Here is a 230,686-nt window from a genome sequence, read left to right on the forward strand (position 1 = left end):
TTTCCTGTTTAAAACAATGTTACTCTGCCGCTATGCGCTTCGGTTGAACTTCATTTACATAGTCCTTCATAAGCAACTCTGTAATTTCTCCAGGCGTAAATTGATATTTGCTAATTTCAGAAACCGGCGTCACTTCCGCAGCCGTCCCACATAGGAAGCATTCGCTGAAATCTGCCAGTTCTTCTGGCATAATGACCCGCTCAACAACTTCGAGACCACGACGCTTGGCAAGATCAATGATCGTACGGCGCGTGATACCGTCGAGGAAGCAATCAGGCTTCGGCGTATGCAAAGCGCCGTCTTTCACGAAAAATACGTTAGCGCCAGTAGCTTCTGCCACCTGACCGCGCCAGTCGAGCATCAGTGCATCCGCATAGCCCTTGGCTTCGGCTGCATGCTTGGAAATGGTGCAGATCATATAAAGACCAGCAGCCTTGGAGCGCGAAGGTGCAGTGCGCGGATCCGGACGGCAATATTCTGCGATGTCGAGGCGAATGCCCTTCATCTTTTCTTCAGGCGAAAAATAGCTTGGCCACTGCCAGATCGCGATTGCCAGATGAATGCGATTTTTCTGTGCGGAAACGCCAAGCGATTCCGAACCGCGCCATGCAATCGGGCGCACATAAGCATCTTCAAAACCCTGCTTTTTCAGCAGTTCACGGCAGGCATTGTCGATTTCTTCAACGCTGTAAGGAATTTCAAAGCCAAGAATTCGGGCCGATTCATGCAGACGCTCGGTGTGCTCTGTCAGCTTGAAAATCTCGCCGCCATAAGCGCGCTCGCCTTCAAACACTGCACTCGCATAATGCAGACCATGGGTCAGCACATGCACCTTTGCATCCTTCCAGGCGACAAATTCGCCGTCCTGCCAGATAAATCCGTCGCGTTGATCGAATGGAATCGCAGCCATTTTAGCATCCTCAAAGTTGGGCTTTGTTTTCCTGTCAGCCCGTTTGGCCCGAATGGGCCTTTCCCTAGTCAAATTCAGTCAGTTAAATCGATTAACTGGCACGGAAGACGTGTTTTTCTTCAAATAAAATGGTATTTTACGACCAGATACACTGATTTCAACGCAATCAATTGTGCTGAAATCAGCCAGATAAAGCATGTAAAACAAAGATATTTCCGGTAATTACGGAAAATAACGCTCGCTATTATGCATTACCGTCCTTATTGGACAGTATGTCACAGCAAACCGCGTAATTATCTCTCCTCCAACATGCCAAAGCGCAAACTTTATTCCAAAATAACCAGCCTGCACTTACCAAAAATTATCTTGGCGATTGAGTTATGTCAACAATGCTGACATATTTATCGCAACAAGATGGAGCCTAGATGTGAATTCGACCAACGACGTGAACTATATCAGCGATCCTCTGACGTGTCGGGAGGCTGACGATCTCAACGTCATTGAACTGCTGTTCTTCTCTTATCGCGATTTCACTGCCGACCCGGATCTGATCCTTGAAAAGATCGGATTTGGCCGCGCCCATCACCGTGTGCTGTATTTTATCAATCGCAAGCCGGGCATGACGGTCGCAGAACTTCTGGATGTTCTGCGTATCACCAAACAAAGTCTGTCACGCGTTCTCAAGCAACTCATTGATACAGGCCATGTCGTTCAGGAAACAGGCCTCGATGATCGCCGTCACCGGAAACTTTATCCAACGAAAACTGGCCGACAGCTTGCTCTCTCGATCACTCTGCCACAGTCGCGCCGTATCGCGCGGGCATTGGAGGGAAGTCAACCTGACGACCGGAAAGTCATTGAGCGTTTTCTTTACAACATGGTCAATCCTGAACGGCGTGTTCAGATTGATGACTTTGCAGCAGCCGAAGCAGCTGTGGAAACGCTCACATAGACGCGCCACTTTCCTGTCGTTAAGATGTAGCATGTCAGCATATTCTGTCAGGAAAACCAAAACTGGTTCACCTGATACAAACTGCTTGGAATTATTGCCACGCCCGCACGATTAAGCGCGTAGCGAGACGTGGAACAGGATGGGATCTAACGACGCCATGGCTCTAGAAGAAAAGAACCTTTCAGACGACGCGCCTCATCTTCTTGTTGTCGATGATGACACTCGCATTCGTAGCCTTCTGTCACAATATCTGACGACAAGCGGCTTCCGTGTCACCATGGCAGCCAGCGCCGCTGAAGCGCGCCGTAAGCTCGAAGGCATCGATTTCGATCTGCTGATTCTTGATGTGATGATGCCGGGAGAAACCGGCGTCTCGCTGACCCGTTCGCTTCGCGAACAGAAAAGCGTGCCAATTCTGATGCTGACTGCGCTGTCTGAAACCGACAGCCGCATTGATGGTCTGTCCGCAGGTGCTGATGACTATCTGCCAAAGCCATTTGATCCGCGCGAATTGATCCTGCGTATCAATAATATTCTGCGACGCGGAGCAGCTCCGGCGCAACCAAAGATCGAGCAGATCGTTTTTGGTCCATATACTTTCTTCATACCACGTCGCGAATTGAAGAAGGGCAGCGAGACAATCAAGCTAACGGATCGTGAACAGGACATCATGGCGATTTTCGCCGAACGCGCTGGCGACACTATCCCGCGTCATGAACTGACGGGACAGGACGGCGATGTCGGCGAACGCACCATTGACGTTCAGATTAATCGTCTGCGTCGTAAGATCGAGCAGGACCCGGCCAATCCGGTCTGGCTGCAAACTGTTCGCGGCATCGGCTACAAACTAAGTATTGAATAAAGCGGAGCATCGCAAATTTCAGAGCGTGACCGAAACCATAAACTAGCAGAAGCGTCTGGAGTATTCTGAGACGATGACGTCCCTCTGGAAATCTCTATCGCGCTGGTTTGCGCGCCGTATGCCCAAGGGGCTTTACGCGCGCTCGCTCATCATCATCATCGCACCAATGGTGTTGCTTCAGGCGATCATTGCCTATGTGTTCATGGAACGTCATTGGCAGATGGTGACGGAGCGGCTTTCAACTGCCGTTGTGCGCGATATTTCTGCGATCATCGACACGCTGGAAACCTATCCGCAGGAACCCGGCTACGACAATCTCATCCGTATTTCGCAGCAGCGTCTGGGGCTTAATATCTCGATCCTGCCACCGGACCCGCTGCCACCGCCGGGGCCGAAGCCTTTCTTCGCCATTCTTGATTACTTCCTGAGCGAAGAGATCACCCGCCAGATCAACCGCCCGTTCTGGGTCGATACCGTTGGCGATTCCGATCTCATTGAAATCCGCATCAAGCTTGAAGACAAGGTGCTGCGGGTCTTTGCTCGCCGCAGTCAGGCTTATGCATCGAATACCGGCATCTTCCTGACATGGATGATCGGCACCGCTCTTGTGTTGCTAATTATCTCTATCGCTTTCCTGCGTAATCAAATCAAACCGATCCAGCAGCTTTCACAAGCAGCAGAGAGCTTTGGTAAGGGCCGCCCCATGCCGGAAGGCTTCCGACCGCATGGCGCGGAAGAAGTTCGCCGCGCAGGTATAGCCTTCATTCAAATGCGCTCACGCATTGAACGGCAGATTGAACAGCGTACCGCCATGCTGTCAGGCGTCAGTCACGATCTGCGAACCATCCTGACACGCTTCAAGCTGCAATTGGCGCTGACGGGCAACGCCATTGATACCGAGCCGCTCAATCAGGACATTGCCGACATGCAAACCATGTTGGAAGGCTATCTGGCCTTTGCACGTGGTGAAGGATCGGAAGAAGCTTCTACTTATGATATGCGCCTGCTCTGCGATAAGCTGGCCAATGAAGCACGTTTGCGCGAGCGCGGTTTCCAATATTCGATCGAAGGCGACAGCGAAGTCAATGTCCGCCCCAATGCCTTCTCGCGCCTTGTCAGCAATCTCGTTTCCAACGCATTCCGCCATGCGCAAAATGTTGAGCTCGCTGTCACGCATGATGATGGCTGGCTGAAAATCGTGGTGGATGATGACGGCCCCGGCATCCCGGAAGACCGCCGCGAAGACGTGTTCAAACCCTTTGTACGCCTTGATGAAGCACGCACGCAGGATTCAGGCGGAACAGGCGGGCTTGGCCTCGCCATCGCACGCGACATTGCCAGAAGCCATGGCGGCGACATTGAATTGGAAAACGCTCCTAAGGGTGGCCTGAGAGCGATTATTCGCATTCCGGCTTAGGGGTCGAAAAGCTGATACCCAGTCTTAAACCTTGCTGATTGCCTGTCCAATCACATAGCCAAGCGCTGTGGCAGCCAGACAGGCAAAGAGTGAAACACCAACGTTTATAAGCGCACGACCGGGCATTCCCAGTCGCAGCAGTTCAAAAGTCTGTACACTGAATGATGAAAAGGTAGTGAAGCCGCCGCAAATGCCGACCATAAAGGCAATGCGCCAGATTTCGGGGACCTCTATCCGGCTTGATGCCATGGTCATCGCCCCAAATAAGGCAATGGCAAATGAACCGATAATGTTGACGACGATCGTGCCCCACGGCAAATCACGGCTGACCGGTGCGAACCATATGACAAACCAATAGCGTAAAACACTGCCAATTGCTCCACCGATGGCGACGGCAATCGTTCCTTGCATCTGTTCCATTCCTATCCATTGCTTGCGCGATCAATGGCACAGAACATGCGGCCTGCACAAATCACAGATAGAAGATCAGAAAAGCTTGACGCCGTCTTGAACTTTTTTATCGATTGCCGCGAGCACCACATCGCCATTTTCGTCTGGAAAACCGAGTGTCAGCACTTCTGACATGAAAGGGCCGATCTGGCGGGGAGGAAAATTGACCACAGCCATAATTTGCCGACCGATCAAATCTTCCGGCTGATAGTGCTTGGTAATTTGTGCAGACGACTTCTTGATACCGATTTTGTCGCCAAAATTGATCTTCAGCTTGAAAGCTGGCTTGCGTGCCTCCGGGAATGGCACAGCCTCAACGATGGTTCCGGTGCGGATGTCGACCTTCTCGAAATCAGTCCAGGTAATCGTTTCAGTTGCACTCATATCCAATCTCCCCACTCAGAAAAATCCCGGCATTTGAGCCGGGATCAAAACTCATCATGCGCGTCCGACGGTTTCGAACAGAACGCTTTCCAGCGATTCACGCGCGCTTACACCCGACCAGACGACAAACTGAAACGCCTGAAAATAGGTTTCGCATGCTTCCAGAGCCGCAGAAAGCAACACTTCAACCTGACGGCTTGTCGGCTCTGCACCGCCCGCCAGCAGAAGCGACTGACGATACATTATCGCGCCTTCCTGCTGCCAGAGATCGAAATGGCCCATCAAAAGCTTTTCATTGATGAGCGACAGCAACCGCATCACTTCATTGACGCGAGGTTCTGCAACCTTGATGTCAAAGGCACAGGCCAGATGCAGTGCTTCAAAATCCTCCATCCAGGAGAACGAGATGTGGTAGTCAGTCCAGTTACCCGCTACCGAAATTGCAATTTCGTCGTCGCCAGTCCGCTCGAACGTCCAGTCGTTTGAATTCGCAACATGCTCAATCACATCCACCGGATGTGCTTCGCGTGCAAATTCAAGCTCAAGAAGGCTCATGTCCGTTTCCTGTTCTGCGAAGCGTTCGTAAAAACGCTTCCAAATTCCTGACGCGCAAGTAATTGCTCGCCCGCACCCCGACCCACACAAGATTAAGCGCAGAAAAAAGGCACGAATTGATCGGTCGAGGAATCGACATGCCTGAACAACATGCAACGCCTCAATGGTACACGCACATACGCAACTGATACTGGAAAGCAGCCTGAAGACGCGAAAACTAAAACTACAGCCCCTCGCCGCTGCCTACATGACCACATTACGAATCATGTAGTGTTTTCAGTCTATTGATGCTGAATCTGAACGCTAGCCCCTTTTGTCGAAAGAGGCATTAAAGCATGTGGAAATATGAGAAGTACGGGTCAGAACCCCTGCCTTAAGCGACTCTAAGACAAGGGTTTTTGGCACTTATGGCCTGTTAATAAAAAATTATGAATTATCTTTGGATTTCGCTGCTGCGGCAGAGGTTTTTGCCGTTTTCGCAGTCGAATCAACTTCAAATTTAGCAAGACGCGCTTCAAGTGCTTCGATTTTGACAAGCAAAGCGGCGTTTTCGGCGCGTGCTTTGATCGCCATTTCACGCACTGCTTCGAAGTCTTCGCGCTGCACAACATCAAGCGTGTTCAGCACGCGTTCGCTCTGCGAGCGCAAAGCAGTCTCGACTTCGCGGCGCACACCTTGCGCAGCGCCTGCCGCATCCGTCACAAGCTTTGCGAGTTCATCGAGAACCCGGTTCGATCCGCTGGTCATAGCTTTATTCCCTATTTCGATACGGTCTTGTTGAAAACCTCAATTTGAAATAGGGCCGTCTCGGTTCTGATGCAAGTGAAGCTATATAATCGTGATGACTTGACCACTCAGATATCGTCGCGCATGGTCCGCCGGAAAATGGAGTTATTGAATTATGGAGACTTTGCAGTCTGCCTCTGGCCTCGCCTTTCCGAATATCGATCCGATAATCTTTTCGATCGGCCCGTTTGCCGTGCACTGGTATGGGCTGGGCTATGTCGTCGGCATCATGTTCGCATGGTGGTATGGCAAAAAGCTGCTTCGTAACCATCGCCTGTGGGCCAACAACCAGCCGCCTATGCAGCCGATAGCGCTCGACGACTTTGTCATTTGGGCAGCGCTCGGCGTGGTGATCGGCGGACGCCTTGGCTATGTGCTTTTCTACAACCCCGCTTACTACTTCTCCAATCCACTCGCCATTCCGGCCGTTTGGGATGGCGGCATGTCGTTCCACGGCGGCATCTTAGGCACCACGATTGCAATGGTCTGGTTTGCACGCTCACGCGGCATCAAAGTCTGGAGCATGTTCGATACGGTCGCCGCTGGCGTGCCTGTTGGCCTCGGTGTCGTGCGCGTGGCGAACTTCATCAACGACGAGCTCTGGGGCCGCGTCAGCGATGTGGCGTGGGCAGTGCGCTTCCCGAATGGTGGCGGTCTGCCACGTCATCCAAGCCAGCTCTATGAAGCATTCCTTGAAGGCTTCGTTCTGTTCTTCGTTCTGTTCCTGCTCGTATGGGTCGGCAAAAAGCTGAAAGCGCCGGGCTTTATCGCGGGCACCTTTGTTCTGGGCTATGGCATCAGCCGCATCATTGTCGAGTTCTTTCGCGAACCCGATGCGCAGCTTGGTTATCTATTCGGCGGCTGGCTCACCATGGGCATGATCCTGTCGCTGCCAATGGTGCTCATTGGTCTTTGGGCAATGTGGCGCGGAAACAGGGCCGCAGCAAAACATGCCTGAGGCAACACTGAAAGACCGGTTGAAGCGATTGATCGGCACGACAGGGCCGATCAGCGTGGCCGACTATATGGCCGCTTGCCTTGGCGACCGGGAACAAGGCTATTACACAACGCGTGAACCCTTCGGGCGCGACGGCGATTTCATCACGGCCCCGGAAGTCAGCCAGATGTTTGGTGAACTCATCGGTATCTGGTGCGTCAGTGTCTGGGAGACCCTCAGCCGCCCAACCGATGTTGTCCTCTGCGAAATCGGTCCCGGTCGCGGAACATTGATGAGCGACATGCTGCGCACGATTGCAAAGCTTGCGCCACAAATGGCTGCTTCCATCCGTATTGCTATGGTCGAAACCAGCCCGCGCCTGGTCGAAAAACAGAAAGAGAAGCTCGCGCCTCTCAATGCTTCCATCGAATGGTTCGAACGCTTCGCGGATATTCCAAACGGGCCACTGATCCTCGTTTCCAACGAATTGTTCGACGCAATTCCTTTCAGGCAATTCGTGAAAACCAATGGCCGCTTTGTCGAACGGCTGATCGCCCTCAACGAACACGACGAATTTCAGTTTGTCAGCGGTGCCGCTGGCATTGATGCAGCCCTCCTGCCCGAAGGTCATCAAACAGCACCTGAAGGCACCATTTTTGAAGCAGCTCCCGCGCGCACCGCACTGATGCAGGAAATCGCGCAGCGCATTACTGCGACGCGTGGTGCGGCCCTATCCATCGATTACGGCCATCTGCAATCGGGCTTCGGCGACACACTGCAAGCCATGCTGAAACATGCCTATGATGACGTGTTTGCCCATCCAGGAGAAGCAGACCTGACCAGCCACGTCGATTTCGACATGCTGGAAAAAACCGCGCGCAATTGCGGCTGCAAAACCGCAACCATGACGCAAGGCGATTTTCTGCTCGCTATGGGGCTGATCAACCGCGCAGGTCGTTTGGGCGCAGGACGCGATGCTGCCTTTCAGGATAAAATCCGCAAAGATGTCGAGCGATTGGCGTCACCCGATCAGATGGGAACCCTGTTCAAAGTGTTGGCCATCAGCGATCCCGCAACAGCAATCTTCCCATTCGCAAGCTCCTCATTAAACCAACTGTCAAAAAGCTGCGATTGACAAGCCAACCAGCCTCCCCCACCATCCAGCCGTTTTGAAAAGAGAAAACCCATGACCGATAAGCCGCAACCGCTTCGCTCCCCTTTACTGGATGGCCCTGCCGGAACAAACGGCAAGCGCATTGCGCATGGTTTTTTCACACGCAAGGGCGGCGTCTCAGACGGCATTTATGCGGGTCTGAATGTCGGCAGCGGCTCCAATGATGTGCCAGAACTGGTTACAGAGAATCGTCGCCGTGTAGCTGAGACACTGGGCGTTGCGCCCGATCACCTGATCACAGTTCATCAGGTCCACTCGCCTGATGTGGTTTACGTGACCGAACCATTAAGCACTCCACGCCCCAAGGCCGATGCCATGGTCACAAACATTCCGGGCATTGCAATTGGTGCATTGTCAGCAGATTGCGGCCCTGTTCTGTTTGCAGATCATCAAGCAGGCGTTATCGGTTCGGCCCATGCTGGCTGGCGCGGGGCTTTTACCGGCGTACTCGAAAACACCATTGAAGCGATGATTAAGCTTGGTGCGAAGCGAGAGAACATCATCGCCGTACTTGGACCGACGATCGGTTCTGATAATTACGAAGTCGGACCCGAATTCTACGCAGAATTCACCGGCAAAGATGCATCTTTTGCCACGTATTTTCAGCCTTCCGACAAGGAAGACCACAAGCTTTTCGATCTATGGGCCTTTATCACCGACCGTCTGGCTGCCGCAGGCGTTAAGGCTGATGCGCTGCGTGAGTGCACCTATGCCGATGAAGACCAGTTTTATTCCTACCGACGCACGACGCATCGCGGTGAGCCGGATTACGGTCGCCAGATTGCGGCCATCGCCATTATCAAAGATTAGGAGATCTGTATGGCCCTTCACTTCGAGCCGGAAGAATTTGCCGCACGTCGCGACCGCCTGATCCTGAAGATGGAGGAAGAAAAGCTGGATGCAGTCCTGCTGTTTGCACAGGAAAGCATGTACTGGCTCACAGGCTACGACACGTTCGGCTTCTGCTTTTTCCAATGTCTCGTGGTCAAGGCCGATGGGTCTACCGTTTTGATGACGCGCTCTGCCGATCTTCGTCAAGCACGCCATACATCAAACATCGAGAATATCGTGGTCTGGACGGATCGCGACAATGCCAACCCGGCAATCGATCTGCGCAATATTCTCACTGAGCTTGATCTGCTCGGCACACGCATCGGTATCGAATATCAAACGCATGGCCTGACGGGAGCCAATGCCCGCAAGCTCGACGAACAGTTGCAGAGCTTCGCCAAGCTTTATGACGCCTCTGGCATGGTGGACCGGTTGCGCCTCTTAAAAAGTCCGGCTGAAATCGCCCTCATCAAACGTGCAGCAGAACTGAGCGATGACGCACTGGATGCCGCCCTTAAGCTCACAAAAGGTGGCGCCAGCGAAGCTGACATTCTCGCAGCAATGATGAGCGCCAACTTTGCAGGCGATGGCGATTATCCTGCCAATGAATATATTATCGGTTCCGGTGCTGATGCGCTTTTGTGCCGTTATAAATCCGGTCGTCGCACACTTTCCGTCAATGATCAGCTGACGCTCGAATGGTCCGGCGTTTTCCGCCACTACCATGCGCCCATGATGCGCACAGTCATTATTGGCGAGCCGAAACCAGAACACCATCAACTTTACAATGCAGCACGCGAAGCGCTGGAAGCTGTCGAACAGGCCATGACACCAGCTTCTACATTTGGCGATGTGTTTGACGCGCATTCCCGCATTATGGAAGCGCACGGCCTCACCCGCCATCGCCTGAACGCCTGTGGCTATTCCGTCGGTGCGCGCTTCACCCCATCCTGGATGGATCCGCAAATGTTCTATTCCGGCAATCCCGAGAGTATTCAACCGGATATGACGCTGTTTGCCCATATGATCATCATGGATTCAGACACAGAAACCGCCATGACGCTGGGCCAGACATATCTCACAACAAACGGCGCAGCAGTGGCTCTGTCGCGTCATTCTCTAGAGATGATTGTCAAGTGAGCCGAGATGAGCCATAAACTTCATTCACAGTGCAGGAGTGGTTTGCGCTTTCTGGAGCATGAAGCTGAACATGAACAAGGCTCATATTTCAATATTACTGTTACTGACAGGACTTCTAACTGCGTGCAACAGCACGGAATCCGCATTGAATGTGCAGGGCTCCAATCAGCAAACCGCACAAACCACACCGACAACAACTGAAAAGCCAGCGGCGGCGACGCCAGCACAAACAACTACACCGTCCACCCCTCCAGCACGCACAGCGTCTTTGAAGCCGGGCAAGCTTTACATTGCGCCCATCATCGGCGCGCCGGTGAATGTGGTGACACCCCTCACCCATCGCATCAATGACGATGCGCGCGCCAAAGGTGTTGAGCTTGCTGGCAATGGTGGAACCGATGCCGCCTATGTCATGAAGGGTTATTTCTCGGTTCTTTCCGAAGACAACCAGACCACAATTCTCTATGTCTGGGACGTTATGGATGCCTCTGGCAATCGTCTTCATCGCATTCAGGGGCAGGAAAAAGTACCGGGGGCTGCGGCAGACTCATGGAGCGTTGTTCCTCCTTCTGCCATGCAATCTATTGCCGATAAGACCATGCAGGAATATTCGAGCTGGCTTGCGGCAAATCGCGCATGAAAAATCAGTTATGCGGCAAAAGACTGAAATCTTTTGCTGAATCATGGGTGCAGCCCTGTGGGAAAGCACTGTGACGGGCCTTTTTACTGCAATTGTGACCTCACAGGACTTGCAATGACAGTGACTCTTTGCAATAGGCCGCTCATTCGAGAAAACCTTGAAAACTGCGGCACTTGACACCCTGTGAAAAAGTACGCGGTTTTAAAGCTTTTAAAGAATGATCAAGCGAAGTCGAATTTGTCTTGGCATCACTTGAATTCAGAAATTACGTCCGTTTCACGGACTTTTTGCAACAGAACGTAACTGCTCCGGCTTCAGAGGCAAAAAGAATGAAACTATTCGCAGGCAACTCCAACCGGGTTCTTGCCGAATCCGTTGCTAAACATCTCGACATTCCGCTTGGCAAGGCGACTGTTCGCCGTTTCGCCGATCAGGAAATCTTCGTTGAGATTCAGGAAAACGTGCGCGGCGAAGACGTATTCGTTCTGCAATCGACCTCCTACCCGGCAAACGATAATCTGATGGAACTGCTGATCATGATCGACGCCTTCCGTCGTTCCTCAGCACGCCGCATCACAGCCGTTCTGCCTTACTTCGGCTATGCGCGTCAGGATCGTAAGCCAGGCCCACGCACGCCAATCTCGGCAAAGCTGGTTGCCAACCTCATCACCGAAGCCGGTGCAAACCGCGTTTTGACACTTGATCTGCATGCGGGTCAGATTCAGGGCTTCTTCGATATTCCAACCGACAACCTTTATGCGGTTCCGGTTATCGCGCGCGATGTGAAGGCCAACTACCCGACCGGCAATTGCATGGTCGTTTCGCCAGACGTTGGCGGTGTGGTTCGCGCCCGTTCGCTGGCAAAGCGCATCGATGCGCAGCTCGCAATCGTTGATAAGCGTCGTGAGCGTCCGGGTGAATCGGAAGTCATGAACGTTATCGGTGACGTAACCGGCAAAGACTGCCTGCTGTTCGACGACATCGTTGATTCCGGCGGCACGCTCTGCAATGCAGCCGAAGCGCTGCTTTCCAAGGGCGCAAAAAGCGTTACCGCTTACATCACCCACGGCGTTCTGTCGGGTGGCGCTGTCGCTCGTATCGCTTCGTCGAAGCTGAAAGAGCTGGTGATCACCGACTCGATCCAGCCAACGACCGCGATCAACGACGCACCGAATATCCGCGTTCTGTCGATCTCCAGCCTGATTGGTGAAGCGATTGCGCGCACCGCGGCTGAAGAGTCAGTTTCAAGCTTGTTCGATTAATCTAATTAGAATGCCGAGACATGCCGCAAGCAGTAGCACCAGCGGCATGTTGAGCTTCAAAACGATAAGCAATAATGCCGCCGCGCCTGCAATCAGGACGGCGGCATTGTCTATTGTGCTGACATCTGGCAGCGGCAGGCTGAAAATCCCGATCTGGTGATCAACCACATTGCCAAACAACACATGCAGCGAGAACCAGAGCGCCAGATTGGTAATCACGCCGACCACTGCAGCCGTGATCCCACCAAGCATGGCGGAGAGCCAGCGCAATTGGCGCAAGCGCTCCACAAACGGCGCACCAGAGAGTATCCAGAGAAAGCACGGGACAAAGGTAAACCACAGCGCGATCAGCCCTCCGAACAAGCCTCCCACCAACGGCGGCAGTCCCGACAGATTGGCAGCGCCCACAAAGCCAACAAACACCAACACGAGGATCAGCGGCCCCGGTGTGGTTTCAGCCAGTCCCAGTCCGGTCAGCATCTCGCCGGGTTGCATCCATCCAAAATGATCCACCGCTTGCTGTGCGGTATAGGAAAGCGCTGCATAGGCACCACCGAATGTTACTGCTGCAAGCTTTGAGAAAAATGCGGCCTCCGCTGTGAACACATGCTGCCCGCCAAACACCAGATAAAGCGCGATAAGTGGCACAAGCCACAATCCACCCCATATCAGAGTTTGCAGCAGAAATTCACGAAATGCATTCAGCTCAGCGTGCATCACGCTGCTTCCCACGCCTCCACCTCGCAGCCAATGACGCGCGCCGCCCGCAAGTGCCGCCAGCACCACGACAATAGGAAAAGGCAATTTCAGAAAAGCAATAGCAACGAAAGCGGCAATCGTCACCGCATAGGAAAAACCGGAAACCAGTGTGCGCTTGCCCATCCGGTAAAGTGCTTCAAATACAATCGCCAGCACAGCAGCTTTGAGGCCGAACAAAAGTCCCGCAACAATATCAACATGGCCAAAGGCAACATAAAGCGCTGACAAGGCCAGCATAACCACAGCACCGGGCAGCACGAACAAAAGCCCAGCCAGCAATCCGCCGCGCCAGCCTTTGACAGCCCAGCCTGCATAGGTCGCAAGCTGCATGGCCTCCGGCCCCGGCAATAACATGCAGAAATTCAGCGCATGAATCAGTCGCTCCTGATCCACCCAGCGCTTCTCATCGACCAACACACGTTGCAGCATAGCAATCTGCGCAGCAGGCCCGCCGAACGACAACAGCCCGATTTTACCAAAGGTGGTAAATAACTCTCTGAAATCAGGCTGTAGCTCTGTTGTCATTGTTGCTCTCTGTATGGTCCTCCCAGCAGTTGCTGAGGATCATTACAGCTTCATGACAGTTTGCACAGAACCGCTTTATTCCGCAGCCGTCGCTTCATCGACCTGATCATCCGGCGCATTGGGATCGCCCGGTGCCGTCTCGCATTGGAGATCAGGAAAATTGACAATACGCAAGCCTTTGAAATCGTTGCGTACAACCAGCAATCCACGCTCTTCGAAATAGGTCAGCAATCGACGCGCACGGCTTAGCGAATGTGTCCCATAAGCGCGCGCCAGTGCTGCATCCGACGGGCAGACCGCGCCTGTCACCGCTGCCTGTGCGACAATCAGAAACACACCCTGAACATCATCAGTGAGGCTTTCAGACAGCGCCAGTGCCTTCTGCCATGTCTCACCGGTTGCCACATCGCTCTCGATACTGGCTTGCGCAACAGCAAGACGACGACGGAACGCAGGCAGAGCCAGTGGCTCACCCGGAACGCGGTGAATCCGGCAACGCACAAGAAAATCCTGATAAAGCACCGCAACTGAACGGAACGATGCTTCGGGATCGTCCACAATCTCACGCATCACCTTCTCAAGCAGGCTGTCGCGCTCGGCTTCCACAATGCCCGGGAACAAAGGCGCTTCAACAGGCTCTGCTTCCGGCTTTGGCTTTGCCACCTGTGCCAGAATTTCTGCCGTCGATGGTGCCGGAGGCGGTGGTGGTGTGCGACGCACAACCGTACGGATTTCTTCAGGTGCGGGCGTGAAGATCAGGTCTCGCGCATCTTCCGGCGCATCTGGCAATGGCATGAGCTTTGGCGACGACGAACGCGCCGAGGTTTCAACCTTACCGATCTTGATCGGCAACGGGCGGCGCGACAAAGCAGGTCCAAGTGCAATGAAATGACCACGTTGCAGATCACGAAACTGCTCCGCCTGCTTGCGTTCCATCCCCAGAAGATCAGACGCGCGCGCCATATCAATATCAAGGAAAGTACGGCCCATCAGGAAGTTGGATGCCTCAGCAGCCACATTCTTGGCAAGCTTTGCGAGGCGCTGTGTAGCGATCACACCGGCAAGGCCTCGCTTACGACCACGACACATGAGGTTCGTCATAGCACCGAGCGAGAGTTTGCGCGCCTCGTCCGACACTTCACCAGCGGCGGCGGGCGCAAAAAGCTGCGCCTCATCAACCACCACCAGCATCGGATACCAGTAATCGCGTTCGGCATCGAACAGGCCACCCAGGAAGGCTGCGGCGGCACGCATCTGCTGCTCGACGTCCAAACCTTCAAGATTGAGAACGACCGAAACACGATGCTGGCGAATGCGGCTTGCAATGCGGGTGAGTTCAGCTTCGGAGCGCGCAGCGTCAACCACCACATGACCGTGAAGGTCAGCCAATGTTACGAAATCGCCTTCAGGATCGATGATGCATTGCTGCACCCATTGCGCGCTCTGCTCAAGCAAACGGCGAAGCAGATGCGACTTGCCGGACCCTGAATTGCCCTGCACCAGAAGGCGGGTTGCGAGAAGCTCTTCAAGATCAAGCATGGCCTGTTTGCCACCACCAAGCGCCGCTGCCGAGGCAGAACCGCTTCCAGCAACAGAACCCATGTCGATACCGACCTGCATCTCGTTTCCTTTATTTTGTGAATCTTGCGACGACTCGGCAGGCAGAACCCACGATCGATCTGCCATGCGCTTAACATTTTTGACGCGGCCAATGCCACCCGTTAAGACAAAAGCCCACAGAAGCTGTGGAACGCCTTGCATGAAAAGCCCCTTTGTTCTATAGCACCGCCATCCGCGTAGACACCCTTGGAGGCAACGCGGAATGGATCGGTCCGGCCTTGCACCTTGTGAAAGGCGTTGCGGGCTGTTTCATGTCGTTTGCTGAATCAAATCAAAAGCGACACTCCAGTAACTTTGAAAGGTAATGCCATGAGCGATACTTACGTGCTCAAGGCCGATCTGCGCAGCCGGGTTGGTAAGGGGTCCTCCCGCGAACTTCGCCGCAACGGCCTAATTCCTGCAGTCATCTATGGCGACAAGCAGGAGCCAATCTCGATTGCTGTTTCCTATAAGGAAATCTTCTACAAGATCCACGGCGGCGGTTTCAAAACCACGATCGCAACGATCGAAGTAGACGGCAAGAAGATTCAGGTTCTCCCTAAGGACTACCAGCTGGATCCAGTTCGTGACTTCCCACAGCATGTTGACTTCCTGCGCGTTTCCGCGAAGTCAGTTGTTACTGTCAACGTTCCGGTTCACTTCAAGAATGAAGACGCAGCTCCTGGCATCAAGAAAGGCGGCGTTCTGAACATCGTTCGTCACGATGTTGAGCTGATTGTACCTGCGAATGCAATTCCTGAAGCACTCGAATTTGACCTCACAGGTCTTGAAGTCGGTGATTCTGTGCACATTTCGGCTATCAAGCTGCCAAAGAATGCAACGCCTGTCATTCAGGATCGTGACTTCACAATCGCTACAATCGCTGCGCCTGCCGCTCTCAAGTCGGAAGAAAACGCAGACGGCGAAGAAGAAGGCAAGGACGGCGAATAATCGCTGTCTGCATAAGAGGGTCAGACAACCATGCTGCTCATCGCAGGACTTGGCAATCCCGGCCCTCAATATGCGCGTAACCGACACAATATCGGTTTTATGGCGGTGGATGAAATATTCCGCCGCCATAGATTTTCCAACTGGCAGAAGAAGTTCAAAGCTGAGATCGCCGATGGCGTGATCGACGGCGAAAAAGTGCTTCTCATCAAGCCAATGACCTTCATGAACCTTTCCGGCCAGTCGATTGGCGAAGCCATGCGCTTCTACAAACTGACCTCTGCCGATCTCGTTGTGATTTACGACGAGCTTGATCTTGCGCCTGCAAAGCTGCGCATCAAGACCGGCGGCGGCTCAGGCGGTCACAACGGTATCAAATCTATCGACGCGCATGTGCAGAGTTTCGACGGTGGTAAAGACTATCGCCGCATGCGCCTTGGCATCGGCCACCCAGGCGCGAAAGAACTGGTGCACAACCATGTTCTTGGCGACTTCGCCAAAGTCGATAATGAATGGCTGGACAAGCTGTTTGGCGCTATCGCAGACAATATTGGCCTGCTGGCCAAAAAAGAAGACAACAGCTTCATGAACCGCGTGGCAGTTGTCATGGGAGATGGCAATCAGCGGCCCAACGGCTTCAAAGCTGACCCTGCACAGGCAGCAAAGGCACCGCCAAAAGCACAGAGCCATATCCGGCAGGCGCGTCAGAACGCTGCCAAGCCAAATATTCCGGCGAGTGGCCCAATGGCTGAAATGCTCAAGAAACTCTTGGGCAAGAAGGATTGAGCCGCGACTTTTATGCGGTACTCTTGACGCTTCATAGTTACATGTCGCATAGCGACACCAGCTTTATCCAAGTCGCTTAGCGACATTAATTCTATTCTAGTCTGACAGGTAAGATCATGGGTTTCAAATGCGGCATCGTCGGCCTGCCTAATGTCGGCAAGTCCACGCTTTTCAACGCGCTGACCAAGACTGCGGCAGCACAGGCTGCAAACTATCCCTTCTGCACCATCGAGCCGAATACCGGTGAAGTTGCAGTTCCCGATCCTCGCCAGAGCAGTATTGCAAAAATCGCTGGCTCGAAGGAAATCATCCCGACCCGCATCAACTTCGTTGACATTGCTGGTCTGGTGCGCGGCGCATCCAAGGGTGAAGGTCTGGGTAATCAGTTCCTTGCCAATATTCGCGAAGTCGATGCCATCGTGCATGTTCTGCGCTGCTTTGAAGACGACGACATCACCCATGTCGAAGGCCGCATCGATCCTGTGTCGGACGCTGAAACCGTTGAAACGGAGCTGATGCTGTCGGACCTCGAAAGCATTGAGCGTCGCATTGTGCAAATCCGCAAGCGCGCTTCGTCGAAAGACAAGGAAGCAACAACTGTTCTGCCAGTGATGGAACAGGCGCTGGAACTGCTGCAAAACGGCAAGCCAGTTCGTCTGATGCTCAAAGACATTGCACCAGATGATCTGCTGATCCTCAAGGGTCTTAATCTGCTCACCTCCAAGCCAGTTCTTTATGTCTGCAACGTCGCTGAAAGCGACGCTGCCAATGGCAATGCACATAGCGCAGCTGTTGCGAAAATGGCTGCTGAACAGGGTGCTGAGAGCGTCATCATTTCCGCCGCCATTGAAGCTGAAGTTGCCCAGCTTGCTGACGAAGAAGCCAAGGAATATCTCGACGCGATGGGCTTAGAGGAGCCCGGCCTCGACCGTCTTATCCGTGCTGGCTACAAGCTGCTCGACCTCATCACCTATTTCACGGCAGGGCCGAAGGAAACACGTGCGTGGACCATCCGTCGCGGCACCAAAGCTCCGGGCGCTGCGGGCGTCATCCACACGGATTTCGAGCGCGGCTTCATTCGTGCACAGACCATCGCCTATGAAGACTATGTGAAGTTCAATGGTGAAGTCGGCGCCAAGGAAGCTGGCAAAGCACGGGACGAAGGCAAGGAATACATCGTCCATGACGGCGATGTGATGCTGTTCCGCTTCAATACCTGATAAAACAAAGGCCGCTACAAAATAGCGGCCTTTTTTCTACGCATGTCTCCCAAAAGTGGGAACCGGTTTTGGGGGTATAGACATGCGCAGGCAAAGAAAAAGAGCGGCAACGCCGCTCTGGTGGAGGAGACCGGATTGACTGATAAGACGCCCAAATATGCGTATGAAGATTTTACGCAAGGACTGAAGCTTCCCTTCGGTCCACGCACGATCACCAAAGAAGAGATTATCGAATTCGCCCGTGAATTCGACCCACAACCTTTCCATCTTGATGAAGAAGCAGGCAAGGCAAGCGTCCTTGGAGGGCTCGCTGCTTCGGGCTGGCACACCGTATCGCTTTTCATGCGCATGGTCTGGGACGCCTATCTCAAAGATTCGACTTCACAGGGCAGTCCGGGCATCGAATTTAACCGCTGGAAACGTCCCGTTTTGGCAGGTGACACGCTAAGCGGCTTCTCGACCGTGCTTGATCGCCGCCGCTCAAAATCCATGCCGCATGTAGGTTTCCTGACCGTCTATAACGAGATCGTCAATCAGCGTGGCGAGGTCGTTTGTGAGCTTCAACATACGGCCATGGTCGGTCTTCGCAACCCTGAGCGCGAAGGAGACGACACATGAGCTTTATCGAAGAGCATCTTGGAGAAGAACTGACCATCGGCAGCTATACGTTTACCGCCGAGGAAATCATCCACTTCGCTTCAAAGTTCGATCCACAGCCATTTCACCTTGATGCAGAAGCTGCCAAGAGCAGCGTGCTGGGCGGCCTCTGCGCATCGGGTTGGCATACCACAGCAGTCTTCATGAAGTTGAACGTGGCATCCATTTTCGAGGCAACCAAAAACGCAATGAAAAGCGGTGAAGTCCCGCCAACATTCGGCCCCTCGCCCGGCTTTGAGAACCTCAAATGGCTACGCCCGGTCTATGCTGGCGACACGATCACCTATAAGCGCACCGTCCATTCCATTCGTCCGCTCGGCTCGCGTCCCGGCTGGTCAATGCTCAACATGAGCAGCAGCGCTTACAACCAAAATGGCGACAAGGTCCTATCCTTCGATAACGCCGCTATGGTGAAGCTACCCGCTTAACAAAAAAGGCCCGGAAAACTCCGGGCCTTTTCATCTGAGGGTGAGGTGAATCAATCGCCTTCAAATTCCACAAGTGTACGGACCGGCACGCCAAGCGCTTCGAGTTTCTTGCGTCCACCAAGGTCGGGCAGGTCGATAATAAAGCAGGCCGCGACGATATTGGCTCCCATCTGGAGAAGCAGCTTGGCTGCGGCTTCTGCAGTGCCGCCCGTTGCGATAAGATCATCAACCAGAATGATGCGCTCACCCTTCTCGATCGCATCGCGGTGCATTTCCATTTCATCAATGCCATATTCAAGGCTGTAGGCAATGCGAACGGTATCCCGCGGCAGCTTGCCCTTCTTGCGGATCGGCACAAAGCCAGCCGAAAGCTGATGTGCGATTGCACCACCAAGAATGAAGCCACGCGCCTCGATACCAGCAACCTTGTCGACCTTGTTGCCCGCATAAGGATAAACCAGCTCGTCGACGGCACGGCGGAACGCCTGCGCGTCACCCATAAGCGTGGTGACATCACGGAACTGAACGCCCGGCTTCGGATAATCGGGAATTGTTCTGATCGAGTCTTTCAAAGTGGCTTTGAGCGTCGATTCCATTGTCATTCCTTTCAGAGCAGAAGCTTATGGCTTCAGCCCGATCAATTGTATTGACCACCCTTCAACCACGATATGGCTGGCACGCCAAGCTGCTTCGCGCTGTTTTGAGCAACTTGTGATGCGCTGCCAACAAAAAAGGGCACCTGACGGTGCCCTTCTCATTGCTCTGGTTATTTTATCAATGCTTCACATTTGACCAGATCGCACGCTTGGCGATGTAAACAAGGCCAGCAAAAAGCACCAGGAATATAAGAACCCTGAAGCCCAGCTTCTTGCGCTCTTCCAGATGCGGCTCTGCAGACCACATCAGGAAAGCCGAAACGTCCCGCGCATACTGATCAACCGTCTGCGGCGAACCATCGTCGTAAGTGACCTGATCGTCACTCAGCGGCTTTGCCATGGCAAGCGATTTTCCCGCAATGAAATACGGATTGTAATGCGTGCCTTCAGGAATATGCATGCCCGCTGGCGGCTGCTCGTCATAGCCGGTCAGAAGCGAGTGAATGTAATCCGGACCCGCTTCGGCATATTGCGTGAATATATCGAAGATAAAGGTCGGGAAACCACGTTCAACGGCACGCGCCTTGGCAATCAGCGAGAAGTCCGGAGGCGCAGCACCATTATTGGCAGCAGCGGCTGCATTCACGTTCGGGAACGGCGATGGAAAATGATCTGTGGCAATGGCCTTGCGAGTGAACATTTCACCATCCGCATTCGGTCCATCTGTGACTTCATATTCCGCAGCAAAAGCTTTCACCTGTTCCGGCGAATAACCAAGAGCTTCCAGATTACGGAAAGCCACCAGATTCATCGAATGGCAGGCGGAGCAGACTTCCTTATAGACTTTGAGACCGCGCTGCAGCTGTCCCTTGTCGTAAGTGCCGAAGGGGCCGGCGAAGCTCCAGCTTTCCTGTTTGGGATGATGGATGGGATAATGCTCAGGCTCCCCTTCGCCACCACCGGCGGCAAAAGCACCGCCCATCGTCACACCGAGCGCTACCAGCGGAGCAATACCGAAGACAGCGAAACTCTTGAGGATGTTTTTCATTTTTCCGTCCTTCATCTCGCGCTTCAGCCGTTGATTTCTACTGGAGTAATCTCGGCCTTGCCTTCGTTCTTTTCCAGAACCGCTTCCGTGATCGAATTCGGAATACGCTTCGGTGTCTCAATCAGGCCAAGAACCGGCATGATGACGATAAAGAAAGCGAAGTAGTAGAGCGTGCCGAACTGCGCCATCATCGTGTAAACACCTTCTGCCGGACGCGATCCCAACCAGCCAAGGAAGATTGCATTGATGACAAACAGCCAGAAGAACAGCTTGAACCACGGACGATAAACCGCCGAACGAACCTTCGATGTATCGAGCCATGGCACGACAAACAGGATCGCAATCGAACCGAACATCACAAGGACGCCACCAAGCTTCGAGTCGATAGGACCAATGTTGAAAGTGATTGCACGCAGCATGGCATAGAATGGCAAGAAGTACCATTCAGGCACGATATGCGCCGGGGTCTTGAGCGAGTCAGCCTGAATATAGTTATCCGGGTGGCCCAGGAAGTTCGGCATATAGAACACGAAATATGCAAAGAAGACGAAGAAAACGAGCGCACCAAACGCATCCTTGATCGTCGCATAAGGCGTGAATGGCAGCGTGTCGGTCTTCGATTTTACTTCAATGCCGGTTGGATTGGTCTGGCCAGTTACATGCAATGCCCATACGTGCAGGATAACAACACCCACAATCATGAACGGCAGCAAATAATGCAGCGAAAAGAAGCGGTTGAGCGTTGGATTGTCGACCGCAAAGCCACCAAGCAGCAATTGCTGAATGGGCTCACCTATCACCGGAAAGGCGGTAAAGAAGCCCGTGATAACCGTTGCACCCCAGAACGACATCTGACCCCATGGAAGCACATAGCCCATGAACGCCGTTGCCATCATCAGAAGAAAGATGACCACGCCGAGAATCCACAAAAGTTCACGTGGGGCCTTATAGGAACCATAATAAAGGCCGCGTGCGATGTGCAGATATACGGCAATGAAGAAGAAGGAAGCACCGTTTGCGTGCATATAGCGCAGCAGCCAGCCAGAATTGACATCGCGCATGATCTTTTCGACCGAGTTAAACGCAATTGTTGTTTCTGCAGCATAATGCATTGCCAGCACGATACCGGTAATGATCTGGGCAATCAGCATGAAGCTCAGAATGCCACCAAACGTATACATGTAGTTCAGATTACGCGGTGTCGGATAGGCAACAAAGGAATCATAGACAAGGCGTGGCAAAGGCAGCCGCTCGTCGACCCATTTTTCGATGCCGGTCGAGGGCGTATATGTGGAGTGATGACCACTCATATTTTCTCTCCCCAAGATCTGTTTTAGCCGATCCTGATGACCGTATCGGAAGTGAATGCATATTCCGGAATATACATATTTTCCGGAGCTGGGCCGCTGCGAATGCGTCCGGCAGTGTCATAGGTCGACCCGTGGCACGGGCAGAACCAGCCACCAAATGAACCCGATTCACCAAGTGGCACGCAGCCGAGATGAGTGCAGACACCGACCATGACGATCCAGTTTTCCTTGCCCTCACCCGCCGAACGCGCGACATCCGTTGCTTCTGCATCCAATGGAAGATTGGCATTACGCGCAGCAATGTCTTTGAGATCGGTCAAGGCTGTCACCTTGGCGTCTTCAACTTCCTTGGCAGTACGATTGCGAATGAAGATCGGCTTGCCGCGCCACTTAACGGTCATTGAAGCTCCTTCTTCAAGGGAAGAAACATCAACTTCGATAGACGCTGCCGCGAGTGTCGAGGCGTCAGGACGCATCTGGTCGATAAACGGCCATGCAAAACCACCGACAGCAACGACACCGGCCATTCCCGTCGCAATATACAAAAAATCACGTCGTGTCGGCTCAGCCGTGTCGTGTTCGCTCACGTGCCAATTCCTTTTTAACCTGGATATCCAATTGAAAACTCCCCTCGTCTGCCATGCGCTTGCGCAAACGCATTTCCGCCCTTTGCGCTCACACGCAACTGGCAGTTCCACAAGTGCTTGCAGAACGAAATTCCCTCCATCTCGACAGTAAGGTGTAGGCAGGTTGAAAAGCCTTGTCCAGACGCCAACCCTATAGGACGGCACCATGTCGCAGGGAGCCTTTTGGCAACCTTTCAAATGCTCTCAACCAAAAACCTCCGCGCCAATCTCATGGTGCGCGGAGGTTTTTATGATGAAGAAAATAGCCTTAAATTAGTTATCTATGCCCAGAAAACCGCCGGATTGCCGCGCCCACAGACCAGCATAAATACCACCTTGCGCGATAAGCTCATCATGCGTGCCTTCTTCTGCAATACGCCCCTTATCCATAACAATCAGACGATCCAGCGCTGCGATAGTTGAAAGCCTATGCGCGATTGCAATCACTGTTTTGCCATCCATCAGCTGACGCAGGTTGTCCTGAATGGAGGCTTCAATTTCTGAGTCGAGCGCAGACGTTGCTTCATCCAGAATAAGGATTGGCGCATCTTTGAGAATTGCGCGAGCAATCGCGATACGCTGTCGCTGACCACCCGATAGCTTGACGCCGCGCTCACCTACAAAAGCATCGAACGACTTGCGTCCGTTGAAATCTTCAAGCCTTGCAATAAACTCATCCGCCTCCGCCTGTCGCGCGGCATCCGCAAGATCGTCATCCGTCGCATCATCGCGCGCCAGCATAATATTATCACGCAGTGAGCGATGCAGCAGTGCTGTTTCCTGACTGACAACTGCAAAGGCGCGCCGCAACGAGGCTTGCGTGACATCGCGAACATCCTGCCCATTAACGAGGATAGCACCCTTCTCAACATCGTAGAGCCGCAGGATCAGATTGACGAGCGTAGTCTTCCCTGCTCCCGAATGTCCAACCAACCCCACCCGTTCGCCGCCCTTGATGGAAAAATTTATATTATCAAGAACTCCGGCTGCTTTACCGTAATGAAAAGTGACATCTTTTATGTCGATACGCGCATCGGTAATGTGCAACGGCTTTGCGCCGCGCTTGTCTTCCAGACCAAGCGGCGCCGACAAAAGCTTCATGGAATTTTCGATCAGTCCGAGTTGTCGCAACATCCCGTTCAACTGCATCATTAAACGCCCGAGCAACATATTAAGACGCAGGATCAAACCCAGTGTGAAAGAAACCTGCCCGACGGTGATCGCGTCTTTCGTCCACAAATCAATGGTAATGCCCGCAATCACCACAATCATCACGCCCGAAAGCGCAGTCATGGCCAGCCGCACGCCTGTCAATGAGCGCATGAATGGAAAGACCGCCGCGAGATAGCGCTTAAAGCCATCACGCATATAGCGCTCATCATCATCAGCAGTGTTCAGCTTGATTGTCTGGATATTGGAATAGCTGTCAACGATACGTCCGTTGATCATCGAGCCTGCTTCGGCAGAGGCTTCCGCATTCTTGCGGATGCGTGGCAGATAGTGCTTTGCGATCAGACCAAAGGCTGCGATCCAGACAATGACTGCCGCCGCCAGGCGCCAATCGAGCTGCCCGACCAGAACCAGCGTCGTGATACTATAAATCGCCATGAACCAGACGACTTGAATGAGACTTTCAATCAGATCGCCAGCAGACTGGCCTGCCTGCCAGACTTTTGTGGCAATACGTCCTGCAAAATCAATCTGAAAGAATGCGTAGGACTGTCGCTGGACATAAGAATTCGCCTGCCAGCGGATCATATTGTAAAAGCCCGGAGACAGCGTCTGGCCTTCGAGCATCGTCGTGAGCGCTGTCACCAAAAAGCGGATAACAAGAACCGTAACAGCCATGAACAGCAGTTCCGGGCCCGCGGCTTGAAACAGCTCTGACCAACTGCGCTCGACACCCGCACGCCCCGCCTGATCAAGAATATCGACCAGCCTGCCGGTGAAATAAAACAGCCCAGCTTCAACCAGTGGCGCGAGACCGCCCACAGCCAGTGCCGCTGCAAGCGGCCATTTGGCCTGCCGCGCATAATGCCAGAGGAAGGCCAGCGTCGTTGACGGCGGTCTCAGCTGTTCCGGTTCGCGGAAGGGATTAACCCAGCGCTCGAACAGGCTGTAAACCGCATTCATCAATTGCTTATTCCTCAGTTTACCAGCTCTGGTTCGCTCTGGTCATCAAAACCAAGGAAGCCACCCGACTGACGCGCCCACAATCCAGCATAAATGCCGCCGAGCGCAACAAGTTCCTCATGCGTGCCATCTTCGACAATTTGGCCCTTGTCCATCACAACGAGACGATCAAGAGCCGCAATAGTGGAAAGGCGATGCGCAATCGCGATAACCGTCTTGCCTTCCATCAAGGTGTTGAGACTGTCCTGAATGGCTGCCTCCACTTCCGAGTCGAGCGCAGAGGTTGCCTCATCCAGAATAAGGATAGGCGCATCTTTGAGCATCACGCGGGCAATCGCGATACGCTGACGCTGACCACCGGAAAGCTTCACCCCGCGCTCGCCGACATGCGCATCCAGTCCGCGCCGACCTTTGGCATCGGTCAGCAACGGAATAAACTGGTCAGCCTGTGCCAAGCGAATGGCCCGCTCAACCATTTCATCCGTCGCATCCGGGCGCCCATACATGATATTTTCGCGCACCGAACGATGAAGCAACGAGGTATCCTGGGTCACCATACCGATGCTTGCGCGAAGGGAATCCTGCGTCACTTTTGAAATATCCTGACCGTCAATCAGAATACGCCCCTTCTCGAGATCGTAGAAACGCAGCAACAGATTGACCAGCGTCGATTTACCCGCACCCGAACGCCCCACAAGTCCGATCTTCTGACCCGCCTTAACGTCAAGGGACAAACCTTCGATGACGCCTTTGCCTTTGCCGTAATGGAAACCGATCTTGTCGAAATCCAGTGCACCCTTCGTCACATGCAGCACAGGCGCGTTCGGAACATCGACAACATTATGAGCACGCGAGATCGTCGTTATGCCGTCTTCCACCGTGCCTATATTTTCAAACAGCGCAGACATCTCCCACATGATCCACTGCGACATGCCGTTCAGGCGCAGCACAAGGCCAATACCCACAGCCACAGCACCAACAGAGATTGAGGCGTTCATCCAGAGATTGATGCCGATCAAACCCACCGCGAACAGCAGAATGCAATTCGACAGATAGAGCGTGAAGTGGAACATCGTAATCATGCGCATCTGGCGATGCACAGTACCCAGAAAGCCATCAAGGCTTTCTTTGACATATGACTCTTCTCGGCTTGAATGCGAGAACAGCTTTACGGTCGCTATGTTGGTATAGCTATCAACAATGCGCCCCGTCATGGACGAACGCGCATCCGCCTGCTGCTCTGAAATCACCCGCAGCCGCGGAATGAAATAACGAAGCAGGATCAGATACACCACAAGCCAAACCGCAAACGGGATCATCAGAACAATATCGGCTGATGCCGCAATAAACAGGGTACCGGCAAAATAGACGATCACGTAATTGAGCACGTCCAGCAGCTTCATCACTGTTTCACGAACGGCGAGTGCTGTCTGCATCAGCTTGGTCGAGATACGCCCCGCAAACTCGTCCTGAAAGAAAGACATCGACTGACGGATCAGATAGCGGTGCATCAGCCAGCGCACACGCATCGGATAATTGCCAAGCAATGTCTGGTGAATAAGCAGCGAGTGGATCAACACGACACCCGGCAGAATAACCAGCACAACGCCCGCTATCAGCGAAAGCCGCCAGCCTTCATTGCTTAGAAATGTCTCGCGCGACTGGTGCGAAAGCCAGTCAACAATATTGCCCATGAAGGCAAACAGCGACACTTCGATAATCGCGATCAGCGTCGTAAAAATTGCCATGCCGATAATCCATGGCCATGAGCCACGGGTATAATACATGCAGAAGGCAACAAGCCCACGCGGAGGCTCGCGAGGCGGTTCTTCGGGATAAGCGTCGAGTCGTTTTTCAAACCATGTAAACATGGCGCCTCTTTTACTTGCACCCTATAAAATATGGAAGACAACAACAGGAACAAAAAGGGAATATTTTTGTGATGTGTGGATAGACCGTATTCCCCGCACGTTACTGAGCAGAGATATGTTGATGCGAGCGTTTCGGCTGAGCTCTACTCTTGCAGCCTGCCGATTTGTGCGTTACCCGGCTTGTATGGATCTGCGCATCGCTCTTTACCAGCCCGACATTCCCGGCAATACCGGAACAATTCTGCGCATGGCCGCATGCCTCGGCTTCGCGGTGGACCTGATCGAGCCTGCTGGCTTCGACGTCTCCGACCGATCGTTAAAACGCGCTGGCATGGATTATCTGGAACAGGCAGCCCTCACCCGCCACGCCAACTGGCAGCAGTTCAATGACTGGCGCCTTCAGTCAGGCAAACGACTGGTACTGCTATCCACCAAGGCAGCTGTTCCCTACACGACTTATGAGTTTCAGGAGAATGACATCCTCCTGTTTGGACGGGAGTCTGCAGGCGTTCCAGACAGCATTCAGGACATCGCCGATGCGCGGCTGATCATCCCGATGGTACCGGGTGCGCGCTCCCTCAATCTTGCGGTTTCTGTTGCACTCACAGCAGGCGAAGCTATGCGCCAGAGAAATCTCAAAAGCGATTCTTTTTCAATCCCATAAGAGATGAAGCGGAATCAGTTCCCGAAGCAGATTTGAATGCGCCGCAATCTTGCCGGCAGCACAGAATAAATAATTCCAATATCCGGCCAGAAAGGTTCTATCTCCAGTGAAACCATCGTTCCGTAATTCCATTCTTTCAGCTTCGCTTCTTGCGACCTCACTCGCTGCACCCGCATTGGCACAAGCTTCCGAGACCATTGCGCCAAAGGTCATGGTCATCACCATGTTTGGCGAAGAAGCAAAGCCATGGCTGGAGGGTGAAAAGTTCACGCAAAAGATCAAGCTTGCAGGTCTAAGCCCTGAATATCCTGAGATCGATTGCACGGCGGAAGGCCTCTGCCACATGACAACGGCCATGGGCTTTGCCAATGCCGCAAGTGCAGTTGCTGCCATGGCGCTGAGCGATAAGCTTGACCTCAAGCACACCTATTTCCTGATTGCTGGCATTGCAGGCGTTGATCCAAAACACGGCACGCTTGGTTCTGCGCATTGGGCGAAATACGCCGTCGACGCCAACCTCAACCATCGCATTGATATTCGTGAAGCCCCGGAGGGCTGGCCAACAGACTTCTTCGGACTTGGCGCATCGAAGCCGGGTGAAAAGCCAAAATGGGCGGCTGGCACGGAAGTCTTTGAACTCAATGGCAAGCTTGCCGATTACGCGCTCAAAACAACCAAAGGCGTTGAGCTTCTCGACAGCGATGATGCGAAGGAATATCGCAAGCATTACACGCAAGAAGCTGCAACCAGCGCACCAAAAGTCACGATCTGCGACACCGCATCGGCTGACACCTACTGGCACGGCACCAAGCTTGCTGAGGCAACCGAACAGTGGACCAAGCTCTTGACAGATGGCAAGGGCGAATACTGCACCTCGCAGATGGAAGACAATGCCACGCTGACCGCGCTCAAACGCGCAGGTGATGCAGGCAAGCTCGACTTCAATCGCGTTGCACTTCTGCGCACCTCTTCTAACTTTGATCGTCAGGGTAAAGACCAGACAGCATCCGAGTCACTCGCTGCAAAATCGGGTGGTTTCCCACTCGCAACGACCAATGCCTATCGCGTTGGCAAGACCTATGCTGACAGCATCATCAAGGATTGGAAGTCTTGGGAACAGGCACCGCAGACTGACGCCAAGTAAGCCTGTAATGCTATAACGACTCAAAAATCAAAGCGCCTTTCGATCACATCGGAAGGCGCTTTTATGGGAGCGCATCCCGAAAAGTGCGAAACGGTTTTCGGATAAAATGCGTGCTATCGCAAAAGGGCTATTCTGAATCCTGTTTCAACGACTTAGCGACGGAAATTGAATCAGTTCTCTAATCCGATGTCGGCAACCGTCGCATTGTGAATTCGATCACATCATCGGGACGCTCGCACCAGCTCTCGATTTCCGTCCAATAGGCTGCTTTCGGAAAACTCTCGAACCATTCACGTGCTTTATCGCGCGCCGCCTGTCGTGGCAAGGCAAATGTCTCCCGGACAAAGCCATCACGCGGGAGTCGGCTTTTGTTCGCACGGCCTTTTTCAAGCTGCTTGCGCAAGCCTTCAAGCGGCGGTTTGGGCGGTGATGCGTTCATGCAATTGCCTCCCTGTTAGGGACGTTATGATCCCGTAAGGACTTAAGATAGGCAAGCAACATGCTGATGACGAGTCTTTTCTTGGGGAGAGGAAATTGCCCCTGCCACTCATCTTGTCTTCGCGCTATGCCAGCGCACAGGACTTTGCTAAGTCTCTTTTCTATAAAACGATGACGATACATTGCGTAAGAGGATACAAAAATGCAGCGCGACGAAATTCCGGCAATCATCCCGCAAGATATCGAAGAGAAAAAACTGGCCGCGCAGAACTGGTTTGAAGAACTGCGCGATCGTATCTGCGCGAGCTTCGAGCAGCTGGAAGACGACCTGCAGGGCCAGCTTTCCGATCAGGAACCAGGACGTTTCGTCCGCACACCTTGGCAAAAGGATGAAGGCAAGGGTGGCGGTGGGGTCATGTCCATCATGCATGGCCGTGTCTTTGAAAAAGTCGGTGTGCATGTCTCAACGGTGCATGGCGAATTCACCCCGGAATTTCGCAAGCAGATACCCGGTGCCGAAGAAGACCCACGCTATTGGGCCAGCGGCATTTCGCTGATCGCGCATCCACAGAACCCGAATGTGCCAGCCGTGCATATGAACACGCGCATGGTCGTGACTTCGCGCCAGTGGTTCGGTGGTGGTGCAGACCTGACCCCAGTGCTTGATCGTCGTCGCACGCAGGCGGACCCAGATACACTCGCTTTCCACAAGGCTTTCCGCTTCATCTGCGAAAAGCATAAAGACATTGTCGACTACCAGCGCCTGAAAGAATGGTGCGACGAATATTTCTATCTGCCGCATCGCGATGAAGCACGCGGCATTGGCGGCATTTTCTATGACTGGCTGCACTCATCCGAAGAACAGGGCGGCTGGGAAAAGGACTTCGCTTTCACTCGCGATGTGGGGCGTGGCTTTTCGGTCGTCTACCCGCATCTGGTACGCCAGAATTTCAACAAGGACTGGACACCGCAGGATCGCGAAGAACAGCTTATCCGTCGCGGACGCTATGTCGAATTCAACCTGCTTTATGATCGTGGCACGATCTTTGGTCTTAAGACCGGCGGCAATGTGAATTCTATCCTCTCGTCCATGCCACCTGTGGTGAAGTGGCCGTAACACTCCAATAAAAAAGGCCGGATCATCCGGCCTTTTTTATTTACGCTTTTGGCTGATTGCGAAGCTTCTCAGCCTGCGCATAAAACTTCTTTTCCCATTCATTGTGGTTATCCAGCCCTTCTTTGATGAAGGGGGTGAAGATCGCCAAATTCATCAGCGCCCAGTTGACGAAACGGGCCGGGAATTTCAGCGGCTTCACAAAGTCGACGAACAACACCACACGCGTATGCTCGGTGTGATTCCATGCTTCATGCTCATAGGCATCGTCGAAAATCAGAACCTTGCCTTCCTGCCAATGGCAGATCTGCTTATCCACGCGGATCGCAAGCTTGTCAGCCGGCTCCGGTACGATCATGCCCATATGCAGGCGGAGTACGCCATTATAAGGACCACGATGCGGCGGCAGATGCTTGCCCGGCTCGAAGATTGAAAACATGGCAGTCGTCAGACCCGGAATATGCTGCACCGCATTCCACGTGTTGGGACAGGCCTTGATGTTCTGTTCCGACTTCACCCCAAAGCCCAGCAGGAAGAATGTCTTCCAGTGATTGTCGGTCGAGATCGTCTTCACGTCTGACGAAATATCCTGAAACGATGGCAGTTCGCTCTGACGCAGCAACACCTTTTCCAGCTCCGCACGGATTGCCGGATAGGCCTTCTCAACCTCAGCCGCCCACGGGAATGTCGCATTGTCATAAACTGGCGGATTGCCAAGCTTGGCATACTTCAGATTAAGGCGCTCTGCCCATGCAACAATGCCCATGAAAAAACGCGTTACCGCACCCGGCCGCTCCATTGGCGCAATGCCTTGCGTGCCAAAATTTTGCTTGGGATCAGAAGAAGCATTCTGCGAAATCGAAGGATCAGGATTGGACATGCCAAGACACTTTCAAAACAAAACTAAAAAACGTTCAGCCATAATCTAATGAAACCATTGCTGAATTTTACAAGTCATCAGCCGTTCATTTTATTGAGATCAAGTTTGTCCAGAAGCGTTTCGCGGTCAAGACTAAAACCGGAGTCAATCCATAAAGTTTCGAGGTTGCGCAGCACTTCACCGAGCCCCGGACCTTTTTCAATGCCAAGTTCCAGAAGGTCGCTACCCGTCACCGGAAACACCAGCGGCTGATATTTTTGCGTCAAATCCAGCAGCCGTGAATAGCCACCCGCGCGGATCATCGCTTCATCGCTGGTGGCCGCTTCCTGACGAGCCGATGCATAAGAAAGCCGGATGCGGTCCTGTATCGCCTGCGAACTGCCGCGATAAATAAGTTTCTTCAAAGCCTGCTCAGAAGTCTCCGACTTAACTGCGTCCGCTCGCGCCCATGCTTCAAGCCGTGCACGCTCGGCATTCGACATTTTCAGTCGCTTGCCCAGTTCCGACATGCGTGCCACATCCGGCGGCACCATGCTTTCGAGCCGCAACAGCGCGTCAACCGGCCAGCCAAGATCAGCTTCCGTGCGCACCAGGCCATGAATAGCATCAATACCCCATTTTTCGCTTTCCGGCAGAATGGCGCTCAGTACACCCGACTGTCGCATCCAGAGCAGTGCGCGCGAGGGATCAGGTGCAGCCAGAAGCTTTTTAAGTTCCGACCAGACACGCTCAGCCGACAGCTGATCGAGGCCATCTTTCAGCCGTGCGCTGGCACGCAGACCCTCCGTTTCGGGACGCCCTGTTCCGTACCAGGCAAAGAAGCGGAAAAAGCGAAGAATGCGAAGATAGTCTTCACGGATACGTTCTTCCGCATCTCCGATAAAGCGCAAGGTTTTCGTTTCAATATCGGCAAGACCGCCGACATAATCGATCACATCGCCATTCGCCGTTGCATAAAGCGCATTGATGGTGAAATCACGCCGCTCGGCATCCGCTTTCCAGTCTGTCCCAAAAGCAACCTTGGCACGACGGCCATCGGTCTCAACATCTTTGCGCAAAGTCGTGACTTCAAAAGGCTGCCCCTGCACAACGACAGTCACAGTGCCATGCTCAATACCGGTCGGCACCGGTTTAAAACCAGCTTCCTTCGCCAGTCGCACTGTCGCGTCCGGCAAATGGGTCGTGGCAAGATCAATATCACTGACAGCTGTTCCAAGCAGCGTATTGCGCACAGCACCGCCCACCACACGCACTTCGCCACCATCGCGATTAAAAGCGGCGAAAAGCGCCTGCAATGGCTTCGCATGCAGCCACTTGGCCTTGTCAGAAATATTCACTGTATCGCTCAACGGTAGAGCCTTTCATAAAGTCCGCGAATGATGCCTGCGGTCACGCCCCAGATGAATCGTTCGTGATATGGCATAGCGTAATAAAAGCGTTCCTGACCATTAAACAACCGGCTTTCGCGTCGGTGATTGGCCGGATTCATCAGGAATGAAAGTGGCACCTCGAAAATATCCGCAACTTCGTCCGGGTTCGGATACACATCAAACGGCGTGTTGACCACTGCCAGAACCGGCGTGATGGAAAAGCCGCTGCCTGTAAGATAGCGCGGCATATGTCCGATGATCTCGGCCCGATCAGACACCAGTCCGATTTCCTCATTGGCCTCGCGCAAGGCTGCATTTTCAGCCGTGCCGTCTTCCGGATCGATGGCACCGCCTGGAAAGGCAATCTGGCCGGAATGTTTGCGCAGCTTTTCCGTGCGCCGCGTGAGCAGCAGAGTTGCCTCCGGGCCGCGATCCACCACCGGAACCAACACAGCCGCATCGCGCATTTTTGCCGTTACCATTGATTGCGTGAAGTCAGGATTGAGAGAATGATCGCCCGTCAGATCATCATGATCCGGCGTCCAGTGACGGACGCGTTGCGCAAAATCATTGGCCGAAAACAAATTTTGCACATGTTCATTCATGCAGTGCTGCCTCCAGCGCATCCGAAGGCATAATCGGGAAAACCACACCATTCGATCGAACTGCAAACATCGTCACGCCATCAACCTCAATCTCTTCACCCAATGCCACCAGATCGTACATCACTGCACGTCCGACCAGCGCCTCAAGTCGTCCACGCGCATTGATATAAGGTTTAAGGCCGCCGCTTTCATCATCGATAACAAAGCGCAAAGGATGCTCCGCATCCACCTCCACCACGTCACCAACATTGGTGCGGAAAGTCAGTATCTGTGCCTCTCCCTCACCCGAGACCTGCATTTCAACGGCGATAAAATGCGCATCCTCAACCCCAATGCCAATTTTTTCCACCGGCGTTACAAGATAGGTTTTGCCGTCTTCATCCTTGCGCAGCACGGTCGAAAACAGGCGCACAAGCTGCGGGCGACCAATCGGCGTACCCATATAGAACCATGTTCCATCGGCGCGGATTTCCATATCCAAATCACCGCAAAACGCGGGGTTCCAGCGTTCGACCGGCGGAATCCCACGCTCTTTCGCAGCGGGTCCACTCGTTGCATCAGCATGGGCACGCGCGATCAGCGCTTCCAGTCCGCCCATATTTTCGGCATCACGCTCAACGCTTTGCGGCGTTTCGTTGCCTTCGGGGGTGATTTTTATCATCCGACTCGGTTATCCCTGTCCGAATGTGAATTTAACTCTTAAAGTCATGAAATAGTCACCGTTTCGCGGCTTGTCAGCATATATAGTGTTTTGAACATTATATTGCAGGTGCGGATATTTTTGCGAGGTCCTTATGAGCGTAGTTGTTAGCCCCGAAATCGCCAATCCCGACCAGATTGTTGCCGAAGCAGAAGCAGCACTCGCTGACATCGCTCGCATCAAGGAAAATGTCGGAACGGTTATTTTCGGGCAGGAAAGCGTTATCGAACGCACGCTCGTTGCGATTCTTGCTGGCGGTCATGCGCTGCTCGTCGGCGTTCCGGGCCTTGCGAAAACCAAACTTGTAGAAACACTGGGAACAGTGCTTGGCCTTTCAGGTCAGCGCATTCAGTTCACGCCCGACCTTATGCCCTCCGATATTATCGGATCGGAAGTGATGGAACAGGATGCCGACGGACGCCGCTCTTTCCGCTATCTCAAAGGCCCGATTTTCACGCAGCTTCTGATGGCCGATGAAATCAACCGCGCCTCGCCTCGCACGCAGTCTGCTCTTTTGCAGGCGATGCAGGAATATCATGTCACCGTTGCCGGTCAGCGCTATGATCTGCCAGCACCGTTTCATGTGCTGGCAACGCAAAACCCGCTGGAGCAGGAAGGCACCTATCCGCTACCCGAAGCCCAGCTGGACCGCTTCTTGATGCAGATCGATATTCTCTATCCTGAACTCGATGCCGAACGCCGTATCCTGCTCGAAACAACAGGCGTTACTGAGGCAAAGCCGCATGCGGTTCTTGATGCCGAACGTCTACGCCAAATGCAGGCGCTGGTGCGCCGTATGCCTGTTTCAGAAAGCGTGGTTGATGCAATTCTCAAACTTGTGCGCTCGGCGCGGCCTGATGCCGATAACGAACATGCGAAAAAGCATATTGCCTGGGGTCCGGGTCCACGTGCAAGTCAGGCGCTGATGCTCTGCGCGCGTGCACGTGCTCTTTATGAAGGCCGTCTCGCCCCATCCGTCGATGATGTGAAAGCGCTTGCTGAACCAGTTCTGCAACATCGTATGGCGCTTAATTTTGCAGCGCGTGCGGATGGAATGCATGTACGTGATATCATCGCCAATCTGGTGAAGGCTGCTGCTTAATGGTGATTGGCGCAGAAGTTTCATCGGCAGACCGCAAGGATACTTTGGCGCGTGCCCGAGCGCGTGCAGCCAGTATTCCCGATCTGCTGGTCGAAGCACAACGTGTCGTGAACACTGTGATGAATGGCTGGCATGGCCGTCGCAAACGCGGTCCCGGTGAAAATTTCTGGCAGTTCCGGCCCTATGTTCAGGGCGAAACGCTGGCCCATATCGACTGGCGACGCTCAGCGCGCGACGATCATACCTATGTGCGTGATCGCGAATGGGAATCCGCCCACACCGTCTGGCTATGGTGCGATTTCTCGCCCTCGATGCTTTACCGCTCGCAGCTTTCATCCGCTTCCAAAGAAGCCCGTTCCTTGGTGCTGACCCTTGCACTGGCAGAACTTCTTTCCCGTTCGGGTGAGCGCATTGCATTCCCATCACTGTTGCAGCCTTTTTCAGCGCGCAATGGTGCGGAACGCTTAGCAAGCGCTTTAATGCATGACACCGCCTCACGCCCCTTACCTGATATTGATCAGATCCGACGTTTTTCTGAAGTGGTGCTGGTGTCAGACTTCCTGCAACCGCTCGATGAGTTGACAAACCTGCTTGATAATCTCGCACGTCGCGGTGTTCGCGCGCATCTGGTGGAAGTGGCCGACCCGGCAGAAGAGACGTTTCCCTATTCCGGTCGTACCGAGTTTCGTGATCCCGAAACAGGCAACACGCTTGTTGCAGGCCGAGCCGAAACCTATGCGGAAGACTATCGCCGACTTTATATCGCGCGCCGTGATACGCTGGCAGATCTTTGCCGCCGCCTTGGCTGGAGCTTTACCGTGCATCGCACCGACACACCGGCTACGCAAGCTCTGCCACGCTTGCATGACGCTCTAAGCGCATCATCCGGGAGTGCCCGCTGATGAATTTTCTGCCACTTGCTTTTGGCACCCCCCTCATTTTGGCCGGTCTTCTGGCGCTGCCGGTCATCTGGTGGCTACTACGCATGACGCCGCCGCGCCCGCAGGAGGAAACCTTCCCGCCATTGCGCATTCTGGCACAGGTTTTCAAACGCGAGGAAGTGCCATCCAAAAGCCCATGGTGGATGACGCTGCTGCGACTACTCATTGCAGCCCTCGTCATTCTCGCGCTTGCGTCACCTATCTGGAACCCGCGTCCTGTTGCCCTATCCGGCAATGAACCGCTGGCCATCGTCATTGATAATGGCTGGGCTTCGGCGGAAGACTGGACACAGCGCGTTGCGGCTGCTGAAAAGCTGATTGCTGATGCAGAAAGCTCGAACGCGCAAATTTACGTCCTTGGCACGGCAGAACCTGCCAATGCCGAGATTGGCCCTTATGATGCCAGCCGCGCATTGGAACGCTTGCAAGCCGTACAGCCACGCCCGATCCCTGTTGATCGCAAGGCAGCACTGGATCGCCTGGCATCGACGGTGCCACAGGGCGAAAAAATCCGGCTGGCTTTCAAGAATGACGGACTGGCTAATGCCGCCGACAAGGATATTTTTGCCAAGCTTGATCAGGATGGTCGTCTGGCTTCGATGCTCTGGTATGCGGCTGATCTTGACCGCCTTGTGGCGCTGACCAGCATTGACAACAAAGTTGACAGTCTTGAAGCAAAGGCAATCCGTCCAGAAGGCATAACCATGCCGCGCACGCTGACGGCCTCTGCCTTTGACGACAAAGGCCGTCGCATTGCAGAAGCACCACTGTCTTTCGCCGTGGGCAGTACAGAAGCGACAGCGCGCTTTAATCTGCCGGTGGAATTGCGCAATGACTTCCGCGTCATCCGCATTGATGGCATCCAGCAAGCGGGAGCCACACGTCTTATCGATGCAGGGTCAGAGCGCCGCACTATCGGCCTTCTTGCCAGTGGTGATGGTGACCTTGCACAGCCGCTTTTATCGCCGCTGCATTATATTTCGCGTGCGCTTTCGCCGTACGCAAACCTGATCGAACCACGTTCCGCAGATCTCATGAAAACTGTGCCGGAGCTGCTTGATGCGAAGCCCTCCGTCCTGATCATGGCCGATATTGGTACCCTGCCGCAACCTGTAGAGGAACAGCTTTCCAAATGGGTTGAAGATGGCGGCACGCTGGTGCGTTTTGCCGGACCGCGCCTTGCCGGCGCCAACGAAAACGACCCGCTTCTGCCGGTACGTCTGCGCAAGGGCGAACGCGCTTTGGGCGGGACACTGTCCTGGTCCGAGCCGCAAAAGCTTCGTTCATTTTCCGACAAAGGTCCATTTGCTGGGCTGACAGTCCCGGACGATGTGACCGTCACACGACAGGTGCTGGCCGAGCCTTCCTTTGATCTCAATGACAAGGCTTATGCGACGCTTGCCGATGGTACGCCGCTTGTGACAGGTGAAAGCCGAGGTCGTGGCAATGTGGTTCTCTTCCACAGTTCGCCCGATGCCACATGGTCGAGCCTGCCTATTTCCGGTTCTTTTGTTGAAATGCTACGCCGCATCGTATCGCTTTCGCAGCGCACCAATGCAAAAGGCGACCAGCAATCCGTTTCGTTACCACCGTATCAGCTTCTTTCTGCCTCTGGCGAGCTAACGCCGCCCTCATCAGAAGCAAAGCCAATTGTGGTGGAAAAAGACAAACTCCCGATGTCAGCATCAACACGCCACCCGGCTTTTACGGCAATGAGGACGGTTTGAAAGCGCTTAACATCTTTGAGGGAAGCAACGTCAAGCTGCTGCCGATTACGCCGCCCGCGCTTTCTGTTGGATTAACGCCTGCATTCTATGGTGCGGATCAATCCATTTCGCTGCGCGGGCCATTCTCCGCAATTGCCGCGATGCTTCTGGCGCTTGATACATTGCTGATGCTCTGGCTGCGCGGTGCATTCCGTCGCCGCATGAAAATCCGTTCGAAAATTGCAGGCATCGCCATTCTCATTGCAGCGGCTTCTGCTATCAGCCTGATGCCGGTCTCTGTGCCTTCCGCACACGCTCAAACCCACGATGACAGCAAGCCCGGCGATGAAGCCATTATCAATTCCGTCTCACAAACCCATCTCGCCTATATCATCACTGGCAATGCTGCGACCGATGACATCAGCAAAGCAGGTCTGCGCGGACTGACTTTTGCGCTTAGAGATAAAACAGCGTTAGAGCCGGGTGATCCGATTGGCGTTGATCCCGCCAAGGATGAATTAGCCTTTTATCCATTAATATATTGGCCGATTGATCCAGATGCGCCAATGCCGACGCCTGAAGCAATCGCCAAGGTGGACGCCTATATGCAGCAGGGTGGAACCGTACTTTTCGATACACGTGACCAGTTGCAGGCGGGTGCGAGTCTTGATGCATCGGCCTCCCCCGCCAATCAGCGCCTGCGCACGATTCTCGACGGCATGAACGTGCCGCCGCTTGAACCAGTTCCCGACGATCATGTGCTGACCAAGTCTTTCTTCATCATGCCGGATTTTCCCGGTCGCTATGAAGGCAGTCCGCTCTGGGTTGAAGCAACGGCATCACCCGATGCGACACGCGACCGGCCAGTGCGCACCGGCGATGGCGTCTCGCCTATCATGATCACCGCCAATGATTTTGCAGGCGCTTGGGCAGTCGACGAACAGGGCAACCCGATGTTGCCAACCGTGCCCAATGATCCGATGCAGCGCATCTATGCCATTCGTGGCGGCGTGAATATCGTCATGTATATGCTCACCGGCAATTACAAATCTGATCAGGTCCATGTTCCCGATCTGCTGGAACGGCTGGGGAACTAATATGAATATAGAGTTTGAACCCTTCCTCTCGTTGCCATGGCTGATTGGCATTCTCGTACCGCTGGCGCTGCTCGTATTGATAACGATATTCCTGCGCATGCGCGGCGGCCTTATCCGTGGTCTTGCCGCCATTGCCCTTGCACTGGCACTGCTCAACCCTGTCATCGTCAGCGAGGAACGCGAGACTTTGAAAAGCGTAGTCGCGCTTGTGGTTGATCGCAGCCAGAGCCAGCAACTGGGCGAACGCCGCGCCGATACAGATGCAGCGCTGAAAAGCGTGCAGGATCAGCTTGCCGCCCTGCCGCAATTTGAAACGCGGGTGGTGGAAGCAGCGGAACCCGGCAAGAACGATGATGGTTATGCAACGCGGCTATTCGGACCGCTTGCACGCACCTTGCTGGATGTTCCGCCATCGCGCGTTGCTGGCGCCATATTGATCACAGATGGTCAGGTGCATGATACTCCGGCCAGTAAGAACGCGCTCGGTTTTGACGCACCTGTTCATGCGTTGATTACAGGCAAGCCGGATGAGTTCGACCGCCGCATCAAATTCAACAAAGCACCGCGCTATGGCATCAGCGGCAAGCCGCTGGAAATGTCTTTCACCGTCATTGATGAAGGCAAAAGCTTAGGACAATCCGCACCTGTCGAAATTCGCGTTAATGGTGAGAAGGTCAGCGAAGAACAGGCAAGGGTCGGGCAGGAAACCCCGCTCACGATTGAACTGCCGCGCGCTGGCGTCAATATTGTCGAGATAACCACGCCAACACTTCCTGGCGAAGTGACCGATGCCAACAACCGCGCAGTCGCAACCATTGACGGAATTCGCGAAAATCTCCGCGTACTACTGGTCTCGGGCGAGCCGCATAATGGCGAACGCACATGGCGCAATCTGCTGAAATCCGATGCCGCCGTGGACCTCGTCCACTTCACGATTTTGCGCCCGCCGGAAAAGCAGGATGGCACACCAATCAACGAATTGTCGCTGATTGCCTTCCCAACACGCGAGCTTTTCGTCGATAAGGTCAATGAGTTCGATCTCATCATTCTCGACCGCTATCAGCACCGCGATGTGCTGCCGTTGCTCTATTATGATTATATCGCGCAATATGTTGAAAACGGCGGCGCGCTGCTGGTAGCAGCAGGCCCGGAATATGCGAGCGATATGTCAATCGCGCGGACTCCGCTTTACAGTGCTCTGCCCGCCATGCCGACCGGCACCATCACGGAAAAAGCCTTTTATCCGCGCCTGACCGATCTCGGAAAACGTCATCCGGTCACACGTGGTCTTGACGGCAGCGATCACGAACCACCGCATTGGAGCCGCTGGTTCCGCACCATCGATATTGGCGAACCGCGCGGCGAAACAGTTATGAACGGCGCTGATGGTAAGCCGCTTTTGGTGCTCGACCGCGTCGGCAAAGGCCGCGTTGGCATGTTCCTGTCTGATCAGGGCTGGCTCTGGGCACGTGGCTTTGAAGGTGGTGGTCCCTATGCCTCGCTTTATCGTCGCATCGCGCACTGGCTGATGCAGGAACCGGAACTGGAAGAAGAAGCGCTGACCGCTGGCGGCAATGGCCGCACGCTCGCAATCCACCGCCAAACCATGGGCGATAATCCCGGTCAGGCAACAGTTACCACGCCATCGGGCAAAGAATTGCAGGTCAACCTCACACAGGGCAAACCCGGCCTATTCGACGGCACATTGCAGACCGATGAAATCGGTATTTTCCGTGTGAAGAATGGCGATCTGGAAACGCTTGCCCATGTCGGACCTGTGGATGCGCCTGAATTTTCAGACAGCATATCGACCACTGAACGCCTGCAACCAGTGGCAGATGCCACTGGCGGCTCGATCCATCGCGTGCATGAGAGTGCGGAAAGTTCTGTTGAGGTTCCAGCGATCACAGCTGTTGCGGCAGGCCGCGCGGCAAGCGGCAGCGGCTGGATTGGATTGCGCGAAACATCGGACACACAGCTTAAAAGCGTCAATCGTCTGCCGCTGTTCTCTGGATTGTTTGCGCTGGCTGCCCTGCTCTTTATATTTGGTGGAATGTGGTATCGCGAGGGACGGTAAAACCAGCCCCTCGCTTCCCCTCTTTTTAACTCTCAAACTCTGCTTGCGTGCTGAACAACGCCGCTCACACCATTGAGCGCATTTGGCACAATCTCACACGCAAGCATCCGACGCGGATCGACCGGCGCAGGCATGATCATTGAACCTGGTTGCACCATTTTGAAACCAAAAGGTGCATAGTAAGGTTCGTCCCCCACCAGAACAATCAGCTTGTGACCCGCTTTTTCAGCCGCCTCAATCGACATACGCATCAGCTTGCCGCCAATGCCCCGCTTCTTCCATTCAGGCCGCACAGCAAGCGGTCCAAGCAGCAAGGCTGGCGACTTGCCAACCATAACAGGCGTCTGCCGTACCGATCCGACAACGATGCCACCCATCAATGCGACAAAAGAAAGGCTTAGGTCGTGCGGACCACCTTCACGAATGAAATGTGCCGCTTTGGTAAAACGTGCTGGACCAAAAGCCTCGGCATTAATCGCTTCGATCTCGATGTCGTGCGCCGCGTTTTCCTGTGCGTAGGTCAGTTCAAGTTGCTGCATGGTGGATTTGCCTGAAGAGAGAGCTGGCGGACTAAAAAGCCCAATAGAATGCAATCTGCGCAGTTTGAGCACAGTTCTAACTTTCATCGTCGGATGAAGTGCATTCCGGCCATTGTTCTCTCCAGTGCGGCGTGATGAAACGATACCGCAATTTGAAAGTTGCCTAACACCAAATTGATCAGAGGTAAAACAAAATCTTTCAAAACGGCGGTTTAAATTTAGCTTTTTGGCACCGTTACGCACTGTTCACGCCTTGATAGGCTGTCAATTGGCAGTTTTTGCCCTATTTTCCTTATCAAAAGGAGAAATCACATGGGACTTCTGGTTGACGGCAAATGGCAGGATGTCTGGTATGACACGAAAGCCACTAAAGGCCGTTTCGAGCGCTCGAAATCGCAGTTCAGAAACTGGGTCACAGCAGATGGAAGCGCAGGCCCAAGCGGCGAAGGCGGCTTTAAAGCCGAAGCTGGCCGCTATCATCTCTACGTGTCTTATGCCTGCCCATGGGCGCACAGAACCCTGATTTTCCGCGCTTTGAAAAAGCTCGAAGACGTCATTTCTGTCTCCGTAGTGGATGCGCTGATGGCTGAAGAAGGCTGGACCTTCTATGGCACAACGGGCAGCACGGGTGACGCATTGTATGGCGCAAAACGTCTGCACGAAATTTACACGAAAGCTGATCCGCAGTACTCGGGCCGTGTGACGGTTCCTGTTCTTTGGGACAAGCAGCAAGAAACAATCGTTTCAAACGAGTCGTCTGAAATCATTCGCATGTTGAACAGTGCTTTTGACCAATTCGGCGATGCATCGTTTGATTTCTACCCGGAAGATCTACGCAGCGAAATCGATATGCTTAACGACTTCATCTATCCAAATATCAACAACGGCGTTTATCGCGCTGGCTTCGCCACGACACAGGACGCCTATGAGGAAGCCTTCGGGCAGGTATTCAGCGCGCTGGACACGCTGGAAGAGACACTGTCGAAGAATCGCTATCTGACAGGTTCAAACCTCACCGAAGCCGACTGGCGTCTATTCACAACACTTGTGCGCTTCGATCCCGTCTATGTCGGGCATTTCAAATGCAATCTGCACCGGATCGCCGATTATCCAAATCTCTCCAACTACACGCGTGCGCTTTATCAGGTTCCTGGCGTGGCTGAGACGGTGAATATGGAGCATATCAAAGGCCATTATTACCGCAGCCATAAAACGATCAACCCAACGGGTATTGTTCCGCTTGGACCGGAGATCGACTTTGCAGCACCGCATGACCGTGGCAGGTTCGCTAACTGAGCCTTTTCTGCAACAGTCCTTTCAGAACATCTTTGTTTTCTAAAATCTTGGGCGCCTCTTTGATCCTGATCAATGGGGCGCTTTGCTGTGCAGTCCAGAGTGCACCCATCACTACCCAAGACTTTGAGACTCAGAACTTCAGGAGAGACTGATGAACCGCTTTGCCAAAGGGCTTCTCGCAGCAACAGCACTGACATTTGCAGCACCCGCAGCGTTCGCTGCTGACGCGATTGTCGCTCAGCCCGCGACCGAAATCGTTGCCGCTCCGCAGGCGCTGTCACCATGGCAGATCCGCGTGCGCGCACTTGGTGTTGTCGCTGAAAACAAGGGCTACGTAAACGGCGTTGATGGTTCTGGTCTCGATTACTCGAAGTCGATCACACCGGAACTCGACATCACCTACTACTTCACCGACAATCTGGCTGCTGAACTCATCCTCGGCACCACTTATGCCAATATCAATGGTACCGGCTCAATCGAAGGTCTCGGCAAGGTCGGCAAGGTCTGGATGCTGCCTCCAACGCTCACCATGCAGTATCACTTCACCAATTTCGGCGCTTTCAAGCCTTATGTTGGCGCAGGTGTGAACTATACAATTTTCTATAATCAGGATGCAGCAGGCGTCGATTATCTGAAAGTGAAGAACACCTTTGGCGGCGCGCTTCAGGTCGGCTTCGACTACATGCTTGATGAGCATTGGGGTATCAACTTCGACGTGAAAAAGCTGTTCCTCGAGCCAAAGTTCGACGTCACAGTTGCTGGCCAATCCATGACAGGCAAGGCCAAGCTCAATCCTTGGCTGATTGGTACAGGTATCACCTACCGCTTCTAAGCATAGATAAGGGCGCGAAAGCGCCCTTCACTTTACCAGTTTGGCAGTGGCTCCAGATCATGCAATGCCTCCTGCAAACGGCGCTTGGTGGAGGAAGTCGTTCCTACCGGCAAATTATCAAGCGGGAAGAAGCCTGCTTCCGCTATTTCCCTGTCACGCTGCTTTGGTTCGGTCTGCTCGAAAGCCCGACAGACATAAAGCGCCACGTGATCTCGTTTGGATGCATGCGCATTCTTATAAAGCGCGAACAGCTCGGGCCGTCCGGTCAGGCGAATATTGCCCTCCTCACGCAGCTCCTTTTCCAGCGCCTGCCCGAAGGTCTCCCCGCTATCCACCCCGCCGCCCGGCAATTGCCAGCCCGGAACATAGGTATGCTTCACCAGAAAAACGGAATTGTTCTTTTCATCAAAGACAATTGCCCTGACACCGAGCGTCATTGGGCGTCGCAGCAGAAAATAAGTATGAAATAAAAAATGGCGGAAGCGCATACCGTCAATCCTGAGCAAATGTCCTGCACGCATCATTGCACCAAAGACATCAATAAAAAGTCGCTAAATACGGTTTCGATTTAAAAAATAATACAGTACACCGAAACTATGTTTCGCCTCACCCATATTTCAGACATCCACCTGTCGCCGCTGCCCCGCATTCGTTATCGCGAGCTGGCATCAAAGCGCATCACCGGCTACATTAACTGGATGCGTAATCGCAAAGGTGCGATGCATGGGACCGTTCTGGATAACCTGATTGCCGATATGTTGGCCCAAAACCCAGATCATATTGCTGTAACCGGCGATCTGGTCAATCTGGCCCTCAATCTCGAAATCGATATTGCACATGACTGGCTGTTGAAACTCGGAGACCCGAACAATGTTTCGGTCGTCCCCGGCAATCACGATGCCTATGTGCCCGGTGCGCTGGATAAATCCTGCCGCAAATGGGAACCATGGATGCGTGGCGATGGCGTGGATAACCACGGCAAGCGGCCTCTGTTTCCCTATATGCGCGAACGCGGACCCGTCGCAATGATCGGTGTATCATCTGCGCGTGCCACAGCGCCATTTATGGCGAGCGGCGATTTCCGCTCGGCACAGGCCAAACGTCTTGCGCTTGCGCTGGATGAAGCGGGGTCACGCGGACTGTTCCGCGTTGTGATGATCCATCATCCACCAATCCATGGCGCCACGCCAGCGCACAAACGGCTCTATGGCATTCGCCGCTTTCAGAAAGTCATAGCCAAGCATGGTGCCGAACTGGTCATTCATGGCCACACACATCTTGCAACGCGATATGACATTGATGGGCTAAACGGCAAAGTGCCCGTTATCTGTGTGCCATCGGCCAGTCAGAACTTTGGCGGGCATAAACCACCTGCGCGTTATAACGTCTTCGATATAGACCGGAAGCCGGAAGGCGGCTGGTCATGCCACTGGAAACAACACGGCATCGAAGATGAGAGCGAACGCGTCATCAAAATTTCAGAGCAAATATTGTACTAAGGCATTCTGAACTACCGGCAGTATTTCAGAATGCCTATAGATCAATCAAGCTAAACACTTGGTCGGTCTCATGCAGTTCACACACTACACTTTAATACTCGCGAAATGAAAAATCGCACTTCTTGAGCTTTGCGGCACGCTGCAATGCGGCCATTTCGCCTTTTAATCGCGCAACTTCCGCAGCCTTTATTCCATTGCCTTCATTAAAGAACAATATTGGCCAAAAGATCACCAAACCAACGCCCGTCTTGATCGCATCTTCAGTTGCTGCTGTATTTTGTCGGCCCATAGCCTTTGCTGCGCTCGTGGAAAGAAGAATGCCTTCACCAGCCAGTGAGGAGCAGGAAAGCGTCTCATAAGGGGCTGATGATATATAACTTGGCTCGATCTTACTCGCACGCGAAGCGCATCCGTTTATAAAAAATAGCGGGCACAATAATAGTATAAGTTTGCTCATCGAACACCTAAATTAAAATAAATAATAATTTAGGTATATTTAATAATATGGTATTTTGATGGAAATATTATAACTTCAATATAACGATATAATATAAATAATAAATTGCCAGTATAAATGAAGAAGGCGGCATAAATGCCGCCTTCTTTGTTTAACTACTTTGCAACCACGCGGTTGGCCGCTGAAACAATCGCTTCAAGCGAAGCACTCACAATGTTGTCGTTGATCCCCACACCGAACAATTTTCCGTCTGGATAAGCGACTTCAACATAAGAAATAGCGGCTGCGTCCGACCCTTGCTTGAGTGAATGCTCGGAATAATCAATAACTGACATCTTCACGCCGAGATATTTCGACAGCGCATCGATAAAGCCATCAATCGGACCTGTGCCTTTGCCTTCGATATTCTTCGTCACGCCGTTATCGGTGATTTCAGCCGTGAGAATACGACGACCCTTCTGCTCAGGATCAGGATAGGTATGGTGATCCACGAACTTAATACGGCCTTCTGCCTGCTCCACATAGAGCTTCTGGAACTCTTCGTGAATGCGCTTCGACGGCAGTTCTTTCCCTTCATCATCCGTGATGTTCTGGATGATTTCGCGGAACTCAACCTGCAAATTGCGCGGCAGATTCAATCCGTAATCCGCCTGCAGGATATAAGCGATACCGCCCTTGCCCGACTGCGAATTGATGCGAATAATCGCCTCATACGAACGGCCAACATCCTGCGGATCGATTGGCAGATAAGGCACTTCCCAGATCGGCGAATTGGCGGTCTTGCGAACCTTCATGCCCTTGTTGATCGCATCCTGATGCGAACCGGAGAAAGCCGTATAGACCAGCTCACCCACATAAGGATGACGCTCGGCAATCTTCAGCTGGTTTGAATATTCATAGACATCTTTCATGCGATTGATGTCACGGCAATCCAGCTCAGGATCGATTCCTTGCGTGTACATATTGAGAGCCAGCGTCACCACATCGACATTGCCGGTGCGCTCGCCATTGCCAAACAAGGTGCCTTCAACGCGGTCAGCACCAGCCATCAGGCCCAGTTCGGTGGCAGCAATGCCCGTGCCACGATCATTATGCGGATGCAGCGAAATGATCAGGTTTTCGCGATTGTCGAGGTTGCGGCACATCCATTCAATCTGGTCGGCATAAACATTGGGTGTGTTCATTTCGACAGTCGATGGCAAATTCAAGATCAGCTTGTTTTCAGCAGTTGGCTTGACGATTTCCGTCACCGCGTTGCAGATTTCCAGCGCCACATCCAGCTCGGTGCCGGTAAAGCTTTCCGGAGAATACTGGAAGCGATAGCCACCGCCTGCTTTCGCCGCCATATCCATGATCATCTTGGCAGCATCGGTCGCGATCTGCTTGATGCCCTTGACGTCCTTGTTGAAAACAACGCGACGCTGCAATTCACTGGTCGAATTGTAGAAGTGGATGATCGGTGTCTTGGCCCCTTCCAGCGCTTCAAAAGTGCGCGTGATCAATTCAGGGCGGCACTGCACCAGCACCTGCAAATCGACTTCATCGGGTGTTTCGCCCTGCTCAATTGCCCAGCGGCAGAAGTCAAAATCGGTCTGAGAAGCCGATGGGAAGCCAATTTCAATTTCCGGGAAACCCATATCGACCAGCAGACGGAACATACGTTCTTTGCGGTCGTGGCCCATCGGGTCAATCAACGCCTGATTGCCATCGCGCAGATCGACTGAACACCAGATCGGAGCCTTTTCGATGCGCTTTGCAGGCCATGTGCGATCATCGAGCTTCGGGAACGGGAATGGCGTATATTTCACAGCCGCATCAGGCATGCCTTTAGGCTTGACGGCGGAGACAGTCGTATTTGGATTATGGTTCATGGTCATCTCATCCTCCCGGAGTACTCAACAGTTCTGTACTGTCATAACGACCCGGTCATAGCTTCTTAAAATTCAAATTCGGATTTTGGGAAAGGAGCATGCGTCAGCGGGACTTCATCGACCGCCGGACGCTCCTTTCAACGAGCCCGGCGATCGCCGCTAAGGCCGAGTGTAAGAAGCGAGTTTAGAACGCAAACGTTCACGCGCGCGCTGAAAGCGGCGGCAGAATGTTCCAAAGATGTTGCGTCCTTCATAACCATGTCGATGCTTTTACACCTGAGGTTTGAAACGTGCAAGCTGCTAATTTGTCTTATGCAAAGGGGACCGAACTCGTGCCAATCGGCAGCTTTGCCTCGTCTTCCGGTTCAACGTGAATCACGATTCGCGCACTATCGATCTGCGCTTTGAGCGCATCTTCGATTCGGTCACAGATAACATGCGCATCACCAACACTCATATCTGCGGCCACAACCAGATGAAACTCAATGAAGGTAACGCGGCCCGCAATGCGGGTCTTGAGATCATGCACCTCAATCGCACCCCCGGCATTGGCCGAAATCACATCACGAATGCGCATTTCTTCCGCCGGCTCGACACCGATATCCATCAAGCCTTGTATGGACTTATTGATAACACCCCAGCCTTGCCAGAGAATGTTGATTGCGACCAGAATTGCCAGCAGCGGATCAAGGATCGCCCAACCCGTAAGAACCGCACCGACAAGACCAACAAGCACACCGACCGAGGTGAAAACATCGGTCATAATATGCTGTCCATCTGCTTCAAGAGCAGGTGAACGCGCACTCCGCCCCGTGCGGATCAGGAGCGTGGCCCAGAGAGCATTGATCGCGGCGGCACCCATATTGATCGCAAGGCCAAGCCATGGTTCATCCATTTGGTGGGGTGCCTGCAGCGCAGACCATGCCTCTTTCACAATCAACAAAGACGCAATCGTGATCAAAACACCTTCGACAACTGCTGAAATATATTCAGCCTTGTGGTGTCCAAACGGGTGATTACCGTCTGCAGGCTTATGACTGACACTGATCGCCCACCATGCACCGAAGGCCGCGATGACATTAACGATGGATTCCAGAGCGTCCGAATAAAGCGCGACAGAGCCGGTCAGCGCATAGGCCAGATATTTCAGCCCCATAACGCCCAGTGCAACAGGAATCGACCAAGCGGCGAGCCGCCGAACTTTTACATTCGCGTTCATCATGAACCTTCAGATACTTTAATTCTTATCCCGACAAGCGGGTTCAGGCTAACGAGAGGCCTATTGCGCATTCACTCCGGCAAAGCCGGCAAGCAGCATTTCGATGGGCGTTCTATAGCGCATAAAATCAAGAATTCGAAACCCTGATTTTTCACTTCACGCATTTAATTTTCTCTTGCGAATGCAATGCATTACAGTTGCAAATGGTTCGCTAAAGCAGATCTAAAAAACCATGATTTTATAACCAGATAAATACAAAACCGGCCGCAGCTTTCACCACGGCCGGCTTTTTGTTTTGCAACTCAAAAACGCAGTTAGTAGTTGCTGCGACGCGCTTTGTGCTTTCCTGCCAGATGCGTGACGACATTTTCGATCATTCGCATACCCGCATTATGACCCAGCGTCATGATAGATTCGGGATGGAACTGCACCGCCGCAACAGGCTCTTTCTTATGTTCAAAAGCCATGATGACACCGTCTTCCGTTTCTGCCGTAACCAGAAAATCATCGGGCAGCCGTTCAGGATCAGCAAAGATCGAGTGGTAACGACCCACCGTTATCTCCTTTGGCAGTCCTGAGAAAATACGCTCCGGCTTTGAAACGCGGATGCGTGACGGCTTTCCATGCATCGGAATGCGAAGCTGGCGAAGCGTCCCGCCATAGGCTTCTGCAAGTGCCTGAAGACCAAGACAGACGCCGAAGATCGGCAGCTCACGCTTTCGTGCTTTCTCAATAGTCGCTTTGCAATCGAAGTCCTGCGGCGTGCCCGGTCCGGGCGACAGCACGACAAGATCAGGTTGAATGCGGTCGAACACCTCATCTGCGACAGGCGAGCGCACGGTCGAAACCGTTGCTCCCGTCTGACGGAAGTAGTTGGCGAGCGTGTGCACGAAGGAATCTTCATGATCCACCAGCAGGATCGAAATCCCCTCGCCGACTTTTGCCGCCACGCGTTCTTCCGCAACCTGATTGCTCTTCTGCGCTTCGCGCACGGCAGCGATCATTGCGGATGCTTTCAGTTCGGTTTCTGCTTCTTCCTCTTCCGGATTGGAATCGAACAACAGCGTTGCACCGGCGCGAATCTCTGCCACGCCTTCCTTGATGCGGATGGTGCGCAGCGTGAGGCCAGTATTCATGTCACCATTGAAATGCATCATACCGACAGCACCACCATACCATGCACGCGGACTGCGCTCGTTTTCTTCGAGGAAACGCATGGCCCAAAGTTTTGGTGCGCCGGTCACAGTCACAGCCCATGCATGGCTGAGGAAGCCATCAAAAGCATCCATGCCATCACGCAGTCGACCTTCGATATGATCCACCGTATGGATCAGACGCGAATACATTTCGATCTGACGGCGACCGATCACACGTACCGAGCCCGGCTCACAGACCCGACTCTTGTCGTTGCGATCCACATCCGAACACATCGTCAGCTCGGACTCGTCCTTCTTGGAATTAAGAAGCTTCAAAATCTGTTCGGAGTCTGAAATTGCATCTTCACCGCGCTTGATCGTGCCCGAAATCGGGCAGGTCTCGATACGGCGACCATTGACGCGCACGAACATTTCCGGCGAAGCGCCAACGAGATACTCATTTTCACCCAGATTGATGAAGAACGAATAAGGCGATGGATTGATCGACTTCAGACGACGGAAAATCTCTGATGGTGCCGTATGGCAGCGCTCGTAAAAAGTCTGTCCCGGCACGACTTCAAACAGATCACCGCGCTTGAAGCTATCCTTTGCGCGTTCAACCAGCTTGGCATATTCGCCCGGATTATGATCGCCGCGTGGCAGGTCACGCTCGGCAGGTTTGAAAGCCTGTACCGGCGTCGCGCGTGCAAGATCATGCGTCGAGGAACCGCCACAGCTGAACTCGTAGCGATCCACCCAGGCGCGCGCCGAGTAGTGATCCGCCACAAAGATTTCGTCGGGGATGAACAGCACCAGATCGCGCTGATCGTCGGGACGCTTCAGCTTGTACTGGATCGGATCGAACTGGAATGCGAGATCATAGCCGAACGCACCATAAAGGCCGAGATTTGCATCTTCTTCGGAGAAGAAAAGGCCTACAATTGCCCGCAATACGGTGAAAACCGAAGGTATGCGCGAACGCTCTTCTTCGGTGAATGTGCCGGTGGGTTCAGCAATCGTCAGCTCGATACGATCTTCATCGGCCTTATCGACCTTCACTTCGGCCAGCGCCTGAACCGTCTTTAAGACGGGACGCAGCAAGATGGTACCGCGCTTGTTCAGCGCTTCAATGCGCATCTGACGCGCGCGTGACGTGATTACGACCGGCGGATCTACAATTGCCGTATCCCATCGCGTATAGCGGCCCGGATATTCGTAATTGGAAGAAAACACCGCGCCGCGCCGCTCATTGAGAGCATCGATATAAGTCTCGATGGCTCCCTTATAAGCAGTCAGATGGCGCACACGTTCGACAACAATGCCGCCCGCTGTTTCGTGCGTGAATATCTCGCTATCCGCAATCTTCGCATTCATGACTGGCAATTCCCAAGTGTTATTCGTTATCGAGCACTTCCAAGGCTCAGGCCCCTCAACCAAAGCGCATTGTGCTTCGGCTTTTTATGCTCACATGCATTTCCCCCATAACCGGTTTCCACTTTTGGGAGACATGTGATGGTCTTATTCAAACAGCCAAACAAAAAGGCCGCCCGGATAATCCCAGCGGCCTGTTTCTAAACGCAAATGCACAAATGCCTGCGTGGCCGCTTTTAGCGAGCCCACCACCAGATTTTTGTTTCAATGCGCGAAATGTTCATGGCGATACTGTTAGCCTTCCCTTGCATCGCTTGCAACTGGAAAATTCAAGCCTTGATCGCTCTCTTCACACTAAGCATAACGCTGACTGCACAAAGAAAATCCGGATCCAATGAAGCGATCCGGATTTTCCCTTTGCCCTTAATGAGGACAACTATGATGAAAGTTAGCAGGCACCTTTCATCAAGCCTAAACGGGCACCGCCCAAAATGCCAAATGTATAAGTATAATATGACTTTTAGTATGCAGGGACATTACCATAGATTGTATATTCATTGCAACTATAAAGTGTATTAAATTGATCAACAGACTCATATCGGCCGTTGGCAACGCATATTTCGAGCTGTCAACGTCATCAGCACTTCACCAGAAACAAACAAAAAATGATATATCAGGAGTTTTGTATGAGCGATTAAACATTTTCGCCTTGCGTCCGCCGCCAATTTCGGATTCATTTCCGTCGCAGATCATTTGCAAACAAACAATAAGAGCCGTTCTTGCAGGCGGTCAAATGGGGACATCAATGAAGAATCTCGATGGCGTGGACAGAAGCATTCTGTCTGCACTTCAGGAAAATGGCCGGCTGACCAACACTGAACTTTCTGATCGTATCAATCTTTCGCAAACAGCAACTGCTGAGCGCGTCAAACGCTTGACCCGTGAAGGCTATATTCTGGGCTATTCGGCGCATCTGTCGCCAAAAATGCTTGATCGCTCAATGCTGGTTTTCATTGAAATCAAGCTGGACCGCACCACGCCGGAAGTGTTTGAAACCTTCTCCACATTCACACGCAGCAATCCCGACATTCTGGAATGCCATATGGTGGCAGGTGGCTTCGATTATCTGATCAAAGCGCGGGTTACAGATATGGACCACTATCGGCGATTTCTTTCTGAAGCGCTGCTCTCCCTTCCCGGCGTGCGCGAATCCCATACCTACGCAGTGATGGAAGAAGTCAAAGAAACATCGCATATTGCGGTTTAGTTTAGCGTCGGCCTTTCTTCGCACAGCACCCAACACGGCATACAGACTTAATTTGATATATTGCCAGAGGTATCATACGGGTATATACCCGCATTATGACAAATTCCTGCATATGTATTCATTTGCGTCAGGCAGCACGGAAAACCTCGGCCATTTATGACGAGGCACTGGCACCGCTTGGTATCAGCGTGGCGCAGTTCAGTCTGCTGAGAAAAATCGCGCGTGCCAAAACGATCTCGCTCACAGAACTGGCAGGCATTGCCGAACTTGATCGTTCGACAATGGGACGCAATGCAAAGGTCTTGCAGAAACTGGGCTTGATTGAGCCTGCTTCCAGCGATGATCATCGTGAAACCACGATAGCACTGAGCAATGAGGGCTATAGACTCGTCAAACAAGGTGAACCTTTGTGGGATCAGGCACAAAAAGAAATTGAAGTGCGACTTGGGCCCAAAGGTGTCGAACAACTTCAAACTCTTCTCGATGCCTTGTGATGATTGCCCATTGGGCTTGATTGAAAACAATGACTGAAACCTGCAACGTTTCTAAATAGCCTGCGGCTTCCCCTTGAAATTTCTTACCGGGCGAAATCCAGCCGAAACAGAAAGTACCGAAGATGATCTCGTCCCGCCTAGCCAGCTTTCTTGCACAGAGAAACATTCATTACGGATGGGTCATTGCAGGTATCACGTTTCTGACGATGCTGGCGACGGCGGCGGCCATGGGATCCGCTGGGATACTGATTGAGCCACTCCAACAGGAGTTTGGCTGGACCAATGCCAATATTTCATTCGCTATGGCGCTGCGCCTCGTGCTGTTCGGTCTGATGGGTCCATTTGCTGCTGCTTTCATGAACCAGTTTGGCCTGCGCCGCGTGGTCATGACGGCGCTTTTCATGATCTCATTTGGGCTTGTTGGCTCAATTTTCATGACTGAGCAATGGCAAATGGTAGCACTCTGGGGTGTCATCATCGGTCTTGGCACCGGCATGACGGCGCTTGTCCTTGGTGCTACAGTTGCTGCGCGCTGGTTTGAGAAGCGTCGCGGTCTCGTCGTGGGCATGATGACGGCCAGCAATGCAACAGGTCAGCTTATTTTCATGCCAATTCTGGCAAGCGTCAGCCAGAATATCGGCTGGCGTTCGTCACTGGTCATTGTCATTGCATTTCTGCTGGCAGCCCTCGTGCTAGTGCTGGTATTGATGCGGGATAAGCCTTCGGATGTCGGCCTCAAGCCCTATGGCCGTACAGCGCCGATGCCTGCACCGGAACCAAAGAAACAGTTTGGCGCCATGCTGCTGTCTCCACTCGTGACGCTGCGTGAAGCCTCATCGACAACCACTTTCTGGGTCTTGTTTCTCACGTTTTTCGTCTGCGGTTTTTCGACGAACGGCCTGATCCAGACACACTGGATTGCGCTTTGCGGCGATTATGGCATCGTTCCTGTCGGTGCTGCCGGGATACTGGCAGTCATCGGTGCTTTCGATCTGATCGGTACCATAGCGTCCGGCTGGCTTACCGACCGCTATGATAATCGCTGGCTTCTGTTCTGGTTCTACGCGTTGCGCGGTCTTTCGCTAATTTATCTGACTTTCACTGATTTTTCGATCTACGAACTCGCACTCTTTGCGGTCTTCTACGGCCTCGACTGGGTTGCAACCGTACCCCCAACCGTCAAGCTTGCAGCGGAGAAATTCGGCCCTGAAAAAGCGGGAATGGTCTTTGGCTGGGTCTTCACCGGCCATCAGGTGGGAGCCGCCGCAGCAGCCGCCTTTGCAGGCGTTGTCCGCACGGATTACGACAGCTACACGCCAGCTCTCATTCTGGCCGGAGCCATGTGTTTTGCAGCCGCCGCGATGGTTTTCCTGATCAATCGTCCGAAATTGCAAACAGCGTTTCAAGCGTCATAATGAGCATCGCCCCAATCAGCGCGACGAGCCCAACGGAAAAGCTCACCGTCTCGCTTGGTCAGAAGCACATCTTCGGAAAAGCCATCATCCTTGCAAAGCTTTATCGAAACCTTGCCGCCGCCAACCCGTGTTGGCGCGATAACCCGTGCTGATGCCGCAAGCAAAGGATCACGCGTCGCCGCGAGATAGACAAACTTCTCGTCTTCCCAAGGCACGTCTGCATCTTTGGTCAGACGATGAATCCGCGAACGCGCAACACGGCGGGAAAAGTGGCACCAGTCGGGTGAGACAATCGGACAATCAAACTGATGGGTGCAAGGGGCTGCGATATGTGCGCCTTGTTCCAAAAGCACAGCACGCGCATCAAGAATGCGCTGCCAGCCAGCTGGTGTTCCGGGTTCCACAATCACAAACAAATGTTGCGCCGAAGCCCAGAGCTTTTCCACCAGTGCCTTGCGGTCAAGCGGTGCCAGTTCATCGAGCACATAAGCAATCGTCACCAGATCAGCCTGCGGCAGATCCGGCTTTTCTTTAATCAGATCTGCGGCCCGCCATTCGGTTTGAATTCCGATGTTTTCTGCAAGTTTGCTGCCCACAGTGCGGATTGCCGGGCTTGCTTCGATCATTGTAGCGGATTGCAGATCAGGCCAGCAATCGCTGGCGGCCCACAGTGCAGTCCCCGGACCGCACCCCACATCAAGCATTGTCCGGGGCACGAAGTCGGGGCAGACGTCCGCAACACTCTCCAAGCTTGCACGCACGGCGGCATAGGTCGCAGGAAGACGCGCCGCCAGATAGGCCTTGGCAGCAAGATCATCCGAAATATGCAGCCGTCCATCGCGGGTTTCCGCACGATAACGCCGCGACAAAACCTCGGATGCGCGTTTCAAATCCGACAATGCAACGCCCTCAAGCGCAGCATCGACGGCCTGACGCAGTCTTGATGGCAACTCCATTCTATATCAGCGCTCCAGAACCTGCTTGATATCCACCAGATTCGAACGCACGCGCAGAATGTAAAAACCCATCGTTGTCAGATGCGATGGCGTAAACCACGCGTCAGGATTGCCGTTGGACACGATAAATGGCTGCATATCGAGCGCCGAACGCAACTGCCGTTCCATTTCGTCCCAGACTCCATCGAGGTGCTTTTCCGCCAGCACGCCACGGAAATCGGAATGGGCTGCACGCAGCAGGCCGTAATAGGCATAAAGCTGGCCATAAGCTAACCAGAAACGGTCATCGGCACGCGTATCGAACCATCCCGCATGATAGTTCTCTGCGCGATCCTTGAGAATTGCAGACGTCGAACCAAGATCACTCGCGATACGATCAACAAACTGGATCAGGTTATCTGCACGCGCATCAAAGGTTGCCTGGCAATTTTCCAGACGTGTATTGAACGCGCGCAAATCTTTAATCGCTGAACGATAATAGCTTGGCGTCGGTGTCTTTGGTCCAAATGGACTCAAGCCGAAATACCATGAATCTTCAGCAAACTGGAGGTTACCGCGTGCCTTCTGCAAATCATTGTCGATCTGCGAGGTGCCGCGCAGACGCCCGATATTGTCCACGAGTTCAATGGCCGTGCGTCTAACAGCGGCATTGATACCGCGCTGGAACGACGCTTTGTTATCGAGAAACGGCGTGCGGTCCCAGTCGATGCCAAAGAAACCAAGCTTGTAAAGCAGCATGGACGAAATCCATGCATTCTGATTCACGTTGAAATCGGTCAGGTCAGCGGCAACTTCGGCGATAGCAGATGGCGAACACTTGCGCGCGGTCGACGGAATTTGCGCCGCCTGCATAGGCTGTGTCTCAGTCTCCTGCTGCGTTGTCGCATCGGCATCGCCGGCAGCAGGTGTAGTGTCAGTCCCGCTTGCACTGTTGTCAGAAGGAGTGGGCGTTGCAGCCAACGGCGCAACAGGCGCGGTCGACACTTGCTCACCGGGCGTCACGGCATCTTGATAGCTGTATTTGGCGGGGTAATCGGGATTGAAATTCGTCCAGACCTGCGTTTGCCAGATGAAATAGACATAAAGACCGCCAAAGACGACCACGAGCAACGCAATTGCAACTTTCCACAAATTTCCGAGTTTAAGAAAAAGCCGCCACATCGCGCCAAGCGGCACGGCAATCACTCGCGCCAGTGCTGCAATAAAACGGCCAAGGAAGGAGAAAAAGCCCCGAACTGCATTCCACACTGTATAAAATCCTTCCTGCTGCCTGCAATTGCAGGCTCTCTGGCGCTCTCGTTCCACCAGCAACACTGCATCTGAAATGCAACGATCACCAGCCGGAAAATACTGCCGCTTGTCTCATTCTTCAAATAGAGTGTGGCGAGCTTTTCGACAACCATTGAGCAGCACCTCGCGCCAATTATCGCAGCTTTTCCTGTTGCGAGGGTTGAAACGAAACAAGCGGTGGGTAACATGGCACCCAGTCACCCCGCTTCGGCCAGAATTCTTTACGCGCCGATTTTTTGCCCGTCGGTCCAGAAAAACGAGTACAACACCCCCGGAAGTCGCAATCAGAAATATTTTCGCCGCAATGGTACTTGATCGGCGAAATCTTTGGTGTTTGCTAAAAGCTGGAACCGGAAAAACAATCAACCGTCAAAACGGCCCGGTTAATGGAGAGAAAAATGAAGTCCACATCGACGCCTTCGCTGAAACACGCCCTGAAAATGCTGGCTGTTACCACGGCCATCTTTGCCCTTCCAGCCGCGGCACAGGCTGCCGAAGCTGAAAGCTGCTCGACCGTTCGCTTCTCCGATGTCGGTTGGACCGACATCACCTCGACGACTGCTGTGGCGACAGAGATACTCAAGGGCCTTGGCTACAAAACCGATATCAAGGTTCTTTCTGTGCCAGTGACCTATGCGTCGCTGAGCAAGAAAGACATCGATGTGTTCCTTGGTTATTGGAACCCGTCGATGAGTGCCGATCTCAAGCCTTATCTGGATGATAAGAGCGTGGAAACGCTGCGCACCAATCTGACAGGCGCGAAATACACACTCGCGGTGCCAAAATATGCGTATGACGAAGGCCTGAAAGATTTCAAGGACATCGCGACTTTCAAGGATAAGCTCGGCGGCAAGATTTACGGCATAGAGCCAGGCAATGACGGCAACCGCCTGATCCTCGATATGATCACCAAGGATGCCTTTGGCCTCAAGTCCTTCGAACTCGCTGAATCATCGGAACAGGGCATGTTGGCGCAGGTCGCTCGCAGCATTAAGAGCAAAGACCCGGTTGTCTTCCTCGCATGGGAGCCACATCCGATGAACAAGCGCTTTGAAATCGCTTATCTCACCGGCGGCGATGATTTCTTTGGGCCGAACCTCGGCGGTGCGACGGTCGAAACCAATATCCGCGCTGGCTATGCGCAGGAATGCCCGAATGTTGGCAAGTTCCTGACCAATCTCGAATTCCAGCTTGAAATGGAAAACGAGATCATGGGCAAAATTCTCGATGATGGCGAAGAACCGGCAAAAGCTGCGACCGCATGGCTCAAGGCAAATCCTGCCGTGCTCGACAAGTGGCTCGACGGCGTGACCACGGTGGACGGCAAGGAAGGTCTCCCAGCCGTCAAGGCAGAACTCGGCCTGTAATTTTTGACAAGGCAGGGCCGCAGCATCCTGCGGCCTGCTCGCTTGCACAAAATCAAAACCAGAAAGAACGCAGCAGGAGTCACAATCGTTGAACTGGCTGACGGACTATAAAATCCCGGTTGGACCGACCGCAAAGTCGGTGGTCGACTGGCTTACTGATAATATGAGCGGTTTTTTCGATGCGCTGGCATCTGTGATGCAGTGGCTCATCGATGGTTTGTTGTATTTATTACAACTGCCGCATCCTTTGGCCCTCATCGCCATTTTTGCAGCTATTGCGTGGTTCATACAGCGCCGCATTTCTGTGGTTTTCCTCACGATTATCGGCTTTTTGTTCATCATCAATCAAGGCTATTGGGATGCAACGCTCAAGACACTGACACTTGTTTTGTCAGCTTGCTTTCTCTGCATGGCTATCGGCGTTCCGCTCGGCATTACAGCAGCGCATCGACCAAAGCTCTATGCCGTCATGCGCCCAATTCTCGATTTGATGCAGACGCTGCCAACCTTCGTTTATCTCATTCCGGCAATTGTCTTCTTCGGCATCGGTATGGTGCCCGGATTGCTGGCAACAGCAATTTTCGTGCTACCAGCCCCGGTGCGGCTGACACATCTGGGCATCTCATCGACACCTTCCTCCTTGATCGAAGCCGGTGAAGCTTTCGGCGCATCCCGTCGTCAGCTTCTGTGGAAAATCGAGCTGCCCTACGCAATGCCACAAATTCTGGCAGGGCTGACCCAAACAATCATGCTCTCGCTGTCCATGGTGGTGATTGCGGCCCTTGTGGGGGCAGATGGCCTGGGTGTGCCAGTGGTTCGTGCGCTCAACTCCGTCAATACATCGCTCGGTTTTGAATCGGGCTTCGTCATCGTCGTGGTCGCCATCGTGCTTGATCGCATCTTCCGCGCCGGGCGCGAGAAATAGGAGAGCCGGTTATGACGATCATTTCTGTAGAAGACGTCAGCATCATCTTCGGCAAGCATGTCGATAGCGCCCTGGAACTGGCTGATCGTGGTGCCTCACGCTCGGAAATTCAGGCTGAGACCGATCTCGTCCTAGGCGTCCATGATTGCTCGCTCGATATTCAGGAAGGCGAAATTCTCGTCCTGATGGGCTTGTCCGGTTCGGGAAAATCAACGCTGCTGCGCGCCATTAATCGGCTCAATCCAATTTCGCGTGGTCGCGTTCTGATCCGCGATGGCGAACGCACGATTGATGTTGGCAATGCCGACCGCAAGACACTGCGTCACCTGAGGACGGAACTTGTCTCAATGGTGTTCCAGCAATTTGGCCTGCTGCCATGGCGTTCGGTTGAAGAAAACGTCGCCTTTGGCTTGGAAATATCCGGTATGGGCAAGCAGGAACGGCTCAACCACGCACGCGCCCAGCTTGAACTGGTCGGTTTGCAGGAATGGGCCACCCGCAAGGTGGGCGAGCTTTCCGGCGGCATGCAGCAGCGCGTAGGCCTTGCCCGCGCGTTTGCTACAGGGGCACCCATCCTGTTGATGGATGAACCATTCTCAGCGCTTGATCCGCTGATCCGTACACGCTTGCAAGACGAGCTCCTGACCTTCCAGTCCCGGCTTAAGAAAACGATTGTGTTCGTTAGCCATGATCTTGACGAAGCGATGAAGATCGGCAATCGGATCGCTATTCTGGAAGGCGGGCGCATTATCCAGTGCGGAACACCACAGGACATCCTCCTGCAACCCGCCAATCAGTATGTGGCGGATTTCGTCGCCCATATGAACCCGCTCGGCGTGTTGCAAGCGGGCGACATCATGACCCCGTTTGACCGCAATGCAGCCCCTCGCCCATTTGCAGCAACCACACGAAAAGAAACGCTTGTTCGGGAACTGATGAATGCCGTCGCGGACAGCAGCGGCGATGTGGGCATTGTCGAGAATGGCGCTATTATCGGAAAAATCAGCGCCGATGACATTGTTCGGGCGCTCTCCTGGCATCAGCAGCGCGGACAGCATTAAAAAAACGCCGCCTAAAAAAGGCGGCGTTTTCATTTTCAATTTAAAGAGCTTTAAGCTTGTGCAGCCTGACGTGCTGCCGCACGCGCTTCAACCCGGGCGCGGATTGCATCCACATCCGCACGCGGTGTCGCTGCAAACAGTTTCTTCGTGTAGTCATGTTGCGGGTTGTTGAACACATCGTCACGTGAGCCGTATTCAACAACTTCACCGAAATACATCACCATCACATCGTCCGCGATGTAACGAACCACCGACAGATCGTGGCTGATGAACACGTAAGTCAGGCCAAACTCTTCCTGAAGATCAGCAAGAATATTCAGCACCTGTGCCTGCACCGAAAGATCAAGCGCCGAAACCGGTTCATCCAGAATGAGCAGCTTCGGATTGAGCATCAGTGCGCGTGCAATTGCAATACGCTGCCGCTGACCACCAGAGAACATATGCGGGTAGCGATTGAAATGTTCCTTGCCAAGGCCAACCTTGATAAGCATTTCCATCGATTTTTCACGACGTTCGGCAGCCGACATATTCGTGTTGAGCAGCAAAGGCTCAGCCAGAACATCACCAATCTTCTGGCGCGGATTGAGCGAGCCATACGGATTCTGGAACACGATCTGCACCTTCTGGCGCATTTCTGGTGTCAGACCATCACGGGCAATATTCACATCCTGTCCGCCGATCAGCAATTCGCCGGATGTCTGCGGATCGATCATGGTGAGGATTCGGGCAAGCGTCGACTTGCCACAACCCGATTCACCGACGATTGCGAGTGTTTTGCCCTTCTCCACCTTGAAGCTCACACCCTTCACGGCATGGACGACTTTCGGCTTGCCAAAGAGACCGCCACCAACATGGTAATCGCGCTTGATGTCGCGCGCTTCGAGAACAATCTCGCTCATCACGCTTCTCCTGCGGATTTATCTGCAAAGACAAAATCGGAAACCGTGGGCAGACGGTCGCCCGTCGCATTTTCCGGCAAAGCCGAAAGAAGCGCACGGGTGTAAGGATGCTTAGGCGCGGTAAACAACGACAACACGTCGGAGTCTTCCATCTTATGCCCCTTATACTGCACAATCACACGATCAGCCGTTTCAGCAACAACACCCATATCATGGGTGATCATGATCAAACCCATGCCATGTTCGACCTGAAGACGCATCAGCAGATCGAGAATCTGCTTCTGGATCGTCACGTCAAGCGCAGTGGTCGGTTCGTCGGCAATCAGCAGCTTGGGATTACACGCAATCGCAATCGCGATCATCACGCGCTGGCACTGGCCACCCGACATCTGATGCGGGAAGCTGGAGAGGCGTTCAGCCGCATCGCGGATACCGACCAGTTCAAGCAGCTCAATGGCGCGTGCGCGGCTTGCGGAACCCTTAAGCCCCAGATGGCGCCTCAGTACTTCTTCAAGCTGATAGCCAACCGTGAAACACGGATTAAGGCTTGCGACCGGCTCCTGAAAGATCATCGAAATATCGCGTCCGATGATCTTGCGGCGTTCCTTGTCGGACATACCTTTCAGGTCCTGCCCGTCAAATGTCATGCTGTCGGCGGTAACAGTCGCAGTCTTCGGCAGCAAACCCATCACGGCGAGCATGCCCACCGATTTACCCGAACCGGACTCTCCCACGATTGCCAGCACTTCGCCCTTGTCCACCGAGATATCGATGCCATCAACCGCTTTAAAAGGGCCAGTCGAAGTGTCGAACGAAACCGTCAAGTTCTTGATTTCAAGCAAAGCCATCGATCAGCTCCTCTTCAGTTTCGGATCAAGCGCATCGCGCAGACCATCGCCGACCAGATTGATCGCAAGAACAGTGATCAGGATCGCAAGACCAGGGAAAGTAACAATCCACCACGCACTCAAAATGAACTCGCGTGCTTCCGCGAGCATCGTGCCCCATTCAGGTGTTGGCGGCTGCGCGCCCATACCAAGGAAGCCAAGTGCGGCCACGTCCAGAATCGCATTCGAGAAGGACATGGTGGCCTGAACGACCAGCGGCGCAAGACAGTTTGGCAGGATCGTCTTGAACATCAGACGGAACCTGCTTGCACCAGCAAGCCTTGAAGCGGTTACATATTCCCGCTCTTTTTCGGCCATCACAGCAGCGCGCGTCAGACGCGAAAAGTGCGGCAGCAAAACCAGCGTAATCGCAAGCACCGCGTTGATCAGGCCTGGTCCGAGAATAGCCACCAGAACCAGAGCCAGCAACAATGATGGGAACGCCAGAATAACGTCCATGATACGCATGAAAACCGTATCAATGCCGCCGCCGAAATAGCCAGAAATAACGCCAATCGTGATGCCGAGGCACATCGAAATAATAACGATGACAAAGCCCACGAGCAGCGAATATTGAGCACCATAGATCAGGCGAGACAGAATATCACGGCCAACCGCATCCGTCCCCAAAAGGAACTGCGTACTACCGCCCTGCTCCCAGAACGGAGGCACCTTCACGAAATCACGATATTGTTCGACCGGATTATGCGGCGCAATCAACGGTGCAAAAATCGCCACCAGAATGATTGCGAGAAAGACGAAAAGACCGATGACAGCGCCGCGATTTACGCTGAAATAAAACCAGAAATCTTTCAAAGCCCGGAGTTTGCCGACTTCGTTTGTCATTTCCGGCTGGATAGCTGCCGACTGATTTGTCGCCGGCTGATTTGTTGGGTGTGTCATGATACCCTCACTTGTGCCGGATACGCGGATTGATCAGACCGTAAAGCAGATCGACGACCAAATTAACGATCATGATAATGAACGCAATGATCAGCAATCCGCTCTGAACGACCGGATAGTCGCGTCGCGAAATCGAATCGAGCATCCACTTGCCAATGCCGGGCCAGGAGAAAATGGTCTCTGTCAGGATCGCACCGGCCATCAACACACCGACCTGAAGGCCGATTGTTGTGATGACAGGAATCATCGCATTACGCAGCGCATGAAGACCAATGACGCGACGAAGCGGCAAGCCCTTGGCGCGTGCTGTGCGGACATAATCCTCACCCAGCACTTCCAGCATCGCCGAGCGTGTCTGACGCGCAATAACCGCAAGGGGAATCGTGGCCAGAACGATCGTCGGCAGGATCAGATGCGATACGGCAGAAGCGAACGCCCCTTTCTGACCAGACAGCAAGCTATCAATTAGCATGAATCCTGTCACTGGAGGAAAGTAGTAAAGCAGCGAGATACGGCCTGAAACGGGCGTCAGTTGCAAGACACCCGAGAACAGAATGATCAGAAGCAGTGCCCACCAGAAAATCGGCATTGAATAACCAACCAGTGAGATGCCCATCAGTCCCTGATCAAACCATGAACCGCGCTTGACAGCAGCGATAACGCCTGCCGGGATGCCGACAAGAATAGCCAGAATGATTGCACAGAATGCCAGTTCAACCGTTGCCGGGAACAGCGCAAAAAATTCGTCGATAACTGGCTTTTTTGTCACCAGCGACTGACCAAAATCACCATGCAGGAGATTGCCGACATAATGGAGGTACTGCTCCCACAATGGCCGGTCAAATCCGAGCTGAGCCAGCAATTGCGCATGGCGCTCCGGACTGACGCCGCGCTCACCCGCCATCAGCAGAACAGGATCTCCCGGCAGCACGCGCACAAAGGCGAAAGCAACAATCGTGATGCCGATGAAAGTCGGTATCAGATAGAGAAGTTTGTTAAATATGAAACGAAACATACAAAAACTCCGACCGGGTGCGGAGGAAACCTCCACACCCGGCCGCTGGTGTTGTCGGGATTTTACTCTGTGATATCGACTTCTTCGAAGCGATAGTCACCAAGAGGGCTCTGCTTGAAGCCCGTGACCTTGGCCGACATCGGCACAAAAACAGTCGAATGAGCAATCGTGTTCCAAGGAGCCTGCTCCTTGAAGATCACCTGAGCGTCTTCATAAAGCTTCACGCGTTCATCATGGCTTGTCGACACCTTGGCCTTCTGGATCAGGTCTTCGAATGGCTGGTAGCACCACTGAGCGCGGTTGTTCGAGCCAACGCCTGCGCAGCCCAGAAGCGTGCCGAGGAAGTTGTCCGGATCACCATTGTCACCAGTCCAGCCGAGAATGACTGCACCGTCGCGGTCTTTTTCGCCGGACTTCTTGAGGTATTCACCCCATTCCATCGAAACGATTTCAGCGTTTACGCCAACCTTGGCAAGATCTGACTGCATCAGTTCAGCAGTACGACGTGCGTTTGGCATGTAAGGACGGCTGACAGGCATTGCCCACAGCTTCATCTTCAGATCCTTGACGCCAGCAGCTTCGAGAGCCTTCTTGGCAGCTTCCGGATCGTACTTGTCGTCTTCGATCTTGTCGTTGTAGCTCCACATTGTCGGTGGAATCGGGTTCTTGGCAACCTGGCCCTGACCTTCATAAACACCATCAACGATTGCCTGCTTGTTAACAGCCTGATTGAGTGCCTTACGCACTTCTGGCTTATCAAATGGAGCAACAGTGGTGTTGTAAGCGAAGTAAGCGACGTTCAGGCCAGCCTGCTCATCGACCTTAAGGTTCGAATCGCCCTGAAGACCTTTAATGTCAGCAGGTGCAGGGTAAGACATCAGATGACATTCACCGGCCTTGAGTTTCTGCGCACGAACCGCAGGGTCAGTGGTGATTGCAAAGACCAGATCATCGATCTTAGGCTTGCCACCCCAGTAATCCGGGTTCGCCTTGAAACGAACAACTGCGTCCTTCTGATAAGCGACGAACTGGAAAGGACCAGTACCAACCGGGAACTGGTTAAGATCGCTCTGCTTGCCATCGGCTGCGAGCTTATCTGTATATTCCTTGGAGATGATCGACGCAAAAGGCATTGAGATATTTGCGAGGAAAGCAGCTTCCGGACGGGTCAGAATAAACTTGACGGTGTTGTCGTCAATCTTCTGAATTTCCTTGATCAGCGAACCCATTTCCATGGAATCGAAATATTCGTACGAAATGCCGGACGTATATTCGTGCCAAGGGTTTTCCTTGTTGCCCATACGGTCGAACGAGAAGATCACGTCATCAGCGTTGAAATTACGGGTTGGCGTGAAATTGTCACTCGAGTGGAACTTGACGCCTTCACGAAGCTTAAAAGTGTATTCCTTACCATCGTCCGAAACAGTCCAGCTTTCTGCCAGGCCTGGAACAACCTCAGTTGTGCCATTTTCAAACTCTGCAAGGCGGTTATAGACCGGATGCGCCGACGCATCGAACGTGTCACCACCAGTGTAGGCAGCAGGATCGAAGCCTTCAGGAGAAGCTGGCGAGCAATAGACAAAGGTCTTTGCCGATGCTGCGCCGCTCATCAGAGCGACAACTGCCGTTGCCGCCAGAAGTGTTTTATAAAATTTCATTTAGTGCCCGCCTCCACGGAAATATTATTGCGCGCACCCTAAGCGCGCAAGTGGCGCTTATCGAAACGTGTACAAACAAACAATGCAAGCGTAATTTTTAGAATCTAGTTATATTCTTAACCGATTTTCTAACCGAAAATTAGATTCAGATTCTTATATCTGGTCACTTTTTAGAAAATTGCGCTAAAGGCGGTTCATTTATAATAATCTTTACCCGCATAAGTTCTCTGTTTTGATATATGAGCTGCGGATTAAGAATCGAATTTTTCTCTGTAAAGATGCATTTCTGATATCAGCTGTCAGCGGTCACAGAAAACAATCAACAAGGGTATCTAGCGGGCCTAAAATCGCCCGTTGAAACAAATCACCATGTTTTTTGGGACAAATAGGGCGTTTTTTTATGCGTAGACATATAAGCAAGGACTTTAAAATTTCCGCATATAGTATTAATTTTTGTACTGCTCGCTCAAAAATGTAGCCGGGCAATTTTAACCTTATGCTGTCTTACGGGGGTATGACTGCAAATGTCTAACGAAAATTTTTTTGATTTAGTTGAAAATGTTGATTCCGCAGCGGATTTTCTTTCCGCATTAGCAAAGAATAAGAGACTGCTCATTTTGTGTAAATTGCTTCACAATGAAATGTCTGTTGGCGCGTTAGCAAAAGCTATCGACCTCAGTCAGTCTGCTTTATCGCAACATCTGGCAAAACTGAGAGCGCTTGACCTGGTGTCTACACGACGAGACGCCCAGACAATTTATTATATTGTATCATCGCCTCATATCGAGTTGATGTTGTCTACGCTTTCAAGTCTCTATATGAATCCAGCTCCGCGTCGGCGCGAAATGGCGGCTGTACTCCATCAATAACATAACCTCATGAGGCATAAGTCGTGCGATGAAGGCAACACAACCCGGATCGCACGACTTTGTCGTCGAAATAACTGACGCCAATGATGTAAGGCTCGCAGCCTATAAAAACATCCGAGAAAAAGATCTGGTTGGCCGCCAACAGCGCTTTATCGCTGAGGGTAAAGTCGTTCTCAATGTTCTCTTTTCGGAAGCTGCGCGCTTTCAAACAGAATCCCTGCTTATTCTCGAAAACCGGCTGAGTGGCCTGCAGGATCAGCTTGCACAACTGCCAGCAGGTGTAGAGGTGTATTCCGTACCGCAATCCGTCATGGACCAGGTGGCTGGATTTCATGTCCACCGTGGCATTCTGGCGGTCGGACGACGCAAGCCTCAGCCTGAACTCGCGGACATGATCAATCGTTTGCCAGCAAACGCACTCGCCGTCGTTTTATGTGGCATTTCCAACCACGACAATGTCGGATCGATCTTCCGCAATGCAGCTGCTTTTGAGGCAGATTGCGTTTTGATGGACGAAACCTGCTGCGATCCCCTCTACCGAAAAGCCATACGCGTTTCGGTTGGCGCGACATTGAAGGTTCCGTATTTTCACGGTGCGAACATAGAAACAATCATAGCGACACTACAGGCCGCCAAATTCAATATATTGGCGCTCAGCCCTTCATCGGAATTGAATATCTATCAGGCGCCAAGCAACAATCGTCAGGCGCTGTTATTCGGCACTGAAGGCGAAGGGCTCCCCGCACATCTTTTACGGCAGCTCACGGGTGCGCGCATTCCCATGTCATCGCAATTTGACAGCCTTAACGTGGCGACAGCATCGGGCATTGCCCTCTCCCGCTTCAGCAAATTTGGCTGAACACAAAAAGCCTCCCGCAAATGCCGGAGGCTTTTTTTAAGCTGTTTAAAAATCGTTCTTAGGCTGCAGAAGCGCTGGCTGTCCCCGTAACAAGGCGACGGAGCATTTCCTCGGCGCCTGGTTCACGCTCCGAACGGGCGATGAACCCACCACCAAATACCCGTGCGGTATTGCTATCGTCCGAATAAAGTACGCAAGCCTGTCCGGGTGCAATGCCACTTTCGCCATCAACAAGTTCTACCCATGTCTTGCCGTCTGCATGATGCAGAACAGCAGGGCGTGGTGGGCGTGTCGAACGGACCTTGGCGAACACTTCCATGCCGCCTTCTGGCAGGGCATCAATTGCTTGATCACCTAGCCAGTTCACGTCACGCAAAAATACTTTGTGCGTTTCTAGTGCTTCACGTGGGCCAACAATAACCCGCGTATTGGCAGCATCAAGATGTACCACATAAAGTGGATCACCTGTAGCAACACCAATGCCGCGGCGCTGGCCAACGGTATAATGAACAATGCCGTCATGACGCCCAAGCACACGGCCATCGATATGAACAATATCGCCCGGCGTTGCCGCTTCCGGCTTCAGCTTGGAAATGATGTCGGTATATTTACCCTGCGGAACAAAACAAATGTCCTGACTATCCTGCTTTTTCGCAACGGTCAGACCCATTTCTTCCGCAATCTCACGCACACGAGCCTTTGGCAGGTGACCAAGCGGGAAACGCAGATAATCGACCTGATCCTGCGTGGTTGCGAACAGGAAGTAGCTTTGATCGCGATCAGAATCTTCCGGACGGAACATCGCACGATGTTCGCCATTCAAACCACTGCGGATATAATGACCCGTTGCCAATGCATCGGCCCCAAGCTCGCGCGCGGTCTGCAACAGATCGGCAAATTTCACGGTCTGGTTACACGACACGCAAGGAATCGGTGTTTCACCGCTCACGTAAGAATTTGCAAACGTATCGATCACTGCTTCGCGGAAACGCGCTTCATAATCGAGAACGTAATGAGGAATGCCGAGACTTTCCGAAACGCGACGGGCATCTTCAATGTCCTGACCGGCACAGCATGAACCAGCGCGATGCACAGCCGCGCCATGATCATAAAGCTGTAGCGTTACGCCAACAACATCATAGCCTTCACGTTTGAGGATGCCGGCCACAACAGAAGAATCGACGCCACCCGACATGGCGACGACAACGCGCGTGTCTTCCGGCTTTCCCGGCAGATCGAGGCTGTTCAGGCTCATGATTGAATCCAGCTTCCGGGCATAGGCCCTGCTTCTCAAAGTTTAGATTTGCGCCCTATATAGGTCAAACAATGGGTGCTTGCCAAGATGTCGCAGTAAAAACATCGTCTGATTTGCAGCAATTGCGCCACAATTTCGCGTGACATTTTAAGAAAAATGACTGGTGGTCCAGTTTTTTTATGACTTACGCACTAAATAAGGCATTTTTTTGCAAGTGTTACCAGATAGTTACCAGCAGTTTAGGTAAATGTTAAAAGCTATAGGGGTAGTCTCAGTCTCGATTAGGTCCTTGAGTGTTGTGTAGAGAGTACAATGGCCGATCTGACAAGACCGCGTATAAAGTATGTTATCGGTCCCGATGGCAGTCCGCTGACCATCGCCGACCTTCCCCCCGCCTCGACAAGGCGCTGGGTCATTCGCCGAAAGGCTGAAGTCGTCGCCGCTGTTCGCGGTGGGCTTCTCAGCCTTGAGGAGGCATGCCAGCGTTATACATTGACGGTGGAGGAATTTCTGGGCTGGCAGTCCTCAATCGACGAGCATGGTCTCGCCGGTCTCAGGACGACCCGCATCCAGCAATATCGACACTAAGCTCTTGCTATTTCTTTGAAACGGCAAGATCAAAATCAAACCCCGGCCGGTTCACTGGCCGGGGTTTTTCTTTTGGTTGATGCGACTATATGAGCTTGAAAGACATATGCTTTCGAAGGGTCAACTCATGGCTGGGAATATAGAGATTACAAAACTCGACGCTGCTGATAGCGGTCGCTATGTCGTCAACATTGATGGCGATCAAGCGGAGATGACCTATACGAAACCAAGCCCGACGCTCATTTCAATCGATCACACATTTGTGCCCGATTCGATGCGCGGCAAAGGTATAGGACAGGCGCTTGCGCTCAATGCCGTAGAAGACGCGCGCAAAACGGGTTGGAAGATCATTCCAATATGCAGCTTCATGCAGGCGCAAGTGAAGCGCCATGGCGATTGGGCCGATGTTGTTGCGGAAGACTAGAGCGCGGATCTGACTAAATCAGATTGAAACGCGATCTACAACTTAGCGCAGATCGCGGATGCGACTTGCAAGGCTTTTGGGGCGAGAGGTACCGTTGTCCGTTTTCTCAGCATCGAGCAGCTTGTTAATTGGCGAAGCAGCACCTTCTTTGTCGGCTGTAGCAGCGACCATTCTTGCTGCCAGAACCGCCATTTCTTCGCGCAACGCGGCATTCTCTTTCAGAATATCTGCTGGTGTGCCTGTCACTGATGCTCTGTCACGCGCGTGACGTTCAAGCCGCTCCTGCGCATCAGAAAAATCAGCAATCAGTTTATCGAGCTTCTGCTGCAATTCTGTATTGCGGCGCTTTTCGCTTTTCAGTTCAGTCTGTGCGGCAGTCAATTGCGTCGAAACCTCATTATAGCGTGCAGATGCATCTTTCCGTTCCCGACGCATTTCGCTCATCTCATTTGTCAAACGGCCATAATCGGCCTCTTTGGTACTCAACTCTATACGCAGCGTATCGGTTAGCGCTTCAAGAGATGAAAGGTGTTTTTGCAGCCGCTGCACTTCAGCTTCAACAATTTCTGCTTCTTCAGCAGCATTATCACGTTCAATGGTGATTTCCGCTATTCGCTTGTCACGCGCGCTGAGCGTTTCGCGGAGCTCTACCATGTCAGATTCGAGCGTCGCAAAACGCTTGAGCTCATCGTGTTGCTGACCGATCTCAATCAGTTGGCGTGCTGATTTTTCACGTTCCAGCTTGAGTTGCTGCTGCAGCTTGCTGGCGATAACCGCATGTTCTGCACGCAAGCCATCACGGTCCGCGCGAATTTCTGCAAGAGTGACCGGGAGTTCGGCATGAATCTGCCGCCGCGCCAAGAAGAATGCACGGCGCCAGACTGAAGGCCCAAGCAGAACCACGACGAAAACCGCCACGAGAACGCCAAGTATGAAAATAAGCGCTGACTGGATCACGGCATTTCACATTTAAAAAAACAGGAGCCGCCAGCCATATGGATGACTGGCGACTGTTCATGGTAACGATCAGAACGGGTTCCAGGTCGGTGAAGCGGAAAGCTTCAGATAACCAATATTGACACCCAACCGCGCACCAACGCCTGTGCGGATCGGCACCAGCATGATGTTCTGACGCTTGAGTACGTTGAAACCAACGCCTGCAATCACATAAGCCGAACCAGCGACACCGGCATAGCGGCCATAAAGGCTCTGGATGTCGTCGAGATTATACACCAGCATCATAACGCGCGAGCCTTGGCCGCCGAAATCCCAGCCGAGCGATGGCCCCTGCCAGAAAGTGCGGTGATCGCCAGCGTTCTTTGTGTAAAGCGTACCTTCACCATAGGTCAGACCGCCAATGAAAGCGCCGGAGCCTTCTTCACCCAGAATGTAGCCATTGGGGAGGCCAAAGCTCTGGAATGCTTTTTCAACGGCACTGGCAATGCCGCCCGATGTAGAACCAAAAAATCTGTGTCCGGAATCAACAATTTCCTGAGACGAATATGTGTTGCTGCTTTGTGCCAGCGCATTGTGCGGCACCGCGATGATGGAGATCATGAAAGCCGCAACAAACGCTAAACTATACGCCGCGTTGCGGAACCTGATCTTCGACAGGGACGGTATGGCCATTTATAAATTCCTTTTGCCTACCAGCTTCTCTGTCTGACGCCCTGTTAAAAGCTTTAGCATGCGCTTCTTATGAACGCTTTTGACGAATCGTGCATATTCTAACCGCGAAATTCTTGTCTAAATCTTTATGCGTCGAAATTGGCTTTAGAATGGCAGAAAAAACAGCTTTCTTGCGGCAATCCAGCGTGGCGTGTATCCAGATTCGCAAGGTTCCCGATGATGATTCGTCGGGGTTTATGCTCATCAACTCATTGCCGTCTGACATCGGGATAAAAGTCGATCATCAGAGACGGTTCGCGCCTGGAGAAACCACCATGCCATTGCCTGTTACCCTGTCCGCACTCGATCTTGGTGCGCTTCTGTGCAGCCGTATCTGTCATGACATCATTTCGCCGGTAGGCGCGATCAACAATGGTCTTGAACTGTTGGAAGAAGGTGGCGCGGATGAAGACGCAATGGCGCTCATCAAATCAAGCGCGCGCAATGCCTCTGCCCGTCTCCAGTTTGCCCGCATCGCCTTTGGTGCCGCCGGCTCTGCAGGCGTACAGATCGATACCGGCGATGCGCAGCATGTCGCTACACAATATTTCGCAAATGAAAAGCCGGAACTGACATGGGAAGGCGCACGCGTCCTGCTGCCAAAGAACAAGGTCAAGTTGCTGCTCAATATGCTGCTGATCGGCAACGCTGCTATTCCGCGTGGTGGCTCGCTGGCGGTGCGTCTTGAAAACGGTGATACGGACCCGCGTTTCGTCGTTACCGTAAAGGGCCGGATGCTGCGCGTCCCGCCGAAGTTCCTTGAACTTCATTCAGGCGCTGAACCGGAAGAGCCAATCGATGCGCATTCGGTTCAGCCATATTACACGCTGTTGCTCGCTGAAGAAGCTGGCATGACGATCTCTATTCACGCCACAGCGGAAGACATCGTTTTCTCTGCCGAATAAATGACAATTGATTATGAAAAGCGCAGGGTCAAACCTGCGCTTTTTTGTTTAATGCAGCTAAAAGAAAAGGCCCCGCCAAAGCGGGGCCTTATTCATTTCAGTCTTGATAAAGCGCTTATGCGATTTCGCGCAGCTCTGTGCCATCTGGCTCACGCAGCACATAGCCGCGACCCCAAACGGTTTCGATATAGCTCTGGCTGCCCGAAACGGCATCGAGCTTCTTGCGCAGCTTGCAGATAAACACGTCGATAATCTTCAGCTCAGGCTCGTCCATACCGCCGTAAAGGTGGTTGAGGAACATTTCCTTGGTGAGCGTTGTGCCCTTACGGAGCGAAAGAAGCTCAAGCATCTGATATTCTTTGCCGGTCAGGTGTACGCGCTGACCACCAACTTCAACGGTTTTCGCGTCGAGGTTAACAATCAAATCGCCGGTGGTGATGACCGACTGGGCATGCCCCTTGGAACGACGAACAATCGCATGAATACGGGCAATGAGCTCGTCCTTGTGGAACGGCTTCGTCATGTAGTCATCTGCACCAAAGCCGAGACCACGAACCTTATCTTCAATGCCAGCCATGCCGGAAAGGATGAGGATTGGCGTCTTAACCTTTGAAAGGCGCAGAGTACGCAGAACTTCATAACCGGACATGTCCGGCAAGTTCAGGTCCAGCAAGATGATGTCATAATCATAAAGCTTGCCGAGATCGATGCCTTCTTCACCCAGATCGGTGGTGTAGACATTGAAGCTCTCGGACTTAAGCATCAGTTCAATGCTTTGTGCGATAGCACTGTCGTCTTCAATCAAAAGGACGCGCATACTTATCCCCTTTCCGCCGCTGACCAGATTTCCCTCACGGCAGCTGACGGAACTGTCGTTGCCTTAATATGAAGGTGTCTGCAAATGGTTAACAAAATATGATTCTGGTTGGCAAGCCTTATTCTTTAACTATTAGAAAAAAACCGTATCCAACTGAATCATAAGCAATTCTCTCGCCCACTCGATACTCATGAATCACATTAAGAAAATCTCTTAAGTGATTCAATTGACTCTAGCTTTCACCTGTTACTCAAAAAGCACACCAAATTTACCGAGCCTTAATTCCTAACGCGTATGATTAACGTTGCAGGTAAAGAAATGGTTACCAAAAGAGCGGAATATTAACTTTTCGTTTCGCTAAAATTAACCACTCTTAACACTGCGTGCTTAGCGAAAGCCCTGAAAAGCAAAGCTTTGCAAAGGTTTAGACGGCACATTACGGGAAAACGACTCCCTTATATGCCTGTTAATAAAGTCGGGGGGAACGCCCCAACGTGTAGAAAGCTGGTTGGTGTTCAAGGAGTATTGCGTATGAAGCCACGTGAAAGCCTCGTCAGGCTGAAATTGTTCCAGGTGAAGGAAAAGCGCCGCCAACTGGGCCAACTGGACCTGATGATGGGTGAGTTCGAACGGATGGCCGGAGAGCTCGACGCCCAGATTCTATCGGAAGAAAAGAAGGCAGGTATCACTGACATCAATCATTTCGCTTATCCGACCTTTGCGAAAGCTGCACGCCAGCGTCGCGACAATCTGTTTGGCTCGATTCGCGATTTGATGCAGCAGAAGGAAGCCGCCGAAGCTGAACTCGTTGTCGCCGAAGCGGATCTCGCGAAAGCAGAAGCGCTGGAAGAGCGTGACGGCGTCAAGGCACCGCGCGAAATCGTTGAGCGCCCGCTCAACCAGCGTCGCGCGATGATCGGTTAAAATAGCCGGAATCAATTACAAAAGGCACGGTATCCGAGAGGGCGCCGGGCCTTTTCTATTTTTAAAGCGTCAGCAGATAGTCCTCGAAACGCTGACCTTTCTGATGCCGGAATACTTGCCCATCGCTCACAACATTGGTGATGCGATCAAGTCGGAAGTTGCGGAAATCATTGCGACTTTCACACCATCCGGTCAACAGCCACACGGCATCAAACATCGTCAACCCGAGCGGCCTTACGCTGCGTTCAGTGGCTTTGTCCCGAAGGTCCAGATAGTCAATTTTCACGATGACGCGATCTCGAACCGCCCGCCTCAGAAATGATAGATGCAGGTTCGCCTTGCTATGTTCCTCAGTCATTTTTGATACAGCTCTGAGCGGAAGATTTTTATATCGATCCCCCGCACCCGACTGCATCGTGGCGCTGAGCTTGCCCGACACACGCTGCGCTGCAGCGGACAATTCTTGATCACCTCTTGCCACAACCAGCCTCACCCCAAGCATAATCGCTTCCAGCTCATCGGCATCGAAGTGCAGTGGCGGCAGAAAATAGCCCTTCTCAAGCTGATACCCTAAGCCCGACTCGCCTCTGATCGGCGCACCCATGGCCTGCAAAGTCGCCATATCGCGATAAATCGTGCGGGGCGAAACCTCCATGAGCTCCGCAAGCGCCTCCGCCGAAACAGGCGCGGACGCAGAACGAAGTCTATCGAGCAAAGAAAAAAGCCGCAGAGTTTTCATAGGAAACGTCTATACCACATCCCTGACAAAAACTGTCAGGGGGAAGATGTATGTGCGGCACTCCAGATGAAAAGGAGTACCACATGAACATCCCTTATTATGAAATCGTCGTTTACAAAATCAACGATGCCTCAACTGCCGACAAGGAACGCGACAACGCGCGCAAACGCATCAGCACCCTGCCCGGTTTTCTCTCATGGATTCCATTCACCGGGGCAAGTGATACTGAGGATCGCGCCGATCTCGTGGCATGGGCCTCGATGGATGAAGCACTGGACGCAGCTAAGTGCGTTGGCACCGCACCAGAATTTGCTGCCTTCAGGGCAACCCTGAAACAAATGGTATCGATAGGCCATTACACAGCACTGGCAACGCCACAACTGCCTGCCACATCTGGCAATGGCATTGAGCTTGGTCGTTTTCGCCTGAAATCTGGCATAAGCGAACAAGCCATGCGCGAAGCCTATGCCGCGATGGTAAGCAAGCACCTCTCGCATCAGTCGGGCTGGCGTGGACAGCATCTCGTCAAACTTGCAGACGGTACTTTCGTTGACCTGGCTTTTGCGGATAACCAAACAATAGCCACCGAAATCTGCACAAGCTGGCAGGGCAATTCAGACTGTGACGCGTTTCTGGCACTGATTGAGCCAATCAGCATGGAGTTCGGCACGACCCTCTGACCCGATCATGCCGCTTGATGCGCTTATTGCGCGGCATATGCCAATTCACGTTTGCATTCCTGCTGCACCTGGTAGTAGGAATTGCGCGCGATGCAGAAACCCGTCCTCCCCGGGCAAGAAAAGGCCCGCGATAGATTCACGATCAGTCACAAACCAAAGCCAGTCCAATGGGGCTTGCTGCTGGTTGCGTCTGCAATTTTCATCTATATCGGCGAACGGCTTGGGCTACCGGCCGCATTCCTCTTGGGAGCGATGCTCGGCGCGATTGTTCTGGCATCACGCGAAAGCGCGATTAAGGTTCATACCCATTTCTCGCTGCTTGCGCAGGCAATTGTCGGCCTGCTGATTGCGCGCGCCATGACGCAGGAATTTTTCAGCAATATGGGGCAGCATCTGCCGATCATCCTGCTGTCGACCGGCTTCACGCTGCTCGCCAGCACGACGGTCGGTTATCTTCTGGCAAGGTTCCGCGTTTTACCGGGAACAACCGCCGTTTGGGGTGTCTCTCCGGGAGCAGCCACCGCAATCGTATTGATGGCTGAATCTTTCGGTGCAGACGCGCGACTGATCGCCTTCATGCAATATCTGCGTGTTGTTCTCGTTGCGACTGCCGCCTCGCTCGTCGTGATGTTTACAACCGATGTCGAAATTGCGGCTCCAGCCGCCATAGAATGGTTTCCAGACATTCGCTGGCACACACTTGGCCCAACACTCGCCCTGATCGTCTGCGGTGCCTTTTTAGGGCAATTATCACGCATTCCAACCGGAGCCATGCTCGTACCGCTCGCTTTGGGCGCATTGCTGCAAGATATCGGCCTGATGACCATCGACCTGCCGCCATGGCTGCTGGCAGGCAGCTATATTTTCATAGGTTGGCGCATCGGTCTTGGCTTTACGCGTGGCATCATTGCACATGCGGCCCGCGCCTTTCCGGCCGTGCTCGGATCGACGCTTATTCTGATTGCCGTCTGCGGATTGTTCGGCATGGCGCTCGGCCATGTGCTCGGTCTTGATCCACTCACCGCTTATCTGGCCACAAGCCCCGGCGGGGCCGATACGGTGGCGATTATCGCAGCATCAAGCCATGTCGATCTACCATTTATCATCGCCATGCAAACAAGCCGCTTTTTCATCGTACTGCTTGCTGGTCCGGCAATCGCCCGCTTCGTTGCGTCACGCATTGCGAAACGACAGAAATAAGAAAGCCCGACTTTCGCCGGGCTTTTCTCGATCACTGATTATAAAGCTTATTTGCCGTGGAAACCACGGATCGCGCCAATGATCTTGTCCTGATCTTCTTCCGAAAGATAAGGATGCATTGGCAGGCTCAGAATACGCGCAGGCAGCGCTTCCGAAACAGGCAGACCACCCGGTGCAATCGGATAATGCTTGTAAGCAGTCTGCAAATGCAGCGGCTTTACGTAGTAAATAACCGATGGAATACCAGCCGCCTGAAGATGCGCCTTCAGACCATCGCGGTTTTCGCTTTCAATCGAATACTGTGCCCAGGCCGAACGGTTGCCAGCAGGCAGACCCGGAACCTTGACGACGTCCTTGAGCAGCTCATTATAGCGCTTGGCAATACGGTCACGCGCTTCCATTTCGTCTTCAAGGATCGCCATCTTTTCCAGAAGAATAGCGGCCTGAATGGTATCAAGACGCGAGTTGAGACCAATGCGAACATTGTCGTACTGCGTTTCGCCCTTGCCGTGAAACAGCACTGAGCGCAGCGTATCAGCGAGTTCGGCATCATTGGTGAACATTGCACCGCCATCGCCATAGCAGCCGAGCGGCTTGGCGGGATAGAAGCTTGTCGCACCAACGTGGCCGAAAGCACCACACATGACATTGTCACGCTTGCCACCAACCGACTGCGCCGCATCTTCAATGATGAACAGGCCTTCGCGCTCCGCAATCGCAGTAATGCGATTGTAATCAGCAGCAAGACCAAACAGATCGACAGGAATGATTGCCTTTGGCTCAAGACGGCCTTCCTTGCGGATCGCCGCAATCGCCGCTTCGAGCTGCTCGACATTCATGTTGTAGCTGTCGGCATCGACGTCAACGAAAACCGGCTCTGCACCAACAAGCGCAACAACTTCAGCAGTCGCAGCGAATGTGAACGACGGCACAAACACCGCATGACCCGGACCAATGCCGCGTGCCATCAAAGGCATCTGCAAAGCGTCAGTACCGTTGGCACAGGCAATCACATGCTCAACGCCCAGATATTCACCGAGCTTTTTTTCGAACTCCGCAACTTCAGGACCGAGAATATAACGACCTTCCGCAACAACCTTGGTAACGGCGGCATTGAGACGGTCTTCGATACGCGCGCGTTGCGCTCCAAGATCAATGAACTGCATGTTGGCTCCAATTTATCTGGTCCGCCCCATCAGAAGCGAATCCGCGACAATTCTCTTATTCCTTCACGCCCCTCCCTGCCATGGGGGAGCGTTCAAAGTTTTGCGAGTTTCGTAACACCAGTTGACAGCAATTTCTGTCAAACGGTGGCTATTTAGAATGATTGACCGAACCTTCGGTCAAAATACGCAACACGTTAATTGCTTCCTGTCCATCGGTACGCGGTGTTTCACGCGTTTCGATGCAATGCAGGAAATGCTGCAATTCGCGTGTCAGCGGCATGCCCTCTTCGACAGCCACATATTCCGGCTCGACCGATTTGAAGGCCCACTGATCATTCTCACGCCAGACTTCATGCTTGTAGAATGCAAGCTTGCGATCCCAAGGCTCAGCATCGTCAAAGACCAGCATGCCCTTGGTTCCGGTCACGCTCAAACGACGCTCGCGATAAGAATTCAAACGCGATGCAAAAAGGTGCCCGCGAATACCGCTTGGAAATTCGAGATGCACATGGGCAAAGTCGCTGATCTTGTCGATCACCGCAGTCCCCTCACCGCGAACAGCTGACGGTTCTTCGCCGGTGATCGCGAGAATCATCGAAAGATCGTGCGGAGCGAGATCCCACAGCGCATCGAACTTGTCGTGGAACTTACCGAAACCAACGCGGTGCGAATGCACATAGCGAACATCGCCTATGTCGCCGCTTTTGACCATATCGAGCAGTTTTTCAAAAGCCGGATGGAAACGCAGAATATGTCCAACCATGAACACGCGATTGTTTTCGCGCGCCGCAGCAACTTCTGCCTCAGCGTCAGCAACTTCCAGCGCAATCGGCTTTTCAACCAGAACATCCTTGCCGTTTTTCACCGCTTCTATTGCATATTGCGCATGAAACTGCGCAGGCAGCGCCAAAACGATGCCATCAATATCGGGATGCGAGAAGAGTTCATCAACCGGAATATTCGGAACACCAAATTCAGAAGCGAATCGCTGCGCATTCTGTGGATTGGCGTCAGAAACACCCTGAAGGACACCGAGCCCCTTCAAGGTACGAATATGGTTGCCGCCCCAATAGCCACAACCCAAAACCGCAATACGAGGTGCCATATAACTATGCCTTTGCTTTCCGCTAGTTACTTATCTACGCAAAACATGGAAAACAAGACGAAAGCCATGTGGGGTCGTGTGGACGATTATTTTTCGGGCGTGGCGTGAGACGGATTTTCTTTATGAACAGGAGAACAGACCGCCGTGGAGTGTATCTCCACAAGGGCTGTTCGACGTATTCAGAGAGAAAATCCGCCACGTCCCGAAGGGATTTGATGAAAATCTCCCAGCTTAGCGTCACAAAACCTTGAGGGAGAATACTCCATCTTCGGTTTTGCTCCTAAATCTGTGAGATTTTCAGTCATACCACGCTCCAAAATATAATTGTCCACACGACCCAAGAGTGCTTGACAGGGTCCCATTACCCACATATACCGCCGCCATTCCTTGCAAGAACACAGTTCTGGAAACGCTGGAAACGGCGCTGTAAACTGTTTCACTGCAATGTGTGGCGGAGTAGCTCAGTAGGTTAGAGCAGAGGAATCATAATCCTTGTGTCGGCGGTTCGAATCCGTCCTCCGCTACCAATCCCCCCACAAGTTTTTGCTGCTTCAGGCAAAGTTCGCTTTCAACAAAATAATCGAACTATTATAACCCTCAGCGAAAACGACAGCATGTCGCCAGGACGTGGGAAGCGGTTTTGGGGATAGGGGCATGCTTTAAAGACACATAGATAATGCGTGGCGATTAAATAAGATAAATTGCAACACGTATTAAGAGTGGGTGGTATGATATTTTTGAATCTCGCTTTTCTGGTACTGCATCTGGTTTCGGTTATAACCGGCGTCGCCGCAGGTATTCTCTGGATGCGATCTGCAGGTGTTGACGTACCTGCGATTAAACCATCGAGAAAGCTGCGAAAGCCCGACGGGACAGTATCTGAAGAATGGGTCAATGAGGTCGCAACGAACCTCGATTCGCATCATAAAGGCTGGGTGAAGGCAACGCAGTTCAACAAAGCCGCAGCGACCGCTGCTGCTATTGCTGCATTAGCGCAAGCCGCTGTTTATGTTCTCAATATCGTACAGAATCTTATGTCGCTATAAATTGCACATCAGATATGCCAAGCTCGTCTTCGCAGACGAAGCAAAATAGCGGAGCCAAAATGAAATCACTGATTATATTCATTACATGGATTTTCGGCATCGCATGTGGGCTGTCGCTGGCAAGCTGGCTGATGGCAAATGAACGCATCGGCGATGCAATCGTCATGCTCTACACGTCGAGCATCTTTGCTGTCGTGGCATTTGTTGTTCTTGTTTATCTCGTTGCACGCCACGCGTTGAATAACAAACGCAACCGGTGACACTTTGCGACCAGAGGCAATTGATCGATAATGTCCTTGCTTACTAACCAGCCTCACCCGTCCATTGATCCAGTTTCCATCAAGCAGCTGGTCGACACGTTTTATGGTCGTGCGCGTGAAGATGAATTGCTCGGTCCGATTTTCACAAAAGCTGTTGCGGACTGGGATCATCATCTGGCGCAGATTGCGGAATTCTGGTCATCGGTCATTCTCAAAACCGGCACTTATGAAGGGCGCCCGATGCCGCCGCATCTACGGCTTGGCTTGAAAAGCGATCATTTTGATCGCTGGCTGGAGCTATTCGAGCAAACAACGCGCGAGATCTTCCCACCGGGAGGCGCTGTGATCTTCATCGACCGTGCGCGGCGGATCGCTGATAGTTTCGAGATGGCGATAGCCACGCATGGCGGGACATTTTCAACGCCGCGTCATTCTCGCAAGCCATTATAAAAACGCCCGCCTCTTAACTAGAGCCTATCCCGAAAAGTGCGAAGCGGTTTTCGGAACAAGATGCGCGTAAAAACAGTTAGATAGAGCATTTCCAATGACTCAATCTAAACAGGAAATGCTCTAAGAGGCGGGCGTTTTAACTTTATGCGGCAGGCTTGGTCTTTTCCGCCAAAAGCTGCTTCTCATGGCGAAGCAACATACCGAACAGATCACGTGGCTCATCAGGATCAGCCAGAAGATCAAGTTGCACATAGAAGCCTGTGTCTTTCAGCTTGTCACGGACATAACGCAGCGCAGAGAAATCTTCTGTCGCAAAGCCAACCGAGTCAAACAACGTAATCTGGCGCGCATCGGTGCGGCCTTCGATTTTGCCGGTAATCACTTCCCAAAGTTCCTTGACGGGATAATCTTCCGGAAGCTGCTGAATTTCGCCTTCGATGCGTGTCTGTGGTGGATATTCGACGAAAATATCCGAGCGGCGGAGAATATCGCCATGCAGTTCGGTCTTGCCGGGACAATCGCCACCAACCGCGTTGATATGTACGCCAGCGCCAACCATGTTGTCGGTCAGGATCGTGGCGTTGAGCTTGTCAGCGGTGACAGTGGTGATGATATCCGCACCTTCCACCACCTCTTCGACATTCTTGCAGATCACAATATCAATGCCTGTGCCTTCGAGATTGCGCGCGCATTTTTCAGAAGCCGTGCGGTCAATATCGTAAAGACGCAGCTTGTCGATGCCGAGGATCGCCTTGAAGGCAAGTGCCTGAAACTCGCTCTGCGCACCATTGCCAATGATCGCCATCGTGCGTGCGTTCTTTGGCGCCAGATGCTTGGCTGCAACGGCTGACGTCGCCGCGGTACGCAGTGCTGTCAGGATCGTCATTTCCGTCAACAGCATCGGATAGCCATTGCCAACATCAGACAATACGCCAAAGGCTGTCACGGTCTGCAAACCATCGCGCGTATTCTTCGGATGACCGTTCACATATTTAAAGCCGTAAAGCGTGCCATCGCTTGTCGGCATCAACTCGATCACGCCTTCATCGGAATGCGATGCAACGCGTGGCGTCTTGTCGAAGCTTTCCCAGCGGCGGAAATCTTCTTCAACATAATCAGCAAGCTCCTTGAGAAAGGTCTCAACGCCGACAGACAAAACCAGCTTCATCATGTGATCAACACTGACGAAAGGTACGATATTGAGGTTCGGTTGGGTCATTCTAGCTCCTTACCATTCGGCGGCAAACTCTAATGGCTCGCCAGCCACGAATGCGGTTTCTGAAATCAGTAATTGATGGTTGGACGATCCATGACACTGCGGCCCAGAAGGCTCGCCATCAGGTCAACCATGACGGTTGCAGTGCGTCCACGTTCATCGAGGAACGGGTTAAGCTCAACGAGATCAAGGCTGGTCACCAGTTCACTGTCATGCAGCATTTCCATGATGAGATGCGCTTCACGGAACGTTGCGCCGCCCGGAACCGTGGTGCCGACAGCGGGCGCGATCGATGGCTCAAGGAAATCAACATCGAGGCTCACATGCAGAAGGCCGTTTTCATCCTTCACACGCTGCAAAAAGCGGCGCAGCAGCGCAGCCACACCATGCTCATCGATAAGACGCATGTCATAGACGGCAACGTCAGTCTGCTTGATCGCAGCGCGTTCTGCCGGGTCCACACTGCGAATACCCATCATGCAGACATTGGCCGGATCAATTGGTGCTGCCAATGGCGGGAAATAGCCTTCAAAGCCCTTCTGGCCCGTATAATAGGCCACAGGCGTACCATGCAGATTGCCACTGCCTGTTGTTTCCAGCGTGTGGAAATCCGTGTGCGCGTCAAGCCAAAGGACGAACTGCTTGCGGCCTTTTTCGGCAGCGCGGCGTGCAATACCGGGAACAGTGCCGGCGGCCAGAAGATGATCGCCACCAAGAAAAATGGGAAAACCTTCTTCACTCTCACGATAAGCAGCTTCACTGATCGCTTCGATCCACGCCACAGCCTGCGGTAAAGCCTTGATCACAGAATTGGGGTGTGTCAGCGGGCGCAACTGAGCCGGTGCCAGATTGCCGAGATCCGTAAATTCATGACCGAGTTCGCGGATCGCATCGGCAATGCCAGCGGCGCGATAACCATCCGGGCCCATATTGCAGCCAAGACGACCAGTGCCCTCCTGAACAGGCAATCCCAAAATCTTGCAATGCATAAAGTAAGAATCCTTCTTTTTTCTATCTGAAATTCACCATTTACGCTTGGCGATGTGAAGCAACCGGATTGGCAATTTTATCGGTTTGGTTTATCAGAATGTCGGATTGGCTTTTCAAAATGGAGAAAACATGGACGATCTGGATGAAAAGCTCATCACGCTTTTACGTCACAATGGCCGCCGCAGCATTTCCGATGTGGCACTTGATCTGGGCGTTTCGCGCGCCACGGTACGCGCGCGTATGGAAAAGCTGGAGCAGTCTGGCGACATTATCGGCTATACGGTGATCCTGCGCTCTGATGCAGTTGATCTTCCCGTTCGCGGTATCATGATGATCGAAATCGAAGGCCATGTCGCCGACCGTGTGGTAAAATCGCTCGGCGGTTTCTCCGAAATTTCAGCCATCCACACCACAAATGGTCGTTTCGATCTGGTGGTGGAACTGGGGGCTGCAACGCTGACCGATTTCGATGCCGTGCTGCGCCGCATCCGACTGGTGCCGGGGATTAAGGCGAGCGAGACCAATCTCCTGTTGGCAACACCGCGCTCGACGCGTGCACGTCTGTAAATAAAAAGCCCGGCTCGAAGCCGGGCTTTTTGATTAAGTGTCTGAATCAAAAAACGGCAGGCCGTGGCGAAAATGGTGATTTTCGAGTACCGAAGCGGAGTGTACTTTTGGGTACATGAGCATCGGAACGCAGACAAATTGCCATTTGCAGACCGGCATGGCGGTTTTTAGAACAGAGACTAGGCGAGGATCGGGTAATCCGTATATCCCTTGGCACCGCCGCCATACATATGCTGCTGATCCAGTTCATTGAGCGGCGCGTTTTCTTTAAAACGGCGCACCAGATCAGGGTTAGCAATAAACGGTTTTCCAAAGGCAACCACATCAGCGCGACCGCTTTCGATTTCCTTTTCCGCCAGATCACGGTCATAGCCATTATTGACCATCCAAGCAGCTTTGCCACCGGCATCGCGATAAACCTGCTTGAGACGCGCATAATCGAAAGGCTGTGGGCCCTGCTGGAAATCGCGCGGACCGCCTGTCGCACCTTCAATAATATGGACATAAGCAAGACCATATGAAGCGAGCTTATCGAGCACATAATCAAACAGCGGCTGCGGATCGGAATCCGATGCGTCATTGGCAGGCGTTACCGGCGAAAGACGAATACCCACCTTGCCCGGCGCAACCGACTTTGTGATTGCATCCACCACTTCAAACAGGAAGCGTGCGCGGTTTTCGATGGAGCCGCCATATTCATCGGTCCGGTGATTGCTGTCCGAACGCAGGAACTGATCAATCAGATAGCCGTTTGCAGCATGAATTTCGACGCCGTCAAAACCAGCCACTTCGACAGCATTCTTTGCAGCCTTGGCATAAGTCGCAACGATCTCTGGAATCTCGCTCTTTTCCAGTGCACGTGGCTCTGAGGTTGGTGCAAACTCGCCGGTGCCGTCTGGATGCACGAGATAGGTCTTCGACTTGGCCGTGATAGCCGAAGGCGCTACCGGCTTGCCGCCATTTGGCTGTAGGCTGTCATGCGAAATACGGCCAACATGCCACATCTGCACGACGATCTTGCCGCCTGCGCTGTGAACAGCGTCGGTGACGCGCTTCCAGCCTGCAAGCTGCTCGTCCGAATAAAGGCCCGGCACATCGGCATAGCCCTGCCCCTGATGGCTGATCGGCGTTGCTTCAGTGATAATCAGACCAGCACTAGCGCGCTGTTCATAATAGGTGACGTTGAGGTCGTTTGGCACAGCGCGGGGCGAGCGGTTGCGCGTCAGCGGTGCCATAACGATGCGGTTGGCAAGCTTGAGATCGCCGATTGTAACTGGATCGAACAATGTGGCCATAGATGCATTTCCTTCAAATGGGAACGATTGGGCGGATTAGTAAAATGGGATTAAAGATCGGATAGCGATTTGAGCAAGGCGGCAATTGCCTCCTCATCGCGCTTGTAGAAGGTCCATTGGCCAACGCGGTTGGGCGTAATCAGCCCCACTTTGGTCAGCACGGACAAATGAGCAGAAACGGTGGATTGCGACAGGCCACACCGTTCAAACTGACCGGCGCACACGCCCATCTCCAAAGACATGTGCTGAGCGGAGAAATGCTTCTCCGGCTGCTTGAGCCAGCTTAAAATGTCGAGACGAACTGGATGGCCAAGTGCCTTGAGTATCTCGTCCAACGGCATAGCTGTTGCTATAGATTGATTATCCGACATCAAGGTCACCTCGCTGATCTTCATTCATATCGTCATTTCACGATATATGTATCGCTCAATTCCGATTTTAAAAGACCCTGCGCGTTCACAGGGGCGTGAACAAAAATATACGTGCTTTCCTGTGGACCATTATGGCGGTCGTGATTGCGTCAAAAACCTATCCGACTATGTTCGCGTAAAGATTTGAGATTGGAATGAATATGGCCAACGATATTAAGCGCATTGCCGCAATCATTGCAGCGGAGATCAACGCAAAGCCCGAACAGGCCATAGCAGCCATTGGTCTTCTCGATGAAGGCTCGACTGTGCCGTTCGTCGCCCGTTACCGCAAAGAAGTCACCGGCGGACTTGACGACACGCAATTGCGCACGCTGGATGAGCGACTTTCTTATCTGCGTGAACTTGAAGCACGGCGCACCTCCATTCTGGAATCGATCCGCGGGCAAGAAAAGCTGACGCCAGAACTGGAGCTCAAAATCGCAGGCGTCCAGACCAAGGCCGAGCTTGAAGACCTGTATCTTCCCTATAAACCCAAGCGACGCACCAAAGCGGAAATCGCACGCGAACGTGGTCTTGGACCGCTTGCCGAAGCTATTCTGAGCGACCGCAGACTGGTCCCTGCCGAGATTGCCACACAATATGTCACCGGCGATGTTGCCGATGTGAAGGCAGCTCTTGAAGGCGCGCGCGACATCATTGCCGAAGGCTTCACCGAGAATGCTGAACTGATCGGTAATCTGCGTAACTATCTCAAAGAACGCGCGGTGCTCCGTTCGCGCGTTGTCGACGGCAAGCAGGAGGCAGGCGCAAAGTTCTCCGATTATTTCGACCATTCCGAACGCTGGGCAAATGTTGCAGGCCACCGCGCTCTGGCCATGCTGCGCGGTCGCAATGAGGATTTTCTGTCGCTCGACATTGAAATCGACGCCGACGACACCTCCCCGGTAAAGCCGGTCGAACGCAAAATTGCAGCCGCCTATAATATTGGTGCAACGCTTCCAGGCGATCGCTGGCTGATGGAAGTTGCAGGCTGGGCATGGCGCGTCAAGCTCTCGCTCTCCTTGTCACTCGACCTCATGCGCGACCTGCGTGAACGCGCCGAGGAAGAAGCCATCAACGTCTTCGCCCGCAACTTGAAAGACCTCTTGCTCGCCGCCCCTGCCGGTTCGCGTGCCACCATGGGCCTTGATCCGGGCATCCGCACCGGCGTCAAAGTCGCAATCGTCGATGGCACTGGCAAACTCCTCGACACAACAACGGTCTACCCGTTTCCGCCAAAGAACGATGTGCGTGGCACACAGGCCGAGCTTGCAAGCCTGATCCGTAAACACAAGATCGAGCTGATTGCGATTGGCAACGGCACAGGCAGCCGCGAAACCGAACGTCTTGTCGTGGATATGCTCAACGACCTGCCAGCGCCAAAACCGCTCAAAGTCATCGTGTCGGAAGCAGGTGCATCGGTCTATTCGGCGTCAGAAGCCGCAGCCGCCGAATTTCCGCAGCTCGACGTATCGCTGCGCGGTGCGGTTTCCATCGCCCGCCGCCTGCAGGACCCATTGGCGGAACTCGTCAAGATCGAACCGAAATCCATCGGCGTTGGCCAGTATCAGCATGATGTCGATCAGTCCCGTCTGGCGCGTTCGCTCGATGCAGTGGTCGAAGATGCCGTGAACGCTGTCGGGGTTGATCTCAACACGGCATCCGCCTCACTGCTGGCGCGTGTATCGGGTCTGGGAAAGTCGCTCGCCGAGGCAATTGTTACGCATCGCGATCAAGCGGGAGCCTTCAAGAACCGCAAGGAGCTTCTGAAAGTCGCCCGCCTCGGCAATCGCGCTTTTGAACAATGCGCAGGCTTTCTGCGTATCGCCAACGGCACCGAGCCGCTTGATGCGTCCTCCGTTCACCCGGAAGCCTATGGCGTTGCAAAGAAAATCATTTCCGCCTGTGGCCGCGATGTGCGCAGCCTCATGGGTGACAGTGCGGCATTGAAAGCGCTTGATCCGCGTGTCTTTGTTGATGAGCGTTTTGGTCTGCCAACCGTGCGTGACATTATCGCCGAGCTCGACAAGCCGGGCCGCGATCCGCGCCCTGAATTCAGGACCGCGACCTTTGCCGATGGCATTGATGACATCAAAGACCTGAAACCCGGCATGATACTGGAAGGCACAGTTACCAATGTTGCGGCCTTTGGTGCGTTTGTCGATATCGGTGTGCATCAGGACGGACTTGTCCATGTTTCGCAACTCGCTGATAAGTTTGTTAAAGACCCGCATGAAGTGGTCAAGGCTGGCGATGTGGTGAAGGTGCGCGTGACCGAAGTGGATGTGCCACGCAAGCGTATCGGCCTCACGATGAGAAAGGACGGCGGCGAAGCCACTGCCCCGCGCAACAATGCACAGCGCGATGCAAGACCCGCGCAAAAGCAGAACTTCACCCCGCGCAAACACGAGCAGCCATCAACTGGCGGTTTCGGTGCAGCCCTTCTGGAAGCGATGAAGAAGAAATAAGAAAAAGGGCGGCTTCAACAGCCGCCCTTTTCACATTCAGATCTTGTTGCCGATTGGAAAGCCGGTGGAGACTTTTCTCACCGGCATTTCATCGGTGGGAATAATCCAGCCACCGCGAATGGCGACACGCACTTCATCGCCTTCTTCCAGTCTTACCGGATCGCGCACTTCAAAATGCAGGTGAATATCCGGTTTTGTCAGCGGATGTGCCTCGATACGCGAACCGCCACCGCGATAGACCGAACGCTTGACCCGCACGGGAATGCCGCCGACCTCGGTCAATGCCAGATCTTCTGAACGAATGCAGAGCTGCGCATTGGCACGCGGCATTTCAATGCCGGAACAACGCACCTCAGCACGGCTGCCCAGCACCAGCGCCTCGCAATGTCCCGCTTGCGCAAAAGACACCACTTCCGCCGGCAGAACCATGCCATGCGCGATGAAGGACGCGACCATTTCGCTGGCCGGTTCCTCATAAAGCTTGCGCGGCGTATCGAACTGCTGAAGCTTGCCGTGATTGAGAACTGCAATCCGGTCAGCAAGCGCCATGGCCTCGGCCTGGTCATGCGTGATGTAGATAATCGTCGTACCGGTGCGCTTGTGGAAAGCCGCAAACTCGTCTTCCATCGAAGCCCGCAGGTGCACATCGAGATTGGCAAGCGGTTCGTCAAACAAGACCAGCGAAGGGGCTGCGACCAGACACCGCGCCAAAGCCACACGCTGCCGCTGGCCACCCGATAGATTGGCCGGGCGGCGATCACCAAACCCGTCCAGATCGACCAGCGCAAGCGCTTCTTTCACGCGACGTTCACGCTCGGCTTTGGCAACCTTTGCCACCCGCAGACTATAGCCCACATTCTCGGCGACCGTCATATGCGGCCAGAGCGCATAATTCTGGAAGACAATACCGACCTGCCGCTTTTCGGGTGGCACATTACCGTCCACATGGGAAACGCGATTGTCACCAATATGGATTTCGCCCCCGTCAACATCTTCAAAACCAGCAATCATCCGCAGAAGCGTGGTCTTACCGCAGCCAGATGGTCCGAGAATGGCAACAAACTCGCCATCCTTCACATCGAGCGACACGTCAGACAGGGCCTGGAACTCGTTGAACACTTTGGAAACAGAAGCGATTTTCAGTCGCGCCATGGCAGCACCCCGTTTGGAAGACGCCGCGCAAACAGATTTGTTGCAAGCATCAGCATGAATGTCACCGCAACGGCCAGAATGGATATGGCAGCCGCATAGGCGGAATCGCCCGCCTGTTCAAAAGAAAACATCACCACGCCCAGCGTTTCCGATCCCGACGCCCATAAAAGCGCTGAAACCGTCAGCTCACAGAATGCGGTCATGAAAATAAGCACGCCGCCTGCAAGCGTCGCTGGTGCGACAAGAGGAAATATAATGGTCCTGAGGCGATAGAAAAGGCCAGCGCCTGCAATTCGCGCGGCTTCTTCCAGCGCACGGTCAATCTGATGCAAACCAGCAACCGTTGGCCGCAGCGCCAGCACGAAGAAGCGCGCAAGATAGGCAAACAGGATAATCCAGAGCGTGTTATAAAGGCTGACACCCACCACTGGCAGCGGCTTCAAGAACATCAGCAGGCAAGCAATGGCCAGCACGACACCCGGTAACGCATAGGGCATCTCGGCGGCGAAGTTGAGGATCGGCGTCCAGCGCCGTTTGCGCCATGCAAGCATATAGGCAAGCGGAACCGCAATCAGCACAGCAAAGACGGCCGCCGCAAAGGACAGCATCAGGCTATTGCCAAAGGCACGCGCGGAACCACCATGTTCAAACATGACAAAGCGGAAGTTCTCCAGCGTGGCCGTCGCAAATGTCAGCGGCACGCCATAGGCCGGAACCAGTGCTGAAAGCGTCAAACCAATCAGCGGCAGAAACAGCACGATGACGATCAACAGCCATGCAGCCAGTTCCGCCCATATGCGCCATGCGCCAAGCGCAAAAGGTGCAGCTGGAAGCGACGTTGAAACAATGCGGAAGTCGCGACGCCGCGAGGCATAGTCCTGTGCTGCGATCCCTGCCATGGCGATCAGACCAATCAACACAGAGAGTACGGCAACACTCGACAGCACGGCTGGCCCGCCGCCCGCAAGACGCTGATAAATCAGCGTTGGCAGAACGAGATAATTCGATGGAATGCCAAGAAATGCCGGGATGCCGAAATTGCCGACGCACGACACGAAAGCCAAAGCCGCAGCACCGATGATCGATGGCGTCATCAGCGGCAGAATGATGGTGCGAAGAACGGTCCATTTGCTGGCACCAGCACTCAGGCCCGCTTCCACCAATTCACGCGGGAGCTTGCGCAAGCCCGCCCGCACAATCAGAAAGACCAGCGGTCCATATTGTACGCCAAGCAGAAAAATAATGCCCCAGACGGAATAGAGCGGATTGCGGCTTCCCAGTGGCGGCGCCATGCCGATGATCTTGAGGAACTGGCTGGAAGGTCCGAAAAGCTGGAGCCACGCCAGCGCAGTTACCTGTGGCGCAATCAGCAGCGGGGTCACATAGAAAAGCACGAAGATATTGCGCCCGCGCATATCTGTAAGGCCGACGAGCAAGGCCGCCACAATGCCAAACACAAGTGCCAGCAGCGTACCGCCAATACCGATCTGCAGGGAATGCCAAGTGGCAACCCATGTGGAACGGCTGCTCAATGTTTCGGAAAGAACCGATGTCGAAAATTGTCCCTGCGGCGCAACAAGCTCAACAAGCAGCCGTGCCATTGGAAGCAGCGACAAAACAGCAACAATCAGCGTGACGCCAACAATCAGGGCCGTATCACGGCCCTGAATATATCGAAACATGCGCATTTTAGACTTTATCCGCCAAACAGCTCAGAAAACTGCTTCTTGTCGGCATCCGTCTGATTGAGAACCTTTTGGGTATCAATCGACATGATGTTGATCTTGGTGCCTTCTGGCAGCCATGCAGGACGGCCAACACTTTCCTTGGCAGGCAGATAGCCCTGCTCCAATGCCAGCTTCTGACCATCATCCGACAGGATGAAGTCCACGAACTTCTTGGCACCATCGACGTTCTTGGCGGTCGCCATGATCGCAACTGGTTCGGTTACGGCAGGCACACCTTCCGACGGAAACACGAACTCGATCGGCGAACCCTTGGCCTTGGCGTTGAGCGCCATGAAATCCACCAGAATGCCATATGGCTTTTCGCCACTTGCAACCGACTTCAGCACAGCACCATTGCCCTTAACGCTTGCAAGTTGATTGGCTTTGAGGTTCTTGAAATAGTCCCAGCCAAGATCCTTATCGAGCGCAAAGCCGCTTAAGAGATAAGCCGCAGCACCCGAATAAAGCGGGCTTGGCATGACAACCTGACCCTTATAGTCCGCCTTGGCGAGATCGGCCCAATGTCCAGGCTTTTGTGCAGCGCCTGTATTATAAGCAATGCCGGTGGTAATCAGCTTGGAGCCGAAATAGGTCTTGTCAGCGTCATAACTATCGGCGGAAAAACCATCGACCTTAGCCTCGGTGTAAGGCAGAAGGCGCTTGTCCTTCTTGAGACCTTCCATCGTCACCGCATCAGCGATCAGCAGAACATCAGGTTGCGGCGCGCCAGCCGAAAATTCGGCGGCAAGCTTGGTGAGGAGTTCGCTCGTACCTGAGCGGAAAATCTGCACATCCGTGTCCGGATTGGCCTTGCGGAAAGCTTCAACCGTCTTGGTCGCATCAGCTTCTGGCTGCGAGGTGTAAAGCGTCAACGTGTCGGCCTGCGCAACAACGATAGACAGAGCAAGAAGAGCAGGAATTGCTGTAGCGCGCTTCAGCATCTTGGTCATGGCGTTCTTTCCTCGAATTTCTGTGTGGTTTTCAGCAGCATGTGCCGCCGCTCCAGCGTGATTGCGCTGCATACGAGCCGAAATGGCGCAGATACTGTCATATCGAGAAGCGCGATCATTCCTGTTCATGACTCACCTGTCAAACAAATCTCTAAAACATCTGCCAGAAAATCGGAACTGATTACAGAAAGCAAAATGCCCTCCGGCAGATTTTTGATCCGCAGAAGGGCATCGATCCAACGATCATTTTACCTTCCGCATCCCTTCCACTCTGGAAGCGATGCGGATGCCATAAAGGACTTAGACTTCAATTATATGACAGTCTCAAATAATTATCTCAGCCGCATGTGCCACCTGAGCGCCTGCTTCATAATAGGCTTCACGCAGACCGCGGAAACTCTGTTCTTTTGGATCGCTGACCGGAAGCGGCAGATCAGCCTGGCTGATTTCGCCTGAAACGAGTTTCGCCAGATGTTTGCCGAACACTGTGCCCGGCGCAATGCCACGACCGTTATAGCCGGAGAAGCCTACAACATTGCGTGCAAGGCGATGGAACTTCGGCAGACTGTCATTGGTCATGCCGATCTTGCCATACCATTCCGATTCAAATTCCACGTCGCCGATTTGCGGGAAGAGACGCTTGAGCGACTTCTTTGCCCATGCCTTATGCACACTCGCACCCGTATTGCGCAGCGCACCGACGCTGCCAAACACAAGACGGCCCTGCTGGTCAAAGCGGAAAGACGACAGAACTTCCTTGGTGTCCCAAGCGCCCTGACGCTCCGGCAGAATCGAACGCTTGATATTGTCCGAGAGAGGCTTGGTGGCCATGTTGAAATAGGGCAGATGCACAAGCTCGGCGCGCACTTCCGGCCATGGCACATTAGTATAGGCGTTGGTTGCAACCACGATCCAGTCAGCCGTAACCGTGCCGGAAGCCGTCCTGACCACCCATTTGCCATTCTGTTCGCTGGCGCCGATCACAGGGCTTTGCGTGAAAATCCGGGCACCCGCAGCAACGGCTGCATGCGCAAGCCCGCGCACATAGGCAAGCGGCTGAATTGTTCCGGCGCGCAGATCGAGCAGCGATCCGGAATAGGCCTTGGTGCCGACCTTGGCTTCGGTTTCCTTTGCGTCGAGCAGCTTCACATTGGCACCGCGCCGCGCCCATTGTTCATAGCGGTCTTCAAGCTCCTTGAGACCTTTCTTACCAACAGCGCAATGCAGTGTACCCTGCTTTTCCACTTCGCAGGCAATCTTGTGTTTCTCGATGATTTCAAAAACCAGCTTCGGCGCATTGCCGAGCACATCAAGCAGACGGTCGCCATATTGCTGGCCAAGCACGCCCGGCAAATCATCCGGCATCACCCACATGCCAGCATTGACAAGGCCCACATTGCGACCGGAACCACCATAGCCGATCTCAACGCCTTCCAGTACGACGGCGTTGGTGCCTTTTTCAGCCAGATGCAAAGCCGTCGAAAGGCCGGTAAATCCGCCGCCCACGATCACCACATCGGCGGCCAGGTCACCATTCAGCGACGTGGTCTTCGGTGCAGCAGGAGCGGTCTTTTCCCAAAGGCCATGCGAGCGCGGATCGTTCAACATTCAAGACAACCATTTCGTATAATGAAAAACCGGCGACTAGTGCCGTGCTGGCTATTTCACGCCGCGGAAGCCACAAGGACAGCAATATTTGCGCAACAATTCATGCTCGTTCGGAATGACCTATACTAAAGAACAACGTTCCCCACCTGTCCAGCGATCCACTGACAGAAAACCTGCGTCAGCGGGTTCTCAAGTTTGCCTTCCGGAACCACCAGATAATAGTCATTCTCGGTCCGCATCGGCTGCTCAAAAAGCATGACCAGTTCACCGTTGCGCAATTCCTGCTCGATCAGATAAAGCGGCAACAGCGCGAAGCCAAGGCCTGCAAGTGCCGCCCCGATCACCATCGAAAACTGATCAAAACGGTGACCACGATAAGCCGACTTGCCTTCAACGCCACAGCTTTCAAACCATTGCGCCCACATTTTAGGGCGGGTCGCAAGATGCAGCAACGGCTCATCTTCCAGCTCTTCGGGGTTTGCCGGATGGCGTGCTTTCAAAAGGCTCGGGCTTGCCACAGGCACAATCACTTCTGAGCACAGGAAGGTGCAGGTCGCATGTGCCCAGACCGGCTGTCCATAATGAATGGCAAGGTCAAACGGCTGTTCTTCAAAGTCGAAAACGCCGGAACGCGAAGCCACATTGATAGCAATCCCGGGATGCTTTTCAATAAAATCCGGGATGCGCGGCATCAGCCAGCGTGTACCAAAAGTCGGCAGCGTCGCCACGCTGAATGACGATGTCGATTGCGCTGACGCCATAGCGCGCAACATGGTATCCTCAGTCTGGTTGAGCAGACGCCGCACTTCCGGCAGGAACTTTCGCCCTGCATCAGATAAAAGAATGCGCTGGCGGATGCGCTCAAACAACAAGACCCCGAGCTGACTTTCGAGATCCTTGATCTGACGGCTGACAGCGCTTTGTGTGAGGTTCAATTCGTTGGCAGCCTGCGTGAAACTGCCATGGCGGGCCGCACATTCAAACGCTTGCAGCGTGGCAATGTCGGGGATCAGTCTCCTGCTAAGCTTCATTCCAATCTCGCATTAACATAGTTGCGTTCGTCGCGATCATAACGGCAAAACGGCTGATATGATACATTTTCATCATAATCGCGGTATGTTTTTTATTATCACACATACCTTCCAGGCAGACGAACCAACTTCTACGGAAGCTCTTGCAATGAACGCGCAGAAATTCGTTTCACCGGACGCCATTCGCTCCGCCTTTTCGGCAGCCATGTCGGCCATGTATAAGGAAGAAGTGCCTGCTTATGGCACATTGATGGAACTCGTCTCCGATGTGAACGCAAAGGTCCTCGCAGACGACACACAACTGCATGAGCGTTTGACGGAGACCGACTCGCTTGAGCGCATTTCCGAAGAACGTCACGGTGCAATCCGTTTGGGTACTGCCGCTGAACTGTCGATGATGCGCCGCGTTTTCTCGGTCATGGGCATGTTCCCGGTTGGTTACTACGATCTGAGTGCTGCGGGGGTACCCGTGCATTCCACCGCCTTCCGCCCGATTGACGATGCGGCCCTCAAGCACAATCCATTCCGTGTTTTCACATCACTCCTGCGCCTTGATCTGATTGCCGACGCAAAGCTGCGCGAAGAATCGGAAGAAGTTCTGGCGAAGCGTAACATCTTCACGCCGGGAGCAATCGCGCTTGTCGAGAAAGCCGAAACCAATGGCGGCCTTGATGAAGCTGACGCAAAAACCTTCGTTGCAGAAGTGCTGGAAACATTCCGCTGGCACGATCATGCCAATGTAAGCGCAGAGCTTTACCATCGCCTCCACGATGCGCATCGCCTGATCGCCGACGTTGTGTCCTTCAAGGGTCCACACATCAACCACCTGACACCACGCACGCTCGACATCGACGCTGTGCAGGTTCAGATGCCGGATCGCGGCATCAACCCGAAGGCAGTTGTCGAAGGTCCACCAACCCGCAAATGCCCGATCCTTCTGCGCCAGACCTCGTTCAAGGCGCTGGAAGAAGAAGTCTCGTTTGTCAGCGCAGATGGCACCTGGACCCCAGGCTCTCACACCGCCCGTTTCGGTGAAATCGAACAGCGCGGCGTAGCATTGACACCAAAGGGCCGAGCACTTTACGACAAGCTGCTCAACGACACCCGTGCCATTGCACGCCCGGCGCCTGATGGTTCGAACTCGGCTGAATATGTGAAGGCACTGAGCGACACCTTTGCCGCTTTCCCTGACACATGGGCAGGCATTCGCGAAGAAGCGCTTGGCTATTTCGCCTACTCGGTTAAGGATGCCGCACGTCTTGCAGCTTTCAAACCTGACACCGATATTGAAACTCTGATCGAAGGCGGCGCAGTCCAGTTCGATCCGATCATCTATGAAGACTTCCTGCCGGTCAGTGCCGCTGGTATCTTCCAGTCCAATCTGGGCGACGACGACGCGCAGGATTTTGTGGAAAGCCCGAACCAGAAGCGTTTCGAGGAAGACCTTGGTGCAAAGGTTCTTAATGAATTCGAGCATTATGCTCGTATTGAACGCGAATCCATCGAAGCTGTACAGGCCCGCCTGAGCGGTCTTGAAGCAGCCGAATAACTAAGCATTTCCAGCAAAAGTGCGAAGCGGTTTTGCGTCGGACAATGCGTAAATATAAACAACGAGAGCAGTAACTTCGAAACCGCTCTAATTTGAACTGCTCTCGTGATTAGACAGGTTAAGAGGATAAATATGAACACCGCTGTTAAAAAACTCGACGTGAAAAAAGAAGCCGCTGATCTGCTTGCAAAGCTTGGCGTTGATGCAGACCTTTACACGTCGGGCGACCTCGCTGGCTTCAGCCCGGTCTCCGGTGAACAGATCGCTTCGATCAAAACTCACAGCAAAGAAGATGCCGTCAAGATCATCGACAAGGCTGACGAAGCTTTCCGCGCTTGGCGCACTGTTCCAGCTCCAAAGCGTGGCGAACTGATCCGTCTTCTGGGTGAAGAACTCCGCGCTTCCAAAGAAGATCTCGGCCGTCTCGTATCGCTCGAAGCTGGCAAGATTCCTTCGGAAGGCCTTGGCGAAGTACAGGAAATGATCGACATCTGTGATTTCGCAGTCGGTCTGTCGCGTCAGCTCTACGGTCTTACCATCGCAACCGAACGCGCTGGCCATCGCATGATGGAAACCTGGCATCCGCTTGGCGTTGTCGGCGTTATCTCGGCCTTCAACTTCCCTGTTGCTGTCTGGGCATGGAACTCGGCGCTCGCTCTCGTTTGCGGCAACGCGGTTGTCTGGAAGCCATCGGAAAAGACCCTGCTCACCGCTATTGCATGTGACGCAATCCTGAAGCGCGCCATCAAGCGTTTTGGCGATGCTCCAGAAGGTCTGGCTGAAGTTGTACTCGGCGACCGAACTGTTGGTGAAGTTCTCGTTGACAGCCCGAAGGTTCCTGTTCTTTCAGCAACCGGTTCGACCCGCATGGGCCGCGAAGTTGGTCCACGCCTTGCAAAGCGTTTTGCACGTGCAATCCTCGAACTCGGCGGCAACAATGCCGGTATCGTCTGCCCATCGGCCGATCTCGACATGGCGCTGCGCGCAATCGCTTTCGGTGCAATGGGCACCGCTGGTCAGCGTTGCACCACGCTTCGTCGTCTGTTCGTGCATGAAAGCGTTTACGACGCTCTCGTCCCACGTCTGCAGAAGGCATATGCCAGCGTTACCGTTGGTTCGCCGCTCGAAACCACAGCTCTGGTCGGTCCATTGATCGACAAGGTTGCTTTCGACAACATGCAGAAGGCACTCAAGGAAGCAGCTGCTCACGGCGGCAAGGTACAGGGCGGCGAACGCGTCGATACTGGCCATGAAAACGCTTACTATGTGCGTCCGGCTATCGTTGAAATGCCAAAGCAGGAAGGCCCGGTTCTCGAAGAAACCTTCGCACCGATCCTTTACGTCATGAAATATTCCGACTTCGACGACGTGCTGGCGAGCCATAACGAAGTTGGTGCAGGCCTGTCCTCGTCGATTTTCACGCTCAACTTGCAGGAAGCAGAGCGCTTCCTTTCGGTTGAAGGTTCGGATTGCGGTATTGCAAACGTCAATATCGGCACTTCGGGTGCTGAAATCGGCGGCGCATTTGGCGGCGAAAAGGAAACCGGCGGTGGCCGTGAATCGGGTTCGGATGCGTGGAAGGGCTATATGCGCCGCGCAACCAACACCATCAACTACTCGAAGGCTCTGCCGCTCGCACAGGGCGTTTCCTTCGACATCGACTAATCGGCCTCACGATAGATCAAAAGAAAACCCCGCCAAAAACGGGGTTTTTTATGGCCGCAACGTATCGACCGATGCTTCACTAACCCATGCGACTAGCGAGATTGTGGTTATGGCGTGCCGAAAATCGTGGCTTTTGAGAACCGGCGCACAGCGTACTTGAGTACGTGAGCACCGGAAGCGCAAAAAGACGCGATTTGCAGGCCGCCAGAGCCTCAATATCAGCCCATACGTTCGGAGGCGAAGGACCCAGGCGAAGCCGGGAATACGACGGTACGATTGCCGTTGAGGAATGAACGGTGATGAATATGGGCGTGAACGGCGCGGGCCAGAACCTGCGCTTCAACATCACGGCCAATGGACACATAATCAGCCGCACTCTGCGCATGGGTCACGCGCGCAACGTCCTGCTCGATGATCGGACCTTCATCAAGATCAGCCGTCACGTAATGCGCTGTCGCACCAATCAGCTTCACACCGCGCTCATAGGCCTGCTTGTAAGGGTTTGCCCCCTTAAACGATGGCAGGAATGAATGATGAATATTGATGATTCGACCTGACATTTTCTGGCAAAGTGAATCAGACAGAACCTGCATATAACGCGCAAGAACCACAAGCTCCGTGCCCGTATTCTCGACAATGTCCAGCAGCCGCTGTTCGGCTTCCGGCTTGTTGGCCTTGGTGACAGCGATATGGTGGAACGGAATATCGTGATTAACGACAACCTTCTGATAATCGAAGTGGTTCGACACAACGCCGACAATATCGATCGGCAGCGCACCGATTTTCCAGCGATACAGAAGATCATTCAAACAATGACCAAAACGCGAGACCATCAAAAGCGTCTTCGTGCGATGGGCATTGTCGTGGAAGTCGAAATCCATCTCGAACGGCGCAGCTATCGGCGCAAATCCATCGCGCAGAACATCGAGCGCAACACCTTCTTCAGAAATAAAGCTGACGCGCATGAAGAAGCGACCCGTGTCAAGATCGTCAAACTGGGCGCTGTCAATGATATTACACCCTTTGCCCGAAAGATAACCCGAGATCGCAGCAACAATACCGCGGGTGGACTTGCAGGTGACGGTCAGGACAAAGTTATGCATCGGACTTCCTTTAAAGCATTTTCGAGCCAAAAGTGCGGAGCGGTTTTGCGTCGAATAATGCGTATTACCAATCGATAGAGCGGCTCTGAGATTTCCCATTAAGCGGAACCGATCCATCGTGCAGGCTCATTCGCATGATGATTTTTACTCTACAGAGCAACGATCACCATGCCAGAATGCGTAATGCACTGACCGGATTGCGCTATCAAGTCGATAATGCGTGATGAGCAAATTTGTAGGAGTATTCTTTAGACGGTCGAAGTCACCTTGTTCAAATGACGGGGCTTATCGGGATCGTAGCCCTTGCGGCGCGTGACCGATTCAATGATCCGATAATAGTTGATGAGCGAAACCAGCGGGCCGAGATGGCCGTTGCCGGTGCTCGCAGACGGCACCCGATGGCCCGGCACCGAAGCATCACCAAACGAGACAAGGTTCGCGCCGAACGATCCAAGCCTGCCCAGTGCCTGAATGCTTGTTTCAAGCGCCTCATCCTGCGGAATGAACGACAGAATTGGAAAACCAGCTTCCACCAGCCGCATCGGCCCATGCATCAGCTCGGCAAGCGAGAATGCTTCCGCATGAATATTGGCGGTTTCCTTGGCCTTGAGTGCGGCTTCAAGGGAAATGGCATAGGCCGTGCCGCGTCCACCTGTGAACAGCGACTTTGCCTCAACCAACAGGTCTTCCACTGCCTCACGACCTTCCGGCTTCGTTGCGGAAAGTGCTTCTGGCAAGCGGCTCAAACCCTCCTTCAGCCGCACATCGTTGCTGGCAGCAGCAACCACGCCTGAAAGCGCAGCAACTGATGCAATAAAGGATTTCGTTGCAGCAACGCTTTTCTCTTCACCCGCATGAAGGGCGAGCACAATATCTGCACCCTTCGCAAGCGGACTATCCGTGACGTTGACCACTGCAACGGTTGTCGCCCCTCCCCGCTTTGCAGCGTCCTGCACCGCAATAATATCCGGGCTGGCACCCGATTGCGAAACCGTGAAATGCAGCCCTCCTGTCAGTTTCAGTTGTGCGCCATAAACGGAGGCCACCGATGGCCCAATCGAGGCAACCGGAATGCCGGTCGCAATCTCCATCAGATACTTGAAAAACGTCGCAGCATGATCAGATGAACCGCGGGCCGCTGTCGTAATCACTGCGGGCTGCTTTTCAAAAAGGCGGCTAATTTCAGCAAATGTCCCGGCCTCAGCCTCAAGAAGCATCGCCACGACAGACGGTGACTGTTCGGTTTCTTGCAGCATCAACGATGGAGCAGTTTGCATGATCATTCTCCAGTTGGATCACTCAATCCATATCAATGTTGTGGCTGTGGCTCCACCGTTGTTTCATCTGCTTTTGCATCCGGCTCCTTGATGCGGAACCATGCAACATAAAGCGCTGGCAGAAACAAAAGTGTAATCGCTGTTCCGGCGATAATGCCGCCCATCATGGCGTAAGCCATTGGGCCCCAGAACACTTCCCGCGCAATCGGGATCAGCGCCAGACTTGCAGCTGCGGCGGTCAATGCGATAGGCCGCATACGATGCTGGCTTGCCTGCACAACCGAATCCCATGGATGCATGCCCTCGCTGATATGTTCCTCAACCTGAACGATCAGAATGACTGAGTTACGGATCAGAATGCCGATCAACGCCAGTACGCCGAGGATTGCAACAAAACCAAGCGGCTTCCCGCTTGGAAGCAGCGCTGCAACAACACCGATCAGTCCAAGAGGCGCAACGGCGACCACGAGGAACAAGCGCTGGAAACTTTGCAATTGCAACATCAGCACAGTTGCCATCACAAAAAGCATCAGCGGCACAACGGCAGCAATCGGTCCCTGACTCTTGCCGCTTTCTTCAACTGTACCCGCCGTCACAATCGAATAACCCGCTGGCAGTTTTTCGATGAAACTGTTCACCGAAGGCTGCAACTCGCTGACAATTGTATCCGGCATGGTGTTATCGTTAATGCCAGCTGCAACGGTGATGGTTGGAATGCGCGAACGGCGATAAACAACCGGCTGCTCAAGCTCGTAGCGGAAATTGGCAATAGCTGCGAGCGGGACCGAAGTTCCGTTGCCCGTTGCGATTTGCAGGCTCTGCAATGTGTCAATGGAATCGCGTTCATGCTTCTGCGCGCGCACGATCACATCAATCAGATAGATCGAATCGCGCACTTGCGTGACCGGAATACCGCCCACCACGCTATTTAAGGTCGTTGCAATATCCTTGGATGAAATACCAAGCTTGCGTGCCTTGTCCTGCATCACATCGACCCGAATAACCCGGCCCGGTTCATTCCAGTTATAGCTGACAACACCAAGGCGCTTATCGGCACTCATGACGCCTGCGAAATCCTGCGCGATGCCACGCAGTTGCTGAATGTCAGGCCCGGAAATGCGATACTGCACCGGTCGCCCGACCGGCGGCCCAAGTTCCAGGAATTTCACGAACGTATCAGTGCCAACATAGTCCTTGCGCAGCACCTCATCGAATTTTTCTTTCAGGCGATCGCGTGCGTCGACGTCTTTCGCGACCACGACCATCTGCCCGAAATAAGGATTGGCTGGCTGCACATCGAACGACAGAATGAAACGAATTGCGCTCTGCCCGATATAGGTACTCCAGTGTTCGATATCTGGATTGTCCTTAAGCATCGTCTGCTCAAAGCGCTCCATCTGCGCTTTGGTATCCGCAATCGAGCTGTTCTGCGGCAGTGTCCAGTCGATCACCAGTTCAGGGCGATCCGATTCCGGGAAAAACTGGCGCTCAATAAAGCCCATTCCAAAAACCGAGACGACAAACAAAGCTACCGTTGCGACAATGGTGATCCATTTATGGCGCATCGCCAGCAGCAGTGTTTTTGAGAAAGCTTGAAAAAACCGGCTGGGCTTATGCTCATGATGCTTCATCTTTTTCGGCAATATCGTCACACCCAGAAGCGGCGCAAACAGCACCGCCACAATCCATGAAACGATCAGCGAAACCGCAATCACCACAAACAGCGTGTAAGTATATTCGCCTGCCTGACTGGAATTAAGGCCAATCGGGATAAAGCCCGCAATGGTCACAAGCGTACCTGTGAGCATCGGAAATGCGGTGTGCGAATAGACGTAAGTCGCGGCTTTATGGATGGGATCGCCGTGTTCAAGCCGCGCCACCATCATTTCCACAGCAATCATCGCATCATCGACCAGAAGCCCGAGCGAGATGATCAGCGCACCCAGCGACACACGTTGCAGCGAAATGTCCATCAGCGACATGACGAGGAAGGTAATCGCCAGCACAAGCGGGATCGAGAGCGAGACCACAAAACCAGCTCGCAGACCAAGGCTGATGAAGCTGACGGCCAGAACAATCACCACCGCTTCAAACAGCGCTTTGGTAAAACCTGACACCGCGTCCTGAACCACTTCTGGCTGGTCAGCAACTTTGGAAACATTGATACCGACGGGCAGATCGGCTTTCACCTTATCCATCATCGCGTCAAGCTTTTCGCCAAACTCCAGCAGATTGCCATTTGGCTTCATACCAACTGCAATCCCAATGGCATCTTCGCCATTCACGCGGAAAATCGCTGTTGGCGGGTCAACATAGCCGCGTGTGATTGTGGCAACGTCCGAGAGGCGGAAGAAGCGATCATTGACGCGCAAATTGACGGCACGAAGATCATCTTCTGAGTTAAACTGACCACTCACCCGTACGCTGATGCGCTCCGGGCCTGCCTGCACGACACCCGACGGCGTTATCGCATTCTGATCCTGAAGCGCTTTCAGAATAGCCTGCTGATCAAGACCAAGGGCTGCCACCTGACGAGTTGAAAATTCGAGATAGATCGCCTCATCCTGCGCGCCGATCAACTCAACCTTACCAGCGCTTGGAATAGTCAGAATTTTGGTTCGTACATCTTCCGCATAGTCGCGCAATTGGCGCATCGACAACCCATCGGATGTGAAAGCATAAATATTGCCAAACACATCGCCAAACTTGTCATTGTAATAAGGACCATAAACGCCCTCAGGCAAAGTGGGTTTGATGTCATCCAGCATGTGCCGAACCTCGGACCACGCCTTGGTCACTTGTTCCTTGCGCACAGTGTCTTTCAAGAACACAAACACCACCGACTTGCCGGGCGTGGTCACGCTGCGCGTATAATCAAGCGTATCCAGCTCTTCGAGCTTCTTTTCAAGCCGGTCGGTGACTTGATTCATCGTCTCATCAATGGACGCACCCGGCCAGCTTGCCTGAACAACCATCGTCTTTACGGTAAATTCAGGATCCTCCGCACGGCCAAGGTCGAGATAGGAGACAAAGCCTGCAACCAGAAAAACCAGCATGAAATACCAGACCAGCGAACGATGGTTCAAAGCCCAGTCAGAAAGATTAAAACCTTTTTTCACAGGCCGCTCCCCTTCGCATCCAGCCGGACTTTTTGTCCTTCTTCAAGCTGGTTCACGCCAGCCGTTGCCACGTAGCTACCCGCTTCAACATTATTGGCCATAAAACTATCGCGACCGCGCTCCACAACCTCAATATCATGAAGGCTTACGGTCTGCGTTTTGGGATCAACGACCCAGATTGCCGTTTTACCGTCTTTCTCCACCAGCGCCTCAATCGGCAAGATCACATGATCGTTCTGCGACCGTGTGCGGCCTGCGCGAATGGTTGCGCCAAGCCGGAAACCTTCTGGTGGATTTTCAAGTGCTATACGAACACGACGCGTGCGTGTTTGCGCATCCGCTTGCGGTGCAACTTCACGCACAGTTCCCTGCCCTGTGACACTTCCATCGGCCTGAAGCTGAACATGAAATGGCGTTCCTGCCGCAAAAAACTCAGTCATATTGTCAGGTATATCAAGAACGGCTTCGCGAATATCCGGTCGCGCTACTGTCATCACAGCCTGGCCTGCTGCAACCACTTGTCCAACTTCCGCATTGGTGGCTGAAATAACCCCGTCAAAATCCGGGCTTAAAACTGCATAACCACGCTGATCTTCCGCCTTGCGCAAACCAGCCTGTGCTTTTTCAAGCCCGGCCTGTGCGCTGTCACGCGCCTGCTTTGCGGCATCATAATCGGCTTGCGAAATATTGCTGCCTTTGAGCAGAATATGAAGACGCTCCTCACTCGCGGCAGCATTGGCATATTGCGCCTGCGCACTTGCAAGATCAGCTTTTGCCGACTGCACAGAAAGATCAAGTGCCGTAGGATCAAGCATGGCGACTGTCTCGCCTTTTTTGACGAGATCACCAACAATGACAGGACGCGCAATCAATCGCCCCAGCACCCGAAAAGCGAGATCAGTCGAATAGCGCGGCTCGATTGTACCGGCAAAACTGGTTTGTATCGCAGGCTTTGGCGTAGCAATTGTGTAAAGCACCGGACGAACAGGAGCGGCTTCTGCGGACTTATCATCCTCCTTGCCACAGGCTGCCAGCGCAACAAGCGCTCCCGCCAAAGCAAGAGAGCCAAAGATTTTCATAGACGGCTTCATTGCGCAGCTGCCCCTTCAAGACCCTGAATAATCTCTGTCTGGGCACCCGTGCGCAACATCTGCGCACCCTTGGTCACAACCAGATCGCCTTCATTCAGACCGGACGCAACGATCACCCGCTCTTTCTCAAAAGCAAGCACCTGCACCGGAACCAGCGCTGCGAGCTTCGTATCCTTGGCCACGCGCCACACGGCCGTATTTCCGGCATTCGATGCGACCGCGCTCCACGGCAGAATAAACACTTCTCGCCCATCCATATGCACGGTGCCGGTAACGATTGCACCAAGCGCCATTTGCTCAGGCACGTCCGAAATTCCAACCTTCACGCGCACAGTGCCAGTTTGCGCATCAACCACCGGCGAAATTTCGCGAATGCTGCCTTCAGTCTTAACCTCTTCATCCGAAAGCAGACCCAGCGTCACACCCATGCCAATTTTGGCATGATTGACCAGCGTTTCCTGCACATCGAAAATCGCATCGCGTGCGCCGTCTTCGGCAATCGAAAACGCAGTCTGTGCGGCCTGCACCACCTGTCCGCTCTCGACGTTACGCGCCGTTATAACGCCTGAAACAGGCGCGCGCAGCTCTGTATAAGACAGCTCGTCACGCGCATTACTCAACTGGCTTTCAGCGTTGGTTACTGAGCTTTGCGCGGTGCGTAAAATCTGTTGCACCTGATCGAACTGACTGCGCGTCGTAAACCCCTGCTCCAACAAAGCCTGTTGTCGTTTGAAACTTGCCTCAGCTTGCACGAGCTGCGCACGCGCTGCATCCTGCGAGGCCTGCGCAACCCGCATATTGGCCTGCTGCTCAGCATTATCGATGCGCGCAAGAACTTCCCCTTTATTGACATGCTGGCCAATTTCGACAAGGCGTTCAACAACTTGGCCGTTCACACGGAAAGATACGTTCACAAGCGAGCGGGCTGCGATAGCCCCCGATAGGGTCAGTTGCGGCTGATAATCAACAAGCGTGCTTTCAACCACAGCAACAGGAATCGTCCCGCTCATTTCGGCATGTGCAACATAGCCAGAACCACCGACAATGCCGCTAGTCAAAAGAACCAGCGCAATAGCTCGAAGACGAACCTCTCTTAACTGCATAAGCGGAGGAATTTCACTAGCCATTTGAACGATTCTCGCCTGTTTCTACGGCGCGCACAATGCTATTAAATGAGTGCTAAGGAAAGCACGCCTTCTAAACATCATTAACTGCCATTTCTGAAGTCTCCGGAATATCGGCACCGCCGCCGGACAAAACAAGAAGCAGAATAAATTATCTGCGTGTATCTTCAATAAGTCGAACAGCAGAAGCGTTGAGCGCATATTTTGTACGCTGTGTTCGCTCATCGCGTTGAAGAATAGAAATATAACCACCCTCTACGCTCAATGCTGCAATTTCGCGCAACACAAGCGCATGGGCAACTCCCAATATTCGTGCAAAACTGCGGCTGTCCGATGCAATTTCAAGTGCCGCGGCCGCAAGAATGCCGGCACCCAGCCGCGAGATTTTGCCGGATTGCGCTTCGATTGCATCGACCAGCGCCATATAGTCAGTGGCGTCGGTCACGCACTCACAGCCTGCACCGGCCGGAATGAAACGATAACCGATTTTGATGTCGGTGTATCGCTGCCTTCACCAGCGCTACCAAGCGGCACGAGCACATTCATCTCGGGATAGTAGCCAGCAATACAACCACGTGGAATATCGTAAGGCACAAAACGGAAATTACGGGCAACGCGCTCAACACCATCATTGAATTCGCCGACAATATCCGCACGGTCACCCGCTTCAACACCAATATCCGACATATCGGCAGGGTTCATGAACACGACCTGACGCTCACCATACACGCCGCGATAACGATCATCCATGCCGTAAATTGTCGTGTTATACTGATCATGGCTGCGGAAGGTTTGCAGGACGTAACGCCCCGGCTTGCCACGCGCCTGTTGATGTTCAACCGCTTCCGGCAATGCTCCACTCCAGAACGTCGCCTTGCCTTTTGGCGTGCGCCATTCCAATTCTCGCGCAGAATTGCGCAAATGGAAGCCGCGCGGCACCCGAACCCGCTCATTAAAATCGTAAAAATCAGGCAGCACCTTCGCAATATGATTGCGGATCAGATCATAGTCATCAGCCAGTGCCAGCCAATTGACGGGCTTTGCTCCAAGCGTCGCATTGGCCATTCCAGCGATAATACCGATTTCCGAACGCAACAAGGACGATGCTGGTTTGTTGATACCACCCGAGCCATGCACCATGCTCATGGAATCCTCGACCGTTACAATCTGCGCAACGCCTTTGGAATTGAGATCAATCTCGGTGCGTCCAAGACATGGGAGAATGAACGAATCCTGCCCCGGCACCAGATGCGAATGATTGAGCTTAGTTGCGATATGCACGGTCAGTCGTTGCGAAGACAGCGCTTTGGAAATGATCGGGCTATCCGGCGTGGCGCGGGCAAAATTGCCGCCAAGCCCAATAAAGGCCTTCGCCGTTCCATCAAGCATGGCACCAATTGCAGCAAGCACATTATGCCCGGGCGCACGCGGCACCTCGAACCCAAACTCTTTTTCCAGCGCATCTAAAAACGCTGCTGATGGCTTTTCATTGATGCCAACAGTGCGATCACCCTGCACATTGGAATGGCCACGCACCGGACACAGACCAGCACCCGTTTTGCCAATATTGCCGCGCAGCAGCATGAAATTGGTGATCTCGCGAATGGTGATGACGGAATGTCTATGTTGCGTGATACCCATCGCCCATGTGCAGATTACCTTGCCAGCCTGCATATAAATGCGTGCCGCATGTTCGAGTGACTGTCGCAACAAACCCGACTGATCTTCGATTTCTTCCCACGTTGTCGCATCAACAGCCTTGCGATAGGCTTCAAACTCGGCCGTATGCTGCGCCAAAAACTCCCGATCAAGAACCGACGGTTCACCCTTAGCGAGAGCTGCATCATCAGCCGCAAACACCGCCTTGGCCATGCCGCGGAAGGCGGCCATATCACCGCCAAGACGCGGCTGATAATAATCGCTGGCAATCGCTTCGCTGCCGCCACGCATCATTTCGAGCTTGTCTTGCGGATCGGAAAAACGTTCCAGTCCGCGCTCGCGCACTGGATTGAAGACGACAATCTTCGCACCGCGCTCGGCGGCACGCCTGAGATCACCCAACATACGCGGATGATTGGTGCCGGGATTCTGGCCAACCACAAAAATCGCATCGGCATGCTCGAAATCCTCAAGCAGAACAGTGCCTTTGCCAACACCGACCGCCTGTGTCAGCGCAACGCCGCTCGCCTCGTGACACATGTTCGAGCAGTCGGGAAAATTATTGGTGCCATAAGCGCGCACGAAAAGCTGATAGAGAAAGGCGGCTTCATTGGAGGCACGGCCCGATGTATAAAACTCAACGCGATCCGGCGTATCAAAGCTGTTTAAAATACTGCCAATGGTCGCAAAAGCCTCGTCCCATTCGACCGCTTCATATTTATCGCTCGCCGCATTATAGCGCATCGGATGCGTCAAACGCCCGGTGTTCTCCAGCGCATAATCCGTCCACGAGCGCAGTTCGGAGACCGTATGCTCGGTGAAAAACTTGGGCGTCGTGCGTCGCTCGGTGGCTTCCCACGCGACAGCCTTCACACCATTTTCGCAAAACTCAAACGACGAGCCATGCTCCGGGTCGCCCCACGCACAGCCGGGACAATCGAATCCGTCGGGCTGATTGGCTTTAAGCAATGCCCGCGCACCCGTTAAAGGCGCACCGCTGGCCAGCAATTGCTTGCCGCAGCTTTTTAACGCACCCCACCCACCAGCAGCACTCGACTTCTTGCCGATAAATCCAGTGTCGTGAGTTTTGCTCATTTTGCTATCCTCGACTGCACAGCGCTTCGTGCCCGATTATCTATGTTTTTACGCCTCTTGACCTTCAATATGCGTCAAAAGTGGCCGCTAACTGTCTTAAAGTTATCTTTACTTTATACCATATGGCATCAACATCTCAGTCACAAAAGACACCAGATAGTATGGTCCGAAGAATTGTGGCATCAAATAACCGAGAGCAATGGAAACTGTGATGATTGTTTTCCTTGATTTCAGCAACGCAATCGTTCATTCGACTGGTAAACAAAACTGACCACAAGGGGTGGAGAATGCCCAAAATCGTTGAAATCGCCGACCTGAAACGATTGGCAAAGCGCCGTGTCCCAAAGATGTTCTTTGACTATGCAGACTCTGGCGCATGGACGGAATCGACCTATCGCGCCAATGAAAGCGATTTCTCGAAGATCAAGCTTCGCCAGCGCGTACTGGTCGACATGACCAATCGCTCTCTTGAAACGACGATGATCGGCGAAAAAGTTTCGATGCCTGTCGCCCTCGCCCCAACGGGTTTGACCGGCATGCAACATGCGGATGGCGAAATGCTGGCTGCACAGGCCGCCGAAGCCGCTGGCGTTCCTTTCACTCTGTCAACCATGAGCATTTGCTCTATCGAAGACGTGGCATCGGTTACCAAGAAGCCATTCTGGTTCCAGCTCTATGTCATGAAAGATCGGGAGTTCGTGAAGAACCTCATCAGCCGCGCCAAGGCAGCAGGCTGCTCAGCTCTGGTGCTGACGCTTGATCTGCAAATCCTCGGCCAGCGTCACAAAGATTTGCGCAATGGTCTGTCTGCACCGCCAAAGTTCACGCCAAAGCATATCTGGCAGATGGCCACCCGCCCCGGCTGGTGTCTGGGCATGATGGGTACCCAGCGCCGCACCTTCCGCAACATTGCGGGCCACGCGAAAAACGTGACCGACCTTTCTTCGCTCTCCGTATGGACTGCCGAACAGTTCGATCCGCAACTCAATTGGAACGATGTTGCCTGGATCAAGGAGCAATGGGGCGGCAAGCTGATTCTCAAAGGCATCCTCGACGAGGAAGATGCATTGATGGCGGCGAAGACCGGCGCAGATGCGATTATTGTTTCCAATCACGGTGGCCGTCAGTTGGATGGTGCGGTTTCCTCCATCTCGATGCTCAAGCCAATTGTCGACGCCGTTGGCGACCAGATCGAAGTGCATATGGACGGTGGTGTTCGCTCTGGTCAGGATGTTCTCAAAGCACGCGCACTTGGCGCGCAAGGCGTGTTTATTGGCCGCCCGTTCCTTTACGGTCTTGGCGCAATGGGTAAAGAAGGCGTAACGCTGGCGCTCGACATCATCCGCAGAGAACTCGACGTGACAATGGCGCTTTGCGGTAAACGCAACATCAACGACATTGATCAATCGATCATAAAGTCAGCGAATTTTAACTAAAATCCTGACAACCATCTAAAATTGTAAAACCCGGCTTGTGTCGGGTTTTTTTAATAAAAACAGTATTTAAGACACAACTAAAACGTTAAATTTTAGTGTAGCCTAATAAGAAGTAACCTTAATTTAAGTATATTCGTTTACCAACTTCAACCAACAGTTCGGGAGCTGTGGTGAAATTAGTCTGGAGTTGGTTAGATGAAGAATGTTTCAGCGATCGCGTTCATCGCCCTTGGTACAGCATTTTGCGCCAACGGAGCGCGCGCTGCTGACATTGTTTACGATGAGCCAGCTCCAACGATCATCGCTCCACCCCCTGTCGCATCCGGCTGGTATATTCGCGGTGACCTTGGCTATAATTTTAAGAACAAAACCGATGGCAACTGGAATTTCTGGAACCAGTTTGATCCACCTTATCGCGGCATCGACGACACCTTGAAATACGATAGTTTCAAGCTGAAAGGGGGCGCATCTTATGGCCTCGGCGTTGGTTATCGTTTCAACGAAATGTTCCGCACCGATGCCACGCTGGACTTTTTCCGCGCCAATATCAACGGCCGGACCAAGTGCACCAGTTATGTAAAGAGCGCCCACGGCCTCAATCCGGTTGAAGATAATTGCAATTATGAAGATGCTTCGACGGCAAATATCTGGACGGCAATGGCGAATGCCTATGTTGACTTGCCAAAGGTTGGAGCCGTCACCCCATATCTCGGTGCCGGTCTTGGTGCTGCCTATGTGAAATACGGCAATTGGGATACACGTCAGATATGCTCTGGCGTCACAACCCGTGATTGTGATTACCAATCCGACAAGAATGGTCTGGATAGCTGGCGCTTTGCCATGGGCCTGATGGCTGGTGTCAGCTACGACCTCACCCAGCAGCTGAAATTTGACCTGGGCTATCGGTATCTGCGCATCAACGGTGGCAAGGCCTATGGTTATGACGCTGCTGATCGCAGCACCAACCCATACGGCAACGCCGAAGGTCCGGGCGCAACAGGCGCACAGGCACGCGACAATGGCTTCAACATCCATACCGTCCGCGCTGGTCTTCGCTACGAGTTCAACTAATATCTGAAAAATAATTACAAAAACCCGGCAAGAGCCGGGTTTTTTTATGTCCTCGTAACGGGTGCTTTCGATAGAAGAACCGTGCGGATTGCAAAGCTCGAATGAATGCGTGCGACGCCCGGCAATCGCGACAAAATTTCCTTGTGAATGATTTCATAGGAAGCAGCATTCTCCGCTTCAACGCGTAAAATATAATCAGCATCGCCGGTCATCAGATAGCATTCCTGCACTTCCGGATGGCGCCGCACGGCTTCCTCAAACCGGTTGAGATATTCTTCCGTCTGCCGGTCCAGCGTAATGCGCACAATCGCCACCAACCGCTCATCGCCACCCGATGAGCCGACAATTGCCGTATAGCCGCGAATAACACCGCTTTCTTCGAGAATCTGAACACGCCGCAGACAAGCGGACTGCGAAAGCCCGACTTCGGCTGCAAGTTGGCTATTGGTCATACGCCCGTCGCGACGGAGGCAGCGGATGATATTACGGTCAATGCTATCGAGTGTCGCCATGCAGAATCTTCAATCTAGAAGCTAATAAGTGCGTAATTCGTGTTAAAATTCGCATAATATGCGACAAATAGCAAAAACATTCGAATAGTCTTCGACTATCATCGAGCCTATCGCTTTGGTGGCAAGGAATTGTGATCCGCACCGCCGAGGCGATGTGCTTTTGGGAGGAAGCGGATTAAATTCCAGTCATCCCACTAACAAATTGAGTGCACTGGAAATGAGCCCTATGTCGATGCATTTTTCTCAAACAGAACGAGACCTCGCCGCTGGTGGCGTGCTGACCATCGACCTCCAAGCTCTGCGCCACAATTATGCGACCATTGCAAAACGCATCGCGCCAACCCGCGCTGCTGCTGTTGTGAAGGCGGATTCCTATGGCTTGGGCGCAAACCGCGTCGCACCGGCTTTTTATGAAGCAGGTTGCCGCGATTTCTTCGTCGCCCATCTTGGCGAGGCATTTGCCCTTCGCCCTTTTCTCAATCCTGATGCAACGCTTTATGTGCTCAATGGTTTGCAGCCCGGCACGGAAGCTGCCTGTGCACGCGAGAAAATCCTGCCTGTTCTCAACTCGTTGGAGCAAATTGCAAACTGGTCGGCACTTGCGGCAAGCCTGAACGAAAAACTGCCCGCGCTCTTGCAAATTGATACTGGCATGTCGCGCCTTGGCCTGTCCGCCAAAGAACTCGATCAGCTTGTCGATGACAAGCACCTTCTGGACCATATCGATGTGAAATTCGTCATCAGCCATCTGGCAAGCGGTGATGAGCCGGAAAACCCCGCCAATGCGCGCCAGCTAGCAGCGATGTCGGCAGCGCTTGCCCGTTTGCCAAAAATGCCCGTGGCATTTTCAAACTCCGGCGGTTGTTTTCTCGAAAAGACCTATCACTTCAATCTCGCCCGTCCGGGTGTAGCGCTTTATGGCGTTGGACCTGCCGCTGGCGAAAATCCGATTAAGCCTGTGCTGGAACTCTCCGCCCGCGTCATTCAGGTGCGCGATATCGATAAAGGTGCGGCGGTCGGTTACGGCGGCACATTCATCGCCGAAAAACCTATGCGGATTGCCACCATTGCAGTCGGCTATGCCGATGGCTGGTTCCGCGCTTTGAGCAATAAGGGTTCTGCCTTTTATGGCGACACACGCCTGCCGATTGTCGGTCGCGTCTCGATGGACTCCATCACGCTTGACGTCACGGCCCTGCCCGAAGGCACGCTCACACTCGGCAGCATGGTCGAACTCGTCGGCCCACATCAGCGGCTCGAAGATGTGGCACGTGATTGCGACACCATTCCCTATGAAATCCTGACTTCGTTAGGCCACCGCTATGCCCGTGTTTACGTGGATGGCCCAACACCAAAAGAAAAAGCATAAAACAGAGGCGAACATGCAGATCACCATTCTCGGCAGCGGCGTCATTGGCGTCACCACGGCCTATTATCTGGCCAAACAAGGTCACGAGGTTACCGTTGTTGACCGTGAAGAAGGCCCTGCGTTGGAAACCAGCTTTGCCAATGCCGGACAGGTTTCGCCGGGCTACGCATCGCCATGGGCTGCCCCCGGCATTCCATTAAAAGCCGCCAAATGGCTGTTTCAGAAACATGCGCCGCTGGTTCTGTGCCTGACCTCTGATCCAAAGCAATATAGCTGGCTGTTGCAGATGCTCGCGAACTGTACGGAGAGACGCTACAAGGTCAACAAAAGTCGCATGGTACGCGTGGCCGAATATAGCCGCGATTGCCTTATGGCACTGCGCAATGAAACCGGCATCCAATATGATCAGCGCACGCAGGGCACGTTGCAGCTGTTCCGTGAGCAATATCAGCTTGATGGCATCGGCAACGATATTGAAGTTCTGCGTCAGGATGGCGTACCGTTTGAAGTGCTCGACCGGGAAGACTGCGTGCGTGTTGAACCAGCTCTGGCCCGCGCCCGCGATAAATTTGTCGGCGGCCTGCGCTTGCCCAATGATGAAACCGGCGATTGCTTCAAATTCACCAATGAACTGGCCAAAATTGCCGAAGGTCTTGGCGTTAAATTCCGCTTTGGTGTGGATATCAAATCGCTGCTCATGTCCGGCGGCAAGGTGTCGGGTGTTGAAACTTCGCAAGGCATTCTGACGGCTGACCGTTATGTCGTGGCACTTGGCAGCTACACGCCTGCACTGGTCAAGTCGCTTGGGCTGAACGCCCCGATCTATCCGGTCAAGGGCTATTCGATCACCGCACCGATCATCAATGAAGAGCTGGCCCCTGTCTCGACCGTGCTGGATGAGAGCTTCAAGATTGCCATCACCCGCCTTGGCGACCGTATCCGCGTCGGCGGCATGGCCGAGGTTTCAGGCTTCACCAAAGATCTGCCCGCTGCACGTCGTGCAACGCTTGATCTGTCGGTGAGCGATCTATTCCCCGGTGGCGATCTCAAGGCTGCAACCTTCTGGTCGGGCCTGCGTCCAATGACGCCGGATTCAACGCCGATCATCGGTGCAACCCGCTACGAAAATGTGTTCATCAATGCGGGCCACGGCACGCTTGGCTGGACCATGGGTCCGGGTTCCGGCAAGCTGCTCGCGGACCTTATCTCGGGTAACAAGCCAGACATTCAGGCTGATGATTTAAGCATCGCCCGCTACTCATAAGCGTAACACTATCAAAAACTCGGTGGTGTGCAGGCGCTCACCACCTCACAGGCCACTGGCCCCACGCATTTGAAACGATGCGGCAGCTTGCTTGAGAAATAATAGGCATCGCCCGGACCTAAGATACGACGCTCGCTGCCGACCGTCACTTCGATGCGACCGGAAATCACGATGCCGCCCTCCTCGCCTTCATGCATGAGCAGAACCTTGCCGGTATCTGAACCCGGCTCATAGCGCTCTTTGAGGATTTGCAACGAACGCGAGAACAAGTGATCACCCACTTGCCGATAGGAAATCGGCCCCTTGCCGATCTCCACCAACTCATCCGCCTGATAAAAGACCTTGTGCGGTGCATCCGGCTCAAGCGCAAAAAACTCGGCCATTCCGATAGGAATTCCATCCAGAATGCGCTTTAATGCACCCACCGACGGATTGGACTGATTGGCTTCGATCAGCGATATGGTGGAATTGGTCACACCGGCCCGTTTTGCAAGCTCGCGCTGAGACAGATTCTGCCGCATGCGCACATAACGAAGCCTGCCCCCAATATCGATGCTCATCGACACGTCCCTTACTGTTTATGATGTTCGATATATCACAAACTTTTGTTTCAAAGCACATAATTTCAATGATTTAAATTTTATGAAAAAAGGACTTGTTGCCTTCGGTGATACATGTCCTTTTACTCCAAAGAGCCTCATTCAAAAAGCGGCATGTGCGCGCGAAAATGGTGATTTTCGAGTACCGGAGCGCAGTGTACTTAAAGGTACATGAACACCGGAACGCAGCAAATTGCCATTTGCAGCCGCTCAGGGCGGCTTTTGGAACAGGCTCTCAAATAGGAGGTCTGAATGCTTAACAACACCAACGCGCCAAGTCTTGATAACTTCTGGATGCCGTTCACGGCCAACCGCCAGTTCAAGGCCGCCCCACGCCTGCTCGCAAGCGCTTCGGGCATGTATTACACCGATGTCGACGGCAATCAGGTTCTGGACGGAACCGCAGGCCTCTGGTGCTGCAATGCCGGTCATGGCCGCGAGCAGATCACCCAGGCAGTCGAGCGCCAGATCTCGACCATGGACTTCGCGCCGACCTTCCAGATGGGCCACAACATCGCTTTCGATTTTGCTGAAAAGCTCGCAGCCATTGCGCCCGGTGGCCCGGATGCCAAGCTCGATCGCGTGTTCTTCACCAATTCCGGCTCGGAGTCGGTCGATACTGCACTGAAGATCGCCATCGCCTATCAGCGCGCGATTGGTCAGGGCACCCGTACGCTCGTGATCGGTCGCGAAAAAGGTTATCACGGCGTTGGCTTCGGCGGCATTTCTGTCGGCGGCCTCGTCAACAACCGTCGCGTTTTCCCGCAGATTCCTGCCGATCATATGCGCCATACGCTCGATATTGGCCGCAATGCCTTCTCCAAAGGCTTGCCAGAACACGGCATCGAGCTTGCTGATGATCTGGAGCGTCTGGTTCAGCTCCATGGCGCAGAAAAGATTGCTGCCGTCATCGTCGAACCGATGTCCGGTTCAGCCGGTGTTATTCTGCCACCAAAAGGCTATCTTGAACGCATCCGCGCCACCGCTGACAAGCACGGCATTCTGGTGATCTATGACGAAGTCATCACCGGCTTCGGTCGCCTCGGCACACCATTTGCGGTTGATTATTTCGGCGTTAAGCCTGACCTCGTCACCACTGCCAAGGGCCTGACCAACGGCGCAATTCCAATGGGTGCTGTCTTCGCCAGCCGCACAGTGCATGATGCGCTGATGACCGGCCCCGAAAACGCCATCGAGCTCTTCCACGGCTACACCTATTCCGGTCATCCGGTTGCCTGTGCTGCTGGTCTTGCCACGCTGGAAATCTACGCCGAAGAAGGTCTTCTGACGCGCGGCGCAGAACTGGCCGAACATTGGCAGAACGCGCTTCATTCGCTGAAGGGCGCGCCAAATGTCATCGACATCCGCAACTTGGGCCTCGTTGGCGCAATCGAACTGTCGTCCCGCGAAGGCGCCATCGGCGCACGTGCCTATGACGTGTTCACGGATTGCTTCAAGAAGGGCCTTCTGATCCGTGTTACGGGCGATGTGATCGCGCTTTCGCCACCGCTTATCGTGGAAAAGGAACAGATCGACACCATCGTTTCCATGATCGGAGATGCACTGAAACGCGCGGCCTGATCACCACCCAGGTCAGGCTGCAACAGAGCGCCGCGCGTCCGATAGGACGCGCAAAGGACGCTCTGAAAATTTAACTACGCATCGAGCTTTCCAAAAATCGAAATCGATTTTTGGGCCGATGCTGTAGCCGCCGCTTTCCCCTGCGGCGGCTTTTTTTGTGAATCGCATTCTCTGGAATCGCGCGCAAAGGATTCTGCACATTATCATTTTAGTGGCCACTATGCGCGAAGCCGGCAAAAGCGTAATAACGTTACATTACATCGCTAAATTCAGCTCTGCGACGGCGTAAACTTCGCCACAAGCGCATGACTATCGCCCGGATAAGTGAAACGCACATGCGTCACTGGTTGATCGGCATTCCATGTCTGACGCTCAACAACAAGACAGGGCGAACCGACAGGTACGCCAAGTGTCGCAGCATTTTCCTCGGTTGAGACAACCGCGCGGATGGAATGCTGCGCATTGCTCCACGGCACGCAGGAAACGAGCCATGGACCGGGTGACTGCTCGGCAAAATCGGTCTCTGCTGCGCCTGGCACGGCATCAAGACTGATAATGCGTTCTTCCAGCGCAAAGACCCGCTTTCCGGCATAATGACGGCAAACAAGTTCGATGAGCGGCGTGTGTCGTGGCATGTCGATATGACGTGCATCGGCAGGGCCGCTTAACCGCTCGTTTCGTTTCAGCAGCTCAAAACGATAAGGCTGCCCAAGCGCTGCAACCTCATCGCGAATATCATGGATTTCGAGAATTGCGGCTTGCGACTGCGGGACGGAAACAAAGCTTCCCGAACGGCGCTTTCGCTCAATCAGACCGGCTTTTGCCAGCTGCGTCAGCGCCTTGTTCACGGTCATGCGCGAGCAATTATAATACTCGGTCAGCTCGTGCTCGAACGGGATGCGATGACCGGGCTGCCACTCGCCAGAAATAATGCGCGTTTCAATATCATCCAGAATACGCTGATGCAGCGATAATGTCGGCTCTTCTTTTCCGGATGGATTGTCCTGCACGTCCCGCTCGCCCCATTTATTAGTTCAGCAATTCGCCGATTGCTTTCTGGAAAGCACGCTCTGCCGCATCGCGCAAGCGATGATGTCCGCCCTCCACCTGTTTCACGCCGCGCACCCACACATCAGAGGCACGCGCACGACCGGCAAAAATCCAGCCATCGAGAACCGCATCGCCTTTTGCATGGGGCAGACGCTCAACATCAAGCGATACAAAATCTGCCGAAGCACCTTGCTTCAATCCATCACCCTCACGACCCATAGCAATATTCCCGCCTGCCAATGCATTATCGAACAAGGCGCGTCCGGTCGAGCCTTCGTTTTTCGCCAGCACATTGCGCGCTCGATGCAGCAAACGCTGCGAATATTCATATTGCCGCAACTCATCGCCAATGCCGATCAGCACATTGGAATCAGAACCAACGCCGAAACGGCCACCATTGGCATCGAACACGGTGGCATTGAACGTGCCATCGCCGAGATTGGCTTCCGTGACCGGGCAAAGACCCGCGATCGCACCAGCTTTCGCCATGCGCACGGTTTCCTCGTCAGTCATGTGCGTTGCGTGGATAAGGCACCAGCGCGACGACAATTCCTGATGGTCAAGCAGCCATTCGACAGGTCGCTGTCCGGACCACGCAATGCAGTCCTCCACTTCCTTGACCTGCTCGGCAATGTGAATATGCACTGGCGCGCCGGGCAACAGCTTTGCTGCAAATGTCAGCTCATCCGGGGTGACAGCTCGCAGACTGTGCGGTGCCACGCCAAGCACGGCACCCTCAAAACCTGAAAGCGCCTTTTGGCAGCCCTCGATCAGGCGCGCAAAACTCTGCTGATCATTGATAAAACGACGCTGGCCTTCATTGGGTTCGGCCCCGCCAAAACTCGAATGCGCATAAAGCACGGGCAACAGCGTTAGACCGATGCCAGCGCTTTGCGCTGCCGAGGCAATACGATCCGCCATTTCAGAAATATTGCTATAAGGCGTGCCGTCGCGATCATGATGCAGATAATGAAACTCGCCGACGCGTGTAAAACCGGCTTCCAGCATATCGATATAAAGCCGCAATGCGACCGCTTCCGCCTGTTCCGGCGTCATGGTCAGCGCGAACTTATACATGATCTCGCGCCAGCTCCAGAAACTGTCAGCCGATGGTCCGCGCCGTTCAGCAAGGCCAGCCATGCCATATTGAAACGCGTGGCTGTGGAGGTTTGGCATCCCCGCTACGATCACCTTATAGCGCTCGTCACCCGTCTGCGCATCAACGCCAGTCTCCACAGAAGCAATTTTTCCATGAGCCACGCCGAGCCGCACATCTTCTGCCCAGCCGCTTTGCAAAAGCGCTTGTTGCGCATGAATAAATTGCGTTTTTTCGACGATGGCGGACATGCTGTTTCGCTCCTCTTTCCATCCGTTTTGCAGCACCATTTTTCAACAGATCACAATCGGATGCATTTTTTCTCTTGGCGGCTTCGCTAATATGTATATACATTATCGAAAAACAGGGGAAGCGAGAAAACGCTCATGACACAGAAATCGAACTTCGTTTTAACGCAGGCACGCATCGCCACTCTATCGGAAAAGGCAGATGGACTTGGTTTGATCGAAGCTGCAGCAATTGCCGTCAAGGATGGCAAAATCGCTTATGTCGGCGCTGAAATTGATCTTCCTGCTGAATATGCCTCGCTTGAGAAGATTGACTGCGAAAACCGCCTGATCACACCGGGACTCATCGACTGCCACACGCATCTGGTCCACGCAGGCAACCGTGCACATGAATTTGAGCTGCGCCTGAATGGTGCCACTTACGAAGAAGTTGCGCGCGCGGGCGGCGGCATTGTTTCCTCCGTTAAAAATCTGCGCGCGGCCAGCGAAGATGATCTGGTCCGTGAAACCCTGCCCCGCCTCGATGCACTGATCGCTGAAGGCGTGACGACGGTTGAAGTCAAATCCGGCTATGGTCTTGATACGCAAAGCGAAATAAAATCATTGCGTGCAGCCCGGCGTCTTGGGCATGAACGCGATGTTGCTATTCGCACCACCTTCTTGGGCGCTCATGCCCTGCCACCGGAAATGAATGGCGATAAAACGGCTTTCATCGACAAGATCGTCAATGAAATGCTGCCTGCTATTGCGAGTGAAAATCTCGCCGATGCGGTGGACGGGTTCTGCGAAGGCATCGCTTTCCTGCCGGACGAAATCGCCCGCGTTTTCGATGCTGCAAAAGCGCACGACCTGCCAGTCAAACTCCATGCCGATCAGCTCTCCAATCTGCATGGCGCAGCCCTTGCCGCGTCCTATGATGCGCTTTCCGCCGATCATCTCGAATATACCGATGCAGAAGGTGCGGCTGCCATGGCAAAGGCCGGAACTGTCGCTGTTCTGCTGCCCGGCGCTTATTACTTCATCCGCGAAACGCAAAAGCCGCCGGTGGAGCTTTTCCGTGCGGCTGGCACAAAGATGGCGCTGGCAACCGACAACAATCCCGGTACGTCGCCACTGACCTCGCTTCTGCTCACCATGAATATGGGCGCAACCCTGTTCCGCATGACAGTCGATGAATGCATTGCAGGTGTCACCCGCGAAGCAGCCCGTGCCCTCGGCGTGCTCGACAAGACCGGCACGCTTGAAGTCGGCAAGGACGCGGATCTCGCGATCTGGAACGTCGAGCGCCCAGCAGAGCTTGTTTACCGCATCGGCTTCAACCCGCTGTGGAAGCGGGTTTTCAAAGGCCAGATTTAATCAGAGTTTATTTCAACGCGCACCTTGTCCGAAAAGCGCTTCACACTTTTCGGGATGCGCTCTTAAGGAGTTTTCCATGACCCTTATCTTGAAACCCGGCAGCGTTTCACTTGGCGTACTTGAACAGATTTACCGCGAAAATCATGCCGTTCGCATCGATCCGTCTTTCCATACAGGCGTTGAAAAGGCAGCTCGCCGCATCGCCGAAATCGCTGCTGGCGATGCACCGGTCTATGGCATCAATACCGGCTTTGGTAAGCTCGCCTCGATCCGCATCGCGCCCGAAGATGTAGCAACACTTCAGCGCAATCTGATCCTGTCGCATTGCTGCGGCGTCGGTGAACCGCTGAGCGAAAACATCGTGCGCCTCATCATGGCGCTGAAGCTCATTTCGCTTGGCCGTGGCGCATCGGGCGTGCGGCTCGAACTCATTACGCTTATCGAAGCCATGCTGGAAAAGGGCGTCATTCCAATGATCCCGGCCAAGGGTTCGGTTGGCGCTTCTGGCGACCTCGCGCCGCTTGCGCATATGGCCGCGACCATGATCGGCGAAGGGGAAGCCTTCTATCAGGGCGAACGCCTGCCATCTGCTGACGCACTGAAAAAAGCGGGCCTCAAGCCGGTTGTTCTGGCTGCCAAGGAAGGTCTAGCCCTCATCAACGGCACACAGACCTCAACCGCATTGGCATTGGCCGGCCTGTTCCGTGCGCATCGCGCATTGCAGGCAGCCCTTGTCACCGGCGCCCTTTCGACCGATGCAGCAATGGGTTCAACGGCTCCGTTCCATCCAGATATTCACACATTGCGCGGCCATCAGGGTCAGATCGATACGGCAGCAGCCCTGCGCAATCTGCTCGCCGGTTCGGTCATTCGCGAAAGCCATCTGGACGGCGACCAGCGCGTGCAGGACCCTTATTGCATCCGCTGTCAGCCGCAAGTTGATGGTGCAGCCCTCGATATTCTGCGCCAGGCTGCCCGCACATTGGAAATCGAAGCCAATGCCGTCACCGACAATCCGCTCGTCCTCTCCGATGACAGCGTGGTTTCAGGCGGCAACTTCCATGCCGAACCCGTTGCTTTCGCAGCCGACCAGATTGCGCTGGCTGTGTGCGAAATTGGGGCAATTGCCCAGCGCCGCATTGCACTTCTGGTCGATCCTGCGCTTTCCTTCGGCCTGCCTGCGTTCCTCGCTAAAAAGCCGGGCCTCAATTCGGGTCTTATGATTGCGGAAGTCACATCCGCCGCACTGATGAGCGAAAACAAGCAGATGGCGCATCCGGCATCGGTTGATTCCACGCCAACCTCCGCCAATCAGGAAGATCATGTTTCAATGGCCTGCCATGGTGCACGCCGCCTGTTGCAGATGACCGAAAACCTCAACGCAATCATCGGCATTGAAGCATTGACTGGCGCACTGGGTGTTGAATTGCGTGGCCCCCTTGAAACCAGTCCAGAACTGAAAAGCGCCATCGCCGTTCTGCGCGCGCATGTGCCGACACTCGACGTTGATCGCTACATGGCCAACGATTTGGCAAGCGCAAGCGCCATCATCGCCGACGGCTCGTTCACCGGCAGCATCAGCGCCCATATTCTGCCTGCACTGGAGATTTGAAATGAGCGCTTTTGAACTCCACCAGGGTTCGTCACCTGTCATTCTCGGCCTGCCCCACACCGGAACAGACGTGCCGGAAGACATCTGGGCGCGGCTCAATGACAATGGCCGCATTCTTGCCGACACCGACTGGCATATCCATCAGCTCTATGACGGGCTACTGGACAATGTCACGACAGTCCGCGCCACCTTTCATCGCTATTGCATCGATGCCAATCGCGATCCGGCAGGTGTGAGCCTCTATCCGGGCCAGAACACCACGACGCTGATCCCGGAAACCGATTTCGACGGCCTTGCAATCTGGAAAGACGGCGAAGCCCCCACCGAAGCCGATATTACAGATCGCATCACCCGCTTTCACAAGCCCTATCACGATGCCCTTGCCGCTGAAATCGAACGCGTGAAAGCAATCCACGGCGTAGCAATCCTTTACGATTGCCACTCGATCCGCTCGCATATCCCGTTCCTGTTTGAAGGCAAGCTGCCGGATTTCAACATCGGCACAGACCTTGGCAAGACCTGCGCACCGGAAATCGAAGCCGCAGCCGTGGAAGTGACCGAAAACGCCAGCGGCTATACATCCATTCTCAATGGCCGCTTTAAAGGCGGCTGGACGACGCGCCACTATGGCAAGCCCGAAACCGGCGTCCACGCCATCCAGATGGAGCTGGCGCAATCAACCCATTTAACCACCGAAACGGTTCCCTTTGCCTATGACGAGGCGAAGGCAACAAAGCTTCGTGTGCATCTCAAATCCATTCTTGAGCGGCTTGAGAACATTGCCGCCGAACTGAAATCCTGAGGAGTAAACCATGTCCAACCCACGTCATAACGAGCGTGAAATCCGTGCTCCGCGCGGCACCGAACTCAATGCGAAGAGCTGGCTCACCGAAGCACCGCTGCGCATGTTGATGAACAACCTCGACCCGGATGTTGCCGAGCGCCCGCATGAGCTGGTTGTCTATGGCGGCATTGGTCGCGCAGCCCGCACATGGGACGACTTCGACCGCATCGTTGCAACATTGAAAACACTCAACGACGACGAAACCCTGCTGGTGCAGTCCGGTAAACCGGTCGGCGTATTCCGCACCCACAAGGATGCGCCGCGTGTTCTGATCGCCAATTCAAACCTCGTGCCCCATTGGGCAACTTGGGATCATTTCAACGAACTGGATAAGAAGGGTCTCGCCATGTATGGCCAGATGACTGCCGGTTCGTGGATTTATATCGGCGCTCAGGGTATCGTGCAGGGCACTTATGAAACCTTCGTGGAAGCTGGTCGTCAGCATTATGATGGCAACCTTAAGGGCAAGTGGATTCTGACCGGCGGTCTTGGCGGCATGGGCGGCGCTCAACCGCTTGCAGCCGTCATGGCTGGTGCTTGCTGCCTCGCAGTCGAGTGCGACGAAACCCGCGCCGACTTCCGCCTGCGCACCCGCTATGTCGATGAAAAGACCCACAGCCTCGATGAAGCTCTGGCCAAGATCGACGAATGGACCAAGGCAGGCGAAGCCAAATCCATAGCGCTGATCGGCAACGCGGCTGAAATCTTCCCGGAACTCGTCAAGCGCGGCGTGCGCCCTGACATCGTGACCGACCAGACTTCAGCCCATGATCCGGTGCATGGCTACCTGCCAATCGGCTGGAGCGTTGCTGAATGGCGCGCCAAGCAGGAAAGCGATCCGCAAGCAGTTGCGAAAGCCGCACGCGCTTCGATGAAGGTGCAGGTTCAGGCCATGCTCGACTTTCATAATGCGGGCATTCCAACGGTGGATTACGGCAACAATATCCGTCAGATGGCGCTTGAAGAAGGTTTGGAAGACGCGTTTGCCTTCCCGGGCTTCGTACCCGCCTATATCCGCCCGCTGTTCTGCCGCGGCATTGGACCTTTCCGCTGGGCAGCCCTTTCCGGCGATCCAGAAGATATTGCAAAGACCGATGCCAAGGTGAAGGAACTGCTGCCAGACAACAAACACCTGCATAACTGGCTCGACATGGCAAAGGAGCGCATCGAATTCCAAGGCCTGCCAGCGCGCATCTGCTGGGTTGGCCTTGGTGATCGTCACCGCCTCGGCCTCGCCTTCAACGAAATGGTTCGCAACGGCGAACTGAAAGCGCCAATCGTCATTGGCCGTGATCATCTCGATTCAGGTTCGGTCGCGTCACCAAACCGCGAAACCGAAGCCATGAAGGACGGCTCCGACGCCGTATCCGACTGGCCGCTGCTCAACGCGCTTCTCAACACCGCATCGGGCGCAACATGGGTATCGCTCCATCACGGCGGCGGCGTCGGCATGGGCTTCTCCCAGCATTCGGGCATGGTCATCTGCTGTGACGGTTCGGAAGATGCCGATGAACGCATCGGTCGCGTGCTGTGGAACGATCCGGCCACCGGCGTCATGCGCCATGCCGATGCAGGCTATGAAGAAGCCCTCGACTGGGCAAAACAGCAGGGTCTTCGCCTTCCGGCGATCCTTGGAAACTAAGAATCCAATCGAAGGCGGCCCTTACGGGGGCCGCCTTTTTTCATGTTCAAAAATACACGTAATACCGGGGAATATCGATGACAGACACGACGCTTAGCGGCCGGGAACCCTCACGCGGAACGGCAGCACTCAAGCTGGTTGTATACAGCTTCATAGGAATCTTCTTCTTTTTCGTTCCTGTTACCATTGGCGGAAAATCCACTATTCTGCTTGATCATGCAGCCACGGCACTGGCAACACAATTGCGACCGGTCGCTCTGACACTTGTTTGTCTGCTGATCGCTTATGGTGCGTTTGGACCATTCTTCAATGGAACATGGAAGAAGAACCTGACGGAAAAAATCTTCTCGGTCTTGCGGGTGCTTGGACTAGTTGCAACGGTCATGTATCTCGCGAATCTCGGTCCGGCGTTGCTGTTCACGCCTGACATGCTGCCTTTTCTTTTTGACAAACTGGTGCTTTCCGTCGGCCTGATTGTGCCAATCGGCGCACTGGCACTTGCTTTTTTGATCGGTTACGGCCTGCTCGAATTCACCGGCGTTATTGTGCAACCTGTGATGCGCCCCATCTGGCGCACCCCCGGCTGGTCGGCAATTGATGCCGTCGCATCATTCGTTGGCAGCTATTCGCTGGCACTTCTGATCACAGACCGCGTTTATAAAGAAGGCAAATATACCGCACGAGAAGCTGCAATTGTTGCAACCGGATTTTCGACGGTTTCTGCCACTTTCATGATTATCGTCGCGCGGACACTCGGTCTGATGGAATCATGGAACCTCTATTTCTGGACGACTTTCTTCGTCACTTTCATCGTCTCAGCGATCGCAGCGCGCCTGTGGCCGCTAAGCCGTATGGACCATCCGGAAGATCGCGACATGCCACTGCCAGCAGGCAAAGGTCGCATTGAAACTGCGATAGATGCGGGCATTACGCAGGCACAGAGCGCACCAAAGCTGTTGCCTCTGCTCTGGGCAACGTTCCTCGACGGTCTGCGCATGGCATCGATGATTTTGCCAAGCATTATGGCCGTCGGTCTTCTTGGCCTTTTGGCTGCAAAATATACACCGCTTTTCGATGTTCTCGGCCTTGCACTTTATCCATTCACATGGCTTGCGCAGTTTTCCGACCCAATGCTTGCTGCGAAATCCATGGCCTCCGGTCTCGCCGAAATGTTCCTGCCCGCCATTCTTCTCAAAGATGCAGATGTCGCGCTAAAGTTTGTTGCAGCTGTTGTTTCGGTCAGCCAGGTTCTGTTCCTGTCCGCTTCGATCCCATGCGTTCTGGCAACATCCGTACCACTCAAATTCCGTGATTTGATCGTCATTTGGTACATCCGCACAGCATTGAGCATTCTGCTCACCGCACCCGTTGCTTTCTGGGCAGTATCAAACGGTTGGTTGAATTAATGGAATTCAAAGTCCTCAAAGCGAAGGACCATCGCCGCATGCCGTGGAAAAACGGCGGCGGCGTAACGGTCGAAGTCGCAATCCATCCGATCAATGCGTCGGTCGATAATTTCGACTGGCGCATTTCCACGGCAACCGTTGCCAATGATGGCCCCTTCTCGACCTTCCCCGACATTGATCGCACCTTGTCGGTGCTGGAAGGCAACGGCATTGTTCTCGATGTTGAAGGGGTGGAAACCACCCTCACCCGCGAGACAGCACCCTTTGCTTTTGCCGCCGATGCAAGCTCTGGTGCTCGTTTGATCGAAGGTCCAATCACGGACCTCAACGTCATGACGCGACGTGGAAACTTCGCGCATCAGGTCACCCGCATCGTCACAAATGATTCGGCTAGACTTGAAGCAGAAAGCGGCACCGTGCTTCTTTTCTGTGCAGAAGGAAATTTCGAGCTAAAAAGCGACAACAGAATCGCGCATCTCGACCAGCATGACTGCCTGATCTTATCAGAAGATGCGCAGTTTTCTGTAGAGCTTACTGGGAGAGGCATCGCCTATAAGATTTCGATTATAGACATATAATCAAAGGCTTATTCGATATTTCGCGAGACGGACAAGCAAAGGTTTCTTTGCCTGTCTCTCTGGACAGAAATTGTGGTCCTGCTAATTTGTCTGCAAGAATATGTATATGCTTAAAACAAAAAGGGGTTCACATATGAGAAAATCTTGGTTGGCTGGTGCAGCCCTCGCAGCACTCACCCTTGCCTCTGCCGCACAGGCAGAAACCAAAGTCGCAATCGGCTTTTCCGGCTGGACGGGCTTTGGTCCGCTCACACTCGCAAAAGAAGCGGGTATCTTCAAGAAAAACGGCCTCGACGTCACGCTCAATAAAATTCCACAGGCAAGCCGCCATCTGGCTCTGGCCTCCGGTGATATCCAGTGCGCTGCAACCACGGTTGAAACATGGATTATCTGGAACTCCGCTGGCGTGAAGTCCAAGCAGATTTTCCAGATGGATAAATCCTATGGCGCTGACGGCATTGCCGTGCGTGGTGACGTCAATTCCTTTGCCGATCTCAAAGGCAAGACGGTTGCAGCCTCCGCTCCCGGCACCTCGCCTTACTTCTTCCTGGCCTATATGCTCGCCAAAAACGGCATGACCACCAAAGACGTAAAAATCGTCAACATGGAACCGGGACCAGCAGCACAGGCTTTTGTTGCGGGCCAGAATGATGCGGCCATGACCTATGAGCCATATCTCTCGACCGTTCGCGCGGCACCGGACAAGGGCAAAATTCTCGCGACCACGCTGGAATATCCCGCTGTGATGGATACGGTCGGCTGCACACCGGACTTCCTTGAAAAGAACCCGGAAGCTGCCAAGGCGCTCGCCACCAGCTATTTTGAAGCACTGGAAATGATCGCTGCTGATCCGGCCAAGTCCTATGAAATCATGGGTAAGGACGTAAAGCAGTCGGGCGAAGAATTTGGCAAGTCCGCAGCCTATCTGCGCTGGCAGGACAAGGCCGCCAACCAGAAGTTCTTTGAAGGCGAATTCAAGGAATTTTCCGAAGAAGCAACAAAGCTCCTGCTTGACGCTGGCGTCATCAAGAACAAGCCAAATCTCGACGAGATTGTCGACATCAGCTTTATCAAGTAAATGCCATTGCAGCGCAGACTCGGAGTTCACTCCGGGTCTGTTTTATTTCCGCCTCATGCTTGAGGCAGCCTGCGTGCCTGACTAAACGGATATGCCTATGCAGCCTATGCAACCGATCGGAAATGGAGCCCGAATTCTTCTGGGAATTCTGTTCTTCGTGCTTTTCTTTGCTTTCTGGGGCGTTGCGACGCTCGGAGGCTTTGTTTCGCCTACCTTCCTCGCCGATCCGATTACCATGGTTCAGGATGGGTATGATCTTATCGTCAATCAGGGTTTTATGTCGGATATTGGCATGACTGTCTGGCGTGTGTTGGGCGGCTTCATTATGGCAAGCATCGTGGCCATTCCGCTCGGAATAGCCATGGGCGCCTATAAGCCGATTGAAGCGCTGCTCGAACCCTTCGTTTCCTTCGCGCGTTATTTGCCAGCATCTGCATTCGTGCCGCTTCTTATTCTCTGGTCAGGCATTGGCGAAACACAAAAGCTACTCGTTATCTTCATTGGTGCCGTGTTCCAGCTCATTCTGATGATCGCTGTTATCGTTTCCGGCACACGCCGCGATCTGGTTGAAGCTGCCTATACACTCGGCGCCAAGGACCGCGGCGTCATTCGCCGTGTGCTTGTGCCTTCAAGCGCTCCCGATATTGCTGAAACGCTGCGTCTCGTGTTGGGCTGGGCCTGGACTTATGTGATCGTGGCAGAGCTGATCGGTGCATCGTCGGGCATCGGCTATATGATCATCAATTCCCAGGCGCTGATGGCGACCGGACAGATTATTTTCGGCATCATCGTCATCGGCGTTATCGGTCTGATTTCTGATCTGGCTTTCAAATACATCAACCGCTGGCTCTTTGCGTGGAGGTTTGCGTAATGCTTACGACAACCGAACAGGAACTCGTCGTCAAAGGCGTCAGCCGCACCTTTCCGGGTGTGCACGGCGGCAAGCCAACGCTGGCGCTGCAAGCGACCGATCTCATCATTCCAAAGAATGATTTCGTAACCATTCTTGGTCCATCAGGCTGCGGCAAGTCCACGCTTCTGCGCATCATTGCCGGTCTTGACAAACCGACAACGGGCACGGTGACGCTGGAAGGCCAGCCGGTCAAAGGACCGGGTGCCGATCGCGGCATGGTGTTCCAGTCCTATACGCTGTTTCCATGGCTGACCGTTCGGCAGAATGTCGGTTTCGGCCTGCGCGAAAAAGGCATGCCAGAAAAGCAGGCCCGTGAAATCATCGATAGCTATATCGACAAGGTCGGCTTGCGCGGATTTGAAAACCACTGGCCAAAACAGCTTTCAGGCGGCATGCAGCAGCGCACGGCAATCGCCCGCGCTCTGGCCAATGATCCAAAGATTCTGCTTCTCGATGAGCCTTTCGGCGCGCTCGACAACCAGACGCGTGGGCTGATGCAGGAACTTCTGCTCGGTATCTGGGAGCGGGAACAGAAAACCGTGATCTTCGTCACCCACGATATTGAAGAGTCGATCTTCATGGCGACCCGCGTGGTGACGATGACAGCCCGCCCCGGCAAGATCAAATCAATCACGCCAGTCAATATCGAACATCCGCGTTCTTATCAGGTCAAAGCCAGCCCTGAATTCTCCGAACTGCGCTTAAAGCTTACGGAAGAAATCCGCAGCGAAGCAATTACAGCTGCAAAACAGGCTGCCTGAAAATTATTGTTCCTTCTGATGAGATGGTATCTTAAGAAAAGGCTGCGATGTTCTTCGCAGCCTTTTCTTTCTAGCGCTTTGGATATGCGCTATTTTCAGGACCGTTCCATCATGGCCGTTTCAGCAGAACTTGAAGACCGCATCGTTTATGTGAATGGCGAATATGTCGCCGCGCGCGATGCAAAAATCTCGATCTTTGATCGTGGTTTTCTCTTTGGTGACGGAATTTACGAAGTAACCGCAGTCCTTGATGGCAAGCTGGTCGATAGCGATCCGCATATGAAGCGCCTGCGCCGTTCAACGGGTGAAATCGGTATTCCGATGCCGATGAGCGAAGATGAGATCGTCGAGATCGAGCACGAACTGATCCGCCGCAACAATCTCACCGAAGGTCTGGTCTATTTGCAAGTCACGCGCGGCGATGGTCGCGACCGTGATTTTGTCGCTAAAGGCTTGAAGCCATCAGTGGTTCTGTTCACCCAAGTTAAAGCCCTCGCCAACCGGCCGGAAGTCGCAACAGGCATCCGCGTACTTTCACTCGATGATCTGCGCTGGAAGCGTCGCGATATCAAAACCGTCTGCCTTCTGCCACAGGCGCTCGCCAAGGAAATTGCCAAACATGCCGGTTGCGACGAAGCCTGGATGTTAGAGGACGGTTATGTCACCGAAGGTGCATCGTCGACCGGCTATATTGTCACGCAGGATGATGTCATCGTCACCCGCCCGAACAGCAATGCAGTGCTTCCCGGCTGCACGCGTTTGTCGCTTTTGCAGCTGATTACTGAAACCGGCATGACGCTTGAAGAACGCGCTTTCACGATTGACGAAGCTTATGCAGCGAAAGAAGCTTTCATGACCAGCGCGGGCACTTTCGTAACGCCGATTTCGTTCATCGACGACAAGCCTATCGGCGGTGGCAAGCCGGGTCCGGTCGCACTCAAGCTGCGTGAGATTTATCTCGACCACGCACGCCGGACCGCGATCTGAAAACAGTCGGGCCGGAACTCAGTTCCGGCCCGTTTTGCTCACGCTTCCCTCTCCCAAAAGAGCGGAGCAAAAGTGCTAAAACGTGCTAAAACACGTTTTTTGTGCGCATTTCATGCTCAAAAGCGATGTTCAGAATGTGATTGCTGTGGCAAACCCATGGTGAGAATGTGGCAATATCGCGGCAAAACCCCTTTTTAGCGACGCTGGTTGTAAACATCGATGCAAACAGCACCCAACAAAACGATACCCTTGATCACTTGCTGATAGTCGATACCGATACCCAAGATCGACATGCCATTGTTCATCACACCCATAATCAGCGCACCGATCACGGCACCTGTCACACGACCAACGCCACCATAGGCCGATGCCCCACCGATAAAACAGGCGGCGATCACATCCAGCTCAAATCCAAGACCGGCTTTTGGTGTTGCCGTATTCAAACGGGCTGCAAAAACCAGTCCAGCAAGGGCTGCCAACACGCCCATATTGACGAATGCCAGAAAGGTCAGGCGCTCGGTTTTAACACCCGAAAGCTTTGCCGCATGGCGATTGCCCCCTACTGCATAAATCTGGCGACCAATGACTGTGCGCGTCGTGAGAAACGCATAGGCTGCAATCAGAACTGCCATAATAATCAACACGTTGGGCATGCCGCGATGTGAAGAAATCAGCAGGGCAAGATAAGCGATACCGGCAAAAAGCACGATATTCTTGATCACGAAAAAGGCGAAAGGCTCGGTTTCCCCCTCATGCGCAATGTGACGCGCACGCGATCTTGAGTTCTGCCAGACGATGAAACCAGCAAGCACGAGACCGAGGATCAGCGATGTCAGATAGACACCACCCGTCACCCCGATAAATTCAGGAATGAAGCCAGACGACAATTTCTGAAACATCGGAGGGAATGGACCGACCGACTGCCCACCGAGAACGGCCAGCATCAATCCTTTGAAAACCAGCATCCCAGCAAGGGTTACGATGAAGGATGGAATATTAAAATAAGCGACCCAGAACCCTTGCATCGCACCGATAATACCACCGGCAATCAGACACAGAATGGCAGCAATAGGAAACGGGATTCCCCACCGAACCATCATCACCGCCGCCAGTGCGCCGATAAATCCGCAGACTGATCCGACCGACAAATCGATATGTCCGGTCACGATAATCAGCAACATACCGAGCGCCATGATGACGATATAACTGTTTTGCAACACAAGGTTAGTCAGATTCAGCGGCTTCATCAACACGCCGCCAGTGACGATCTGAAAAAAGATCATGATCGCGATAAGCGAGAGCAGCATTCCCGATTCACGCAGGTTGTTTTTGAGATAACGCCCGATACCGCTCGGCGCTTTCTGGACTACGGTCTCGCTCATGATTGTTTTCCCTTATTGCGCATGATCGCACGCATGATGTTTTCCTGCGTCGCCTCGCCGCCAGCGACTTCGCCAACGAAGGCTCCCTCATGCATGACGACAATGCGGTCGCAAATCCCGATCAGTTCCGGCATTTCGGACGAAATGACGACCACGCCCTTGCCGCTGTCGGCCAATGAATTGATGATTGTGTAAATGTCGTATTTGGCACCCACATCGATGCCGCGCGTCGGTTCATCGAGGATCAGTACGTCCGGCCCGGTGAACAGCCATTTTGACAGCATCACCTTCTGCTGGTTGCCACCCGAAAGCGTGCCGGTTTCCTGATAAACGTTGTGGCAGCGGATGCTCATCTGGCTGCGATAGTCATTCGCAACCTTCATTTCGCGAATGCTGTCGATCACGCCCTTCGGGCTGACGCCACGCAAATGCGCGAGCGATATGTTGCGCGATATATTATCGCCAAGAACAAGGCCCAACTTCTTGCGGTCCTCGGTCACATAAGCGAGCCCGGATTTGATAGCCCGTGCCACGGTAGAAATATCCACCGGCTTGCCATGCATCCGCGCTTCGCCAGTGATATTCGTGCCCCATGAACGCCCGAAAAGACTCATGGCGAACTCGGTGCGGCCAGCACCCATCAGGCCTGCAATACCGACAATTTCCCCGGCGCGCACGTTGAACGAAACATTTTTAACCGAATGCCGTTCGGGGTGCAGCGGATGATAGACCGACCAGCTATCAGCCTCGAAAATCACTTCACCAATTTTCGGCTCACGCTTCGGATAGCGGCTTTCCAGATCGCGATCGACCATTTTGCGGATGATCTCGTCTTCTTCGACCTCACCCTCGTGACAATCCAGCGTTGCTACTGCACGACCATCACGCAGAACGGTGATCTTGTCCGCCACTTCACGAATTTCATTGAGCTTGTGCGAGATCAGGATGGAGGTAATACCCTGCGCACGGAATTCTTTCAGCAATGCCAACAATGCCGCACTGTCGGTTTCGTTCAAGCTCGCAGTAGGCTCATCAAGGATCAGCAGACGTACCCGCTTGGAAAGGGCTTTCGCGATTTCAACGAGTTGCTGTTTGCCAACACCAATGTCCGTCACCAGCGTATCGGGCGATTCCGTAAGACCAACCTTCTTCAACAGCACTTTCGTACGCTGATAGACTTCGCTGCGGTCAATGACGCCATAAGATCCGGGCGGATTGACGAGAAAAATATTCTCGGCAATCGACATCAATGGCACAAGTGCGAGCTCCTGATGGATGATGACAATGCCCAGCGCTTCGGAATCGTTGATATCGCGGAAGTGTCGCTCTTCGCCATCAAAGACAATCGAGCCGTCATAACTGCCAGAGGGATAAACCCCAGACAGCACTTTCATCAGCGTGGATTTTCCCGCGCCATTTTCACCGACAAAGGCGTGGATTTCGCCCGGCATCACCGTGAAATTGACGTCACTCAGAGCCTTCACAACGCCGAAGGATTTGCTGATACCGCGCATTTCAAGCAGCGGCGGACCACTCACATGTGGGCCTTCGCTGCCTGTCTCACGTTCAACAGGATTGGCTAAACTCATTCGCTCGCTCCCATGACAAACCTGCTCTGTCGTCAATTTATGAGAAGCTGCGCACTCAAAAAAGACAACGCTGTCAATCTTTCGGCCTAACCCAGTTCGAAAACTGGGCGGCGGGGATCATGACAAGGAAGCAGGCATTATGGACGCGCCACAAAATGGCGCGTCCAGACACAAAATTACTTGATTTGGTCTTCTTTGTAGTAACCGCTATCGACCAGAACTTCCTTCCAGTTCGACTTGTCTACGATGACAGGCTTAAGCAGATAGGACGGCACAACCTTGACGCCATTGTCATAGGTCTTGGTGTCGTTCACTTCTGGCTCTTTACCACTCATCACGGCGTCAACCATATCAACGGTGACCTTGGCGAGTTCGCGGGTGTCTTTGAAGATGGTGGAATTCTGCTCACCAGCAAGGATCGATTTGACAGAAGGCACTTCGGCGTCCTGACCGGAAACCGCAGGCATTGGCATGTCGCCGCTGCCATAGCCAACACCCTTGAGTGAGGACAGAATGCCAATGGAAATACCGTCATATGGTGACAGCACAGCATCCAGCTTCTTGTCGGAATAGAAGGCTGAGAGGATCGAGTCCATGCGCGCCTGAGCCGTGGCACCGTCCCAGCGGAGTGTCGCTACCTTGTCCATGCCGGTCTGGCCACTACCAACGATAAGCTTGCCGCTGTCGATGTATGGCTGGAGAACCGACATTGCACCATTATAGAAGAAATAGGCATTGTTATCGTCAGGCGAACCGCCGAACAACTCGATATAGAACGGACCTTCCTTGTTCTTGAGATCCAGTGCTTTTTCAATCGACTGTGCCTGCAAAACGCCAACCTGGAAATTATCGAAGGTCGCGTAATAAGAGACGTTTGGTGTGTCGCGGATCAGGCGGTCATAAGCGATAACCTTGATGCCTGCGTCATTGGCCTTGGCCAGAACATCGGACAATGTGGTGCCGTCGATCGATGCCACAACCAGAACCTTGGCGCCCTTAGTGACCATATTTTCGATCTGAGCCAGCTGGTTTGGAACGTCATCTTCAGCATATTGAAGATCAGTTTTGTAACCGCGTTCCTGGAGCACCTTTACCATGTTGTCGCCATCGGCAATCCAGCGTGCGGACGACTTGGTCGGCATTGCAACGCCAACGAGGCCCTTGTCATCAGCATGTGCAAAGCCCGTAAATGCAAAGGCAGCAAGCGCTGCTGCCAGTGTGAATGATTTTATGCCTGCCATTATCTCACTCCCGTAATTGGGCTGTCTCATTGAGACTGCCATTCTCCCAAAACTTCCGCCCCCGCCCCATGCCCAGAACATCCTGAGCCTGAACCTGCGGAATACTTTTTCAAACAAGATCCAGGCTCTCTCAGCCCGCGATCTTGTTCCAAGCCTCAACTGCACGCTGTGCGCGTTCACGCACATCGGCAACCGTCAAACCAGCCTTGTAAAGACTGGAACCAAGCCCGAAGCAGCTCACTCCCGCTGCCCGATAGGTTGCAAAATCATTCTCCGAGACACCACCCACGGCACCCACCGGAATATCCTTCGGCAACACAGCGCAGATCGCCTTGATACCTTCGGCACCCAGCACATTTGCCGGGAAAAACTTGAGCGCCGATGCACCTGCATGAATAGCGGCAAAAGCTTCGGTCGGTGTGAACACACCCGGCATTGTCACCATGCCATGATGCGCTGCACGGCGAATAACATCAGGCTCGACATTCGGGCTGACCAGAAGCCTGCCGCCAACATCGTTCAACCGATCCACATTCTCAACCGAAAGAACCGTTCCTGCCCCAATCAGCACATGAGCAGGCGCGAGTTTCGCAGCCTTTTCAATGGATACGAAGGGATCCGGCGAATTGAGCGGAATTTCAATTGCCTCAAAACCCACCTCGATCAGCGTGGAAACAATCGCTTCCGTTTCTTCTGGCCGAATACCACGCAGGATAGCTACCAATGGATAGCGAAGCTTCGGCCATGCGATACGTTCGCTCATTGTGCGCCTCCCGCAAATGCGTGTTTTGCCGCCATAAACAGCCCATCGCGCACCAACTCATCGGCTTCGATACGTTTTACTTTCACACCCGCAATCTCAAGCGCGGACGCATAAAGCCCACCCATCATGCCGTCGGAAAGCAGCAGGACCTCGCTTGGTTTTCCAAACAATGTGCGGCCACCAGCAACTTCCAGCCCGATCAGCAGACCCGACAGACGTGCAAGCTGATCTGTCGGCTTAAAGTCATGCACCAGCCAGCCAGCGCGCACCGTAAAGAGCGCATTGGCGATAAGCTCAGGTGTCTCAAGCGAAGTTTTAACACCAACCTTAAAGGCTGCACTCGCTGGATCAACCGGCCCTGCTCCTTCAAGCGCACCAGCCAGAACCGACCTCTCTTTGAGCAGAGCAAACAATTCACCTGTCATGAAAGAGCGATAATCATTAAGCTTGCCGTCTGCGATATGCACCCATTTCGCATGTGTACCGGGCATCACCACCACGGCATCGCGCGTGCCGCGATGCACCAGACCAAGCAGCTTGGTTTCTTCACCGCGCATCACATCCGGCGCATCTTCGCTGCGGCGGGCAACACCCGGCAGCATGATGACAGGGCGCTTTGCAGGCACGCGAACCGCAGCAGCAACAATACCTTCCAACCCGGCTGGCAGGCTCATATAAGGCGCTTCGACCCAGCCAGTCCGCGAACCTGCCATACCGCAGATCACGACCGGCAGATCATCCGGCGCATCGACGGATGCAAGATGCCGTTCGAGCAGCGTCTCAAAGCCCTTTTCTTTTGCCGAGATCAACCCGTCGTCACCGCGGCTTTCCCTGAGGACATGACCATCAACATCCAGCGTCCAGAGGCGGAACCGGGTGGTCCCCCAATCCGCCACTGCCGCAAATGGTGTTTTCGCACCAGACATTTAGTGGTTGTCTCGCGGCAGACCGCGCGTGTGCGCAATGTCCTGATACTTAACCGCATTTTCAAGAACCGCACCGGTTTCCATCTGTCCGACGACCGCGCGCTGGATTTCCTGCCAAGGCGTCTGGCTTTCAGGATATTTATAACCGCCAGCAGCCTCAAGAGCCTTGCGGCGCTCTGCCAGTTCTTCATCGGAAATCAGAATATCGGCTGTGCCGCGACCAAGATCGATGCGCACCCGATCGCCCATTTTCAGTAATGCCAGACCACCGCCAGCAGCTGCTTCCGGCGACGCGTTGAGGATCGAAGGCGAACCGGAAGTACCCGACTGACGGCCATCGCCGATGCAAGGAAGCGAACTGATGCCCTTCTTGAGAAGATAATCCGGCGCACGCATATTCACAACTTCCGCCGCACCCGGATAGCCGATTGGGCCAGCACCGCGCATGAACAGTACAGAGTGCTCATCAATCTCCAGCGACGGATCATCAATCCGGTGATGATAATCTTCCGGGCCATCAAAAACGATTGCCTTGCCTTCAAAAGCATTCGGGTCTTTTGCGTCGCTCAGATAGCGATTGCGGAATTCTTCCGAGATAACGCTCAGTTTCATGATCGCCGACGAGAACAGATTGCCGCGCAGCACGCGGAAACCAGCATGGCTCTTCAATGGCTGATCATAGGTCTTGATGACATTGCTGTCTTCAATCGTGGCATTTTTGCAGTTTTCACCGATGGTCTTGCCGTTAACAGTCAGCGCGTCCTCATGAATGAGGCCCTGCCCCATCAGCTGATTAACGACCGCTGGCACACCGCCCGCATGGTAATAATCTTCGCCAAGATATTCACCCGCTGGCTGGAGATTGACCAGCAGCGGAATATCCTCACCATATTTCTGCCAGTCGTCAATCGTCAGATCAACGCCAACATGACGCGCAAGCGCATTGAGATGAATCGGCGCATTGGTCGAGCCGCCAATCGCGGAATTGACGCGAATTGCATTGATGAACGCCTCCTTGGTCATGATGTCTGTTGGCTTCAAATCTTCATAAACCATTTCGACAATACGACGACCAGTCAGATAGGCCACTTCCTGACGATCACGATAAGGCGCGGGAATTGCAGCCGAACCCGGCAACTGCATACCAAGCGCTTCGGCAAGCGAGTTCATGGTCGTTGCCGTACCCATCGTGTTGCAATAGCCAGTCGATGGCGCAGACGAGGCAACCAGCTTGATAAAGCCCGCATAATCGATCTCGCCCTTGGCAAGCAGCTCACGCGCCTTCCAGACGATGGTGCCCGAACCCGTGCGTTCGCCCCGGAACCAGCCATTGAGCATCGGACCAACCGAGAGCGCAATCGCTGGAATATTGACAGTCGCAGCTGCCATCAGACAGGCAGGCGTGGTCTTGTCGCAACCAATGGTCAGCACAACGCCATCCAGCGGATAGCCATAAAGCACTTCAACAAGGCCGAGATAAGCAAGGTTACGATCAAGGCCCGCAGTCGGACGTTTGCCGGTTTCCTGAATAGGATGAACCGGAAACTCGATCACGATACCGCCCGCTTCACGCACACCCTCACGCACGCGATTGGCGAGCTCCAGATGATGACGGTTGCATGGCGAAAGGTCCGAACCCGTCTGCGCAATGCCGATGATCGGTCGCCCCGATTGCAACTCTTCCTGACTGAGACCATAATTCATGTAGCGCTCAAGATAGAGCGCCGTCATGTCCACATTGTCCGGATTATCGAACCATGCGCGGGAACGGAATCGTGGTGCTTTCGGATCGACGGGCTTATTCATTTCACTGTCCTGCGTGGGTAAGAGACCGCAGTGCGGCCCCAATTCCTAATCTTCAAAAACTTCAACGATATGGCGCTGTCCCAGAAGGAAAGCGTCTGCAACATGCGTCAGCGGCGCGAGGTCAACATCGCTCTGCCCCGCACCAACCAGCTTCACGAAATTCTGGTAAAGGCGCTGATATTCACGATCCGGCTCGGCCATTTTCTCGCTGCCTGCGATGGTCAGACGGCTACCGCCATGGCTCAACAGCAGCGTTCCCTTGTCGGTCTCAACACGAATATCCCATGTCTGCGGACCCGTCTGACGCCAGTCGAGTTCAAAGGAAACTGGCACACCACTTTCCGTTTCAAACGCAAGATCAGCTGCAATCGGTGCCGCGCGATTTTCAGGAAAATAAAGATCGGACTTCGTCAGAAAAAACCGTTCCGGCAAAATATGCGTGACAATCGACAGCGCATTAATGCCCGGATCAAACACACCAAGACCACCCGGCTCCCAGATCCATTGCTGGCCGGGGTGCCAATGCCGCACATCTTCCTTCCACGACACCGCAACAGAATGAATTGCAGCATCTTTCAGAAATTCGCGTGCAGGCTCAACGGCTGCAGCTTCGCGTGAATGCCAGGTTGCATAAAGCGTAACGCCCTGCTTTTCAGCAAAACGCGTCAGCGCCTGCACTTCCGAAATCGTTGCACCCGGAGGCTTTTCCAGCATCACATGCTTGACAGCGCTGAGCGCTGCATAGGCTTGCTGGAACCGACCCTGCGGCGGCGTGCAAAGCGATACTGCGTCAATGGCAATGTCGCTTTCAAGCAATTGATCGATGTCATGAAAGGATGGCAAACCATCAAGGCCTGCATTGCGGCTGGCAATGGCTTTAAGTTCAATACCATCAACAGCTTCAATCGACGGCAGATGCTGGTCACGAGCAATTTTGCCAAGACCAACAATTGCCAGATTGATATTGGATGCGGTCGCCATTTCAGAGCGCCTTCACAACAATGTCTTCGGCTTTCGCCTGCGCCAATTTATTGACCAGCGGATAACGGAAAGGCTTTGCCGAAATTTCGAACTGGTCGCCATTTTCCGTCTTCACACCTTCTGAGAAGGACAGTGTCGCCGTGCCAAAGAAATGCACATGAATGTCTCCCGGGCGACGGAACAGTTCATACTTGAAATGATGATGCTCCAGATTGGCAATCGTGTGCGACATGTTCGCTTCGCCCGACAGGAACGGCTTTTCAAAGATCACCTGATCCCCGCGCTTAATGCGCGAAACACCTTCAACGTGATCCGGCAGATCACCGACATAAAGCTCAGGCCCCAGCGACGCCTGACGCAGCTTGGAATGCGCGAGCCAGAGATAATTCTGCTTTTCCGTCACATGATCGGAAAATTCATTGGCAAGGCAGAATCCAAGGCGGAACGGCGTACCGTCCGGGCCGATCAGATAGATGCCCGCCAGTTCCGGTTCTTCACCACCATCTTCGGCAAAAGCTGGCGAGACCAACTCACCGCCCGTTTCAACCAGCGCCGAACCATCGCCCTTATAGAACCATTCCGGCTGCACGCCGGTTTCACCGGGCTTCGGCTTACCCCCTTCAACACCCATCAGGAACATACGCATGGAGTCGGTCGGCTTTTCAGCCGCCTGCGCTGCCTTGTGCATCTTGTCACGACCATCGGCAGATCCAAGATGTGTGAGGCCCGTACCTGCAACGATCAGATGTGCTGGATCTTCATGGGTAATGGGCAGACCAACGCGGCCATCTGAGAGCGCTGCATCAATATCAACTGCTTCGCCCTTGCCATTGCGTTCAACGTGTTCGCTCAGACTGATGCCGGCAGAAATTGCAGCCCATGCCAGTTCATAGGTCGTCGTTACGCCATTGACGACATGTGCAGCACCTTCATCATCGCAAGCGGCCACACGCGTTTCTCCGCTTGCATCGCGGAACTGTACCAGACGTAACATTGAACCTCCCATTTTCCGCAAAACTATCGCGGAACATTCTATCCAACCGCTCAGAGCACCCATGTGCGAAAGTGCGGCTCCTTCTTATTAATATGACTATTTTGTCAAACGCATACTTGTCAAGCAAGGGAAATGCCCCATACACCACCCTCTAACGCCCACATCAGGCAACACGAATATAAAACCATGTTTTAATTATATAATTTACGATTATGCACGTTTGTCGCACCCCTATTCCAAAGTAAAAACGACAAAGACGCTTGCCATAAAGTAATATTATATGCTTCATAAACGAGAAGGCCGGGAGGGCCTTTTCTTTGGGAGGATCCATTATGAAACGCAGTCTGACGGCTCTGACGGCCGCATTTTCATTCGCTCTGATCTCAAGCGCGTCCGCCGCTTCACTTACGGTCGGCTTCTCGCAGATCGGTTCCGAATCGGGCTGGCGCGCCGCCGAAACAAGCGTGACAAAACAGGAAGCTGAGAAGCGCGGCCACGCACTCAAATTTGCCGACGCGCAGCAGAAGCAGGAAAACCAGATCAAAGCCGTTCGCGGTTTTATTGCGCAGGGCGTTGACGCGATCCTGATTGCGCCGGTTGTTGCAACGGGTTGGGATGCGGTTCTGAAGGAAGCCAAGGAAGCAGAAATTCCTGTCGTGCTTCTCGACCGCCAGATCGATGCACCGGAAGACCTCTATCTCACCGCTGTTACCTCTGATCAGGTCCATGAAGGCAAGGTTGCGGGCGACTGGCTGGTCAAGGAAGTGGGCGACAAGCCTTGCTCGGTTGTCGAACTTCAGGGCACCACCGGTTCTTCACCGGCGATCAACCGCAAGAAGGGCTTTGAAGAAGCGCTTGCAGGCCACGACAACATCAAGATTTCCCGCTCGCAGACCGGCGACTTCACCCGCACCAAGGGTAAAGAAGTCATGGAAAGCTTCATCAAAGCCGAAAATGGCGGCAAGGACATCTGCGCCGTTTATGCGCACAATGACGACATGGCAGTTGGCGCCATTCAGGCCATCAAGGAAGCTGGCTTGAAGCCCGGCACCGACATCAAGGTCGTCTCGATTGATGCCGTTCCTGATATTTTCCAGGCGATGGCCAATGGTGAAGCCAATGCGACGGTGGAACTGACACCAAACATGGCAGGTCCTGCTTTCGACGTCATCGAAGCGTTCAAGGAAAAAGGCACGGTTCCACCAAAGTGGATCCAGACCGAATCCAAGCTTTACACACAAGCTGATGACCCGAAGGCTGTTTACGAAGCCAAGAAGGGCCTCGGCTACTGATCTTCGGATTGAATTTCATGGTTTCGGGCCGCATCGACTGCGGCCCGGCGCTGCTTGCGTCGCGAAAGAGTGGGAAACGGCTTTTCGCGACATGCGTGAAATAGAAACAGAGCAAGTGCAGTGGTGCATTACATGCAACACGCTCTGGTTTTGAAATTCGCAAACGGAAGACTGCCATGGCTCGCCCCGACATCGCTGTGCGCGAAACGCCAGCAACGCCGCTTCTTGAAGCGCGCTCAATTACCAAATCTTTTCTTGGTGTGACTGCACTCGATCACGTCGATTTCGCGCTCAATCGCGGTGAAATTCACGCGCTCCTTGGCGAAAACGGCGCAGGAAAATCAACGCTCATCAAAATTTTGACCGGCGCCTATCACGGCTTTGATGGCTCTGTTTTGCTTGAAGGCCAGCGCATCGCGCCCGCCTCTGTAATGCAAGCGCAAACGCTGGGCATTGGAACCGTCTATCAGGAGGTCAATCTTCTTGAAAATCTGACAGTCGCCGAAAATCTGTTTCTTGGTCGCCAGCCGCGACGCCTCGGCTTCATTGACCGTCGCCGCATGGAAAAAGATGCAGCCACCCTGCTCGCCCGATACGGCCTCACGATTGATGTCGGTGCACCTTTGTCGGCTTATTCTGTCGCCATCCGCCAGATCATCGCAATCGCCCGCGCTGTCGATGTTTCAGGCAAAGTTCTGGTGTTGGATGAGCCAACGGCCAGTCTTGATGCGCATGAAGTCGAGATGCTGTTTGGCGTCTTGCGCCATTTGAAGGCCGAGGGTCTTGGCATCATCATCATCACGCATTTTCTGGATCAGGTCTATGATATCGCTGATTGCGCAACTGTGCTGCGCAACGGTCGTCTGGTGGGCAGCCGCGATCTGTCGGAACTGCCTCGCACCGATTTGATTTCCATGATGCTTGGGCATCAGTTGCAGGAGACTGTCCGCCGTCAGCTAACTGAGGAAGTCGGCGACAGCTATTCCGCGCCCATCCACTTCACTGGCTTTGGCAAAAAAGGAAGCGTGGCCCCCTTTGATCTCGCGATCAAGCCCGGCGAAGCCGTTGGCATTGCCGGACTGCTCGGTTCTGGTCGTACAGAGACTGCTTTGCTTATGTTCGGCGTCGATCAGGCAGACAGTGGCACGCTTAGTGTTGACGGCAAAGATACAAAGCTGCCCTCACCGGTCGCAGCCATTTCCGAACGCTTTGCCTTTTGTCCTGAAGAGCGCAAGACCGATGGGATCATCGGCGATTTTTCGGTGGCCGAGAATATCGCGCTCGCCGTTCAAGCCAAGCGTGGCTGGTCAAAACCGATCTCGTCACGCGAAAAGGCTGCCCTCGCCCAGCGTTATATCAAAGCATTGGATATACGCCCGCCTGATCCGGACAAACCGATCAAATTTCTGTCGGGCGGCAACCAGCAAAAGGCCATTCTGGCGCGTTGGCTCGCCACCGATCCTCGCCTGCTGATTTTGGATGAGCCAACGCGTGGCATCGATATTGGTGCCCATGCCGAAATTCTCAAGCTCATCGGCGAACTCTGCACCGAAGGCATGTCTCTTGTCATCATTTCCTCCGAATTCGAGGAGCTTGCAGCCGTGGCAAACCGCGTGGTGGTGCTCTCCGACCGTCGCCATGTGGCAGAACTCAAAGGCGAAGAAATCACCGCCGACAATATCGTGCGTGCGATTGCTGAGACCGGAAGCGATAAGGAAGCGGCAGCATGATTGCGCGCATGACCAGAAAACTGAAAAGACTAAGCCCACAACTGGCAGCACTCGCACTTATTCTCGCGGCAAACACCATCATCGCGCCAGGTTTTCTCGGTATTTCTTTTCAGAACGGACGCCTCTACGGAAGCCTAATCGATATTCTGGTGCGTGCTGCACCTGTCGCCATTCTGGCAGTCGGCATGACATTGGTGATCGCCACCCGCGGCATTGATCTCTCGGTCGGCGCGGTCATGGCAATCAGCGGCGCAACAGCTGCATCACTCATCGTTGCAGGCTATCCGCTGGCGATTGTCATACCCGTCGCCCTCGGCGTCGGACTCGTTTGCGGATTGTGGAACGGCTTTCTTGTCGCCGTCTTTGACATTCAGCCGATCATTGCAACGCTGATATTGATGGTGGCGGGGCGGGGCATCGCACAGCTTATCACCGAAGGCGCAATCCTGACCTTCAACAATGATTCCTTTGCAGCACTCGGTTCCGGCTCGTTCCTCGGCGTGCCTATCCCTGTTTTAATCTGGGTATGTGCAGGGCTGGCAATCGGATTTGCGGTGCGCTCGACAGCGCTTGGTTTCCTGATTGAAGCCACAGGCATTAACCGCCGTGCCGCCATGCTGGCAGGGGTTAAAGCGCGCTTTCTCCTGTTTAGTGTCTATGCAGCTTCTGGCCTTTGTGCAGCGCTTGCCGGGCTGATCGCAACCGCTGATATTCGCGGTGCAGATGCCAACAACGCCGGTCTCTGGCTTGAACTCGATGCCATTCTGGCTGTCGTCATTGGTGGCACATCGTTGAATGGCGGGCGTTTCTCGATCATGGCGTCGTTGCTTGGCGCGCTAATCATCCAGGCGATCAATACCGGCATCCTGATGGCTGGGTTTCCGCCGGAATTTAACCTCATCATCAAGGCAGGCATTATCGTCATCGTGCTGACATTCCAGTCGCCGGCAATCGTCAGCTTCTTCACCTTCCTGCGTGCTGAACGTAAAAACAGTGCCGCAAAGCCAACGCACCAAGGAGCACGGCAATGAGAGTGCTTCGCAATCTGCCTTTCGTCACAACAGTCGCAATTTTCCTGCTTGCCTATGCGATCTGCGTCATCCAGTTCCCGAACATGCTTTCAACGCGGGTGATCGGCAACCTTCTGACCGATAATGCCTTCCTTGGCATTGCAGCCGTTGGCATGACCTTTGTGATCATCTCCGGCGGCATAGACCTTTCGGTTGGATCCGTCATCGCCTTTACCAGCGTTTTTGTGGCCGTGCTCGTCGGACAGCTCGGCGTGCATCCGCTGATTGCTTTCGGCCTCGTGCTGGTGATCGCAGCGCTATTTGGTGCGTGGATGGGGATGATGATCCATTATCTCGGCATCCCGCCTTTTGTAGCGACACTCGCTGGCATGTTTCTGGCACGCGGAGCAGCATTTCTGATCTCGACGCAATCTGTGCCGATTTCGCATCCGTTCATCGAAACCTTACAAGGCTTTTACTTCAGGCTCCCGGGCGGCGGCAGATTAACCTTTGTTGCCATGCTCATGCTGGCAGTTTTCATAATCGGCGGCATCATTGCGCATCGCACACGTTTTGGTGCCAATATCTATGCGCTTGGCGGCAACGCGCAATCGGCAGAGCTGATGGGCGTTCCGATTGGTCGGACCACAATTGGCATCTATACCATGTCGGGCGTGCTTTCCGGCCTCGCAGGCATCGTCTATACGCTCTACACATCATCGGGCTATTCGCTGGCAACTGTGGGTGTTGAGCTTGACGCAATTGCGTCGGTCGTCATTGGGGGCACACTACTCACCGGCGGTGCCGGCCTGGTGGCAGGGACATTTGTCGGTATTCTCATACAAGGCCTCATACAGACCTATATTGTTTTCGATGGAACACTGTCTTCCTGGTGGACAAAAATAGCGATTGGTATCTTGCTGTTCTTGTTTATTGCGCTACAGCGAGGACTTGTATGGTTTTCCGATATAAGACTCGCGCGTCAACGCATGAAGGAGGCCTGAATTGGGATTACTGGAAACGGCCATAACCGGACGCAAGCGCCATAACAGCCACGCAGTTGTCGTGGGCGAACTGGGCCGCGGCATTGTCGCGGGCACAATTCCCGAAGGCTCGATACTTCCGGGCGATAACGAATTGTCGTTGCGCTTTGGCGTTTCCCGTACTGTTCTGCGTGAGGCGATGAAAACGCTTGGCGCAAAACGCCTCATTGAGGCCAAGGCCAAGGTCGGTACGCGTGTTTTGGGCAGCAGTTCCTGGAACTTCTTCGATCCTGATGTACTGACATGGCGCTTTGAAGCAGGCTTCGATGAAGTCTTCGTCGATCACCTCGCCGAAATGCGTATGGCGCTGGAACCAGCGGCGGCGGCGGCGGCTGCAAAAAACGCAACCAGCGAAGAACTCGTTGAACTTTACGCGCTGGCCGCAAAATTTGACGATCCCAAGCATACACCAGAATCCATTGCCAAGGTCGATCTGGAGTTTCATCTTGCGATTGCCCGCATGTCGGGCAACCCGTTCATGCGTTCGGTCAGCAGTCTGATTGAAGCAGCACTTGCAATTTCATTTCAGCTCTCTTCGCCCGCAAGCTCGCCAGAAGGTATTGCCGAATGCGCAGCCAATCACTTGCGCATCGCCCACGCAATAGCATCGCGCGACCGTCAGAAAGCACGCGCTGCGATGGAAAGCGTCATCACATTTGGCGTCGAACGCATCCGTGAAGAGATATGATCACGCTTAAGATACTTTGAGGTCAAACTGCGGATCACCACGCAGCGTATTGCTGACGGTGCAGATTTCCTCAGCCATTTCCGCAAGATGATGCTTTTCATCTTCGGTGAGATCACCGTCGAAATGGAATGTTATATCGAATCGTTCGATGCGTGACGGGCCTTCATGGGCCTTATCGCCTTTTACTTCCACCCGAACATCGTTAAGCTTTTCACGTAAATCGAGCTTGGTCGCAGCAATGCGCGCGCTTAGCGCCATACAGGCAGCAACCGATGCATAAATCAGATCGAGCGGATTAAAACCCGGCTGGCTGACACTGGTGACAATCTCTACCGTACCGCCTGTCGGCGTGGTGATCGTCGGCAGTTTGCCATGCGGCATTTCCGCGACCGCTCCGGTTTCGCGGGTTCTGACTTTCAGTTCGCTCATGGCTGAACTCTCCTGTATTCAACACCGCGCGCAAGCCAGCAGCCGACGCTCAAACCTGTAATTTCACCTTTGTCGTCGCGTCGGAAAACAAGCTTCCACTCGCCGGGCGATGGTGCATCCATCGAACGCTGAACAGGCAGCAGCCAGACATCAGACCCGACACTATAAAGCGGGTACATGTCGCTCTTGCCAAGGAAACCTTCAAACGCGCCATAAATCGCGCCACCTTCGGAAACGAGCAACAGATCGGCATCGAGTTCATCACTATGATAGCGGCCAATAATGTCGTGTTTGGCTTCGCCTTTGACACGCTTCATGCTCAAGCGCAGATTTTCAGAGGCCCGCACAAGTTCGATTGTCTCGCCATCGCGACGGATCGTTGTCACGGCTGAACGTGCTTCATTTGCACTTACCACATCCATCATTTCCGGACTGGTGCCAAAACGTGCTTTCATGCGACCGTGGCCAGCATCTTCAAGGCTCAGTACAAGCCCGGTTTCATCATCCAGCCATGAGCCGAACCATGCTGAATCAGCCTCCACCCGCGACACTTCAGATGACGATACACCCAGAGCAATATTCATCAGTTTGAAGGCAACCTCTGAAGCACCGCCTTCAAAATTGAACATGGCAATTGTGGAGAGGCGTTCATCCGCGCAATGCCAGCGCTGGCAGCGCCAGCCGCGCAATGCACCACCATGACCAGTCAGACGCTTACCGCCTGTTTCGTGAAGATTGAGACCAAAACCATAAGACGCGGCGACACCGTCTTTGAAAGTTTGCGGCCCGCTCAACCGACGATAAAGCCCGCCCTCATCGTCACGCGTTGCATCGATGAACTGCTCCCAAGCAATCATGTCATTGAGTGATGCGCAGATGCCTGCATCACCCATCCATTGAATGCGATTGGTTGCAGGCAGAAAGCCCCGAACCGTATCGCCTTCATAACCCGTACATTCGTCAAACAGCGCCGTGTCGGGAATAAGCTCTGCACGCTTCATGCCAGCGGGCGCAAATATCCGCTCAGACAGAAGATCGACCAGCGTGCGCCCGGTATGGGCTTCGATGAGGTCGGCCAAAATGCGGAAATTGCCGTTGCAATAAGAGTAATGCGAGCCCGGTTCAAAATGCGTAGTCTTGAGACGGCGCAGCAGACTTTGAGCCTGTGCAGGCAGAAACACCCCTTCCGGATCAGCACCGCACAGAACGCTCAACGCCCAATAATCGCGCAGGCCAGACTGGTTGTTGCAAAGATCGCGAACGGCGGGACGCTCATCTTCAAACTTGTCGAGATAGGCTTCAAGCGCATCATCAAGCAACTCCGGTTCTCCAACCGCGTCAAGCAGCACAGCACAGGTAAACTGCTTGCTGACCGAACAGATCGGCATCCGCGTATCGAGCGTCATGGGCGTTCGTGTGCGAAGATCCGCAAAACCCCAGGCGTGTTGCAACACAACCTCGCCGTCCTTCACGACGGCAACAACGCCGCCCGGACCTTTGTAATTTTGTGGAATATGACGCACAAAGGCTTCAAGGGCAGACGTATCAAACTTGGACATGATCGACTCAGGACTCACATAATTCAATGTTTGGTAAGAGCCATCATTTCAAACGATCAATCAAGGCCATCGCAGCGTGTGGATTGTGCGCCTTATGGCCGCTGATGACATAAAGATAAACATCACGAGCGACATTATCAGGGAGCGGCGGGGTGACGGTTTTGAGACTGTCCGGCACATCATGGCCCGACGCTATCGCTTTCGCCCGCTCTGCCCAATGGTTAAGCTCGCCCTCACTGTAACCGAGCTTCTTGTCTTCCTGTGTGCCCATGATACGCAGATAAGCAAACGGAGCCGTCATGTCGGCAATTTCAACGAATTTGCTGTCGCCCGCAATCACCACCGCAACGCCATATTCCCGCAACAACGCGATGAAATCCGGTGAGTTGAAACTATCGTGACGCACTTCAACAGCATGACGCAGATCGCGCCCATCGACACGTTTTGGCAAAAGCTTGAGAAAAGCTTCAAAGTCGACTGGATCGAATTTTTTCGTGCCCATGAACTGCCAGTTGATAACGCCGAGCTTGTTTTTCAGCTCAAGAAGACCGCCGGTCACGAATTTCTCGATACTCTCGCCTGCTTCAGCCAAAACACGTTTGTTGGTCGAAAAGCGCGGTGCTTTGAGCGAAAAAACGAAGTCATCCGGCGTTTCGTCATGCCATTTGGCAAAAGTCGCAGGCTTTTGCGCGCCATAATAGGTGCTGTTGATTTCGATGGAGGTGAGCTTGCTCGAAGCATATTCGAGCTGGCGTTTTTTGGAGAGCTTTTCCGGATAGAAACTCTCGTCCCACTCCTCAAAAGCCCAGCCGCCAATACCCACACGGATTTTGCCTGAATTTGTCTCACGCATTTTATCCATACCTCCACGACATGAACTCATGAGAGTTACTCATGATATTTAGGCTGTTTTCACGGCCCCCGCTATGTTGTTATCTCTAATGCGTTTGTGAGGAGGAAACAAATGTCGGAAACAAAAGATCCGATCGTTATCGCCAGTGCGGTACGAACACCGATCGGAAGTTTTCAAGGCGCGCTCAAGGGGGAGAGTGCAACAGCACTGGGCGCTGTCACAATCAAGGAAGCGGTCCACAGGGCCAAGCTTAGCCCTGATCAAATCGACGAAGTGCTTATGGGCTGTGTATTGCCTGCAGGGCTGGGACAGGCACCCGGACGTCAGGCCGCAATTCATGCTGGCCTTTCTCAACATACACCCTGCTCGACCATCAACAAGGTGTGCGGATCGGGCATGAAAACCGTCATGCTGGGCACCGATCTCATTTGCGCAGGCAGTGCGGACATTGTGGTTGCAGGCGGCATGGAAAGCATGACCAATGCGCCCTATTTGCTCGAAAAAGCGCGTGGCGGCTATCGCATGGGCCACGGCAAAATCTACGACCACATGTTTCTTGATGGCCTTGAAGACGCCTATGACAAAGGCCGCGCCATGGGAACATTCGCGGAAGAAACCGCCGATCACTATCAGTTAACGCGTCAGCAACAGGACGAATTTGCCCTCCGCTCACTTTCGCGTTCACTCAAAGCCACTGAAGCTGGTTCTTTCGCAAACGAACTGGTTTCCGTTGCAGAGCTTGACCGCGACGAGCAGCCAACCCGCGCGAAACCTGAAAAAATACCAAATCTCAAGCCAGCCTTCCGCGAAGGCGGCACAATCACTGCTGCCAATTCCTCATCAATTTCAGATGGTGCGGCATCGCTTACCCTGATGCGCCTGTCCAAAGCTGAAAAGCTTGGCATAGAACCGCTTGCCATTATTCGCGGTCACGCAAGCCATGCACAACAGCCTGCCCTTTTCACTACGGCCCCGATTTTTGCAATGCGGAAACTCTTCGACAAAACCGGCTGGAATGTCCGCGACATTGATTTGTTTGAAATCAATGAAGCTTTCGCCGTTGTTGTTATGGCTGCAATGCAGGAACTCGACCTCCCCGCCGACAAGGTGAATATCCATGGCGGTGCCTGTGCTATGGGCCATCCGATTGGCTGCTCTGGCGCACGCATCATCGTCACGCTGCTTCATGCCATGAAGCAGAACGACCTTAAGCGTGGAATGGCTTCTGTCTGCATCGGTGGCGGCGAGGCAACGGCCATTGCACTGGAAGCGCTTTAAGCGGGGGAACAAATGGATATTGAAGGAAAAATCGCCATCGTCAGTGGTGGTGCATCAGGTCTTGGTGCTGCAACTGCACAGGCTCTGGCCGCCAAGGGCGCGAAAGTTGCAATCCTCGACTTCAACATTGAGGGTGCAAATACGGTAGCAGCCGCGATTGGCGGCATCGCCATTCAATGCAACGTATCGGACGCAGCGAGTGCAGAAGCTGCCTTCAAGGCAATCGGCGAAAAGCTCGGATCACCGCATATTCTGGCCAATTGCGCGGGCGTGGCACCAGCAAAGAAAATGCTGGCACGCGATGGCAGCGTCATGCCGCTTGATGATTTCCGTCGCGCTGTTGAAATCAACCTGATTGGCTCATTCAATCTGCTGCGACTTTTTGCCGATATCACATCCAAAAGCGAAGCCCTGCCAACGGGCGAGCGCGGCGTTGTCATCAACACGGCGTCGGTTGCGGCCTTTGACGGCCAGATCGGCCAGACGGCCTATGCAGCGTCTAAAGGCGGTGTCGTTGGCCTGACCCTGCCTGCTGCGCGTGAATTAGCGCCGCTTGGCATTCGCGTGTGTGCCATTGCGCCCGGTATTTTTGAAACCCCCATGCTCAAAGGCCTGCCGCAACCGGCACAGGATGCGCTGGGCCAGATGGTTCCTTTCCCCCCGCGTCTGGGTCGGCCAGACGAGTATGCGGCACTCGCGCTGCATATTATCGAAAACAGCATGCTCAACGGCGAAACCATTCGGCTCGATGGTGCGCTGCGTATGCCTCCGAAATAGAGCGCATACGCGCCAAAGTCTTTGAGACATTTTGAGAGTAGGGAAATGCACAAATCCACAACCAACTCCAACACACGCAATGGCGGTCAGATACTGGTGGATGCACTTGGCATTCATGGCGTCGACCGCGTTTTCTGCGTGCCCGGCGAAAGCTACCTTGCAGCGTTGGATGCTTTTCATGACGTAAGCGACAAGATTGACTTGATTGTCTGCCGTCAGGAAGGCGGTGCTGCTTACATGGCGGAAGCCTATGGCAAGCTCACCGGCAAGCCCGGCATCTGCTTTGTCACGCGCGGCCCCGGTGCAACCAATGCCTCCGTCGGCGTTCATACCGCCTTTCAGGATTCCACACCGATGCTTCTGTTCATCGGGCAGGTCGCAAGCGATCAGGTGGAACGTGAGGCATTTCAGGAAGTTGATTATCGCCGCATGTTCGGCCAGATGGCCAAATGGGTGGTGCAGATCGATGATCCCGCCCGCATCCCGGAACTGGTCAGTCAGGCTTTCCATCGTGCGGTCAACGGACGCCCCGGTCCTGTGGTCATCGCCCTTCCCGAAGATATGCTGACATCACATGCGACCGTCAGCGATGCACCGGCTTACAAGCATGTCGAGATGCATCCGGGAAGCGATCAGTTACAGGACATGAAAGCGCTTCTCGAAAAAGCAGAGCGACCACTGATGATCGTCGGTGGCGGCGGCTGGAATTCGCAAGCGGTTCGCGACCTGCAAACATTTGCAGAGAACATGTCGCTGCCTGTCGCAGCATCCTTCCGCTGTCAGGATATGTTCGACAATCAGCACCCGCTGTATGCTGGTGAAATGGGAACATCGATCAGCCCGAAACTTGCGGCCCGGGTTAAAGACTCGGACCTTTTGCTGGTCGTGGGCGCGCGCCTTGGTGAAATGACCACGCAGGGCTATGAGCTTATCAATATCCCTGTTCCAAAGCAGAAGCTCATCCATGTCCATCCGGGCGCGGAAGAACTGGGCCGCGTCTATCATGCGGATATCCCGATCAATGCCAGTATGGCCGCCTTCCCCAAAGCAGCTTCCAAGCTTGAGCCTATCGCCAGTCCTCGGTGGAAAGCATGGGCTGAAAGCGCCAATGCCGACTATCGCGACAATCTTAAAACGCCGACAATTCCCGGTGCCGTTCAGATGGGCGAGATCATGGAATGGCTGCGCGCACATTTGGCCGAAGACGCCATCATCACCAATGGCGCTGGCAATTATTCGGCGTGGCCGCACCGCTTCTATCAGTATCGCACCTATCGCAGCCAGCTGGCGCCCACCAACGGCTCCATGGGCTATGGCGTTCCGGCGGCAGTGGCAGCAAAACTCACCGCGCCAGAACGTACGGTCGTCTGCTTTGCTGGCGACGGCTGCTTCCTGATGAACGGTCAGGAACTCGCAACGGCTGCGCAATATGGTGCCAATGCGATTTTCATCGTCGTCAATAACGGCATGTATGGCACGATCCGTATGCATCAGGAACGTACTTATCCGGGTCGCGTTTCCGGCACTGGCCTTGCCAATCCTGACTTTGCAGCACTCGCGCGCGCCTATGGCCTGCATGGGGAAACGGTGGAAAAAACTGCCGATTTTGCGGAAGCCTTCAAGCGGTGCGAGCAATCTGGCAAGCCGGGTCTGATTGAAATCCGCATCGATCCGGAAGCGCTTTCGCCCAAGATGACGCTGAGCCAAATGCGCGAACAAGGACTGGCGAAGCAGCGCTGACAGTGTTCAATTATCGAATCTTCAGGCCGGGTTTTCGTCTCGACGAAGGCCGGGCCTAACTTCCCGGGCGTCAATTCAATCCATTTAAATGCGGAGAATACCTCTAAAATTTACAGGTATCGCCGCGATGTCACTTATGAACAGGCTGCAATGTAGGAAATACAACTTTCGTTTGGATTAATACAATTTAGAGTAGACATTTTTACTCAAGTCGCACATAAACCGCCCGGGTTGCAATGGGAGGGGACTTTGCGAACACTTAATTTATTTATTATTGGTTTTGGCTTCAGCGCATTAATTATCACCTGTATTTACGCAATGAACGGCGGATTGATCTGAACATTAGAGCGCATCCCGAAAAGTGTGAAACGTTTTTGGGATAAGATGCGCGTTAAAACAAATCGTTAGAGCGCCGATCTGATTCAATCAGATCGAAACGCGCTCTAAAGCAGGCTCTCGCCTATAAAATTTGCCGACGCTTCGCGCACCGCACCAAGCATAAAATCACTAATGACACGTATACGTGGTGCGGCCATCACATCGACGTGGCAATTCATCCAGTATTCGCGTTCCAGATGCAGTTCTTTAGGCAGCACAGGCATAAGATCTGGATACTGACACGCAATAAAATAAGGCAGCACACAAAGACCGTAGCCTGTCAGCGTTGCGGTAAGCTGAGCGTGAATGCTTGAGCTTTGATAATTACAACGCTGTCCGGGCAAAATCTCACGCATATAATCAAGGCCGGGCGTAAAGACCATGTCATCTATATAACCAATGAACGGATGCCGTGTCAGATCTTCACGCGCTCTGATTGGCGGGTGACAGTTCAGATAATCCCGATGCCCGTAGATAAAGAGCCTGTAAGGCGTGATCCGCTCGCTGTGATAAGGCCCGGTGCGCGGCATATGAAGCGTAATGGACAGTTCCGCCTCACGCCTTGACAACGACATAATCTGCTGGATCGTCACAACTTCTACAGACAAACTGGGATAGGATTGCGCTAACACTGGCAAGCGATCCGCCAGAAAGAAATTGCCGAAGCCTTCAAGCGTAGACAATCGCACAACCCCCGATAGAGCTGAGAAACTGCCCGTCGCTTCTGTCTGGAACTTCAGCGCCTCGCGCTCCATCACTTCCGCTGGCTCTACAAACCGCTCTCCCATTGGCGTCAACAGATAACCGCGCGGATTACGTTCAAAAAGCTTGGTCGCGAGCGACTGCTCCAGACGGTCGATCCGGCGCAAAACCGTGACATGGCTGGTGCGCAATTGCCGGGCGGCTGCTGAAAGCTGGCCTGTGCGCGCAACAGCCAGAAAATATTGCAGATCATCCCATGCAAACTGGCGCACCACGTCCTCCCTTTCATCATCTGTACAATTTCGAACAGATGATGTTCAAAAATTGTTATTCTTGTACGCATTTGTCAATGCTACCGTTCCGACAAATAGCCCGACGGGAGGAACAGTTCGGGCTGAAGCAGAAGAGTGTATGACCATGAGGAGGTTTGCATTCTGATCTGAAAAGACTGCTTCACAGGAGGATTCCGTCTGATTTTTTGCGACGGATATGGAGTTTTTGGGAGGAGCACTGAATGAAACTTTTTGCACTGGCGACGGCTGCACTTTTTGCCGCAACCGCGATTTCATCCGCAGCAGAAATATCAGACGGCAAAGTTAAAATCGGCATTCTGAACGACCAGTCGGGCGTTTATGCTGACTTCGGCGGCAAGTGGTCTTATGAAGCTGCAAAAATGGCTGCCGAAGATTTTGGCGGTACGGTGCTGGATGCGCCAATTGAAATCATCACAGCCGATCATCAGAACAAGCCAGACGTCGCCGCCAACATCGCGCGCCAGTGGTATGACACCGAACAGGTCGATGCAATCATGGAGCTGACCAGCTCCTCAGTCGGCCTCGCCGTTCAGGCACTTTCCAAAGACAAAAAGAAAATCACCATCAATACGGGTGCCGCGACATCGGAACTCACAGGCAAGCAATGCTCGCCTTATGGCTTCCACTGGGCCTATGACACCCATGCGCTTGCCGTTGGAACCGGCGGCTCTCTCGTCGAACAGGGTGGCGATACATGGTATTTCCTGACGGCCGATTATGCCTTCGGTTATTCGTTGGAAGACCAAACATCAAAATTCGTCACGTCAAAAGGCGGTAAAGTTCTTGGCTCCGTGCGCCATCCTTTGAGCACGACAGACTATTCATCATTCCTCTTGCAGGCACAGGCTTCCGGTGCCAAGGTGGTTGGCCTCGCCAATGCTGGACTTGATACATCCAATGCGATCAAACAAGCAGCCGAATTTGGCATCGTTGCCGGCGGCCAGCGCCTTGCAGCTCTGCTGTTCACCATTGCCGAAGTGCATGGCTTGGGCCTTGATGCGGCACAGGGCCTGACGCTCACCGAGGGCTTCTATTGGGATCGCGACGATGAATCGCGCGAGTTCAGCAAGCGCTTCTTCGACCGCACTGGCCGTATGCCGAATATGATTCAGGCAGGCACTTATTCCGCCGTGCTGCAATATCTCAAAGCCATCAAGGAAGCAGGCACCGACGAGACGGAAGCCGTTGCCAAGAAGCTTCATGAAATGCCGGTCAATGATGTTTTCGCCCGCAATGGCAAGGTCGGGCCAAATGGCCGTATGATCTATGACATGTATCTCATGGAAGTGAAAAAGCCCGACGAAAGCAAGGCACCGTGGGACTACTATAACGTACTGGCGACCATCCCCGGCGATCAGGCTTACATGAAACCTGAAGAAAGCGGCTGCTCATTGGTCACACAATAAGAGGCTGGTGGGATGAACACAGCAACCCAAAATACTACGGCTCTGCGAGAAGCAGAGCCGTTGGAGATCGTTCTTTCGGCACGTGGGCTGGGCAAGTCCTTTGGCGGCTTTCATGCGGTGAAGAATGTCGATCTGGATGTAGAGCACGCCCGCGTTCATGCTCTGATCGGGCCAAATGGTGCAGGCAAAACGACCGTTTTCAACCTGCTCACAAAATTCCTCCAGCCGACGAGCGGCGAGATTACGCTACTTGGCGAAAACATCACCAAGACCAACCCTGCCAAGGTAGCGCGGATGGGTCTGGTCCGCTCGTTCCAGATTTCAGCGACATTCCCGCATCTGACGGTGTTGGAAAACGTAAAGGTCGCGCTTCAACGCCCAAGCGGTCTGGCAACACAATTCTGGCGTTCGTTATCCATGCTTGATCGGCTTGATGCAAAAGCGATTGATCTGCTGGAGCGTGTGGGTTTGGCCGATGCGCGTCATGCGCTGGCGGCCGATCTTTCCTATGGCCGCAAGCGCGCGCTTGAAATCGCCACCACACTGGCGCTCGATCCCAAAGTGCTGCTGCTCGATGAGCCAATGGCAGGCATGGGCCACGAAGACGTGCACATCATTGCCGCTCTCATCTCCGATGTAGCGAAAGATCGTGCGGTGCTGATGGTCGAACACAATCTCAAAGTGGTGGCCGACATCGCCCATCACGTCACGGTGCTGCAACGCGGCGAAATCCTTGCTTCGGGTAGTTATGCCACCGTCGCGCAAGACGAGCGCGTCCGCACCGCTTACATGGGAACCGAACATGAATAGAGGCCACCCCTTGCTTTCCGTGCGCGGGCTTAATGCCTGGTATGGCGAAAGCCATGCGCTGCACGGCGTCGATCTCGATATCTGGCCCGGTGAAACCATCACGCTTTTAGGCCGCAACGGCGTCGGCAAAACCACAACGCTGCGCGCCATCATGGGCATTATCCGCAAGCGCACCGGCACGATCACGCTTGATGGGAAAGACATTCTGCGTGTGCCGCTGCATCGCATTGCCCGCACTGGCCTTGGCTTTGTGCCGGAAGAACGCGGAATCTTTGCCACGCTCAACGTGCATGAAAACCTGTTGCTGCCACCCGTTGTCGGCAAGGGCAGCGGAGCCATGTCACTCGACGAGATTTACGAGCTCTTCCCCAATCTCTATGATCGCCGCAACAGCCCCGGCACCAAGCTTTCGGGTGGTGAACAGCAGATGCTGGCGATTGCCCGTATCCTGCGCACCGGCGTGAAGGTAATGCTGCTGGATGAGCCGACGGAAGGGCTTGCGCCCGTCATCATCCAGCGCATCGGCGATGTGCTGGTCGAGCTCAAGAAGCGCGGCATGACTGTGCTTCTGGTTGAGCAGAACTTCCGCTTTGCCGCCAAGGTCGCAGACCGCTTTTATCTGATGGATCATGGTGTGGTGACGGAAAACTTCCCAACCACTGAACTGCCTTCCCGCATGGCAGAACTTACACAAGCCTTGGGGGTCTGAACCAATGACAATGATCTTCGGTATCCCTGTGCAAGCGCTTCTCGGGCAGTTGCTTGTCGGCCTCATCAACGGGTCTTTCTATGCCATGCTGAGCCTGGGCCTTGCCATCATCTTCGGGCTTTTGCGCATCATCAATTTTGCCCATGGCGCGCAATATATGCTCGGCGCATTTGTTGGCTACCTGCTGTTAAGCGGCCTTGGCATCGGCTATTGGCCAGCGCTTATTCTCGCTCCACTGATCGTGGGTCTGGGCGGCGCTATTATCGAACGTGTTGCGCTTTCAAGGCTCTATAATCTTGATCCGCTTTATGGCCTGCTGTTCACTTTTGGCTTAGCGCTCGTGATCGAAGGCACCTTCCGCTACTATTATGGTGCTGCCGGTCAGCCTTATGCTGTCCCTCCATCACTTGCAGGCGGCAATAATCTCGGCTTCATGTTCCTGCCAAACTATCGCGCATGGGTGGTGGTGGCGTCACTCGTCATCTGTATCGGAACATGGCTGCTGATTGAGAAAACCAAGCTCGGCGCTTATCTGCGTGCCGCAACTGAAAACCCGACACTGGTCAAAGCCTTTGGCATCAATGTGCCACTGCTGCTTACCTTCACCTATGCGTTGGGTGCAGCTCTCGCTGGCTTTGCCGGAATTCTGGCAGCACCCATCTATCAGGTCAGCCCGCTGATGGGGTCAAACATCATTATCGTGGTTTTTGCCGTGGTGGTGGTTGGCGGCATGGGTTCGATCCTTGGCGCCATCATCACCGGCTATGTGCTGGGGCTGGCTGAAGGTCTGACCAAGGTCTTCTATCCCGAAGCCTCCAGCATCGTCATCTTTGTTATCATGGCAATCGTCCTTCTGGTGCGACCCGCCGGATTGTTCGGGAAGGAGGCCTGATATGACTGACACTGTTCTCAAAGCAACGACGGCACATCATCAGGCAAAAGCGCCAGCCCTCAACAGCCTCTCGGCCATCATTCTGGCGATTGCCGTGGCTGGATTGATCGTAGCACCCTTCATGGTCTATCCGATCTTCCTGATGAAGATGCTGTGCTTTGCGCTCTTTGCCTCCGCGTTCAACCTCTTGCTCGGGTTTACCGGCATTCTGTCTTTTGGCCATGCAGCCTTCTTTGGCGGCGCTGCCTATGTGACGGCTCATGCGGTCAAAGTATGGGGTGTCACACCGGAAATTGGCATCCTGCTTGGCATGCTCGCCGCAGCAGTGCTTGGCCTTATCATCGGCTATCTCGCTATTCGTCGTCAGGGCATCTATTCGACGATGATCACGCTGGCACTGGCGCAGATGTTCTTCTTCTTCTGTCTGCAAGCGAGCTTCACCCATGGCGAAGATGGTCTTCAGGGCGTGCCACGCGGCTATCTGTTTGGCTTCATCGACCTCAACCAGCCGATGAACATGTATTATCTGGTGCTGGCACTCTTCGTAATCGGCGTCTTTGCGATCTGGCGCATCATCAATTCGCCTTTCGGCATGATCCTTAAATCCGTGCGCGAAAATGAAAGCCGCGCCGTGTCGCTGGGCTATTCCGTCAATCACTACAAGCTTGCAGCCTTTGTCATGTCAGCCGCACTTGCAGGACTTGCAGGCGGCATGAAGGCGCTGGTCTTCCAGTTTGCCACCCTCACCGATGTGGGCTGGCAGATGTCGGGCGAAGTGATCCTGATGACGCTGCTGGGCGGCATCGGAACGCTGATCGGCCCAATCGTCGGTGCAGCCTTCGTGGTTGCTCTTCAGAACTATCTTGCAACCTCCGACTTCCCCGTGACAATTGTCACAGGCGTCATCTTCATGGCCTGCGTTCTGCTCTTCCGTAAAGGCATCGTCGGCGAGTTCTATGCATCGCGGCTTGGAAAGAAACTATTCGGGTAACCGATATTTTCGGAGCCGCATGATCACAAGATAGCGGCTCCACCTTTTTACTGGATATGAATCATGACCGACACCTACGATTACATCGTGGTTGGCGCGGGCACGGCAGGGTGCGCGCTTGCGAACCGGCTTTCCGCAGATAAAAACCGTTCCGTGCTGCTGCTTGAAGCAGGCGGCAAAGACAATTACGCGTGGATTCATATCCCCGTCGGCTATCTTTATTGCATCGGCAATCCGCGCACCGACTGGTGTTTTACCACCGAAGCGGAAGCAGGCCTCAATGGACGCTCGCTCGGCTATCCGCGCGGCAAGGTACTCGGTGGCTGCTCCTCCATCAATGGCATGATCTATATGCGCGGTCAGGCCCGCGATTATGATCTGTGGCGACAGGCGGGTTGCGATGGATGGGGCTGGGACGATGTGCTGCCCTTCTTCAAAAAATCGGAAGACTATTTTGAAGGCGCAAGCGAGCTGCATGGTGCGGGTGGCGAATGGCGTGTCGAAAGTGCCCGTCTGCACTGGGATATTCTGGATGCTTTTCGTGATGCAGCCATTGCTGCCGGAATTCCAGCAACCGACGATTTCAATCGCGGTGACAATGAAGGCGTGTCCTATTTCAAGGTCAACCAGAAGCGCGGTATTCGCTGGAACACGGCCAAAGCCTTTCTGCGCCCGGCCCTTGATCGCCCGAACCTGCGCGTTGAAACCGGCGCCCATGTTCGTCGCATCGAGATCGAAGAACTGCGGGCAACCGGCGTCACTTTCGATCAGAATGGGACAACCCGAACCGTCAAAGCAAAACGCGAGATTATTCTAGCAGCAGGTGCCGTCGGCTCGCCACAGATATTGGAGCTTTCAGGGATCGGTCGCGGTGATGTGCTGCAAAAGGCAGGCATTCCGGTAAAGCTCGAACGCAGACAGTTGGGCGAAAACCTGCAGGATCATTTGCAACTGCGCTGCGCTTATAAAGTGAACGGCATTCCAACGCTCAATGAAAAGGCGAGCAAGCTCTTCGGTAAAGCCATGATCGGCCTTGAATATTTCCTACGTCGCTCCGGCCCCATGTCGATGGCACCCAGCCAGCTCGGTGTTTTCACCCGCTCGGACCCATCCTATGAAACAGCCAATCTGCAATATCACGTGCAGCCCTTGAGCCTTGAGAAATTCGGCGAAGCCGTCCACCCCTTCCCGGCCTTTACTGCATCCGTCTGTAATCTACGCCCCGACAGCCGTGGTTCGATCCACATCAAGTCGCCTGATCACCGGACCCAACCCGCTATCAGACCGAACTATCTCGCCACCGAAAGCGACCGTCGTGTTGCAGCCGATGCTATCCGCCTCACCCGCCATATCGTGGCGCAGGCACCTTTGCAGAAATATCGCCCGGAAGAATTCAAGCCCGGACCAAGCTATCAAACACAAGAACAATTGGAAAAAGCAGCAGGCGATATCGGCACCACTATTTTCCATCCGGTCGGTACGTGTCGCATGGGAGCGGATGAAGATGCCATCGTCGATCCGCGTCTGCGCGTAAACGGCATTCAGGGACTGCGCGTGGCCGATGCCTCGATCATGCCGGGGATCACCTCCGGCAACACCAATTCACCCACTTTGATGATTGCCGAAAAGGCCGCTCAGATGATTATTTCTGACAGTTTTTAGAACCTGATTCCTGAGAGGACGCCAAACAGAAAAGACAATCCGCTCACGCGACTGTGAACGCAATTTCACAATCGCTGAATCGCGTGAAGGTGAAATTATTTTTCTTGTTTCTTGACAAATAAACGGGAATTATCGCCCCTAAGGTGGGCAGGGGGAGAAAGATCATCTCATTTGATCGCTTTCCGGGACCGGCTCTCCAAAAAACTTTAGACAAGGAAAATAAGAATGTCGTCAGTCCTTTCCCGCTACTCGCTGACCCGCCGCGCGGGTCTGAAAGCCGCCCTTTTCACGGTTGCAGCCCTCACCATTGGCTTTGCGAGCGCCCCAAGCCATGCAGAAGACAAGACCATCAAGGTCGGCATCATGGGCGGCGAAGATGAAGACGTCTGGAAAGTCGTTGCCGAAGAAGGCAAGAAGCACGGCCTCATCATCGAGCGCGTCACCTTCAACGATTACAACCAGCCCAATGAAGCGCTGGAACGCAAGGAAATCGACGCGAACGCTTTCCAGCATAAGCCTTACCTTGACGAACAGATCAAGCAGCACGACTATAAGATCAGCGTTGCAGGTTACACTGCGGTCTGGCCAATCGGCATCTATTCGCGCAAGATCAAGAGTCTTGACGAACTGAAGGAAGGCGCAGTTGTCGGTGTACCAAACGACCCTTCGAATGAAGGTCGTGCGCTCCGCGTTCTCGAAGCAAGCGGCCTCATCAAGCTGAAGCCAGAAGCAGGTATCCTTGCAACACCAATCGATATCATTGAGAACCCGAAGAACATCGAAATCAAGGAACTTGATGCCGGTGTTGTGGGTCGCTCGATTGATGATCTCGATGTCGCCATCGTGAACAATGACTGGGCTGGCAAGGCTGGCCTCAACAAAGAAGAAGCAATCGGCTGGGAATCCAAGGAAAACAACCCATACAACAACTTCATCGCGGTCCGCACCGAAGATGCAAATGCTGATTGGGTAAAGAACCTTGTTGCTTCCTTCCAGAACGACGCAGTGAAGGCTGAGCTCGACCGCGTTTACAAAGGCACAGGCATTCCAGCCTGGAACTAATTGTTATAAGTGACTGAAAGACCGCGCCGGAAAAGCATTTCCGGCGCGGCTTTTATTGACGTAAGCGAAAAAATTGCCCAAAAGCATCCGCGCGCTCCTCAAAAGCCGCCTATGCCCTTTGGCGTCATTTTCCTTGAAGCCTATCAAACTATTCATTCGCAGCCGCCTTGCTGCGGGATAAAAAATAGAAGAAACGACCGTGACCATTGAACAGCCACCTGCCGCATTAGCGCCCATCGTCGCCATGAAAGACGTGCGTCGAATGTTCGGTGAAACACCGGCAATCAATGGCGTCTCTCTTTCCGTCGCACGCGGCGAAATCCTCGGCATTATCGGTCGCAGTGGCGCGGGTAAATCCACACTGATCCGCTGCGTTAACGGCCTCGAAAAACCCGACAGCGGCTCAATCCTGATTGAAGGTCGCGAAATCACCGGCCTTGGTGAAGACGCGCTGCGCCCTGTACGCCGCCGCATCGGCATGGTGTTTCAGCACTTCAATCTCATGTCGGCCAAGACCGTCGCGCAGAACGTGGCCCTGCCGCTAAAGATTGCGGGTATGCCAAAAGCTCAGCGCATCAAGCGCGTGGCCGAACTGCTGGATCTCGTCGGTCTTTCCGATAAAGCAAAGCAATATCCAGCACAGCTTTCTGGTGGCCAGAAGCAGCGCGTCGGCATTGCGCGCGCACTTGCTGCCGAACCCGCTGTTCTGCTGTCTGACGAAGCCACCTCGGCGCTCGATCCTGAGACGACCCAGTCAATTCTGGCGCTGCTCAAAGATATCAACACCAAGCTTGGCCTGACCATCCTGCTCATCACCCATGAGATGGACGTCATCCGCCGCATCGCCGATCGGGTGATTGTGCTGGATCACGGCGTCATTGCTGAAGAAGGTCCGGTGTGGAAAGTCTTTGCCAATCCACGCTCGCCCATCACACAAAGCATGTTGCAGGTGCTTGAGCCGGAACTGCCTGTCGTGTGGCGCGAACGTCTTGAGAAGACCGGCGATCTCGCCATTCTTAAGGTCAAGCTCTCGGGTGCCGCTGCCAAAGGCGCATTCTTCAGCGAAGCAACACTTGCGACCGGTATTGCGCTTCAGCTGATCCATGGCGGCATGGATACCATTCAGGGCGAGCCGGTTGGAACCATGTTCATTGGCCTGCCCGCGCAGGACCAAGCAAAACTAGACGCCGCAATCGCGTATCTCAACACCCACGCAGACGCCACGGAGGTTCTCGGCTATGTCTCAGGCAATGCTTAATCTTCTCTGGCGCTCCTTCTGGGAGACCATCATCATGACCGGCTTCTCGAGCTTGATTTCGCTCGTCGTCGGTCTGCCGCTGGCACTCATCATGATTCTGACGGAACGGGGTGGCCTTGCACAAAATCTGACAATCAATGCAATTCTCGGTGCCATCATCAATGGTTTCCGGTCTGTGCCTTTCATCATTTTGTTGGTGGCACTCATTCCGGTAACGCGCTTTGTTGTCGGCACATCAATCGGCACATGGGCATCCATCGTGCCATTGTCGATTGCCGCTATTCCCTATTATGCGCGTATCGCGGAAGTGTCACTGCGCGAAGTGGATAATGGCCTCGTCGAAGCTGCCCGTTCGATGGGCGCAAACCGCTGGACAATTGTGCGTGAAGTGCTGGTGCCGGAAGCCCTTCCCGGTATTATTGCGGGCTTTACGGTGACAATCATCACGCTCATTGGCGCGTCTGCCATGGCTGGTGCCATTGGTGCGGGCGGCTTGGGCGATCTGGCAATTCGTTACGGCTATCAGCGCTTCGAAACACAGATCATGGTTGCTGTGGTGATTATTCTGATCATCATGGTCTGCGGGATTCAGTTGATCGGCGATTATCTCGTCAATCGTCTCGACAAGCGCAACCTGCGATCACGCAGCTAGAATTTGCTCAACGAGAGGGTGTTTATCCCACCCTCTTTCGAAAACCCGCTTCCAGCGTATTGCCATCGGGGTCGAAAACGAGAGCCGCATAATAGCCCATCTCTTCGGGCCCCTGATAAGCCGGTGGTCCGCTCTCCTTGCCACCGCTCTGTATAGCAGCGCGGAAGAACGCCTCTACATCGTCACGACTGCCCGCATTGAACATCAGATGAAGATAGTTGCCCGGCTTGCCATCAGGCTGGTCTGCGCCAGCTTTCTGCGCTTTGTGGATCCAAAGAAAAGGCACGGGTGCCCTCTCCCCGCCACTGACAAAAAAACCCCTATCCGAATGTGGAATAACAGCCAGCCCAAGTTTAGGCATGCAGCTTTCATAGAAAGATAAGCTGCGGCGAAGGTCTTTGCTTTGAAAGCCGATGTGATCGAAGAGCGACATAGCCATGATTATATGTCGGCTTTTCATAAAGAAAAGCGGCGCTCCCTATTTTGGGGAGCGCCACCATCATTATTCTCGAAAAAGACAAGATTAGCCGCGTGTGCGCGCAAGTCCGGATTTTGCAGGCTGATAGTTTGGATCCAGCTGCGTCGCGCGCAAATAGGAATTTGCTGCCTTTGCCTTATCACCACGCTGTTCATAAACAACCGCCTGATTAGCCCAGCTTTCAGCAACATTGCCATCAAGGGTGATCGCCGTATTGAAATCGTCAAACGCATTGTCGAGATCGCCGAGCGCCAAATAAGAAATACCACGGCCATTGTATGGTTCAGGTGCAGTCGAATTCAGTGAAATCGCTTTCGAGAAATCCTCGATCGCCTGCTTATGCTGGCCCTTGGACTGATAGATCAGACCACGATTATGGTAAGCGCGGCCGTCCGTCGTCTGCAAGGCAATCGCCTGGTTGAAATCACTCAATGCCTGATCAAGACGTCCAGCCTGACGATACACATTGCCGCGACCAACATAGGCCGCATCATATTGCGGATTGATCTGGATCGCGCGGCTATAGTCCTGCGCGGCCTTACCGTTGTCATTCATGTAACGATAGATCAAGGCGCGGTTGGCATAGGCCTGATAGAAATTCGGATTAAGGGCTATCGCCTGATCAAAATCGCGCAGCGCTTCCTTATAACGTCGTGCCTTGCCGTAGGCAGAGCCGCGAACATTATAAGCTTCGGGATCGCGCGGATTGCTCTGAATAACGCTGGTGAGCGAGCCAATGTTCTCGGTAGACCCCTGAGCACGATCAACCGTGCTCAACGCGGTTTGTGTCGAGGAGCTTTGGCAGCCGACAAGACCAAGAGCCAAAACAGCTGTTGCAGCCATCAGGCAGTTACGGGCAACAAATTTGCCGGACGAGTGCATCACCTTAAAGCGCATTGGCAACGGCAGCATTCCTTTCTGCATGAACGAAGCGCGGGAGCGTACCCAAGCTTGCATCTACTTTGTCCCCGGCTGTTTTCAACAACCATAATGTTTGCAGTGTATAGCACAGATGAAAACCGCAGGAAAAACGCCGATCAACTCAACTGGCCAGAAAAGCTATGCTTCTCTTTCATATCAAGCTCAACGCCACAATAAAGGTCAGTATATGGCGGCGTGCTGACACTTCAAATCGCTATGTCTTATCTCGTGAAGCACTTTCAGAGCGCATCAACAAACGTTCAGACATGCAAAAACCGGCGCAAGCCATAAGCTGCACCGGCAAGCAAAAGGCGCCACACAGGCAGCGCCAATTTCAGGTCACTTAGCGAGCTGCGGTACGACCGCCGCCGATAAGACCTTCACGCTGTGCGCGCTTACGAGCCAGCTTACGCGAACGACGAACGGCTTCTGCCTTTTCGCGGGCGCGCTTTTCAGATGGCTTTTCATAATGGCCACGCATCTTCATTTCGCGGAAGATACCTTCGCGCTGCATCTTTTTCTTAAGAGCGCGGAGAGCCTGATCAACATTGTTATCGCGGACGAGTACCTGCACGTGTAATCCCGTATCGGTTAGAATTTCGATTGAGCCTGAGGCATTAAGGGCGTCTCTTAACGATGTTCAGCTGATAGAGTCAACTGTCTATACGCCCAAAGGCTCCCAAGCTTCGCAACATAAACGCTGCAAATTGGGGCTGGCATTACCAGATAGCCTGGCTTTTGTCCACCTCAAGATAAGACTTTGCCCGGTAATGGGCATAAATAATGGCTTCACGACAAATTATAGTGACGAAATCACACCATATCGGCTAGAGAGCCTCCACTTTCCGCACAATTCAGCCTCATTGCTCAATCATAGCAAAAAACGGTTCAAACACCGCTCTATCCCCAATCATTGATTCCTTCTGTCGAGATTTATGTCTTTTCGCAAACGACTCGTTATTCAGTTCACAGGCTATGAAGGCCTGCATCCCAAAGCCGTCCGCGTGCGCCACGCGCTTGCGCTGAAGGATTTCGACCGTTTGTGGCATGCGAAGACCAAATTGCCGCCGATGAAAGACGAGCCGGATGATTGCGGAACATTCACCGCAACGACTCAGGGCAATGGCTGGCAAACCGAAACAGAGTTCTGCCAGTTTGGCACAGCCGACATCTTTGACGATTACGCAGCACGTTCCACCCTAAGCGCATGCTAACGGGCTTCCGCGCCTTCATGAACATTTTCTTCACAGGCACCCTGCTCCGCTATCTCACGACAAGCTGGCGCTTTGTGATGTTCTTCCTGTGGCCATTTCTGTTGTCGATTGTGATTATCGCAATCGCAGCGCTCATTGCCTATGCGCCGATATTTGCGGGTTTCCCCGTCTGGAATCTCATCTGGTCGCTGCCATTTGCTGCGGTCCTTGCGACATTGCTTGTGCGCTGGCCGGGCGACCGATTCTTTATGTCTTATCTGCTGGATGACTGGTCTGCAGCCTATGACCGTATTTATGGTCGCAATGATAAGCTCAATGCGCGACGCAAAGCTTTCGCAGAAGCTTTGAAGAAGAAAATCGAAAAAAGCGACGCCGATGAAGTCGTTATCGTCGGCCACAGCCTCGGCACCGTTCCCGCCGTTGAAGCGCTTGCAGACCTTCAGCGCGAACGCCCGGACCTACTCAAAAAGCAGCCCGTATCGATGCTTGCCATTGGCTCCTGCCTGCTGATGATTGCACTGCATCCGAAAGCAAAAACATTGCGCGAAGATGTACGCGTTGTGATGGAAGACAGTCCGGTTCTCTGGTCGGAATTTCAGGTTCTTACCGATATTATCCATTTTTATGGCTCGGATCCGGCAAAGGCTCTTAAGATCAAGACGCAACACTCGCCACTTATCCACCGCATCCGCTTCAAGAATGTGCATAGCGAGAACCGCTACAAGCGCTCGAAGGGCAATTTCTTCCTGATGCACCTGCTTTACATGCGCGGTGCCGAGAAAAAGAACTTTTATGACTTTGGCATGTTCCTACACGGCCCATTTTTCTTCCGTGACTTGATGACGACGCATCAAGACAAAGCCGCCCCTCTTGATGAAGAAGGACGGCTCTTAATTTCATAATGAGCGAAACTGTTATCCGCGAACGGGCTCAACCACAGCAATGGTGAGCCATGTTGCGGTCAGCGCTGGCTTGACCATATTTTCGACTTCCAGCGTCACTTCGTAATGGTTCACGACGCGGCCCGATGGACGAATATCGGCATCGGCGAGCTTAAAACGGGCACGAACACGCGCACCGGTCTTCACCGGCGACATGAACCGCACTTTGTCAAAGCCGTAATTGATGCCCATTGTTGCACCTTCAAGCATTGGAAGTGCTTCAAATGCCAGCGTCGAAAGCAGCGACAGGGTCAAAAAGCCGTGCGCAATCGTGCCGCCAAAAGGCGTTTCCTTGGCTGCACGCTCTGGATCGACGTGAATGAACTGATGATCATCCGTTGCATCCGCAAACTGATTGATCATTTCCTGCGTGACTTCGCGCCACTCGGAACATCCGATTTCCGTACCGATCGCCTCGCGCAACTGGTCGAGCGTAATTGCGTCTTTCATTCCATGAAACTTTCTGCTGAACTGATACTCAGTTGTTATCTATTAAGAACGCAACAGCAAGGCCGTTAATCAGGCAGTAACCAGTATTTCACGGGCAATGTTGTCCCAATGGTCAAAAACCTTATGCGCACCCTTGGATGATAAACGTTCAGCATGGCCTTCATAGGTATGTCCGCCGCCCGTATAGCCAAAAGCCGTCATACCAGCCGCAATTGCACCTTCAACGCCAAAAGGCGAATCTTCGATCACCACACAGCGCGCCGGATCGACACCCATTTTATCGGCAGCAAACAGAAACAAGTCTGGCGCAGGCTTCCCGCGCTTGACCATGCTGGATGAATAAACGGCATCACCAAAATATTGGCTGATCCCGGTCTTCTCGAGACTGAAGGCAATACGCTCTGGCTGCGATGAAGACGCCACACAACGCTTGTTAGGCAGCACTTTCAGGAAGTCTGCAATACCAACCGCTGGCTGCAAATGCTCTGCAAACAAAACCTTCGTTTCAGGCCAGAACTGGGTCAACGCCTCAGCCGGCAGACGATGACCAGTCAGATCGGCTATCATCGCCAAGATGTCGGCCTGTTTCATGCCGATACCTTTGGCAACGGTTCCTTCCGGCAACACCATGCCGTGATTGGCATATACCTGCTCAAAGGCGCGACAGGAAAGCGGTTCGCTATCGACGAGAACACCATCGCAATCAAAGATGACGAGGTCGAAGGGGGATGCGTTGCTCATAAGAACTCCGGTAGAATGCGTATTTTGTCGCGCCGATTTGAGATGCGCATGTTTCGTTGTTGATATAGAGACTGTTCGTCCATTGCGCATCATAACAATTGAAGCGTGACAAAAATTATCGCGGAGACCCTTATGACAACGAATGTGGCACTGGTTGGACTGGCGCGGGACTTACAAGCGCGCGCTGAGACAGGCAAACCAATCCGCATCGGTCTTATTGGCGCTGGCGAAATGGGAACAGATATTGTCACGCAAGTGGCGCGTATGCCCGGCATTGAAGTCGGCGCGCTGTCTGCACGCCGTCTGCCAAACACATTCAAGGCTGTCCGCACCGCCTATGGCGATGAAGAAAATGCGCGTGAGGCCAATACTGAAAGCGCTATGACCAGCGCAATCGAAAGCGGCAAAATCGCAGTCACCGGCGATAATGATCTGATCCTCTCCAATCCGCTGATCGACGTGGTTATTGATGCAACAGGCATTCCGGAAGTCGGTGCAGAAACCGGCATCAAAGCAATTGAGCACGGCAAGCATCTTGTCATGATGAATATCGAAGCCGATGTCACCATCGGGCCTTACCTTAAGGCACAGGCCGACAAGCAGGGCGTCATTTATTCGCTGGGCGCAGGTGACGAGCCTTCATCCTGCATGGAACTGATCGAATTTGTCTCAGCCCTTGGCTATGAAGTGGTCTCTGCTGGCAAGGGCAAGAACAACCCTCTCAATTTTGATGCCATCCCTGACGACTATCAGGAAGAGGCCGACCGCCGAAACATGAATGTCCGCCTGCTGGTGGAATTCATTGACGGCTCAAAAACCATGGTCGAAATGGCCGCGATTGCCAATGCGACTGGCCTTGTCCCGGACATTGCTGGCATGCATGGCCCGCGTGCGAGCGTCGATCAGTTGAGCCAAACCCTTATCCCACAAGCCGATGGCGGCGTTCTCAGCAAGAGCGGCGTTGTGGACTATTCCATTGGTAAAGGCGTTTCGCCCGGCGTGTTCGTTGTGGCCAAGATGGACCACCCTCGCCTGAATGAGCGCCTTGAAGATCTGAAGATCGGTAAAGGCCCCTATTTCACCTTCCACCGTCCATACCACCTCACATCGCTTGAAGTGCCGCTGACAGTCGCACGCGCGGTTCTATATGGAAAATCCGATATGGTGCCGCTGCCAAAGCCGGTTGCAGAAGTCTGCGCAGTCGCAAAGAAAGACATGCAGCCCGGCGAAAAGCTCGATGCCATTGGACAATATTGCTACCGTTCATGGATCATGACGACACCGGAAGCACGCAACGCCAAAGCCATTCCTTGCGGCTTGCTGCAAAACGGCACCGTCACTGCACCAATCAAAAAGGGTGCACTCATCACCTATGCCAATGCAGCACCGCAGCCCGGCTCCAAGATTGCCGAGTTGCGCGCATTGCAGGACAAGATGATATACGGCTGATCTAACTTGTTCGATTACAATAAAAGGGCGGCTCGAAACCGCCCTTTTTTTTCACCCATGCACTCCGACCTTATGAGATTCGGGAAAATGGCGCGCCGAAAATGGTGGGGTTCGAGAACCGGAGCGGAATGTACTGAACGTACATAATCACCGGAAGCGCAGGACCGCTCCATTTGCAGGCCGCCAGAACCCGAATATCAAGGCCTAGTGGTCCAAAGCCTTGACGATGCTCTCCACCATCTTCTTGGCATCAGCGAAGAGCATCATGGTGTTGTCGTGGAAGAACAGCTCGTTTTCCACGCCAGCATAGCCTGATCCCATGCCGCGCTTGATGAACAGCACCGTACCGGCCTTGTCGACATCAAGGATCGGCATACCGAAAATCGGCGATTGCGGATCAGTTTTCGCTGCCGGATTGGTCACATCATTTGCACCAATCACGAAGGCAACATCAGCCGTCGCAAATTCCGAATTGATGTCTTCAAGCTCGAACACTTCATCATAAGGCACGTTGGCTTCAGCCAGCAGCACGTTCATGTGGCCCGGCATACGACCGGCAACGGGGTGGATTGCATATTTCACTTCCACGCCTTCAGCCTTCAGCTTGTCGGCCATTTCACGCAACGCATGCTGTGCCTGTGCCACTGCCATACCGTAACCCGGCACGATGATGACCTTAGATGCATTCTTCATGATGAAGGCCGCATCGTCAGCCGAACCCTGTTTGACCGGACGCTGTTCGACTTCGCCGCTGCCGCCAGCTGCCACATCACCGCCGAAACCACCCAGAATAACCGAGATGAACGAGCGGTTCATGCCTTTACACATGATGTAGGACAGGATCGCACCGGATGAACCGACCAGCGCACCGGTAATAATCAGCGCCAGATTGCCGAGCGTGAAACCAATGCCTGCCGCAGCCCAGCCCGAATAGGAGTTGAGCATGGAAACGACGACCGGCATATCCGCGCCGCCAATCGGGATGATGATCAGCACGCCAAACACCAGTGCCAAAATGACGATCAGCCAAAACACGAAATGGCTTTCGGTATTGGTCAGAACGGCAATCAGGATCACGATTGCAGCAGCAAGGGCCGCATTGATGACATGACGCCCCGGCAGCATGATCGGCTTGCCCGACATACGGCCATCAAGCTTCAGGAACGCAATGATCGAACCGGTGAAGGTGATTGCACCAATCGCAACACCCAGCGACATTTCGATCAGCGCCTGACCGTGGATCTGTCCCACCTCGCCAATGCCAAAGGAATGCGGTGAGTAAAGGGCTGCGGCAGCAACGAGCACGGCTGCAAGACCAATCAGCGAGTGGAAGGCCGCCACAAGCTGCGGCATCGCGGTCATGGCAATGCGGCGTGCAATCACTGCACCAATACCGCCACCAATGGCGATACCGAGGATAATCAAAACCAGACCGCCAAAGCTTGGACGTGCCAGCAACAGCGTGGTGACGATGGAGATGCCCATACCGACCATTCCGTAGGTGTTACCCTGACGGCTGGTGGTTGGGTGCGAAAGGCCGCGCAGTGCCAGGATGAACAGAACACCGGAAACCAGATAGAGGAAGGCTGCGAGATTAACGCTCATGATGGCTCAGCCCTCACTTTTCTTTTTTCTTGTACATGGCGAGCATACGCTGGGTAACCAGAAAGCCGCCAAAGATGTTCACGCTTGCAAGGATGAGCGCGATGAAGCCGAAGCCGGTTGCCCAGCCCGAAAGCGAAAGACCGACTGCAAGAAGTGCACCGACCACGATCACCGATGAAATGGCATTGGTGACAGCCATGAGCGGCGTATGCAGCGCAGGTGTCACCGACCAGACGACGTAATAGCCGACGAAAATCGACAGAACGAAAATCGCAAGGCGGAAGACAAACGGATCAACCACACCACCGGATGCGGCATGAGCGGCAGCAGCCGCTGCATCACCTAAGCCGCCTGCATTTTCAGCGGCTTGCCTTACGGCATCCGCCGCCTGATTGAGGCTCTCAAGAGCTTTTTCGAGTGCTGTATCGGACATTATGCCTCTCCTCCATCAGCGGAAGTTTTTGCAGCTTTTGCCGGTGTTTTTCGGGTTGCTTTGGCAACAGGTTTTTGAGCCTCGCCTTCGGCAACAGCGGCTTTTGTCTTCGATGCCGCTTTCGGCTTCTCGACTACAGCCACGGGTGCAGGTTCCACTTCAGCCTTAGCAAAAGCCGGATGCACAACCTTGCCGTCATGGGTCAGAAGTGTTGCCTTCACCAGCTCTTCTTCAGGATCAAACCGGAAAAGCTTTGTTTCCTTATCGACCAGCGTTTCAAGGAACGCATAAAGATTGCGCGCATAAAGCTGCGAGGCAGTGGCTGCAATCCGGCCCGGCACATTGAGATGGCCGACGATCTTCACGCCGTTAACCTCGGCAACCTGACCGGCAACAGCACCTTCAACATTGCCGCCGCGTTCCACTGCCAGATCAACCAGCACTGATCCGGGACGCATGGCCGCAACCATTTCCTTCGTCACAAGACGCGGAGCCGGACGGCCCGGAATAAGTGCGGTCGTAATGACAATATCCTGCTTGGCAATATGATCAGCAACGAGTGCCGCCTGCTTCGCCTGATATTCCTTCGACATTTCCTTGGCATAACCGCCCGAGGTTTCCGCCGCCTTGAACTCTTCATCCTCGACAGCGATGAACTTCGCGCCAAGCGAGGCCACCTGCTCTTTTGCCGCAGGCCGAACGTCGGTCGCCGTTACAACCGCACCCAGGCGACGCGCGGTCGCAATCGCCTGAAGTCCGGCGACGCCTGCCCCCATGACGAAGACGCGCGCCGCTGGAACAGTGCCAGCTGCCGTCATCATCATCGGCATTGCACGATCATAAGTTTCAGACGCATCAATCACTGCCTGATATCCTGCAAGATTGGCCTGCGATGACAACACATCCATCACCTGTGCGCGGGTAATGCGCGGCATGAATTCCATCGTAAAAGCGGAAATCCCGGCCTTGCCCAGCGCTGCAACGGCATCTTCATGTCCGTAAGGATCAAGCATCGCGAAAAGGGCTGCGCCCGACCTATACCCTTTGAGTTCCGCATCGTTCGGACGGCGCACTTTCAGGATGACGTCTGCCGCTTTGGCGTCAGCCGCAGTGCCTATACGCGCGCCAGCGCTCACAAAATCGGTATCGATGATACGCGATTTTTCTCCTGCGCCTTTTTCCACCACGACATCAAATCCAAGCGCGATGAATTTCTTCACCGTCTCGGCAGATGCCGCAACGCGGGGCTCAACGGGATCACTCTCTTTCGGAATGAATATAGTCTGGGCCAACTGGTTTCCCTTTCGTGGCTTGAGACGCACCGATCTAATTGGCATCGGATCGACGCTACACGTGTTAATTTTTTCGCGTACTTTTCCAAAAACAGCTTCACACTTTTCGGGATACGCTCTGATCCGACCTCACAGCCGGGCACAATGCGGGCGTCCCGGAAGAAGCCCTCAAAACTTGAAACAGACGACATGCATAAAGCCCCGGTAAAGCGCGTTTTGCACCCATACCAAGGCATTCGATCAAATCGTGCGGATGATTGCTGGTTTAAATCCTTAAAGCAGGAACCAGGCAGCGGCGCAGATCAGAACAAACAGAACGGTCGCGGAGAAGAACCCTCCCGCGAAAAAACCGAACGCCATGGAAGCCAGGAGTGCGACAACCGCTACTGTGCCCCATTTAAACATGCCCATGAAACCAGCATAGGTTTTATCATGCTCGGTATAATCCATTGGCGCGCCAAGTTCGGCCGGGGCCGTGTTGTGATGTTCTGCCATTTTTAGTTCCACCCATTGAGATATTTTGTCGAAGTTTAGACAGAATATCCGCAATCTTCAATGCACGACATCACAGTCAAAGGCCATTTAGAGCAACGGCTTCTTCGGTGGATGTCGTCATCCCTCGTTCCGCATCAAGCGGCTCCGCGATCCAGATAACGTTTATTTTGGAAAATTGCCAGAATTAATTCTTTAAAGAAATTTTCAAAATAAATTTAATAATAAAATGAAATCATCATACATAAACTGGAGATGATCACCTTATCAGACACCCAGCCCAGTATATTTTGCTGTCGGCATAATCGTTAGCGGTCCCACACCATTGGCAATGCTACCAAACATGGCACGGCGTTCGTGCGGCTGCGATTTGAAAAAAGGAAAGCGCACCGCAACGGCATCGCGGATATTGCGAATGGGTGCCGCGCCTAGACCGACCTTGATGCCATACCCTTCATGCTCACGGGCTTCAGCCATAACGGTCGTACCAAAAATACGCTTATAAAACGCCATGTGCTCTGGCTTTACCGATGCAAGACATTGATCCGCATCAAAATATTCAGAAGCCATCGCAGCGATGCGCAACGTCACATAGGGGATTGCCGGATATTCACTCAGCAATTCTGGATCCGCCGCAAAGCGTGTTGGATCGACGAAACTCATCCCGCTATTGAGTAGTGGATCAAGAATATCAGGAAAAAGCGCATAACTCGTGCCCCGACGATGATCTGGCGTGATGTGATGAATACGCAGCGTGCTCACAAGCTGCCCATCAATATGAATGCCAAACACGAAGGCGTGGCTATCGCGGTCGATATCATCGACAATCGACGGCACAGCCGCTTCATGCATTACATTCGCAGTTCGATAGGAACGATAGCGAAGCCGCCCAATCTCCTCGAGATCTTCCGCGTGAACAATGCGTCGATATTCCACTCGATCCAGAAACTGCAATAGCTGCCGCGCGAAATTAGATAGTGGCGGTTGCCCACCGGAGACAGCTTCATTACTCATTCAAATTGCATCCGCACCCCGTCAAATCACTGCGCAGAATAAGGTGCTTTATAAGCGTGTAAAGGTGAAAGATTGAGTTTTTAGCACTTGTCGATGACATAAACTCCCATTGGTTCTGTCTAGCCTTCAATCTCGCATAATCGGCAGTTGTATAAATAAGAAATGGCCGCAAAAGCGGCCATTTTGGAGAGCAATTCGAACTATTCCAGCTCATTAGCCAGCGACTGAAACATGTGGATTGTTTCATCCTTGATCGCAGCGCCATCCACGTTGTAATTTGCATAGGCTGAGGTTTTCACAATTACCACACGCTCGACCGGATTGACGTAGATGAACTGTCCATAAATACCCACGCCCACGAAATCGCCCTGTGGCTCAGCCGGTATCCACCACTGATACCCATAACCATAGGAAACTTTTCCACCGGACATAGGACGACCGGGCATCAAATGGGGAGCATCCGGGGTGACTGAATCATGCACCCACCGAGTCGGCACGATTTGCTCGCCGCGATAATTCCGCCCCTCGTTCATATAAACCAAGCCGAAACGCGCAAAATCACGAAGGACAGCATTCAAGCCACCGGCAGCAACAACTTCACCCGTTGAATCAGTCAGCCAATAGGCATCTGCTTCCGCTCCGAGTTTCGACCACAGTCTATCTTGGAAATATTTTTGAATCGGAACGCCTGTGGCACCTTCCAGAACCATTGCCAGAACCTGCGTATCCGCAGATACGTACTGATTGACAGTGCCTTGCGGACGTTCACTCTTTAAATGTGCTGTGAATTCAAAGACAGAACCCGTCAATATTTGGATAATGTAATGAACGATATCCGAATTGAGATCTCCGTAATCTTCATTGAACCCAATGCCAGATGACATTTGAAGTACATTTTTGACCGTAACGCCCTTATAACCACCCTCCGCTAACATCGGCGAATAATCGTCGACTGGTTTATTGAGGTCAATCAAACCATCTCGTACCGCATTCCCAATCAGAAACGATACGAATGATTTAGAGAGTGACATCGCTATAGACTGAGTTTGATCCGTATTCCCACGCGCATACTGCTCGTGAACGATCGCACCATCTTTTAAAACGATAAAGCCAGTCGTGTCGGTTCGTCGAAGCAAGTCGTCAATCTTACGTGTCTCGCCCTTATATTCATAAGTTTCAGGCAGTGTTTTCTCTGCCCTTGGCAGGACACCCACATCAGACGAATGTGGTACGCGAACCGAAGAATATTTCTTATAAAGACTTCGGAAATTTTGATCGATCACACTCGGCTCAAACGTTTGGGCATATTGATAAACGGCCCAATATTCGTGAATCTTTTTCCAGAAAAAAGCCGCCGAGATACCCATCAAAATAAGAATAAAAATTAGAGAATAAATTATTCTGCGCAAATATTTATTCATGTCCTCCCCACATGTCTAAAATTCACAAAACGTCTCTCAAAAAATTTCTAAGAGAATTGGATGATATGATCTCATGTTATGCAGAGTTGAAAATCACTATAAAGTGCGGGCTACTTGAGTTATCAATGCCTAAATTAAAGGCCATGTATCGTCTCTATCGATTAGGCAATTGAGTGCCCGACATCGTGAATCAAGGTAGCCTTGGCAGAAGACGTTTTGATTTGGTCACCAGGCATAGGCTTGCCTAAGAGATAGCCCTGAACAAGATCAGCACCGGCCGCCACGCGCACAAGAGCCAATTGCTCTTCAGTCTCAACACCTTCAACTGTAACGGCCAAACCAAGCTCGTGCGATAACTGAGTAACGCCACGAAGCAGCATCAGCGACCGCCGATCTGTCGTAATATCCTGTACGAATGATCGGTCAATCTTTACCTTGGTGAGAGGCAAGCTGTTAAGATAGCTCAAGCTTGAATAGCCAGTACCAAAATCATCCAGAGCAATATTAATTCCGGCATTTTTCAGTCGCTGCAATACAAGCGAAGTTTGGTTACGATCAGCAATGATCGCGCTTTCGGTCACTTCGACCTCAAGCTGCCGCGCCGGAAGACCTGATTTTTGTAACGCATTCGCGATATCGCGCGCTATGTCACTGTTTTTCAAATCGATCGCCGACAAATTTACTGAAACACCGATGCGATCACCCCAAGACATACAGTCGAGACATGCCTGGTTCAGCATGAAACGAGTGATGTTCGTGATGATACCAATCTCTTCAGCAAGCGGGATAAACTCCACCGGAGAGATTGGACCGAGCTCCGAATGTTCCCAACGTGCAAGCGCTTCATAAGCGACAATGCGCAACGATTGTGCACTTACTATTGGTTGGTAGACGACCTTGATCTCGCGGTTTTCAATGGCAAGACGAAGATCGGCCTTCAGTTTCTGCCGTCCACGATACTTCGTATCCATCGCGCCAACGAACTGCGCCCAATGCGTACCTTCAGAGCCTTTTGCTTCATAAAGCGCAAGGTCAGCATTCATGTGCATGCTGGCAACGTCGCATTTTTCGATGCTTTCCGTGGCAACCCCGGCACTGATTTCAATGTGAATTTGATCACCATTCAAATCATAAACACCATTTACGACGGAAAAAACGTGTTCCATCACGGGCGCGACGTCATCGTCTCCCTTCAAATTGAATGCGAACACCACAAATTCATCACCACCGAAACGAGATGCAACGAAACGTTCCGGATCAAGAGAATTCAACCGGTCTGCAAAAAGACGCAGAAACATGTCGCCAACGTGGTGACCAAGCGTATCGTTGACGTGTTTGAAGTGATTGATGTCTATAACAATCAACGCAGCGAGAGAGTCTTGGGGATGATGCGCCCGCACGGAGCGCACCATCGTCTCAAAGTAATTTCTGTTCGGGAGTGCCGTAAGACCATCAAAACGCGCCATATGTTGAATACGCGCTTCAGACTCAACACGCTGCGTCACGTCTTCAAACATCAAAACAACGCCAGCATTCGACGTCTGGTTGCCAACGCATTCAATGTAACGATCATCGGATAATTGTAAAATATCGCGCGACTTCCGACCCGAAATAAGATCCTGCATCCGTGTTCTTATGCTGTTCAAATCATTATGCGGAAACAAGCCCTGTTTCGCACAATAGCGCAGTAAAACTTCCAGCCTGCGCCCCCTAAGTTTCGTATGCTCAGCGATTTTCAGAAGCTCTTTCGTCTTATGATTTATCACCGCTATGCGCTGTTGCGCATCAAACATCAGCAAGCCTTGCGGCATGTTATTGAGAGCAGCATCAAAACGCGTTGCGACAACCGAAAGGCGCCGCTTTCCCATAACCGCCGCAAAAAGAAACTCGCGCAGTCCGTTGGCCATCTGGATATTAGAAAGGAAATACGGAATTAACAGCAAGCCAATCACGACGTGAAAGGGTGTCCCCGCAAGAATAAGTCCAGCCAACACCGGAATAAGGGTGCATGCGGACATCAACATAACGGCTTTTGCAGACGCATAATTTCGTCCAACGATCGAAACGACTGACGCAAGCAGGATCGTCAAACTTGCCAGCTCGGCAAATGAATCGCGCAATACATAGCTTGAGAAGAAACAAAGCATTCCAAGCGTAGCGCAAACCAATGAAGCGCCGACCAAATATCGTGCTTCCCATTTGTCTAAATCAGCGTGAGATAAATTACCAAGTTTAGCCTGGTCAAATTTATGCATGTCGTAGAGACGACCAAGAGCAACAATCGTGAAAAAACCGGCAAAGCCCAAAAAGCGCCAGTCAGCGGTTTTTACATATATGACGACGCATGCCACCACATGGGCAAGCAAACCAAACCATAATGTCGTCCGATTGCCGTAAAGCGAACGCAAAAACGACAGTCGTACATCAACAGGCATCTCTGGTTGAAGGCTATGCCACATCTTTTTGATTGTACCCCTTTCAGAGGGGAATATGCCACTAATCACTTAAAAATACGTTTCGCCAAACTAAACCACAAGCTGTTATTGAAACAATCAAAAGATGTATTTTGCTTTTAAAGACTTTGATAAATATCGACAAGGTAAAATTGAGAATACAACCTTGACGTTTACTTTCGGAAATTTCTGAGTACAATCAAATTCTGATAGAATAAAAAGTAAAAATGCTCCATTTCATATAGATCAGGAAAATCCTCCGATATTAGGCCGAAAAGCGGATATAGCCGCTATTTCTAGTATGCTTTTCGACATAATGATCGAGAAATATAAAATTACCGCAGCCGCTGCCATTATCAGAAACGAGCTAACCGTTTTTTAATTCACAAACAAAGACCACCAGCGATTGTAAGCGCAGAGCCTGTTTTGTACGCTGGTATACGAAGCAAACAGAAGCACGTCACCATCAATGAGCTTTGTTGCTCCAAACTGCTTCATCGGATGAAAGCTTTTTTAAGTGAAGCGCCACCGGACCACCAAGATATTGCACGTTGATTCGTGTCGGGAACCACCCGGCGCGATAATATTCACACGAAGACCACAGGATGCAAACTTAAGCACCAATTCACGCGTCATTTTGCTGACACGGGCCTTCGACATGGCATCGGCAGCAGCGCTTTTTTGCGCTCGCTCCGCAAGAATGCTCGTCGTGTTAAAGATCACTCCCCCAGCTGCCACGGCTAATCATAGGTTTTGCAACATCCTGCGACGAAGAAAAATTGATTATCGGTCATTTGCCCTCCCCAAAACGCCAATCTAAGCAGTTGATTTGGAGCAGCATAAACTTTGCGTGCAAAGGGGCGTCAGCAAAAACCCACCACAACAACACTATATTTTACATGCAGATTGCGCCGCGATCACCGACGTATTAACTAATTCAACATCAGAAGCCTCCGCTGGAATCCTCTCGACTATGTCAAAAAATCCTCGCCCGCTCATCGCCGTCCCCACCGATGTTAAGCCTTTTGAAAACTACGTCTGGCACTCGGCTCCTGAACAGTATCTGGCCGCAGCAATTGATGTTGCAGAAGTCACACCGCTTCTCGTTCCAAGCTTTGGCGACAAGATCGATATTGACGCAATCCTTGATGGCGTGGATGGCCTGCTGGTGACGGGAGCAAAATCAAACGTCAATCCAGAGCTTTATGGCGTAGAGCAAAGTGCGGCTTTCGAGCCATATGACAATGCGCGTGATGCGACATCGCTCCCACTCATCCGAGCGGCAGTCGACAAGGGCGTCCCCGTGCTAGCAATTTGCCGTGGCATTCAGGAGCTAAATGTTGCGCTGGGCGGCACGCTGGCCACAGAAATTCAGGAACTGGCAGGTCGGATGGACCATCGCGCGCCGGAATCAGACAGCCAAGCCGAACGCTTTGCCATTCAGCACCCGATCAAGATCGCGCCAAACTCCTGTCTTGCAGGGATTCTCAAGTCCGACAGCGTGAAGGTCAACTCCGTTCACCGTCAGGCAATCGACAAGCTTGCGCCAGTCTTAGCAGTTGAAGCGACAGCAGACGACGGCACAATTGAAGCTGTCTCTGTCAAGAATGCAAAGGGATTTGTCGTTGGCGTTCAGTGGCACCCGGAATATTGGGTCCAAACGGATGCGCCATCACGCAAGATTTTTGAAGCTTTCGGGGACGCTGTGCGTGCGCACAAGGCGCAGCGCACAGAATAGAACTATATCAGGCCTTCTTCAGGTTCGCGGTTTCCGGCACGGGCGTCAGTGCTTCGCCCTTGTCGAACCATGAAATCAGATTGTCGATCACGAGATCGGCCATGCCCTGACGGGTCTGTTCCGATGCCGAGCCAATATGTGGTAGCAAAACTGTATTTGGCGCATCAAGAAGCGCCTGCGGCACATTCGGTTCATTGGCGAAAACATCAAGACCAGCAGCGGCAATCGTGCCGTTCTTCAACGCCTCTGCAAGTGCCGCTTCATCCACGACTGAACCGCGGCCAATATTGATTAAAACGCCTTCAGAACCGAGTGCGCTTAAAACTTCCGCATTAACTGCTTTTTCTGTTTCCGCACCACCGGGCGCCACAAGAATAAGCGTATCGACCGCCTTCGCCAGTTCAAGCAGACTTGGATAATAGGTATAGCTTACATCATCAGCCTTGCGGCGATTGTGATAGGAAATCGGCAAGCCAAACGCTTCAATGCGATGGGCAACGGCTTTACCAATACGGCCAAGGCCGAAAATACCGACCTTACGGCCCCGCAACGACAGTTTTGAGAGCGGATAGCGGCCCTGCTTGACCCACTCGCCAGAACGCAGAAACGCCTGTGATTTAGACAATTCGCGAACCGTATCGATCAGCAGACCAATGGTCGTATCGGCCACTTCGTCGGTCAGAACGTCCGGTGTATTTGTGACCATGACGCTTTTGGTGGCCGCATGTTTTGCATCCACCGCATCATAACCAACGCCGAAATTGCCAATGATTTCAAGGTTTGGCAGCGCATCAATCAGACCCGCATTCACGATCGACATGCTCGCAATGCCTTTAACATCCTCAGCCCAGCTTGCTTCAACCAGCGCCGCATCTCCCTTGGGAATGCGCTTGACCTTGAACTCGCCCGACAGCCGCTGCACGGCATATTCGTTGAAATTACCGAGCACCAGAATGGTCGCTTCACGTTGGGTCATGCCAGCTTCCTTATGTTCATGCAAAAATAAAGCGAGCCAGGCAAATGGCTCGCTTATTGAAGAGAAATTCAAAGATTTTTCGGCTTGGATGTAGATTGTCGAATATGTAGTTCCGGCTTGATCAGTTCCTGATCATGCGAAACCTCTACGCCATTTAATTGATCAAGCAGCGCGCGAGCCGCACGGCGACCCACCTCGCGCTGACCGTTCCAAACGGTTGTCAGCGCAGGCGTCGCAATCGCTGCTTCTTCCAGATCGTCATAACCTGTCACGGAAATATCTTCGCCCGGCACAAGTCCAGCGCGCGCAATACCATTCATCAGACCAATGGCAGAAAGGTCATTCCAGCAGACCGCTGCCGTTGGTTTGTCTTTCAGAGCCAGAAACTGAGGAGCAACTTCAAACCCCGCCTGCTTGGTACGCGGGCCGGCAATGCGCCATTCCGGCTTTACTTCCAGCCCAGCCTTCTGCATGGCCTGCAAATAGCCCTGATAACGATCGCGACCTGTCGAGGTCTGGTCAGTACCACCGATCATCGCAATGCGCGTATGACCAAGCGAAATCAGGTGATTGGTGGCAAGGCCAATACCATAAGCATCGTCGCCACGGAAAACCGGCGCATGAACGCCATCCACATCACGTGCAATCAACACAACCGGCAAGCCATTATCTTCGGCCAGCTGAATGTCTTCTGGCGGCGTACCAATGGCTGGCGACATAATCACGCCGTCGGCACCGAGCTGCAGCAGCGTGTCCATAAACGTGCGTTGCTTTTCGAGCTGATCATAATGGTTGGACAGAATGAAAGTCTGGCGCGACCGATCCAGTTCCGTTTCAATGGAACGCAAAATTTCAGCAAAGAACGGGTTCATGATGTCATGCACCACGACACCGACAATACCGGAACGTGACGTGCGCAGACTGGCAGCACGCCGGTTATAAATATAACCAATGGCGCGGGCGTGCTCTTTAATTTTCTCACGGGTTTGGTCCGCGACAAGCGGGCTGTCGCGCAATGCCAGCGAAACGGTAGCAGTCGAAACACCAAGCGCATCTGCGATGGTCGATAGCTTGATTTTCTGAGCCAAGTCGCCTCCCCGAAATGATCTTGCATCAATCACAACGGGAATCGCTTCAGATCATTTCAAAGAGAGAAGCGGCAATCCCATTTCAATTGGTTATGCCATTGCAATCATTGAATTGAAAGTTTTTTCAGCGCGGCGTTATGGCCTTACACTCATTCCACATCGTCATCATCAACAACTTCCTTGTCCAACTCGTCGGACAAGCGCATAGCACCCCGTTCATTGAGGTTGTTCTCCATGCGGCCAAGCATCTTGAGGAAAGCCTTGCGCTCTTTCTTATCGAGGCCTTTGAGCATGTCCTTTTCGGTCTTCTTAATCGACTTCTCAATGATCTTGATGGCTTCGATGCCCTGCGGTGTCAAATAGACATGCGACTGACGCTGATCGGTGTCAGACGCCCGCTTGACAACAAAACCCTGACTTTGCAGTCGCGTGATGGTTTTTGTGATAGTTGGCGGACGCACACCGAGACGTTGCGCTAAAACACCAGGCGGCAAACCATCTTCGGATGCCAGTTGCAGCATCACTGCATCCTGTCCGGCATAAAGCCCCAATTCGAGAAGACGTGTGGCAAGCACTGTCCGTGTGAGCCTTGCTACCGATTGCATCCGGTAGAGCATCACTGCCTTGTTGTCCTTGCTCATCGCCACCTCACCCTTGGTCAACCGACTAATAAAGTGCAATTTATAGTAAGATATTGTCTGACATATGAAGCCGCAAGCACCAGCAACATGTTAAGGTAAATATTGCAGCTGCAAAGTAACTTTGCCGCAGCAAATAAATTTTCGCGGCTAACATTGCACGTCTTTAGCACATGCGAAACGCAAATGTCGGAATCTGACCAATGGTTGCTGTTTTAATCGATCAACATTAGGCTCATGCCCGATAGTTTAAGAATATTCAGCTTGGAGAAAAACATGACCGACCTGCGCGACCAGAACAGCGACATGATTGTCGTCCTGCCACTTGGCGCTCACGAACAGCATGGTCCTCACCTGCCCTTTGAAACAGATACGATTATCGTTGAAGGCATTGTTGCGCGTATCAACGAAGCACTGCCGTCTAATCTCAATGTCAATTTCCTGCCCGCACAGCCAGTCGGCTATTCCATCGAACATATGGATGTGGAAGGCACGCAAAGCCTCGCCTTTTCGGAAGCGGTCAATCAATGGATCGGTATGGGCGAAAACCTCCATGCAGGCGGCATTCGCAAGCTTGTGATGCTCAATGCGCATGGTGGCAATTCACCACTCATGACAATCGTTGCAACCGAACTGCGCACCCGCCTCGATATGCTGGCGGTGGCGACAAGCTGGACGCGTTTCGGGCTGCCTGAAGGAATGATCACACCAGAAGACAAAGCGCTCGATATTCATGGCGGCTTCATTGAAACATCGGTGATGCTGGCATTACGGCCCGATCTGGTCGATATGTCAAAGGCTCAAAACTTCCCAAGCAAACAATCCGACTTCGCAAAAGAGTTCAAACATTTGCGCGCCTATGGCCCGCATGCTTTCGGTTGGAAAATGCACGATCTCAACGCGCAAGGCGTTGCGGGCAACGCCAGCGCTGCAACTGCCGAAGCGGGCGAGAAAATCCTCGCCCACGCTGTTGCGGGCTTCCTCGAACTTTTGCAGGATGTGGATCAATTTGACCTTGCCCGCTTTACGCCGGACGTGTTGGCAAGAACGTGATTGGAGCGGGTGTTATAATATAGCATTGCATATAGCATTACCGGATACCTTCCCTTATATGAAATACCCGATCTGAAGCCTGACTGGTGCGCATCTGCGCGACCATAAAAAGGCAGCAACGCAAGAGGCATGAACAATGAGCCAGGCTGAAGCCCAAACTGAGGGCAAGTTGACCACAGAAGCAGCCCGCATTCCCGTTACCGTTCTGACCGGATATCTGGGCTCGGGTAAAACCACGCTTCTCAACCGCATTCTGACCGAAAATCACGGCAAGCGTTATGCGGTAATCGTCAATGAATTTGGCGAGATCGGTATCGACAACGATTTGATCGTCGAGTCAGACGAAGAAATCTACGAAATGAACAATGGCTGCATTTGCTGCACCGTGCGCGGCGATTTGATTCGCGTTGTGCAGGGCCTGATGCGCCGTCCGGGTCGTTTTGATGCGATCATCGTTGAAACAACTGGCCTTGCCGATCCGGTTCCAGTTGCGCAGACCTTCTTCATGGATGACGATGTACGCGCGAAGACGGTTCTCGATGCCGTTGTTGCCCTCGTCGATGCCAAGCATCTTCCACTGCGCCTGAAAGACAGCCGCGAAGCCGAAGACCAGATCGCATTTGCTGACGTGGTACTGATCAACAAGACTGATCTTGTCACACCGGAAGAACTGGCAGCTGTTGAAGCAACCGTTCGCGCGATCAATCCGCATGCCATCATTCACCGTACCGAACGTTCGGCCATTCCGCTTGATCGCGTGCTTGATCGCGGTGCCTTTGATTTGAAGCGCGCGCTCGAAAACGATCCGCACTTCCTCGACCACGACCATCCGGATCATGTTTGTGGCCCTGATTGTGACCACGATCACGGGCATGATCATCACCATCATCATGGGCACGATCATCATCACCACCACGATCATGACCATACATGCGGCCCGGACTGCAATCATGACCATGGGCATGAACATGGCCACGACCACCATCATCACGACCATGCATCACCGATCCATGATGTGACTGTAACTTCTGTTTCGCTACGTTTGGGTGAAGTCGACCCAGCGAAATTCTTCCCATGGATTCAGAATATCACCCAGACACAGGGTCCAAATATTCTGCGTCTAAAGGGCATCATCGCGTTTAAAGACGACCCGGACCGCTACGTTGTTCAGGGCGTGCACATGATCATCGAAGGTGATCACCAGCGCGCATGGAAACCAGAAGAAAAGCATGAAAGCCGTCTGGTCTTTATCGGACGTGAACTGGATGCGGCTGAACTCAAAGCTGGCTTTGAGAACTGCCAAGCCCAGTAAACTTAGCAAAGTAAAATTGGACACTGATGCCTACAGTTGCCCCACTCGACCTTCACGGTCATTGCCTTTACGCCCGTTTTATCAACGGCGTTCCGTTCTTTGCTCTGGCCGATGGAACCATCCATCGGCTGGATAACGGCCACCAGACCAGCGAAGCGCATGACGGTTTGCTGAGTGCAACGCTGTCCTTTGACGGCAAGTCGCTGCTCACTGGCGGCGAGGATGGCCGCGTCTGCCAAACCGCATCGGATGGCGCAGTCACAGAGCTTGCCAAAGTTCCGCGCAAATGGATGACGGCAATTGCAAGCGGCCCAAGCGGCACTGTTGCTTTCGCCTCAAGCCGCTCGGCATGGGTGCGCACATCCAACGGCAAAGTGCAGGAATATCCGCAGGAGCGCAGCGTTGAAGGCATTGCTTTCGCGCCAAAAGGCCAGCGTCTGGCAATTGCGCGCTATAATGGTGCAACGCTGATCTGGACCGGCACGGAAGCAAAGCCTGTGGAGTTGGAATGGAAAGGCGCACATATCGGTGCAATCTTCTCGCCCGATGGCCGTTTCCTGATCACATCGATGCAGGAAAACGCACTGCATGGCTGGCGATTGGAAGATAACAAGCACATGCGCATGACCGGCTATCCGGCCAAGGTTAAGGATTGGTCTTGGAGCGCGAAAGCCAAGTGGCTTGCAACCTCCGGCGCACCAGCGGCAATCGTCTGGCCATTTGCTGGCAAAGACGGCCCGATGGGCAAGGCACCTCTGGAACTGGGGCTTCGCGGCGACAGCATGGTCACATCCGTCGCCTGTCACCCAGTCGAAGATATCACCGCCATTGGTTATAATGACGGCATGGTGCTTCTCGTGCGCTTTGAAGACCAGAAGGAAGTTCTTCTGCGTCGTCCCGGTAAGGGTTCCATCACCAGCATGGGCTGGGACAATCACGGAACACGTCTTGCCTTCGGCTCTGAAACGGGCGACTGCGGCGTCATCGATATGACAACCACCTGACGAAAACAGTCAAACAAAAGGCCCCGATTGGGGCCTTTTGATCACTTCGCTTTCATCGTGACCGTTGGCCCGCCATCGGGACCAAGGGAAGCCACCCATTGGCTGATAGCCGACGCATCCTTGTCGCCAAGCATATGATCTGCCTCGATCATACGGGCATCAACCTTCGCCCCACCAGCACGCAACAGTGCCGAGAGAGCCGGTGCGAATGGCGAATAAAGCTTATCTTCCTGCCCGGTAATCGTCAGCACGCGCGTCTTACCCAGATTAGCGACCGATACATTATCCAGAACCGGCATTGAGCGCATCAACACAGCACGTTTTACCAGATCCGGGTGCAGCATCATGGTTGCTGCCAGCAGATTTGCGCCATTCGAATAACCAACGAATGTCGCATGTGGCAGGTCAAGATCCTTCTCGTCAGCAAGGCGCGTGAGGAAAGTCACAAACGCATTGGCTTCGAGTTTCACATCTTTCTGGTCAAATTTGACAGGCGTAATGCGCTTATACCAGCGCGTACCACCATCCTGCATCACGCGACCGCGGACACCGAGAAGCGTTGCACGTGGCCAGATTTTTGATGCCATCGGAACGAGGCTGGTTTCATTGCCACCTGAACCGTGCAGCAAGACAATCAACTCGTTTGACGCGTTTTCAGGCTTATAAAAACGATAGATGAACCGCTTGCTACGCGAGAAATTCTGCTCCGGCGTCGTTTCAACATCCATTTTCTTGTCACGCATTGTTACGCCCTCACCCAGCCGGAGAGTGCCAGTTTCATCTTTCATAGAAGCAGAGATGCCGTTTAACGCCATGCCTTGTGACTTACTCACAACCTTAACCGGCATGAGTTCACCCTCTGCAAAAGCAGTGGTTGTTGTTGCTGCGAGCGCCATCATTATGGCGGCTATAAACGTCTTCTTTACCATAAGAACAATTTGCCACTTATATGTTAACGAAGGTTTTAAGGCAGCCCCCCGGATCTGATTGAGACCCGTGCCAATTCAATTTACGCGGTGCTCTTAACAGCAGAGATTGAGCAAGAATGTGACGAAAACACGCAAAATTACAATCTGTTACATTACTGTTACACTTAATTTTGCCTATCAACATCATGTGAGGCATAATTGAATGGCAAAAAAATCATTCTTTTGACGTGTTTAGAGCGAAAACTGCCCTAGCTTTAAAAAATAAATCTGGCGGAGAAAATTTTGATATGAGCAGCTTCAAGCCTGGCCGTTTTTCATCTGCCCGCCTCAATTCGGGCGATGTGACACCGAAAAGTCTCTATCTGCGTCGACGCGAATTTCTCATCGGCGCAGGTGCAATCGCTGCAACAGGCTTTGCATCAGGCGCTTTTGCCGATCCGCTGAAAGCAGCCGCTTCGGGCTATAAGGTCGATGAGAAACTGACACCAAAGGAAGCGGTCACCACCTATAATAATTTCTACGAATTCGGCACTGACAAGAGCGATCCTGCCGCCAATTCGGGAAACTTCAAACCGTTGCCATGGCGCCTGAAAGTCGACGGGCTGGTCAAACAACCCAAAGAATTCGACATGCAGGAGCTGATTGCCAAGATGCCGCTTGAAGAGCGCATCTATCGAATGCGCTGCGTCGAAGCATGGTCGATGGTCATTCCGTGGATCGGCTTTCCGCTGGCAAGCCTGCTTGCACAAGTCGAACCGCTCGGCTCCGCCAAATATATTGCATTCACAGGCGTTGTGCGGCCAGAGGAAATGCCCGGTCAGACGGGGCTGTTCCAGGTTCTGAACTGGCCCTATGTTGAAGGATTACGCCTTGATGAAGCCATGCATCCGCTGACCCTTCTATCAGTTGGCCTCTATGGTGAGACATTACCTAACGCCAATGGCGCGCCTATCCGTCTTGTTGTGCCGTGGAAATATGGCTTCAAAGGTATCAAGTCGATCACGAAGATCAGCTTCGTGGAAAAACAACCGCCGACATCATGGCAGCAACAGGCGGCCAATGAATACGGCTTCTATGCCAATGTGAACCCCGACGTCGATCATCCACGCTGGTCACAGGCAACTGAACGCAGAATTGGCGAAGGCAGCTTTTTTAGCGCCAGCCGCCGCCCGACCTTGCCGTTCAACGGCTATGGCGAAGAAGTAGCATCGCTTTATACGGGCATGGATTTGCGGAAAAACTACTGACATGGTCGCCAAATCCCGCTCAGCGCGCATCAATGATTTGAAAATCTGGGGCCTCTACGCTGTCGGGCTGCTCCCCGCTGTGTGGACTTTTTATCTTGCCGCAACCGACCAGCTGGGCGCTGACCCGATCAAAAGCTTCGAACATACGCTTGGTCTCTGGGCACTGCGGTTTCTGATCCTGACGCTTCTCATAACCCTCATACGCGATCTAACAGGTGTCAGTCTGTTACGTTATCGACGTGCGCTTGGGCTGCTGGCCTTTTACTATGTGCTGATGCATTTCGCTGTCTATATGGTGCTGGATCAGGCGTTGAATATTTCGTCCGTCATTGCAGACATTGTGAAGCGACCGTTCATTACCATCGGCATGATCAGCCTTGTATTGCTGTTGCCTCTGGCACTGACATCGAACAACTGGTCTATCCGAAAGCTTGGGCGGCGATGGGTTACGCTACACAAGCTGGTCTATATAGCCATTGCAGGTGGTGCGATTCACTTTTTAATGTCAGTCAAAAGCTGGCCTGCCGAACCGGTTATTTATGCCGGAATTGTCGCAATGCTTTTGTTGTGGCGCGTGGCGCGTCCATTCTTCAAAACAGGCAAACAAACAAAGCGCCCGCGTGAAGCTGCACTAATATTAAAGAAATAAGTTACAGCAGCTTTGTTTCAAGAAACTCTAATCTATGAGATAAATCGGCTTACCCACAGGATAGGCGATGACATTGAACTGCAAATCATGCCAATATCACACCGCGATTGATAATTGAGACGGCAAGCGAATACGGGATATCCATGTCATCTATCTTGAAATCCAAACCCGTCCGCTTCACGGTCAAGTTCATCTTTGTCTTATTCGTAATACTCTTTGCAATCTGGTCCAGCTTCGGCATGTGGTTCCAGCTACCCTTTGGCGATGCTGTTCGTGGCTCAATCATTGTTGCGTGGTTGGCAATTGCGCTTTGGGTCATTGCTGGTGAACGCCAGTTTTATTGTCGGCGCAAGCGGCTGTTTTTCTGCCTACTCGCACTGATCTTTCTTGGCTGGTGGTCAACGATTCGGCCATCACTCGACCGCATTTGGGCGCCCGAAGTTGCACGCACCGTCACCGGCAAGGTGGATGGCAATCAAGTCACGCTCTACAATGTGCGTGATTTCGACTGGCGGACGGTCGACGACTTCACGCCTGCCTGGAAAGATGAAACCTATAACCTAGACAAAATAACATCTGTTGACCTGTATCTTTCTTATTGGACGGGCCCGGCCATCGCCCACACCCTGCTGTCGTTCGGCTTTGAGGATGGGCGGCACGTCGTATTCTCTGGCGAGATTCGTAAGGAGCATCACGAGAGCTACTCTGCAATTGGCGGTTTTTTCCGGGAATTTGAACTGGCGATGATCGCGGCAGAGGAAAGCGACATTATTTTCCTGCGCACCAATGTCCGCAAAGAAGATGTTTATCGCTATGAGATCGATCTTCCACAAGCAGCGGCGAAGGAGCTCTTCCTTTCTTACGTAGAGCAAGCAAACCAGCTTGCTCAAAAAGCCAAATTCTACAACACGGTGACGACCAACTGCACGACCATTATCTTCCAGATGGCGCGGTTTCTCGATCCGGGCATTCCATTCGATTACCGCATTCTGCTGTCTGGCTATCTGCCCGGCTACCTCCATGATCATGGATGGCTCAAGAACAATGACAGCACCACCGAAGAAGCCCGCCAGCGCGCATCTATTGATGCGAAGGCACAGGCAGGGGATCGCGAAGGCTATTCCGAACGCATTCGCCAATAAAAAAACCCCACTTGCGCGGGGTTTCAAATCAGCAACTGCAATCAATTAGATTGCAGCGGTTATGATGATTTCGACCTTGTAGTCAGGCGTTGCAAGCGCTGCTTCACCAGTCGCACGCGCTGGCGTATTGGCCTTATCGACCCAGCTGTCCCAGACTGCGTTCATTTCTGCAAAATCCTTCATATCAGCAAGCCAGATGATCGCCTGAAGGATCTTCGACTTGTCTGAACCTGCAGCGGCCAGCAGGCGATCGACTTCAACCAGAACGGCTTTGGTCTGGTCGGTCACGCTTGCACCTGGCTCACCAACCTGGCCAGCAAGATAAACGGTATTGCCGTGAACAACGGCCTGGCTCATACGTGGTCCGACTTCGATACGACGGATGCTCATGGTGAACTCCTCTCATGACTGCAGCGGATTTATCCGCATATAAAAAATGTGCAAGTTCTTATGAAAGCACCCGCCCGCTTTGGCAATGGCTGTTACGTATATAGTATCGAGAATTATTGCCGGGCGATTGACTCTTTCAGCCCCTTTCCCTATAAGCCGCACCACGTTCGCCCTTAAGGGTTAATGGGTGGCTTTTGCTATCCTGCTTTATGGGAAAAGAACTCGCTCCTGTTCAATAGAGCTTGGTCCTGAAACGTAAATATAGATTTCAGAAACGACCTGCTCGTCGAAAAGACAGAACCAAGAAGGGCCGCACACCGCGGTATTAAATAAATGAAGCGCACTTTCCAGCCATCCAATCTCGTCCGCAAGCGTCGCCACGGCTTCCGTGCACGTATGGCAACTGCTGCCGGTCGTAAAGTTCTTGCTGCTCGCCGTTCGCGCGGTCGCAAGCGGCTTTCCGCTTAATCTTTCCCCGCGCGACCAGCGCGGTGATTAAAGATATGAAAAAGCAGAAACAAATACTCCGCCTTCGCAAGAGAGCGGAGTTTTTGTCTGTGAGGAATGGTGAAAAACGGCGTGGTCCACTGTTTCTTTTGGAAGTCCGGGAACGGACAGAAGAAGAATCTGCGGCTGCCAAAATTGGCGAAAAGCCCCGCGCAGGCTTCACTGTCACCAAGAAAAACGGCAATGCAGTCGTACGCAATCGTATCCGTCGCAGGTTGCGAGAAGCAGTTCGTTGTCACGTAGGGAGTGACATGGCGCTCTCGACCGACTATGTGATCGTAGCACGCGAGCAAGCACTTACTGCGCCCTTTTCGCAACTGACCGCAGAACTCTCCAAACGCATTAAAGCCAAGGGTGATCGGCGGGGCGAAAAGAAACGCCGAACGGAAAGACCGGAATCAGGACCCGTCGATGGAAAATAATCGTAATTTCTTCATAACCATTGCCCTGTCCATCCTCGTATTAACGCTGTGGCAAGTATTCTATCTGGGACCGAAAACGGAAGCCCAGCGTGAACAGACACGCATTGAGGAACAACAGCGCCAGACCCAGCAAGCCACTCAAAGTGGTCAGGGCAGCGCTCAGGGCGATACTCCACAGATTTCCGGCACTCCCGGTGCAGTGCCGGGCCAGCATGACAGTGCAGCCGCAGCGGGAACACTGACACGTGAAGCAGCTGTTGCGCAGTCGCAGCGCGTGGACATCGATACGCCTTCTCTGCGCGGTTCGATCAATCTGACCGGCGCCCGCCTTGATGATCTTTATCTCAAGAAGTATCGCGAAACGGTCGATCCGAACTCGCCTGAGATTGAATTGCTCGCTCCATCGGGTCTCAAGCAAGGCTACTTTGTCGAACTGGGCTTTGCCGGCAATGAAGCTGTTGGTCAGGTCCCCGGTCCGAACACCGTCTGGTCGGTCGACGGCAACAACAAGCTGACACCGTCGACACCTGTTACGCTGACCTACACCAACGATAAGAACATTACCTTCAAGCGCGTCATCTCGGTTGACGATGCTTATATGTTCGCAGTCGACGACACGATCACCAACAACACCGGTGCTCCAGTTTCGCTGGCATCCTATGGTCGCGTCACACGCTTCAACCAGCCTGAACATGCAAGTGCGACCTATGTTCTCCATGAGGGCCTCATCGGCGTCATGGGTCAGGATGGCTTGCAGGAAATCAAATATTCCAAAGTCGAAGACGACAAGGATATTTCATTCAAAGACGTCGTTGGCGGCTGGGTCGGTATCACCGACAAATACTGGGCAGCGACACTCGTTCCGCCCCAGACAGAAAAATTCACGGCCCGCTTCTCGCATTTCACCGATGGTCGCCCACGCTACCAGTCCGATCTTCTGAGCGCACCGGTTACCATTGATGCCGGTCAGTCGCAGACGATCAAGAACCATGTGTTTGCTGGTGCAAAGGTTGTTCAGGACATCCAGAACTACGAAACTAAGCTCGGCATCAAGCAGTTCGAACTGCTGATCGACTGGGGTTGGTTCTACTTCATCACCAAGCCGATGTTCTACCTCATCGACTGGATCTACAAGTTCTCCGGTAATTTCGGTGTGGCTATTCTGCTCGTCACCGTTCTTCTCAAGGGCCTGTTTTTCCCGCTTGCCAACAAGTCTTACAAGTCGATGGCCCGCATGAAGCTCGTGCAGCCAAAGATGACGGAAATCCGCGAGAAATATGCGGATGATAAGATGAAACAGCAGCAGGAAATGATGCGTCTCTACAAGGAAGAGAAGATCAATCCACTTGCAGGTTGCTGGCCAGTTCTGGTGCAGATTCCAGTATTCTTCGCGCTCTATAAGGTTCTCTACGTTACCATCGAAATGCGCCATGCGCCGTTCTTTGGCTGGATTCACGACCTTGCAGCACCTGATCCAACATCGATCTTCAACCTGTTTGGTCTTCTACCCTATGCAGTGCCTGCATTCCTCATGATCGGCGTCTGGCCAATCATTATGGGCATCACCATGTTCCTGCAGATGCGCATGAACCCGACGCCTCCGGATCCAACACAGGCCATGATCTTCACATGGATGCCGATCATCTTCACCTTCATGCTGGCATCTTTCCCGGCCGGTCTCGTGATCTACTGGGCATGGAACAACACACTGTCCATTCTCCAGCAGGGCTTCATTATGAAGCGTCAAGGGGTCAAGATTGAACTCTTCGACAACCTAAAAGGCCTCTTCAGGCGAAAGCCGAAAGAAGCAAAGAAATAAATAGATTAAAAGCCCTGCTCACGCGGGGCTTTTTTTGTGCCCCATCATGCTCAATGGTTGACAATACAGCGTGTAACCTTGATGCGTGTATTTAATAAAAGACACGTATCAGGAAGACGACATTGAGCGATCAGGACAAAAAGCTGGCAGCAGCCCAATTAGCAGCAGATGCGACACGCGCAGCGCACGCAGCCTTGGTCGAAGAAGGCCGGCTGTTGTTCAAGAAGTCGTGGATCTTCATCCGTGGCGTACCTTCTATGAAATTTCTGCCGCTGGAAGGCCCTGTAGAAATCGCCTTTGCCGGACGTTCCAATGTCGGCAAGTCATCGCTGATCAATGCAATTGTCGGCAAGAAGGGTTTGGCGCGCACATCGAACACACCGGGCCGGACACAGGAGCTCAACTATTTTGTTCCCGATGGCTATTCGGGTGAGAACGGCGATTTGCCGCCGCTCGCACTCGTCGATATGCCGGGCTATGGCTTTGCCGAAGCACCAAAGGCCCATGTGGATGCATGGACACGTCTCGTGTTCGATTATCTGCGTGGCCGCACGACATTGAAGCGCGTTTATCTTCTCATCGACTCGCGTCATGGCATTAAGAAGAACGATGCCGAAGTGCTCGACCTGCTCGACAAAGCAGCCGTGTCGTATCAGATCGTGCTGACAAAAATCGACAAGATCAAAGCCGCTGGCATTCCACGCTTGCTTGAAGAAACCCACGCGCTCACGAAAAAGCGCGCGGCCTGTTTCCCCGGCATCATAACCACGTCATCTGAAAAAGGCCTCGGCCTTGATGAGTTGCGCGCTGCTATCGCATTGGTTGCCAAGGAATAGTCTGAAATCATAAAGCGGTTTTCATAAGCGCCAAACTGCTTTAAAAACGCTCCCGATTTGCCCCGTCGCCAGCCATGGAAGCCACGATGACGACTCTTGAAAGTCCTGAAATGCAAGCGCAACTCCTTTCCGCAGCCCTGCCCTATATGCAGCGCTACGAGAACAAGAATGTCGTGGTGAAATATGGCGGACACGCCATGGGCAACCCGGAACTCGGCAAAGCCTTTGCCCGAGACATCGCGCTGTTAAAGCAATCAGGCATCAACCCAATCGTTGTGCATGGCGGTGGCCCACAGATTCAGGCGATGCTGACAAAGCTCGGCATTGAATCGCGCTTTGAAGGTGGCCTGCGCGTCACCGACGAAAAGACGGTTGAAGTGGTGGAAATGGTTCTGGCCGGTTCGATCAACAAGGAAATCGTGGCCCTCATCAATGCCGAAGGCGAATGGGCCATCGGCCTGTGCGGCAAAGACGGCAATATGGTTTTTGCGCGCAAAGCGCACAAGACGATTGTCGATCCCGATTCAAACATCGAAAAAGTGCTTGATCTGGGCTTTGTCGGCGAACCGGCAGAAGTTGATCGCACGCTTCTCGATCTGCTGGCGCGTTCCGAAATGATCCCGGTGATCGCACCTGTCGCACCGGGCCGTGATGGGCATACCTACAACATCAATGCAGATACGTTTGCTGGTGCCATTGCTGGCGCGCTGGCTGCAACACGCCTGCTGTTCCTCACCGATGTTCCCGGCGTTCTCGATAAGGACAAAAACCTCATCAAGGAATTATCTGTTGCCGATGCGCAAGCACTGATCAAGGACGGCACGATCTCCGGCGGTATGATCCCCAAGGTCGAAACCTGTATCGATGCAATCCGCCGCGGCGTTGAAGGTGTTGTCATTCTCAACGGTAAGACACCCCACTCGGTTCTGCTTGAACTTTTCACCGAACATGGCGCCGGCACGCTGATCGTGCCATAAAAGACCGATGACCAACCAACCCGAAGCCTCGGCCTTTGCTCACGTCACTGACTGGGTATTTGACCTCGACAACACGCTCTATCCGCACGCCGCCGATCTGTTTTCGCAGATCGACGTGCGGATGACGAACTATGTCGAGAAGCTGCTTAATCTGCCACGCGATGAAGCACGCAAGATTCAAAAGCAGTTTTATCTGGAATATGGCACCACGCTCAAAGGCCTGATGGAATGTCACAAAATCGATCCGGACGATTTTCTCAAACACGTCCATGACATCGACTATACGTGGCTGACACCTGATCCGGCTTTAGGCGAGGCAATCCGCGCCCTGCCCGGTCGTCGCTTTATCTTCACCAATGGCGATCGCGGCCATGCGGAACGAGCAGCAAAGCAGCTCGGCATTCTCGATGATTTTGACGACATTTTCGACATTGTTGCAGCTGGCCTGACACCAAAGCCGGAGCGCGTGACCTATGACCGCTTCCTTGGTGCTTTTGGCATTGATGCACGAAAGGCCGTCATGTTCGAGGATCTGGCACGCAATCTCGTTGTGCCAAAAACACTCGGCATGAAGACAGTGCTTATTGTGCCCAATAATTTTGAACCGACATTCTCAGAGATTTGGGAAAGCGATCCGGAATTCACCGATCAGGTTGATTACGTCACCGACAATCTGACCCAGTTCCTGCAAACCATAAATGCAGGCCGTTAAAAAAGCCCGGCTTAGAGCCGGGCTTTTTCTTTTTACATCAAAGCTTATAGAAATTCTTGATCTCGTCCCAAGCTTCGTCGGCTGTATCAACAAAGGTCAGCAACTCAATATCGGCAGGCGAAATTGTGCCCTGCTCTGCAAGAAACTCAATATTGATCGCCTTGCTCCAGAACTCTTTGCCAAACAGAATGAGTGGCATGCGTTCCATGCGGTCGGTCTGGATCAGTGTCATGGCTTCAAACAACTCGTCCATAGTGCCGAAGCCGCCGGGGAATACGCAGATTGCCTTCGCACGCATAAGAAAGTGCATCTTGCGCAGCGCAAAATAATGGAAGTTGAAGCAGAGTTCCGGCGTCACATAAGCGTTTGGTGCCTGCTCATGCGGCAGCACGATATTGAGACCAATAGTCGGCGCGCCAACATCGGCCGCGCCGCGATTGCCCGCTTCCATCACGCCCGGACCGCCACCCGTAACCACGATGAACTCACGATAATAGGTCGTCGCTGCATATTCAGAGCAGATACGGGCAAATTTGCGCGCTTCTTCATAATAGCGTGCATTCGCCTCTAGGTTTTTTTTCTGAACTTCATTCTTCGCCGCCCATGCTTCGCCGCCCGGCTCTGGAATACGGGCGCCACCAAACATCACGACCGTAGACTTGATGCCACGATCCGCAAGGATCAGTTCTGGTTTCAAAAGCTCAAGCTGAAGCCGTATCGGACGCATATCGCGACGCGTCATGAAATCATCATCCATGAAGGCAAGCCGATAGGCTTCGGCCTCGGTCTGAGGAGTCTTTGGCACAGTACGCGCCTGTTTAACGGCCTCCTCAGAATTGGGGAAAGGCGTCCAGCCAGTCTTCTCCATCGGGTTCATGCTTGCCTGCTCCTTCAATTTCAATGCGTATTGTTGCCTTAGCATTATTTTCAGCGTTAAATTCTTAATCTGGCGCAATTGCGTTGAGTTATTTCAAACAATAACGCGATTGACCCATATCCTGCCTTCGCTTAATCACTTGGCTGACAACTGCCGACCAAAAAAGACGGCAGCCGCTTTTCCTGCCATTTTATGGAGACCGCCATATGACCAAGCCAGATTTCGCCCCCCTTGAAAAGGTCATCGAAAAGGCTTTTGACGAACGCGATGGCATCAGCACAGCAACCCGCGGCGAAGTTCGCGATGCTGTTGAGCAGTCGCTGCTTTTGCTTGATCGCGGTGAAGCGCGTGTGGCAGAAAAACAGGCGGACGGCAACTGGCAGGTTAATCAGTGGCTTAAGAAAGCAGTCTTGCTTTCGTTCCGCCTCAACCCAATGCAGATTATCAAGGGCGGCCCCGGCGAAGCTTCCTGGTGGGACAAGGTGCCTTCCAAGTTTGACGGCTGGACAGCCAATGAGTTCGAAAAGGCTGGTATTCGCGCCGTGCCAAATTCGGTTGTGCGCTATTCAGCTTACATCGCACCAAACGCGATCCTGATGCCATCTTTCGTCAACCTCGGCGCTTATGTCGATGAAGGCACAATGGTCGATGCATGGGCAACTGTTGGCTCCTGTGCACAGATCGGCAAGAATGTGCATCTTTCGGGCGGCGTTGGCATCGGCGGCGTTCTGGAGCCAATGCAAGCTGGCCCAACCATCATTGAAGACAATTGCTTCATCGGTGCGCGTTCGGAAGTCGTTGAAGGCTGTATAATTCGCGAAGGTGCCGTGCTCGGCATGGGCGTCTTCATCGGCAAATCGACCAAGATCGTTGACCGTGCAACCGGCGAAATCTTCTATGGCGAAGTGCCGCCATATTCGGTCGTTGTTGCAGGCACAATGCCAGGCAAGCCATTCCCGAATGGTGAAGCTGGTCCTGGCCTCTATTGCGCTGTAATCGTCAAACGCGTTGATGAAAAGACCAGATCGAAGACTTCAATCAATGAACTGCTGCGTGATTGATTCTACCACTTGATCAAAGAAAAAGGCGAAGCTCGAAAGCTTCGCCTTTTTTATTTTACTATCAGACTGATTAGTTCTGGTAGCTCGAAGGCGACGCATCGCCGAAACGGTGTGCGGAGCCGTCGCTGTAGGTGTGTGTCTGGATCGATGCAGGAGCGGTGTAATCAACGCCCTGCGTTGCAACTGGCGTGCGATCATTTGCATACAGGTCTGCTGGAGTACCAACATTTGGATTTTCAGCGAAAGCAGCACCGGCGCTAAGGGCAACAGCTACGGCAGCAAGAGCAAACTTCTTCATTTTCATAATCCTTCTATCACCCCATCGGACGGCAATCTGCCACTCCTTTCGGGGACTCCAGGTTGGCAAACAGCCATCCTCCGGGGAGATTCGTTAATTCACTATCTTACGATCCGTCAGCGAACAGCTTGGGAGGTCATGCTCACGACTTGATCAATTTCAACTATTGAGGCCTGCGATCAGGCCTCAATAGCGGATAACGGACGACATGCTTAATTCTGGAAGCTTGATGGCGATGCATCACCGAAACGGTTTGCAGAACCATCCATATAGGTCGACTGGCCGATTGCAGCAGTTGCGGTGTGATCAACACGCTGAGCAGCAACTGGAGTACGATCATTTGCATAAAGATCTGCTGGTGTACCAACATTTGGGTTTTCAGCAAAAGCAGCACCGGCGCTAAGAGCAAGGGCAGCAGCGGCAAGAACAAACTTATTCATTTTCTATCTCCTTAGTCACTTGGGCGACGTTCTCTGCGTCGTCCTCATGCATCTCAAATGGGTGACAGTGATGAAAAGTTCCAGTCACGAAAATGTTTTCCTAATCACACATTTGTGCAACCATTTTTTTCTAAACACACAAATGAAATGAATATTAATAAATATAATCAATATCTTAAATCATATATCAGCATTCACAAATACGTTATAAAGACATTTTTGTTCATTTTTTGCGAACAGTCTGTTATCGATTACTGTATCATATTAATGAACAATAAAGGGCGTTAGTCACAGTTGCAGCGCTAATGATTTAATTGAAAATCAGACCAATGCGCTGTTTGGTTTGTCACCTCAATGACAAACATCAAAAAAGGTCGGCAAGCCGACCCTTTGTTTCAAACAAGTTCACCCGTTTTTCCGCCTGGATTTTAATTGCTCGCGACATTCACAGAACGGCCTGCAATTGAAACCCACTGCCCCGAATGCGACGGTGACTGCATTTTGATATAGCGATAAGAGGTCTTCTCAACCGGCAACACCTCTGATCGCATATTGTCGAGAATGTAATCACCACGATCTGTACGGGCTGTCAGAACGATATGTGCCTCGCTCCCCTGCACCATAGTGATGAGCAGTTGCGAAGGGCTAATACCGCGAGCCATCAGTTTGGCGCGCTTCATCAGTACATAATCTTCGCAGTCCCCCTTCCCATTGCGAGGAATGGTCCAGTAATCGCGCTTACCATAATTATCCTGATCGGAAACCGGCTTGATCGCGGCATTGACCGAAGCATTGATGCTTTGCAGCAGCTTCATGCGATCTGGCGTCAGCTTCATCGGCGCAAGAGCGCGGTGCGAACCGCAATCACGCGGATTGCGCTTGCAATAATCAAGATGACCATAGGGAATACTGGTGATCCCGCCTGCTTCACTCCATTGACCAGCCTTTGCCGGAGCAACAGCTGCGCCAAACAGCGCGATGAAACCTAATGCTGCTGTGGTCATTAAACGCATAGCGGATTCCCATTTTTAAAATGCCACGAAAGGCATTTGTAGAAACTGTTCCCGTTGACCGGCCCGTTTCCCGGGTCTCGCTATCAACCTTTTTTTAACTAACGATGACAAAGCCCCCTTGGTCAAGGAAATTTCATTCCCGAATTGCAACGATCTGAGAAAAGCTGCGATTTTTGCGCGTTCGCGAACTTGTTTATCTAAAGAGGCGATTGCTATTTCATCTGGGAGCGTCCCGATCTAATCTCAAGCCCATACGATTCTCAGAATGAAGCTTTGACATCATGAGCCTGCCTACCAATCCCGCCGATAACCTCGCCGCTCTCATCCGCTGCCCTTCCGTAACGCCCGCAGAAGGCGGCGCGCTTACGGCACTTGCAGCGATGCTTGAGCCAATGGGCTTTTCCGTCCAGCGTCCCGTCTTTACCGATGAAGATACGCCCGACATTGAAAACCTTTATGCGCGCAAATCCGGCAATGGTGCTCATCTGATGTTTGCCGGCCACACCGATGTCGTGCCTCCGGGCAATGAGAGCGACTGGAAACATCCGCCTTTCTCCGCCGCTATCGAAGACGGCATTATGTATGGCCGTGGTGCAGTCGACATGAAGGGTGGCATTGCCTGCTTTGTGGCTGCCGTGGCGCGCCATATTGAAAAACACGGAAGCCTTAAGGGTAGCGTCTCCTTCCTCATCACAGGTGATGAAGAAGGCCCGGCAATCAACGGCACCGAAAAGCTGCTGCAATGGGCCAAAGAGCGTGGTGAAACGTGGGATGCTTCGCTTGTTGGCGAGCCAACCAATCCCGATACGCTTGGCGACATGATCAAGATCGGGCGTCGTGGCTCAATCTCCGGCACGATCACCGTTCACGGCGTACAGGGCCATGCCGCCTATCCGCACCTTGCAGAAAATCCAGTGCGTGGCATCACAACCCTTGTCGATAGCCTGCTCTATCCAGCTTTTGATGAAGGCACTGAAGATTTTCAGGCCAGCAATCTGGAAGTCACCACCATCGATGTTGGCAACAAGGCCACCAATGTCATTGCCAACAAGGCGGTAGCCTCCTTCAATATCCGGTTCAACGATACCTGGACAGCAGACAGCCTGAAGGCCGAAATCATTTCGCGTCTTGAAAAGGCTTCACGCAACGACCGCCTTCGTCCGGGCCGCGAGACGCCCATCAATTATGAACTGACATGGCGCGAACATCCAAGCCATGTGTTCCTGACACGCGATGAAAAGCTGATCGGCACACTCACATCTTCTGTAGAGGCTGTCACCGGCAAACGCCCCAAGCTTTCCACATCGGGCGGCACGTCGGATGCGCGTTTCATCAAGGATTACTGCCCGGTGGTGGAGTTCGGCCTTGTCGGGCAGACCATGCATATGGTTGACGAGCGCGTGGCACTTGCCGACCTTGAAGGCCTGACACAGATCTACGAACGCTTCATCGCTGATTTCTTCGGATAAGGGAACGACATGCCCAGTCTGGATGATATTTTCAGATATTTCACGGGCGTCTGGAAGATGATGCTTGGCCGCAAAGATGGCCTTGCATATCTGGACATCTCAGCAGAAGATTTCTGGGCATCGTTTTATGCGATTATCGTGGCCCTGCCGCCGCTTTTTGCGACGTGGGTTGCCTATGCAGCTGACCTGACAGCAGGGCAAGACGAAGCGGGGCTCCGCCTTGCAATCACTATCCGTGCAGCTTTCGTTGATATTGCAGCGTGGATCATACCACTTATCATAATCGGCCTGCTCGCCCACCGCATCGGTATCTCAAAGCGTTACGCGCCTTACGTCATCGCGACCAATTGGGGCAGCGCGTTGCTGGCTTGGCTTTTCGCGCCCATAACATTGATACAACTATTCTTTCCGGGAGCGCTGGATTTTGCGACGTTGTTCGCTTTTGTGCTTTTCGGCATCTCGATTATCCTGAGCTACCGACTGACATTCATCGTGCTGCAACGCGCACATGCCTATGTCGCACCGTTTTATGCCTGTGTGTTTTTCGGCTCACTGTTTATCACAGTGGTCCTGCAACAGCTTTTTGGCATCGGAATTGGCGCGCAGACTTTTTAAAACGGAAACGGATAATCCACACCAACCAGATAAAGACCGTAAGGTGGTGCAACCTGACCGCAAGCTTTTCGATCTTTCGCTTCTAAAGCGGCCTGCAAATCATCAGCCGTCCAACGGCCAACGCCCACTTCCATCAGGCTTCCTGCAAAGGAACGGACCTGATTATGCAGGAACGAGCGCGCTGAAACCCGCATTTCGACATAATCGCCAGTGCGTGTAATATCCAGCCGGTCGAGCGTTTTGATCGGGCTTTTCGCCTGACATTGCGTTGCGCGAAATGTCGTAAAATCATGCTCACCAAGCAAGCGCTTTGCAGCCTCATGCATCGCTTCGTGGTCAAGGCGTTTCTGCACCCACCAAACGCGCTGATAATCAATTGCCAGCGGCGAACGGCGATTGTGAATGCGATAAAGATAATGCCGTCCACGCGCCGAAAACCGTGCGTCGAAAGCATCCGTCGTCTTCTCGACATTGAGAATGCTGATACGTTCATCCGCCATCACCAGATGCGCATTGAGCGCATCGCGCACTTTCGCAGCACCCCAATCTTTTGTCAGATCGACGTGAATGACCTGCGCGCTCGCATGAACGCCTGCATCGGTGCGGCCTGCCGCACTCAACGTCAGATCTTCTCCGCAGAACTTCTTAAACGCCTGCTCAATCGCGTTCTGCACGGCATGGCCATTTTCCTGCCGCTGCCAACCGACATAGGGCGTGCCGTCATATTCGACTGTGATCTTGTAACGAGGCACTGCTCAGAGAACCTTCGTCACAGACGCGCCACGCAGAAACTCCTGCGCGGGCAAAGGTTTACCACCTGAACGTTGTAACGTTACGAGCCGCACAGCCCCCTCGCCGCACGCAATCGTCAGGCGATCATCAAGTATAGTTCCCGGCACGGTTTCCGGAGCGCCGCTTCCCTCGCCCAATGTGGAGCGCTGAAGTTTGACACGTTCAACTGCACCGTTGATTTCCATCTCGCACCAGGCGCCCGGAAATGGTGAGATGCCACGGATCGTATTGTGAACATCCTTCGCAGGCTTCGACCAATCGATACGCGCTTCCGCCTTTTCGATCTTGGCGGCGTAAGTGACACCTTCTTCGTCCTGTGGCTGAAGTGTGAGACTTTCGCGCTCAAGCGCACCCAATGCACGGACCATCAGATCTGCACCGATAAGGCTTAAACGATCATGCAGCTCGCCTGCAGTCATGTCCGGCGTGATCGCAACTTTTTCCGCCATGGCGACAGGACCGGTATCAAGCCCCGCATCCATTTTCATAATCATCATGCCGGTTTCCGTGTCGCCAGACATAATGGCCCGCTGAATGGGAGCCGCCCCGCGCCAGCGCGGAAGAAGCGACGCATGACCGTTATAACATCCAAGGCGCGGCGCATCGAGAATGGCCTGTGGCAGCAGCAGGCCATAGGCCACAACGATTGCCACATCCGCCTCCAGACTCGCAAAAACGTCCTGCTCTTCCGTGCCTTTCAGGCTTTTCGGCGTGAAAACCGGAATGCCGAATTCCTCAGCCTTTTCATGCACAGGCGACTTGGTCACTTCCAATCCGCGACGGCCCGCCGGTCGCGGTGGCTGCGAATAAACCGCTACAACTTCATAGCCCTGTCCGATGATGGCTGTAAGGATTGGCACGGAGAAATCCGGCGTCCCCATAAAGACGATCCGCATCACAAAGCCCTGTTTGACGCACGCTGGCTGGCGAGCTTCTTGAACTTCTTGATGACCATATCGCGCTTGAGCTTAGAGATATGATCGATAAACAGCACACCATTGAGATGGTCGATTTCATGCTGCAGACAGGTCGCCATCAGCCCGTCGGCTTCCATCGACTTTTCCTTGCCGTCCGCATCAAAATAATTGACCTTGATGCTCGCAGGCCGCTCGACCTCGGCATAATAATCCGGGATCGAAAGACAGCCTTCTTCATAAACGCTGCGTTCGTCCGATGAAGCCACGATCTCTGGATTGATGAAGACATGCGGCTCCTTCGGAGCGTCTTCCTTGGCCAGATCAATCACCAGCATCCGCAGAGGTTCGCCCACCTGAATGGCAGCGAGGCCGATGCCCGGCGCGTCATACATCGTGTCGAGCATGTCGCCGGCAAATTTGCGCAATTGATCATCAAAGCGTTCAACTGGCTTGGACAGTTCACGCAGAAGAGGATCCGGAAGGATGATGAGCGGTTTAATAGACATGCGCTTCACGTAATCGCTTGCGCGAGAATCGTCAATTGTAACTTGTAAAACGTTCTTGTTTTGATCTCATCAAGACGACACGAATCAGCTAAGCTTATTCTATGGAAAACCAGAATCTCTTGAACGAACCGCTTTTGCAGCTTGGTGCAACCTCTTTCACGCTGGGAGATATCCTCCTTGCGGGCATTGTCGTGCTGGTCCTGTGCCTCGCCATTTTCCTCATTGCGGCAGCGCGTTCTGCGCGTCTTCGCGCGGTTGCAGAAGCTCAGGCTGAAGACCGTGCACGCGACGCCGAATATCGCATGGCGGAGATTTTGAAAGCACAATCCGAAATGCAGGGTCGGATGCAAACCATGGCGGAAGTCTTTGGTTCACGGCAGGCAGAGCTCAACCAATCGATCCGCGAACGGCTCGACGGTATGACGCATCGCATCGGCCAGACCATGACCGAGCAGACACGCTCCACCCATGAAAACCTCGCAAAGTTGCAGGAGCGCCTTGCGGTCATCGACACAGCGCAGAACAATATCCAGTCGCTTGCCGGTCAGGTCGTGCAGTTGCAGGCGATCCTTGCCAACAAGCAGACGCGCGGAGCCTTTGGCCAGTCGCGCATGGAAGCGATCATTGCCGATGGTCTGCCGCAAGGCGCTTACGAGTTTCAGGCGACACTCTCCAACGGCACGCGCCCCGATTGCCTTGTCAGGATGCCAAACAACGCGCCTTCACTGGTTATCGATGCGAAATTCCCGCTCGAAGCATGGAACTCCATGCGCGAAACCGAAGCGCCGGAAGCACGCAAAACAGCCGTTGCGCAGTTCCGTCGCGATATGGAAGTGCATATCAAGGATGTTTCCGACAAATATCTGATTACAGGCGAAACGCAGGATACGGCTTTCCTGTTTGTACCATCGGAATCTATTTTTGCCGATATTCATGAGCATTTTGAAGCCCTGATCCAGCGCGCGCACCGGGCGCGGATCGTGATTGTCTCGCCATCGCTCCTCATGCTGTCCATTCAAGTCATTCAGGCGATCCTGAAAGATGCACGTATGCGCGAACAGGCGCATGTCATTCAGGGTGAAGTGATCCGTCTGATGGAAGACGTAGGCCGCCTTGATGAGCGTGTGCGTAAGCTGCAAACCCATTTTGTGCAGGCCAACAAGGATATCGACGAAATTCTGGTGTCTTCAAACAAAGTCACCAAGCGCGGTGCGAAGATCGAAGCACTGGAATTTGGCCCGCCACCGGCTGAAGAGCCGCAGCGCCCGGCACGACAGTCCGATAACCCTCCCACCCAAATGCGCCTGCGTGTGGTGGATGAGGATTGAAAGCTACCAAAACAAAGAAGCCCGCAACTTGCGGGCTTTGTCTTATTGAGGTTTTGACGTCTTGTCAGAGTGGCCAAGATCGCGATCAGGCCAGACCAGATCACGCACGCGTTGCTTCAATACCTTGGCTTCCGGAAATCCGCCGTCCCGCTTGCGCTCCCAGATGACTTCATCTTGACCGCCCGACATAGACAGATGGATTTCAAACACGCCACCTGTGCCGGGCCGCAATGCCACCTCGCCCAAGTCCTGCCCGAATGTCTGCAGCAACTCCTGCGCCAGCCACGCCGCCCGCAACATCCAGTTACATTGCGTGCAATAGGTGATGGAAATGCGAGTCAACGCTTTCATCAGATTTATCCCGATTACCATGCAATAGCGACATTGAGACAAAAAAGAGGTGCCCAAAGGCACCTCATCGTATTTTTAATCATCACCCATCTTGAGTGCCTGAATGAAGGCCTCTTGCGGGATTTCCACCTTGCCGAACTGGCGCATGCGCTTCTTGCCTTCCTTCTGCTTGTCCAGAAGTTTGCGCTTACGCGAAATATCGCCGCCGTAACACTTGGCCGTCACGTCCTTGCGCAGCGCCGAAATAGTTTCGCGCGCCACGATACGGCCGCCAATGGCTGCCTGAATAGGAATCTTGAACATATGCTGTGGGATCAGCTCCTTGAGCTTTTCGCACAACGCACGCCCACGCTTTTCTGCAGCCGAGCGGTGAACGAGCATCGAAAGCGCGTCCACTGGCTCTTCGTTGACCAGGATCGACATCTTGACCAGATCGCCCTCTCGATAATCCGAGAGATTATAGTCGAACGAAGCATAACCCTTAGAGATCGATTTCAGACGATCGTAAAAATCGAACACGACTTCGTTGAGCGGCAGATCATAGGTGATCATCGCGCGCGGACCAACATAAGTGAGATCAATCTGCAGGCCGCGACGCTCCTGACAGAGCTTCATGATCGCACCGAGATAATCATCGGGCGTCATGATTGTGGCGCGAATCCACGGCTCTTCAATCGCTTCGATCTTCACAACGTCCGGCATATCCGCCGGGTTGTGCAGTTCTTTCTGCGAACCATCCTGCATGTTCAGGCGATAGACAACCGAAGGTGCCGTCGTGATGAGATCGAGATCGAACTCACGCTCAAGACGTTCCTGAATGATTTCAAGATGCAGAAGCCCCAGGAACCCGCAACGGAAGCCGAAACCAAGCGCCGCAGACGTTTCCATTTCAAACGAAAATGACGCATCGTTGAGACGCAGCTTGCCCATGGCGGCGCGCAGGTCTTCAAAATCTGCCGCATCAACCGGGAAAAGTCCGCAGAACACGACCGGCTGCGCTGGCTTAAAGCCCGTCAAGGCCGCTGCTGTCGGACGGCGGTCTTCGGTGATGGTATCACCGACGCGCGTATCAGCCACTTCCTTAATAGAAGCGGTGATGAAGCCCAGTTCGCCCGGTCCAAGTTCATCCATTTGAACCATTTTCGGCGTAAACACGCCGGTCCGTTCAACAGGATATTTCGCGCCCGTCCCCATCATGCGGATGGTTTGGCCCTTTTTCAGCACACCGTCGATAACGCGGACCAGAACGATAACGCCGAGATAGCTGTCATACCAGCTGTCGACCAGCATGGCCTTCAACGGCGCATTGCGATCACCCTCTTTCGGAGGCGGCAGCTGCTCGACGATCGCTTCGAGAACATCAGCGATGCCAAGGCCAGTCTTGGCCGAGATCATCACGGCCTTGCTGGCATCGATACCGATCACTTCTTCGATCTGGTTCTGAACGCGCTCAGGCTCTGCTGCCGGAAGATCAACCTTGTTCAGCACCACCACGATCTCATGGTTGTTGTCGATGGCCTGATAGACATTGGCCAGCGTCTGCGCTTCAACACCCTGTGAAGCATCCACCACCAGAAGCGAACCTTCGCACGCAGCCAGCGAACGCGAGACTTCATAGGCGAAGTCGACGTGTCCGGGGGTGTCGATAAGGTTCAGCACATAGTCCTCGCCGTTCTTAGCCTTATAGGTAAGACGAACGGTCTGGGCTTTGATGGTGATGCCGCGCTCGCGCTCGATATCCATCGAGTCGAGGACCTGGTCTTTCATCTCACGCGTGTCCAGCCCGCCCGTCAATTGAATGAGGCGGTCGGCCAGCGTCGATTTGCCGTGGTCGATATGGGCGACGATCGAAAAATTGCGAATATGGTCAAGTGGTGTGCTCATGCGCGCGATTTACCAGTAAGCCGCGAAATCTCAAAGCGGTATTGCATGATTAATACGGGAAAAGCGGCCTTTGTCGCAGTCGTGACAACAAGTCCCCTTTGCGTTGTTGCCAAAAGGCGATAAATCAGCGCCAGAAAACATGCCACAATGATCATGTCCGGCGTTAATAATCAGGCTTTCATGCAGGAGTTCAGGATGAAGACCGAACCAAACGAAGTTCACAACAGGCCGAAACTGGTCACCGTTTTCGGCGGCTCTGGCTTTGTTGGACGCGCGGTCGTAGCAGCCCTTACCAAGCGCGGCTATCGTGTGCGCGTTGCAGTGCGCAAGCCAGAAGTTGCCTATTATATGGCGCCACTGGGCAATGTCGGTCAAATTCAGATGCTTCAGGCCAATGTTCGCAATCGCGCATCGGTTGAACGCGCCATTATGGGTGCCGATCATGTGATCAATCTTGTTGGCATTCTTTCGGAAAGCGGCAAGCAACGTTTCAACAGCGTTCAGGTGCTTGGCGCCAAGAACATTGCCGAAGCCACCAAAGCTGCAGGCATCAAGCTTACGCATCTCTCATCGCTTGCAGCAGATGCAAATTCCGCATCCGATTATGCCCGCACAAAGGCAGAGGGCGAAAAGGCTGTTCTGAGCGTACTGCCCGATACGGTCATCCTGCGTCCGTCGATTATTTTCGGCCATGAAGACAGCTTCTTCAACCGCTTTGCCAATATGGCACGCTTCTCGCCATTCCTACCGGTTATCGGTGGTGGCGAAACAAAGCTGCAGCCGGTTTATGTCGGTGATGTTGCCGAAGCTGTTGCACGCGCCGTTGATGGCGATCTAACCGCAGGCACAATTTATGAACTGGGTGGCCCAGACGTTCAGCCATTCAAGCATTGGATGAAAGATATGCTCGGTGTCATCGCACGCAAGCGCATTATCTTGTCCATTCCGTTCTGGGTTGCTCGAATTCAGGCTTCAGTTCTCGGCCTGTTGCCAAATCCAATGCTCACCAATGATCAGGTAACGTTGCTCAAGTCCGATAATGTTGTGTCGGATCAGGCCACCAAAGAAGGCCGCACATTGCAGGGCATTGGCATCAAGCCTGAAGCCGTCGATGCCATTCTTCCAGCCTATCTCTGGCGCTACCGTGTTGCCGGTCAGTACACCAAGACCGGATTTGCGTGAGATTGAAATACAAATAAATAAAGGGGCCGAAAGGCCCCTTTTCTTTTGCGCGGAACGCTCCTCACCCCCAGATCAGAAGCGCTGCCATTCCAAGAGAACCGACAATCAGACGCCACCATGCAAACAGCTTGAAGCCATGGCGCGAGACATAATCAAGCAAATGCTTGACGACAAACACACCTGAAATAAAGGCCATAACAAAGCCGACGACGATCAGCGCTGTGTCATTCATCGACAGCGAGCTGTGGCTTTTATAAAGATCATAGGTGAAAGCACCGGCCATTGTTGGCATGGCGAGGAAGAATGAAAACTCTGCGGCAGAGCGCTTGTCTGCACCCAGCAAAAGCGCACCAACAATTGTCGAGCCTGAGCGCGATACGCCGGGGATCATGGCAAGGCACTGCACAAAGCCAATCGCCAGACAAATCGGCAGCGGATAATCCATCACATTATTATAACGCGGCTTGAGATCGAGTTGATCGACCCAGAGCAGAATGAAACCGCCAAGAATTAGCATAACGCAAACCAGCATCGGCGTTTCAAACAACACGCTTTTGATAAAGCCATGCGCCATTGCACCAATCACAGCGGCAGGCAGAAACGCCAACAGAATGCCGAAGACAAAGCGCCGTGTGCGGGCATCACGCGGAAAATCGGTCAGAATTTTGATGAGTTTTGACGAGTAGACCGTCAAGATCGCGAGAATTGCACCAAGCTGAATGAGCACCTCAAAGGTCTTACCGTTTGATTCAAAGCCCAGAAAATGGCCGATCAGCAGCAAGTGGCCTGTCGACGAAACAGGGATGAATTCCGTCAAACCTTCGACCAGGCCGAGAAAAGCGGCTTCCAGAAGATTATAAATTTCCATGAAGTCAGTACCTTAGAAGGTGGCAGGATAAAAATGGCGCATCTTGACGAGCTGTTAAGCATGAAAGTGCTACAATTAGCGCCTACAGCGATTGCTTGTCTCCATCAAGCTTAGCACCTATAACCTAAACATTCCGTTGAGGTGGCTTAAATCTCCTGACAGCAGAAAAACCTGCTGCCAGTGCAGATGCCAGCCACAATTCCTGAGCGGAATTCAATCAGAGCTTTTTTAGTCGAGAGTACCGCGTCGATTATGCTTACGCTTTTTCATCATCCTATGTCTTCAGGCTCGCGCTATGTGCGGCTTATTCTCGGTGAATACGATGTTGAAGCGGAAATGATCGAGGAACGCCCGTGGTCGCGCCGAAAAGAATTCCTTGCGCTCAACCCGGCAGCAACCCTGCCGGTTCTGCTGGCCGAACGCGATCTGCCCGTCGTCGGCGCAACCGTCATTGCCGAATATCTTGATGAGACGCGCGGTGCGTTGAAGCGCAGCCGCCGTCTTCTGCCAGAAAGCCCGATGGAGCGCGCCGAAGTGCGTCGCCTTGTCGATTGGTTTTTGCTCAAGCTCGAAAATGAAGTCACACGCCACATTGCCCGCGAGCGCGTGTTCAAGCTGCAAATGGCCGATGAAATGGGTGGCAGTGCGCCTGATTCAACTGCTATTCGTGTCGCACGAACCAATATTCGCCAGCACATGCGCTATATTGACTGGCTTGCAGCCACCCGCGACTGGCTTGCGGGTGGTCATCCGAGTTATGCGGATATCGCAGCAGCGGCTGCTATTTCCGTCCTCGACTATCTCGGCGAAATCGAATGGGGCGAGACAAAAGCTGCGCGCGACTGGTATGCTCGCATGAAATCGCGCCCTGCTTTCCGTCCGCTCCTGGCTGATCGTGTGCGCGGACTGGCTCCAGTGGCTCATTATGGCGATCTCGATTTCTGACACCAATCAAGCTGCGGAAAAAGCACTCAAGCTCAAGCGGTTTCTGATCGAAGAGGCGAAAGCTGTCGGCTTTGATGCCGTGGCTTTCACTGGTCCTGATTCCATCCCGCAAGCGCCCCGGCGTTTGCGGCAATATATTGCTGACGGCCATCATGCCGATATGCTCTGGATGGAAGAAACCGAAGAGCGCCGCGGCAATCCGAGCGTTTTATGGCCTGAAGTCCGGTCCATCATGGTACTTGCCATGAATTACGGCCCGGACAGTAACCCGCTCGAAATTCTCAAACACAAAGACCGGGCGGCAATTTCGGTCTATGCGCAGAACCGCGATTATCACGACATCATCAAAGGCAAGCTCAAGCATGTAGCGAGCCGCTTTGCAGCGCGTGCAGGACAGGATGTCAAAGTCTTTGTTGATACGGCGCCCGTTATGGAAAAGCCGCTGGCACAGGCCGCAGGGCTTGGCTGGCAGGGCAAACACACCAATCTCGTCAGCCGAGAACTTGGTTCGTGGCTGTTTCTCGGCTCAATTTTTACCACCGCTGACATCCCACCCGATCAGCCGGATCGCGATCATTGCGGCTCCTGTCGTGCATGTCTCGATGCCTGTCCGACAAAAGCTTTCCCATCGCCTTACCGGATCGATGCGCGGCGCTGCATCTCCTATCTGAGTATTGAGAATAAAGGCCCGATCCCGCTTGAGTTTCGCAAAGCGATGGGCAATCGCATCTATGGTTGCGACGATTGCCTGTCGGTATGTCCCTGGAACAAATTTGCGCAAACGACCAGCGAGATCAAATTGAAAGCCCGCGATGATCTCAAGGCACCCAAGCTTGCAGATTTTCTCGCCCTTGATGATCCGAGCTTCCGCACGCTGTTTTCTGGCTCACCCGTCAAGCGCATCGGTCGCGACCGCTTTTTGCGCAATGTGCTGATTGCAACAGGCAATTCAGACGATCCGTCGCTGGTACCACACGTGGAAAACCTGCTCGAAGATCCTGCTGCGGTGGTGCGCGGAGCGGCTATCTGGGCATTCAGGCAACTCGCCGATGAAGAACATTTCAAAATTCTAAAAAATCGTCTGGCCTCACGCGAAGAGGATGATACGGTGCGTGCAGAATGGAAATTGGAGGACTGTTAGAATGCGCGTTTTTCTGTTTGGAGCTGGTTATTCTGCGAGAGCCTTTTCCCGCCTGATGACCGGAGAGGCAGAGCGCATCGACGGCACCACGCGCAACGAACAGAATTTCCCACTTCTCGAAAAATTTGGCATCGCGCCGATCATTTTCGACGGTGATACCGCGTCTCCCGAATTGATCGACCGTCTCGCAAAATCAACGCATGTGGTTATCTCGATTTCACCGCGCGACAATGTTGATCCATCGCTTGCAATCGTTGAAGAAGCGCTGCGTCGCCCCGGTAATACTATTCGCTGGATCGGCTATCTCTCAACGGTCGGCGTCTATGGCAATTTCGATGGCAACTGGATTGACGAGACAGCACAGCGCCAGCCCGGTTCGCAACGTTCGCTTGAACGCGTTGAAGCAGAAGATGCATGGGAAGCGCTGAGTGAGCGCCACGGCACGCCGGTTGCTCTTTTGCGCCTGTCAGGAATTTACGGCCCCGGCCGCAATGCTTTCGTCAACCTTGAACGGGGCACCGCACGCCGCGTTATCAAGGAAGATCAGGTCTTCAATCGTATCCATGTCGACGATATTGCCGGATCATTGCGCTTTCTTGCAGGCACCAATACCGGCGGCGCATTCAACATCACCGACAATGAACCAGCACCTCCACAAGATGTCGTGACCTATGCGGCCGAGCTGATGGGCGTTGTTCCGCCGCCGGAAGTTCCGTTTAACGAAGCTGAGATGAGCCCGATGGCGCGCTCATTCTACGGCGAAAACAAACGGGTCTCCAACCAGCGTATCAAAGCGTTGGGCTATGAATTTATATATCCCGATTACAAAGCAGCCTTTACTAAAATGTGGCAAGACGACAATTGGCGTTAAGGTGTATCGCGTAAAAGTGCGACCTAATTTTTGCTAACGACACGCACAAAATAAGTGATTAATTGCCGTTTTTATCAACGCGAAGCATAATTCGCGCTATCCGTTCGTATGATTCGAGCAATATTTATTTGGAAACTGCCCATGGCTAAGAGATCTCTCTCCAAATTCTGGTCGCGTTTCGTCCTTGCAACCTGCCTTACGGCAATGATTGCGCCGGAATTCGCTGCGCAAGCTTTTGCGCAGGATGCACCCGCCAAACAGGCATTCGGTAGCAAAAAACTTCCCGTGGTAGCGCAAGAGCCGCAATCCATTGGATTCTATGCCAAGGGTTGTCTGTCCGGTGGCGTTGCGCTCCCGATTGATGGTCCAAACTGGCAGGTTATGCGCTTGTCGCGCAACCGCAATTGGGGCCACCCGCGCACAATTGGGCTTCTGGAAAAGCTTTCCCGCGACGCCGCAAAAGACGGCTGGTCGGGGCTTCTGGTTGGTGATATTTCGCAGCCGCGTGGTGGTCCGATGTTGACAGGCCATGCCTCGCATCAGATCGGACTTGATGCCGACATCTGGCTGATGCCGATGCCAAAAAAGCGCTTTACAGATGCCGAGCGCGAAAGCGTGTCTGCCGTATCGATGCTTAAAAATGATTCACTTTATGTCGATCCAAAAAAATGGACGCCAGCACGCACGGCACTCATCAAACATGCGGCCAGCTACCCGGAGGTTGAGCGTATCTTCGTTCATCCGGGCATCAAGAAACAGCTTTGCGATACAGTGACAGGCGATAGAAAGTGGCTTGGAAAAGTGCGCCCATATTGGGGTCATTTCTATCATTTCCACGTGAGGCTGCATTGCCAGCCAGGATCACCGGATTGCACGCCGCAGCCGAAAGTCACAGGCGGCGATGGCTGCGATAAGTCGCTTGCATGGTGGTTCACGGACGAGCCGTGGAAGCCAGCAAAGCCATCCAAAGAGCCACCCAAAAAGCCAAAGCCGGTGATGGTTTCAGACCTCCCAAAGGCTTGCGCTGCGGTGCTGAACGGTCCCTCACCCGATTCTATCGCAGATGTGATCTATAATGCCAATTAAAGCATGCAATAGAAAACAAGCTTTTCACTGGCTTATGGCTTCGCTATAGCTTTCAAACGATTTAACTTAGAGCACATCCCGAAAGTGGGGAGCCAATTTCGGATCAAGATGTGCGTAAAAAACGTATGACAAGGTTATCATTCTCATGTCCGAACGTCTGCGCATTGCACTGATTGCCCATGATCTGAAGAAGGACGAGATGGTTGCTTTCGCACGCAACCACGAAAAAGCTTTGGCGCACTACGATATTGTGGCGACTGGCACCACAGGCGGACTTATTCAGGAGGCCTGTCCTTCACTCAATATTCTGCGTGTTAAAAGCGGTCCATTGGGTGGTGATCAGCAAATCGGCGCAATGATTGCAGAAGGCACTGTGCAGGCATTGTTCTTCTTCATTGACCCGCTTTCACCACTCCCACATGACGTGGACGTGAAGGCGTTGACCCGCCTTGGCAGCGTCTATGACATTCCAATGGCACTGAACCCCGCAACGGCAGACAAACTTATAGAAGTGCTGGATTAATCCGTCACTCCGGTATCGCCCGGAAATAATAATAATAAACGAGACAGCAAGGCACATGATGATGAACGCTGACCAGAGTTTTAAGTTTCCCATCCTCGTCGGCGACATCGGTGGCACCAATGCGCGCTTCGCATTGCTTGTTGATTCTCATGCAGAGCCAAAAGAATTTCCGGTCGTTCAAACGGCTGATTACGAAACGATTGATGATGCAATAGAGCAAACAGTGCTCAACCACACATCCATTCGCCCACGCTCAGCAATTCTTGCGGTTGCAGGTCCGGTCGACGGCGACGAAATTGACCTCACCAATTGCGATTGGGTTGTTCGCCCAAAGCAGATGATTGCCAATCTGGGCTTTGAAGACGTCACCGTTCTCAATGATTTTGAGGCACAAGCGCTCGCCGTAGTCTCAATTGATAAAGACTATTTGCATCAAATCGGTGGCAATGACGAAGAGATCGTCGCTACGCGCGTTGTTCTGGGCCCGGGCACAGGCTTAGGCGTTGCCGGGCTTGTGCGTACCAGCAAGGCATGGGTACCAGTCCCCGGCGAAGGCGGTCATATCGATATTGGCCCACGGAGCGCGCGCGATTATGAAGTATTCCCGCATATCGAGACGATTGAAGGCCGCGTTGCAGCAGAACAGATCCTGTGTGGACGCGGCTTGCGCAATCTTTATCTGGCTATCTGTGCTGCCGACAAAGTAACGCCGGTTCTTGATACGCCGCCGGAGATTACCGCAGCTGGCCTTAATCGCAGCAATGCACAGGCTGTCGAAACGCTGGAACTTTTCGTAACCTATCTGGGACGCATTGCTGGCGATCTGGCGCTCGTTTTCAAAGCGCATGGCGGCGTCTATCTTTCTGGCGGCATTCCACAGCGCATTTTATCTGCGCTGCAAGCCGGATCGTTCCGCGCAGCCTTTGAAGACAAGGCACCACACAGCCATTTTATGCGCGAAATTCCGGTACGCGTCGTGGTCCACCCGCTCGCAGCTTTGAGCGGATTATCCGCATTTGCCCGCGCGCCGACGCGGTTTGAAGTCGCCACCAAAGGCCGTCGCTGGCGCGTTGACTGATGGGGCTTTTATTCTCAGGCATGGTCAAGCCACAAAGATAACGCTATAGAAGCGCTGCAAACAGACACCTATTGCGGCCTTGGGCTGCCAGATAAAAAGCACTTTGCCCGTGAGCTTATTCAAAAAGAAAAAGAAGAAGATCGACCCAAGCGAGGCCACGCGCGTCATTCGCCGCATGATGTCGGAGAATGTGCATCAGTATAAAACGAGCTACGCGATTGCAATTTGCGCATCTCTGATCGTGGGTGGCTCAAACGCTGCTCTGGCTTATATGATGAAGCCGATGATCGACAAGATTTTCTATGAACAGCAAATCGGTCTCATCTGGATTATCTGCGGCGCGATCCTCAGCATTTTCATCATGCGTGGTCTGTCGAGCTATATTCAGGCGGTCGAGCTTGCGAAGATCGGCAACAATCTGGTCGCCCGTTATCAAAAGCGCATTTTCGACCATCTGATGAAGCTCGGTCTGGATTTTTATAATGATACGCGCTCTGGCCATCTGGCCGCGCAAATCAACCAGAACGTCAACGGCATCCGTGACCTTCTGAATATGACCATAACCTCGATCGCGCGCGATTTCGTGTCGCTGATCGGTCTCGTCGGCATGATGTTTTATACCGACCCATATATGTCAGCAGCGGTCTTCCTGATTGGTCCACCACTGGTTCTGGCAGTCGCATATATTTCACGCCGCATCCGCACCGTTACCCGTGATCTGGTGCATCTGAACTCGCATCTGCTCGGTGCGATGCAGGAATCTGTTCAAGGCATCGCCATTGTGAAAGCATTCACAATGGAAGAGCAGCTTCGTGGCAAAATCGATCTGCTCATTGATCAGACCGAAAACCGCAGCAACAAGATTGCACGCGTTTCAGAACGCACCACCCCTATTTCAGAAATTCTGGCTGGTATCGCGATTGCGGGCGTCTTGGCCTATAGCGGCTATAATGCAATTCTGAACCAGCAGCCTCCCGGCTCGATGTTCGCGTTCATCACAGCCCTGCTTCTGGCATATGACCCTGCACGCCGCCTGGCACGTCTGCAAGTTGGCCTTGAACGCGCACTCGTCAATGCGCGCATGATATATGAAGTACTGGATATCGAGCCCAATCAGGGTGATGCACCAGACGCAACAGAACTAAAGGCTGGTACAGGCGAGATCGACTTCCAGAACGTGCATTTTGCTTATGCAAATAAAGTGCCTGTTCTGCACGGCATAAGCTTTACCGCAAAAGCCGGTGAGACCACCGCTATCGTTGGCGCATCGGGTGCTGGTAAATCAACACTTATCAATCTTGTGCAGCGTTTCTACGATGTCACGGATGGGAAAATTCTGTTCGACGGACAGGATATTGCCAAAGTCACGAAACACTCGCTGCGCCATTCCGTCGCCTATGTCTCGCAGCAGCCTTACCTGTTTGAAGGCACGATTGCCGATAACATTCGCTACGGACGCCCGGACGCGACACAGAACGATATTATCGAAGCAGCCAAGCTTGCCAACGCGCATGAGTTCATTCTGCAACAACCACAGGGCTATGACACGCCCGTTGGTGAAAACGGCGTAACGCTTTCAGGCGGCCAGCGTCAGCGCGTGTCGATTGCCCGTGCAATTGTGCGCAATGCGCCGGTTCTGCTGCTCGATGAAGCAACCTCGGCACTCGATAACGAGTCTGAAAAGCGCGTTCAGCAGGCGCTCGATCACATCATGCATGACCGCACGACCATCGTGATCGCGCATCGACTTTCAACAGTCGTTAACGCAGATCGTATCGTCGTCATGGAAGCAGGCCACGTTGTTGAAGAAGGTCGCCATGGCGATCTGATTAAAATCCCCAACGGTGTCTATGCCCGTTTCTATGAACTGCAGAGCGGTAAAGACGAATTGCTTATCGGGAACAATGGCACGGAGGAAAAGTCCATTGGCTGAGAATGCTGAAATCGGATTGGTGGTTGTTGGCGCGAATGGCCGTATGGGACAAGCGCTTATCCGCGCTATCCATGCTATTGATGGGGCTCGCCTCGCGGGTGCCATTGCGCGTCCCGGCTCGCCATTTCTAGGCAAAGACGCTGGCGAAGTCGCAGGTGTCGGCAATCTCGGTGTCGCAATCACCGATGACCCACTGCCCGTTTTTGCAAAAGCGCAGGGTGTTCTTGATTTTACCACGCCCGCCACAAGCGTTGACTATGCGGGCCTCGCGGCTCAGGCGCGCATCGCGCATGTCATTGGCACAACGGGCTTTTCGAACGATGACAACGAAAAGCTTCTGGCGGCAGCCCGCCACGCAACAATCGTCAAATCCGGCAATATGAGCCTTGGTGTCAATCTTCTGTCTGGCCTCGTGAAAAAGGCTGCTCAAGCCCTTGGCCCTGAAGACTTCGACATTGAAATTCTCGAAATGCACCACAAGCACAAGGTCGATGCGCCATCGGGCACAGCGCTTCTGCTTGGTGAAGCCGCAGCCCTCGGCCGTGCAATCAATCTTGAGCAGAACAGCGTGCGTGTGCGCGATGGGCATACCGGCCCGCGTGAGCAAGGCACTATCGGCTTTGCAACATTGCGCGGCGGTTCTGTCATTGGCGACCATGACGTCATTCTGGCTGGCGAAGGCGAGCGCATCACGCTCTCCCATCATGCGCAGGATCGTTCAATCTTTGCCCGTGGCGCTGTGAAAGCAGCGCTTTGGGCGCATGGCAAAAAGCCCGGCCTTTATTCCATGCTCAATGTTCTTGGACTTAACGACTAACTTATTTTATCCCAACGGAGTGCTGCGATGTCTCGTACCCTCGTCCTGGTCCGCCACGGCCAAAGCGAATGGAACCTCAAGAACCTGTTTACCGGCTGGCGCGATCCGGGCCTCACCGAACAGGGCCATGCTGAAGCCAAGGCTGCTGGTCAGCGCCTAAAGGCCGCTGGTCTTAAGTTCGACCTTGCTTATACATCGGGCCTTTCGCGCGCGCAGGTCACGTGCCAGCACATCCTCGACGAACTCGGCCAGTCCGATCTTGAAACTATCCGCGATCAGGCTTTGAACGAACGCGACTATGGCGATCTGTCCGGTCTCAACAAGGACGATGCGCGCGAAAAATGGGGTGAAGAGCAGGTTCACATCTGGCGCCGTTCATACGACGTCCCTCCTCCGGGTGGCGAAAGCCTGAAAGACACTGGCGCGCGCGTCTGGCCTTATTACCTGCACACCATCCAGCCACACGTTCTGCGTGGCGAAACCATTCTGGTTGCGGCACACGGCAACTCACTGCGCGCGCTCATCATGGCGCTTGATGGCCTGACACCGGAAGAAATTCTCAAGCAGGAACTCAATACTGGCGTTCCGATCATCTACAAGCTGAATGCCGATTCGACTGTCGCTTCCAAGGAAGTGCTTTCTGCATAAGGATTTTTCGGGCGCGGAAGCTCTAACGCCCCGCGCCCGATCTGCGTTTCCCGGCCTTTTTGATTGCTTCAATCCGCAATGTGAAAAAAAGCTGATGGAAGTATGAAATCACGATTGACAGAAGCAGGCTGACCCCTTAGATCGGTCCTCGTCGCCCAGATGGCGGAATTGGTAGACGCACCAGCTTCAGGTGCTGGCGCTCGCAAGGGCGTGGAGGTTCGAGTCCTCTTCTGGGCACCATTTCCAAGTCTTCAGACCACTACCAAGGTCCAGAAGCACCCCAAAAAGCCCGCTTGCGCGGGCTTTTTTGTTACCTAAATATTCCCGCGGCTGACCTTCAAAACACATAAGCGTGAGCTGAAACGCTCAGTTCAAAAATGAAACCAAAAATCAACAGTTGGCCAATAGAGCGGTCTGATGAATTCAGGCAAATTAAGGAAATGAAGCATGAAGAAGCGGGTATTCTCACTCATCGCAATCGCAGCAATCGCTTTGGCCACAGCGGGATGCCAGACGACCGAATATAAGCCTCGCAACTGGGGCGAAGGCAAATCGGAATCGCAAGGCGCTCCAAGCGCAGGTCCGTCGCACATGGCTTAAAAAGCCTAATACAGTAAAAACAAAAAAGGCCGGCAAATTGCCCGGCCTTTTTTCTCTGTCGACAGTGCTGGTACATCCGCAGTCACCGCAACAGTTATGCCCTTATAGTGAAAGCGAATGGTTAATAAAACGTTAACCCGCCAAGCTTTCCTGCATCGCAAAGCTTTGGGCCTTGCCACATGCAACAACTCCGCGCATCCTGCCTGAAGTCGATTGCAAATTGAGGACCAAATCAGATGGCACAACCCACCTATGATCTTGAGTTCGGCGAGATCATTCGCTGGCTCAAAGAACATGGTCTCATTTTGCAATCCGATCTGGAAGGGAACAGCGAGCTCTCGACACGAGCCGAACGCATGGGTCGCAAACGTCGGCGTGAGACAGAAAAGAAAATCGAGCAGTAAGCAACTTAAAAGGCCGGAAAATAACTAGGGAAATGGCCTGACAAAAGCACTGGGGGAGCAAAATGCGACACAAGAAACTGTTCGATTTTGAGCATCATGCTGTGTTTTTCAAACTGTTTTTCATCTGTGCTGCCTGCGCGATTTTCAGCAGTCTTCTAGGCCAGAATGATGATTCCACTTTCTGGCGCTGGCTTTATTATCTCACGAAACCAACCGCAACATTGCTGTTGATCTGCGCTATTCTGGCAGCCCCGCGCCTGATCACGAAAAGCTACGGATTCACGATTTCTTTTGGTCTTTTGTTTGCAGCGGCAGGAGACTTTTTTCTGATGCTGCCCGGCGATTATTTTCTTGCAGGCCTAATCTGCTTTTTGATTACCCATTGCATCTATATCTATGGACTGTCTCGCAATACCAAATTCGCTGATAAAAAGCCTATCTTTGTAATCTTTGCCATTTTTGCAATAATGATTATCGCGGGCCTGTGGACCAGCTTACCAAATGCGATGAAAATCCCGGTTGTTATCTATGCGATTGCGCTGGGAGTTATGGCGGCTCAGGCTTTCAGCCGCGCAATATCCATGCCGCCCGAAACCACACCGCGCTACAGCGCATGGCTTGCAGCCGCGGGTGGCCTTTTCTTCATGGCAAGCGACACTTTGCTAGCCTTTAACCGTTTTCACACGCCAATCCCATTGGCTGGCTTTTGGGTACTCAGCACATATTATGCAGCACAATTCCTCTTTGCCCGATCAACCGAGAATTTTGCCTATGAGCGCTGATACCAAGCTTCGCCCGACCTTTCAGCGTTTAAGGCAAAGCTGGCTCGACGACCGTCCCTCCTATGAGCAGCGTGTCGATGATCTGCGTCTTTTGCGTAAGCTGCTGCACGAACGCCTTGAGGATATGGCAAAAGCGATCAATGCCGATTTTGGCAATCGTTCCATTCATGAAACATTGTTGGGCGAAGCCAGTGTCGTTTTCGCAGAAATCGACCACACTTTGCATCATCTTAAACGCTGGATGAAGCCTCAGCGCCGCAAGGCTGGTTGGAAGCTTTGGCCCGCGAAGGCAGAACTGCGTTTTGTGCCGCTCGGTGTTGTTGGCATTATTTCGCCTTGGAATTATCCGGTCAATTTGGCACTTACGCCGCTTGTTGCGGCGATCGCCGCCGGAAACCACATTTTTCTGAAACCTTCGGAGCACACACCGAATACATCCGAGTTTCTGCGCAAGCTTATAGCGGATGTTTTCCCAGAGGATAGGGCAACGGTCATTCTGGGTGATGCAGAATTGTCAGCTGCCTTTTCCGCCCTGCCCTTTGATCATCTGTTCTTCACAGGCTCAACAGCTGTGGGGCGCAAGATCATGAAGGCAGCCGCTGAAAATCTCACGCCCGTCACCCTAGAGCTTGGCGGCAAGTCGCCAGCCATCGTCAGTGAAAGCACCAATCTCAAACGTGCTGCGGCATCTATTGCGACTGGCAAATATTTCAATTCTGGTCAGACCTGTATTGCACCCGATTATGTGCTGATCCATCACAGCAAACGCGATAATTTTGTAGACTTGCTGCGCGCCGAAACACAAAAGCGCTATGGTGGCGAAACGGCGCAAGCGGACCGCACCACAATCATCAATGACATGCAGCATTCACGTCTTGTTGGATTGCTTGATGATGCAAAAGACAAAAGCGAAGCCGTCACACCTTTATTGAATGAAGCAGCAATAGAGAGCCGGTCGCGGCTGATGACGCCGACGCTTATTCTTGAACCAGCCCCGACCAGCGCGATTATGAATGAAGAAATTTTCGGTCCGCTATTGCCCATCATCAGCTATCGCTCAATTGATGAGGCAATTGCCGTTATATCAAACCATGAGCGGCCATTGGCGCTTTATTGCTTCAGCGATAACTTGGCAGAAATTGAAACCGTGCTTTCGCAAGTCGTGGCCGGTGGCGTCTGCATCAATGACACGCTTTATCACTTTGCCTGTGGCGACCTGCCCTTTGGCGGGGTTGGGCATAGCGGCATGGGGCAGTATCACGGACGCGATGGCTTTTTGACGTTCTCGAAAGCCATGCCAGTTTTAACCAAATATACACCAGCCTCAACGGATTTGATCAAGCCGCCCTATGCTGGCCTGACGGATCGGATCATTCGCTTCATCACAAGATAGAATATAAATACTGTTCAAACTGCAAAATGCCCTATTTAAGAATAACAATACTCTTCAAATCATAATGCGAGGCAGCAGCGCGTGCAGAAGAAGAAAACACCGGGGCGGATTTCTAGCAAAATATTGACTGCAATCCGTAACCGGCCCGGCTTCCGACCCCATCACCCCGATACGCCAGAAGGCGATATTACGATTGCGTCGTATAATGTGCATAAATGCATTGGAGTGGATAAGGTCTTTGATCCGCAGCGTACCGCCGATGTTATCAGTGAGATTGATGCCGATGTGATCGCGCTACAAGAAGCAGACAAACGCTTTGGCGAACGCTCTGGTCTGCTTGATCTCGGTCTTTTGGAAAAGCGCCACGGTCTCGTCCCGGTGCCGATCACGTCAACCATGCCCAAAGGCCATGGCTGGCACGGAAATATATTGCTATTTCGCGAAGGAGTTGTGCGCAATGTCCGTCAGCTTGCACTGCCCGGCGTTGAGCCACGCGGCGCGCTTGTCGCGGACTTGCAGTTTTCCTCTGGTCCTTTGCGCGTCATCGCCGCCCATCTGGGGCTCTTGAAACGCTCGCGTCAACAACAGGCCGAAAGCATCCTTTCTGCCTTGGAAGAAGCCGACACGCTGCCAACCTTGCTGATTGGCGATCTTAACGAATGGCGCATCGGCAAGCGTTCCTCGCTGGCTTCACTCATGCCAACCTTCAACCATGTCGCGACCGCAGTGCCGAGTTTTCCGTCACGCTTTCCGATCTTCGCGCTGGATCGCGTTCTCGGCACACCGCATAATCTGGTAACAGCTGTCGAAGTGCACAACACGCCGCTCGCGCGTATGGCGTCCGATCATTTACCGATTAAGGCCCATCTTGATCTCAAAACGGCTTCGAAGCTTTTGGAAGAGTTCAATCCATCGCTGCTGACAAGTAATTCCACTGTAGAAAACTAAAGATAAGGCGTTCCAAGCCAGATAATCCGGTCAATCAGCCGCTCATGGAATGGGCGATTTTTAAGCCGTGTGAGATTGACTTCACGACTTGTTTCGATTGCCTTGCCGATGCGTTCTTCCACCTGCAGGGCCACGTCACGATCAAGAATTTCAAGATCAATCTCGAAGTTCAGTCGAAGCGAACGCGCATCCAGATTCGATGAGCCGACATAAGACCATGCCCCATCGATAGTCATCAGCTTCGAGTGATTAAACGCTCCTCCGGCACGCCAAATGCGGCAACCGCCTTTGAGCAATTGATCGAACTGCGCGCGCATGGCGCGATCCACCAACTTAAGATTGTTGACACCCGGAATAACCAAGTCGACTGAAACACCACGCCGTGCGGCTGTGACTAGGGCACTGATAAATTCACGGTCCGGAAGCAGATAAGGCGACATGATCAGGATATGCTCCTGTGCAATTGAAAACGCGCCCATCATCATACGGTGGTTGGTCTCGATATTCTTATCCGGCCCCGAACCAACCACACGGATGAGCTTACCCGTTCCTGGGGGGTCATTGGGTGCAACGATGCTCCACGCATCCCCCGCCAAAAGCTCGCCCGTTGCAAAGCGCCAGTCTTCAGACGCCACATGAAACAGATCGGCAACTGCTGGGCCTTCGATATGAAAATGCGTATCGAAAGCCACCTCGTCACCCGCAATCGCCCTCACAAAAGCGCCGCGAATGTTCATACCGCCGGTAAAAGCGAGCTTGCCATCAACGATCAGGATCTTTCGGTGTGTGCGCAAATTGGCATAGGGCAAGCGCAGACCCATGATGATATTACCGTTGAAGACATCAACAATAATACCTTTTTCCTTCAACAAGCCGACAATGCTCGGAATGGAATAACGTGCACCCACTGCATCGACCAGCACGCGCACTTCAACGCCACGCTTAACTGCTGCTTCCAGAGCATCGGCAAATTTCTGCCCAATCGCATCGCGATCAAAAATATAGGTTTCGAGCATAATGCTGCGTTCAGCCTTCGCAATGGCTTCCAGCATTTGATCATAGGCTTCGTCGCCCGTTTGCAGCATTTGTATATTGTTGCCGCTGGTAAAATCATAAAGGCTGACAGTGTCGCCGAGAATTTTCATCGCGCCGAACTGTCGGCCAAAAGCTGCGCGCACCCGGTCATTGGTGGTATCGAAATGAGACAGATGATACAGAGCTATATTGCCCAGATTTTCGCGTTGATGCTCGAGCGTATTTCGTCTGATGCGGTTAACACCAGCCAGACCATAAACCACTGCTCCAACAATAGGCGACAGCACGATGATACCGACCCAGCCAAGCGCCGTGCGGACTTCATCTTTCGTCATAGTGGCGTGAATGGCGGCGATTGCACCAAGAATGATCGACAGGACTGCGAGGATATGCGGCCAATAATGTGAAAGAATATCAAACATGAACCGACCTTATCCTCAAACGCACTGCGACAGCCTGGTATGGCGAACCCGAAACTCGTATCACTTTCAAGCAATTCTCGGAGCGAATTTCGGATTCTAAGCCATACGAGTAAAATTTTGAATCTAGTGTGGTTTACGGATTTGAAGTTCCTAAACGCGAATGCAACACAAATGATAGGGACTTCAAACCCACCACACTAGAGATATAGTGGAAAGCCCGATCCGCCAACACTCATTTACCAAATAAACCAAACTTATAGAGTTCGCTGGTCAAATCTGCGATCTACTTTATATTAGCTGCGGGACTTGCAATCAGAGGGACATCTCATGGCAACAACGCAAAGTAATTTTAACCGGTCTAATCTTCCGACAGAAGTCACAACGAAATGGGGCTGGTTCGTCGCTCTTGGCGTAGCGCTACTGATTCTGGGTGGCATTGCGTTCGGCAATCTTGTGCTCGCTACCGTGGTTTCAGTTTACTATGTCGGTATCATGATGCTGGTCGCAGGTATCATCGAAATCATTCACGCATTCGGCGTCAAAACATGGGGCGGTTTCTTCTTCTGGCTACTGAGCGGCCTGCTTTATGCAGCTGCGGGTATTGTCGCATTCACCAATCCATTTCTTGCCGCCAGCGTCTTTACTATCTTTTTGGCAGCAGCGCTGATTGGTGCGGGCGTTTTCCGTATCTGGATGGGCTTCAAGTCAAAACCGGCGGCTGGCTGGGGCTGGATCGTTGCGGCTGGTGTTATCACCACTCTCGCCGGTCTCGTTATTGCCATGCAGTGGCCTGTCAACAGCCTCTTCATTCTGGGCTTGTTTCTGGCAATCGATCTGATCTTCCAAGGCTGGTCGTTCATTGCCTTCGGCCTTGGCATCAAGCGCTGATACAGGCTCTCAAGCGACACAAAGCGGCGTTCACACGCCGCTTTTTTCATTTCAACTCGACCTTTTGCCCAATGACTGCTAGATGCAGCGCAACATCTTCGCGGCGCGCGTTTTGCGCAGCCCAACCTTTCGCAATTACGAGTTTCTTTTATGTCCGCTCAAGACCATCCAGTTTCAAAGCGCCGCACCTTCGCGATCATCGCGCACCCTGACGCCGGTAAAACCACACTCACAGAAAAGCTGCTGCTGTTCGGTGGCGCCATTCAGCTGGCCGGGGAAGTGAAGGCCAAGAAAGATCGCATCCAGACACGTTCCGACTGGATGAACATCGAACGCGATCGCGGTATCTCCGTCGTCACTTCCGTGATGACGTTTGAATATAAGGATTGCATCTTCAACCTGCTCGATACACCGGGCCACGAAGACTTTGCGGACGATACCTATCGCACGCTGACAGCCGTGGATTCTGCCGTCATGGTTATCGACGCCGCGAAAGGTATTGAGCCACGCACGCTGAAGCTCTTTGAAGTTTGCCGTATGCGCGATATTCCAATCGTGACCTTCGTCAACAAGATGGACCGCGAAGCCCGCGATCCGCTCGAAATCCTTGATGAGATCGAAGAAAAGCTGGCGCTTGATACTGCCCCTATCACCTGGCCAATCGGCTCAGGCAAAAGCTTTGCTGGCACCTATGATCTGCGCAACAACACGGTGCGCCAGAAGGATTCGGAAGAAAAGCCCACCAAAGTGAGCGGCCCCGAAGAAGCAGCAAAGCTTCTGCCAGAAAACGAACGTCAGGCATGGATCGACAGTCTGGAACTGGCGCAGGGCGTCTGCCGCCCGTTTGACCTCGCATCTTTCCGCGAAGGCCATATGACACCAGTTTATTTCGGCTCGGCACTCAAAAACTACGGCGTGCGCGATCTGATCGAAGCCTTCTGTGATTTTGGCCCAAGCCCACGCGACCAACAGGCGGACAGCCGCATGGTCGGTGCGACAGAAAACAAAATGACTGGCTTCGTGTTCAAGATTCAGGCCAATATGGACCCGAACCATCGCGACCGTATTGCCTTCCTGCGCGTCTGCTCAGGCACACTGTCGCGCGGCATGAAGGCAAAGTTGGTCCGCACCGGCAAGCCAATGAGCTTGTCTGCACCACAGTTCTTCTTTGCGCGTTCTCGTCAGATTGCCGATGAAGCTTTTGCGGGTGACGTTGTCGGCATCCCGAACCATGGTACATTGCGTATTGGTGATACGCTGACGGAGGGCGAAGACATTCTGTTCCGTGGCGTGCCAAACTTCGCGCCGGAAATCCTGCGCCGCGTCCGTCTTGATGATGCAATGAAGGCCAAAAAGCTGCGCGAAGCGCTTCAACAGATGGCAGAAGAAGGCGTCGTACAGCTCTTCGTGCCGGATGATGGTTCTCCAGCGATTGTCGGCGTTGTCGGCGCTCTCCAGATCGACGTTCTGACTGAACGCCTCAAGATCGAATATTCACTGCCGGTCGGCTTTGAAATGTCACGCTTCTCGATTTGCCGCTGGATTTCAGCAGATGATCCGGCTGAACTCGACCGCTTCATTGCCTCGCATCGCGCCGACATCGCGCATGATCTTGATAATGATCCGGTATTTCTCGCGCAAAACGGCTTCTCGCTCAACTACGAAGCCGAGCGTTGGAAGGCGATCCGCTTTGCCACGATCAAAGACTATCAGGTTCGCGACAAGGCCTGATCAATTCATCCATCCGCAGATGCGTCAGCTTCTGCGGGTTTCGGATGAGATAGACTGTACGGATCAATTCGTCTTCGATCTCTATCGCAGCCACTTGCGGCAGGCCATCAGCCTCAAGACTCATATGGCCGGGCAAGCCATCAAACAGCGCAAAATGATTGACGGCAGGCACCTTGCCGAAAGCCTTTCGAGCGATCCCTTCATAAAGCCGCATAATCTTTTCGCGCCCGTATATCGGGTTGAGCGCAGCATTGCGGATACCACCACCGTCGGAATACATCACAACATCTTCCGCCAGAAGGCCTTTCAACGCCGTCATATCCCCGCTTCGGGATGCCTGAAAGAAAGCTTCTGCAATCGTGCGTCCACGATCCTCAGGCACGTTGAAACGCGACTTCTCCTGTCGAACATGGCTGCGCGCGCGGCTCGCCAGTTGACGACAGGCTACAGCATCGCGACCAAGCACACGCCCAACCTCGTCAAAGCCCATATCGAACACGTCATGCAAAAGAAATGCCGCACGCTCCAGCGGCGACAGGCGATCAAGCGCCAACATCAATGTCAAAGTGATGTCATCGCTGCGATCTTCATAAGTCTCGACGAGCGGTTCAGGCAACCATGTACCGGGATAGGTCTCGCGCCGCACACGGGCAGATTTCAGATGGTCGAGCGCAAGGCGGCTGACCACGCGCGTAAGCCATGCCTTCGGCTCGCGGATGATCTCCCGATCCGCAGCACTCCAGCGCAACCATGCATCCTGCACAATGTCTTCGGCTTCGGCATGGGTGCCCACCATTCGATAGGCAATGCGGATGAGCCGAGGCCGCAAGGTCTCGAACACACCCGCATCATTGATATGTGACTCAAGCGGCAGCGGCATCGGTTTTAACCGGATGAACGAGACGCAGGCCGACCGCAATGCGGTTCCATGCATTGATGGTGGTAATCAGCATAGTCAAATTGACGATCTCTTCATCTGAGAAATGCGCTTTCAAAGCATCAAAATCCTTATCCGGTGCGCCCGTCTGTGCCACGAGTGTCAGCGCCTCGGTCCAGCCAAGTGCCGCCCGCTCCCGCGCGGTATAAAGCGGTGATTCACGCCATGCAGCAACCAGATAGAGACGCTCTTCGGTTTCGCCAGCCTTCCGCGCATCAGCCGTATGCATATAGATGCAATAGGCGCAGCCATTGATCTGCGAAGCGCGGATTTTCACCAGCTCATAAAGGCTATATTCAAGCCCTGATGCAGCAACACGCTTTTCCAGCTCCACCATTGCCTGCATGATCTGCGGTGCGAAAGTGTAAGGGGCAAGTCTTTGTTCCATGATCTCTTCTCCTTGATATCGATCCATAATGGTCGCTCATCAACAGGACGAGATAGCTGCACCGGAATGTGACATGCCCGCTTAGAAAATTCAGCTTTTTATTGCGAGAAGAACGCTCGCAATTTTTTCTGCAAGCTTTTCAGCAACTTGCTCCTTGCTCATTTCCGGCCATTCTTCGATGCCAGAATGACTTAAGATACGCACACGATTGCGATCGCCGCCCATCACATCGCCAGACACATCATTGGCAACGATCCAGTCGGCACCTTTCTTGTCGAGCTTGCGAGTAGCATTGGCGAGGACGTCCTGTGTTTCCGCGGCAAAGCCTATTACAAGGCCGGGACGCTTCTCACTATGCCCAACACCGGCCAGAATATCCGGATTTTCAACCATACTGAGCGTTGGTGCACCCTCGCCCGGTTGCTTCTTGATCTTCTGATCCGCTGCATTGGCGGTGCGCCAGTCGGCAACGGCAGCAACCATCACAGCTGCATCAGCCGGAAGGCGGCTTTCGACCGCTGCCTGCATTTCCCGCGCGGTTTCAACATGGATGACATTGACCCCTTCAGGATCGGGGATGATGACCGGACCGGAAACCAGATGCACAGTTGCGCCCAGATGTGCTAGGGCCGTAGCGATGGCATGGCCCTGCTTGCCCGATGAACGATTGGCAATATAGCGCACCGGGTCAATCGGCTCGTGTGTCGGCCCGGATGTCATGACGATCACTTTACCCACAAGCGGCTTTGCCTGTGGTGTGAGCAAGCTTTCAATGGCTGCAACAATTGCGAGCGGTTCGCTCATGCGGCCTGTGCCCGCCTCTCCACTTTCCGCCATCTCACCCTTTTCAGGGCCAATGAAATGTACACCATCTTTTTCAAGTGTCACACGATTGCGCTTGGTTGCCGGATTATCCCACATGGCAGGATTCATTGCAGGCGCAAGCAACACCGGAATTTTGCGTGCCAGAAGTACGGCACTCGCGAGATCGTCAGCGAGTCCATTGGCCATTTTGGCCATCAGGCCAGCGGTTGCCGGTGCAACCACAATCAAATCAGCATCACGCGCAAGGCGAATGTGGCCAACATCCTGCTCGTCTTCGCGTGAGAAAAGATCAGTGAAAACATGATCGGCAGCAACTGCACCAATGGTCAGCGGTGTTACGAATTCCTGAGCTGCCGCCGTCATCAGCGGACGCACATGCGCGCCCCTCTCACGCAGACGGCGGATAAGGTCCGGTGCTTTATAAGCCGCGATCCCACCACTGATGATGAGAAGAATACGCTTATCGCGCAATGAACCGGCAATTGGTGATGAAGCCGGAGCTATTGGCTTTGCCTCTTCAAAACCGCCAAGTAGAAGCCGCGCTTCTTCTTCCATAGAGCGCCCGTTTTGAGCGGCACGCACACGCAGCCGTTCTTTGGCTGCGTCATCAAGATTGCGAATGGTAATACTGGCCATTTGATTGCACCGTATGTTTTCTGGTGCAATCAATGAAATCACTATCCCATTAGATAATCAACTAAATGTTGAGTTAAAGCTCGATATACAGTTTAATTGCAATCGCAGCCAGTGATATTGCAATCACGATCTGTGCGATGCGGCCCCAGCGGGTATGGCGCGCTTCCGCCCTGCCAATGGCTTCCGCTGTCTCTGCATCAAAATGCAAACCCTTGACGGCCATCGCATCCATTGCAGCCGTGGCACGATCCATTCGTGCAACCATTTCAGGCGTTTTACGGGCGAAATGTAGCAGCGCATAAGCACTATCTTTTGCATCAAGCAACATGCCCTGCGGTCCGAGATTCTTGCGAATCCAGCCGCCGACAACCGGCTCTGCAGCTTTCCACATGTTGAAATGCGGATCGAGCGTACGCGAAACACCTTCCACCACCACCATGGTCTTCTGAAGCATCAAAAGCTCAGGCCGCGTTTCCATGTCAAACAGCTCGGTTACTTCAAACAGCAGCGTCAGCAACTTTGCCATCGAGATGGTTTCGGCTGGCTGACCGTGGATTGGTTCGCCAATGGCGCGGATTGCCTGTGCGAAGCTCGCCACGTCGTGCGTGTGCGGCACGTAACCGGCTTCAAAATGTACTTCCGCCACACGCAAATAATCACGCTTAATGAAGCCATAGAGAATTTCTGCCAGAAAGCGGCGCTGATCTTTGTTAAGCCGCCCGGTAATGCCGAAATCCACTGCAACAATCATACCTTGTGGATCAACAAAGAGATTACCCGGATGCATGTCCGCGTGAAAAAAACCGTCGCGCAGCGTATGGCGCAGGAAAGACTGAATCAGGGTTTCAGCGAGTTTCTTTAGATCAAAGCCAGCGGTTCTTAACCCTTCAATGTCGGACATTTTAATGCCGTCGATCCATTCAAGCGTCAGAACATCGCGGCCCGTGCGTTCCCAGTCCACGTTAGGAACGCGGAAGCCTTCATCGTCCTTGATATTTTCTGCAATCTCGGACAGTGCTGCCGCTTCGAGCCGCAGATCCATTTCGATACGCGTGGTCTGATGCAGCGTTTCCACCATCTCAACCGGACGCAAGCGCCGCGTAAAGGGTATATGCCGCTCCTGCATGCGAGCGACCATGAAGAAGCTTTCAAGATCACGTGCAAAACGCTGGCGTACGCCGGGGCGAATAACCTTCACCGCAACCTTATGTGGCGCGCCGTCTTTCATTACATAGGCTGGATGCACCTGCGCCATGGATGCGGCAGCAATTGGTGCGTCAAAGTTCACATAGAGGTCATCAATTTTACGACCAAGAGAACTCTCAACCGCTGCTACAGCTTCTGCCTGCGGAAAGAAATCAAGCCTATCCTGCAAAAGCTCCAGATCAGCAGCAACATCTTTACCGACAATATCAGGACGGGTTGCAAGAAACTGACCCAGCTTCACATAGGACGGCCCAAGCTTGTTCATCGCCCTCGAAATGCGCTCGGAGCGCGGCGCATCTTTCGCACGTTTGCGCGCCAGAAGCTTCGCAGCCTTATGTCCTAACGCTGGCAATCCAGCCGCATCATCCACAGGCAGTGAACTCAGCACGCCTTCACGTGCCATGATCCAGCCAGCACGCATCAATCTCAAAGCCGCAGAAATATTGCTCATACTGATCTCAGAGCTTCCAGCCAGAATGAAGGGCTGCAATACCGCCGGTAAAATTGCGATAGCTCACACGCTCGAAACCCGCCTCGCGGATCATGCGCGCAAAATCTTCCTGCTTGGGGAATTTACGGATCGATTCCACAAGATAGCTGTAAGAATCAGCATCCCCCGTGATCATCTTTCCGATCTGAGGAATGGCATTAAACGACCACTGATCATAAATCTTATCAAGCAATGGCATTTCGACCTCAGAGAATTCAAGGCACAGGAAGCGACCGCCTGGCTTCAACACGCGATAGGCTTCGGACAGCGCCTTGTCGATATGCGGTACATTACGGATACCGAATGAAATCGTGTAGGCATCAAAGCTTGCATCTTCAAAGGGCAGTTCTTCTGCACTCGCTTCAACAAATTCGAGATTGTCAGCCAAGCCCTTCTTAATCGCACGTTCACGACCGACGCCCAGCATCGAGCCGTTAATGTCGAGAATGGTGACATGCGCCTGACGGTTAGAGGCTTCTAAAATACGGAAAGCAATATCACCCGTTCCGCCCGCCACATCGAGCGACTTGAAGCCCGGACGCTTGGACGGTGCCAGCCAGCCGATCATCGCATCCTTCCAGACACGATGCAGGCCACCCGACATCAGATCATTCATCACATCATAACGCTTGGCGACTTTATGGAAAACCTCGTTGACCAGCCCCTGCTTTTCGCTTTCATCGACCGATTTGAAGCCGAATGAATGCTCCATGCCACCTTGTGCGCCCACGCGGTCTGCATTGCCGTTGTGCTGGCTCATAACTATCCTGCCGGTTCATGTGCGAAACGAAGCCGATCTCCGTTTTCCGTTTGCCTGATGCATATAAAGCTTGTACCGGACGATACAAGCACAGACCGCAAGCCGATACCCCTTTTGTGATCTCCACTTGCGCATCTGTGCAAAATGTTCAAAGAAATAGAAAACTGTGCGTGCGCGCCTGCCACGCGTTTTCTCCGGCTTAATTAGCCGTTACAGTCGATAAAGATAACAAGAAAAGTGGAAACAACATGGGCGTTAATGTCGTCAGCCATCCGCTTGTCCAGCACAAGCTCACCATTATGCGCAAGCGCGAAACTTCGACGGCCAGTTTCCGGCGTTTGCTGAAAGAAATATCGCTGCTGCTTTGCTATGAAGTGACACGCGATCTCGAATTGACCACCATGCATATCGAAACACCGATGATGCCAATGGAAGCGCCGACGCTTGAAGGCAAGAAGCTGGTTTTCGCTTCGATCCTGCGTGCGGGCAATGGACTTCTAGAAGGTATGCTGGATCTGGTGCCAGCAGCGCGCGTGGCACATATCGGTCTTTATCGCGATCACGATACGCTTCAGCCAATCGAATATTATTTCAAGGCTCCGGAAGATATCGTCAACCGCCTGATTATCGTTGTTGATCCTATGCTGGCCACCGGCCATTCGGCCATTGCGGCCATCGACAAGCTGAAGGAACGCGGCGCGACCAATATTAAGTTCCTGTGCCTGCTGGCAGCACCGGAAGGCATTGAGCGCTTCACTGCGGCTCATCCAGATGTTGATGTCTTTACCGCCTCTATCGATGATAGCCTTGATGAAAAAGGCTATATTGTTCCGGGTCTCGGTGATGCCGGCGACCGCATGTATGGCACGAAGTAAGCTTCAAA

Annotated in this window: 218 protein-coding genes, 2 tRNA genes and 2 pseudogenes; 117 read left to right on the top strand and 105 right to left on the bottom strand. The window is 53.2% G+C overall.

The window, feature by feature from the left end; genetic code table 11:
• Positions 1 to 19: 19 nt before the first annotated feature.
• Positions 20 to 910 carry a branched-chain amino acid aminotransferase gene (locus RI570_RS02815; protein ID WP_313826851.1) on the bottom strand — a complete coding sequence of 297 codons (891 nt, stop codon included), beginning with the start codon at positions 908 to 910 and terminating at the stop codon, positions 20 to 22.
• Positions 911 to 1,337: 427 nt separating this feature from the next.
• Here RI570_RS02815 and RI570_RS02820 point away from each other — a divergent pair, with 427 nt between their 5' ends.
• The 3 genes from RI570_RS02820 (at position 1,338) to RI570_RS02830 (ending at position 4,141) form a co-directional block, all read left to right on the top strand.
• A complete protein-coding gene (locus RI570_RS02820; protein ID WP_313826852.1) occupies positions 1,338 to 1,862 on the top strand; it encodes a MarR family transcriptional regulator in 525 nt (174 codons plus the stop codon).
• A 139-nt stretch (positions 1,863 to 2,001) separates the two neighbouring features.
• A complete protein-coding gene (locus tag RI570_RS02825) occupies positions 2,002 to 2,724 on the top strand; it encodes a response regulator (RefSeq protein ID WP_250038783.1) in 723 nt (240 codons plus the stop codon).
• A 73-nt stretch (positions 2,725 to 2,797) separates the two neighbouring features.
• Positions 2,798 to 4,141, top strand: a complete 1,344-nt coding sequence (locus RI570_RS02830; protein WP_313826853.1) for an ATP-binding protein — start codon at positions 2,798 to 2,800, stop codon at positions 4,139 to 4,141.
• Between the two features lie 24 nt (positions 4,142 to 4,165).
• Here RI570_RS02830 and crcB read toward each other — a convergent pair whose 3' ends face one another.
• The 4 genes from crcB to RI570_RS02850 form a co-directional block, all read right to left on the bottom strand.
• Positions 4,166 to 4,561 carry a fluoride efflux transporter CrcB gene (crcB, locus tag RI570_RS02835; protein WP_313826854.1) on the bottom strand — a complete coding sequence of 132 codons (396 nt, stop codon included), beginning with the start codon at positions 4,559 to 4,561 and terminating at the stop codon, positions 4,166 to 4,168.
• 66 nt (positions 4,562 to 4,627) lie between these two features.
• Positions 4,628 to 4,975 carry a tRNA-binding protein gene (locus RI570_RS02840; RefSeq protein ID WP_313826855.1) on the bottom strand — a complete coding sequence of 116 codons (348 nt, stop codon included), beginning with the start codon at positions 4,973 to 4,975 and terminating at the stop codon, positions 4,628 to 4,630.
• Positions 4,976 to 5,029: 54 nt separating this feature from the next.
• Complete coding sequence (locus RI570_RS02845) at positions 5,030 to 5,530, bottom strand: YbjN domain-containing protein (protein ID WP_313826856.1); 501 nt, start codon at positions 5,528 to 5,530, stop codon at positions 5,030 to 5,032.
• Between the two features lie 426 nt (positions 5,531 to 5,956).
• Positions 5,957 to 6,277 carry an accessory factor UbiK family protein gene (locus tag RI570_RS02850; RefSeq protein ID WP_310009751.1) on the bottom strand — a complete coding sequence of 107 codons (321 nt, stop codon included), beginning with the start codon at positions 6,275 to 6,277 and terminating at the stop codon, positions 5,957 to 5,959.
• Positions 6,278 to 6,428: 151 nt separating this feature from the next.
• Here RI570_RS02850 and lgt point away from each other — a divergent pair, with 151 nt between their 5' ends.
• The 6 genes from lgt (at position 6,429) to RI570_RS02880 (ending at position 12,300) form a co-directional block, all read left to right on the top strand.
• Positions 6,429 to 7,274 carry a prolipoprotein diacylglyceryl transferase gene (lgt, locus tag RI570_RS02855; RefSeq protein ID WP_313828527.1) on the top strand — a complete coding sequence of 282 codons (846 nt, stop codon included), beginning with the start codon at positions 6,429 to 6,431 and terminating at the stop codon, positions 7,272 to 7,274.
• Complete coding sequence (locus RI570_RS02860; protein WP_313826857.1) at positions 7,267 to 8,388, top strand: class I SAM-dependent methyltransferase; 1,122 nt, start codon at positions 7,267 to 7,269, stop codon at positions 8,386 to 8,388. Before lgt ends, RI570_RS02860 begins: the two co-directional genes overlap by 8 nt.
• 51 nt (positions 8,389 to 8,439) lie before the next feature.
• Positions 8,440 to 9,237 carry a peptidoglycan editing factor PgeF gene (pgeF, locus tag RI570_RS02865; protein ID WP_313826858.1) on the top strand — a complete coding sequence of 266 codons (798 nt, stop codon included), beginning with the start codon at positions 8,440 to 8,442 and terminating at the stop codon, positions 9,235 to 9,237.
• A gap of 9 nt (positions 9,238 to 9,246) precedes the next feature.
• Entirely contained in the window at positions 9,247 to 10,398 is a 1,152-nt protein-coding gene (locus tag RI570_RS02870; RefSeq protein WP_313826859.1) for a Xaa-Pro peptidase family protein, read from the top strand.
• Between the two features lie 58 nt (positions 10,399 to 10,456).
• Positions 10,457 to 11,038, top strand: a complete 582-nt coding sequence (locus RI570_RS02875) for a hypothetical protein (protein ID WP_313826860.1) — start codon at positions 10,457 to 10,459, stop codon at positions 11,036 to 11,038.
• Between the two features lie 329 nt (positions 11,039 to 11,367).
• Positions 11,368 to 12,300 (top strand): ribose-phosphate pyrophosphokinase, encoded by a 933-nt coding sequence (locus tag RI570_RS02880; protein ID WP_250038773.1) that lies wholly within the window; start codon positions 11,368 to 11,370, stop codon positions 12,298 to 12,300.
• Here RI570_RS02880 and chrA read toward each other — a convergent pair.
• Both chrA and RI570_RS02890 read right to left on the bottom strand, forming a co-directional pair.
• Complete coding sequence (chrA, locus tag RI570_RS02885) at positions 12,283 to 13,584, bottom strand: chromate efflux transporter (RefSeq protein ID WP_313826861.1); 1,302 nt, start codon at positions 13,582 to 13,584, stop codon at positions 12,283 to 12,285. The two genes, RI570_RS02880 and chrA, sit on opposite strands and share 18 nt — an antisense overlap.
• A 75-nt stretch (positions 13,585 to 13,659) precedes the next feature.
• The gene (locus RI570_RS02890) at positions 13,660 to 15,204 is read right to left on the bottom strand and encodes an ATP-binding protein (RefSeq protein ID WP_313828528.1); all 1,545 of its coding nucleotides are present in this window, start codon (positions 15,202 to 15,204) and stop codon (positions 13,660 to 13,662) included.
• 309 nt (positions 15,205 to 15,513) lie between these two features.
• On the opposite strand from RI570_RS02890, the gene RI570_RS02895 reads away from it, so the two are divergent.
• The 5 genes from RI570_RS02895 (at position 15,514) to RI570_RS02915 (ending at position 19,222) form a co-directional block, all read left to right on the top strand.
• Positions 15,514 to 16,134: a 50S ribosomal protein L25/general stress protein Ctc gene (locus RI570_RS02895; RefSeq protein ID WP_313826862.1), complete on the top strand. Its 621-nt coding sequence runs from the start codon at positions 15,514 to 15,516 to the stop codon at positions 16,132 to 16,134.
• A 30-nt stretch (positions 16,135 to 16,164) separates the two neighbouring features.
• On the top strand, positions 16,165 to 16,917 hold the full coding sequence (gene pth, locus RI570_RS02900) for an aminoacyl-tRNA hydrolase (protein WP_313826863.1): 753 nt from the start codon (positions 16,165 to 16,167) through the stop codon (positions 16,915 to 16,917).
• A 116-nt stretch (positions 16,918 to 17,033) separates the two neighbouring features.
• Entirely contained in the window at positions 17,034 to 18,137 is a 1,104-nt protein-coding gene (gene ychF / locus RI570_RS02905) for a redox-regulated ATPase YchF (RefSeq protein WP_313826864.1), read from the top strand.
• A 135-nt stretch (positions 18,138 to 18,272) separates the two neighbouring features.
• A complete protein-coding gene (locus RI570_RS02910) occupies positions 18,273 to 18,755 on the top strand; it encodes a MaoC family dehydratase (RefSeq protein WP_313826865.1) in 483 nt (160 codons plus the stop codon).
• Positions 18,752 to 19,222, top strand: coding sequence for a MaoC family dehydratase (locus RI570_RS02915; protein WP_313826866.1), 471 nt, complete (start codon positions 18,752 to 18,754; stop codon positions 19,220 to 19,222). The genes RI570_RS02910 and RI570_RS02915 overlap by 4 nt, the downstream gene beginning before the upstream one ends.
• 50 nt (positions 19,223 to 19,272) lie before the next feature.
• On the opposite strand, the gene RI570_RS02920 is transcribed toward RI570_RS02915, so the two are convergent.
• From RI570_RS02920 to RI570_RS02945, 6 genes are all read right to left on the bottom strand, one after another.
• The gene (locus RI570_RS02920) at positions 19,273 to 19,818 is read right to left on the bottom strand and encodes an adenine phosphoribosyltransferase (RefSeq protein WP_313826867.1); all 546 of its coding nucleotides are present in this window, start codon (positions 19,816 to 19,818) and stop codon (positions 19,273 to 19,275) included.
• Positions 19,819 to 19,996: 178 nt separating this feature from the next.
• Entirely contained in the window at positions 19,997 to 20,866 is an 870-nt protein-coding gene (locus RI570_RS02925) for a cytochrome c1 (RefSeq protein WP_313826868.1), read from the bottom strand.
• A gap of 23 nt (positions 20,867 to 20,889) precedes the next feature.
• Complete coding sequence (locus RI570_RS02930) at positions 20,890 to 22,176, bottom strand: cytochrome b N-terminal domain-containing protein (RefSeq protein ID WP_313826869.1); 1,287 nt, start codon at positions 22,174 to 22,176, stop codon at positions 20,890 to 20,892.
• Positions 22,177 to 22,199: 23 nt separating this feature from the next.
• Positions 22,200 to 22,763: a ubiquinol-cytochrome c reductase iron-sulfur subunit gene (petA, locus tag RI570_RS02935; protein ID WP_313826870.1), complete on the bottom strand. Its 564-nt coding sequence runs from the start codon at positions 22,761 to 22,763 to the stop codon at positions 22,200 to 22,202.
• Between the two features lie 312 nt (positions 22,764 to 23,075).
• A complete protein-coding gene (locus RI570_RS02940; protein ID WP_313826871.1) occupies positions 23,076 to 24,935 on the bottom strand; it encodes an ABC transporter ATP-binding protein in 1,860 nt (619 codons plus the stop codon).
• A 14-nt stretch (positions 24,936 to 24,949) separates the two neighbouring features.
• Positions 24,950 to 26,806 carry an ABC transporter ATP-binding protein gene (locus tag RI570_RS02945; RefSeq protein WP_313826872.1) on the bottom strand — a complete coding sequence of 619 codons (1,857 nt, stop codon included), beginning with the start codon at positions 26,804 to 26,806 and terminating at the stop codon, positions 24,950 to 24,952.
• 184 nt (positions 26,807 to 26,990) lie between these two features.
• Here RI570_RS02945 and RI570_RS02950 point away from each other — a divergent pair, with 184 nt between their 5' ends.
• Positions 26,991 to 27,470: a tRNA (cytidine(34)-2'-O)-methyltransferase gene (locus RI570_RS02950; protein ID WP_313828529.1), complete on the top strand. Its 480-nt coding sequence runs from the start codon at positions 26,991 to 26,993 to the stop codon at positions 27,468 to 27,470.
• A gap of 106 nt (positions 27,471 to 27,576) precedes the next feature.
• On the top strand, positions 27,577 to 28,614 hold the full coding sequence (locus RI570_RS02955) for a purine nucleoside permease (RefSeq protein WP_313826873.1): 1,038 nt from the start codon (positions 27,577 to 27,579) through the stop codon (positions 28,612 to 28,614).
• 178 nt (positions 28,615 to 28,792) lie between these two features.
• Here RI570_RS02955 and RI570_RS02960 read toward each other — a convergent pair whose 3' ends face one another.
• The gene (locus RI570_RS02960; protein WP_250038759.1) at positions 28,793 to 29,053 is read right to left on the bottom strand and encodes a hypothetical protein; all 261 of its coding nucleotides are present in this window, start codon (positions 29,051 to 29,053) and stop codon (positions 28,793 to 28,795) included.
• 201 nt (positions 29,054 to 29,254) lie between these two features.
• Between RI570_RS02960 and hemF the strand changes: the two genes are divergently transcribed.
• Positions 29,255 to 30,169 (top strand): oxygen-dependent coproporphyrinogen oxidase, encoded by a 915-nt coding sequence (gene hemF / locus RI570_RS02965; RefSeq protein WP_313826875.1) that lies wholly within the window; start codon positions 29,255 to 29,257, stop codon positions 30,167 to 30,169.
• A 40-nt stretch (positions 30,170 to 30,209) separates the two neighbouring features.
• Here the strand turns inward: hemF and RI570_RS02970 are convergent, their stop codons facing one another.
• From RI570_RS02970 to RI570_RS02985, 4 genes are all read right to left on the bottom strand, one after another.
• The gene (locus RI570_RS02970) at positions 30,210 to 31,046 is read right to left on the bottom strand and encodes an aspartyl/asparaginyl beta-hydroxylase domain-containing protein (protein WP_313826876.1); all 837 of its coding nucleotides are present in this window, start codon (positions 31,044 to 31,046) and stop codon (positions 30,210 to 30,212) included.
• A 77-nt stretch (positions 31,047 to 31,123) separates the two neighbouring features.
• A complete protein-coding gene (locus RI570_RS02975; RefSeq protein ID WP_313826877.1) occupies positions 31,124 to 32,395 on the bottom strand; it encodes a CCA tRNA nucleotidyltransferase in 1,272 nt (423 codons plus the stop codon).
• Positions 32,392 to 33,021, bottom strand: coding sequence for a CoA pyrophosphatase (locus tag RI570_RS02980; protein ID WP_313826878.1), 630 nt, complete (start codon positions 33,019 to 33,021; stop codon positions 32,392 to 32,394). The genes RI570_RS02975 and RI570_RS02980 overlap by 4 nt, the downstream gene beginning before the upstream one ends.
• A complete protein-coding gene (locus RI570_RS02985) occupies positions 33,014 to 33,682 on the bottom strand; it encodes a DUF1285 domain-containing protein (RefSeq protein WP_313826879.1) in 669 nt (222 codons plus the stop codon). Before RI570_RS02985 ends, RI570_RS02980 begins: the two co-directional genes overlap by 8 nt.
• A 133-nt stretch (positions 33,683 to 33,815) precedes the next feature.
• Between RI570_RS02985 and RI570_RS02990 the strand changes: the two genes are divergently transcribed.
• The 4 genes and pseudogenes from RI570_RS02990 (at position 33,816) to RI570_RS03005 (ending at position 40,644) form a co-directional block, all read left to right on the top strand.
• Positions 33,816 to 34,823, top strand: coding sequence for a MoxR family ATPase (locus RI570_RS02990; protein ID WP_313826880.1), 1,008 nt, complete (start codon positions 33,816 to 33,818; stop codon positions 34,821 to 34,823).
• Positions 34,823 to 35,725 carry a DUF58 domain-containing protein gene (locus RI570_RS02995; RefSeq protein WP_313826881.1) on the top strand — a complete coding sequence of 301 codons (903 nt, stop codon included), beginning with the start codon at positions 34,823 to 34,825 and terminating at the stop codon, positions 35,723 to 35,725. The genes RI570_RS02990 and RI570_RS02995 overlap by 1 nt, the downstream gene beginning before the upstream one ends.
• A pseudogene (locus tag RI570_RS03000) lies at positions 35,725 to 38,567 on the top strand (DUF4159 domain-containing protein). Before RI570_RS02995 ends, RI570_RS03000 begins: the two are co-directional and overlap by 1 nt.
• Before the next feature lies 1 nt (position 38,568).
• Positions 38,569 to 40,644 (top strand): hypothetical protein, encoded by a 2,076-nt coding sequence (locus RI570_RS03005; RefSeq protein ID WP_313826882.1) that lies wholly within the window; start codon positions 38,569 to 38,571, stop codon positions 40,642 to 40,644.
• 32 nt (positions 40,645 to 40,676) lie between these two features.
• On the opposite strand, the gene RI570_RS03010 is transcribed toward RI570_RS03005, so the two are convergent.
• On the bottom strand, positions 40,677 to 41,183 hold the full coding sequence (locus RI570_RS03010; RefSeq protein WP_313826883.1) for an N-acetyltransferase: 507 nt from the start codon (positions 41,181 to 41,183) through the stop codon (positions 40,677 to 40,679).
• Between the two features lie 312 nt (positions 41,184 to 41,495).
• Here RI570_RS03010 and RI570_RS03015 point away from each other — a divergent pair, with 312 nt between their 5' ends.
• Complete coding sequence (locus RI570_RS03015; protein WP_313826884.1) at positions 41,496 to 42,479, top strand: glutathione S-transferase family protein; 984 nt, start codon at positions 41,496 to 41,498, stop codon at positions 42,477 to 42,479.
• A gap of 151 nt (positions 42,480 to 42,630) precedes the next feature.
• A complete protein-coding gene (locus RI570_RS03020; protein ID WP_313826885.1) occupies positions 42,631 to 43,311 on the top strand; it encodes an OmpW family protein in 681 nt (226 codons plus the stop codon).
• A 32-nt stretch (positions 43,312 to 43,343) separates the two neighbouring features.
• Here RI570_RS03020 and RI570_RS03025 read toward each other — a convergent pair whose 3' ends face one another.
• Positions 43,344 to 43,799 carry an NUDIX domain-containing protein gene (locus tag RI570_RS03025; protein WP_313826886.1) on the bottom strand — a complete coding sequence of 152 codons (456 nt, stop codon included), beginning with the start codon at positions 43,797 to 43,799 and terminating at the stop codon, positions 43,344 to 43,346.
• 108 nt (positions 43,800 to 43,907) lie between these two features.
• Between RI570_RS03025 and RI570_RS03030 the strand changes: the two genes are divergently transcribed.
• The gene (locus RI570_RS03030) at positions 43,908 to 44,810 is read left to right on the top strand and encodes a metallophosphoesterase (RefSeq protein ID WP_313826887.1); all 903 of its coding nucleotides are present in this window, start codon (positions 43,908 to 43,910) and stop codon (positions 44,808 to 44,810) included.
• 91 nt (positions 44,811 to 44,901) lie between these two features.
• Here the strand turns inward: RI570_RS03030 and RI570_RS03035 are convergent, their stop codons facing one another.
• From RI570_RS03035 to RI570_RS03050, 4 genes are all read right to left on the bottom strand, one after another.
• Entirely contained in the window at positions 44,902 to 45,099 is a 198-nt protein-coding gene (locus tag RI570_RS03035; protein WP_313826888.1) for a hypothetical protein, read from the bottom strand.
• Positions 45,100 to 45,422: 323 nt separating this feature from the next.
• Positions 45,423 to 47,138: a 2-isopropylmalate synthase gene (leuA, locus tag RI570_RS03040; RefSeq protein ID WP_313826889.1), complete on the bottom strand. Its 1,716-nt coding sequence runs from the start codon at positions 47,136 to 47,138 to the stop codon at positions 45,423 to 45,425.
• Positions 47,139 to 47,448: 310 nt separating this feature from the next.
• Positions 47,449 to 48,357, bottom strand: coding sequence for a cation diffusion facilitator family transporter (locus RI570_RS03045; protein WP_313828530.1), 909 nt, complete (start codon positions 48,355 to 48,357; stop codon positions 47,449 to 47,451).
• A gap of 314 nt (positions 48,358 to 48,671) precedes the next feature.
• Positions 48,672 to 50,867, bottom strand: coding sequence for an anthranilate synthase component I (locus RI570_RS03050; RefSeq protein ID WP_313826890.1), 2,196 nt, complete (start codon positions 50,865 to 50,867; stop codon positions 48,672 to 48,674).
• An 802-nt stretch (positions 50,868 to 51,669) separates the two neighbouring features.
• Here RI570_RS03050 and RI570_RS03055 point away from each other — a divergent pair.
• From RI570_RS03055 to RI570_RS03065, 3 genes are all read left to right on the top strand, one after another.
• Positions 51,670 to 52,131: an Lrp/AsnC ligand binding domain-containing protein gene (locus RI570_RS03055; RefSeq protein ID WP_313826891.1), complete on the top strand. Its 462-nt coding sequence runs from the start codon at positions 51,670 to 51,672 to the stop codon at positions 52,129 to 52,131.
• A gap of 95 nt (positions 52,132 to 52,226) precedes the next feature.
• A complete protein-coding gene (locus RI570_RS03060) occupies positions 52,227 to 52,625 on the top strand; it encodes a MarR family winged helix-turn-helix transcriptional regulator (RefSeq protein ID WP_313826892.1) in 399 nt (132 codons plus the stop codon).
• A gap of 122 nt (positions 52,626 to 52,747) precedes the next feature.
• Complete coding sequence (locus tag RI570_RS03065; protein ID WP_313826893.1) at positions 52,748 to 54,040, top strand: MFS transporter; 1,293 nt, start codon at positions 52,748 to 52,750, stop codon at positions 54,038 to 54,040.
• Here RI570_RS03065 and RI570_RS03070 read toward each other — a convergent pair.
• Together RI570_RS03070 and RI570_RS03075 are read right to left on the bottom strand one after the other, a co-directional pair.
• A complete protein-coding gene (locus RI570_RS03070; protein WP_313826894.1) occupies positions 54,028 to 54,996 on the bottom strand; it encodes a small ribosomal subunit Rsm22 family protein in 969 nt (322 codons plus the stop codon). The genes RI570_RS03065 and RI570_RS03070 overlap by 13 nt on opposite strands.
• Before the next feature lie 6 nt (positions 54,997 to 55,002).
• The gene (locus RI570_RS03075) at positions 55,003 to 56,244 is read right to left on the bottom strand and encodes a DUF2333 family protein (RefSeq protein ID WP_313826895.1); all 1,242 of its coding nucleotides are present in this window, start codon (positions 56,242 to 56,244) and stop codon (positions 55,003 to 55,005) included.
• A 440-nt stretch (positions 56,245 to 56,684) separates the two neighbouring features.
• Between RI570_RS03075 and RI570_RS03080 the strand changes: the two genes are divergently transcribed.
• The 3 genes from RI570_RS03080 to choV all read left to right on the top strand — a co-directional run bounded on the left by RI570_RS03080 (position 56,685) and on the right by choV (position 59,639).
• A complete protein-coding gene (locus tag RI570_RS03080; protein ID WP_409558610.1) occupies positions 56,685 to 57,653 on the top strand; it encodes a choline ABC transporter substrate-binding protein in 969 nt (322 codons plus the stop codon).
• A gap of 88 nt (positions 57,654 to 57,741) precedes the next feature.
• Positions 57,742 to 58,578, top strand: coding sequence for a choline ABC transporter permease subunit (choW, locus tag RI570_RS03085; protein ID WP_313826896.1), 837 nt, complete (start codon positions 57,742 to 57,744; stop codon positions 58,576 to 58,578).
• Between the two features lie 11 nt (positions 58,579 to 58,589).
• Positions 58,590 to 59,639, top strand: a complete 1,050-nt coding sequence (gene choV / locus RI570_RS03090; protein WP_313826897.1) for a choline ABC transporter ATP-binding protein — start codon at positions 58,590 to 58,592, stop codon at positions 59,637 to 59,639.
• A 50-nt stretch (positions 59,640 to 59,689) separates the two neighbouring features.
• Here the strand turns inward: choV and RI570_RS03095 are convergent, their stop codons facing one another.
• The 5 genes from RI570_RS03095 to RI570_RS03115 all read right to left on the bottom strand — a co-directional run bounded on the left by RI570_RS03095 (position 59,690) and on the right by RI570_RS03115 (position 65,001).
• Positions 59,690 to 60,538 carry a dipeptide ABC transporter ATP-binding protein gene (locus tag RI570_RS03095; protein WP_313826898.1) on the bottom strand — a complete coding sequence of 283 codons (849 nt, stop codon included), beginning with the start codon at positions 60,536 to 60,538 and terminating at the stop codon, positions 59,690 to 59,692.
• Positions 60,538 to 61,386: an ABC transporter ATP-binding protein gene (locus RI570_RS03100; RefSeq protein ID WP_313826899.1), complete on the bottom strand. Its 849-nt coding sequence runs from the start codon at positions 61,384 to 61,386 to the stop codon at positions 60,538 to 60,540. Before RI570_RS03100 ends, RI570_RS03095 begins: the two co-directional genes overlap by 1 nt.
• Before the next feature lie 3 nt (positions 61,387 to 61,389).
• Positions 61,390 to 62,328 (bottom strand): ABC transporter permease subunit, encoded by a 939-nt coding sequence (locus RI570_RS03105; RefSeq protein WP_313826901.1) that lies wholly within the window; start codon positions 62,326 to 62,328, stop codon positions 61,390 to 61,392.
• A gap of 7 nt (positions 62,329 to 62,335) precedes the next feature.
• Positions 62,336 to 63,343 carry an ABC transporter permease subunit gene (locus tag RI570_RS03110; protein ID WP_313826902.1) on the bottom strand — a complete coding sequence of 336 codons (1,008 nt, stop codon included), beginning with the start codon at positions 63,341 to 63,343 and terminating at the stop codon, positions 62,336 to 62,338.
• 62 nt (positions 63,344 to 63,405) lie between these two features.
• On the bottom strand, positions 63,406 to 65,001 hold the full coding sequence (locus RI570_RS03115) for an ABC transporter substrate-binding protein (protein WP_313826903.1): 1,596 nt from the start codon (positions 64,999 to 65,001) through the stop codon (positions 63,406 to 63,408).
• A 524-nt stretch (positions 65,002 to 65,525) separates the two neighbouring features.
• Here RI570_RS03115 and RI570_RS03120 point away from each other — a divergent pair.
• On the top strand, positions 65,526 to 65,870 hold the full coding sequence (locus tag RI570_RS03120) for a metalloregulator ArsR/SmtB family transcription factor (RefSeq protein ID WP_313826905.1): 345 nt from the start codon (positions 65,526 to 65,528) through the stop codon (positions 65,868 to 65,870).
• 28 nt (positions 65,871 to 65,898) lie between these two features.
• Positions 65,899 to 66,729 (top strand): RNA methyltransferase, encoded by an 831-nt coding sequence (locus RI570_RS03125; RefSeq protein WP_313826906.1) that lies wholly within the window; start codon positions 65,899 to 65,901, stop codon positions 66,727 to 66,729.
• 58 nt (positions 66,730 to 66,787) lie between these two features.
• Here the strand turns inward: RI570_RS03125 and mnmA are convergent, their stop codons facing one another.
• Positions 66,788 to 67,984 (bottom strand): tRNA 2-thiouridine(34) synthase MnmA, encoded by a 1,197-nt coding sequence (gene mnmA, locus RI570_RS03130; RefSeq protein WP_313826907.1) that lies wholly within the window; start codon positions 67,982 to 67,984, stop codon positions 66,788 to 66,790.
• A gap of 312 nt (positions 67,985 to 68,296) precedes the next feature.
• On the opposite strand from mnmA, the gene RI570_RS03135 reads away from it, so the two are divergent.
• A complete protein-coding gene (locus RI570_RS03135; RefSeq protein ID WP_250038723.1) occupies positions 68,297 to 68,572 on the top strand; it encodes a DUF1153 domain-containing protein in 276 nt (91 codons plus the stop codon).
• Between the two features lie 127 nt (positions 68,573 to 68,699).
• Positions 68,700 to 68,996, top strand: a complete 297-nt coding sequence (locus RI570_RS03140) for a GNAT family N-acetyltransferase (protein ID WP_313826908.1) — start codon at positions 68,700 to 68,702, stop codon at positions 68,994 to 68,996.
• A 42-nt stretch (positions 68,997 to 69,038) separates the two neighbouring features.
• Here RI570_RS03140 and RI570_RS03145 read toward each other — a convergent pair whose 3' ends face one another.
• Together RI570_RS03145 and RI570_RS03150 are read right to left on the bottom strand one after the other, a co-directional pair.
• Positions 69,039 to 69,929: a hypothetical protein gene (locus RI570_RS03145; RefSeq protein WP_313828532.1), complete on the bottom strand. Its 891-nt coding sequence runs from the start codon at positions 69,927 to 69,929 to the stop codon at positions 69,039 to 69,041.
• 93 nt (positions 69,930 to 70,022) lie between these two features.
• A complete protein-coding gene (locus RI570_RS03150) occupies positions 70,023 to 70,625 on the bottom strand; it encodes a DUF1134 domain-containing protein (protein WP_313826909.1) in 603 nt (200 codons plus the stop codon).
• A 314-nt stretch (positions 70,626 to 70,939) separates the two neighbouring features.
• Between RI570_RS03150 and chpT the strand changes: the two genes are divergently transcribed.
• Positions 70,940 to 71,569 carry a histidine phosphotransferase ChpT gene (gene chpT, locus RI570_RS03155; RefSeq protein WP_187544283.1) on the top strand — a complete coding sequence of 210 codons (630 nt, stop codon included), beginning with the start codon at positions 70,940 to 70,942 and terminating at the stop codon, positions 71,567 to 71,569.
• A 115-nt stretch (positions 71,570 to 71,684) separates the two neighbouring features.
• Here chpT and ctrA read toward each other — a convergent pair whose 3' ends face one another.
• Positions 71,685 to 72,386 (bottom strand): response regulator transcription factor CtrA, encoded by a 702-nt coding sequence (ctrA, locus tag RI570_RS03160; RefSeq protein WP_313826911.1) that lies wholly within the window; start codon positions 72,384 to 72,386, stop codon positions 71,685 to 71,687.
• Between the two features lie 531 nt (positions 72,387 to 72,917).
• On the opposite strand from ctrA, the gene RI570_RS03165 reads away from it, so the two are divergent.
• Complete coding sequence (locus RI570_RS03165) at positions 72,918 to 73,310, top strand: flagellar export protein FliJ (RefSeq protein ID WP_250038718.1); 393 nt, start codon at positions 72,918 to 72,920, stop codon at positions 73,308 to 73,310.
• 61 nt (positions 73,311 to 73,371) lie between these two features.
• Here RI570_RS03165 and RI570_RS03170 read toward each other — a convergent pair whose 3' ends face one another.
• Positions 73,372 to 74,049, bottom strand: a complete 678-nt coding sequence (locus RI570_RS03170) for a YafY family protein (protein ID WP_313826912.1) — start codon at positions 74,047 to 74,049, stop codon at positions 73,372 to 73,374.
• Positions 74,050 to 74,132: 83 nt separating this feature from the next.
• Here RI570_RS03170 and RI570_RS03175 point away from each other — a divergent pair, with 83 nt between their 5' ends.
• A complete protein-coding gene (locus tag RI570_RS03175; protein ID WP_313826913.1) occupies positions 74,133 to 74,729 on the top strand; it encodes a hypothetical protein in 597 nt (198 codons plus the stop codon).
• A gap of 90 nt (positions 74,730 to 74,819) precedes the next feature.
• Positions 74,820 to 75,929, top strand: a complete 1,110-nt coding sequence (locus tag RI570_RS03180) for an AbrB family transcriptional regulator (RefSeq protein WP_313826914.1) — start codon at positions 74,820 to 74,822, stop codon at positions 75,927 to 75,929.
• Positions 75,930 to 75,976: 47 nt separating this feature from the next.
• Here RI570_RS03180 and RI570_RS03185 read toward each other — a convergent pair whose 3' ends face one another.
• Positions 75,977 to 77,095 carry a DegT/DnrJ/EryC1/StrS aminotransferase family protein gene (locus RI570_RS03185; protein WP_313826916.1) on the bottom strand — a complete coding sequence of 373 codons (1,119 nt, stop codon included), beginning with the start codon at positions 77,093 to 77,095 and terminating at the stop codon, positions 75,977 to 75,979.
• Between the two features lie 148 nt (positions 77,096 to 77,243).
• Positions 77,244 to 78,200, bottom strand: a complete 957-nt coding sequence (locus RI570_RS03190; protein ID WP_313826918.1) for a Gfo/Idh/MocA family oxidoreductase — start codon at positions 78,198 to 78,200, stop codon at positions 77,244 to 77,246.
• Positions 78,201 to 78,650: 450 nt separating this feature from the next.
• Here RI570_RS03190 and RI570_RS03195 point away from each other — a divergent pair.
• The 4 genes from RI570_RS03195 (at position 78,651) to RI570_RS03210 (ending at position 79,956) form a co-directional block, all read left to right on the top strand.
• Positions 78,651 to 78,727 (top strand) — tRNA-Met (locus RI570_RS03195).
• Positions 78,728 to 78,928: 201 nt separating this feature from the next.
• Positions 78,929 to 79,246 carry a hypothetical protein gene (locus RI570_RS03200; protein ID WP_313826919.1) on the top strand — a complete coding sequence of 106 codons (318 nt, stop codon included), beginning with the start codon at positions 78,929 to 78,931 and terminating at the stop codon, positions 79,244 to 79,246.
• A gap of 59 nt (positions 79,247 to 79,305) precedes the next feature.
• Positions 79,306 to 79,506 (top strand): hypothetical protein, encoded by a 201-nt coding sequence (locus RI570_RS03205; protein ID WP_313826920.1) that lies wholly within the window; start codon positions 79,306 to 79,308, stop codon positions 79,504 to 79,506.
• Between the two features lie 30 nt (positions 79,507 to 79,536).
• Positions 79,537 to 79,956, top strand: coding sequence for a group III truncated hemoglobin (locus RI570_RS03210; RefSeq protein ID WP_313826921.1), 420 nt, complete (start codon positions 79,537 to 79,539; stop codon positions 79,954 to 79,956).
• Positions 79,957 to 80,098: 142 nt separating this feature from the next.
• Here the strand turns inward: RI570_RS03210 and RI570_RS03215 are convergent, their stop codons facing one another.
• A complete protein-coding gene (locus RI570_RS03215) occupies positions 80,099 to 81,175 on the bottom strand; it encodes an ornithine cyclodeaminase (protein ID WP_313826923.1) in 1,077 nt (358 codons plus the stop codon).
• Between the two features lie 65 nt (positions 81,176 to 81,240).
• On the bottom strand, positions 81,241 to 82,161 hold the full coding sequence (gene rocF, locus RI570_RS03220) for an arginase (RefSeq protein WP_313826925.1): 921 nt from the start codon (positions 82,159 to 82,161) through the stop codon (positions 81,241 to 81,243).
• 130 nt (positions 82,162 to 82,291) lie between these two features.
• On the opposite strand from rocF, the gene RI570_RS03225 reads away from it, so the two are divergent.
• Positions 82,292 to 82,729 carry an Lrp/AsnC family transcriptional regulator gene (locus tag RI570_RS03225; protein ID WP_313826927.1) on the top strand — a complete coding sequence of 146 codons (438 nt, stop codon included), beginning with the start codon at positions 82,292 to 82,294 and terminating at the stop codon, positions 82,727 to 82,729.
• Positions 82,730 to 82,908: 179 nt separating this feature from the next.
• Here the strand turns inward: RI570_RS03225 and RI570_RS03230 are convergent, their stop codons facing one another.
• Together RI570_RS03230 and RI570_RS03235 are read right to left on the bottom strand one after the other, a co-directional pair.
• Positions 82,909 to 84,024 carry an alkene reductase gene (locus tag RI570_RS03230; protein ID WP_313826928.1) on the bottom strand — a complete coding sequence of 372 codons (1,116 nt, stop codon included), beginning with the start codon at positions 84,022 to 84,024 and terminating at the stop codon, positions 82,909 to 82,911.
• Between the two features lie 50 nt (positions 84,025 to 84,074).
• On the bottom strand, positions 84,075 to 84,395 hold the full coding sequence (locus RI570_RS03235; protein WP_313826929.1) for a helix-turn-helix transcriptional regulator: 321 nt from the start codon (positions 84,393 to 84,395) through the stop codon (positions 84,075 to 84,077).
• A gap of 200 nt (positions 84,396 to 84,595) precedes the next feature.
• Between RI570_RS03235 and RI570_RS03240 the strand changes: the two genes are divergently transcribed.
• Positions 84,596 to 86,902: a Tex family protein gene (locus tag RI570_RS03240; RefSeq protein WP_313826931.1), complete on the top strand. Its 2,307-nt coding sequence runs from the start codon at positions 84,596 to 84,598 to the stop codon at positions 86,900 to 86,902.
• 36 nt (positions 86,903 to 86,938) lie between these two features.
• On the opposite strand, the gene RI570_RS03245 is transcribed toward RI570_RS03240, so the two are convergent.
• From RI570_RS03245 to RI570_RS03265, 5 genes are all read right to left on the bottom strand, one after another.
• Positions 86,939 to 88,054: an ABC transporter ATP-binding protein gene (locus RI570_RS03245; RefSeq protein WP_313826933.1), complete on the bottom strand. Its 1,116-nt coding sequence runs from the start codon at positions 88,052 to 88,054 to the stop codon at positions 86,939 to 86,941.
• Positions 88,042 to 89,742 carry an iron ABC transporter permease gene (locus RI570_RS03250; protein ID WP_313826934.1) on the bottom strand — a complete coding sequence of 567 codons (1,701 nt, stop codon included), beginning with the start codon at positions 89,740 to 89,742 and terminating at the stop codon, positions 88,042 to 88,044. Before RI570_RS03250 ends, RI570_RS03245 begins: the two co-directional genes overlap by 13 nt.
• An 8-nt stretch (positions 89,743 to 89,750) precedes the next feature.
• Positions 89,751 to 90,731: an ABC transporter substrate-binding protein gene (locus tag RI570_RS03255; protein ID WP_313828533.1), complete on the bottom strand. Its 981-nt coding sequence runs from the start codon at positions 90,729 to 90,731 to the stop codon at positions 89,751 to 89,753.
• Positions 90,732 to 91,055: 324 nt separating this feature from the next.
• Positions 91,056 to 92,339 (bottom strand): FAD-binding oxidoreductase, encoded by a 1,284-nt coding sequence (locus tag RI570_RS03260; RefSeq protein WP_313826935.1) that lies wholly within the window; start codon positions 92,337 to 92,339, stop codon positions 91,056 to 91,058.
• A 125-nt stretch (positions 92,340 to 92,464) separates the two neighbouring features.
• The gene (locus RI570_RS03265; RefSeq protein ID WP_313826936.1) at positions 92,465 to 93,370 is read right to left on the bottom strand and encodes a LysR family transcriptional regulator; all 906 of its coding nucleotides are present in this window, start codon (positions 93,368 to 93,370) and stop codon (positions 92,465 to 92,467) included.
• A 148-nt stretch (positions 93,371 to 93,518) separates the two neighbouring features.
• On the opposite strand from RI570_RS03265, the gene RI570_RS03270 reads away from it, so the two are divergent.
• Positions 93,519 to 94,919, top strand: a complete 1,401-nt coding sequence (locus RI570_RS03270) for a VOC family protein (RefSeq protein ID WP_313826937.1) — start codon at positions 93,519 to 93,521, stop codon at positions 94,917 to 94,919.
• A gap of 132 nt (positions 94,920 to 95,051) precedes the next feature.
• Positions 95,052 to 96,584, top strand: coding sequence for an aldehyde dehydrogenase family protein (locus RI570_RS03275; RefSeq protein ID WP_313826938.1), 1,533 nt, complete (start codon positions 95,052 to 95,054; stop codon positions 96,582 to 96,584).
• A 218-nt stretch (positions 96,585 to 96,802) separates the two neighbouring features.
• Here the strand turns inward: RI570_RS03275 and purU are convergent, their stop codons facing one another.
• The 7 genes from purU to RI570_RS03310 all read right to left on the bottom strand — a co-directional run bounded on the left by purU (position 96,803) and on the right by RI570_RS03310 (position 107,052).
• A complete protein-coding gene (gene purU, locus RI570_RS03280; RefSeq protein ID WP_313826939.1) occupies positions 96,803 to 97,687 on the bottom strand; it encodes a formyltetrahydrofolate deformylase in 885 nt (294 codons plus the stop codon).
• 248 nt (positions 97,688 to 97,935) lie between these two features.
• Positions 97,936 to 98,964, bottom strand: a complete 1,029-nt coding sequence (locus tag RI570_RS03285; protein ID WP_313826941.1) for an SIS domain-containing protein — start codon at positions 98,962 to 98,964, stop codon at positions 97,936 to 97,938.
• 32 nt (positions 98,965 to 98,996) lie between these two features.
• Entirely contained in the window at positions 98,997 to 102,083 is a 3,087-nt protein-coding gene (locus tag RI570_RS03290) for an efflux RND transporter permease subunit (protein ID WP_313826942.1), read from the bottom strand.
• Positions 102,080 to 103,162 (bottom strand): efflux RND transporter periplasmic adaptor subunit, encoded by a 1,083-nt coding sequence (locus tag RI570_RS03295; protein WP_409558611.1) that lies wholly within the window; start codon positions 103,160 to 103,162, stop codon positions 102,080 to 102,082. The genes RI570_RS03290 and RI570_RS03295 overlap by 4 nt, the downstream gene beginning before the upstream one ends.
• A gap of 8 nt (positions 103,163 to 103,170) precedes the next feature.
• Positions 103,171 to 104,301 carry an efflux RND transporter periplasmic adaptor subunit gene (locus RI570_RS03300; protein WP_313826944.1) on the bottom strand — a complete coding sequence of 377 codons (1,131 nt, stop codon included), beginning with the start codon at positions 104,299 to 104,301 and terminating at the stop codon, positions 103,171 to 103,173.
• A gap of 148 nt (positions 104,302 to 104,449) precedes the next feature.
• Complete coding sequence (locus RI570_RS03305; protein WP_313828534.1) at positions 104,450 to 104,722, bottom strand: hypothetical protein; 273 nt, start codon at positions 104,720 to 104,722, stop codon at positions 104,450 to 104,452.
• A gap of 17 nt (positions 104,723 to 104,739) precedes the next feature.
• A complete protein-coding gene (locus tag RI570_RS03310; protein WP_313826945.1) occupies positions 104,740 to 107,052 on the bottom strand; it encodes an FdhF/YdeP family oxidoreductase in 2,313 nt (770 codons plus the stop codon).
• 287 nt (positions 107,053 to 107,339) lie between these two features.
• On the opposite strand from RI570_RS03310, the gene RI570_RS03315 reads away from it, so the two are divergent.
• Both RI570_RS03315 and RI570_RS03320 read left to right on the top strand, forming a co-directional pair.
• On the top strand, positions 107,340 to 108,488 hold the full coding sequence (locus RI570_RS03315; RefSeq protein ID WP_313826946.1) for an alpha-hydroxy acid oxidase: 1,149 nt from the start codon (positions 107,340 to 107,342) through the stop codon (positions 108,486 to 108,488).
• Positions 108,489 to 108,683: 195 nt separating this feature from the next.
• Positions 108,684 to 109,559: a porin family protein gene (locus tag RI570_RS03320; protein WP_313826947.1), complete on the top strand. Its 876-nt coding sequence runs from the start codon at positions 108,684 to 108,686 to the stop codon at positions 109,557 to 109,559.
• Positions 109,560 to 109,603: 44 nt separating this feature from the next.
• On the opposite strand, the gene RI570_RS03325 is transcribed toward RI570_RS03320, so the two are convergent.
• On the bottom strand, positions 109,604 to 110,071 hold the full coding sequence (locus RI570_RS03325; protein ID WP_313826948.1) for an Lrp/AsnC family transcriptional regulator: 468 nt from the start codon (positions 110,069 to 110,071) through the stop codon (positions 109,604 to 109,606).
• 217 nt (positions 110,072 to 110,288) lie between these two features.
• On the opposite strand from RI570_RS03325, the gene alr reads away from it, so the two are divergent.
• On the top strand, positions 110,289 to 111,440 hold the full coding sequence (gene alr / locus RI570_RS03330; RefSeq protein ID WP_313826949.1) for an alanine racemase: 1,152 nt from the start codon (positions 110,289 to 110,291) through the stop codon (positions 111,438 to 111,440).
• A 13-nt stretch (positions 111,441 to 111,453) separates the two neighbouring features.
• Positions 111,454 to 112,704, top strand: a complete 1,251-nt coding sequence (locus RI570_RS03335; protein ID WP_313826950.1) for a D-amino acid dehydrogenase — start codon at positions 111,454 to 111,456, stop codon at positions 112,702 to 112,704.
• Between the two features lie 11 nt (positions 112,705 to 112,715).
• Here RI570_RS03335 and RI570_RS03340 read toward each other — a convergent pair whose 3' ends face one another.
• A complete protein-coding gene (locus RI570_RS03340; protein WP_140903681.1) occupies positions 112,716 to 113,264 on the bottom strand; it encodes a cupin domain-containing protein in 549 nt (182 codons plus the stop codon).
• A 106-nt stretch (positions 113,265 to 113,370) separates the two neighbouring features.
• Positions 113,371 to 113,503: pseudogene (locus RI570_RS03345) on the bottom strand (flagellar basal body P-ring protein FlgI); the annotation flags it as partial.
• A 52-nt stretch (positions 113,504 to 113,555) separates the two neighbouring features.
• Here RI570_RS03345 and RI570_RS03350 point away from each other — a divergent pair.
• A complete protein-coding gene (locus RI570_RS03350; RefSeq protein WP_313826951.1) occupies positions 113,556 to 114,884 on the top strand; it encodes an aspartate aminotransferase family protein in 1,329 nt (442 codons plus the stop codon).
• A gap of 269 nt (positions 114,885 to 115,153) precedes the next feature.
• Here RI570_RS03350 and hutC read toward each other — a convergent pair whose 3' ends face one another.
• Positions 115,154 to 115,894, bottom strand: coding sequence for a histidine utilization repressor (gene hutC, locus RI570_RS03355; protein WP_313826952.1), 741 nt, complete (start codon positions 115,892 to 115,894; stop codon positions 115,154 to 115,156).
• Between the two features lie 19 nt (positions 115,895 to 115,913).
• Positions 115,914 to 117,281, bottom strand: a complete 1,368-nt coding sequence (locus tag RI570_RS03360) for a formimidoylglutamate deiminase (protein WP_313826953.1) — start codon at positions 117,279 to 117,281, stop codon at positions 115,914 to 115,916.
• Between the two features lie 135 nt (positions 117,282 to 117,416).
• Between RI570_RS03360 and hutI the strand changes: the two genes are divergently transcribed.
• From hutI to RI570_RS03410, 10 genes are all read left to right on the top strand, one after another.
• On the top strand, positions 117,417 to 118,634 hold the full coding sequence (hutI, locus tag RI570_RS03365; protein WP_313826955.1) for an imidazolonepropionase: 1,218 nt from the start codon (positions 117,417 to 117,419) through the stop codon (positions 118,632 to 118,634).
• Between the two features lie 76 nt (positions 118,635 to 118,710).
• Positions 118,711 to 120,246, top strand: coding sequence for a histidine ammonia-lyase (gene hutH / locus RI570_RS03370; protein WP_313826956.1), 1,536 nt, complete (start codon positions 118,711 to 118,713; stop codon positions 120,244 to 120,246).
• Position 120,247: 1 nt separating this feature from the next.
• Positions 120,248 to 121,048, top strand: a complete 801-nt coding sequence (hutG, locus tag RI570_RS03375; protein WP_313826958.1) for an N-formylglutamate deformylase — start codon at positions 120,248 to 120,250, stop codon at positions 121,046 to 121,048.
• Between the two features lie 10 nt (positions 121,049 to 121,058).
• On the top strand, positions 121,059 to 122,732 hold the full coding sequence (gene hutU / locus RI570_RS03380) for a urocanate hydratase (protein ID WP_313826959.1): 1,674 nt from the start codon (positions 121,059 to 121,061) through the stop codon (positions 122,730 to 122,732).
• Positions 122,733 to 122,809: 77 nt separating this feature from the next.
• Positions 122,810 to 124,138, top strand: a complete 1,329-nt coding sequence (locus RI570_RS03385; RefSeq protein ID WP_313826961.1) for a YjiH family protein — start codon at positions 122,810 to 122,812, stop codon at positions 124,136 to 124,138.
• Positions 124,138 to 124,716, top strand: a complete 579-nt coding sequence (locus RI570_RS03390; protein ID WP_313826963.1) for a HutD family protein — start codon at positions 124,138 to 124,140, stop codon at positions 124,714 to 124,716. The genes RI570_RS03385 and RI570_RS03390 overlap by 1 nt, the downstream gene beginning before the upstream one ends.
• A 133-nt stretch (positions 124,717 to 124,849) precedes the next feature.
• Positions 124,850 to 125,794: an ABC transporter substrate-binding protein gene (locus tag RI570_RS03395; RefSeq protein ID WP_313826964.1), complete on the top strand. Its 945-nt coding sequence runs from the start codon at positions 124,850 to 124,852 to the stop codon at positions 125,792 to 125,794.
• A 97-nt stretch (positions 125,795 to 125,891) separates the two neighbouring features.
• Positions 125,892 to 126,665: an ABC transporter permease gene (locus RI570_RS03400; protein WP_313826966.1), complete on the top strand. Its 774-nt coding sequence runs from the start codon at positions 125,892 to 125,894 to the stop codon at positions 126,663 to 126,665.
• A complete protein-coding gene (locus RI570_RS03405) occupies positions 126,665 to 127,468 on the top strand; it encodes an ABC transporter ATP-binding protein (protein ID WP_313826967.1) in 804 nt (267 codons plus the stop codon). The genes RI570_RS03400 and RI570_RS03405 overlap by 1 nt, the downstream gene beginning before the upstream one ends.
• A gap of 108 nt (positions 127,469 to 127,576) precedes the next feature.
• Complete coding sequence (locus RI570_RS03410; protein ID WP_313828535.1) at positions 127,577 to 128,455, top strand: D-amino-acid transaminase; 879 nt, start codon at positions 127,577 to 127,579, stop codon at positions 128,453 to 128,455.
• A gap of 194 nt (positions 128,456 to 128,649) precedes the next feature.
• Here the strand turns inward: RI570_RS03410 and mmsB are convergent, their stop codons facing one another.
• The 8 genes from mmsB to araD1 all read right to left on the bottom strand — a co-directional run bounded on the left by mmsB (position 128,650) and on the right by araD1 (position 138,137).
• Positions 128,650 to 129,837, bottom strand: a complete 1,188-nt coding sequence (gene mmsB, locus RI570_RS03415; RefSeq protein ID WP_313826968.1) for a multiple monosaccharide ABC transporter permease — start codon at positions 129,835 to 129,837, stop codon at positions 128,650 to 128,652.
• Positions 129,834 to 131,426, bottom strand: a complete 1,593-nt coding sequence (mmsA, locus tag RI570_RS03420; RefSeq protein WP_313826970.1) for a multiple monosaccharide ABC transporter ATP-binding protein — start codon at positions 131,424 to 131,426, stop codon at positions 129,834 to 129,836. Before mmsA ends, mmsB begins: the two co-directional genes overlap by 4 nt.
• 176 nt (positions 131,427 to 131,602) lie before the next feature.
• Positions 131,603 to 132,667 carry a multiple monosaccharide ABC transporter substrate-binding protein gene (gene chvE, locus RI570_RS03425; protein ID WP_313826971.1) on the bottom strand — a complete coding sequence of 355 codons (1,065 nt, stop codon included), beginning with the start codon at positions 132,665 to 132,667 and terminating at the stop codon, positions 131,603 to 131,605.
• Between the two features lie 130 nt (positions 132,668 to 132,797).
• Entirely contained in the window at positions 132,798 to 133,430 is a 633-nt protein-coding gene (locus RI570_RS03430) for a 2-dehydro-3-deoxy-6-phosphogalactonate aldolase (RefSeq protein ID WP_313826973.1), read from the bottom strand.
• Positions 133,427 to 134,356: a 2-dehydro-3-deoxygalactonokinase gene (locus RI570_RS03435; RefSeq protein ID WP_313826974.1), complete on the bottom strand. Its 930-nt coding sequence runs from the start codon at positions 134,354 to 134,356 to the stop codon at positions 133,427 to 133,429. The genes RI570_RS03430 and RI570_RS03435 overlap by 4 nt, the downstream gene beginning before the upstream one ends.
• Complete coding sequence (locus RI570_RS03440; RefSeq protein WP_313826976.1) at positions 134,357 to 136,162, bottom strand: IlvD/Edd family dehydratase; 1,806 nt, start codon at positions 136,160 to 136,162, stop codon at positions 134,357 to 134,359. It lies immediately after the preceding gene.
• A gap of 45 nt (positions 136,163 to 136,207) precedes the next feature.
• Positions 136,208 to 137,143 carry a Gfo/Idh/MocA family oxidoreductase gene (locus tag RI570_RS03445; RefSeq protein ID WP_313826977.1) on the bottom strand — a complete coding sequence of 312 codons (936 nt, stop codon included), beginning with the start codon at positions 137,141 to 137,143 and terminating at the stop codon, positions 136,208 to 136,210.
• A 1-nt stretch (position 137,144) separates the two neighbouring features.
• The gene (gene araD1 / locus RI570_RS03450) at positions 137,145 to 138,137 is read right to left on the bottom strand and encodes an AraD1 family protein (RefSeq protein ID WP_313826978.1); all 993 of its coding nucleotides are present in this window, start codon (positions 138,135 to 138,137) and stop codon (positions 137,145 to 137,147) included.
• Between the two features lie 332 nt (positions 138,138 to 138,469).
• On the opposite strand from araD1, the gene ytfQ reads away from it, so the two are divergent.
• The 5 genes from ytfQ to RI570_RS03475 all read left to right on the top strand — a co-directional run bounded on the left by ytfQ (position 138,470) and on the right by RI570_RS03475 (position 143,900).
• Positions 138,470 to 139,429 (top strand): galactofuranose ABC transporter, galactofuranose-binding protein YtfQ, encoded by a 960-nt coding sequence (gene ytfQ, locus RI570_RS03455; RefSeq protein WP_313826979.1) that lies wholly within the window; start codon positions 138,470 to 138,472, stop codon positions 139,427 to 139,429.
• A 176-nt stretch (positions 139,430 to 139,605) separates the two neighbouring features.
• Positions 139,606 to 141,159: a sugar ABC transporter ATP-binding protein gene (locus tag RI570_RS03460; protein ID WP_313826980.1), complete on the top strand. Its 1,554-nt coding sequence runs from the start codon at positions 139,606 to 139,608 to the stop codon at positions 141,157 to 141,159.
• Entirely contained in the window at positions 141,156 to 142,190 is a 1,035-nt protein-coding gene (locus RI570_RS03465) for an ABC transporter permease (protein ID WP_313826981.1), read from the top strand. The genes RI570_RS03460 and RI570_RS03465 overlap by 4 nt, the downstream gene beginning before the upstream one ends.
• Positions 142,187 to 143,173, top strand: coding sequence for a galactofuranose ABC transporter, permease protein YjfF (yjfF, locus tag RI570_RS03470; protein WP_313826983.1), 987 nt, complete (start codon positions 142,187 to 142,189; stop codon positions 143,171 to 143,173). The genes RI570_RS03465 and yjfF overlap by 4 nt, the downstream gene beginning before the upstream one ends.
• A gap of 1 nt (position 143,174) precedes the next feature.
• The gene (locus RI570_RS03475; RefSeq protein WP_313826985.1) at positions 143,175 to 143,900 is read left to right on the top strand and encodes a FadR/GntR family transcriptional regulator; all 726 of its coding nucleotides are present in this window, start codon (positions 143,175 to 143,177) and stop codon (positions 143,898 to 143,900) included.
• 6 nt (positions 143,901 to 143,906) lie between these two features.
• On the opposite strand, the gene RI570_RS03480 is transcribed toward RI570_RS03475, so the two are convergent.
• The 3 genes from RI570_RS03480 to RI570_RS03490 are packed head-to-tail and all read right to left on the bottom strand — an operon-like array spanning position 143,907 to position 146,741.
• Positions 143,907 to 144,329, bottom strand: coding sequence for an OsmC family protein (locus RI570_RS03480; RefSeq protein ID WP_313826987.1), 423 nt, complete (start codon positions 144,327 to 144,329; stop codon positions 143,907 to 143,909).
• Positions 144,326 to 145,888, bottom strand: a complete 1,563-nt coding sequence (locus tag RI570_RS03485; RefSeq protein ID WP_313826989.1) for a D-aminopeptidase — start codon at positions 145,886 to 145,888, stop codon at positions 144,326 to 144,328. The genes RI570_RS03480 and RI570_RS03485 overlap by 4 nt, the downstream gene beginning before the upstream one ends.
• A gap of 43 nt (positions 145,889 to 145,931) precedes the next feature.
• The gene (locus RI570_RS03490; protein WP_313826991.1) at positions 145,932 to 146,741 is read right to left on the bottom strand and encodes a DUF72 domain-containing protein; all 810 of its coding nucleotides are present in this window, start codon (positions 146,739 to 146,741) and stop codon (positions 145,932 to 145,934) included.
• A 111-nt stretch (positions 146,742 to 146,852) separates the two neighbouring features.
• On the opposite strand from RI570_RS03490, the gene RI570_RS03495 reads away from it, so the two are divergent.
• The 3 genes from RI570_RS03495 to RI570_RS03505 are packed head-to-tail and all read left to right on the top strand — an operon-like array spanning position 146,853 to position 150,536.
• On the top strand, positions 146,853 to 148,019 hold the full coding sequence (locus RI570_RS03495; RefSeq protein WP_313826993.1) for an acetyl-CoA C-acyltransferase: 1,167 nt from the start codon (positions 146,853 to 146,855) through the stop codon (positions 148,017 to 148,019).
• A gap of 12 nt (positions 148,020 to 148,031) precedes the next feature.
• Positions 148,032 to 148,796, top strand: a complete 765-nt coding sequence (locus RI570_RS03500; RefSeq protein ID WP_313826995.1) for an SDR family oxidoreductase — start codon at positions 148,032 to 148,034, stop codon at positions 148,794 to 148,796.
• Between the two features lie 45 nt (positions 148,797 to 148,841).
• On the top strand, positions 148,842 to 150,536 hold the full coding sequence (locus tag RI570_RS03505; protein WP_313826997.1) for a thiamine pyrophosphate-binding protein: 1,695 nt from the start codon (positions 148,842 to 148,844) through the stop codon (positions 150,534 to 150,536).
• 443 nt (positions 150,537 to 150,979) lie between these two features.
• Here RI570_RS03505 and RI570_RS03510 read toward each other — a convergent pair whose 3' ends face one another.
• Positions 150,980 to 151,888: a LysR family transcriptional regulator gene (locus RI570_RS03510; protein ID WP_313826999.1), complete on the bottom strand. Its 909-nt coding sequence runs from the start codon at positions 151,886 to 151,888 to the stop codon at positions 150,980 to 150,982.
• Between the two features lie 242 nt (positions 151,889 to 152,130).
• Here RI570_RS03510 and RI570_RS03515 point away from each other — a divergent pair, with 242 nt between their 5' ends.
• The 9 genes from RI570_RS03515 (at position 152,131) to RI570_RS03555 (ending at position 161,372) form a co-directional block, all read left to right on the top strand.
• Entirely contained in the window at positions 152,131 to 153,336 is a 1,206-nt protein-coding gene (locus RI570_RS03515; RefSeq protein ID WP_313827001.1) for an ABC transporter substrate-binding protein, read from the top strand.
• A 12-nt stretch (positions 153,337 to 153,348) separates the two neighbouring features.
• Complete coding sequence (locus tag RI570_RS03520; protein WP_313827003.1) at positions 153,349 to 154,146, top strand: ABC transporter ATP-binding protein; 798 nt, start codon at positions 153,349 to 153,351, stop codon at positions 154,144 to 154,146.
• Entirely contained in the window at positions 154,139 to 154,855 is a 717-nt protein-coding gene (locus tag RI570_RS03525) for an ABC transporter ATP-binding protein (protein ID WP_313827005.1), read from the top strand. The genes RI570_RS03520 and RI570_RS03525 overlap by 8 nt, the downstream gene beginning before the upstream one ends.
• Positions 154,856 to 154,859: 4 nt before the next feature.
• Positions 154,860 to 155,747 carry a branched-chain amino acid ABC transporter permease gene (locus RI570_RS03530; protein WP_313827007.1) on the top strand — a complete coding sequence of 296 codons (888 nt, stop codon included), beginning with the start codon at positions 154,860 to 154,862 and terminating at the stop codon, positions 155,745 to 155,747.
• 1 nt (position 155,748) lies between these two features.
• A complete protein-coding gene (locus RI570_RS03535) occupies positions 155,749 to 156,738 on the top strand; it encodes a branched-chain amino acid ABC transporter permease (RefSeq protein WP_313827008.1) in 990 nt (329 codons plus the stop codon).
• 63 nt (positions 156,739 to 156,801) lie between these two features.
• Positions 156,802 to 158,400, top strand: a complete 1,599-nt coding sequence (locus RI570_RS03540) for a GMC family oxidoreductase (RefSeq protein WP_313827010.1) — start codon at positions 156,802 to 156,804, stop codon at positions 158,398 to 158,400.
• Positions 158,401 to 158,625: 225 nt separating this feature from the next.
• Positions 158,626 to 159,462, top strand: a complete 837-nt coding sequence (locus RI570_RS03545) for a MetQ/NlpA family ABC transporter substrate-binding protein (protein WP_313827011.1) — start codon at positions 158,626 to 158,628, stop codon at positions 159,460 to 159,462.
• 199 nt (positions 159,463 to 159,661) lie between these two features.
• Positions 159,662 to 160,720, top strand: a complete 1,059-nt coding sequence (locus tag RI570_RS03550) for a methionine ABC transporter ATP-binding protein (RefSeq protein ID WP_313827012.1) — start codon at positions 159,662 to 159,664, stop codon at positions 160,718 to 160,720.
• A complete protein-coding gene (locus RI570_RS03555) occupies positions 160,701 to 161,372 on the top strand; it encodes a methionine ABC transporter permease (RefSeq protein ID WP_313827013.1) in 672 nt (223 codons plus the stop codon). The genes RI570_RS03550 and RI570_RS03555 overlap by 20 nt, the downstream gene beginning before the upstream one ends.
• Before the next feature lie 22 nt (positions 161,373 to 161,394).
• Here RI570_RS03555 and RI570_RS03560 read toward each other — a convergent pair whose 3' ends face one another.
• From RI570_RS03560 to rpsU, 3 genes are all read right to left on the bottom strand, one after another.
• Complete coding sequence (locus RI570_RS03560) at positions 161,395 to 161,805, bottom strand: VOC family protein (RefSeq protein WP_313828536.1); 411 nt, start codon at positions 161,803 to 161,805, stop codon at positions 161,395 to 161,397.
• Positions 161,806 to 161,895: 90 nt separating this feature from the next.
• The gene (locus RI570_RS03565) at positions 161,896 to 162,762 is read right to left on the bottom strand and encodes a tetratricopeptide repeat protein (RefSeq protein ID WP_313828537.1); all 867 of its coding nucleotides are present in this window, start codon (positions 162,760 to 162,762) and stop codon (positions 161,896 to 161,898) included.
• A 352-nt stretch (positions 162,763 to 163,114) separates the two neighbouring features.
• Positions 163,115 to 163,345 (bottom strand): 30S ribosomal protein S21, encoded by a 231-nt coding sequence (gene rpsU / locus RI570_RS03570; protein WP_187544203.1) that lies wholly within the window; start codon positions 163,343 to 163,345, stop codon positions 163,115 to 163,117.
• Between the two features lie 361 nt (positions 163,346 to 163,706).
• Here rpsU and RI570_RS21625 point away from each other — a divergent pair, with 361 nt between their 5' ends.
• Both RI570_RS21625 and RI570_RS03575 read left to right on the top strand, forming a co-directional pair.
• Entirely contained in the window at positions 163,707 to 163,985 is a 279-nt protein-coding gene (locus RI570_RS21625) for a hypothetical protein (protein WP_409558612.1), read from the top strand.
• A gap of 17 nt (positions 163,986 to 164,002) precedes the next feature.
• The gene (locus RI570_RS03575) at positions 164,003 to 164,887 is read left to right on the top strand and encodes a hypothetical protein (protein WP_409558613.1); all 885 of its coding nucleotides are present in this window, start codon (positions 164,003 to 164,005) and stop codon (positions 164,885 to 164,887) included.
• A gap of 12 nt (positions 164,888 to 164,899) precedes the next feature.
• On the opposite strand, the gene RI570_RS03580 is transcribed toward RI570_RS03575, so the two are convergent.
• Both RI570_RS03580 and RI570_RS03585 read right to left on the bottom strand, forming a co-directional pair.
• Positions 164,900 to 165,376, bottom strand: coding sequence for a MaoC family dehydratase (locus tag RI570_RS03580; RefSeq protein ID WP_313827014.1), 477 nt, complete (start codon positions 165,374 to 165,376; stop codon positions 164,900 to 164,902).
• Positions 165,377 to 165,445: 69 nt separating this feature from the next.
• On the bottom strand, positions 165,446 to 166,117 hold the full coding sequence (locus RI570_RS03585; protein ID WP_313827015.1) for an HAD family phosphatase: 672 nt from the start codon (positions 166,115 to 166,117) through the stop codon (positions 165,446 to 165,448).
• A gap of 132 nt (positions 166,118 to 166,249) precedes the next feature.
• Between RI570_RS03585 and RI570_RS03590 the strand changes: the two genes are divergently transcribed.
• On the top strand, positions 166,250 to 167,566 hold the full coding sequence (locus tag RI570_RS03590; RefSeq protein WP_313827016.1) for a 1-deoxy-D-ribulose 5-phosphate reductoisomerase: 1,317 nt from the start codon (positions 166,250 to 166,252) through the stop codon (positions 167,564 to 167,566).
• 204 nt (positions 167,567 to 167,770) lie between these two features.
• On the opposite strand, the gene RI570_RS03595 is transcribed toward RI570_RS03590, so the two are convergent.
• The 8 genes from RI570_RS03595 to RI570_RS21630 form a co-directional block, all read right to left on the bottom strand.
• Positions 167,771 to 169,171: an NAD(P)(+) transhydrogenase (Re/Si-specific) subunit beta gene (locus RI570_RS03595; RefSeq protein WP_313827017.1), complete on the bottom strand. Its 1,401-nt coding sequence runs from the start codon at positions 169,169 to 169,171 to the stop codon at positions 167,771 to 167,773.
• A gap of 13 nt (positions 169,172 to 169,184) precedes the next feature.
• The gene (locus RI570_RS03600) at positions 169,185 to 169,604 is read right to left on the bottom strand and encodes an NAD(P) transhydrogenase subunit alpha (RefSeq protein ID WP_094540189.1); all 420 of its coding nucleotides are present in this window, start codon (positions 169,602 to 169,604) and stop codon (positions 169,185 to 169,187) included.
• Positions 169,604 to 170,896: a Re/Si-specific NAD(P)(+) transhydrogenase subunit alpha gene (locus RI570_RS03605; RefSeq protein WP_313827018.1), complete on the bottom strand. Its 1,293-nt coding sequence runs from the start codon at positions 170,894 to 170,896 to the stop codon at positions 169,604 to 169,606. The genes RI570_RS03600 and RI570_RS03605 overlap by 1 nt, the downstream gene beginning before the upstream one ends.
• A gap of 273 nt (positions 170,897 to 171,169) precedes the next feature.
• Positions 171,170 to 171,391: an aa3-type cytochrome c oxidase subunit IV gene (locus RI570_RS03610; RefSeq protein WP_250038640.1), complete on the bottom strand. Its 222-nt coding sequence runs from the start codon at positions 171,389 to 171,391 to the stop codon at positions 171,170 to 171,172.
• 264 nt (positions 171,392 to 171,655) lie between these two features.
• On the bottom strand, positions 171,656 to 172,402 hold the full coding sequence (locus tag RI570_RS03615) for an N-acyl amino acid synthase FeeM domain-containing protein (protein ID WP_313827019.1): 747 nt from the start codon (positions 172,400 to 172,402) through the stop codon (positions 171,656 to 171,658).
• A gap of 200 nt (positions 172,403 to 172,602) precedes the next feature.
• On the bottom strand, positions 172,603 to 173,769 hold the full coding sequence (locus RI570_RS03620) for a serine hydrolase (protein ID WP_313828538.1): 1,167 nt from the start codon (positions 173,767 to 173,769) through the stop codon (positions 172,603 to 172,605).
• A 215-nt stretch (positions 173,770 to 173,984) separates the two neighbouring features.
• Positions 173,985 to 176,282, bottom strand: coding sequence for an EAL domain-containing protein (locus tag RI570_RS03625; RefSeq protein ID WP_313827020.1), 2,298 nt, complete (start codon positions 176,280 to 176,282; stop codon positions 173,985 to 173,987).
• Positions 176,283 to 176,789: 507 nt separating this feature from the next.
• Positions 176,790 to 177,014 (bottom strand): SDR family oxidoreductase, encoded by a 225-nt coding sequence (locus tag RI570_RS21630; protein WP_409558614.1) that lies wholly within the window; start codon positions 177,012 to 177,014, stop codon positions 176,790 to 176,792.
• Positions 177,015 to 177,249: 235 nt separating this feature from the next.
• Here RI570_RS21630 and RI570_RS03630 point away from each other — a divergent pair, with 235 nt between their 5' ends.
• Positions 177,250 to 178,014, top strand: a complete 765-nt coding sequence (locus tag RI570_RS03630) for a gamma-glutamyl-gamma-aminobutyrate hydrolase family protein (protein WP_313827021.1) — start codon at positions 177,250 to 177,252, stop codon at positions 178,012 to 178,014.
• 7 nt (positions 178,015 to 178,021) lie between these two features.
• On the opposite strand, the gene RI570_RS03635 is transcribed toward RI570_RS03630, so the two are convergent.
• The 3 genes from RI570_RS03635 to RI570_RS03645 form a co-directional block, all read right to left on the bottom strand.
• Positions 178,022 to 178,990 carry a 2-hydroxyacid dehydrogenase gene (locus RI570_RS03635; RefSeq protein WP_313827022.1) on the bottom strand — a complete coding sequence of 323 codons (969 nt, stop codon included), beginning with the start codon at positions 178,988 to 178,990 and terminating at the stop codon, positions 178,022 to 178,024.
• Positions 178,991 to 179,058: 68 nt separating this feature from the next.
• Entirely contained in the window at positions 179,059 to 180,078 is a 1,020-nt protein-coding gene (locus RI570_RS03640) for a LacI family DNA-binding transcriptional regulator (protein ID WP_250038635.1), read from the bottom strand.
• Between the two features lie 149 nt (positions 180,079 to 180,227).
• Positions 180,228 to 180,719: a MarR family transcriptional regulator gene (locus RI570_RS03645; protein ID WP_313827023.1), complete on the bottom strand. Its 492-nt coding sequence runs from the start codon at positions 180,717 to 180,719 to the stop codon at positions 180,228 to 180,230.
• 273 nt (positions 180,720 to 180,992) lie between these two features.
• On the opposite strand from RI570_RS03645, the gene RI570_RS03650 reads away from it, so the two are divergent.
• The 3 genes from RI570_RS03650 (at position 180,993) to RI570_RS03660 (ending at position 184,085) form a co-directional block, all read left to right on the top strand.
• Positions 180,993 to 181,769 (top strand): creatininase family protein, encoded by a 777-nt coding sequence (locus RI570_RS03650; RefSeq protein ID WP_313827024.1) that lies wholly within the window; start codon positions 180,993 to 180,995, stop codon positions 181,767 to 181,769.
• A gap of 136 nt (positions 181,770 to 181,905) precedes the next feature.
• The gene (locus RI570_RS03655) at positions 181,906 to 183,081 is read left to right on the top strand and encodes a GTP-binding protein (protein WP_313827025.1); all 1,176 of its coding nucleotides are present in this window, start codon (positions 181,906 to 181,908) and stop codon (positions 183,079 to 183,081) included.
• Positions 183,082 to 183,107: 26 nt separating this feature from the next.
• Positions 183,108 to 184,085 (top strand): WD40 repeat domain-containing protein, encoded by a 978-nt coding sequence (locus RI570_RS03660; RefSeq protein WP_313827027.1) that lies wholly within the window; start codon positions 183,108 to 183,110, stop codon positions 184,083 to 184,085.
• Positions 184,086 to 184,126: 41 nt separating this feature from the next.
• Here the strand turns inward: RI570_RS03660 and RI570_RS03665 are convergent, their stop codons facing one another.
• Entirely contained in the window at positions 184,127 to 184,984 is an 858-nt protein-coding gene (locus tag RI570_RS03665) for an alpha/beta hydrolase (protein WP_313828539.1), read from the bottom strand.
• A gap of 317 nt (positions 184,985 to 185,301) precedes the next feature.
• Between RI570_RS03665 and msrP the strand changes: the two genes are divergently transcribed.
• The 3 genes from msrP to RI570_RS03680 all read left to right on the top strand — a co-directional run bounded on the left by msrP (position 185,302) and on the right by RI570_RS03680 (position 188,052).
• The gene (gene msrP, locus RI570_RS03670; RefSeq protein WP_313827028.1) at positions 185,302 to 186,261 is read left to right on the top strand and encodes a protein-methionine-sulfoxide reductase catalytic subunit MsrP; all 960 of its coding nucleotides are present in this window, start codon (positions 185,302 to 185,304) and stop codon (positions 186,259 to 186,261) included.
• A gap of 1 nt (position 186,262) precedes the next feature.
• Complete coding sequence (gene msrQ / locus RI570_RS03675) at positions 186,263 to 186,910, top strand: protein-methionine-sulfoxide reductase heme-binding subunit MsrQ (RefSeq protein ID WP_313827029.1); 648 nt, start codon at positions 186,263 to 186,265, stop codon at positions 186,908 to 186,910.
• Between the two features lie 143 nt (positions 186,911 to 187,053).
• Positions 187,054 to 188,052, top strand: a complete 999-nt coding sequence (locus tag RI570_RS03680; RefSeq protein WP_313827030.1) for a DUF4105 domain-containing protein — start codon at positions 187,054 to 187,056, stop codon at positions 188,050 to 188,052.
• 45 nt (positions 188,053 to 188,097) lie between these two features.
• On the opposite strand, the gene RI570_RS03685 is transcribed toward RI570_RS03680, so the two are convergent.
• Positions 188,098 to 188,442 (bottom strand): RidA family protein, encoded by a 345-nt coding sequence (locus RI570_RS03685; protein WP_310009588.1) that lies wholly within the window; start codon positions 188,440 to 188,442, stop codon positions 188,098 to 188,100.
• 333 nt (positions 188,443 to 188,775) lie between these two features.
• Between RI570_RS03685 and rpmH the strand changes: the two genes are divergently transcribed.
• From rpmH to RI570_RS03715, 6 genes are all read left to right on the top strand, one after another.
• A complete protein-coding gene (gene rpmH / locus RI570_RS03690) occupies positions 188,776 to 188,910 on the top strand; it encodes a 50S ribosomal protein L34 (protein WP_094505388.1) in 135 nt (44 codons plus the stop codon).
• Between the two features lie 35 nt (positions 188,911 to 188,945).
• Positions 188,946 to 189,371 carry a ribonuclease P protein component gene (rnpA, locus tag RI570_RS03695; protein WP_313827033.1) on the top strand — a complete coding sequence of 142 codons (426 nt, stop codon included), beginning with the start codon at positions 188,946 to 188,948 and terminating at the stop codon, positions 189,369 to 189,371.
• A complete protein-coding gene (gene yidC, locus RI570_RS03700; protein ID WP_313827034.1) occupies positions 189,361 to 191,190 on the top strand; it encodes a membrane protein insertase YidC in 1,830 nt (609 codons plus the stop codon). The genes rnpA and yidC overlap by 11 nt, the downstream gene beginning before the upstream one ends.
• A 122-nt stretch (positions 191,191 to 191,312) precedes the next feature.
• Positions 191,313 to 192,026 carry a ribosome biogenesis GTP-binding protein YihA/YsxC gene (gene yihA / locus RI570_RS03705; protein ID WP_409558615.1) on the top strand — a complete coding sequence of 238 codons (714 nt, stop codon included), beginning with the start codon at positions 191,313 to 191,315 and terminating at the stop codon, positions 192,024 to 192,026.
• An 86-nt stretch (positions 192,027 to 192,112) separates the two neighbouring features.
• Positions 192,113 to 193,003: an acetylglutamate kinase gene (argB, locus tag RI570_RS03710; protein ID WP_313827035.1), complete on the top strand. Its 891-nt coding sequence runs from the start codon at positions 192,113 to 192,115 to the stop codon at positions 193,001 to 193,003.
• Between the two features lie 7 nt (positions 193,004 to 193,010).
• A complete protein-coding gene (locus RI570_RS03715) occupies positions 193,011 to 193,715 on the top strand; it encodes a pyrimidine 5'-nucleotidase (protein ID WP_313827036.1) in 705 nt (234 codons plus the stop codon).
• A gap of 37 nt (positions 193,716 to 193,752) precedes the next feature.
• Here RI570_RS03715 and RI570_RS03720 read toward each other — a convergent pair whose 3' ends face one another.
• Positions 193,753 to 194,592 (bottom strand): LOG family protein, encoded by an 840-nt coding sequence (locus RI570_RS03720; RefSeq protein ID WP_313827037.1) that lies wholly within the window; start codon positions 194,590 to 194,592, stop codon positions 193,753 to 193,755.
• A 206-nt stretch (positions 194,593 to 194,798) separates the two neighbouring features.
• Between RI570_RS03720 and dapD the strand changes: the two genes are divergently transcribed.
• A complete protein-coding gene (gene dapD, locus RI570_RS03725) occupies positions 194,799 to 195,653 on the top strand; it encodes a 2,3,4,5-tetrahydropyridine-2,6-dicarboxylate N-succinyltransferase (RefSeq protein WP_313827038.1) in 855 nt (284 codons plus the stop codon).
• 70 nt (positions 195,654 to 195,723) lie between these two features.
• Here the strand turns inward: dapD and RI570_RS03730 are convergent, their stop codons facing one another.
• The 3 genes from RI570_RS03730 to RI570_RS03740 form a co-directional block, all read right to left on the bottom strand.
• The gene (locus tag RI570_RS03730; RefSeq protein WP_313827039.1) at positions 195,724 to 195,951 is read right to left on the bottom strand and encodes a hypothetical protein; all 228 of its coding nucleotides are present in this window, start codon (positions 195,949 to 195,951) and stop codon (positions 195,724 to 195,726) included.
• 212 nt (positions 195,952 to 196,163) lie between these two features.
• Positions 196,164 to 196,391, bottom strand: coding sequence for a hypothetical protein (locus RI570_RS03735; protein WP_313827040.1), 228 nt, complete (start codon positions 196,389 to 196,391; stop codon positions 196,164 to 196,166).
• Positions 196,392 to 196,819: 428 nt separating this feature from the next.
• A complete protein-coding gene (locus RI570_RS03740; RefSeq protein ID WP_313827041.1) occupies positions 196,820 to 197,404 on the bottom strand; it encodes a transglutaminase-like cysteine peptidase in 585 nt (194 codons plus the stop codon).
• Positions 197,405 to 197,685: 281 nt separating this feature from the next.
• Here RI570_RS03740 and dapE point away from each other — a divergent pair, with 281 nt between their 5' ends.
• The gene (dapE, locus tag RI570_RS03745) at positions 197,686 to 198,873 is read left to right on the top strand and encodes a succinyl-diaminopimelate desuccinylase (RefSeq protein ID WP_313827042.1); all 1,188 of its coding nucleotides are present in this window, start codon (positions 197,686 to 197,688) and stop codon (positions 198,871 to 198,873) included.
• Between the two features lie 9 nt (positions 198,874 to 198,882).
• A complete protein-coding gene (locus tag RI570_RS03750; RefSeq protein ID WP_313827043.1) occupies positions 198,883 to 199,488 on the top strand; it encodes a hypothetical protein in 606 nt (201 codons plus the stop codon).
• On the opposite strand, the gene truA is transcribed toward RI570_RS03750, so the two are convergent.
• From truA to def, 3 genes are read right to left on the bottom strand one after another with little or no spacing between them, the layout of a single operon-like run.
• Positions 199,485 to 200,240, bottom strand: coding sequence for a tRNA pseudouridine(38-40) synthase TruA (gene truA / locus RI570_RS03755; RefSeq protein ID WP_313827044.1), 756 nt, complete (start codon positions 200,238 to 200,240; stop codon positions 199,485 to 199,487). The two genes, RI570_RS03750 and truA, sit on opposite strands and share 4 nt — an antisense overlap.
• Positions 200,241 to 200,243: 3 nt before the next feature.
• Positions 200,244 to 201,176 (bottom strand): methionyl-tRNA formyltransferase, encoded by a 933-nt coding sequence (fmt, locus tag RI570_RS03760; RefSeq protein ID WP_313827045.1) that lies wholly within the window; start codon positions 201,174 to 201,176, stop codon positions 200,244 to 200,246.
• Entirely contained in the window at positions 201,176 to 201,703 is a 528-nt protein-coding gene (def, locus tag RI570_RS03765) for a peptide deformylase (RefSeq protein ID WP_313827046.1), read from the bottom strand. The genes fmt and def overlap by 1 nt, the downstream gene beginning before the upstream one ends.
• 101 nt (positions 201,704 to 201,804) lie before the next feature.
• On the opposite strand from def, the gene RI570_RS03770 reads away from it, so the two are divergent.
• Positions 201,805 to 203,031, top strand: a complete 1,227-nt coding sequence (locus RI570_RS03770; protein WP_313827047.1) for a DNA recombination protein RmuC — start codon at positions 201,805 to 201,807, stop codon at positions 203,029 to 203,031.
• A 42-nt stretch (positions 203,032 to 203,073) separates the two neighbouring features.
• Here RI570_RS03770 and RI570_RS03775 read toward each other — a convergent pair whose 3' ends face one another.
• Both RI570_RS03775 and lepA read right to left on the bottom strand, forming a co-directional pair.
• Complete coding sequence (locus RI570_RS03775) at positions 203,074 to 203,382, bottom strand: SelT/SelW/SelH family protein (RefSeq protein WP_313827048.1); 309 nt, start codon at positions 203,380 to 203,382, stop codon at positions 203,074 to 203,076.
• Positions 203,383 to 203,457: 75 nt separating this feature from the next.
• On the bottom strand, positions 203,458 to 205,266 hold the full coding sequence (gene lepA, locus RI570_RS03780) for a translation elongation factor 4 (RefSeq protein ID WP_313827050.1): 1,809 nt from the start codon (positions 205,264 to 205,266) through the stop codon (positions 203,458 to 203,460).
• 195 nt (positions 205,267 to 205,461) lie between these two features.
• Here lepA and RI570_RS03785 point away from each other — a divergent pair, with 195 nt between their 5' ends.
• The gene (locus RI570_RS03785; protein WP_313827051.1) at positions 205,462 to 206,448 is read left to right on the top strand and encodes a complex I NDUFA9 subunit family protein; all 987 of its coding nucleotides are present in this window, start codon (positions 205,462 to 205,464) and stop codon (positions 206,446 to 206,448) included.
• Between the two features lie 61 nt (positions 206,449 to 206,509).
• On the opposite strand, the gene RI570_RS03790 is transcribed toward RI570_RS03785, so the two are convergent.
• On the bottom strand, positions 206,510 to 207,316 hold the full coding sequence (locus RI570_RS03790; protein ID WP_313827053.1) for an undecaprenyl-diphosphate phosphatase: 807 nt from the start codon (positions 207,314 to 207,316) through the stop codon (positions 206,510 to 206,512).
• Between the two features lie 252 nt (positions 207,317 to 207,568).
• Between RI570_RS03790 and RI570_RS03795 the strand changes: the two genes are divergently transcribed.
• The 15 genes from RI570_RS03795 to RI570_RS03865 all read left to right on the top strand — a co-directional run bounded on the left by RI570_RS03795 (position 207,569) and on the right by RI570_RS03865 (position 220,485).
• Complete coding sequence (locus RI570_RS03795) at positions 207,569 to 208,261, top strand: glutathione S-transferase family protein (RefSeq protein ID WP_313827055.1); 693 nt, start codon at positions 207,569 to 207,571, stop codon at positions 208,259 to 208,261.
• Complete coding sequence (gene queG, locus RI570_RS03800) at positions 208,242 to 209,402, top strand: tRNA epoxyqueuosine(34) reductase QueG (RefSeq protein WP_313827056.1); 1,161 nt, start codon at positions 208,242 to 208,244, stop codon at positions 209,400 to 209,402. Before RI570_RS03795 ends, queG begins: the two co-directional genes overlap by 20 nt.
• 1 nt (position 209,403) lies before the next feature.
• Entirely contained in the window at positions 209,404 to 210,273 is an 870-nt protein-coding gene (locus RI570_RS03805; protein WP_313827057.1) for an SDR family oxidoreductase, read from the top strand.
• 141 nt (positions 210,274 to 210,414) lie between these two features.
• A complete protein-coding gene (gene mepA / locus RI570_RS03810) occupies positions 210,415 to 211,359 on the top strand; it encodes a penicillin-insensitive murein endopeptidase (RefSeq protein WP_313827059.1) in 945 nt (314 codons plus the stop codon).
• A 145-nt stretch (positions 211,360 to 211,504) separates the two neighbouring features.
• The gene (locus tag RI570_RS03815; protein WP_313827061.1) at positions 211,505 to 211,882 is read left to right on the top strand and encodes a methylglyoxal synthase; all 378 of its coding nucleotides are present in this window, start codon (positions 211,505 to 211,507) and stop codon (positions 211,880 to 211,882) included.
• Between the two features lie 58 nt (positions 211,883 to 211,940).
• Positions 211,941 to 212,960 carry a glucokinase gene (locus RI570_RS03820; protein ID WP_313828541.1) on the top strand — a complete coding sequence of 340 codons (1,020 nt, stop codon included), beginning with the start codon at positions 211,941 to 211,943 and terminating at the stop codon, positions 212,958 to 212,960.
• 109 nt (positions 212,961 to 213,069) lie between these two features.
• On the top strand, positions 213,070 to 214,893 hold the full coding sequence (locus tag RI570_RS03825; protein WP_313827063.1) for an ABC transporter ATP-binding protein: 1,824 nt from the start codon (positions 213,070 to 213,072) through the stop codon (positions 214,891 to 214,893).
• On the top strand, positions 214,865 to 215,710 hold the full coding sequence (gene dapB / locus RI570_RS03830) for a 4-hydroxy-tetrahydrodipicolinate reductase (protein WP_313827064.1): 846 nt from the start codon (positions 214,865 to 214,867) through the stop codon (positions 215,708 to 215,710). Before RI570_RS03825 ends, dapB begins: the two co-directional genes overlap by 29 nt.
• 27 nt (positions 215,711 to 215,737) lie before the next feature.
• On the top strand, positions 215,738 to 216,358 hold the full coding sequence (locus RI570_RS03835; RefSeq protein WP_064321000.1) for a 2,3-bisphosphoglycerate-dependent phosphoglycerate mutase: 621 nt from the start codon (positions 215,738 to 215,740) through the stop codon (positions 216,356 to 216,358).
• Between the two features lie 153 nt (positions 216,359 to 216,511).
• Positions 216,512 to 216,598 (top strand) — tRNA-Leu (locus RI570_RS03840).
• Between the two features lie 207 nt (positions 216,599 to 216,805).
• Positions 216,806 to 216,958 (top strand): hypothetical protein, encoded by a 153-nt coding sequence (locus tag RI570_RS03845; RefSeq protein WP_313827066.1) that lies wholly within the window; start codon positions 216,806 to 216,808, stop codon positions 216,956 to 216,958.
• Positions 216,959 to 217,194: 236 nt separating this feature from the next.
• Positions 217,195 to 217,362: a hypothetical protein gene (locus RI570_RS03850; protein ID WP_313827068.1), complete on the top strand. Its 168-nt coding sequence runs from the start codon at positions 217,195 to 217,197 to the stop codon at positions 217,360 to 217,362.
• A 62-nt stretch (positions 217,363 to 217,424) separates the two neighbouring features.
• Positions 217,425 to 218,144 (top strand): lysoplasmalogenase, encoded by a 720-nt coding sequence (locus RI570_RS03855; protein WP_313827069.1) that lies wholly within the window; start codon positions 217,425 to 217,427, stop codon positions 218,142 to 218,144.
• Complete coding sequence (locus RI570_RS03860) at positions 218,134 to 219,537, top strand: coniferyl aldehyde dehydrogenase (RefSeq protein ID WP_313827070.1); 1,404 nt, start codon at positions 218,134 to 218,136, stop codon at positions 219,535 to 219,537. Before RI570_RS03855 ends, RI570_RS03860 begins: the two co-directional genes overlap by 11 nt.
• Before the next feature lie 81 nt (positions 219,538 to 219,618).
• Positions 219,619 to 220,485, top strand: coding sequence for an endonuclease/exonuclease/phosphatase family protein (locus RI570_RS03865; protein WP_313827071.1), 867 nt, complete (start codon positions 219,619 to 219,621; stop codon positions 220,483 to 220,485).
• Here RI570_RS03865 and cls read toward each other — a convergent pair.
• A complete protein-coding gene (cls, locus tag RI570_RS03870; protein ID WP_313827072.1) occupies positions 220,482 to 221,942 on the bottom strand; it encodes a cardiolipin synthase in 1,461 nt (486 codons plus the stop codon). The two genes, RI570_RS03865 and cls, sit on opposite strands and share 4 nt — an antisense overlap.
• A 327-nt stretch (positions 221,943 to 222,269) precedes the next feature.
• Between cls and RI570_RS03875 the strand changes: the two genes are divergently transcribed.
• Both RI570_RS03875 and RI570_RS03880 read left to right on the top strand, forming a co-directional pair.
• Entirely contained in the window at positions 222,270 to 222,830 is a 561-nt protein-coding gene (locus tag RI570_RS03875; protein WP_313827073.1) for an HdeD family acid-resistance protein, read from the top strand.
• Positions 222,831 to 222,980: 150 nt separating this feature from the next.
• On the top strand, positions 222,981 to 224,561 hold the full coding sequence (locus RI570_RS03880; RefSeq protein WP_313827074.1) for a peptide chain release factor 3: 1,581 nt from the start codon (positions 222,981 to 222,983) through the stop codon (positions 224,559 to 224,561).
• On the opposite strand, the gene RI570_RS03885 is transcribed toward RI570_RS03880, so the two are convergent.
• The 5 genes from RI570_RS03885 to ubiE all read right to left on the bottom strand — a co-directional run bounded on the left by RI570_RS03885 (position 224,530) and on the right by ubiE (position 229,803).
• Positions 224,530 to 225,441: a sigma-70 family RNA polymerase sigma factor gene (locus tag RI570_RS03885; protein WP_313827075.1), complete on the bottom strand. Its 912-nt coding sequence runs from the start codon at positions 225,439 to 225,441 to the stop codon at positions 224,530 to 224,532. The genes RI570_RS03880 and RI570_RS03885 overlap by 32 nt on opposite strands.
• Entirely contained in the window at positions 225,425 to 225,886 is a 462-nt protein-coding gene (locus RI570_RS03890) for a carboxymuconolactone decarboxylase family protein (protein ID WP_313827077.1), read from the bottom strand. The genes RI570_RS03885 and RI570_RS03890 overlap by 17 nt, the downstream gene beginning before the upstream one ends.
• Positions 225,887 to 225,976: 90 nt before the next feature.
• Entirely contained in the window at positions 225,977 to 227,347 is a 1,371-nt protein-coding gene (coaBC, locus tag RI570_RS03895) for a bifunctional phosphopantothenoylcysteine decarboxylase/phosphopantothenate--cysteine ligase CoaBC (RefSeq protein ID WP_313827079.1), read from the bottom strand.
• Positions 227,348 to 227,420: 73 nt separating this feature from the next.
• A complete protein-coding gene (gene ubiB, locus RI570_RS03900; RefSeq protein WP_313827081.1) occupies positions 227,421 to 229,004 on the bottom strand; it encodes a 2-polyprenylphenol 6-hydroxylase in 1,584 nt (527 codons plus the stop codon).
• A 7-nt stretch (positions 229,005 to 229,011) separates the two neighbouring features.
• Entirely contained in the window at positions 229,012 to 229,803 is a 792-nt protein-coding gene (gene ubiE, locus RI570_RS03905) for a bifunctional demethylmenaquinone methyltransferase/2-methoxy-6-polyprenyl-1,4-benzoquinol methylase UbiE (RefSeq protein ID WP_313827082.1), read from the bottom strand.
• 248 nt (positions 229,804 to 230,051) lie between these two features.
• Here ubiE and upp point away from each other — a divergent pair, with 248 nt between their 5' ends.
• On the top strand, positions 230,052 to 230,678 hold the full coding sequence (gene upp, locus RI570_RS03910) for a uracil phosphoribosyltransferase (RefSeq protein ID WP_310010992.1): 627 nt from the start codon (positions 230,052 to 230,054) through the stop codon (positions 230,676 to 230,678).
• Positions 230,679 to 230,686: the final 8 nt, after the last annotated feature.

Origin of the sequence: Brucella pseudogrignonensis, from assembly GCF_032190615.1 — a bacterium.
Taxonomy (GTDB): Bacteria; Pseudomonadota; Alphaproteobacteria; order Rhizobiales; family Rhizobiaceae; genus Brucella; species Brucella pseudogrignonensis_B.

Coding starts and splice junctions, on each gene's coding strand:
- msrP (WP_313827028.1), top strand. CDS start 185,302: ATGAGCAGCTTCAAGCCTGGCCGTTTTTCATCTGCCCGCCTCAATTCG.
- RI570_RS02845 (WP_313826856.1), bottom strand. CDS start 5,530: ATGAGCCTTCTTGAGCTTGAATTTGCACGCGAAGCACATCCGGTGGAT.
- RI570_RS21625 (WP_409558612.1), top strand. CDS start 163,707: ATGTCTTTTCGCAAACGACTCGTTATTCAGTTCACAGGCTATGAAGGC.
- RI570_RS03805 (WP_313827057.1), top strand. CDS start 209,404: ATGCGCGTTTTTCTGTTTGGAGCTGGTTATTCTGCGAGAGCCTTTTCC.
- RI570_RS03520 (WP_313827003.1), top strand. CDS start 153,349: ATGAACACAGCAACCCAAAATACTACGGCTCTGCGAGAAGCAGAGCCG.
- RI570_RS03215 (WP_313826923.1), bottom strand. CDS start 81,175: ATGACCCAACCGAACCTCAATATCGTACCTTTCGTCAGTGTTGATCAC.
- RI570_RS03275 (WP_313826938.1), top strand. CDS start 95,052: ATGAACACCGCTGTTAAAAAACTCGACGTGAAAAAAGAAGCCGCTGAT.
- ubiB (WP_313827081.1), bottom strand. CDS start 229,004: ATGAGCAATATTTCTGCGGCTTTGAGATTGATGCGTGCTGGCTGGATC.
- RI570_RS03070 (WP_313826894.1), bottom strand. CDS start 54,996: ATGGAGTTGCCATCAAGACTGCGTCAGGCCGTCGATGCTGCGCTTGAG.
- RI570_RS03020 (WP_313826885.1), top strand. CDS start 42,631: ATGAACCGCTTTGCCAAAGGGCTTCTCGCAGCAACAGCACTGACATTT.
- RI570_RS03585 (WP_313827015.1), bottom strand. CDS start 166,117: ATGAGCAACGCATCCCCCTTCGACCTCGTCATCTTTGATTGCGATGGT.
- RI570_RS03080 (WP_409558610.1), top strand. CDS start 56,685: ATGAAGTCCACATCGACGCCTTCGCTGAAACACGCCCTGAAAATGCTG.
- RI570_RS03785 (WP_313827051.1), top strand. CDS start 205,462: ATGAAGACCGAACCAAACGAAGTTCACAACAGGCCGAAACTGGTCACC.
- RI570_RS03645 (WP_313827023.1), bottom strand. CDS start 180,719: ATGAGCAAGGACAACAAGGCAGTGATGCTCTACCGGATGCAATCGGTA.
- RI570_RS02895 (WP_313826862.1), top strand. CDS start 15,514: ATGAGCGATACTTACGTGCTCAAGGCCGATCTGCGCAGCCGGGTTGGT.
- msrQ (WP_313827029.1), top strand. CDS start 186,263: ATGGTCGCCAAATCCCGCTCAGCGCGCATCAATGATTTGAAAATCTGG.
- RI570_RS03225 (WP_313826927.1), top strand. CDS start 82,292: ATGGACGATCTGGATGAAAAGCTCATCACGCTTTTACGTCACAATGGC.
- RI570_RS03190 (WP_313826918.1), bottom strand. CDS start 78,200: ATGGCACCTCGTATTGCGGTTTTGGGTTGTGGCTATTGGGGCGGCAAC.
- RI570_RS02970 (WP_313826876.1), bottom strand. CDS start 31,046: ATGTCCAATCCTGATCCTTCGATTTCGCAGAATGCTTCTTCTGATCCC.
- RI570_RS02980 (WP_313826878.1), bottom strand. CDS start 33,021: ATGAATGAACATGTGCAAAATTTGTTTTCGGCCAATGATTTTGCGCAA.
- RI570_RS03635 (WP_313827022.1), bottom strand. CDS start 178,990: ATGACCCAACGTGAAGCGACCATTCTGGTGCTCGGTAATTTCAACGAA.
- RI570_RS03630 (WP_313827021.1), top strand. CDS start 177,250: ATGTCAAAAAATCCTCGCCCGCTCATCGCCGTCCCCACCGATGTTAAG.
- RI570_RS02875 (WP_313826860.1), top strand. CDS start 10,457: ATGAAGCTGAACATGAACAAGGCTCATATTTCAATATTACTGTTACTG.
- ytfQ (WP_313826979.1), top strand. CDS start 138,470: ATGAAACGCAGTCTGACGGCTCTGACGGCCGCATTTTCATTCGCTCTG.
- RI570_RS03855 (WP_313827069.1), top strand. CDS start 217,425: ATGCGACACAAGAAACTGTTCGATTTTGAGCATCATGCTGTGTTTTTC.
- RI570_RS03200 (WP_313826919.1), top strand. CDS start 78,929: ATGATATTTTTGAATCTCGCTTTTCTGGTACTGCATCTGGTTTCGGTT.
- RI570_RS03480 (WP_313826987.1), bottom strand. CDS start 144,329: ATGAGCGAACTGAAAGTCAGAACCCGCGAAACCGGAGCGGTCGCGGAA.
- RI570_RS03095 (WP_313826898.1), bottom strand. CDS start 60,538: ATGAGCGAGATTGTTCTCGAAGCGCGCGACATCAAGCGCGATTACCAT.
- hutG (WP_313826958.1), top strand. CDS start 120,248: ATGAGCGCTTTTGAACTCCACCAGGGTTCGTCACCTGTCATTCTCGGC.
- RI570_RS03350 (WP_313826951.1), top strand. CDS start 113,556: ATGCTTAACAACACCAACGCGCCAAGTCTTGATAACTTCTGGATGCCG.
- RI570_RS03135 (WP_250038723.1), top strand. CDS start 68,297: ATGGCCGATCTGACAAGACCGCGTATAAAGTATGTTATCGGTCCCGAT.
- RI570_RS02880 (WP_250038773.1), top strand. CDS start 11,368: ATGAAACTATTCGCAGGCAACTCCAACCGGGTTCTTGCCGAATCCGTT.
- RI570_RS03580 (WP_313827014.1), bottom strand. CDS start 165,376: ATGAAAGACGCAATTACGCTCGACCAGTTGCGCGAGGCGATCGGTACG.
- RI570_RS03395 (WP_313826964.1), top strand. CDS start 124,850: ATGAGAAAATCTTGGTTGGCTGGTGCAGCCCTCGCAGCACTCACCCTT.
- RI570_RS03250 (WP_313826934.1), bottom strand. CDS start 89,742: ATGCGCATGTTTCGATATATTCAGGGCCGTGATACGGCCCTGATTGTT.
- RI570_RS03715 (WP_313827036.1), top strand. CDS start 193,011: ATGACCAACCAACCCGAAGCCTCGGCCTTTGCTCACGTCACTGACTGG.
- RI570_RS03460 (WP_313826980.1), top strand. CDS start 139,606: ATGGCTCGCCCCGACATCGCTGTGCGCGAAACGCCAGCAACGCCGCTT.
- RI570_RS03860 (WP_313827070.1), top strand. CDS start 218,134: ATGAGCGCTGATACCAAGCTTCGCCCGACCTTTCAGCGTTTAAGGCAA.
- chvE (WP_313826971.1), bottom strand. CDS start 132,667: ATGGCAGGCATAAAATCATTCACACTGGCAGCAGCGCTTGCTGCCTTT.
- RI570_RS03565 (WP_313828537.1), bottom strand. CDS start 162,762: ATGCTGCCGTTGCCAATGCGCTTTAAGGTGATGCACTCGTCCGGCAAA.
- RI570_RS02960 (WP_250038759.1), bottom strand. CDS start 29,053: ATGAACGCATCACCGCCCAAACCGCCGCTTGAAGGCTTGCGCAAGCAG.
- dapB (WP_313827064.1), top strand. CDS start 214,865: ATGGCACGGAGGAAAAGTCCATTGGCTGAGAATGCTGAAATCGGATTG.
- RI570_RS03045 (WP_313828530.1), bottom strand. CDS start 48,357: ATGAACGCGAATGTAAAAGTTCGGCGGCTCGCCGCTTGGTCGATTCCT.
- RI570_RS03175 (WP_313826913.1), top strand. CDS start 74,133: ATGAACATCCCTTATTATGAAATCGTCGTTTACAAAATCAACGATGCC.
- pgeF (WP_313826858.1), top strand. CDS start 8,440: ATGACCGATAAGCCGCAACCGCTTCGCTCCCCTTTACTGGATGGCCCT.
- RI570_RS02840 (WP_313826855.1), bottom strand. CDS start 4,975: ATGAGTGCAACTGAAACGATTACCTGGACTGATTTCGAGAAGGTCGAC.
- RI570_RS03485 (WP_313826989.1), bottom strand. CDS start 145,888: ATGTCCAAGTTTGATACGTCTGCCCTTGAAGCCTTTGTGCGTCATATT.
- RI570_RS03005 (WP_313826882.1), top strand. CDS start 38,569: ATGAATATAGAGTTTGAACCCTTCCTCTCGTTGCCATGGCTGATTGGC.
- RI570_RS03620 (WP_313828538.1), bottom strand. CDS start 173,769: ATGGGTATCTCGGCGGCTTTTTTCTGGAAAAAGATTCACGAATATTGG.
- RI570_RS03495 (WP_313826993.1), top strand. CDS start 146,853: ATGTCGGAAACAAAAGATCCGATCGTTATCGCCAGTGCGGTACGAACA.
- RI570_RS03610 (WP_250038640.1), bottom strand. CDS start 171,391: ATGGCAGAACATCACAACACGGCCCCGGCCGAACTTGGCGCGCCAATG.
- RI570_RS03405 (WP_313826967.1), top strand. CDS start 126,665: ATGCTTACGACAACCGAACAGGAACTCGTCGTCAAAGGCGTCAGCCGC.
- mmsA (WP_313826970.1), bottom strand. CDS start 131,426: ATGAGTTTAGCCAATCCTGTTGAACGTGAGACAGGCAGCGAAGGCCCA.
- RI570_RS03530 (WP_313827007.1), top strand. CDS start 154,860: ATGACAATGATCTTCGGTATCCCTGTGCAAGCGCTTCTCGGGCAGTTG.
- RI570_RS03025 (WP_313826886.1), bottom strand. CDS start 43,799: ATGCGCTTCCGCCATTTTTTATTTCATACTTATTTTCTGCTGCGACGC.
- RI570_RS03360 (WP_313826953.1), bottom strand. CDS start 117,281: ATGTCCGCCATCGTCGAAAAAACGCAATTTATTCATGCGCAACAAGCG.
- RI570_RS03445 (WP_313826977.1), bottom strand. CDS start 137,143: ATGGCGACCGCATCCAATATCAATCTGGCAATTGTTGGTCTTGGCAAA.
- chrA (WP_313826861.1), bottom strand. CDS start 13,584: ATGACAACAGAGCTACAGCCTGATTTCAGAGAGTTATTTACCACCTTT.
- dapE (WP_313827042.1), top strand. CDS start 197,686: ATGAGCCTGCCTACCAATCCCGCCGATAACCTCGCCGCTCTCATCCGC.
- mmsB (WP_313826968.1), bottom strand. CDS start 129,837: ATGAGCGAGACCGTAGTCCAGAAAGCGCCGAGCGGTATCGGGCGTTAT.
- RI570_RS03885 (WP_313827075.1), bottom strand. CDS start 225,441: ATGCCGCTGCCGCTTGAGTCACATATCAATGATGCGGGTGTGTTCGAG.
- RI570_RS02940 (WP_313826871.1), bottom strand. CDS start 24,935: ATGAATGCGGTTTACAGCCTGTTCGAGCGCTGGGTTAATCCCTTCCGC.
- RI570_RS03310 (WP_313826945.1), bottom strand. CDS start 107,052: ATGAGCAAAACTCACGACACTGGATTTATCGGCAAGAAGTCGAGTGCT.
- RI570_RS03050 (WP_313826890.1), bottom strand. CDS start 50,867: ATGAATGCGAAGATTGCGGATAGCGAGATATTCACGCACGAAACAGCG.
- RI570_RS02985 (WP_313826879.1), bottom strand. CDS start 33,682: ATGATAAAAATCACCCCCGAAGGCAACGAAACGCCGCAAAGCGTTGAG.
- RI570_RS03260 (WP_313826935.1), bottom strand. CDS start 92,339: ATGTTGAACGATCCGCGCTCGCATGGCCTTTGGGAAAAGACCGCTCCT.
- RI570_RS03820 (WP_313828541.1), top strand. CDS start 211,941: ATGATGAACGCTGACCAGAGTTTTAAGTTTCCCATCCTCGTCGGCGAC.
- araD1 (WP_313826978.1), bottom strand. CDS start 138,137: ATGTTACGTCTGGTACAGTTCCGCGATGCAAGCGGAGAAACGCGTGTG.
- RI570_RS03735 (WP_313827040.1), bottom strand. CDS start 196,391: ATGAATAAGTTTGTTCTTGCCGCTGCTGCCCTTGCTCTTAGCGCCGGT.
- ctrA (WP_313826911.1), bottom strand. CDS start 72,386: ATGCGCGTCCTTTTGATTGAAGACGACAGTGCTATCGCACAAAGCATT.
- RI570_RS03055 (WP_313826891.1), top strand. CDS start 51,670: ATGAAGAATCTCGATGGCGTGGACAGAAGCATTCTGTCTGCACTTCAG.
- RI570_RS03880 (WP_313827074.1), top strand. CDS start 222,981: ATGTCCGCTCAAGACCATCCAGTTTCAAAGCGCCGCACCTTCGCGATC.
- upp (WP_310010992.1), top strand. CDS start 230,052: ATGGGCGTTAATGTCGTCAGCCATCCGCTTGTCCAGCACAAGCTCACC.
- RI570_RS02915 (WP_313826866.1), top strand. CDS start 18,752: ATGAGCTTTATCGAAGAGCATCTTGGAGAAGAACTGACCATCGGCAGC.
- mnmA (WP_313826907.1), bottom strand. CDS start 67,984: ATGAGCCTGAACAGCCTCGATCTGCCGGGAAAGCCGGAAGACACGCGC.
- RI570_RS02830 (WP_313826853.1), top strand. CDS start 2,798: ATGACGTCCCTCTGGAAATCTCTATCGCGCTGGTTTGCGCGCCGTATG.
- RI570_RS02920 (WP_313826867.1), bottom strand. CDS start 19,818: ATGGAATCGACGCTCAAAGCCACTTTGAAAGACTCGATCAGAACAATT.
- argB (WP_313827035.1), top strand. CDS start 192,113: ATGACGACTCTTGAAAGTCCTGAAATGCAAGCGCAACTCCTTTCCGCA.
- RI570_RS03235 (WP_313826929.1), bottom strand. CDS start 84,395: ATGTCGGATAATCAATCTATAGCAACAGCTATGCCGTTGGACGAGATA.
- rpmH (WP_094505388.1), top strand. CDS start 188,776: ATGAAGCGCACTTTCCAGCCATCCAATCTCGTCCGCAAGCGTCGCCAC.
- RI570_RS03065 (WP_313826893.1), top strand. CDS start 52,748: ATGATCTCGTCCCGCCTAGCCAGCTTTCTTGCACAGAGAAACATTCAT.
- RI570_RS03140 (WP_313826908.1), top strand. CDS start 68,700: ATGGCTGGGAATATAGAGATTACAAAACTCGACGCTGCTGATAGCGGT.
- hutU (WP_313826959.1), top strand. CDS start 121,059: ATGTCCAACCCACGTCATAACGAGCGTGAAATCCGTGCTCCGCGCGGC.
- RI570_RS03730 (WP_313827039.1), bottom strand. CDS start 195,951: ATGAAGAAGTTTGCTCTTGCTGCCGTAGCTGTTGCCCTTAGCGCCGGT.
- RI570_RS03435 (WP_313826974.1), bottom strand. CDS start 134,356: ATGTCTGGTGCGAAAACACCATTTGCGGCAGTGGCGGATTGGGGGACC.
- RI570_RS03115 (WP_313826903.1), bottom strand. CDS start 65,001: ATGAAATTTTATAAAACACTTCTGGCGGCAACGGCAGTTGTCGCTCTG.
- RI570_RS03300 (WP_313826944.1), bottom strand. CDS start 104,301: ATGGCTAGTGAAATTCCTCCGCTTATGCAGTTAAGAGAGGTTCGTCTT.
- ubiE (WP_313827082.1), bottom strand. CDS start 229,803: ATGAGCCAGCACAACGGCAATGCAGACCGCGTGGGCGCACAAGGTGGC.
- alr (WP_313826949.1), top strand. CDS start 110,289: ATGAGCCCTATGTCGATGCATTTTTCTCAAACAGAACGAGACCTCGCC.
- fmt (WP_313827045.1), bottom strand. CDS start 201,176: ATGCGGATCGTCTTTATGGGGACGCCGGATTTCTCCGTGCCAATCCTT.
- RI570_RS02860 (WP_313826857.1), top strand. CDS start 7,267: ATGCCTGAGGCAACACTGAAAGACCGGTTGAAGCGATTGATCGGCACG.
- yidC (WP_313827034.1), top strand. CDS start 189,361: ATGGAAAATAATCGTAATTTCTTCATAACCATTGCCCTGTCCATCCTC.
- RI570_RS03560 (WP_313828536.1), bottom strand. CDS start 161,805: ATGTCGCTCTTCGATCACATCGGCTTTCAAAGCAAAGACCTTCGCCGC.
- RI570_RS03680 (WP_313827030.1), top strand. CDS start 187,054: ATGTCATCTATCTTGAAATCCAAACCCGTCCGCTTCACGGTCAAGTTC.
- RI570_RS03795 (WP_313827055.1), top strand. CDS start 207,569: ATGCTTACGCTTTTTCATCATCCTATGTCTTCAGGCTCGCGCTATGTG.
- RI570_RS03850 (WP_313827068.1), top strand. CDS start 217,195: ATGGCACAACCCACCTATGATCTTGAGTTCGGCGAGATCATTCGCTGG.
- RI570_RS03255 (WP_313828533.1), bottom strand. CDS start 90,731: ATGACCAAGATGCTGAAGCGCGCTACAGCAATTCCTGCTCTTCTTGCT.
- RI570_RS03590 (WP_313827016.1), top strand. CDS start 166,250: ATGACAACGAATGTGGCACTGGTTGGACTGGCGCGGGACTTACAAGCG.
- RI570_RS03535 (WP_313827008.1), top strand. CDS start 155,749: ATGACTGACACTGTTCTCAAAGCAACGACGGCACATCATCAGGCAAAA.
- RI570_RS03790 (WP_313827053.1), bottom strand. CDS start 207,316: ATGGAAATTTATAATCTTCTGGAAGCCGCTTTTCTCGGCCTGGTCGAA.
- RI570_RS03110 (WP_313826902.1), bottom strand. CDS start 63,343: ATGTTTCGTTTCATATTTAACAAACTTCTCTATCTGATACCGACTTTC.
- RI570_RS03440 (WP_313826976.1), bottom strand. CDS start 136,162: ATGAATAAGCCCGTCGATCCGAAAGCACCACGATTCCGTTCCCGCGCA.
- coaBC (WP_313827079.1), bottom strand. CDS start 227,347: ATGGCCAGTATTACCATTCGCAATCTTGATGACGCAGCCAAAGAACGG.
- hutI (WP_313826955.1), top strand. CDS start 117,417: ATGACACAGAAATCGAACTTCGTTTTAACGCAGGCACGCATCGCCACT.
- mepA (WP_313827059.1), top strand. CDS start 210,415: ATGGCTAAGAGATCTCTCTCCAAATTCTGGTCGCGTTTCGTCCTTGCA.
- RI570_RS03125 (WP_313826906.1), top strand. CDS start 65,899: ATGAAGGCAACACAACCCGGATCGCACGACTTTGTCGTCGAAATAACT.
- RI570_RS03320 (WP_313826947.1), top strand. CDS start 108,684: ATGAAGAATGTTTCAGCGATCGCGTTCATCGCCCTTGGTACAGCATTT.
- RI570_RS03285 (WP_313826941.1), bottom strand. CDS start 98,964: ATGCAAACTGCTCCATCGTTGATGCTGCAAGAAACCGAACAGTCACCG.
- RI570_RS02925 (WP_313826868.1), bottom strand. CDS start 20,866: ATGAAAAACATCCTCAAGAGTTTCGCTGTCTTCGGTATTGCTCCGCTG.
- RI570_RS03875 (WP_313827073.1), top strand. CDS start 222,270: ATGGCAACAACGCAAAGTAATTTTAACCGGTCTAATCTTCCGACAGAA.
- RI570_RS03750 (WP_313827043.1), top strand. CDS start 198,883: ATGCCCAGTCTGGATGATATTTTCAGATATTTCACGGGCGTCTGGAAG.
- RI570_RS03815 (WP_313827061.1), top strand. CDS start 211,505: ATGTCCGAACGTCTGCGCATTGCACTGATTGCCCATGATCTGAAGAAG.
- yjfF (WP_313826983.1), top strand. CDS start 142,187: ATGAGAGTGCTTCGCAATCTGCCTTTCGTCACAACAGTCGCAATTTTC.
- RI570_RS03720 (WP_313827037.1), bottom strand. CDS start 194,592: ATGAACCCGATGGAGAAGACTGGCTGGACGCCTTTCCCCAATTCTGAG.
- purU (WP_313826939.1), bottom strand. CDS start 97,687: ATGCATAACTTTGTCCTGACCGTCACCTGCAAGTCCACCCGCGGTATT.
- RI570_RS03315 (WP_313826946.1), top strand. CDS start 107,340: ATGCCCAAAATCGTTGAAATCGCCGACCTGAAACGATTGGCAAAGCGC.
- cls (WP_313827072.1), bottom strand. CDS start 221,942: ATGTTTGATATTCTTTCACATTATTGGCCGCATATCCTCGCAGTCCTG.
- RI570_RS03465 (WP_313826981.1), top strand. CDS start 141,156: ATGATTGCGCGCATGACCAGAAAACTGAAAAGACTAAGCCCACAACTG.
- RI570_RS03660 (WP_313827027.1), top strand. CDS start 183,108: ATGCCTACAGTTGCCCCACTCGACCTTCACGGTCATTGCCTTTACGCC.
- RI570_RS03835 (WP_064321000.1), top strand. CDS start 215,738: ATGTCTCGTACCCTCGTCCTGGTCCGCCACGGCCAAAGCGAATGGAAC.
- RI570_RS02890 (WP_313828528.1), bottom strand. CDS start 15,204: ATGCAGGTCGGTATCGACATGGGTTCTGTTGCTGGAAGCGGTTCTGCC.
- RI570_RS03740 (WP_313827041.1), bottom strand. CDS start 197,404: ATGCGTTTAATGACCACAGCAGCATTAGGTTTCATCGCGCTGTTTGGC.
- RI570_RS02950 (WP_313828529.1), top strand. CDS start 26,991: ATGGATCTGCGCATCGCTCTTTACCAGCCCGACATTCCCGGCAATACC.
- RI570_RS03385 (WP_313826961.1), top strand. CDS start 122,810: ATGACAGACACGACGCTTAGCGGCCGGGAACCCTCACGCGGAACGGCA.
- crcB (WP_313826854.1), bottom strand. CDS start 4,561: ATGGAACAGATGCAAGGAACGATTGCCGTCGCCATCGGTGGAGCAATT.
- RI570_RS02930 (WP_313826869.1), bottom strand. CDS start 22,176: ATGAGTGGTCATCACTCCACATATACGCCCTCGACCGGCATCGAAAAA.
- RI570_RS02995 (WP_313826881.1), top strand. CDS start 34,823: ATGGTGATTGGCGCAGAAGTTTCATCGGCAGACCGCAAGGATACTTTG.
- RI570_RS03150 (WP_313826909.1), bottom strand. CDS start 70,625: ATGGCCATACCGTCCCTGTCGAAGATCAGGTTCCGCAACGCGGCGTAT.
- queG (WP_313827056.1), top strand. CDS start 208,242: ATGGCGATCTCGATTTCTGACACCAATCAAGCTGCGGAAAAAGCACTC.
- RI570_RS03340 (WP_140903681.1), bottom strand. CDS start 113,264: ATGAGCATCGATATTGGGGGCAGGCTTCGTTATGTGCGCATGCGGCAG.
- dapD (WP_313827038.1), top strand. CDS start 194,799: ATGACCAAGCCAGATTTCGCCCCCCTTGAAAAGGTCATCGAAAAGGCT.
- RI570_RS03650 (WP_313827024.1), top strand. CDS start 180,993: ATGACCGACCTGCGCGACCAGAACAGCGACATGATTGTCGTCCTGCCA.
- RI570_RS02945 (WP_313826872.1), bottom strand. CDS start 26,806: ATGTTTACATGGTTTGAAAAACGACTCGACGCTTATCCCGAAGAACCG.
- RI570_RS03100 (WP_313826899.1), bottom strand. CDS start 61,386: ATGGCTTTGCTTGAAATCAAGAACTTGACGGTTTCGTTCGACACTTCG.
- RI570_RS03325 (WP_313826948.1), bottom strand. CDS start 110,071: ATGGCGACACTCGATAGCATTGACCGTAATATCATCCGCTGCCTCCGT.
- RI570_RS03335 (WP_313826950.1), top strand. CDS start 111,454: ATGCAGATCACCATTCTCGGCAGCGGCGTCATTGGCGTCACCACGGCC.
- RI570_RS03390 (WP_313826963.1), top strand. CDS start 124,138: ATGGAATTCAAAGTCCTCAAAGCGAAGGACCATCGCCGCATGCCGTGG.
- leuA (WP_313826889.1), bottom strand. CDS start 47,138: ATGAACCATAATCCAAATACGACTGTCTCCGCCGTCAAGCCTAAAGGC.
- RI570_RS03625 (WP_313827020.1), bottom strand. CDS start 176,282: ATGTGGCATAGCCTTCAACCAGAGATGCCTGTTGATGTACGACTGTCG.
- chpT (WP_187544283.1), top strand. CDS start 70,940: ATGCCATTGCCTGTTACCCTGTCCGCACTCGATCTTGGTGCGCTTCTG.
- RI570_RS03305 (WP_313828534.1), bottom strand. CDS start 104,722: ATGGCGCTGGTCGATGCAATCGAAGCGCAATCCGGCAAAATCTCGCGG.
- RI570_RS03890 (WP_313827077.1), bottom strand. CDS start 225,886: ATGGAACAAAGACTTGCCCCTTACACTTTCGCACCGCAGATCATGCAG.
- RI570_RS03595 (WP_313827017.1), bottom strand. CDS start 169,171: ATGAGCGTTAATCTCGCAGCCTTCCTCTATCTGGTTTCCGGTGTTCTG.
- RI570_RS03010 (WP_313826883.1), bottom strand. CDS start 41,183: ATGCAGCAACTTGAACTGACCTACGCACAGGAAAACGCGGCGCACGAC.
- RI570_RS03775 (WP_313827048.1), bottom strand. CDS start 203,382: ATGAAAGCGTTGACTCGCATTTCCATCACCTATTGCACGCAATGTAAC.
- RI570_RS03270 (WP_313826937.1), top strand. CDS start 93,519: ATGAACGCGCAGAAATTCGTTTCACCGGACGCCATTCGCTCCGCCTTT.
- RI570_RS03295 (WP_409558611.1), bottom strand. CDS start 103,162: ATGAAAATCTTTGGCTCTCTTGCTTTGGCGGGAGCGCTTGTTGCGCTG.
- RI570_RS03770 (WP_313827047.1), top strand. CDS start 201,805: ATGGAAAACCAGAATCTCTTGAACGAACCGCTTTTGCAGCTTGGTGCA.
- RI570_RS02850 (WP_310009751.1), bottom strand. CDS start 6,277: ATGACCAGCGGATCGAACCGGGTTCTCGATGAACTCGCAAAGCTTGTG.
- RI570_RS03205 (WP_313826920.1), top strand. CDS start 79,306: ATGAAATCACTGATTATATTCATTACATGGATTTTCGGCATCGCATGT.
- RI570_RS03400 (WP_313826966.1), top strand. CDS start 125,892: ATGCAGCCTATGCAACCGATCGGAAATGGAGCCCGAATTCTTCTGGGA.
- RI570_RS03655 (WP_313827025.1), top strand. CDS start 181,906: ATGAGCCAGGCTGAAGCCCAAACTGAGGGCAAGTTGACCACAGAAGCA.
- RI570_RS03525 (WP_313827005.1), top strand. CDS start 154,139: ATGAATAGAGGCCACCCCTTGCTTTCCGTGCGCGGGCTTAATGCCTGG.
- RI570_RS03490 (WP_313826991.1), bottom strand. CDS start 146,741: ATGCGTGAGACAAATTCAGGCAAAATCCGTGTGGGTATTGGCGGCTGG.
- RI570_RS03515 (WP_313827001.1), top strand. CDS start 152,131: ATGAAACTTTTTGCACTGGCGACGGCTGCACTTTTTGCCGCAACCGCG.
- RI570_RS03230 (WP_313826928.1), bottom strand. CDS start 84,024: ATGGCCACATTGTTCGATCCAGTTACAATCGGCGATCTCAAGCTTGCC.
- RI570_RS03185 (WP_313826916.1), bottom strand. CDS start 77,095: ATGCAGTTCATTGATCTTGGAGCGCAACGCGCGCGTATCGAAGACCGT.
- RI570_RS03430 (WP_313826973.1), bottom strand. CDS start 133,430: ATGAGCGAACGTATCGCATGGCCGAAGCTTCGCTATCCATTGGTAGCT.
- choV (WP_313826897.1), top strand. CDS start 58,590: ATGACGATCATTTCTGTAGAAGACGTCAGCATCATCTTCGGCAAGCAT.
- RI570_RS03035 (WP_313826888.1), bottom strand. CDS start 45,099: ATGGGCCGACAAAATACAGCAGCAACTGAAGATGCGATCAAGACGGGC.
- RI570_RS03170 (WP_313826912.1), bottom strand. CDS start 74,049: ATGAAAACTCTGCGGCTTTTTTCTTTGCTCGATAGACTTCGTTCTGCG.
- RI570_RS03165 (WP_250038718.1), top strand. CDS start 72,918: ATGAAGCCACGTGAAAGCCTCGTCAGGCTGAAATTGTTCCAGGTGAAG.
- RI570_RS03615 (WP_313827019.1), bottom strand. CDS start 172,402: ATGAGTAATGAAGCTGTCTCCGGTGGGCAACCGCCACTATCTAATTTC.
- RI570_RS03665 (WP_313828539.1), bottom strand. CDS start 184,984: ATGATGGCGCTCGCAGCAACAACAACCACTGCTTTTGCAGAGGGTGAA.
- RI570_RS03540 (WP_313827010.1), top strand. CDS start 156,802: ATGACCGACACCTACGATTACATCGTGGTTGGCGCGGGCACGGCAGGG.
- lepA (WP_313827050.1), bottom strand. CDS start 205,266: ATGAGCACACCACTTGACCATATTCGCAATTTTTCGATCGTCGCCCAT.
- RI570_RS03180 (WP_313826914.1), top strand. CDS start 74,820: ATGCAGAAACCCGTCCTCCCCGGGCAAGAAAAGGCCCGCGATAGATTC.
- RI570_RS03575 (WP_409558613.1), top strand. CDS start 164,003: ATGAACATTTTCTTCACAGGCACCCTGCTCCGCTATCTCACGACAAGC.
- RI570_RS02825 (WP_250038783.1), top strand. CDS start 2,002: ATGGGATCTAACGACGCCATGGCTCTAGAAGAAAAGAACCTTTCAGAC.
- RI570_RS03060 (WP_313826892.1), top strand. CDS start 52,227: ATGACAAATTCCTGCATATGTATTCATTTGCGTCAGGCAGCACGGAAA.
- hutH (WP_313826956.1), top strand. CDS start 118,711: ATGACCCTTATCTTGAAACCCGGCAGCGTTTCACTTGGCGTACTTGAA.
- pth (WP_313826863.1), top strand. CDS start 16,165: ATGCTGCTCATCGCAGGACTTGGCAATCCCGGCCCTCAATATGCGCGT.
- def (WP_313827046.1), bottom strand. CDS start 201,703: ATGTCTATTAAACCGCTCATCATCCTTCCGGATCCTCTTCTGCGTGAA.
- RI570_RS02990 (WP_313826880.1), top strand. CDS start 33,816: ATGAGCGTAGTTGTTAGCCCCGAAATCGCCAATCCCGACCAGATTGTT.
- RI570_RS02815 (WP_313826851.1), bottom strand. CDS start 910: ATGGCTGCGATTCCATTCGATCAACGCGACGGATTTATCTGGCAGGAC.
- RI570_RS03245 (WP_313826933.1), bottom strand. CDS start 88,054: ATGGCGCGACTGAAAATCGCTTCTGTTTCCAAAGTGTTCAACGAGTTC.
- RI570_RS03210 (WP_313826921.1), top strand. CDS start 79,537: ATGTCCTTGCTTACTAACCAGCCTCACCCGTCCATTGATCCAGTTTCC.
- RI570_RS03505 (WP_313826997.1), top strand. CDS start 148,842: ATGCACAAATCCACAACCAACTCCAACACACGCAATGGCGGTCAGATA.
- ychF (WP_313826864.1), top strand. CDS start 17,034: ATGGGTTTCAAATGCGGCATCGTCGGCCTGCCTAATGTCGGCAAGTCC.
- RI570_RS03240 (WP_313826931.1), top strand. CDS start 84,596: ATGGCCAACGATATTAAGCGCATTGCCGCAATCATTGCAGCGGAGATC.
- RI570_RS02870 (WP_313826859.1), top strand. CDS start 9,247: ATGGCCCTTCACTTCGAGCCGGAAGAATTTGCCGCACGTCGCGACCGC.
- RI570_RS03500 (WP_313826995.1), top strand. CDS start 148,032: ATGGATATTGAAGGAAAAATCGCCATCGTCAGTGGTGGTGCATCAGGT.
- RI570_RS03685 (WP_310009588.1), bottom strand. CDS start 188,442: ATGAGCATCCGTCGTATCGAAGTCGGACCACGTATGAGCCAGGCCGTT.
- hemF (WP_313826875.1), top strand. CDS start 29,255: ATGCAGCGCGACGAAATTCCGGCAATCATCCCGCAAGATATCGAAGAG.
- RI570_RS03015 (WP_313826884.1), top strand. CDS start 41,496: ATGGGACTTCTGGTTGACGGCAAATGGCAGGATGTCTGGTATGACACG.
- RI570_RS03555 (WP_313827013.1), top strand. CDS start 160,701: ATGTCTCAGGCAATGCTTAATCTTCTCTGGCGCTCCTTCTGGGAGACC.
- RI570_RS03545 (WP_313827011.1), top strand. CDS start 158,626: ATGTCGTCAGTCCTTTCCCGCTACTCGCTGACCCGCCGCGCGGGTCTG.
- rocF (WP_313826925.1), bottom strand. CDS start 82,161: ATGCATTGCAAGATTTTGGGATTGCCTGTTCAGGAGGGCACTGGTCGT.
- rnpA (WP_313827033.1), top strand. CDS start 188,946: ATGAAAAAGCAGAAACAAATACTCCGCCTTCGCAAGAGAGCGGAGTTT.
- RI570_RS03120 (WP_313826905.1), top strand. CDS start 65,526: ATGTCTAACGAAAATTTTTTTGATTTAGTTGAAAATGTTGATTCCGCA.
- RI570_RS03600 (WP_094540189.1), bottom strand. CDS start 169,604: ATGTCCGATACAGCACTCGAAAAAGCTCTTGAGAGCCTCAATCAGGCG.
- RI570_RS03845 (WP_313827066.1), top strand. CDS start 216,806: ATGAAGAAGCGGGTATTCTCACTCATCGCAATCGCAGCAATCGCTTTG.
- RI570_RS03030 (WP_313826887.1), top strand. CDS start 43,908: ATGTTTCGCCTCACCCATATTTCAGACATCCACCTGTCGCCGCTGCCC.
- RI570_RS03105 (WP_313826901.1), bottom strand. CDS start 62,328: ATGACACACCCAACAAATCAGCCGGCGACAAATCAGTCGGCAGCTATC.
- RI570_RS03265 (WP_313826936.1), bottom strand. CDS start 93,370: ATGAAGCTTAGCAGGAGACTGATCCCCGACATTGCCACGCTGCAAGCG.